At 40.4% G+C, this 168,494-nt stretch carries 157 protein-coding genes, 1 pseudogene, 1 riboswitch and 1 other annotated feature (1 of these 160 only partly in view); of the genes and pseudogenes, 122 read left to right on the forward strand and 36 right to left on the reverse strand.

Annotated features, from left to right (window positions below; all coding sequences use genetic code 11):
• From BLV55_RS06230 to BLV55_RS14570, 6 genes are all read left to right on the forward strand, one after another.
• Positions 1-106 carry the 3' portion of a metal-sensitive transcriptional regulator gene (locus tag BLV55_RS06230; protein ID WP_093312475.1) on the forward strand. 185 nt of this gene lie to the left of the window's left edge, so 106 of the gene's 291 nt are visible here — the last part of the coding sequence; its start codon lies beyond the left edge, outside the window; its stop codon occupies positions 104-106.
• 52 nt (positions 107-158) lie between these two features.
• Positions 159-2,669: a heavy metal translocating P-type ATPase gene (locus tag BLV55_RS06235; protein ID WP_093312477.1), complete on the forward strand. Its 2,511-nt coding sequence runs from the start codon at positions 159-161 to the stop codon at positions 2,667-2,669.
• 23 nt (positions 2,670-2,692) lie between these two features.
• The gene (locus tag BLV55_RS06240; RefSeq protein WP_093312480.1) at positions 2,693-2,908 is read left to right on the forward strand and encodes a heavy-metal-associated domain-containing protein; all 216 of its coding nucleotides are present in this window, start codon (positions 2,693-2,695) and stop codon (positions 2,906-2,908) included.
• Between the two features lie 339 nt (positions 2,909-3,247).
• Positions 3,248-4,210, forward strand: coding sequence for a rhodanese-like domain-containing protein (locus tag BLV55_RS06245; RefSeq protein WP_176968295.1), 963 nt, complete (start codon positions 3,248-3,250; stop codon positions 4,208-4,210).
• Between the two features lie 376 nt (positions 4,211-4,586).
• A complete protein-coding gene (glpK, locus tag BLV55_RS06250) occupies positions 4,587-6,083 on the forward strand; it encodes a glycerol kinase GlpK (RefSeq protein WP_093312486.1) in 1,497 nt (498 codons plus the stop codon).
• Positions 6,084-6,103: 20 nt separating this feature from the next.
• Positions 6,104-6,250, forward strand: a complete 147-nt coding sequence (locus BLV55_RS14570) for a hypothetical protein (protein ID WP_176968296.1) — start codon at positions 6,104-6,106, stop codon at positions 6,248-6,250.
• Between the two features lie 195 nt (positions 6,251-6,445).
• Here BLV55_RS14570 and sdaAA read toward each other — a convergent pair whose 3' ends face one another.
• Positions 6,446-7,321, reverse strand: a complete 876-nt coding sequence (gene sdaAA, locus BLV55_RS06255; protein ID WP_330386581.1) for an L-serine ammonia-lyase, iron-sulfur-dependent, subunit alpha — start codon at positions 7,319-7,321, stop codon at positions 6,446-6,448.
• A 91-nt stretch (positions 7,322-7,412) separates the two neighbouring features.
• A complete protein-coding gene (gene sdaAB, locus BLV55_RS06260; protein WP_093312488.1) occupies positions 7,413-8,078 on the reverse strand; it encodes an L-serine ammonia-lyase, iron-sulfur-dependent subunit beta in 666 nt (221 codons plus the stop codon).
• Positions 8,079-8,273: 195 nt separating this feature from the next.
• On the opposite strand from sdaAB, the gene BLV55_RS06265 reads away from it, so the two are divergent.
• Together BLV55_RS06265 and BLV55_RS06270 are read left to right on the forward strand one after the other, a co-directional pair.
• Complete coding sequence (locus BLV55_RS06265; protein WP_093312489.1) at positions 8,274-9,311, forward strand: EAL domain-containing protein; 1,038 nt, start codon at positions 8,274-8,276, stop codon at positions 9,309-9,311.
• Between the two features lie 156 nt (positions 9,312-9,467).
• Positions 9,468-11,384, forward strand: a complete 1,917-nt coding sequence (locus tag BLV55_RS06270; RefSeq protein WP_093312492.1) for an LTA synthase family protein — start codon at positions 9,468-9,470, stop codon at positions 11,382-11,384.
• A gap of 74 nt (positions 11,385-11,458) precedes the next feature.
• Here the strand turns inward: BLV55_RS06270 and BLV55_RS06275 are convergent, their stop codons facing one another.
• The 3 genes from BLV55_RS06275 to BLV55_RS06285 are packed head-to-tail and all read right to left on the reverse strand — an operon-like array spanning position 11,459 to position 15,475.
• Positions 11,459-12,802 (reverse strand): ABC transporter permease, encoded by a 1,344-nt coding sequence (locus tag BLV55_RS06275; RefSeq protein WP_093312494.1) that lies wholly within the window; start codon positions 12,800-12,802, stop codon positions 11,459-11,461.
• Complete coding sequence (locus BLV55_RS06280) at positions 12,795-14,798, reverse strand: COG1361 S-layer family protein (RefSeq protein WP_093312496.1); 2,004 nt, start codon at positions 14,796-14,798, stop codon at positions 12,795-12,797. The genes BLV55_RS06275 and BLV55_RS06280 overlap by 8 nt, the downstream gene beginning before the upstream one ends.
• Positions 14,795-15,475 carry an ABC transporter ATP-binding protein gene (locus BLV55_RS06285; protein ID WP_242870055.1) on the reverse strand — a complete coding sequence of 227 codons (681 nt, stop codon included), beginning with the start codon at positions 15,473-15,475 and terminating at the stop codon, positions 14,795-14,797. Before BLV55_RS06285 ends, BLV55_RS06280 begins: the two co-directional genes overlap by 4 nt.
• 246 nt (positions 15,476-15,721) lie before the next feature.
• On the opposite strand from BLV55_RS06285, the gene BLV55_RS06290 reads away from it, so the two are divergent.
• Positions 15,722-16,312: a DUF3793 family protein gene (locus tag BLV55_RS06290; protein ID WP_093312500.1), complete on the forward strand. Its 591-nt coding sequence runs from the start codon at positions 15,722-15,724 to the stop codon at positions 16,310-16,312.
• 111 nt (positions 16,313-16,423) lie between these two features.
• Here the strand turns inward: BLV55_RS06290 and BLV55_RS06295 are convergent, their stop codons facing one another.
• Complete coding sequence (locus BLV55_RS06295; RefSeq protein ID WP_093312501.1) at positions 16,424-17,134, reverse strand: TVP38/TMEM64 family protein; 711 nt, start codon at positions 17,132-17,134, stop codon at positions 16,424-16,426.
• Positions 17,135-17,294: 160 nt separating this feature from the next.
• On the opposite strand from BLV55_RS06295, the gene BLV55_RS06300 reads away from it, so the two are divergent.
• The 12 genes from BLV55_RS06300 (at position 17,295) to BLV55_RS06350 (ending at position 26,273) form a co-directional block, all read left to right on the forward strand.
• Positions 17,295-17,489, forward strand: coding sequence for a hypothetical protein (locus tag BLV55_RS06300; RefSeq protein ID WP_093312503.1), 195 nt, complete (start codon positions 17,295-17,297; stop codon positions 17,487-17,489).
• Positions 17,490-17,604: 115 nt separating this feature from the next.
• Positions 17,605-18,447, forward strand: coding sequence for an ABC transporter ATP-binding protein (locus tag BLV55_RS06305; RefSeq protein WP_093312505.1), 843 nt, complete (start codon positions 17,605-17,607; stop codon positions 18,445-18,447).
• 22 nt (positions 18,448-18,469) lie between these two features.
• On the forward strand, positions 18,470-19,369 hold the full coding sequence (locus tag BLV55_RS06310; protein WP_093312508.1) for a substrate-binding domain-containing protein: 900 nt from the start codon (positions 18,470-18,472) through the stop codon (positions 19,367-19,369).
• Between the two features lie 41 nt (positions 19,370-19,410).
• On the forward strand, positions 19,411-20,031 hold the full coding sequence (locus BLV55_RS06315) for a class I SAM-dependent methyltransferase (protein WP_242870056.1): 621 nt from the start codon (positions 19,411-19,413) through the stop codon (positions 20,029-20,031).
• Positions 20,032-20,036: 5 nt separating this feature from the next.
• Positions 20,037-21,041 carry an ABC transporter substrate-binding protein gene (locus BLV55_RS06320; RefSeq protein ID WP_207646039.1) on the forward strand — a complete coding sequence of 335 codons (1,005 nt, stop codon included), beginning with the start codon at positions 20,037-20,039 and terminating at the stop codon, positions 21,039-21,041.
• A gap of 17 nt (positions 21,042-21,058) precedes the next feature.
• Positions 21,059-22,084 carry a FecCD family ABC transporter permease gene (locus BLV55_RS06325; protein WP_207646040.1) on the forward strand — a complete coding sequence of 342 codons (1,026 nt, stop codon included), beginning with the start codon at positions 21,059-21,061 and terminating at the stop codon, positions 22,082-22,084.
• A 19-nt stretch (positions 22,085-22,103) separates the two neighbouring features.
• Positions 22,104-22,787: a GTP-binding protein gene (locus BLV55_RS06330; RefSeq protein WP_093312512.1), complete on the forward strand. Its 684-nt coding sequence runs from the start codon at positions 22,104-22,106 to the stop codon at positions 22,785-22,787.
• Between the two features lie 53 nt (positions 22,788-22,840).
• Positions 22,841-23,842, forward strand: coding sequence for an ATP-binding cassette domain-containing protein (locus BLV55_RS06335; RefSeq protein ID WP_093312515.1), 1,002 nt, complete (start codon positions 22,841-22,843; stop codon positions 23,840-23,842).
• Positions 23,843-24,024: 182 nt separating this feature from the next.
• Positions 24,025-24,165, forward strand: a complete 141-nt coding sequence (locus BLV55_RS14575; protein ID WP_176968297.1) for a hypothetical protein — start codon at positions 24,025-24,027, stop codon at positions 24,163-24,165.
• Positions 24,166-24,223: 58 nt separating this feature from the next.
• On the forward strand, positions 24,224-24,592 hold the full coding sequence (locus BLV55_RS06340) for an ArsR/SmtB family transcription factor (protein WP_093312949.1): 369 nt from the start codon (positions 24,224-24,226) through the stop codon (positions 24,590-24,592).
• On the forward strand, positions 24,589-25,542 hold the full coding sequence (locus tag BLV55_RS06345) for an ABC transporter ATP-binding protein (RefSeq protein ID WP_093312517.1): 954 nt from the start codon (positions 24,589-24,591) through the stop codon (positions 25,540-25,542). Before BLV55_RS06340 ends, BLV55_RS06345 begins: the two co-directional genes overlap by 4 nt.
• A complete protein-coding gene (locus tag BLV55_RS06350) occupies positions 25,539-26,273 on the forward strand; it encodes an ABC transporter permease (protein ID WP_093312520.1) in 735 nt (244 codons plus the stop codon). The genes BLV55_RS06345 and BLV55_RS06350 overlap by 4 nt, the downstream gene beginning before the upstream one ends.
• A gap of 52 nt (positions 26,274-26,325) precedes the next feature.
• On the opposite strand, the gene BLV55_RS06355 is transcribed toward BLV55_RS06350, so the two are convergent.
• Genes BLV55_RS06355 through BLV55_RS06375 form a run of 5 tightly spaced genes read right to left on the reverse strand, consistent with a single transcriptional unit; the run spans position 26,326 to position 30,664 of the window.
• On the reverse strand, positions 26,326-26,604 hold the full coding sequence (locus BLV55_RS06355; RefSeq protein WP_093312522.1) for a hypothetical protein: 279 nt from the start codon (positions 26,602-26,604) through the stop codon (positions 26,326-26,328).
• Positions 26,605-26,627: 23 nt separating this feature from the next.
• Positions 26,628-27,458 (reverse strand): hypothetical protein, encoded by an 831-nt coding sequence (locus tag BLV55_RS06360; RefSeq protein WP_093312524.1) that lies wholly within the window; start codon positions 27,456-27,458, stop codon positions 26,628-26,630.
• The gene (locus tag BLV55_RS06365; protein WP_093312526.1) at positions 27,455-29,680 is read right to left on the reverse strand and encodes a heavy metal translocating P-type ATPase; all 2,226 of its coding nucleotides are present in this window, start codon (positions 29,678-29,680) and stop codon (positions 27,455-27,457) included. Before BLV55_RS06365 ends, BLV55_RS06360 begins: the two co-directional genes overlap by 4 nt.
• Positions 29,677-30,081 (reverse strand): HMA2 domain-containing protein, encoded by a 405-nt coding sequence (locus BLV55_RS06370; RefSeq protein ID WP_093312529.1) that lies wholly within the window; start codon positions 30,079-30,081, stop codon positions 29,677-29,679. The genes BLV55_RS06365 and BLV55_RS06370 overlap by 4 nt, the downstream gene beginning before the upstream one ends.
• A 28-nt stretch (positions 30,082-30,109) precedes the next feature.
• Complete coding sequence (locus tag BLV55_RS06375; RefSeq protein WP_093312532.1) at positions 30,110-30,664, reverse strand: HMA2 domain-containing protein; 555 nt, start codon at positions 30,662-30,664, stop codon at positions 30,110-30,112.
• Positions 30,665-30,896: 232 nt separating this feature from the next.
• On the opposite strand from BLV55_RS06375, the gene BLV55_RS06380 reads away from it, so the two are divergent.
• From BLV55_RS06380 to BLV55_RS06390, 3 genes are all read left to right on the forward strand, one after another.
• Positions 30,897-31,388 carry a MarR family winged helix-turn-helix transcriptional regulator gene (locus BLV55_RS06380; protein WP_093312535.1) on the forward strand — a complete coding sequence of 164 codons (492 nt, stop codon included), beginning with the start codon at positions 30,897-30,899 and terminating at the stop codon, positions 31,386-31,388.
• Positions 31,389-31,400: 12 nt separating this feature from the next.
• Positions 31,401-32,774 carry an MATE family efflux transporter gene (locus BLV55_RS06385; RefSeq protein WP_093312538.1) on the forward strand — a complete coding sequence of 458 codons (1,374 nt, stop codon included), beginning with the start codon at positions 31,401-31,403 and terminating at the stop codon, positions 32,772-32,774.
• An 85-nt stretch (positions 32,775-32,859) separates the two neighbouring features.
• Positions 32,860-33,783, forward strand: a complete 924-nt coding sequence (locus tag BLV55_RS06390; RefSeq protein WP_176968298.1) for a ketopantoate reductase family protein — start codon at positions 32,860-32,862, stop codon at positions 33,781-33,783.
• A 48-nt stretch (positions 33,784-33,831) separates the two neighbouring features.
• Here BLV55_RS06390 and BLV55_RS06395 read toward each other — a convergent pair whose 3' ends face one another.
• A complete protein-coding gene (locus tag BLV55_RS06395; protein ID WP_093312543.1) occupies positions 33,832-34,002 on the reverse strand; it encodes a DUF362 domain-containing protein in 171 nt (56 codons plus the stop codon).
• A gap of 281 nt (positions 34,003-34,283) precedes the next feature.
• Here BLV55_RS06395 and BLV55_RS06400 point away from each other — a divergent pair, with 281 nt between their 5' ends.
• From BLV55_RS06400 to BLV55_RS14580, 3 genes are all read left to right on the forward strand, one after another.
• The gene (locus BLV55_RS06400; RefSeq protein WP_093312546.1) at positions 34,284-35,180 is read left to right on the forward strand and encodes a helix-turn-helix transcriptional regulator; all 897 of its coding nucleotides are present in this window, start codon (positions 34,284-34,286) and stop codon (positions 35,178-35,180) included.
• A 63-nt stretch (positions 35,181-35,243) separates the two neighbouring features.
• Positions 35,244-35,684: a GyrI-like domain-containing protein gene (locus BLV55_RS06405; RefSeq protein WP_093312549.1), complete on the forward strand. Its 441-nt coding sequence runs from the start codon at positions 35,244-35,246 to the stop codon at positions 35,682-35,684.
• A gap of 281 nt (positions 35,685-35,965) precedes the next feature.
• Entirely contained in the window at positions 35,966-36,103 is a 138-nt protein-coding gene (locus BLV55_RS14580) for a hypothetical protein (RefSeq protein ID WP_176968299.1), read from the forward strand.
• Positions 36,104-36,169: 66 nt separating this feature from the next.
• On the opposite strand, the gene BLV55_RS06410 is transcribed toward BLV55_RS14580, so the two are convergent.
• Entirely contained in the window at positions 36,170-36,658 is a 489-nt protein-coding gene (locus BLV55_RS06410) for a GNAT family N-acetyltransferase (protein ID WP_093312551.1), read from the reverse strand.
• Positions 36,659-36,914: 256 nt separating this feature from the next.
• Here BLV55_RS06410 and BLV55_RS06415 point away from each other — a divergent pair, with 256 nt between their 5' ends.
• From BLV55_RS06415 to BLV55_RS06490, 16 genes are all read left to right on the forward strand, one after another.
• Positions 36,915-37,229 (forward strand): hypothetical protein, encoded by a 315-nt coding sequence (locus BLV55_RS06415; protein ID WP_093312554.1) that lies wholly within the window; start codon positions 36,915-36,917, stop codon positions 37,227-37,229.
• Between the two features lie 541 nt (positions 37,230-37,770).
• Positions 37,771-40,296, forward strand: a complete 2,526-nt coding sequence (locus BLV55_RS06420) for an ABC transporter permease (RefSeq protein WP_093312556.1) — start codon at positions 37,771-37,773, stop codon at positions 40,294-40,296.
• 144 nt (positions 40,297-40,440) lie between these two features.
• Entirely contained in the window at positions 40,441-41,136 is a 696-nt protein-coding gene (locus BLV55_RS06425) for an ABC transporter ATP-binding protein (protein WP_093312559.1), read from the forward strand.
• Positions 41,117-42,142, forward strand: coding sequence for an HlyD family secretion protein (locus BLV55_RS06430; protein ID WP_176968300.1), 1,026 nt, complete (start codon positions 41,117-41,119; stop codon positions 42,140-42,142). The genes BLV55_RS06425 and BLV55_RS06430 overlap by 20 nt, the downstream gene beginning before the upstream one ends.
• 115 nt (positions 42,143-42,257) lie before the next feature.
• Positions 42,258-42,680, forward strand: a complete 423-nt coding sequence (locus BLV55_RS06435; RefSeq protein WP_176968301.1) for an FMN-binding protein — start codon at positions 42,258-42,260, stop codon at positions 42,678-42,680.
• A gap of 317 nt (positions 42,681-42,997) precedes the next feature.
• Positions 42,998-43,297 carry a DUF5320 domain-containing protein gene (locus tag BLV55_RS06440; protein WP_093312565.1) on the forward strand — a complete coding sequence of 100 codons (300 nt, stop codon included), beginning with the start codon at positions 42,998-43,000 and terminating at the stop codon, positions 43,295-43,297.
• A gap of 21 nt (positions 43,298-43,318) precedes the next feature.
• Positions 43,319-43,684 (forward strand): DUF134 domain-containing protein, encoded by a 366-nt coding sequence (locus tag BLV55_RS06445; protein WP_093312567.1) that lies wholly within the window; start codon positions 43,319-43,321, stop codon positions 43,682-43,684.
• A gap of 23 nt (positions 43,685-43,707) precedes the next feature.
• A complete protein-coding gene (locus tag BLV55_RS06450) occupies positions 43,708-44,076 on the forward strand; it encodes a NifB/NifX family molybdenum-iron cluster-binding protein (protein ID WP_093312569.1) in 369 nt (122 codons plus the stop codon).
• Positions 44,045-44,932, forward strand: coding sequence for a nucleotide-binding protein (locus BLV55_RS06455; protein ID WP_242870057.1), 888 nt, complete (start codon positions 44,045-44,047; stop codon positions 44,930-44,932). Before BLV55_RS06450 ends, BLV55_RS06455 begins: the two co-directional genes overlap by 32 nt.
• On the forward strand, positions 44,910-45,788 hold the full coding sequence (locus tag BLV55_RS06460; RefSeq protein ID WP_093312573.1) for an ATP-binding protein: 879 nt from the start codon (positions 44,910-44,912) through the stop codon (positions 45,786-45,788). Before BLV55_RS06455 ends, BLV55_RS06460 begins: the two co-directional genes overlap by 23 nt.
• A 14-nt stretch (positions 45,789-45,802) precedes the next feature.
• Entirely contained in the window at positions 45,803-46,630 is an 828-nt protein-coding gene (locus BLV55_RS06465) for an Mrp/NBP35 family ATP-binding protein (RefSeq protein ID WP_093312575.1), read from the forward strand.
• Positions 46,627-46,986 (forward strand): NifB/NifX family molybdenum-iron cluster-binding protein, encoded by a 360-nt coding sequence (locus BLV55_RS06470; RefSeq protein WP_093312578.1) that lies wholly within the window; start codon positions 46,627-46,629, stop codon positions 46,984-46,986. The genes BLV55_RS06465 and BLV55_RS06470 overlap by 4 nt, the downstream gene beginning before the upstream one ends.
• A 26-nt stretch (positions 46,987-47,012) precedes the next feature.
• Positions 47,013-47,495 (forward strand): Fur family transcriptional regulator, encoded by a 483-nt coding sequence (locus BLV55_RS06475; protein ID WP_176968302.1) that lies wholly within the window; start codon positions 47,013-47,015, stop codon positions 47,493-47,495.
• A gap of 69 nt (positions 47,496-47,564) precedes the next feature.
• Positions 47,565-48,332 carry a type I 3-dehydroquinate dehydratase gene (gene aroD / locus BLV55_RS06480; RefSeq protein WP_330386582.1) on the forward strand — a complete coding sequence of 256 codons (768 nt, stop codon included), beginning with the start codon at positions 47,565-47,567 and terminating at the stop codon, positions 48,330-48,332.
• A 253-nt stretch (positions 48,333-48,585) separates the two neighbouring features.
• The gene (locus BLV55_RS06485) at positions 48,586-49,227 is read left to right on the forward strand and encodes a Pr6Pr family membrane protein (RefSeq protein ID WP_207646041.1); all 642 of its coding nucleotides are present in this window, start codon (positions 48,586-48,588) and stop codon (positions 49,225-49,227) included.
• Between the two features lies 1 nt (position 49,228).
• A complete protein-coding gene (locus BLV55_RS06490; RefSeq protein ID WP_242870058.1) occupies positions 49,229-49,579 on the forward strand; it encodes a response regulator in 351 nt (116 codons plus the stop codon).
• Between the two features lie 19 nt (positions 49,580-49,598).
• Here the strand turns inward: BLV55_RS06490 and BLV55_RS06495 are convergent, their stop codons facing one another.
• Complete coding sequence (locus BLV55_RS06495) at positions 49,599-50,513, reverse strand: DMT family transporter (protein ID WP_093312590.1); 915 nt, start codon at positions 50,511-50,513, stop codon at positions 49,599-49,601.
• 171 nt (positions 50,514-50,684) lie between these two features.
• Between BLV55_RS06495 and BLV55_RS06500 the strand changes: the two genes are divergently transcribed.
• Positions 50,685-53,261, forward strand: a complete 2,577-nt coding sequence (locus BLV55_RS06500; RefSeq protein ID WP_176968303.1) for a hybrid sensor histidine kinase/response regulator — start codon at positions 50,685-50,687, stop codon at positions 53,259-53,261.
• On the opposite strand, the gene BLV55_RS06505 is transcribed toward BLV55_RS06500, so the two are convergent.
• A complete protein-coding gene (locus tag BLV55_RS06505; protein ID WP_176968304.1) occupies positions 53,248-54,396 on the reverse strand; it encodes an MFS transporter in 1,149 nt (382 codons plus the stop codon). The two genes, BLV55_RS06500 and BLV55_RS06505, sit on opposite strands and share 14 nt — an antisense overlap.
• A 117-nt stretch (positions 54,397-54,513) precedes the next feature.
• Between BLV55_RS06505 and BLV55_RS06510 the strand changes: the two genes are divergently transcribed.
• The 6 genes from BLV55_RS06510 to iadA all read left to right on the forward strand — a co-directional run bounded on the left by BLV55_RS06510 (position 54,514) and on the right by iadA (position 63,120).
• Positions 54,514-55,779 carry a TraB/GumN family protein gene (locus BLV55_RS06510; protein WP_207646042.1) on the forward strand — a complete coding sequence of 422 codons (1,266 nt, stop codon included), beginning with the start codon at positions 54,514-54,516 and terminating at the stop codon, positions 55,777-55,779.
• Between the two features lie 119 nt (positions 55,780-55,898).
• Positions 55,899-57,923, forward strand: coding sequence for a sigma 54-interacting transcriptional regulator (locus tag BLV55_RS06515; RefSeq protein WP_093312596.1), 2,025 nt, complete (start codon positions 55,899-55,901; stop codon positions 57,921-57,923).
• Positions 57,924-58,219: 296 nt separating this feature from the next.
• Positions 58,220-59,617, forward strand: coding sequence for a C4-dicarboxylate transporter DcuC (gene dcuC / locus BLV55_RS06520; protein WP_093312598.1), 1,398 nt, complete (start codon positions 58,220-58,222; stop codon positions 59,615-59,617).
• A 93-nt stretch (positions 59,618-59,710) separates the two neighbouring features.
• Positions 59,711-60,841, forward strand: coding sequence for a M20 family metallopeptidase (locus BLV55_RS06525; protein ID WP_093312601.1), 1,131 nt, complete (start codon positions 59,711-59,713; stop codon positions 60,839-60,841).
• A gap of 25 nt (positions 60,842-60,866) precedes the next feature.
• Positions 60,867-61,961, forward strand: a complete 1,095-nt coding sequence (locus BLV55_RS06530; RefSeq protein ID WP_093312603.1) for a dipeptide epimerase — start codon at positions 60,867-60,869, stop codon at positions 61,959-61,961.
• Between the two features lie 16 nt (positions 61,962-61,977).
• Positions 61,978-63,120, forward strand: coding sequence for a beta-aspartyl-peptidase (gene iadA / locus BLV55_RS06535; RefSeq protein WP_093312605.1), 1,143 nt, complete (start codon positions 61,978-61,980; stop codon positions 63,118-63,120).
• Positions 63,121-63,185: 65 nt separating this feature from the next.
• On the opposite strand, the gene BLV55_RS06540 is transcribed toward iadA, so the two are convergent.
• From BLV55_RS06540 to BLV55_RS06550, 3 genes are all read right to left on the reverse strand, one after another.
• Positions 63,186-64,016, reverse strand: coding sequence for a peptidoglycan-binding domain-containing protein (locus tag BLV55_RS06540; RefSeq protein WP_093312608.1), 831 nt, complete (start codon positions 64,014-64,016; stop codon positions 63,186-63,188).
• Positions 64,017-64,128: 112 nt separating this feature from the next.
• Entirely contained in the window at positions 64,129-64,746 is a 618-nt protein-coding gene (locus BLV55_RS06545) for a stage II sporulation protein M (protein WP_093312611.1), read from the reverse strand.
• Positions 64,747-64,765: 19 nt separating this feature from the next.
• Entirely contained in the window at positions 64,766-65,569 is an 804-nt protein-coding gene (locus BLV55_RS06550) for an alpha/beta fold hydrolase (protein ID WP_093312613.1), read from the reverse strand.
• A gap of 234 nt (positions 65,570-65,803) precedes the next feature.
• Here BLV55_RS06550 and prxU point away from each other — a divergent pair, with 234 nt between their 5' ends.
• The 20 genes from prxU to panF all read left to right on the forward strand — a co-directional run bounded on the left by prxU (position 65,804) and on the right by panF (position 93,430).
• Positions 65,804-66,523, forward strand: coding sequence for a thioredoxin-dependent peroxiredoxin (gene prxU, locus BLV55_RS14760; protein ID WP_242870059.1), 720 nt, complete (start codon positions 65,804-65,806; stop codon positions 66,521-66,523).
• A gap of 117 nt (positions 66,524-66,640) precedes the next feature.
• On the forward strand, positions 66,641-69,568 hold the full coding sequence (locus tag BLV55_RS06560; RefSeq protein WP_093312619.1) for an AfsR/SARP family transcriptional regulator: 2,928 nt from the start codon (positions 66,641-66,643) through the stop codon (positions 69,566-69,568).
• A gap of 95 nt (positions 69,569-69,663) precedes the next feature.
• On the forward strand, positions 69,664-71,187 hold the full coding sequence (gene hutH, locus BLV55_RS06565) for a histidine ammonia-lyase (RefSeq protein WP_093312622.1): 1,524 nt from the start codon (positions 69,664-69,666) through the stop codon (positions 71,185-71,187).
• Positions 71,188-71,298: 111 nt separating this feature from the next.
• Positions 71,299-72,609: a Na+/H+ antiporter family protein gene (locus tag BLV55_RS06570; protein WP_093312625.1), complete on the forward strand. Its 1,311-nt coding sequence runs from the start codon at positions 71,299-71,301 to the stop codon at positions 72,607-72,609.
• Positions 72,610-72,722: 113 nt separating this feature from the next.
• Complete coding sequence (locus BLV55_RS06575) at positions 72,723-73,541, forward strand: histidine racemase CntK family protein (RefSeq protein WP_093312628.1); 819 nt, start codon at positions 72,723-72,725, stop codon at positions 73,539-73,541.
• 111 nt (positions 73,542-73,652) lie between these two features.
• A complete protein-coding gene (locus BLV55_RS06580) occupies positions 73,653-74,129 on the forward strand; it encodes a (2Fe-2S)-binding protein (RefSeq protein ID WP_093312630.1) in 477 nt (158 codons plus the stop codon).
• A gap of 1 nt (position 74,130) precedes the next feature.
• Complete coding sequence (locus BLV55_RS06585; protein WP_093312632.1) at positions 74,131-75,009, forward strand: FAD binding domain-containing protein; 879 nt, start codon at positions 74,131-74,133, stop codon at positions 75,007-75,009.
• The gene (locus BLV55_RS06590; protein WP_093312634.1) at positions 74,999-77,296 is read left to right on the forward strand and encodes a xanthine dehydrogenase family protein molybdopterin-binding subunit; all 2,298 of its coding nucleotides are present in this window, start codon (positions 74,999-75,001) and stop codon (positions 77,294-77,296) included. Before BLV55_RS06585 ends, BLV55_RS06590 begins: the two co-directional genes overlap by 11 nt.
• The gene (locus tag BLV55_RS06595; RefSeq protein ID WP_093312636.1) at positions 77,289-78,791 is read left to right on the forward strand and encodes an HAL/PAL/TAL family ammonia-lyase; all 1,503 of its coding nucleotides are present in this window, start codon (positions 77,289-77,291) and stop codon (positions 78,789-78,791) included. Before BLV55_RS06590 ends, BLV55_RS06595 begins: the two co-directional genes overlap by 8 nt.
• A gap of 83 nt (positions 78,792-78,874) precedes the next feature.
• Positions 78,875-80,560, forward strand: a complete 1,686-nt coding sequence (locus tag BLV55_RS06600) for a BCCT family transporter (protein ID WP_093312638.1) — start codon at positions 78,875-78,877, stop codon at positions 80,558-80,560.
• Between the two features lie 115 nt (positions 80,561-80,675).
• Complete coding sequence (locus BLV55_RS06605; protein ID WP_176968306.1) at positions 80,676-83,744, forward strand: AfsR/SARP family transcriptional regulator; 3,069 nt, start codon at positions 80,676-80,678, stop codon at positions 83,742-83,744.
• 71 nt (positions 83,745-83,815) lie between these two features.
• Positions 83,816-85,840, forward strand: coding sequence for a urocanate hydratase (locus BLV55_RS06610; protein WP_093312642.1), 2,025 nt, complete (start codon positions 83,816-83,818; stop codon positions 85,838-85,840).
• 118 nt (positions 85,841-85,958) lie between these two features.
• Positions 85,959-87,227 carry an imidazolonepropionase gene (gene hutI / locus BLV55_RS06615; RefSeq protein ID WP_093312644.1) on the forward strand — a complete coding sequence of 423 codons (1,269 nt, stop codon included), beginning with the start codon at positions 85,959-85,961 and terminating at the stop codon, positions 87,225-87,227.
• A 75-nt stretch (positions 87,228-87,302) separates the two neighbouring features.
• Entirely contained in the window at positions 87,303-88,208 is a 906-nt protein-coding gene (gene ftcD / locus BLV55_RS06620; protein ID WP_093312646.1) for a glutamate formimidoyltransferase, read from the forward strand.
• Positions 88,209-88,260: 52 nt separating this feature from the next.
• The gene (locus BLV55_RS06625) at positions 88,261-88,881 is read left to right on the forward strand and encodes a cyclodeaminase/cyclohydrolase family protein (RefSeq protein ID WP_093312648.1); all 621 of its coding nucleotides are present in this window, start codon (positions 88,261-88,263) and stop codon (positions 88,879-88,881) included.
• 144 nt (positions 88,882-89,025) lie between these two features.
• Complete coding sequence (locus BLV55_RS06630; RefSeq protein ID WP_093312650.1) at positions 89,026-89,568, forward strand: hydrolase; 543 nt, start codon at positions 89,026-89,028, stop codon at positions 89,566-89,568.
• 178 nt (positions 89,569-89,746) lie between these two features.
• Positions 89,747-90,580 (forward strand): 3-methyl-2-oxobutanoate hydroxymethyltransferase, encoded by an 834-nt coding sequence (gene panB, locus BLV55_RS06635; RefSeq protein WP_093312652.1) that lies wholly within the window; start codon positions 89,747-89,749, stop codon positions 90,578-90,580.
• A gap of 69 nt (positions 90,581-90,649) precedes the next feature.
• Entirely contained in the window at positions 90,650-91,567 is a 918-nt protein-coding gene (locus BLV55_RS06640) for a ketopantoate reductase family protein (RefSeq protein ID WP_093312654.1), read from the forward strand.
• Positions 91,568-91,584: 17 nt separating this feature from the next.
• Positions 91,585-91,929: a YhdT family protein gene (locus tag BLV55_RS06645; protein ID WP_093312656.1), complete on the forward strand. Its 345-nt coding sequence runs from the start codon at positions 91,585-91,587 to the stop codon at positions 91,927-91,929.
• 4 nt (positions 91,930-91,933) lie between these two features.
• Positions 91,934-93,430, forward strand: a complete 1,497-nt coding sequence (gene panF, locus BLV55_RS06650) for a sodium/pantothenate symporter (RefSeq protein WP_093312657.1) — start codon at positions 91,934-91,936, stop codon at positions 93,428-93,430.
• Positions 93,431-93,460: 30 nt separating this feature from the next.
• Here panF and BLV55_RS06655 read toward each other — a convergent pair whose 3' ends face one another.
• Entirely contained in the window at positions 93,461-94,141 is a 681-nt protein-coding gene (locus tag BLV55_RS06655; RefSeq protein ID WP_093312659.1) for a phosphoribosylaminoimidazolesuccinocarboxamide synthase, read from the reverse strand.
• Between the two features lie 166 nt (positions 94,142-94,307).
• Between BLV55_RS06655 and BLV55_RS06660 the strand changes: the two genes are divergently transcribed.
• The 15 genes from BLV55_RS06660 to BLV55_RS06730 all read left to right on the forward strand — a co-directional run bounded on the left by BLV55_RS06660 (position 94,308) and on the right by BLV55_RS06730 (position 113,529).
• A complete protein-coding gene (locus BLV55_RS06660) occupies positions 94,308-95,057 on the forward strand; it encodes an exodeoxyribonuclease III (RefSeq protein WP_093312661.1) in 750 nt (249 codons plus the stop codon).
• A gap of 134 nt (positions 95,058-95,191) precedes the next feature.
• Positions 95,192-95,374: riboswitch (Lysine riboswitch) on the forward strand.
• 114 nt (positions 95,375-95,488) lie between these two features.
• Positions 95,489-96,745 (forward strand): aspartate aminotransferase family protein, encoded by a 1,257-nt coding sequence (locus BLV55_RS06665; protein ID WP_093312663.1) that lies wholly within the window; start codon positions 95,489-95,491, stop codon positions 96,743-96,745.
• A 162-nt stretch (positions 96,746-96,907) separates the two neighbouring features.
• The gene (locus BLV55_RS06670) at positions 96,908-99,235 is read left to right on the forward strand and encodes a bifunctional diguanylate cyclase/phosphodiesterase (RefSeq protein WP_176968308.1); all 2,328 of its coding nucleotides are present in this window, start codon (positions 96,908-96,910) and stop codon (positions 99,233-99,235) included.
• A 125-nt stretch (positions 99,236-99,360) separates the two neighbouring features.
• Positions 99,361-100,113: a SurA N-terminal domain-containing protein gene (locus BLV55_RS06675; RefSeq protein ID WP_176968309.1), complete on the forward strand. Its 753-nt coding sequence runs from the start codon at positions 99,361-99,363 to the stop codon at positions 100,111-100,113.
• Between the two features lie 280 nt (positions 100,114-100,393).
• On the forward strand, positions 100,394-101,581 hold the full coding sequence (locus BLV55_RS06680; protein WP_093312668.1) for a M20 metallopeptidase family protein: 1,188 nt from the start codon (positions 100,394-100,396) through the stop codon (positions 101,579-101,581).
• A gap of 59 nt (positions 101,582-101,640) precedes the next feature.
• Positions 101,641-101,890: a binding site (T-box leader), on the forward strand.
• A gap of 52 nt (positions 101,891-101,942) precedes the next feature.
• Entirely contained in the window at positions 101,943-103,319 is a 1,377-nt protein-coding gene (locus BLV55_RS06685) for a TrpB-like pyridoxal phosphate-dependent enzyme (protein ID WP_093312670.1), read from the forward strand.
• 234 nt (positions 103,320-103,553) lie between these two features.
• A complete protein-coding gene (locus BLV55_RS06690) occupies positions 103,554-104,039 on the forward strand; it encodes a dUTP diphosphatase (protein WP_093312672.1) in 486 nt (161 codons plus the stop codon).
• Between the two features lie 124 nt (positions 104,040-104,163).
• On the forward strand, positions 104,164-104,526 hold the full coding sequence (locus tag BLV55_RS06695; protein ID WP_176968310.1) for a DUF3870 domain-containing protein: 363 nt from the start codon (positions 104,164-104,166) through the stop codon (positions 104,524-104,526).
• Between the two features lie 183 nt (positions 104,527-104,709).
• The gene (locus BLV55_RS06700; protein ID WP_093312676.1) at positions 104,710-106,068 is read left to right on the forward strand and encodes an aminotransferase family protein; all 1,359 of its coding nucleotides are present in this window, start codon (positions 104,710-104,712) and stop codon (positions 106,066-106,068) included.
• A gap of 32 nt (positions 106,069-106,100) precedes the next feature.
• Positions 106,101-106,922, forward strand: coding sequence for a beta-keto acid cleavage family enzyme (locus tag BLV55_RS06705; protein WP_093312678.1), 822 nt, complete (start codon positions 106,101-106,103; stop codon positions 106,920-106,922).
• Positions 106,923-107,146: 224 nt separating this feature from the next.
• The gene (locus BLV55_RS06710) at positions 107,147-108,169 is read left to right on the forward strand and encodes a TAXI family TRAP transporter solute-binding subunit (RefSeq protein WP_093312680.1); all 1,023 of its coding nucleotides are present in this window, start codon (positions 107,147-107,149) and stop codon (positions 108,167-108,169) included.
• Positions 108,170-108,308: 139 nt separating this feature from the next.
• Positions 108,309-108,842: a DUF1850 domain-containing protein gene (locus BLV55_RS06715; protein ID WP_093312682.1), complete on the forward strand. Its 534-nt coding sequence runs from the start codon at positions 108,309-108,311 to the stop codon at positions 108,840-108,842.
• A complete protein-coding gene (locus BLV55_RS06720; RefSeq protein WP_242870060.1) occupies positions 108,839-110,905 on the forward strand; it encodes a TRAP transporter permease in 2,067 nt (688 codons plus the stop codon). Before BLV55_RS06715 ends, BLV55_RS06720 begins: the two co-directional genes overlap by 4 nt.
• Before the next feature lie 155 nt (positions 110,906-111,060).
• Positions 111,061-112,140 carry an NAD(P)H-dependent flavin oxidoreductase gene (locus BLV55_RS06725; protein ID WP_093312683.1) on the forward strand — a complete coding sequence of 360 codons (1,080 nt, stop codon included), beginning with the start codon at positions 111,061-111,063 and terminating at the stop codon, positions 112,138-112,140.
• Between the two features lie 21 nt (positions 112,141-112,161).
• Complete coding sequence (locus BLV55_RS06730) at positions 112,162-113,529, forward strand: D-serine ammonia-lyase (RefSeq protein WP_242870061.1); 1,368 nt, start codon at positions 112,162-112,164, stop codon at positions 113,527-113,529.
• 78 nt (positions 113,530-113,607) lie between these two features.
• Here BLV55_RS06730 and BLV55_RS06735 read toward each other — a convergent pair whose 3' ends face one another.
• The 3 genes from BLV55_RS06735 to BLV55_RS06745 all read right to left on the reverse strand — a co-directional run bounded on the left by BLV55_RS06735 (position 113,608) and on the right by BLV55_RS06745 (position 117,290).
• Positions 113,608-114,630, reverse strand: a complete 1,023-nt coding sequence (locus BLV55_RS06735) for a branched-chain amino acid aminotransferase (protein WP_093312685.1) — start codon at positions 114,628-114,630, stop codon at positions 113,608-113,610.
• A gap of 110 nt (positions 114,631-114,740) precedes the next feature.
• Positions 114,741-115,418, reverse strand: coding sequence for a uracil-DNA glycosylase (locus tag BLV55_RS06740; protein ID WP_093312687.1), 678 nt, complete (start codon positions 115,416-115,418; stop codon positions 114,741-114,743).
• A gap of 189 nt (positions 115,419-115,607) precedes the next feature.
• On the reverse strand, positions 115,608-117,290 hold the full coding sequence (locus BLV55_RS06745; protein WP_093312689.1) for a methyl-accepting chemotaxis protein: 1,683 nt from the start codon (positions 117,288-117,290) through the stop codon (positions 115,608-115,610).
• 196 nt (positions 117,291-117,486) lie between these two features.
• On the opposite strand from BLV55_RS06745, the gene sfsA reads away from it, so the two are divergent.
• Complete coding sequence (sfsA, locus tag BLV55_RS06750) at positions 117,487-118,185, forward strand: DNA/RNA nuclease SfsA (RefSeq protein ID WP_093312691.1); 699 nt, start codon at positions 117,487-117,489, stop codon at positions 118,183-118,185.
• Between the two features lie 5 nt (positions 118,186-118,190).
• Here sfsA and cysK read toward each other — a convergent pair whose 3' ends face one another.
• The gene (gene cysK, locus BLV55_RS06755; RefSeq protein WP_093312693.1) at positions 118,191-119,111 is read right to left on the reverse strand and encodes a cysteine synthase A; all 921 of its coding nucleotides are present in this window, start codon (positions 119,109-119,111) and stop codon (positions 118,191-118,193) included.
• 240 nt (positions 119,112-119,351) lie between these two features.
• On the opposite strand from cysK, the gene galU reads away from it, so the two are divergent.
• From galU to proC, 18 genes are all read left to right on the forward strand, one after another.
• The gene (gene galU / locus BLV55_RS06760; RefSeq protein WP_093312695.1) at positions 119,352-120,221 is read left to right on the forward strand and encodes a UTP--glucose-1-phosphate uridylyltransferase GalU; all 870 of its coding nucleotides are present in this window, start codon (positions 119,352-119,354) and stop codon (positions 120,219-120,221) included.
• Positions 120,222-120,256: 35 nt separating this feature from the next.
• On the forward strand, positions 120,257-121,795 hold the full coding sequence (locus BLV55_RS06765) for a glycosyltransferase family 39 protein (protein ID WP_093312697.1): 1,539 nt from the start codon (positions 120,257-120,259) through the stop codon (positions 121,793-121,795).
• A 29-nt stretch (positions 121,796-121,824) separates the two neighbouring features.
• Complete coding sequence (locus tag BLV55_RS06770; RefSeq protein WP_093312699.1) at positions 121,825-122,832, forward strand: glycosyltransferase family 2 protein; 1,008 nt, start codon at positions 121,825-121,827, stop codon at positions 122,830-122,832.
• A 19-nt stretch (positions 122,833-122,851) separates the two neighbouring features.
• Positions 122,852-123,259 carry a GtrA family protein gene (locus tag BLV55_RS06775; RefSeq protein WP_176968311.1) on the forward strand — a complete coding sequence of 136 codons (408 nt, stop codon included), beginning with the start codon at positions 122,852-122,854 and terminating at the stop codon, positions 123,257-123,259.
• Between the two features lie 140 nt (positions 123,260-123,399).
• On the forward strand, positions 123,400-124,629 hold the full coding sequence (gene hisZ, locus BLV55_RS06780; RefSeq protein WP_093312703.1) for an ATP phosphoribosyltransferase regulatory subunit: 1,230 nt from the start codon (positions 123,400-123,402) through the stop codon (positions 124,627-124,629).
• Positions 124,630-124,663: 34 nt separating this feature from the next.
• Positions 124,664-125,308, forward strand: coding sequence for an ATP phosphoribosyltransferase (hisG, locus tag BLV55_RS06785; RefSeq protein WP_093312705.1), 645 nt, complete (start codon positions 124,664-124,666; stop codon positions 125,306-125,308).
• Positions 125,305-126,597 (forward strand): histidinol dehydrogenase, encoded by a 1,293-nt coding sequence (gene hisD, locus BLV55_RS06790; protein WP_093312707.1) that lies wholly within the window; start codon positions 125,305-125,307, stop codon positions 126,595-126,597. Before hisG ends, hisD begins: the two co-directional genes overlap by 4 nt.
• Positions 126,598-126,633: 36 nt before the next feature.
• Entirely contained in the window at positions 126,634-127,734 is a 1,101-nt protein-coding gene (gene hisC, locus BLV55_RS06795) for a histidinol-phosphate transaminase (protein ID WP_093312709.1), read from the forward strand.
• A 13-nt stretch (positions 127,735-127,747) separates the two neighbouring features.
• The gene (hisB, locus tag BLV55_RS06800; protein ID WP_093312959.1) at positions 127,748-128,350 is read left to right on the forward strand and encodes an imidazoleglycerol-phosphate dehydratase HisB; all 603 of its coding nucleotides are present in this window, start codon (positions 127,748-127,750) and stop codon (positions 128,348-128,350) included.
• Positions 128,351-128,439: 89 nt separating this feature from the next.
• On the forward strand, positions 128,440-129,048 hold the full coding sequence (gene hisH, locus BLV55_RS06805; RefSeq protein WP_093312711.1) for an imidazole glycerol phosphate synthase subunit HisH: 609 nt from the start codon (positions 128,440-128,442) through the stop codon (positions 129,046-129,048).
• Complete coding sequence (gene hisA / locus BLV55_RS06810; protein WP_093312713.1) at positions 129,042-129,755, forward strand: 1-(5-phosphoribosyl)-5-[(5-phosphoribosylamino)methylideneamino]imidazole-4-carboxamide isomerase; 714 nt, start codon at positions 129,042-129,044, stop codon at positions 129,753-129,755. Before hisH ends, hisA begins: the two co-directional genes overlap by 7 nt.
• Positions 129,752-130,507, forward strand: a complete 756-nt coding sequence (gene hisF / locus BLV55_RS06815; RefSeq protein WP_093312714.1) for an imidazole glycerol phosphate synthase subunit HisF — start codon at positions 129,752-129,754, stop codon at positions 130,505-130,507. Before hisA ends, hisF begins: the two co-directional genes overlap by 4 nt.
• 16 nt (positions 130,508-130,523) lie before the next feature.
• Positions 130,524-131,183: a bifunctional phosphoribosyl-AMP cyclohydrolase/phosphoribosyl-ATP diphosphatase HisIE gene (gene hisIE / locus BLV55_RS06820; RefSeq protein ID WP_093312715.1), complete on the forward strand. Its 660-nt coding sequence runs from the start codon at positions 130,524-130,526 to the stop codon at positions 131,181-131,183.
• A gap of 118 nt (positions 131,184-131,301) precedes the next feature.
• On the forward strand, positions 131,302-131,847 hold the full coding sequence (locus tag BLV55_RS06825) for a hypothetical protein (RefSeq protein ID WP_093312716.1): 546 nt from the start codon (positions 131,302-131,304) through the stop codon (positions 131,845-131,847).
• A 117-nt stretch (positions 131,848-131,964) separates the two neighbouring features.
• Complete coding sequence (gene pepV, locus BLV55_RS06830) at positions 131,965-133,371, forward strand: dipeptidase PepV (RefSeq protein WP_093312718.1); 1,407 nt, start codon at positions 131,965-131,967, stop codon at positions 133,369-133,371.
• A gap of 179 nt (positions 133,372-133,550) precedes the next feature.
• Positions 133,551-135,149 carry a cardiolipin synthase gene (gene cls, locus BLV55_RS06835; protein WP_330386583.1) on the forward strand — a complete coding sequence of 533 codons (1,599 nt, stop codon included), beginning with the start codon at positions 133,551-133,553 and terminating at the stop codon, positions 135,147-135,149.
• Between the two features lie 119 nt (positions 135,150-135,268).
• On the forward strand, positions 135,269-137,050 hold the full coding sequence (locus BLV55_RS06840) for an EAL domain-containing protein (protein WP_093312719.1): 1,782 nt from the start codon (positions 135,269-135,271) through the stop codon (positions 137,048-137,050).
• Positions 137,051-137,078: 28 nt separating this feature from the next.
• The gene (proC, locus tag BLV55_RS06845; RefSeq protein WP_093312720.1) at positions 137,079-137,918 is read left to right on the forward strand and encodes a pyrroline-5-carboxylate reductase; all 840 of its coding nucleotides are present in this window, start codon (positions 137,079-137,081) and stop codon (positions 137,916-137,918) included.
• On the opposite strand, the gene trhA is transcribed toward proC, so the two are convergent.
• From trhA to nirJ1, 8 genes are all read right to left on the reverse strand, one after another.
• Positions 137,904-138,533, reverse strand: coding sequence for a PAQR family membrane homeostasis protein TrhA (gene trhA, locus BLV55_RS06850; RefSeq protein WP_093312722.1), 630 nt, complete (start codon positions 138,531-138,533; stop codon positions 137,904-137,906). The two genes, proC and trhA, sit on opposite strands and share 15 nt — an antisense overlap.
• 32 nt (positions 138,534-138,565) lie before the next feature.
• Positions 138,566-139,459, reverse strand: a complete 894-nt coding sequence (locus BLV55_RS06855; protein WP_093312723.1) for an acetamidase/formamidase family protein — start codon at positions 139,457-139,459, stop codon at positions 138,566-138,568.
• Between the two features lie 112 nt (positions 139,460-139,571).
• Complete coding sequence (locus tag BLV55_RS06860; protein ID WP_330386584.1) at positions 139,572-141,806, reverse strand: DNA gyrase/topoisomerase IV subunit A; 2,235 nt, start codon at positions 141,804-141,806, stop codon at positions 139,572-139,574.
• Positions 141,807-141,845: 39 nt separating this feature from the next.
• Positions 141,846-143,822 carry a DNA gyrase/topoisomerase IV subunit B gene (locus BLV55_RS06865; protein ID WP_093312724.1) on the reverse strand — a complete coding sequence of 659 codons (1,977 nt, stop codon included), beginning with the start codon at positions 143,820-143,822 and terminating at the stop codon, positions 141,846-141,848.
• A gap of 72 nt (positions 143,823-143,894) precedes the next feature.
• Positions 143,895-144,380 carry a siroheme decarboxylase subunit beta gene (ahbB, locus tag BLV55_RS06870; RefSeq protein WP_176968312.1) on the reverse strand — a complete coding sequence of 162 codons (486 nt, stop codon included), beginning with the start codon at positions 144,378-144,380 and terminating at the stop codon, positions 143,895-143,897.
• On the reverse strand, positions 144,377-144,856 hold the full coding sequence (ahbA, locus tag BLV55_RS06875) for a siroheme decarboxylase subunit alpha (protein WP_093312725.1): 480 nt from the start codon (positions 144,854-144,856) through the stop codon (positions 144,377-144,379). The genes ahbB and ahbA overlap by 4 nt, the downstream gene beginning before the upstream one ends.
• Positions 144,856-145,857 carry a putative heme d1 biosynthesis radical SAM protein NirJ2 gene (nirJ2, locus tag BLV55_RS06880; RefSeq protein WP_093312727.1) on the reverse strand — a complete coding sequence of 334 codons (1,002 nt, stop codon included), beginning with the start codon at positions 145,855-145,857 and terminating at the stop codon, positions 144,856-144,858. Before nirJ2 ends, ahbA begins: the two co-directional genes overlap by 1 nt.
• Positions 145,854-147,041 (reverse strand): putative heme d1 biosynthesis radical SAM protein NirJ1, encoded by a 1,188-nt coding sequence (nirJ1, locus tag BLV55_RS06885; RefSeq protein WP_093312730.1) that lies wholly within the window; start codon positions 147,039-147,041, stop codon positions 145,854-145,856. The genes nirJ2 and nirJ1 overlap by 4 nt, the downstream gene beginning before the upstream one ends.
• A 191-nt stretch (positions 147,042-147,232) precedes the next feature.
• On the opposite strand from nirJ1, the gene hemC reads away from it, so the two are divergent.
• The 4 genes from hemC to BLV55_RS06905 all read left to right on the forward strand — a co-directional run bounded on the left by hemC (position 147,233) and on the right by BLV55_RS06905 (position 152,033).
• Positions 147,233-148,843 carry a hydroxymethylbilane synthase gene (hemC, locus tag BLV55_RS06890; RefSeq protein ID WP_093312733.1) on the forward strand — a complete coding sequence of 537 codons (1,611 nt, stop codon included), beginning with the start codon at positions 147,233-147,235 and terminating at the stop codon, positions 148,841-148,843.
• A gap of 22 nt (positions 148,844-148,865) precedes the next feature.
• Positions 148,866-150,392 carry a uroporphyrinogen-III C-methyltransferase gene (cobA, locus tag BLV55_RS06895; RefSeq protein ID WP_093312736.1) on the forward strand — a complete coding sequence of 509 codons (1,527 nt, stop codon included), beginning with the start codon at positions 148,866-148,868 and terminating at the stop codon, positions 150,390-150,392.
• Positions 150,382-151,356, forward strand: a complete 975-nt coding sequence (hemB, locus tag BLV55_RS06900; RefSeq protein ID WP_093312738.1) for a porphobilinogen synthase — start codon at positions 150,382-150,384, stop codon at positions 151,354-151,356. Before cobA ends, hemB begins: the two co-directional genes overlap by 11 nt.
• Before the next feature lie 86 nt (positions 151,357-151,442).
• Positions 151,443-152,033, forward strand: a complete 591-nt coding sequence (locus BLV55_RS06905; protein ID WP_093312740.1) for a TetR/AcrR family transcriptional regulator — start codon at positions 151,443-151,445, stop codon at positions 152,031-152,033.
• 24 nt (positions 152,034-152,057) lie between these two features.
• On the opposite strand, the gene BLV55_RS06910 is transcribed toward BLV55_RS06905, so the two are convergent.
• Positions 152,058-153,284, reverse strand: a complete 1,227-nt coding sequence (locus tag BLV55_RS06910) for a M20 family metallopeptidase (RefSeq protein WP_093312741.1) — start codon at positions 153,282-153,284, stop codon at positions 152,058-152,060.
• Between the two features lie 193 nt (positions 153,285-153,477).
• On the opposite strand from BLV55_RS06910, the gene BLV55_RS06915 reads away from it, so the two are divergent.
• The 3 genes and pseudogenes from BLV55_RS06915 to BLV55_RS14930 all read left to right on the forward strand — a co-directional run bounded on the left by BLV55_RS06915 (position 153,478) and on the right by BLV55_RS14930 (position 154,278).
• A complete protein-coding gene (locus BLV55_RS06915; RefSeq protein WP_093312742.1) occupies positions 153,478-153,696 on the forward strand; it encodes a hypothetical protein in 219 nt (72 codons plus the stop codon).
• 12 nt (positions 153,697-153,708) lie between these two features.
• Positions 153,709-154,077, forward strand: a pseudogene (gene msrA / locus BLV55_RS14925) (peptide-methionine (S)-S-oxide reductase MsrA); the annotation flags it as partial.
• Positions 154,078-154,110: 33 nt separating this feature from the next.
• Positions 154,111-154,278: a hypothetical protein gene (locus BLV55_RS14930; RefSeq protein WP_330386587.1), complete on the forward strand. Its 168-nt coding sequence runs from the start codon at positions 154,111-154,113 to the stop codon at positions 154,276-154,278.
• A 60-nt stretch (positions 154,279-154,338) separates the two neighbouring features.
• Here the strand turns inward: BLV55_RS14930 and BLV55_RS06925 are convergent, their stop codons facing one another.
• From BLV55_RS06925 to BLV55_RS06935, 3 genes are all read right to left on the reverse strand, one after another.
• Complete coding sequence (locus BLV55_RS06925; RefSeq protein ID WP_093312745.1) at positions 154,339-156,183, reverse strand: YgiQ family radical SAM protein; 1,845 nt, start codon at positions 156,181-156,183, stop codon at positions 154,339-154,341.
• Between the two features lie 62 nt (positions 156,184-156,245).
• Positions 156,246-156,908: a P-II family nitrogen regulator gene (locus BLV55_RS06930; RefSeq protein ID WP_093312746.1), complete on the reverse strand. Its 663-nt coding sequence runs from the start codon at positions 156,906-156,908 to the stop codon at positions 156,246-156,248.
• Positions 156,908-158,389: a DUF1538 domain-containing protein gene (locus BLV55_RS06935; RefSeq protein ID WP_093312747.1), complete on the reverse strand. Its 1,482-nt coding sequence runs from the start codon at positions 158,387-158,389 to the stop codon at positions 156,908-156,910. Before BLV55_RS06935 ends, BLV55_RS06930 begins: the two co-directional genes overlap by 1 nt.
• 171 nt (positions 158,390-158,560) lie before the next feature.
• On the opposite strand from BLV55_RS06935, the gene BLV55_RS06940 reads away from it, so the two are divergent.
• Both BLV55_RS06940 and BLV55_RS06945 read left to right on the forward strand, forming a co-directional pair.
• The gene (locus tag BLV55_RS06940; protein ID WP_093312748.1) at positions 158,561-159,538 is read left to right on the forward strand and encodes a hypothetical protein; all 978 of its coding nucleotides are present in this window, start codon (positions 158,561-158,563) and stop codon (positions 159,536-159,538) included.
• A gap of 74 nt (positions 159,539-159,612) precedes the next feature.
• The gene (locus tag BLV55_RS06945) at positions 159,613-160,614 is read left to right on the forward strand and encodes a carbon-nitrogen hydrolase family protein (RefSeq protein WP_093312750.1); all 1,002 of its coding nucleotides are present in this window, start codon (positions 159,613-159,615) and stop codon (positions 160,612-160,614) included.
• A gap of 25 nt (positions 160,615-160,639) precedes the next feature.
• Here BLV55_RS06945 and speD read toward each other — a convergent pair whose 3' ends face one another.
• Positions 160,640-161,452 carry an adenosylmethionine decarboxylase gene (speD, locus tag BLV55_RS06950; RefSeq protein WP_093312752.1) on the reverse strand — a complete coding sequence of 271 codons (813 nt, stop codon included), beginning with the start codon at positions 161,450-161,452 and terminating at the stop codon, positions 160,640-160,642.
• A gap of 215 nt (positions 161,453-161,667) precedes the next feature.
• Here speD and BLV55_RS06955 point away from each other — a divergent pair, with 215 nt between their 5' ends.
• The 9 genes from BLV55_RS06955 to BLV55_RS14595 form a co-directional block, all read left to right on the forward strand.
• Positions 161,668-162,486 (forward strand): motility protein A, encoded by an 819-nt coding sequence (locus BLV55_RS06955; protein ID WP_093312753.1) that lies wholly within the window; start codon positions 161,668-161,670, stop codon positions 162,484-162,486.
• Complete coding sequence (locus tag BLV55_RS06960; RefSeq protein ID WP_093312755.1) at positions 162,470-163,174, forward strand: OmpA/MotB family protein; 705 nt, start codon at positions 162,470-162,472, stop codon at positions 163,172-163,174. Before BLV55_RS06955 ends, BLV55_RS06960 begins: the two co-directional genes overlap by 17 nt.
• A 220-nt stretch (positions 163,175-163,394) precedes the next feature.
• Positions 163,395-163,823: an FMN-binding protein gene (locus tag BLV55_RS06965; RefSeq protein WP_093312756.1), complete on the forward strand. Its 429-nt coding sequence runs from the start codon at positions 163,395-163,397 to the stop codon at positions 163,821-163,823.
• A gap of 134 nt (positions 163,824-163,957) precedes the next feature.
• Complete coding sequence (locus BLV55_RS06970; RefSeq protein WP_093312758.1) at positions 163,958-164,650, forward strand: HesA/MoeB/ThiF family protein; 693 nt, start codon at positions 163,958-163,960, stop codon at positions 164,648-164,650.
• Positions 164,651-164,824: 174 nt separating this feature from the next.
• Positions 164,825-165,373: a bifunctional pyr operon transcriptional regulator/uracil phosphoribosyltransferase PyrR gene (gene pyrR, locus BLV55_RS06975; RefSeq protein ID WP_093312760.1), complete on the forward strand. Its 549-nt coding sequence runs from the start codon at positions 164,825-164,827 to the stop codon at positions 165,371-165,373.
• A 10-nt stretch (positions 165,374-165,383) separates the two neighbouring features.
• Positions 165,384-166,109, forward strand: coding sequence for an orotidine-5'-phosphate decarboxylase (pyrF, locus tag BLV55_RS06980; protein ID WP_242870062.1), 726 nt, complete (start codon positions 165,384-165,386; stop codon positions 166,107-166,109).
• 1 nt (position 166,110) lies between these two features.
• Positions 166,111-166,671: an orotate phosphoribosyltransferase gene (pyrE, locus tag BLV55_RS06985; RefSeq protein ID WP_093312762.1), complete on the forward strand. Its 561-nt coding sequence runs from the start codon at positions 166,111-166,113 to the stop codon at positions 166,669-166,671.
• A 199-nt stretch (positions 166,672-166,870) separates the two neighbouring features.
• The gene (locus tag BLV55_RS06990; RefSeq protein WP_093312764.1) at positions 166,871-167,710 is read left to right on the forward strand and encodes a YihY/virulence factor BrkB family protein; all 840 of its coding nucleotides are present in this window, start codon (positions 166,871-166,873) and stop codon (positions 167,708-167,710) included.
• Positions 167,711-167,855: 145 nt separating this feature from the next.
• The coding region (locus BLV55_RS14595; RefSeq protein ID WP_176968313.1) for a hypothetical protein at positions 167,856-168,494 on the forward strand (639 nt) is incomplete at its 3' end.

A 168,494-nucleotide genomic window follows, 5' to 3' on the forward strand; every position in this document is an offset into this window, starting at 1 on the left:
ATTATTAGAAAGTCATTTGAAGCACTGTGTGATCCATCAACTAAAAAAGGGAGATGTATCTGTGGTGGACGAAGTTCTGACAACGATAAAAAAAATAACAAAATAATGAGCGAAAACGAATGAAGGAAAAGATGGAAATCTTGCAAAAGGAGGATGACATGAAAAATACAAAGCTTAAAATAGGTGGCATGTCTTGTGCTAGTTGTTCAGCCGCAATTGAAAAAAAGCTAGCTAAGTGGGAAGGTATTGAAAAAGCAGATATTAATATGGCTACAGAAAAACTTCATCTACGCTATGACGAGTCTCAAAACTCCTTAGAAATGATTGCAAAAGCCATTGAAGATTTGGGATATCAAGTGCTTATGGAGGAAGAGGAAACAGAGACAAAAGAAGAGAAGGATGGAACGGCCCGATCAATACGTAAAACATTTAAAATCACCGGTATGACTTGTACGGCTTGTTCTGCTGCCATAGAGAAAGCTTTGAGTAAGATGGGAGGTGTAGAAGAGGCTATAGTGAATTTTCCAGCTGAAAAACTAACGGTAATATTTTCACCTGATCAGGTGAGGATAGTTGAAATTAGTAAAAAAATTACTGACCTTGGTTACGAGTTGATATCAGAGCCAAAAGGAGGTCAGGAGGTAGATCAGGATGAAATCATGATGCAAAAATCATGGAAAAGAATGGTCCGGTCAGCTATATTGTCGGGTACGATCATGTTTCTGATGATTCTTCATATGGTTATAGGGGTTGAAATCCCGTACTATCTGGTGGTCGTTAATCTTCTGGCCTTTCCAAATATATTTTTGCTAGGTAAAAAGGTTCACAAGGCAAGTTTTAATGCATTAAAAAATGGAAGTCCCAATATGGATGTATTGGTTTCGTTAGGGTCTTTGCCACCTTATTTAATCGGCTTAACAGCTTTTTTCTTTCCACTGCAAGCATTTACAGAAATGGCTAGTAGTATTATGACCTTTCACTTAATAGGGAAATACCTGGAAAATCGTGCAAAAGGAAGAGCTTCCCAGGCGATACGTAAACTGGTCGAAATGGGAGCCAAAACAGCGACCATCCTTTTACGGGGAGAAGAAATGGAAGTGCCTGTGGAAGAATTGCAACCAGAAGATGTCATGATTGTAAAACCGGGCGAAAAAATTCCTACAGACGGGATTATTATAGAAGGGAAAAGCACCATCGATGAATCCATGGCCACAGGAGAATCTATGCCGGTGAAGAGAGAATCGGGTGATCCGGTGATTGGAGCAACGATCAATAAGCAGGGATTACTAAAAGTAAAAGTGACCAAGGTGGGTGACGAAACCTTTTTGTCCCAGGTTATTCAGTTGGTAGAAGCTTGCCAAGGTTCTAAAGTTCCAATTCAGGAATTTGCTGACCGGATCACTGGATACTTTGTTCCGGCGATTTTGATAATAACCGTAGTTGTGTTTTCATCAAACCTGCTGTTTCCGGAATTTCATCAAAGTATTTTGCAATGGGGAGCAGGTTTTTTACCATGGGTGAATCCGGATGCTGGAACGTTATCGATTGCTTTTGTTACAGCGACGGCTGTGTTGGTTATTGCTTGCCCTTGTGCTCTTGGTCTTGGAACGCCTACGGCTCTTATGGTAGGGAGTGGAATGGGGGCTGAAAAAGGAATTTTAATTCGAAATGGCGAAGCGGTACAAACCTTCAAGAACTTAAAAATGATTATTTTTGATAAAACAGGAACGTTAACCCACGGAAGACCGGCTGTAACGGATATTGTGACGGGAGACGGGGTGGATGAGTTTTCTTTAATGAAAGTAGCAGGGGCCTTAGAAAAGGGCTCGGAACATCCGCTAGCCCATGCAATCATAGAAGAAGCGAAAAAAAGAAAAATACCCATGGGAGACATCCAAGGTTTTGAAGCAGTAACAGGCATGGGGATTGAAGGGTTTTTGGATGGAGATAAGGTTTTAATGGGAAATAGAAAAATAATGGAAAAACACAAAATAGCTTATGAACATTTGGAAGAAGAAATTCAAAGACTGGAAAATGAAGCGAAAACAGTGATGATGATTGTTCGTGAAGAAAACCTATTAGGAATCATTGCTGTGGCTGATCCGGTAAAAGAAGACTCGCCTAAAGCTGTTAAAGAACTACAGGAAATGGGTATTCAAACAGCAATGGTAACGGGTGATAACGAGCGGACAGCTAGAGCTATTGCGGAAAAAATTGGGATTGATTACGTAATAGCCGAAGTACTGCCGGAAGGAAAAGTAGAAGAAGTGAAAACGCTTCAGAAAAAATTTGAAACAGTGGCAATGGTAGGCGATGGAATCAATGATGCACCGGCGCTAAAGCAGGCAAATATTGGTATTGCCATTGGGACCGGGACTGATGTTGCAATAGAAGCGGCCGATGTTACTTTGGTAAAAGGAGAGTTGAGTGGTATTATCTCAGCGATATTATTATCGAGAGGGACTTTCCGGAAAATCAAAGAAAACTATTTTTGGGCCTGGTTTTACAATGCAATAGCCATACCGGTAGCGATGGTGGGATTACTTCATCCTATGATTGGGGCGGCGGCGATGTCTATCAGCTCTTTGAATGTGATTTATAACTCTTTGCGCTTAAAAAAGACAGATATACAGCCGTCGTTTAAGAAAGTTGTAGAAAAAAACGTATAAAATACTCAAAGAGGAGGTAAACAATGAGAAAGCTAATTAAAATCGAAGGGATGACCTGCGGTCATTGCTCAGCAAGGGTAGAAAAAAACCTGGCACAGGTGGATGGTGTAGAGGAAGTGGTAATCGACTTGGAAGCGAAGAATGCCATTGTAACACTTGGGAAAGCAGTAAATAACGAAACGATCGTTGAGGCAATAGATGATGCGGGATACGATGTAATTGATATATCAGAAGCATAGAAAAAAAGCAGATCTTTGGATCTGTTTTTTTCTACCTAGTTTTTGAATAATTTAGTTGAAAATTTACTTGAAACCATGTATGATGATATAGGAGAAAAAATACTATTGGCGAAATCGAACAAAAAAATAATGAAATAAGGAGTGCCTGAGATACAGATAAACAAAAAAGAATTTACTGACAGCGAATTAACATTTTTAGTAGTTTTTTAGCAGAAAGATTAAGTGGGTATATTTTTTTTGCTAAGTTTGTTTTTAAATTCACAAGCCCAAAAAGAAAACACATAGGCAATACACTTGTGAATTAAAGAAAATATAAAAAGCTAGAAGGAGGAAGTTATGATGAGTCAGAAAAAAATATTAAGCTTATTACTTGCATTACTTTTATCTTTATCACTATTGGCAGGATGTGGGTCCCCTGCTGAAGAAGCAGAGGAAGTAGAAGAACCGGTTGTGGAAGAAGTGGTTGAAGAGCCGGCAGATGAATCAGAAGAAGAGGCGGAACTGGATAGAGAAACGGTTATAAAAGAGGCAACAACGGCTTACTATGATTCTATTACAGAAGAAAATAGTACATGGAACATGATTAGCTTTGAGAATGCTCTTCCTCTCATTGAAGAGAATCCGGAAGATTATTTTATCGTGGACATGCGTAGTGCAGAAGATTATGCAGAAGGTCATATACCAGGCGCTGTCCATATTCCATATTCGGAAATAGGAGATAAGATGAATGTTCTGCCGGACGACCGTCAAATTCTGGTCTACTGCTTCACTGGGCAAACATCTGGTCAGGCAATTGCGGCAATGCAGCTGATGGGTTTTGATGCATTATCACTGCAAGGTGGCATGAACTTTGGATGGGCACCCTTGGAACTGGGTGAAGACACCTTAGAAACAGAAGCGAATGAACTGCCGGAAGCGGATGCAAGCTGGACTCCTGAACAAGAAATTTTGTTGGTAGCAATTCATAATCATTTCACTCAGGGAACCAATTATATTGTTCGTCCGCCGGAAGTAAAAGAATTAATTGAGGCAGGATCAGAGGATATTGAAATCATTGATATTCGAAATCAAGAGGCTTATGATGAAGGACATATTGAAGGTGCAATGTTGATACCATTCCCAGAAATAGGGGAACGGATGGAAGAAATTTCTACTGAAAAACCAGTTTACGTTACTTGCTTCTCTGGTCAGACGGCAGGGCAAACCATTTTGAATCTTCGTTTGAATGGTATCGATGCAATGCCTTTGTATAGAGGCATGCGAGGCTGGACAGCAGAAGAAATGCCGGTTGTAACTCCTTAATATAGGTAATCCCCCTCTTTTTTAGAGCATTAGCACACCATACCGAGTGAAAGTGGAATGGTGTGCTATGCTTTTAGGTACAAAATTATAGGTGTAGTGGGTTCAAGGGATTTAAGAGTAAAAAAGGTTGGAAATTTCTGAATAATGATAATGTTTCCTTGACAGAGAAGGGTCTTTTCGATATACTTTCCGTAAAGAATAAAAAATAGATGAAACAAGGACATTGGATGGGAGAGTCGTTGAAGTGACTCTTGTTTTTTTTGTCCTTTTTTGTGCCTAGAGTTAGCTGGCACGTTTGCTCAGGTGCGAGAAAAAGAAAAGACCGCTAGTAGGAACTCAAAAACGCTAAGTCAACCAAGCCAAAGGAGGAGTTTCAGTGAAAAAGTACATTATGTCATTAGACCAAGGTACGACCAGTTCTAGAGCGATTATTTTTGACAGAGAAGGAAATAATATTGGAACCAGTCAAACGGAGTTTACTCAGATTTATCCGAAGGCCGGCTGGGTAGAACATGATGCTATGGAAATATGGGGTACCCAAAGTGGTGTGGCTCGACAAGTGTTGGAAGTTAATGGAATACGTCCGGAAGAAGTAGCGGCTATTGGAATTACCAATCAACGGGAGACTACAGTGATATGGGATCGAGAAACGGGAAGGCCCATTTATAATGCGATTGTCTGGCAGTGTCGACGAACTTCGGATATTTGTGATGATCTGAAAGCCAAAGGTTTAAGCGGCATGGTGCGAAAAAAAACCGGATTGGTCATTGATGCCTACTTTTCTGGCACGAAAATCAAATGGTTGTTAGACCATGTAGAGGGAGCCAGGGAAAAGGCAGAAGTGAGAAAACTTCTCTTTGGAACCGTTGATACTTGGTTGATTTGGAACCTTACTCGGGGAAAAACCCATGTTACAGATTATAGTAATGCGTCTAGAACCATGTTGTTTAACATTCATACCCTTCAATGGGATGAAGAACTTTTAGAAATGTTGAACATTCCAAAATCGATGCTTCCGGAAGTGAAACCATCCAGTGATATCTATGGTTACACCGATGAACATACTTTTGGTGGAGCCAGAATTCCTATTGCCGGTGATGCAGGAGATCAACAGGCTGCTTTGTTTGGACAGGCTTGCTTTGAGCAGGGAATGGCGAAAAACACCTATGGTACTGGCTGTTTTATGTTAATGAATACGGGAGAGGAACCTATTATTTCCGAAAATGGACTGCTTACTACTATTGCCTGGGGAAGAGAAGGAAAGATTACCTATGCGTTGGAAGGGAGTATTTTTATTGCTGGCGCTTCTATTCAATGGCTACGAGATGAACTACGGTTGATTTATGATGCAGCACAAAGTGAATACTATGCAAATTTAGTGGAAGATACTCATGGCGTATATGTGGTGCCAGCGTTTACTGGATTGGGAGCTCCTTACTGGGATATGTACGCGAGAGGGACCATTGTGGGCCTTACTCGGGGTGTAAAGCGGGAGCATATTGTAAGAGCTACTTTGGAATCTATCGCTTATCAGACGAGGGATGTGTTAAGTGCGATGGAGGAAGATTCTAATATCACATTAAAAACATTAAAAGTAGATGGGGGCGCTTCGGTAAATAATTTCTTAATGGATTTTCAAGCGGATATTCTAGGCGTTCCGGTAAAAAGAACGGCAGTAGCTGAGACTACAGCCTTAGGAGCTGCTTATTTGGCAGGACTTGCCGTAGGGTTTTGGAAAGATCATGAAGAAATTAAAGAAAAATGGGAACTGGATCGAGAGTTTATGCCAGAGATGGAAGTGGAAAAAAAGGAAGAATTGTACCGGAAATGGACAAAAGCAGTGGAGTGTTCTATGGGATGGGAGAAAAAATAAGGTTTTAGAGGAGAAAAAAGATGTACAATTATCGTTGTAGGGACAGGTGGAATGGGAAGCGCTATTACCAGAGAACGGTCAAAAAAATAGGGAAGGATAGCGACCGGCAAGGGGTATATAACGCAGGAATGGATCGACGGATTTTAAGCATGATGGTTATCAGATAGGAAAATAAGCAGTCGTTTATGATTGGAGTATCTACTACAAAGAAAGCTCTTTGGACGTTATAAAAAATCAGCAACAGGGACAGGGTGATCTTTTGCTAGTTGCTTCTTCTTGTCCTTGTTGCTGGCTTTTGTTGTTACTTGATAAAGTTACTTCCTAGTCATCGATTTGGTTCTTTCTCTGTAGAGATGAAAGGCTTACTTTTTTTGCCGTAGTTTTTCTTTTAATGCACATCCGGTAGGTGTCGCAGCAACTCCGCCAAGAGCCGTTTCTCTAAGCGATTCTGGCAAGCTTCGGCCAACATGCCCCATCGCTTCTACTACCTCATCAAAAGGAATGAGGCTGGGGACACCAGCTAAAGCTATTTCAGCGCTAATAAGCGCATTGGCAGCCCCGATGCCATTTCGTTTTTGGCAAGGAGCTTCTACTAAGCCGGCAATTGGATCGCAAACTTGACCCATGACGTTTTTTAAGCAAATAGCGGCTGCGTGTAGGCTAACTTCTGGAGATGCTCCCATAAGCTCACAAATGGCGGCAGCTGTCATAGCGGCAGCTGAACCCGTTTCGGCCTGACACCCTCCTTCGGCACCTGCAACCGTAGCTTTTTCGGTAATGATAAGGCCTATGGCAGAAGCGCAGAAAAGAGCATCGACCATATGAGTATCTTCCCAAGAATGCTCTTCTTGCAAAGCTTTGAGAGTGCCGGGTAAAATTCCGGAAGAGCCAGCTGTAGGAGCGGCAACGATAACCCCCATAGACGCATTTACCTCTAATACTCCCATAGAATAAGCAACAGCTTTGGCTGTGATGTCACCACAAATTGCTTTTCCTGCTTGCTGGCGCTTCATTAGCTTTTTGGCTTCTCCACCAATCAGACCACCCATAGAGGTGAGGCTCTGATTCAGAGCGCTTTCCACAGAAGTTTCCATGACTCTCCACTGTTGAAGCATTTGATTGCGAAGTTGATCCGGGCAGGATTCAAAAAGGTGCTGCTCTCGTTGAATCATCGCTTGAGAGATCTTTATGCGTTGATTCTGGCAAGTTGCCAGTAATTCTTTTCCACTTCCAAACATTATCTCATTCCTTTCTGATCGATCATCAAACATGGGTTACTGAGGTGTGTGATATAAGTTTAATAAGGGCGTTGTTTTCGGCTTAACTCGATTAGTCGATCATAAATACATCATGAATATGCTGATTCTCAAGGATTTGCTGGACTAACTCTTTATCCAGTCGATCATCTGTTTCTAGAATCGTAAAGGCTCTGTCGCCTCGATACTCACGATACATTTTTATGGTGCCAATATTAACACCTGCACCTGCTAAGACACTAGTAATATGAGCCGCAACACCGGGGCGGTCTTGTTGCTGGACGATAAGCGTTGGATATTCGCCAGTAAAGGCAACGGATATTCCATTGATATTCGTAATAACCACTTCGCCTCCTCCGATAGAGGCTCCGGCCAAAGATAGATTGTTTCCAGAAGTTCCCACCACTTTGATAGCAACAGTGTTTGGATGCATTCCCTCTTGCAGTTCTGTAGGAAAAAATCGGAAAGTTAGTTGTTTTTCATCGGCAATTCGGTAAGCATCCCGAATGTCCGGATGATCCGTAGCGTAGCCAAGCATTCCTGCCAGAAGTGCTCGATCTGTTCCATGACCTTGGTAGGTTTCAGCAAAAGAACCGTAAAGGTAGAAGTCAACTTCTTTAGGTGTTTCTTTTAAGATGCGAGCAGCAATTTGCGCGATTCGTAAAGCACCAGCTGTATGTGAACTGGACGGGCCAATCATAACGGGTCCCATAACTTGAAAAGCACTGATTCGTTTCATGAATACTACCTCCACTTCTTGTATAAATGTCATACTCAGGAATATTATACCTTAAATTGGTAATTGCGTAAGGCCATTTTAAAAGAAATAATAAAATACCTGCTGGAGATATTGTGACAATAGGGATTTAATGGGTATTAAAACTTCTGAGTGTCTATAGAAAAGCACTTTCCTCTTGAAAGGCGGGGTAAAATAATGGAATGCAAAAGATGTACCGTTATTCCTGAAACCAGTGTAGAAGCTTCCTGGGTCTATATTAAATTGCCAACACATCACCATATTGCTCCTTTAGAAAAAATAGCTTCGGGGATGAAGGAAACATTAGAACCAAAAGCAAATGGATTTTTGTTAAAGATATCTGATTTCCAGGAATTTGTGCTAAGGTTATGTCGTCATTATTTCAACTCAATAGAACAGATGGATATTTACTTAATGCCAATGAAAGAAGCGGTTATCAGCTTTGAATCTCTGGACTGTTATAAACGTTTAAGCTACTGGAAAAACCTGTTTTTAGGAGAAGACCTCATCTATATATTAAAAGAAAAGAGTCTTAAAATACTTTTTCACCCCATTGTGCTGGCAAAGGACCATAAAATCTATGGCTATGAGGCATTAACCCGTGGCATCAAACGGGATGGAAGGATAATGTCACCGATAGAAATGTTTCGGTATGCGAAGGAGATGGATCTATTATTCCATCTTGATCGGTTGTGTCGAGAACAAGTGATTAAACAAGCCGCTGAAGCAGGTATTTTGGAAAAAGTGTTTATCAACTTTATTCCTACTTCCATATATGATCCAGATAAATGCCTTCGGTCAACAGACGAAGCGATTCATCGATATGGTCTCAAGGCAGAGCAGATTGTTTTTGAAGTGGTTGAGACGGAACGTATTGATGATTACGATCATTTGAACTATATTTTAGATTATTACAAGGACAAAGGTTATGCAACAGCTTTAGATGATGTTGGCAGTGGATATGCTTCAACGGGAGCTTTACTTCGGTTAAATCCAAGCTATATGAAGATAGATATGGGGATTATTCGAGGAATTCATGAAAATAAACAAAATCAGCGAATATTAAACGAGTATCTTTCGATAGCTCGCGAAAAAAATATTTACATTCTGGCAGAAGGCGTAGAAACAAAAGAAGAAATAGACTACTTAACGGAAGCGAAAGTAGATTTTTTGCAAGGATACTACTTTGGAAAACCTTCCCATAAACCTTTGTAAATACGTCTATTCGATTTGCGAATTTTGTCTGCATCTCAAGTCACGATCATGAAATAGGTGATTGATCCATAGACGATTGTATGGGATAATTTCTGTCATAAGGAAAATGGGAGCGTTACGTTTTTTCTGTAATAAAGGATATCGGAGTGATTTTTAATGGATTGGGGAAAAAGGATAGAAAAGCCAAACGCACACATTATACGGATGATGACGGTTTTTGTGATAACGCTTTTAGTGAAAATGATGATTCTGCACTGGATCATGGGAGTAAGGTTGTACTTTATACAGGCGGCTATTATGAATTTGATGACACTAACTGGATTGTTTTTATTATTTATTTATTTTTTTCCAAAAAACTATTTCAAGGCATTCTGGTGGATGCATTTACTGGTAAGTGGCCTGATTTTTGTAAACACCGTTTATTACAGCCATTTTTTTACATTGGTACCCGTGGGAAGTGTTTTTCAAATTGGTCAGCTAGGTGGTGTTTCAGATAGTATTTTTGCTCTTTTGAGGCCGATATACTTTCTTTACTTTGCCGATACGATTTATTTAAGGTTTTGGATAAAAAAGAAAAGCAAGTTGTATCATTCCTGGTATTATGATAAAAAAAATAGAAGAAATGGAATTTATGCGATAGCTTTTATGGTGCTAATGTCTTTTATGGTGGGAGCTATCAATCTGGTAGCCTTAAGTACAGAAGGAAATTTAAGGCCGGCAAATTTAGGGATGATTAATTATCATATTTATGATACGTTTCGTCTTACAAGACCAGCTCCTATTGTCGATCCGGATCAGGCGGAAGAAGCGGTGATAGCTATTGAAGAAGAAGAGAAAGACCGCCGCTTTGAAGGGTTGTTAGAAGGACGCAATATCATTGTTATTCAAGCGGAATCATTGCAATCTTTTCCGATGGAACATGCATTGGCGGATCAGGAGGTTACTCCTGTATTAAATGATTTGATTCGTCAGGACACCCTGTATTTTTCTAATTTTTATGAGCAAGTAGGATGGGGAAATACTTCTGATGCTGAATTTGTGGTACATAATGGATTTTATCCATCCACATCCACTTTTAGTTATCAGGCCTATGAAGGAAATGATTTTTATACACTCCCGATGCATCTGGAAAAACAGGGGTATACCTCGATCGTTTTTCATGGCAATGATCCGGAATTCTGGAGCAGGCAGTCCGCCTATCCCGGTCAGGGAATTCATCATTTTTACAGTGCGGAAGATTTTGAAATGAATGAAATTATTGGATTAGGGCTTAGTGATTATGAATTATATAAACAGTCCATTCAGTGGCTGAAGGAAAAACCGGAACCTTTTTATGCATTCTATATAACTCTGACCTGCCATCATCCCTTTGTGATGCCGGAACCGTATCAATGGTTGGACATGCCCGCTGAATATGAAGATACTTACCTGGGTCATTATTTGCAATCTGTATACTATATGGATCAACAAATTGGATATTTTATCAATCTGTTAAAAGAAGAAGGATTGTATGATCACTCAGCTATTGTGATTTATGGAGATCATCAAGGCGTTGATATGCGTAATCAGGAAATTAATGAACAGGTAAGCCGCTATATAAGCAGACCTTATCAGGAAGATGAAATGTTTAGAGTTCCCTTAATGGTTCATGTGCCGGGAAGTGGTGTCGAGGAAGAAATAACTTTAGCAGGAGGACAAATTGACTTCTTTCCTACGATGGCTAATTTAGCAGGAAATCCCTTAGCTCCGGATGCTGTTCTTGGACAAGATTTGTTAAACATTAAAGAGGGGTTTGTTGCAAAGCAAGTCCATGTTTCCGCTGGATCTTTTATTGATAACGAAAAGATATTTATTATGTCGCCGGAAGGGCTTTATGATAATAGTCAGTCCTGGAATCTGAAAACCGGCGAACAGGTTCCTTTGGAAGAAGCAAGGCAAGGTTATGAAAGGGCTTTGGCAGAAATAACGCTTTCGGAATATGTGATGGAAAATAATTTAATTCCAAGAGTGCAAAAGGCTGGGCTTAGTGGTATTCTTGATAATATTCGGTTTTTACTTGACTTAGAAAAATAAAGAAAAAGTAGTGGCAATCCATACAGGATAAGCCACTACTTTTTTTGACGATTATTCTTTTGGCTATCGAAGGACTAATCATTTCGAATAGCTTCTAAAGCACTAAGTTTCATAGCACGGCGAGCTGGCGAATAGCCAGCGATCAATCCAACGACGGTTGAGAACAATAATGCGGCTAAAGCGAGAGAAATAGGAATAATGGATAGTCGCTGTGCACTTCCTGGTCCCATAAAACCGGCACCTAGCTGATTGAGACCGTAGGAAATAAGGTAGCTGAAACAAACGCCGAGTAAGCCACCTCCAAAACCAATTAAACCAGCTTCAATTAAAAAGAGACCTTTAATATCTGAAAGTGTTGCTCCGATAACCTTCATCACACCAATTTCACGGGTTCGTTCATAAATACTCATGATCATTGTATTGGTGATACCGATGGCGGCGACCAGTAAGCTGACGGCACCGATGCCGCCTAAAATAGCCTGTGTCATGCGGGCGGTGTTTTTCATATCGTCAAGGATTTGAGTGAGACTAAAGGTTTGAAATCCTTGGTCTTGAAGAAATTTAAGAATACCATCTACTTCATTGATAGATGCTGCTTTTATACGGACACCATCGTATTCATCACGTTGGGAGCGATTCTGAGTTTCGCGGTTATGTCGTTGCTCCTGTTCTAAGATAGATTCAAAGGAACTTAGTGACATAAATACCTGATAATCCTTTTGATCATGAGATCTTTCTAAGATACCAACACCTCGAACGTCATGTTTAAGAGGTTCTTTGTCATCCGTATGATCCGGTCGATCTGTTTGACGATCGCCATAACTCATATCAGAAGTGATCAGTAAGGAACTGGTTAAAACATCGACGGGAGGCGGCTCTTCTCCTGGTGGTCCATAGTGAAAAGATTGTCGTAACCGGGGATTATAAAACTGATGTGGCACATCACGTCCGAAAACAATGGATTCTCGGTCGTTAGCATGCAAAAGCCTACCTTCTTCAGCTGTAAAACCAAAGGATTCCATTACTTCTGGATCAACGCCAACGACGTTGACATTTGCAATATGCCTGCCAGCACCAATACGCATATATTTTTCCCGGGTAGCCATAACGGCTTTGACTCCCGGAATTTTGTTGAAGGAAGAGATTGTTGCATCGTTTAATTGAGTTTGTCTCTGTTGAGTTCTGGAAGAACTCTGGCTACCACCCATGAATTGTCCCTGTGGATAGACTTCTATTACCGTTAAATCTCCCATCTCTTGAAGAAACTCCTGAAAACCTCTATCCATAGCAATGCCTAAAGAAAGCATAACGATAATTGAACAGGTACCGATAACAACACCCAAAATCGTAAGAATTGTTCGGGTTTTACGGCGCAACAAACTGTCCCAACTCATCTTAAATAGATCCAGTTTATTCATCGTCCTCCACATCCTCCATGTCTGACTCCTGTTTTTTCTTCTTTCTTTTTCGGTACCAAAGGAAAGAAGCACCACCTATCAGCAGAAGAGCTAAAAGAATCCAAGGGCTTTTTGAGCTGGTATTTTCTGGCTCATGCATCTCGAAATCTTCGGGGAACTCTTCCGGCATCATCATTTCCATGACTTCGATAGAAAAATCTTTTTCCAGACGATGAGATTGATTGATTTCATCATCAAACTGAAAAATAATGACTCCTTCCATGGTGCCTTCCTGCATCGGGAATAAAGTGGCATCATAGTAATTACTGGAGCCAGCTTCCATATTTCCTATATATAAAGAGCCATCCTGAGTTTCAAAATCTCCTTCAATGCTAATGGTTAAATTTCGGATCAGTCCTCGGCCCACATTGTAAAAATCAATACTGACGGGAACAGGATCGCCGACAAAAGCCTCCATACCGGTTTCTACATCGCTTAAGGAGAGGGTGGTTTCTTGAATAACAGGAATACCTATCAGTTCTCGGGATTCATGTTCATTTCCTGAAGCATCCTCGTACTTAATATCTGCGTAAAGATTATGCGTTTGAAAATCAGCATCCGGTCTGGGGCGTAGCGTTATTTCATGGACAGACTGCTGGCTTGGCTGAATTTGAGCAATATATAAGGAGTTGCTACTGTTAACCGGAGCAAACACCTCGCCATCAGAAGTAAAAGAAACTTGTATGTTACGGATTGATTCATTAGCATGGGTGTTTTGGAAAGAGATCGATAAAGGGAACGGATCTCCGGCACGAATATAATCAGCGTGATAATCGTAATGACTCACAATGATTCGAGGTTTACTGCCGGAAGTTGGTGTTCCCACCATCACGCCGGTATACTGAGTGAGCGAATCTTGGTCACTTCTGCTGGATTTCACTTGTATTTCTAAAGGATAATTTCTTGATTCTAAGCCATCTGTAGGAAAATAAGTAAAACTCAAGGTTTTACGTTCTCCCGGCATAAGTTGTTTTAAATGGGTTTTAGCTGGTGTTTTTGGAAGTAAAGCATCTTTGCCATCGGTGATAATACTAAGTCCTTCCAGTTTTCTATCGGTGTCGTTTACGACAGTAAATGACAAGGTGAAATCTTCAAAGGATTCGACGGAATGGGTTGGGATTTTTATATCTTCAATTTTGACACCACGATGCAATCCACCCTTTTGAACCGCTAATACAATTGGCTCTTCGGATTCGTACTTTTTGCCATACTCATCTTCAAAAGTAATTCCTAGGGTTACTTCTGCATTGCGATTTTCCAAAGAATCTGCTGGCTTTGCTGAAAAAACAAAACGATCAGCGCTGCCTGCTTTTAATTCATTGTAATGTTGCTTGCGTTGGGAAGGACTGATATTCAAAGCTCCCGCATCAGCTCCTGATAGTTCCAGTTCAAGATTTTTAAGGGTTAGATCACTAGTGTTTTTAATACTTATTTCGACGGTTTGTCTTTCTTCTAACAATAGTTGATTGTCTGGAATGAGGATTTCTTCGACATCAATAGAAGGCATTCGCAAGTGATTTTTTATGTTGACATGCACCTCGGCAGAAAAAGAAGAACTACCGCTAAAGTTACGATCTGTGTATGTGACTGAGAAAGGAATGGCATAGGTGCCAGTAGGGATGTTTTTCTTCAATGTAACATCAAAGTAAATTACCTTTTGGTCATGGCCATTAATCTGAGAATGGCTTTTTCGCATATCTGATGATTTAAGATCAATAGGACTTTCATCGTTATGATCCAATGAAATTACTAGATTTCTGGCAGATCCCAGTCCGCTGTTTTGGATGGGAATGGGCAGGCGGATTGATTCCCCTGCTTCAGCGTTGGTGACAGAGGCACGTGAAGATAAGTTGAGATTCGGTTGATGATTCATTGCAAAAACCGATTGAGGTAAAACGGTAAAAAGTAATAATAAGCATAAAAGAAAAGAAATTAAGCTACTTCTGGTAAAAGTCATATCATTTTATCCTCCTGTTTAATATTTCCATCTAAAAAGGTAAACACTCGATTGGCATACTTTGAAATGCTGGGATCGTGGGTTACGATAATTAAAGTTTGGTTTTGACGTGATGCCATTCCCAACATAATATCCAACACTTCTTTACTTGTTTTGGAGTCTAAGTTACCGGTAGGCTCATCAGCAAAAATAACCGGTGGCTTTGCAACAAAAGCCCGTGCGATGCCAACTCGCTGCTGTTGACCACCACTCATTTGTGAAGGCCGGTGCTTTACATATTTTGCTAAGCCGACATCTTTTAACATCTTTCGAGCAAGTTCGAGACGTTTTTGTTTAGAGACCCCCCGAAAAGTTAATGGCAAACTGACGTTTTCTTCGGCTGTAAGCAGTGGCATTAGATTATAGGACTGAAAAACAAAACCTATATGACGTTGTCGGAATAGTGCCAGCTGTTTTTCATTCATTAAATCAATTCGTCGTTGTTGGATAAGGATCTTTCCTTTGGTCGGCTTCTCCAAGCCAGCCATCAAGTTTAACAGCGTTGATTTACCGGAGCCGGAAGTACCTAAAAAACAGCAAACCTCGCCTTTGTCAACAGATAAGGAAATACGATCAACCGCTACCACTTTTTCGTCACCGAGACGGTAAACCTTTCGGACATTTTCTAGTTGTATCATCATGGACACCTCCTTTTGGTCATGTGATCATCTATTGTAAAGGTTGTAATAGATGGGAAAATGAGTCTAAGCCTCCGAGGTGATCAAGTGTACTAAAACAGATAGTACAGCAAGATTATAATCCCTATTAAAGTCATTGTCAACAGGAAGAAAGACGGATATGAAAATCATTTGTTTTGACTTTTTACAAAAAGAATGATATTATTAATGATAATCAATATCAATTAATTGGAAGGAGGGAACCGGATGAAACAGTGCTACTACCATGATTTAAGTGATCCAAAAGGATTTCAGCGCTGGATAACAGAAAAATTGGCTCCGGTGTTATTGGCCGTAAAGCCTGCAGAAATGCTGTGTTTTTCTGGAAAGGATGAGGAAGGAAAGACACGAATCCGTATGATTCAAGAGTATATTAATCAGGTTCCCTGTGTGAACTTCCGGCAATTTTCTATGCAAAATGGAAGACAGAAAATATTATTTTACCATCAACGCAAAATGATGGAAATCCTGCAGGATTCACGCAATCTCAGATTTTTGAACACTCAAGGCTATGCAGAAGCAAAAAATATGGAAGATTACTTGGATGTATTAGTCTTAAAAATTTCTACAGGAAAAATTCCCCATGAGATAGGTGTTTTTTTAGGATATCCCTTAAAAGATGTATTAGGGTATATGGGGCATCCTTCCTTAAAGCTAACGAAGGTGAATGGATGGAAAATCTATGGCAATCCAAGTGTTTCAGATCGAACTTATGAAGCGATTGAAAAAGCAAAGAATATTATTCGTCGGCAACTGGAAATGATGGAACCGGATCAAGTCATTAGTCAGTTTTGTTAAAAATGGAAACAATAAAAGAAAGCACCTCTGAGATTAGTTTACTCGGGGGTGCTTGTTAGTTAGCCCTCTGTATCTGAATAATGAATGGCAAGTAACGTAATGGAATGAATGCTAGGATGAAAGAGGTTCCTTCTTTGATTTTGATGACTGAATGATAAAGCTGGAAATAACAGGAATAAAAGCAGCGGCAGCAAACAAAAGCAAGGTTGGAATACTTATCAAATCAACTAACTGTTTGACAGATACAATTTGAACCCCTATATGCGTGAAAAGCACAATGCCTGGATAAGCTCCTAGTAAAGTGAAAATAAAATAGGTAAGTGGCTTCATATCCGTTAATGCAAAATAAGAATTAACGACAAAGCAGGGAACTACTTCGATCATTCGTAGCATGAATAATAAAGCTGGGCCATGACTGTTAGACATTTTTCGTATCCTTTGAAAAGATCCTTTAAAATAGGTTTCTACCGTATCCTTAAAAGCAAAACGGGTCAATATGAAAACGATCATATAACCAGTACTATTAGCCAATAAAACCAGCAATGAACCTGGAAGCCAGCCAAAAATCGCACCACCTGCCAGTGTGATAAGGCCACTTCCTGGAATAGCGAAAGAAGCAAAAAGAAATCGAAGAAGAAAAAAAGCGAAGGCAGATCTAAGAAAAAAGCTTTGCTGGTATTGTTGTAACCCTTCAATAATTGCATACAAACAAAGACCATGATGGTTTCGGGAATAAAAATAGATCATAAGACCGGTAATGAACATAATTCCATAGGCTAACTGAGCAATTCTTTTTTTATTAGAAAACAGTGTTACAATCAAAAAAGACACCTCCGAAGAATAATCATTCTTATCATACCATCAAAGAAAACGATAATCAATATCAAGATTTGAATAAATGTATTGAAAATCCTTGACAAAAAGACAAATGCCCTTTATCCTTTATATAGAATGATTATCAATTACAGTTGAGGTGTGAAAAATGCCAGATCAAAACAAAATGGTTTTAGATTCCATTCAACAATTATATGATTCTTTATTTCAACATGATGGTTACGGGGAAATGAAAATTGAAATGAAATTCTTAAAAAAAGGACAAAAGGAAATCATTATTCACTGTGGAAAGCAATACCGGTATGTGGTGGATTGGCCGGAGGAAAAAGGCTGTACAGAGTAACGTAGAAAATAAGTAAATACGAAGGTGGTTCTGTGGGTGAACCCTTCATTAAAGTGCTGAGACTGCGCTTTTGTGGAGGGCTTTTTTATTTGAAATAACAGATAGGGGTGAGCATATGTTATCGGTAAAGAATTTAACCTATTCTTACGGCAACCATCCGGTGCTTCATCAGGTGACAATGGATGCTAGGCAGGGGGAGATAATATCCTTGATTGGTCCTAATGGCTCAGGAAAATCGACATTACTTCGTTGCATCAGCGGGTTATTAACACTAAAAGATTCTTCGGCGATTCAAATAGATGGTCGTAGAATTTCGGCGTACAAAAGAAAAGAGCTTGCCAAAGTGGTAGCCTTTTTACCTCAGTTTCAGGAAAAGATGCCAGGCATTACCGTCAAGGAACTGGTAGCCTTTGGAAGAACGCCTTATCAGCGTACCGGGTGGTTGTTATCAGATGATGATCGGGAGGCTATTCGCTGGTCATTGGAATTCTTACAGCTAGAAAATTTTGAAAATCGAATGGTAGACCAACTTTCCGGAGGTGAGCGACAGCGGGTATGGATTGCGATGGCACTGGCACAAGATACGCCCATTATTTTATTGGATGAACCGGTGACCTATATGGATCTGAAGCATCAGTGGGAACTTCTTGGAATCATCAGTCACTTAAAGGAAAAGTTTGGAAAAACAGTTATTTCTGTTTTTCATGACATTAATCATGCCCTCGAAGTTTCGGATCAGATTTGCTTGCTTCATCAGGGAAAAGTCCATCAGATGGGAAATTCGGAACAGGTGATCACAGAAAAATCCATCAAAGAAGTATATGGGATAAAAGCTCAGGTCTGTCGGACGAAAACATGTTGCCGGTCGGTGGTAGTTCCGGAAGGCAGAAAGAGAAAAAGGCAAAAAGAAGAAGAACATTTAGAAAATCATTTGAATGAAATTGGACTGTTGAGCTAAAACAGAAGAAAGGAAGAGGGAAATGGAAGCTTTACTGCATATACCAATGAACTTGCGGGGTTACTTAATGGAGGAAGTAGAGGAATTTCTTTTTACTCAGAAATCACCAAAGGAAAACCCTCCCATGGTTACTCAGCCATCACACGATCATTCTGTCAGCTGGCTAGAAGAAAGAATTGACAGCCAAAATGTACCGGATGTGGCAATGGCCCATATCAGTGATTTTGCCAACATAAATCCGTCGGACTGGAAATCTTTGTTTCGGGAAAGTCAGGGAGATTTTATTATGGATGAATTTAAGATGGAGATTCGTTCTGAATTCAAAAAGTTTTTTCGACCGGAAAGTATTTACATGCCTATGTACTTTATGCCTGCCGTTGTGATTGCCGGCAAAAATTTTCAAGAAAATGAAGTGGAAGAGCTTTCCTGGAAAAGCGTGGCAAACCTTGGTATTCCAATAGCGATGCCGGATAAGGATACACCGATTGTAAAAATGGTACTGAGTTTTCTAAAAAAACATTCGACAACCTTATACGAAAGGGTTCTTGCTAATGCATGTTTTGTAGGATCACCACCTCAAGTGATTGAAAAAGTTGGGGCCGGAGAATTTGATATTGGAATTGCAAACCAATCTTTTTCATTGATGGGTAAATCGAGAGGCATTAGAATACTGCCAGTGGAAGAGGGGGCCATTCCGTTGCCACAGGTTATGGTTCAAAAGAAAAATAGTTCGATCGCCAATCCGGAAGCACTGATACTTAAGTCATCGATCCGAGAATACATCCATCAGCAAGGGGCATGGCCATTGGTGGGTAATGAAACCTTGCACGGTTTTTATCCTAATAATCGGTGGATCTCAGACTGGACTGACTGGGAGGAATTTTTGGAAATCATTGCTTCGGTAGAAAAAGATCTTAAATAGAAAAAATAGAAAAAATAGAAAAATGGAATAGAGGTGAAAAAGTGCTTAAAACATTTTATCCAATGCTTCAACCGGTGTATCCACTTCTAGTGCAACAGTTTGTGGATGACTACCAACTGACAACAGGGATAGCCCTTGATGTTGGAACAGGTCCGGGTTATCTGGGGCTTGAACTGGCTAAGATTACCAATATGGAAGTGTGGTTCCTGGATTATTCATCGGAAGCAATTGAGAAATGCAAAAAAAACGTTTTGGAGTGTGAACTGGATAACAAACTTCAGTATTTTGAAGCTGATGTTGCTGATATGCCGTTGGAAAGCGGATCGGCAGACTTTATTATGAGTCGCGGTTCTTTATGGTTTTGGAAAGAACCAGTAATAGGCCTGAAGGAAATTAGCCGCATCCTCAAGCCGGGTGGCACTGCTTTTATAGGTGGTGGTGTAGGGCGTTATGTACCGGATACGATGAGAGAACGTCTTCAGAAAGCTAATAAAGAAGCAAGGAAAAAAAGAGGTGACGGACCGCGTCCTTCGCTGGAAGATGTTCGAAAGTGGGCGGAAGAAGCCTTTGATCAAGAGCAGCAGATTAAATACCGGGTGTTATCCGATGATTTAGAGGGAAAAGATGGAAAGTGGATTGAAATAAAAAAAGATAGGAGTTGAAAATGGTGAAAATTAAAAATAAGCAGCAATGGGTGATATTGATAATAGCTCTAATGATCCCAGGATTATTATTGGCAGGTTGTGGAAATGGAGAAGGAACGGAAGAAGTTGTTGAGCCGGAAAGCGCCGAAGAGCAAGAGGTAGTGGTGGAAGAGGAAGAAAGCAATGGAGATCATGTAGTGATAGATCATATGGGAAGAGAAGTACAAATACCCGATGAAATCAACAGACCGGTGGCATTAACCGCTAATTTGATGGAAGGCTTATATATTATTGGTCTGGAACCAGTGGCAACCGTAGATAATTACCGAATCCGCTCGGAAGCCGAAGAACTTCCAAAACTGGGAGTGCAAGGGAATGTTAATATAGAGGCAATTTATGGTGTGGAACCGGATTTTATTGTTGCTCATTTCAGGCATCAGGGAGAATTAGTAGAATCTTTAGAGGAAATAGGCGTTCCTTTATTTGTTATTGATCCGGCACAGGTAGGAGACGCTCCCTTATATGATTCCGCTTTGTATCTGGGGAAAATTCTTAATCGAGAAGAGGCAGCCCTTGAATTTGTGGAAGAGGTAGAGGCTATTGCAGAAGGACTGAAGGAAGAAATTCGAGAGAAAACCGAGATTAGAACAGGATTGATTCTGGAAGATGGAGACAGTATTAGAGCAGCACAAACAGCTTCCGGAATAGGCGCCATCCTGACAGGATTAGGGATTGAGAACATTGTGCCGGAAGATATGCCAGGAGCTGGCAATGAAACCTTTGTCTCTTTTGATATTGAAACCATTGCATCCGCTGATCCGGATGTAATCTTAATCAGACCTTCCAGCAATGACAAAGATCATAACAAACAACGCTTAGAAAGCTATCAGTCAGATCCCATGTGGGCAGAACTGTCGGCTGTAAAAAACAACAATATTCATATGTTGCCCTTTCGTTTGCACCCGGGCCGAGCTACGGTAGATGAAATGTATAAAATGGCTGCTAATGTGATACTATCCGAGGATTAAAAGGCAGGAGCGAGAAGATGGGAAAAGATAAGAACAGCACATCGATTCACAGGTTTCGACTAATCAGAATGGTAGTGGCCTTTGCCATTACCATTCTGATTGTTTTGTATGGTATTAGCAGCGGCACCATCGATTTTACGTGGCAACAAGTATGGGGAGTATTGAGAGGCAGTAAGACAGAAGGTTTAGCCCATCAGATTATTTGGAATGTAAGGGCACCGCGAGTTCTTACCGGAATGCTGGCAGGCATGAATTTGGCAGTAGCTGGGTCTTTGCTACAAGGGATTTTAAGGAATCCGATGGCATCTCCCAATATTATTGGGGTAAATGCCGGTGCTGGACTAGCAGCGGTGGTCATGATGGTTGTTTTTCCTGGAGCTATTCGCTATCTGCCGGTAGCATCCTTTTTAGGTGCGCTAATGGCAGCGATGGTGATATACCTCTTGTCCATGCGTCGGGAGACGGCGTCAGCCACTGTGCATCTGGTATTGGCTGGTGTAGCACTTTCAGCTTTTTTTAACGCAGTGACTTCTGGGCTGATGACACTTAATGCTGACGAGCTGGAAGTTACTTATAACTGGCTTTTAGGAAGCCTTTCTGGCAGAGGGTGGCCATATTTTTACACCTTGTTACCCTATAGTGTGGCTGGGTTGCTCCTGGCAATATTTATCAGTCCAAAAGTAAACCTTTTTGTTCTTGGAGAAGAAATGGGTAACAGTATTGGGATATCTGTGTACTGGTACCGAACGGCGATGATCGGAATTGCGGCTGTTTTAGCCGGAAGTGCCGTCAGTGTTGCTGGCACCATTGGTTTTGTAGGATTAATCGCTCCGCATATGGCCAGACTGATCATAGGGGCTGATTACCGGTATCAGATCCCAATGGCCGCTATTTTAGGGGGAGGGTTGCTAATCCTTTCTGATACGGTGGCAAGAATTATTTTTCAGCCCTTTGAGCTTTCTGTAGGCGTGGTAACGTCTATCCTGGGTGCTCCCTTCTTCTTATATTTACTTTATCAAAAACGCTCAGCTAATTTGTTTTAGTTTAGAAAGGGTGGAAAGTATGAAATTAATTACAATAGCAGGACCACCATCTTCCGGTAAAACATCGGTAACTGTGAAAGCCTGTACCGAGCTTTTGAAGGAGGGCTTTCACATTGGAATGATTAAATTGGACTGTGTTTCAACTCAGGATCATGAAATCTATGAATCCAGAGGGTTTCTGGCGAAAGAAGGACTGTCCGGCAACCTTTGTCCGGATCATTACTTTGCCTGTAATATTCAGGAATGTGTTGACTGGGGCATAGAAAATAATCTGGACTTACTGGTGACGGAAAGTGCCGGATTGTGTAATCGATGTTCACCACATATTGATGAGGTGATGGCGGTGTGTGTTATTGATAACCTGATGGGTGTCAATGCACCGGTAAAGATAGGTCCAATGTTGAAAACGGCAGATTTGATCATTATCACAAAAGGCGAAATTGTTTCCCAGGCAGAACGGGAGATTTTCGCACTGAAAGTAAGGCAATGCAACCCTAAGGCTACCATATTACATGTTAATGGAATTACCGGGCAGGGAAGCAGAGAAATGGCAGACTTTCTTAAAAACAGTGAGACGGTGTTCTCTTTGGAAACATCTTCCTTAAGATTTACAATGCCAGCAGCTCTTTGTTCCTATTGCCTTGGAGAAAAGAAAATCGGGTCAGGCTACCAAAAGGGGAATGTCCGAAAAATAGATTTATGATTGGAAGGAGAAAGCAGGTTGAGAATTACGTTGCGAATAGGAAGGTGATAGGAATGGAACTGCTAAGAAAACCACTTAGTGAATTGTTGCAACAAGAGCCTTATCTGGAATCTTTTTTTCACAGCCATGGACTTAGTGTAGAGGATAAGAAAGAAAATTTTTTGGCGGTAGTGAACCGGTTAAGACGTCGTGAGCTGGAAGATCTTGGTACAAGCAGAGAATTTCTTTTGGAGGGATTCGTGGCTTTTGCTGAACATGCCAGAAGCGTAAGAAATAAAAAAACCATACCAGTAGAGTCAATAAAGGTGCTGGGTGGTACCCATAAAGACGGATCACCTGAAACCTTAGCATTAGAAATGCGGCCGGGTGATATGATTTGTCTGGTTGGAGAAACTGGTTCCGGGAAAAGTCGGTTACTGGCTGACATTGAATGGATGGCACAAAAGGACACTCCTACCAACAGAGAAGTTCTGATCAATGGGAATAAGCCAGATAGCAAATACCGCTTTGCTGTGGAACATAAAATGGTAGCTCAATTATCTCAAAATATGAATTTTGTGATGGATCTTTCTGTAAAAGAATATATTGCATTACATGCCGAAAGTAAAATGCTGGAAGATAGCCATGAGCTGGTTGATAAGATATTGACCAAAGCCAACGAACTGTCGGGAGAACCTTTTGAAGAAGATACATGTTTAACGGCTTTGAGTGGTGGTCAATCCAGAGCTCTCATGGTGGCCGATACAGCCCTTCTCAGCCAGGCTCCTGTTGTGTTGATTGACGAATTAGAGAATGCAGGAATTCATCGGAGAAAAGCACTGGAACTATTGACGGGAGAGTCTAAAATCGTTTTAATGGCTACTCACGATCCTATTTTAGCCCTTCATGGGCATAAAAGACTAGTGCTGAAAAACGGAGGTGTCGATCAGATGATTACCACCAGCAATGAAGAAAAAGCCTTATTAAAACAACTGGAATACATGGACAAGCAAATGATGGATTGTCGAAAAGCACTTCGCAGAGGTGAAAAATTAAAGGTAGAAAAGGCTTGCTAATTAGAAAAGATCTATTAACAGAAACAAGTGAGTTGACAATTGATTAAGAGAATGCTATTCTAATTAAGGGAATACTTAAACAGAATAGCGTTTTTTATTGGTGAAAAACAGATAGGTGGCTATCTACTGTCATTGATTCATTACTAAGACGCTTTGCGTTCTTTGACCGGGAGGGATGATAAATGAGCGAAGCAAAATGCGAGCATCCAGAAAGACTAAAAGGAAAAAAACCAGGTGAGTGCAGTGAAAAGCAGAAAGAAATATGTCACGGCCATGAATCCAAGCAAGATCAACACAGCAGCGAAAGCGAACAGACAAAGTGAAAATCAGTCAAAACCGTCTGATCCCGGATCAGGCGGTTTTAGTATGGGAGGTGAGCCGATGGATAAGCTGGTAAATCGTCTGCGTGCACTGGCGGATGAGAATCGACTGAAAATCATTGTTTTATTGCTGGAAAAAGATTATTGCGTGGGGGCTCTTTCGAAAAATCTGGGTATATCCAAAGCCGCTGTTTCTCAGCACATGAAAATCCTACGGGAAAATGGGATTGTAAAAGGAGAAAAGAGAGGCTATTTTACCCATTATGAAGTTCAAAAACATCAAATAAAAGGAATTTCTGAGGAGCTTGAGGAAATATCCCGGCGTGAGTTTAAGAAGGACAGGCTGGTTCATTCCTGCCAGAAAAATGGAGACTGCCATGAAGCAAAAATTAAGGAAGAAGGAAAAGAAAATAAGGGTGAAAGCATATGAAGGCTATAAAGGTACAAGCATTATCTAAAAAATATGGCGAAAAAGAAGCTGTAAAAGGTATTGATTTTATGGTGGAAGATGGAGAAATCTTTGGATTTCTAGGTCCTAACGGCGCCGGTAAAACTAGTACCATTAATATGCTCATTGGTTTATTGAAATCAACCAGTGGGACCATAGAAATTCTTGGTAAGAATTTGGCAACACAAAAAGAAGCGATTCAGGCAGAAATCGGTGTGGTTCCGGATGAAAGCAATTTATACCCGGAAATGAGCGGACTTGAAAACTTAAGCTTTTGTGGCAGTCTTTACGGAATGAGAAAAGATGAACGGGAAAAGCGGGCCATAGAACTGCTGAAGATATTTCAGTTAGAAGATGTGAAACATAAAGCTTTTAAGGCTTACTCCAGAGGAATGAAACGAAAGCTGACCATTGCTGCGGCCATGATGCATCAGCCAAAAATATTGTTTCTCGATGAACCAACTTCAGGAATTGATGTGGCCAGTGCCCGGCAAATCCGTAAAATGATAGAAGAGTTGCATCAAAAGGGGACCACTATTTTTTTGACAACCCATTATCTTGAAGAGGCGGAACGGCTTTGTCAACGAATTGCTTTTATTGTGGATGGAAACATTGTGAGAACCGGAAGCGTAGAAACCCTGAAAGCTTCTTTGCATGATCAGTCAGGACTCTTGTTAAAGCTGGATCAGAATATGGCAAACCTGAAACAATCCCTGCAGGAAGAGTTAAAATTGACAAAAGTAGAAGAAGTAAACCAAAGATCACTGAAGATCGTCTGGCCACCAGATCAGGAACTTACGCCACTGTTTACTTTTTTTCGGAAAAAAGAGGTTCATATCCTCGAAGCGAAAAGAATGGAACCAACCATGGAAGAAGTGTTTGTTGCCATCACTGGGATTGAGCATTCTGAAGAAGAAGGAGGGGAAGCATGAACAAAGGGATTGCGCTGCTAAGCATTTTGAATAAAGACATCAGGAATTACTACTTAAAACCGCCCAATATCAGTTGGGGGATGATTTTTCCTCTGGCTTGGACGTTAATGTTTGTATTGCGAAGCGAAACAGAAGTGGATCTTATCGAGATATTGCCTGGTGTCATGGCACTTTCCATTCTTTTTGGCACCACCTCCATGCTGGCGGTAACCATCACCTTCGAGAAAAAGCAAAAATCCTTTGAACGATTGATGTTAGCCCCAGTCAGCCTATATTCGCTGATGCTGGCTAAAACCGGAGGAGCCATTATTTTTGGGATACTGAACGCCATGGTGCCGCTGATTTTGGGAATTGCATTAACGGGTTTAAGGGCGATTAACTGGCCGGTTTTAATGGGGGCAATTTTACTGATTGCGGTAACCAGTACGTTTTTGGGGCTCATGATTGCAGTAGCAGCAAAAGAAGTGTTTGAAGCCCAAACCTTTTCCAATTTTTTTCGATTTCCCATGATTTTTTTATGCGGTCTTTTTATTCCTATTCAGGACTTACCGGTGTTGTTCCGGCCCATCGCTTATATGTTGCCACTCACTTATGGTGTTGATTTGTTGAAACTGGCCATTCAAACAGAAAGTATGATGCCTGTTTTCTTGAATTTTTCTTTGCTATTGATCTTTTCTTTTGGACTCTTTCGCTACAGTATCCATAGGATGGAACAGAACTGGATGAACTGATGGGACAAAAGAGGCAGCTTTCGCTGCCTCGAAGTTTAATGAAAAACAGATACTATTCGGCGCTGGAATCCGTTAATGGCTGAGGATCTTCCAGGGCCATTTCTTTTTCAGCAATTAGATCTTCAATAGTTTCTTTTTTCAACATCAGTTCTTCCAGTGTTAATTTGCTTAAGTCATTTTGATTTGATTGTGGAACATGAATTCCATAATTTGATAGCATTTCATCTACCTGTTCCTTGTTTTTCAGATAGACATAATATCCGGCGGCGGCAATACCCACTCCAACGACAAAGCCTGTTACATGGTCTCTTGTAATTCCAAATTGATTCATTTACATTCACTCCTTTAATTATTCTAGTGATCAAGTCGCAGATAAATGCGTCCTGATTGAGATTCTAAGCTTTCTAATAAATGATGATGTCGGGAAGCCATATGCGAAATACTTTCCAATAAGTCATTTTCCTGCGATCTTGTCTGCATGCCAATACTTGCTGATAAAGCAGAAATTAATACGCTTAGCGGGTTAGCAGGTTTGGTTGGATCCCGACGGATCACGACATCCAAATAGTTTTTGTCCTTGCCCTGCGAACCGGGATCAGCTCTTAGCAGGCAAGCATTTCCAGGATTTTCAACTAAGTGACGACCAAAGGTGACCAGCCAGGTGATGATGGAAGCTCTGATTGGATGGCCGGACATGAGTGACCCTAAAAGGTAGACCAGTGAAAAAACTTCCGGATGATATTCCTGATTTTCCTGCCATTCCTGCCAGGCATGATCTACGACAGCCAATGCTGTCAGACCGCCAGCTCCCTGAACCAGCAATTTATGAAAAGGGTTGGTTCGGAGGGCATTGGTCAGTGTTGCTATCAAGATAGATCCAGCAGCACTGTAAGCCATTACTCCGGGAGGATGGGAGGAATCGGGTCTTGATATTCGCACAAAGGATTGTTGATAATCAAGAGAAAGTCGCACGCCTACCCGAACCACGATTTCTACATCACTTACCTCTGTCGGCTGATAATAAATCAATAAAGAACGGGTTCTGGGCTGAAAAACAACGGATTCAATGCCTTCATGCTGCCGAACTGCTTCGGTAAAGGCAGGGGCATCCGTTGGCGGCCGAAATAAACGCAAACGAAGCCTCCCAGGCAATTCATGTACAATGGAAATATCTACCGGAGTCATTCGAAAGTCCTCCTTTCAAAATCATGGATGAGCAAGCGACCGGAGTTCATAACCACTAAAATGGTGGAAGAGTTGTGAAGCACAGAGCCCCACACCACAGGAAGCCATCCCATTGCCGAGAGTACAATTCCCAGTGCATTGAGACCAACGGCCATCCGGAAGTTATTGCGGACGGTTTCCATCGTTCGGCGGGACAGTTGGATTGCTGAGGGAATCAGCAAGGGATCATCATTGGTAATGGTAACATTGGAAGACTCAATGGCGACATCTGTCCGGGTATTACCAATAGCAATGCCTACATCGGCGTAAGCCAGGGCTGGAGCATCATTGATACCGTCACCAATCATAATAACTCTGGAACCACTACCTTGCATGGCAAGGAGGGTGCGCACCTTGTCCTCCGGCATAAGTTCAGCGCTGAAGTCATCCATATGCATGCGCTTGGCTACTTTTTCTGCTTGGAAAGCAATGTCACCGGTTAATAGGCGAATATCATCGATACCAAGATGTCTCAAACGATTAAGGGACTTTTTCATATTTTCTTTCAACGCATCGTGAACCCCAATAACACCTGCCAGCACCCTGTTTTTGGCAACATAAATAATCATTTCCCCTTTTTGTTCCAGGGAATGGATGGCATTTTGCAATTCGCTGATATCAACACCGTTTTCTTTCAGGTATTTCCGGTTCCCAACAAGAACCTCATCTTCCTGAATGGTGGTTTGAACGCCACGACCGGTTACCACTTCGGTCATGCCGTGGGTTGGAATAGCGATTCCGTTAAGACGGGCATAGTCCAAAATAGCATGAGCCAGCGGATGGGAAGAGTCCTCTTCGGCAGCCGACGCCATTTGGATAATATCATTTTGTGTAAAATGAGCTGTAGGGTGAAGACTGACTACTCGAGGGCGTCCTTCGGTAACCGTACCTGTTTTGTCTAAAATCAGTGAATCGGCTTCTGCCAATGCCTCCACATAATTTCCGCCTTTAATTAATACGCCATTTCTTGCGGCGTTATGAATGCAAGCAGACAGTGCTGTAGCGGTAGAAAGACGAACGCCACAGGAAAAATCAATAATCATCATACTGAGGGCTCGGTTAATGTTTCGTGTCAGGCCATAAATCAGAATAGCCAAGGCGAAATTCATAGGGATAAGATGGGCGGAAAAACGGTCGGCAAAGGTTTGAATAGCGGCTTTGCGTCCGGCAGCGCTCTCAACCATATGAACAATCCGGGCCACAGTGGTGTCGTCGCCTACTTGTTCAGCACGGATCCTCAGATTACCTGACTTAACCAACGTACCGGCAAAAACTCGCTGACCAGGTCTTTTTTCAGCTGGGAAGAATTCACCGGTGATGGGTGACTCATCCACAAACCCTTCTCCTTCAGAGATCTCTCCGTCTGCCGCAATCTTATCTCCTGATTGGACACTAATAATATCTCCTGGCAACAGCTGACTGCTTTTTTTCTTAACAAGGGCATTCTCGGGAGTTACAATAAATACCGTTTCATCTCCTGCCTGCAACATATCACCAATAGCTTTTCGGGTTTTTTCCATGGTATAAGCGGTCATAAACTCAGCAATATCAGCTAGTAGAATCGTGACTAAAGCGGAGAGAGATCTTCCTGTTAGCAATGCCGTTAAGATAGCACTAGCGGTTAAAGTATCCGCATTGGGACGTCGGGTAGTAGCCAATGAATGCCATCCACTTTTAAAAATGGGAATAGAAAGTCCTACACTGATCAAAGCCGGTGGCGTGAAAAGGCGGCGGTGCCAATGATGATAGCCGATAGAAGCAGCTTTCATTCCAGGAAGGCTTCTAAAGAGTCCGAAAGCAATCAGCGATACGCCAGAAATCAGTACGCGTTTTAGCAAATGAGCGGCTGGTTCTTCCTGCAACCGACGCTCGTTAACTGTTAAGGTATTGCTGGCTTCTCTTTCGGCTTGATAAGCCATCAGCGAAAAAGTAGCCATTTGGTCTTCTACAAAAGCATAAAGATTCTGACTGTCTAACAGCATGTGGTCATAGATGATCAGTAAACTGCCAGTAATTGGCTGATAATCAAGTTGCTGAATAGCTTTGTGATGCTGTAAGGCTGCTAACATTTCTGTTTCTACGGCTCTTAAAAAGGTAAAGGATCTGGAGCGAAGTCTCATCCTCCCAGGTAATTGATGGATGATCTCCAATCGCATAAGTCGTGTATTTTTGCGTTTTATCATGAAGGACCATCCTTTCTGGTGGGGGATTCCGGCCATAATTGATTCTGAACCAAACGAATAAGATAAAGCCTGGTATCTTCCGGGCTTCTTTGTGCAGAAATACCTTTTATTTCCTGTCGATGCTGAATCAGTAGTTTGCTGATTCCTTTGAAGGTAGATAGAATCTCTTCTTCTGTAATGATAGATGGGTCATAATGAATGAGGGCATTACCGGTAACATACGAAAAAGAAACATCATGAATGCCATTAATCTGTCGAAAGAAATCCAGATCTGCTTCAGCTGGCTTCCATTCAGCAGGAATTTTGGATGCCTTTGGAATATGAATTCGAAGTCTTCCCGGAATGGAATGAACAACCCGAAAACGAAGTAGTATGTTAAAGAGAATAGAATCGATCAACACGGGTGCAACTCCTTTCAATTACAGATCACTATCGATGAAGCCCCATCATCCGATAGGACCAATAAAGAAGCGTAATGGGGGCTGGTGTGCCTAAACTTTTCGTTTTCCAGTATTCTTTAAGCGCAACCGCTAAAAATCCTCCGGCCAGCAAGGTATGGATATCCATGGCACCACTGGTTTTTTGCATTAAAGCATGGTTGGCTGCCTGGTGCATATAGTGAACTTCTTCGGAAATTTTAGCAGAAGCTTTTGAATCATCAAGGCTTCCATAGCCTAATAACTGATAAATCGCGGCTGTCAGTATTTCTTCTTTCATTTCTCCACTATCATAAGAAATAAGCAGTGATCCGGTTTTAGGATTTATGGAAACCTGGTGAATGCCTTTTACTTGTTGAAGTCTTTCAGCCAGGGCTTTTCCAGAAACTGGATGCATAAAGACCATGTGATGAAGTCGGATACGACCTGGAAGTGCATGAGATACCTGTAATTGTTTTTCTCCCATTCCTACTGTATAAGATCGGCTTTTGCGGCGGTTACCCTGAGTGAAGAGAGTGCTTAGCAAAATGCCTGCTATGATATGCAAAGATAACAACTCCTTTCGAAAATTTTTCATAAATAACGTTTTTCTAAGTATATCACAACACTAAGGCAATGAGAAGGATTTTCATATGCCTTAATGATGGCTGAACAGATTGAATTATCTAAGAGGAAAGGGTTTGAAAACTCAAATCATTACGCCTTGAAAAATAGGTTGACTAAAAAATAAATAGAATGTAAAATAGTTTTAAGATAAAACTATTTAGAGGGGGAGAATAATGGACGGTGGCAGCAAGGGTACAAATCAATTTAAGACAGAAGCGGAAAAAATAATGGAATTGTTAAACCTACTAACCTTATTTACCAGAAAAACCTTATTAGAATGGCTACCGGCAGTGACGGATGCTTTTGGTGTTAGTGAAGAACGGTTCATGGTGTTATATGAATTGGAACTGCAACCCAATATCAGTTTGAAAGACCTGGCAAGAAACGTGATGGTATCCTCTTCCAGCTTATCCATTATGATCAACTCGCTGGTGGAGCAGGAATTGGTGGAGCGAGTAACAGACCCGAAAGACAGGCGGAAGGTTCTGCTGAAATTGAGTCGACGTGGAGAAGAAGTACTCAACAAAGCCAACGACCATTTAATCCAGTCTTTTCAGTCATATTTAAGTGGATTATCCCCGCAAAGCAGGGAGAAACTGGAAAAAACCGGTGATGCCATGGTGTCAATTATAAAACAGGTTATGAAAGAGTCTATGAAAGGGTAAGGTGTAAAAGAGATGAACAGGGAATCATTTTTAACAGAACCACTGGGAAAGCTGATTGGAAAAAATGCAGTACCGGCGGTGGCATCCATGTTGTTTATGGCATTGTATCAAATCATCGATGGGATCATGGTAGGAAGAAGGTTGGGGCCGGAAGCACTGGCATCGGTAAATTTACTGTACCCCGTTATAGCACTGCTGGTGGGTCTGGCCGTAATGCTGGGTGTTGGAGGAAATGCCCGTATTGCAATACTATTGGGTGAAGGGAATTCATATCGGGCATCCCGGGTATTGGGGCTCATACTGGTTTTAGGCCTTGGGCTGGGAATGGTTGGCAGCTTTTTATCGGTGCTTTTAATGCCCAATATCCTTAGTTTTCTTGGCACCTCAGGAGAGCTGGGTGCACAGGCAGGTCAATACCTGAGGGGAATGTCGCCCTACCTTGCTTTCATGATCGCCATTTTCATCCTTGAGCAATCTGTTCGCAACGATGGTCAGCCAAACCTGGCCAGCGGTGTTATGGCTGCAGCAGCAGTACTGAATATTGCACTGGATTATCTCTTTTTATATGTACTGGACTATGGGATCAGAGGAGCCGGGATGGCCACCGGGATTTCCCAAAGTCTTGGAGCGCTGGTTTTTATTGTATACTTTATCGGGAAAACCTATCGGAAAGAAGAGGGGTTGTGCTTTGCAAAACCGGATGGAAGTGTAGGGACCGGAAAAACCATTGTCATAAACGGGGCCTCGGAATTCTTTAACAGCCTGGCAATGGGCGTTGTGACATTTCTCATTAACAGAAGTATTTTGATGCATATTGGCGGACTGGGTGTTGCCGCTTTTACTTTGGTTCAGTATGTAATGGTTGTGGGTGTGATGATTATTACCGGCATTGGAAACGGGACACAGCCGGTTTTCAGCTACAATCATGGTGCCGGACTCTCGGGCCGTGTTCAGGGGACTCTGTGGCGCACCTTGATGATTGGGACGGCAGTAGGGGGAGCCTTGTTTATGCTGATGTCCTGGCAGATGAAACTCATCGCAGAACTATTTTTGCCGGGGCAGCCCGAGGCAGTGTCCCTGACCTTGGAAGCAGCCAGCTACCTGAGATGGACGATGTGGTTTATGCCAACGGCCATCCTGGGATCCATTTACTTTACAGCTCTTGAACAGGCCTCCAAGTCTCTTGCAATAGCCATTTCCAAAGGATTATTACTGCCGGTCGCGGGCCTGATGCTTTTTCCTTTATGGCTGGGAGCAGACGGTATTTGGGTGGCGCTGGTGGCGACAGATGCATTGGCGGTTATTGTGGTGCTGATCTGTTACGGTTTTCAAATGGTAGATAACAAGGGAAAAACAAACCTGAATTTGTCCAAAACCATACTTTAGTCAGGGCGCTTAACTGATTGTGTTCATTATAATTAGGGTGAATCAATAAAGAAGAGTGACGATGGAAGGGAAAGGAGTCAGGATGATGCAAAAAAAACGGTGGCTATTCTTTGGAGCAGGAGTGCTTGGGAGCCTTTATGCAGCATGGTTTCAGGAAGCTGGAGAAGATGTAACTTTGGTTGCCAGAGGAGAACGATATACAGCGATACAGGAAAATGGAATTGTTCTCCAACACTTCCAGACTGGCAAGGAAACGAGAACGCAGGTGAAGGTTGTGAGTTCGATACCGGATGATCCCTTTGATGTATGTGTGGTATTTGTTCAGAAAACGCAACTGGAATCAGCACTGGAAGTACTGAAAAAAGCAAAGGAGATCAAAGTATTTATTTTTATGCACAATACGGCAGATGGTATAGGAAGTTTAGTAGAGACGCTGGGAAAAGAACGAATTCTAATGGGACATGCAAATGCAGGTGGTGAAAGAGTCGATCAAACCGTTCTTTACATGACTTCACAAAAAATGACTTTGGGTGAATTGGATGGCTCAAACAGTGAACGCATACAGGAAATTACTGCCGTTTTTGAAAAAGCGGGTTTTCCGGTGGAAATAAGTCGGGATATTGATGCCTGGAAAAAATATCATGTCGCCTTGGCAATGCCTTTTGCGCTGGCCATGGAGCGAAATGATTGCTGTAATTTTGTAATGGCAGAAAATAAGGAAGATGTGCGGCTTTGTCTGCAAGGGATTCGGGAAGCATTCCAGGTGTTGAAAGGGATTGGTATTGAAGCTGAACCTAAAAAACTGGGTCAGGTATTTTGGTTGCCGGACTGGATGTTGTCCCCTCTTTTCCGTAAAATGCTTCGGACTCAGATTGCTGATATTGGTATGGCAAGACATCTTCGTAATGCCAGAGAAGAGATGCAACAGCTACGAGTGGAATTTGAAAATCTTGTGGAAGTTACAAATAGTAAGACTCCTGCATTAGATGAATTGAGAAAGGCACAATAAAAGAGAGTCTCAGTTTTCACTGAGACTCTCCGGAAAAAATTTATTCTGTTACTCCGGGCTGATAGCATCTACTGGGCAAACGTTAGCACATGCTCCACAATCAATGCAAGACTCTGCCTCGATAACATACATATCGTCACCAGCAGAAATGCAATCTACAGGGCACTCTGGTTCGCAAGCTCCACAAGAAATACAAGAATCATTAATTACATAAGCCATTTTTAAAATCTCCTTTCTTTCATTATCATTTTTTATTAATTATGTTTTTAGGATGATTTTAGTATAACAAGAAACTTATAGGTGAAACAATAAAGATTAGGAATAAATATCAAAAAAGCGCCCCATTATAATGAGAATCATTTTAATTGAGCGTCGATGTTACAAGCCGAGAAAAGCAAAAAGCTAAATGAAACAATTGAAAAAAAGAACGTAAATGATAGTGAATTCAAGCATTGTATGGCCATATAGGAAAAGGGTCAATGAGCATAAGGGGTGAATGCATGCAAGTAAATCGTTTGTTTGAAATTATCTATATTTTGTTAGATAAAAAAATGGTTACCTCTAAAGAGTTGGCGGAAAGGTTAGAGGTTTCAACAAGAACCATCTTTCGGGATATTGAAACGCTGTCTGCTGCAGGCATTCCAATTTACATGAGCAAAGGAAAAGGTGGAGGGATATCGCTGCTGCCAGAATTTGTTCTTAATAAAGTAGTGATGACAGAGGAGGAAAAAGAAGAAATTCTTGCTTCTTTGAAGGCAGTTCATGCTGTGAATCCGGAAAGAACAGATGGCGTACTTGGGAAGCTTAGTGGGTTTTTTGGTGATTCAGATACAGATTGGATCGAAGTTGATTTTTCCTCTTGGGCAAACGCAGAAACCGAAAAAGATACTTTTAACACCTTGAAAGCTTCTATTCTGAATAAGAATGTAGTGGATTTTAAATATAACAGTGCTAAAGGAAAAACTACTTTGAGAAAAGTAGAGCCCCTGAAACTTTGTTTCAAAGGTGGCGCCTGGTATTTATACGGATATTGTTTAAAACAGCAGGATTTTAGGTTCTTTAAATTAAGACGTATTCGCGATTTAGAAATACAGGAAGAAACTTTTCAGCGGTCGTCACCTAAAAAGATTTTCAGTCAAGAGTCGGACTTTGATGAGACTTTTGTAAAACTAAAGTTAAAACTTTCCTCTCGAATGGCTTATCGGGTTTATGATGAGTTTGACACGTATCATCAGTTGGAAGACGGGAGTTTCTTAGTAGAGATCCTTTACCCGAGGGGAAAGTGGATTTTGTACTATATTACAACCTTTGGAAGCGAATGTGAGGTTTTGGAGCCGGAAGATATTAGAAAAGAAGTAAAAAGCGAGCTGAAAAAAATGTTGGAGAAATATTCTTAATATGACGCATAGTTGTCATATTTGAAAAGATACAATACACTTATCAAATGAGGAGGGATGAAAATGAATTATGAAATTGTTACTTTAGAAGAAAAAATTGTGGTAGGAGTCAGCGATATCGTTAATTGTAATGATCCTAACATGGAGGATAGCATCAAAGCGTTGTGGGAAAAACTATATCCAGGTGGTGTTAATACAAGAATTAAAAACAAAGTAAATGACTACGCTATTGGTCTTTATACGGATTACACGGGAGAGAAATGTTGTGTTACAGCAGGAAATCAGGTTTCTAAAGCAGAAAATCATGACTTGTCAGTGAAGATTATACCAGCGGGAAGCTATGCTAAGTTTTCTGTGCACGGTCATATGGTGAAAGCAGTTCAGGATGCTTGGGAAAAAATATGGAAAATGGATTTAGATAGAAGCTTTACGGGAGATTTTGAAGAATATCTGAATAGTGACTGGGAAGAAGCTGATATCGATCTTTACGTGGCGTTAAAATAAAGCATTGGTTTTATTGTTGAACGCTATCGTTCCTATAGTAGATGAAAGCGGGAAACCGCAGAGCTGCCACGAGAAAGGTGGAATCCTTGATAGTAATCTCTATCTGCCTTATCTCAGTGGCGTTCTTTTTTTGCAACGATTTATTGTATAAGGCCTCCGCAGATGAAGACTTTTGACGGCAAAGTTTTGATGAAAGAGTATTTCATGCTTTTATCAAAAATGTTGATCTTTACCCTCCTGGAATGTTAGTTCAGCTATCAAATGGTGAAAGAGCCATTGTTTTGAATAATAATCGGGAGCAACCAACCCGTCCCATGTTTCGATTAATTGATGAGGGTAACCAGCCTGTCAAGGAGATGGACTTGATGAAGCACTTATCCACTTTTATAACCAAAGAAATTGAAGAATCTTGTGTATAGGATAGAGAACAACTATTTGAAAATCAGTTTTCTGTCAGTATCTAGAGGATTTCTTGATGAACAGCCCTAGAAAGATAGCATCATATCATACCAGCAAGCACCACCATGAACGGATTCAGATACTCCCAGATTTTCAAAGCCAAACTTCGAATAATAATCAATCAAAGGTTCTTTACAAGTAAGGATAACGCCTTTACGGCTGTGTTGCTTAGCACAATTTATCATATGCATCATCAATTGTGCGGCGACACCTTGATAACGATATTCCGGAAGGACATCCAGCCCAAAGATACTCTGATAACTTCCCTCAGGAACATGAAGCTTTGCATGATGGAACATATCGTCATGGATCTTCTGCTCATTCGTAACACTTCCGTTAATAAAGCCGATTATCTTGTCATTGACGATAGCAACATAAAAGCTTTTCGTAAAGATGCTTACCCTCTCCTGTAAGGACTTTTTAGATGCGGCTTCAGCTTCTGGAAAACATCTCTTCTCAATTTCGACAATAGAGTCAAGATCACTCATCTTTGCTTCTCTAATCTGTAGTTTCATGGCCTATTTCCTCCCCAATATGTTCTGTGCCTTTTTTAATAAATAAGAATCAATAGAATCAAAAATCTAATCAAACGGCATGGAAGTTTTTGATCCTATTGATGAAAAATACTCGATCTAATTATATCATATGTTTATTTTTTGTTTAGGGGAATATGATATGTTCTACCATGGATATAGGTTCTGGTGTAGCTTTTTATTTAGACAAAAGATATAATTAGTTGTGAATATTTGGGTAATTAGCGAGGTGTTGCCGATGTCAGAAGAAAATAGGTACGAACAAACAAAGAAAGAGCTGGATAATTATAAAAGAATGGTTCACTTGATGCAGGACGTCATGATAGAGCTGGATGCTGAGGGACGGTATTGTTATGTATCGCCTTCCTACGAGCGTACTTATGGGCAAGGATACGTAAGGTGCTTCGGTGATTTCTTTTGCTACAGCAACGGTGAAATGCCCAGATATTTTAAGTGGAGAACGGCAAAAACCAGAGAGCTGATGGCAATTCTAAATCATTTCAAAGGACAGCCCGTACATAGGGATCAGCTCTTGGATTGGTTGTGGCCATAAAAATCTATGAGAGGATGTAGCGTCTTTTTCATGAAGAATTAGGGATAGGGCCGCCTCTCCAAATAAGGAAAATGTTTAAGGGAACCACCTTGATACCTTAAAGTTTGCCTAAATAAAATCTAAACCTCTTTAATTGTTTAGAATCGAGATGGTATGATTTATTTAGTAAGAAAACGATTACGTTTAATGGCGTAGGATAAAAAAAGATCTAGATCTAGAAAAGGAGATTTACTATGAGCGGATGGTTAGTGGATATGATTATTGTAATGGTAAAACTTTTTGTGGAATTAGTCCTTCTCGTTGCTTAAAGAAATGGAGTAGAAGGCAATGAACTATCAGGTTAAGGAATAGGAAGAAACTTTATTTTGAGTGAAAAAGAGGAACGGGGAAACTCGTTCCTTGATTTGTTGCTGGTTAGTGAATGCTGGTACACAGTTGATGTAATGCTTGACCGAAAATATGGAAAAAGATGAAACAAAAGCCGGAGATCCACGTAAATGATAAATGAACAAGCTCGATAAAACGTAAAAAGGCGATGATTATGGGCATTATTATAAAGTATATCCTAAAAAATGTATGGGAGAAAAAGTTTCGGACTTTTTTGATTGTCATTTCCGTCACTTGCTCGGCCGCATTATTTTTTGCTTCCAGCGGTATTGCGGGTACGTTGACCTCTATGTATGAAGATCAGATGAGAATGACTACCGGAAAAGCAGATCTGATCATTCGTGCCAATGAGCGGTCTCCGTCTTCAACCTTTCGCCTGGATCCCGGGGAAGTGCAAGGGGTAGAGTTGATTGCAGGAGAGATTTCCATGGCGGCTTCCTATCGGATTCCTGACTCCAACGGCAGAGTAGGTCAGACGGACAGCAGACGTCTTCACCTGCGCGGATTTCATCTGGATGAACTTCAGGAACTGAATCCGGTCATGTTCAGCGAAGTGGGAACGGGCTGGGAGTTTGCCGGCAACTGGGTTATTCTGAGTCAGATTTTTGCAGAAGAACAAGGTTACAAAACCGGAGATTCCATCCATATTGAAATCAATGGAGCTTCACGACGTTTTACGGTATGGGGAATTGCCTATCCTGCCGGGCTCTTTAGGGACTCGCCTCAATCGGAGCAACTCACGGCCGTTATCCCCAGGGAAACGGCAGCCGCCTACCAGGGGCTGAGGGGGCAGGTGAGCCGGGCCTATGTGTTGCTGGAGCCGGGAGTAGAAGAAGCAGAGGTTCAGCAGGCGCTGCGGCAGATCTATCGGCGTTATGAAATAGAACCTCCCTTTACCCAGGCAGACCTTTCTGCTATGTTGGGTGTTATTGTAATGCCACTGTATTTAATGACGAGCATGGTACTAATGATCAGCGTCTTTATTATCTACTCTACCTTTAAAGTTATTACGGTGGAACGGCTTCCGGTTATTGGAACTTTTAGGAGTATTGGAGCTACCCGGCGGATGACGGATTGGGTGCTGATGGGAGAAAGCCTTGCTTACGGACTATTGGGTGGTGTACTGGGAAATGTGGCAGGGATAGGCGTTCTTTACCTAATTGCTTCTGTTTTAGCAGCAGATCCTTGGAGTGGGCAAATGGACTTTAGCCTTGAGTTTGGTGCTTTTCAAATGACCGGTGCTTTTTTGCTGGCCGTGGTAGTATCACTGATCAGCTCTTGGATACCTATCAGAAGGGTATCAAAAACACCTATTAAAGAACTGGTTTTAAATCTGATGGAAGGATCCTCCCGGAAGAAAAACTGGAAAACGCCGGTGGCTGTTATGATAGGAGTTGCAGGATGGATTCTTCCAAGAGCAGCTCCTCATAATTGGGCATTACCTTTAAGTACATTAGGTATTTTTATGACCATGACAGCCGTTATTTTTGTAGTTCCACTGATGACTAAAATATTTCTGAAGCTGTTTGAAAGACTTATGGAAGTATTGTTTGGAAACCTAGGGCTTTTGGCGGCTAAAAACCTTAAAGATAATACCAATATTCTTAATAATATTACCCTGCTAACCATTGGGATTTCTGTATTGCTGATGATTAACACCATCAGCTACAGCGTAGGCGTCGAAGTACTCAACGCTTACCGGGACTGGAAATTTGACATTATGGTGAGTGTTTATCAGGCAGAGAGGAGTGTAGAACAATCCCTTCGTGCTGTGCCTGGCGTTAAAGGAACTTATGCTGCCCGGGAGTACCGAACAGCTATCCAAGTGAAAGATCCGGAATATACATTACGGCATCTGCAGGGAGTCAATCCGGCCTCCTATCAGGAGTATATGGCCTTCCGACCAGATGGGGATCCACAGGAGCTTCTGGAAAAACTTTCCCAAGGACGATACATTCTTGTTGCGGATATGATGAGGCATATTTTACAGCTGGAAGTAGGAGATAGGATCTCCATGGATCTTCCCTCCGGCCTTCAAGCCTATGAAGTTATTGGATTTTACGATTCTCTGATGATGAATGGTAGCAACGCTATGATCGATGAACGGTATTATCGGCTGGATTTACAGGAACCTTATCCAGAGCGATTCTATGTACGGGTGGATGAAGGGGCAGATCCGGATCTGGTCCTTGCTGATATCCGGTCCCGATTTAGGCAACGAGGGGTCTGGGGCGAAACCATTCGACAGTTGGAAGCCATGAATGACAAATACAACGAACAGCTATTTACCATTTTGAAAGCCTTTTCAGTGTTGGCGATGATCATTGGAGTCTTTGGAGTGTTTAACAATTACATGATCAGCTTTATTCAACGTAAAAGAGCTTTAGCCATAATGAAATCTGTGGGAATGAGCAAAACTCAGTCTGTAATAATGATCATGGCAGAAGCACTAGTAGGTGGATGCATTGCCGGGCTTACCGGAATCTTTGGTGGTATTACTATTTTAATGGGCATTCCTTACATCTTGGAAGCTGGTGGCATTCCCATTAATATCCATTTTGCTACAAATTACTTTGGGATTGCATTGGCAGGAGGCATTTTTATTGCACTGACAGCTTCTCTGAGCCCAGCGTTGAGAGGCTCAAAGCTGAATGTGGTGGATGCCATTAAATATGAGTAAGAACAAAGGCACTTGAACGTCTTTATTCAATTGAGAGTTGATAATGGACAACGGATAATTAAGTTCAAAACCTGTATGGGTCAGAACATAAACGCTTTGTAAAAATAATTGCATGCTGAAGTCAGCAAGGAAAGGAGCAAGCAGATGCCTGCAGCCATCAAAACAGAAAACATATGCAAGACCTACCATTTGGGAAAGGTTCCGGTGGAGGTGCTAAAAGAAATCAATGTAACGATCGAACAGGGAGAATTTGTCACCATTATGGGACCCTCCGGCTCTGGAAAAAGCACATTATTATACCTAATGGGGGGACTGGATCAGCCAACGGAAGGAAAAATATATCTAGGAGATACAGAACTTTCCGGGTTGACAGATAAAGAGCAAAGCATCATGCGAAGAAGACAAGTAGGGTTTGTTTTTCAGTTCTATAATCTGGTTCCAAATCTGACAGTGGAAGATAATATTATGCTGCCGGTATTGCTGGACGGTAAAAAGACCAAGCATTACTGTGAATCATTACAGGAAATTATTCAGATTGTTGAGTTGGAAGATCGGCGAAAGCATACCCCAAGAGAATTGTCCGGAGGGCAACAGCAACGGGTGGCTATTGCTCGGGCATTGATTAATGAACCGGATATTATTCTGGCGGACGAACCTACCGGGAATTTGGACAGCCGGACAACAGAAGAGGTTATGCAGTTGTTGCGGAGAATTAACAAGGAAAAGAAAAAAACCGTAGTACAGGTAAGTCATTCTTTGGAAACAGCCGAGTATGGCAATCGAATTATTCGGGTGAGGGATGGAAAGGTGTGGGCTGAAGGTGATAAGGATAGACAATAAGGGGAAAATACTGAAAAAAATCATGATAGGCGGTGTCGTGTTATTTCTTATAACTGTATTGGTGGCTTGTTCCAATGAAAATCAGCCACCTGAAGAACCGGAAAAAATAGATCTGACAAAGGAAGACAATCGTCAAATCGAAGCCTTTGGAAAGGTAAAGGTTCCAGAACCTGTCAGATTAAGCCTGAAAAACCCGGGTAGAATCGAAAAAGTATTGGTTCAGGAAGGGCAAATAGTAGAAGAAGGTGAGACAATAATAATACTGGATTTATCGGAGCAACGACAGCGTATGGAAGAAATAGCAGAAGAAATAGCTGTTATCAGAGCTGAAATGGAAGCTAGGCGCCGGCATTTAAGTCAAGAAACAATGGTGATTGGACAGGAACTGGAATACGCAGAAAATCGGATGTGGCAGGTTTTACGGGAGATGGAGCGTTATCAGACTCTTTATAACGCAGGTGTCATTCCGAAGGAGACTTTAGAGGAAAAAGAAATGAAAACAGAAGAAAAACAGCAACAGGTTCGTAGTTTGGAGTTAAGCCTGGAGCTGAAAGAAGATGCGTATCAGCTTAAAGTGTATCGACAAAGAATTCAAGAATTGGAAGCCAGAAAACAAGGACTGAAAAATCAAATGGAGATACATTACCTAAATGGCGATAAATTGATTAATGTTTTTGAAAAATCGGTTGTAAAAGATATCAATAGAATGGCAGGTGACAGTATCGAAGCGGGTGAAGGCATCGGAAAACTGTTGCCACTGGACCGCCTGGAGGTAGAAGCGGACGTGCTAGAAGAGTTCATCCGTGATGTTCAGATTGGCTCTGGAGTAACGTTCATACCCGTGGCAGACCGCTCCAGAACCTATCATGGGAAAGTGACTTTTATTGCTGGTACGGCTGTTGTCCGTAACAACGAAACCGTTATACCTATTCGCGTGTCTATTGATAATGCAGACGATTTTCTAAAGCCGGAGTTTAATGTGGATTTATATATTGATGTTGAGTGAGGGAATTTCATATTTCACCTTTTGATTATGAAAAAAGTTGTTTAGTTAGTAAGGTTTTTAGTAATGTGAAATTTACTCGTTCAACTGAAAGAGAGATGAAATGGAGGAAGTAATCGTGTCGAAAAAGAAGAAAAGAAATTGGAAGAAAAGGATGCTGATGCTTAGTGGGATATTTGTATGTGCGATGCTTATAGCTAGTCTCATATGGGGAAAGCAGCTCATTGAATTAATGGAATATAGAAACGAAGTAGATGCCATACAGTTATTAGGTATTCAGCTGGATGCTGTGGAGGACGGAATTTATTATGGAGAGAAAGATGCTTTGATGGTGAAAGCAGAAGTGATGGTGAAAGTAGAAGGGCAAAAGATTCGTGACATCACATTGGAGCATACCCATGGAAGAGGGGAAGCGGCAGAAGTCTTAGCAGATAAAGTGATAGAAAAACAAGATACAGCAATCGACACAATCTCTGGAGCAACAGCAAGTAGTAAGGTTATTCTGAAATCCATCGAAAATGCTTTGATGGTGAATAAGTAACTAAAAAGAACGATACGCTTACAGGCAGAAATTCATCTTTTTAACCTCTCTCGTACAGTACACTCTTTTACCCTTAATGACTATTACTTAATTCTAAAGTATCAATGACAAAGGCGTTTCGTGCCTTTGTCATTTTTATCTTAGCACACCTGAAAAGCCTGGTGTAATCCTGGAGGGTTTCAGTGAAAAATAGAAAAAAACCGGAAAGTTATTGACATATGTCTAATAAGGCGTATAATGAAATTATAGATGACATATGTCAATTATGAAATCGCCTCACCAAAAGTTAGAGGTATTGATCAAAGGAGGAATGAAAAATGCCAGGAAGAGATGGAACAGGCCCAATAGGAAGAGGAGAAGCTACTGGTAGAGGAATGGGATTTTGTATGACGCCGGGAAGATGGAGTGGTTGCAGAAGGCCCCGACGCGGATATGGGCGTGGCATTAGAGCAGGGGCTAAATTAGGATTTGGACGTGGTGAGGAGTTTTGCCGCCCGATCCTTACAGAAGCAGAAGAAAAAGAATGGTTGAAACGGGAAAAAGAAATGCTAAAAGAAGAGCTTAAATCTATCGAACAGACTCTTGGAGGTCAGTTTGACGAAATAGATGGAAAATAATTGATAAGAAGAGGTGAGGTTATGCCCAGACCCCACAAGTGGAGAAAAGTTTGCGGACTGCCGGAAAGTGATTCCTTTGGTCCGCAGACCGACTCATTACGGTCAAAGAAAACAATTGTGATGTCAGTGGAAGAGTATGAAACTATTCGACTCATTGATGTGGAAGGATTAAATCAGGAAGCATGCGCGAAGCAAATGGATGTTGCCAGGACAACCGTGCAGAAGATCTATAATGATGCCAGAAAAAAAGTGGGGGAAACCCTGGTTTATGGTTATAAGCTAAAAATAGAAGGTGGAAAATATCAGTTGTGCGAAGGGGTGGAAGCTTTAGCCGGTTGCGGTCGATGCCGTCGACGGAGGCATGGTAACAAAGAATCATTATTATAACGAGAAAGGGCAGGTGGATAGAGATGAAAATTGCCGTACCATCAGAACACCAGACATTGAATGCAGAGGTTTGTCCTTCTTTTGGAAGGGCTCCCTTTTATGTGATTTATGACAGCGAGAATAAAACAACGGATTATCTTCAGAATACAGCGGCGGGAAGCCAGGGAGGCGCCGGGGTGCAGGCGGCTCAGTTCATCGTGGATCAACAGGTGGAAGCCATCATTACTCCGCGTTGCGGCAAAAATGCGGCAGCTGTGGTGCAAGAAGCCGGGATAAAATTATATCGATCCATCAGCGGATCCATTGAAAACAATCTAAAAGCTTTTGAAGAACAGCGATTATCCTTACTGGAGGAAATACATGCCGGATTCCATCGTCATGGGGGACGATAAAATGAAAATCGCCGTTTTAAGCGGAAAAGGCGGAGCTGGAAAAACCCTGGTGGCCATAAATTTGGCTGTGACAGCAGAAAAAGGGATATATGCCGACTGTGATGTGGAAGAACCCAATGGGCACCTGTTTTTTAAGCCAAAAAAATGCGATTCGGAATCTGTGGAAGTAACCATTCCTGTCATCGATACTGAAAAATGTACCGCATGTCGTCAGTGTGTTGATTTTTGCCGATTTAATGCGTTGGCCATGATTGCCGGAAAGGTGATGCTTTTTGAAGAAATTTGCCATTCTTGCGGTGGTTGCCAGCTGGTGTGTCCGGAAAAAGCCATTCATGAAAGAAAACGAAGCATAGGGACGGTTCAGTCGGGTCATGATGGGGAAATAAAGGTGCTAACAGGAATTTTGAATACCGGGGAAGCAGCAGGCGTTCCCATCATCAAAGAAATTCTGAAAAAAATTCCTGCCAAAGGGAATGTCTTTATCGACTGTCCGCCAGGAAGTGCCTGCAGTGTAATGGAGAGCATCCAGGAAGCTGACTTTTGCCTGCTGGTGGCTGAACCTACTATATTTGGACGGGATAATCTTGCGATGATTCATGAACTGGTTACACTATTTGACAAGCCAGCCGGATTGCTTCTGAACAAGGTGACCGATGGTGAAAATCCTTCTCAAATGTATGGCTTGGAACATCATTTACCGATCATGGGAAAAATCCCTTACGATCGTGAGCTTTCAACTGTTAATGCAGCTGGAAACATCGTATCTCGTGAAATATCCAAATACGAAGTGTTTTTCCGGGAACTGCTTCAGCGGATAGAAAAGGAGGCATCCCATGAAACAAGTACTGGTGCTTAGTGGCAAAGGAGGAACCGGAAAAACCAGCATTGTGGCAGCGCTTATTCATTTGATGAAGGCGAAGGCTTACGCTGATTGTGACGTGGATGCACCGAATCTTCATTTATTGATGAAGCCAGAGGATCAAGGAGATCGTAAAGATTTTTACGGCCTTCAAAAGGCGGTTATTCACCGGGAGAAATGTACGCAGTGTGATTCTTGTAGGCAACACTGCCGGTTTGAAGCAATTCGCAAATCATCGGACTATGTGGTGGATACATTTGCCTGTGAAGGTTGCGGGGTGTGCCAATGGATTTGCCCTTCGGACGCCATCACCATGGAGCCGGTAAAAGCCGGCGATCTGAAAAGACACTGGAAACCAACTCTTTTTTCAACGGCGCAGCTTCGAATGGGAAGCGGAAACTCCGGTTTATTGGTAACAGAAGTGAAAAAACGCATGAAAGAAGGAACAGAAATGCTTTCAGAAAAGGTTCCTATCACCCTGATCGATGGTTCCCCAGGAATTGGTTGTCCTGTAATTGCTTCCATTACCGGTGTCGATCTGGTGTTGATTGTAGCAGAACCGTCTGTTTCAGGGATCAGTGATATGAAGCGTGTGATAGAGACAGCCATGGGCTTGAATGCGCAATTGGCTGTCTGTATCAATCAGTGGGATAACAGTCCGGAGCATTCACAAGAGATAAGGGATTTTTGTGATGAACATCGCGTACCCTTGTTGGGAGAAGTTCCCTATGATCCGACAGTGGTTGATTTGGTTAATCGAGGCCTAAGCATGGCAGAGGAAGATGGTGCCGCAGGGAAAGCTGTGGAGGCGATACATGAAAAATTGATGCAAATAATAAGCTTTGAAAAGTGACAGGAGGCATAAAGATGAGCAAGTCAAAAGAAGAAAAAGAAGCTATTGATTTTACTGAAACGTTAATGGATTTTACAGCAAAGCTTAATGAAAAGAGTAAGATTAAAAAAGTGATCGGAGTAGTGAGTGGGAAAGGAGGGGTTGGAAAATCATTAGTGACGTCTATGCTGGCATCAGAAATGAGTAGACGTGGATATCAAACAGGGATCATGGATGCTGACATCACAGGCCCCTCTATTCCTAAATCCTTTGGAATAAAAAAGAAAGCTTTTGCCACAGAGGCTGGTATGATGCCGGTTGAAACAAAAGGAGGCATTAAAGTAATGTCCATCAACCTCTTACTTCAACAAGACACTGATCCGGTGGTGTGGCGTGGTCCACTAGTAGGTGGAACGGTTAAACAGTTTTGGACAGATGTTGTCTGGGGGGACTTAGATTATTTATTTATTGACATGCCGCCTGGAACGGGAGATGTTCCTTTGACTGTCTTTCAATCAATTCAGGTTGATGGAATTGTGATCATTACTTCACCGCAGGAATTGGTTTCGTTGATTGTTTCAAAAGCGGTGAAAATGGCACGTACAATGAATATTCCAATTCTTGGCGTAATAGAAAATATGGCTTACTATCAGTGCCATGAGTGCGGTACACGGCACACTATTTTTGGCGAAAGTCATATTGATACGGTTGCTAAAGAATATGGGCTTGAGCTATTAGCGCGAATACCAATTAATACGGAAATAGCGGAAGGATGCGATTCTGGAAACATTGAAACAATAGAAACGGATTATTTCCACAGGACGATTTCTAAAATTGAAAACAGAAAGGAGCCAATAGCATGAGAATAGCCGTTGCAAGTGATGGGAAATTGGTATCAGGTCATTTCGGACACTGTGAAGGGTTTCATATTTTTGAAACAGATGGTAAAAAAATTTTAGAAGGAAAAATGATCCCGAATCCTGGGCATCGTCCTGGATTTTTGCCAAAATACTTGAATGAACTGGATATTAACGTTGTTATCTCCGGAGGTATGGGAGGCGGAGCTATCGATATTTTTCAGGAAAAAGGGATTCAGGTTGTAACGGGAGCAACAGGAGAAGCATTGCGTGCGGCTGAGAAATTTCTGGAAGGTTCTCTGGACCCGGGCATTTCTGTTTGCCAGCAGCATCAGCATCATGACGAATGTGGAGGTCATTAATTCAGCTGTTACTGGGAGGTGAAGCCTTGTCTTTTGAAGTGGAAGAAAAAGTAGATGAAATCAAATCGCTATTAAAAAAGAAGGGCTATAAAAATACGATAACCAGAGAAGAAGTGATCCGGGTATTTGTGGAGGTCCAGGAACATTTGAAGCCGGAAGAAGTTTATCAACGGATTAAAGGAGAAGGGGTAAGCCTCCCAACCGTGTATCGATGTGTTGAACTGCTCAAAAAAACGGGTGTCATCAAAGAAATACACATAAAAGACGGGCGTTTCTATGAGTTGCATATGTTTAGCAAAAAAAAGCTGCACATTCATTTTCAGTGTCATCAATGCCAAAAAATAAAAGAGTATGATGATCGATATATTTTCAAAGAAATACTACGACAAAAGGAGCATATTGAAGAAAATTATCAGGATATTATTAACGATATCACCATTATTACGAAGGGAACTTGCAAAGAGTGTAATGATAAGCATAATATTTTGCCAACACAAATGAGTATGTGATATAATAAGCCGATAATTCTGAAAGCATTCCTGTTGGATGTTTTGAAAGGGATGAGGCGGTTGGACAACGTGGTGAAAGTTAAAGGGGTCAAGATTGGTGAAGGTGCTCCCAAAATTTGTGTTCCCATGGTAGGGATGCATGAAGAGGAATTGTTGGAAGAGGCAAAAATGATTAAAGGGCTGCCTTGTGACTTAGTAGAATGGAGGGCAGACTTTTTTCAGCAAGTTATGGACCTGGAACGAGTGAAGATAACCTTAGAGAGCATTAGGGGAATACTACCGGAGCTTCCGATTATTTTTACTTTTCGGAACAAGCGTGAAGGCGGTCATCAAGAAATAACATCTTACTACTACCAAAAGCTGAACGAAACCGTGATGGAAGCCGGCCAAGTGGATCTGGTGGATGTGGAACTGTTCAGTGATGCAGAGCTGGTTGAAAATCTGGTGAAGGCAGGGAAAAGAAACAAAGTAGCTCTTATTATTTCCAATCACGATTTTCAAAAAACGCCACCGGTAGAAGAAATGACCCGTCGAATGCTGAAAGCAATAGATGCAGGTGGTGACATTGCCAAAATAGCTGTTATGCCGGCATGTGCTGCGGATGTGCTGGCGTTGCAGGAGGCAACCAGACAAATGAAAGAAGACTATGGGAAGGGCCCGCTTATCACAATGGCGATGGGAGGACTTGGTTTGATTACCAGACTTTCTGGAGAAACCTTTGGGTCTGCCTTAACCTTTGGTGCTGCTAATCAAACATCTGCTCCGGGACAAATTGCCGTTAAAGAACTACGGCCAATTATTGAGCTACTGCATGATAAAATGAAAAAAAGCGAATGATTTTCCTTGGAAAAGCCTGAAAAGCTGGAGAAGCTCTCGGGTTTTTCTGCTTTCATAAGCAGTTTTTTAGTTTCGGTTGGATTTTAAGAGGTAAGAAGACGTTTTGGGGTAAATATGATATGAAATAGGAGATTGGGATAGCTATTTGTTTAAAATGCTTTTTCTGATGGAAAGGATTAGGTAAATGGCAGAGCAGAAAAAAAGATTTCTAAGAATTTTCAGGTGGTCTTATGCCCTTTTAGGAGCATTGACGTTGCTTCTAAGTTATCTTTTTATGATGAATGGGGTGCATCATCAATATGGACCTGTAAAAGCTTTTGTGCATGTTTTTCGACTTTTTACGAATCAAAGTAATTTATTGGTTGTTTTGTGGGCCTTTTTAGAGTTAAAGAGGACAAATCAGAAAAAAGAGTTGGAGTTTTCTTATATGCCTGGAACATTTCGGGGTGGCTTAGTTGTGTATATTTTTATGACCTTTTTAGTGTATCATCTTTTTCTTAGAAATACGTATACAGTTACAGGGCCAAGTGTTATCATTAATGGTGTTACGCATTATATCATTCCGGCAGCCTATATATTGGACTGGTATTTAACGGAAAAACGACAAATCTATCGATTTACCCATATTTTCTTTTGGATGCTTTACCCTCTGGGCTATTTGGTGATAGGCATTTCCTATGGAAAGATCACAGGAAGCTTTCCTTATGAATATCTTAACTGGCATTTAGAAGGATTAAGCTATATAATAGGTTATGGGACAATAATCATAATGTGTTTTATTGCTGTCAGTATCCTGTGTGTATGCATAAATCGACAAACCTTGTTTAAGAGGAAAAATGTGAAGAGCAGGAACTTGATATCTCCTCAAAAGGAAGGCAAGCAAAGGGGCAATTAGGATGAGAGTGTTAATTGTAGATGACGCAACGATTCTTCGGAAACTAATCAGAATGACTTTAGAAGAAATAGGGCACGAAGTGGTTGGAGAAGCAGAGAATGGGTTTAAGGCGGTGTTGAAATGTGCCGATTTGAAACCGGATGTCATTTTTTTGGACATAACAATGCCTGAGATGGATGGTTTAACAGCCATTCCAAAACTTATTGAAAAAAATCCATCTGTAAAGATTGTGGTTTGTAGTGCCTTGGGTCAGAAAGCAATGATTATACAGGCGATTAAAAGCGGAGCGGTTAATTTTATTGTTAAACCTTTTGAAAAAGAGACGATTAAAAAGGTGATGCAAGTGATCTAACCAACGATCTGCAAGAAAATTAACGATCAGCTTCTATTCCTAAAACCTCCGGTTCGGGAAGGGATTTTTTTAGATTCACTTCAACCATCAGAATAGCAACGAAAATAAGGGCGCATCCAAAGAGCATCGCTATGGTCATTTCTTCTTGCAACAACCAGACTCCTAAAACAGCTGCAAAAACAGATTCTAAAGACATGATAATGGAAGCGTGTGAGGAAGTCGTGTGTTTTTGGGCGACTGTTTGAACAGTAAAACAGCCAAAGGTTGAAACAACTGCCATATAAACAATTGCAATCCAGGCGCGGGAAGGCAGGGATGCAGGCATAGGTTCAAAAATAAGAGCGGCTCCAATGAACCACAGGGCGGCTACTGAAATCTGAATAAAAGCAACCTTGAAAACATGAATGGTTTTAGTATAGTATTCGATGGATAAAATGTGCATAGCAAAAAAAAGAGCGCAAAGTAAGGTTAGCCAATCGCCCTTGTTGAGCGAAAGGGTAGAATCCAGACCGATAAAACCAATGCCAATCAATGTTAAGAAACTTCCGATGAATACCTTCAACGGGGGTCTTTTTTTGTATAATAACCAGTAAAGGAATGGCACCATTATGACGTAAGTGGCGGTTAGGAATCCTTGTTTAGAAGCAGTAGTGTATTGAAGTCCGACGGTTTGCGCAGCAAAAGCTAGAAAAAGAATAGTTCCGACAACCGAACTATTTCGAAATTCTTGTATGGAAATTTTTCCAATCCAGCGGTGTAAAGAAACATAGACAACAACGGCGGCTAGTGTAAAACGAAAAGCCATTAAATACATAGGCGTTAGACTGTTCAGTGCATCTTTGACAGCAACAAAGCCTCCACCCCATGCAAAAGCAACAAAAAGAAGGCTTAGATCTGCCGCGTATTTTTTTTGTTTGGCGGTTAATGAGTTCATAAAAAGTCTCCTTAAAGTTTGTTAAAGTTCATTTTGATATAGCCCGATACTACTACTATAGCAGAGGAAAGCGCCGAGGAAAAGAGGAAAAAGAAAGAATCAACAGACGAAAAGGTAGATAAGGGAAGTTTTAGGGGATCGCCTTGTTGGATGGGAAGGAAGAAGGGTAAGATGAAAACAATAAACAATAAAGGTTGTGGGTGTCTTATGATAGAAAACAGTGAACAAAGCCTAATCGGTAAGGTGGTAAAATTAGAGAAAAAAGTAAAGGAAATGGAAACAAATTCTTTTATTTCATCGGAGGAGACACCTTATTTTGAAGCTGTAAAAGAAATAGTAAATGGATCAAAAGAAATAAGCATGCAATTACAACAGTTTTACCATATTATTGACGGATTGGATTATCCATTTTATCTGATTGAGGCGAATACTTTTCGGGTGTTGCTGGCAAATAAGAAGGCAATGGGAGACAGGAAATCCCTTCTGGAAGAAGGGATTTCTTGTCATGAGTTAACGCATGACCGTCTGAAACCATGTGACCCAAAGGATCATCCATGTGCTTTATTGGAAGTGTTAGAAAAAAAGAAGGCTGTAAAGCTAGAACATAAACATAAGAACGTAGATGAAACGATACAGGACGTTGAAGTGCATGCTCATCCCATTTTTAATGCTGATGGGGAAATACATCAAGTTCTGGAATATGTTTTAGATATTACAGAACGAAAGAAAACAGAAGAGGAACTGGAAAAAAGAGAAGCATTACTCAGAGCTTCTCAAAAGATAACAAAAACCGGTGCCTGGGAATGGGATCTAGAGAAAAAAACCATGTATTGGACAGAAGAAACCTATCTGATTCATGGGATGGAGCGGGAAGAACTGATGCCAGGATCGCCGGAACATATTGAAAAGAGCATGCAGGGCTATGAGCGTGATGATATACCCAAAATTGCCGACGCTTTTAGAAAATGTTGTAATCAAGGCAAAGCATATGATATGGAACTGCCTTACACAAGATCAGATGGGGAAAAAATATGGATTCGAACTACGGCTGAACCAGTGATTGAAGAGGGTAAGGTTAAAAAAGTAATTGGAACTTTTGTGGATATTACACAAAGAAAAGAGACGGAGCTGGCGTTAAAAATTGCTAAAGAAGAAGCAGAAAAAGCAAATGATGCTAAGTCGAGATTTTTAGCCAATATGAGTCACGAAATTCGCAATCCCATGAATGCTATTATTGGATTGACGCATTTATTATTAAAAAAAGAAAACGATGTGTCCTTACATCATGAATACTTGCAGAAAATAAGTGCGGTTTCCAAGTCTTTAATGAACTTGATTAACGACATTTTAGACTTTTCAAAAATTGAAGCTGGAGAAATGACCTTAGAAAATCAATCTTTTAACTTGGAAGATGTGATGGAACAGGTAAAGACTGTCAGTATGACGGCGGCAAAAGAGAAAGGGATACCATTGCTGGTTGATGTAGAAGCTGGTACACCGGTGATACTAACCGGCGACGCTTTTCGCCTGGAGCAGATCTTAACAAACCTGGTAAGCAACGCCATTAAATTTACAGAAAAAGGAAAAGTAAGTTTACATGTGCGGGCGGAAGGTTTATTGGAAGAAGGGAAAGAAAAAATAGTATTTACTATTTCGGATACAGGGATAGGAATGACAAAAATACAGGCAGAAAACTTATTTAAGCCTTATCAGCAGGCAGAGGTAACGACAAGTCGTCGTTATGGTGGAACTGGTTTGGGTTTGGCGATTTCCAGATACCTGGTAGAACAAATGGGAGGAATGTTAACGGTAAGAAGTGCATTGGGGGTAGGGAGCACCTTCACCTGTGCGATCACCTTTAAGATGGCAGAAGAGAGAGAAAAGCCTTATGGAAAAGCTGTAAAAAAAATGCCAATAGAACCTGATACCGTTGAAGAATCACTACTTAAAGGAAAGAGAATCTTGGTGGTAGACGATGATGAAGTGAATCAATTGGTAGCTAAAGGAATTATGAAAGAATGGGGAATAGAAACAGAGGTAGCTTCTGATGGAGAAACCGCTATTCAAAAAGTGGAAGAAAAGGAATACCATGCGGTTTTAATGGATTTGCGTATGCATAAAATGAATGGATTAATAGCCGTTCGGAAAATGAGACATACCAAATCAAAAGAAGCATTGCCGGTGATTGCGATGACGGCAGATGCGATGGAAGAAGATCGAAAAAAAACTTTGGCGGCAGGGATGAATGATCATTTAACAAAACCTATCGATCCTCAAAAATTATTTGAATTATTACTTTATTGGACTAGCGAAAAGGCGGTCAGTCCAAAAGAGGAAAAAGAGGATTGCGAACAGGAAAAAGCACAGATAAGTGAGGGATGCTCAAAAGAAATCATTCCTGGAATTTCTATAAGTGAAGGGGTTGAAAGGTTTTTAGGCGATGAAGCTTTGTTTATGCAAATACTGGAGCATACATGGAAACATTGGAAAGAGATGAATGATAAAATAAAAACAGCGTATCAGAGAAAAGATAATTCCTTACTAAAGGTGCAGGTGCATAAAATAAAAGGAACTTCCGGGAATATTAGTGCAAACAGATTGTATCATGCTGCTGCCGAACTGGAAAGTAACCTACTGAAAAACCAATTAGTACATCTGGACCTTTATTACAAAGAGTTTCAAGCAGCAATGGAAGAAGTGATGATTGGATTGGAAGTTTTATTTAATAATCAGCCTAGTGAGAAGTAGGGTTTGAAAACGTTAATGCAAACATCCATAGGGCAAGGAGAAAAACGATCAAGCCTGTCCAGAAAAATGCCATGGCTAAGCTTGTAAACCCTGCTACAAAGCCAACGGCCAGAGAAGTAAAAGCGATGGAAAAGTCGATAACACTTTCCTGAAGGGATAAAACGGATCCTCGTGTATTCATGGATGAAAGGTCTACCAGCCATGCGGAAAGTACAGAAAGGCCAGCGTTAAATCCAATGCCGGATAAAATACTGCTTAAAACGAATAGCGGAAATTGTCCGATCTCTATCCATAATAACAAGGCAACGCCTGTACCCAAAAGCATGATAGCGGGCCAGGCAACTTTTGCCCGCCCTAATCGGTCAGAAAGCGTGCCGGAAAGAACCGTAAAAAACAGACTGGAGAGAGCGAAAAAAGTAAAGTAAATACCCGGATTGCTGATAGTTGTTACTCTAGAAACATGGATAGCAACAAAAGAAACAAGGGCTCCATAGCACATAGAAGTTATTCCAATTCCTAAATAGACAGGTTGATATTTTTTTGTTCGAATAATTTTTATCATAGGATGCATACCTTCGACAGGGGGTTCTTCTGTCAGACTGGGAAAGCGAATTCCTAAAAGAACAAGAACAGAAAGAATGCCCATGAAGGTGCACAGTAAGAACCAAGTATGGTAGCCGTGTTTTCCGGCAACATGCATGGAAGCGGCTGGGCCGGTTAAAAAAGAAAGAGTACTGACAATGCGATAAACAGCCATGTAAAAACCAAGTTTGTGTAAAGGAGCCATGTCAGCAACCGCCGAAATAGCACTGGAGATAAAAGCGGCAAAACCAATGCCCTGGAAAATACGGATAATTGTAATGGCAGTCAGGCTATGGCTGAAATAATAAAAAAAAGACGTGATCGTGTAGATAGAAAGACCAATCAATAAAGGGATCTTTCGGCCGACCCGATCGGTTAAAGGTCCAAAATAAAAGCGGAAAAGAATAGCGACACCATAAAAAAGAGCTGCTTGAAAGCCAGCAAAAAACTCCGTTCCGCCCAAGTCTATGATATATAGCGGTAAGAGAGTAAAAGTAGAATTAAAAATCGTCATCATTAGAATCGTAACGACATACATCAGCCAAAGATTCACTATTATATGGCCTCCTTGGGAGTAATTCCTGATAAAGTATCTACAAGTGCCTGTTCTTATGATACAATTATGCCATAAACCCGATGGCTTTGAAACCATCAAAAAGGAAGGGAAAAAATGATAGAAGAGACAATAGAAAAAGAAATCAGGGAGAAAAAAACAGAAGTTTCTTTTGAAGAAACATTGCAAGACGTGATAGAAAATCCTCCCATAGATGATGAAAACATTACACGTTTTTTTCTGGAAGAAAAAGAAATTATTTTGATTGGAACGGCTCATGTATCAAAAAAAAGTGCTGAACAAGTCAAAGAAGTGATTGACTATGAAAAGCCGGACGCTGTATGCGTAGAGTTGGATCAGCAGCGATACCAATCCATTCTTGCTGGAAATAAATGGAAAGAAACGGATATTTTCAAGATTATCAAAGAAAAAAAATCAACATTATTGCTGGTCAATTTAATGATATCTTCGTTTCAAAAGCGGATGGCGAAACAATTTGGAGTGAAACCTGGTCAGGAGATGATTCAGGGAATCGAATCGGCAAAAGAAAATGGAGCTAAGCTGGTACTAGCGGATCGCAACATTCAGGTTACTTTTTCAAGAGTATGGCGAGGTTTAGGGATCAAAGGAAAAGCACAATTAATGCTACAGATTTTTTTCAGTTTGTTCGAAGGAGAAGACATTACAGAAGAAGAACTGGAAAAATTAAAATCAAAAGATATGTTGAACGCCATGCTAAAAGAATTTACAGAAGCATTTCCCCGACTTAAGACACCTTTGATTGATGAAAGAGATCAGTACCTGGCACAGAAAATAAAAACGGCTCCTGGTGAAAAAATTATTGCTGTACTGGGTGCGGCTCATGTTCCGGGAATCAAAGAACAAATTCATTATGAACATGATTTAAAAGCGTTATCCCGAGTTCCTAAAAAGAAAAAAAGTGCAAGCATCATTCCTTGGTTGATTCCTGCGATTATAGTAGGGGTCATAGGATACACTTTTTACCTGAATATTGATGCGGGAATTCAGCAGTCCATTACATGGATTTTATGGAATGGAAGTTTTTCAGCTCTGGGAGCAGCCCTTGCTTTTGGTCACCCACTTACCATCTTATCAGCTTTCCTAGCGGCACCTTTAAGTTCCCTTAATCCAATGTTGGCCGCTGGATGGGCCGCTGGTATTGTAGAAGCAGTTCTTCGGAAACCGAATGTTCAGGATTTTGAAGATTTGACAGAGGATCTGCTTAGTTTCAAGGGGTTCTGGAGAAACAAAGTAACAAGAATACTGTTGGTAGTTGCTTTAACAAATATAGGAAGCAGCGTCGGAACCTTAATTGGTGGCGCTAATGTGATTCGCCTGTTTTTAGAAACCATTGGCATGTGATTTTCTTTGATGCTTGAGTGAGCATTAGCCCTTCGTATAAGAAATACCGGAGGGTTTTTTTATGATGTTTATAAATAGGATTCTTAGTGGGGGCGGTCATCAGATAAAGGAGGAGAAGGATGAAAAAAGTTGCCTTAATTACTATTGGAAAACCAACATCAAAGGTTATTAAAGAACAGTTGGAAAGTTTATTTGCTGATAAGATGTTAGTGGAAACATATTTGTTGTCGCAGAAAAAAGAAATACTTTCAGCTGATGTAGATCTTTTTCTTTATACAAAAGGATGTATTCGGTACCTGTTAATAGAAGAAGAACAGATACGAAAGCCATATATTGAAACAGAACGAGTGATTAATCATAAGAATATAAAAGAAATCATTTCAATTCCTAAAAAAACAGACGTATTACTGGTAAATGATTCTCAGCGAACAGCTTATGAGGCAATTCAACAGCTGGAACTAATCGGGTTGGACCATGTTTCTTATCATCCTTTTTATCCAGGTTGCCGAAAAATGATAGAAGCGAGCATTGCCGTTACGCCTGGCGAAACTCATTTAATTCCTGCCGAAGTAGAAAAAGTGATTGATCTTGGGAGTCGGATTTTAGATATTAGTACGATCCATGAAATTATTTTTTCTTTAGAATTAGAGGAAAAATTTGAAAAAAGTTGTTTAACGGAATATTTAAGAAATATTGTGGAAATATCCAAACTAATCGATGAGAGTCGACAAGATGCACAGGAATCAGAAAAACTTCTGGAACGCATTGTAAATAGTATTGAGCATGGTATTGCCTATATAGGTGAAAATGGTCATATTATCAATGTGAATACAAACTTTGAAAAAATAATCAATAGGGACAAAAGCGAAGTCATTGGTAAAGAAATTTCGATATTAATGGAAATACCAAACAATACTTTGAAAGACCAAATTACTTGGATCACAGAGGTTAACGGAGTTGAGATGCTGGTCGATGTCCAAAAGATTCATTTTGATTATCGATCCGGACACTTAATGACGATCCAATACACAGATAGGATTTCAAAGTTAGGCCATCGGATTCGACGAAATCAAGAGAAGAAAATCAAACAACAACTACACACTTTCGAAGATTACTTAACCCAAAACCTGGCGACAAAGCAAATGCTGGGAAAGGCAAAAAAATTTTCAGAAACGGATGCGACCATTTTAATTCAAGGAGAAAATGGGACAGGGAAAGAAATCTTAGCGCAAGCTATCCATAGTGCTTCGCGGCGTCGAAAAGGAGCCTTTGTACCCGTTAATATTGGCGCATTAACACCAACTTTACTGGAAAGTGAACTCTTTGGATATGAAGAAGGCTCTTTTACTGGCGCCTTAAAAGGCGGGAAAATGGGCATTTTTGAAATCGCCAGTGGTGGGACGGTGTTTATTGACGAAATCGGTGATGCACCGCTGGATTTTCAGGTTAAGCTGCTAAGGGTGCTTGAAGAGAAGAAAATAAGAAGAGTAGGGGCTATGGAGGAAATACCAGTAGATGTTCGTGTAATAGCAGCAACAAACAAGGATTTATTAGAACTGGTAGATAAGGAAGTTTTTCGTGAGGATTTGTTTTTTAGATTAAATATTTTGCCATTAAATACGATCCCTTTACGGGAACGGCAAGAAGACATTCACTATTTGCTAAAAATATTTGTAGAACAAAAATTTGAGGAAGAAACAGATTTTTTGGAGATATTTGACGACAAGGTAATTGAGCAACTTATCAACTACCAATGGCGCGGAAATGTGAGAGAGCTCATTAACTTAGTGGAGTATCTTTCGCTTACCTATGATGGACATTCGATACAGTGTCATGAGTTGCACCCACATATGTTAAAAGATTCAGGTTCTGCCAACCACATGAAAGAGGATACTATTTTCTTAGAGAAAAATGCTTTGTGGATTTTATCGACTCTAGAGGCTAGTGCACCGGAATCTTTAGGAAGAACAGCGCTTCGAGATCTTGCGGTAAAAGAAGGATACAGTCTTGGAGAAGGGAAAATACGACGTTTATTAAAAGAGTTGGAGACTAAGGCATTGATTATTTCTAAAGGATCTAAAAAAGGTTACGGAATGACACCTTTAGGAAAAACGGTTTTAGAATGCCATATGAAAAGAAGCTAATGCACAAAGATGGATATAAGCAACCTATATTGGATAAAAAAAGCCGATACTGATTGTTTGGTAGCGGCTATTTTTTTTAGTGAGACGGTAATAAAAAGATAAAATAAAGAGTTATATCTTGCGAATACTGGAAAAGTGGAAGGTGAAAATATTCGAAATAAAAACACACAAGAATTGGCACAGGTGTTGCATATACATAAGAACAAGAAATGAAATCGAGAGGGGGAATATTGTTGGAGTGCATGTAAGAAAAGCGGAATCATAATAACCTTAATTGTTCAAAAGGAGGAAGTTGGATGTTTGGTGTTATCATTGCATTAGTCATTACTGGTTTTGTAGCAAGGTTAATCTTAAAGAAGTATAAACCACAGCCTGTCTTAATGATGGGTGGCATGCTTTTAATGAGTTTAGCGATTATCTTAGGAACAGGTGAAATTGTTGCTGAGGATTCTAGTACTGGATTTATTTGGTTTGATATCTTTGAGTTTATGAAAAATACATTTAGTAATCGGGCTGGTGGACTGGGGCTGATTATTATATCGGTGGCTGGCTTTGCACGTTATATGGACCATACGGGAGCCAGTAAAGCATTGGTTAGTCTCACTATAAAACCCCTTCAAGCCCTAAATAAACCTTATTTAGTACTTGCGCTAGGGTATATCGTTGGACAAATATTAAATATCTTTGTGCCGAGCGCATCAGGTGTTGGACTTTTATTGATGGTTACCATGTATCCATTGCTTATAAGTCTTGGTGTCAGCAAGCTAGCCGCGACAGCTATGATTGGAACGACAGCCTGTATGGATCTGGGGCCTGCATCAGGAAATGCTAACTTGGCGGCAGCGACAGCTGAGCTGGATGTGGCGATCTATTTTGCACAGTATCAGGTGCCTGTAGCGATAGCTGTTGCAATAACTATTGCAGTGCTACATTATTTTACACAAAAAAGATTTGATCAGAAAGCAGGGCATGATGCTTTGCAAGCAGCAGCAGCAGCGAAAGAAGAAGTTGAAAGATTAAGGAAGCACGAAGGAACCGTGGAGGAAGATATGCCACCCATGATCTACGCCATCTTACCTCTCATTCCATTGGTACTTATTTTTACCTTTAGCAGCATGGTGATTGATACAATCAATATGCATGTAGTGACAGCGATGTTGATTAGCTTGTTTATTAGTATGGTGTTTGAATTTATTCGGCATAAAAATGCGGAAAGTGTACTTTCTAGTATTATGGTATTCTTTGATGCGATGGGTACTTCTTTTGCCCGTGTAGTAACGTTAATTATTGCAGGCGAAACTTTCGCTCGTGGACTGACTAGTATTGGAGCTATCGATACGGTTATTAATGCTTCGCAAGATGCTGGGTTTGGTCCGGTGCTGATGATTCTTATTATGACAGCTATCATTGCCGCCTCCGCTGTTGTGATGGGTTCTGGGAATGCGCCTTTCTTTGCATTTGCCGCATTAGCCCCGGATGTATCCACGCAGGTAGGCATTCCGGCTGTAGTCATGTTGCTGCCGATGCAGTTTGCAGCTAGTATTGCCAGAAGTGTTTCGCCTATTACAGCAGTTATTGTAGCAGTAGCAGGGGTGTCTGATGTTAACCCGGTAGATGTGGTTAAAAGAACGGCCGTTCCGATGGCAGGTGCACTTATAGTAACAATCATAATGAATTTTATTTTATTTTTGTAACTCTTTTAGAAAAGGCCAAAGATTTGGAAGGGGACAAGAGGATAGCAAAAAACTCTTGTCCTTTTTTAGAAAAGCAAAGTGGGAGGAATAAGGATGCAACTAAACATTGAAAAATACCTGGAAGAATTGGAATACCTGGTGAATATAGACAGTGGAAGCAAATATCCGAAAGGCACAGGGAAAGTAGCTGATTTCTTTGTAAAGAAATATAAAGAGATAGGCTGGGAAGTGGAAGAAATAAAACTTAGTGATGAAGCAGGACCGATTCTTAAAATAAACAACAAAAAAAATAGTGATCAATATGATGTATTACTGCTAGGGCATATGGATACAGTTTTTCCTGTAGGAGAAGCGAAAAAAAGGCCATTTATGATAGAAGGAAATAAAGCCTTTGGACCAGGTGTGAATGATATGAAAAACGGTCTTTTGGCCATGTATTATAGCATTGAACATTTACAAGAAAGCGAAAAGCTTAGAAATACTTCTGTTTGCGTTCTTTTAAATAGTGATGAAGAGATAAGCTCGCGCTACTCAAACACCATGATCAGGGAAGAAGCCAAGAAGTCTGCCTGCGTATTTGTTTTAGAACCAGCCCGAGCTGATGGTTCTATGGTTAATGAAAGAAAAGGTGTTGGTCGATATTTCATTGAGTTTAAGGGTAGAGCCGTCCATGCCGGTGTTGAGCCGGAAAAAGGAATCAGTGCCATTGAAGAATTGGGAAACTGGATTATTAAACTTCAACAATTAACAAACTTTGAAACAGGAACAACGGTTAATGTCGGCGTTATTTCAGGAGGAACAGTTGCTAATGTCGTTGCAGAAAAAGCAAGTGCCGAGGTGGATCTCCGATTCAAGAACACAGAAGAAGCTGAAAAAGTGGATCGAACCATACGTAAAATGCAACAGGATCCTTTTGTAAAAGGTGTTGAGGTAGAAGTAAGAGGCGGCGTGACAAGACCCCCAATGAATCCAAGTCGAGAAACCCTAAGGTTATGTGAAAAAATATCAGCAATAGCCGAAGAATTGAAAATTGAAACAAGATGGATTACTACAGGAGGTGGATCTGACGGAAGTCTGACAGCTGATGAAGGTGTGGTAACCATTGATGCTATTGGGCCTGTTGGCGGCGGTTCTCATGGGGCGGGAGAGTATATTTTACTTGATTCAATAGAGCCAAGAATGCAGCTATTAATAAAAAGCCTGGAACTTGTTTTGAAAAGATAAAATGATCATCAAAGGAGGGGGAAGAGTGAAAATAAAAGATATTCAGTTTGGGATAATGGAGATCCCACTTAAAAAGCCTTTTAAGACCGCTTTGAGAACAGCGAATGTGTTAAGCAATGTTGTTGTGATGATTGAAACGGATACGGGGAACCAAGGCTATGGCGAAGCACCACCGACCGGAGTTATCACGGGAGATACGCAAGGCTCCATAATAGGAGCTATCCGTGAACATATAAAAAAGAGCCTAATAGATAGAGATATTGCTGATATTGAAAATAATATGGTGTTACTGAATCATTCCATTCTTGGAAACACCAGTGCAAAAGCAGCTCTAGATATGGCGCTTTATGATTTGTATGCACAAGTATACCAGGCGCCACTTTATCAAATTCTTGGAGGTTGTCGCTCGGAATTGATAACAGATAAGACCATTAGCGTTAATGAGCCTGAAGAAATGGTAAAAGATAGTTTGGAAACTGTACAGGAAGGCTACCGAACCCTAAAAGTAAAAGTAGGGAAAAACATCAAACTAGATCTAAACCGATTAGATAAAATCCGAAAAACCGTTGGTGACAACATAAAATTAAGGCTGGATGCCAATCAGGGATGGTCTGTAAAAGAAGCTATTGCGGCCATTAAAAAGATGGAAGAGAGAGGCTTTAATATTGAATTTGTAGAACAACCAGTTAAAGCCGGTGATATAGAAGGTTTGAAAAAAGTAACAGATAGCGTGACCACCCCTATTATGGCAGATGAGAGTGTTTTTTCGCCGGAAGAAGCCTTGCATTTACTACAAAATCGTGCAACGGATATGATCAATATCAAGCTTATGAAGGCTGGTGGCATCCACAATGCTCTTAAAATATGCGCCATTGCAGAAACTTCAGGAGTAGAATGCATGGTGGGGTGCATGCTGGAAAGTAAAATAGCTGTGACAGCGGCAGCACATTTAGCGGCAGCAAAAAAAGTGGTTACCAAAGTAGATTTAGACAGTCCTTTGTTATGTGCAGAAGATCCGATATCGGGAGGGATAATCTATGAAAAAGACAAGATTATACTCCCGGAAGCGATAGGATTAGGACTTGGAAAAATAAAAGGAATTGGGTGGAAATCTTTCTGAGAGGCTGGTGAAGATAATGCTGTTAATAAAAAATGCAGATCTTTATGATCCGGAAAAGAAAGGTATTCAAGACATTTTGATTGCCCAAGGGAAGATCGAATTAGTAGATAAGGAAATACAGCCTAGCGAAAAATACATGCAAGTGATGGATGCGAAAGGCAAAAAAATATTTCCTGGATTTATTGATCAGCACGTCCATATTACTGGAGGTGGTGGTGAAGGTGGTTTTGAAACCAAAGTGCCTGAAATTTCACTGTCCAAGCTAATTGTTACAGGAACAACAACCGTAGTAGGGCTTCTGGGAACAGATGCTTCCACCAGGAATATCGAAAGTTTAATTGCAAAGGCAAAAGCTTTGAACAAGGAAGGAGTCACCGCTTATGCTGTAACAGGTTCCTATGAATATCCAACCGTAACCTTGACAGAATCAGTCCGAAAAGATATAGCTTTTATTCAAGAGGTAATTGGTGCTAAAGTTGCTTTCTCTGACCATCGGTCATCGGAAATATCAGAAAAAGAACTTGCAAGACTAGCTTCGGATGTTCGTGTAGCAGGGATGATTTCTGGAAAGGCAGGAATTCTGGTGGTTCATATGGGGAATGGGAACGAAGGAATGGAACCGATCATAAAAATCCTAGAAACAACCGATATCCCTATCACAACGATTCGGCCAACACATGTAAACCGCAAGAAAGAATTATTAGAACAGGCGCTTTCTTTTGCAAAATCTGGAGGGATTATTGATCTTACGTGTGGGTTGCATAAAGAAAATCCTCCTGCGAAGGTCATTAGGAGAGCAAAAGAAATGGGGATTGCACCAGAAAATATTCTGCTAAGTTCTGATGGATATGGAAGCTGGTCTCATTATGATGAATATGGAAATATGATAGACATTGGTATTTCGGAAGTAAGTTCTCTTTATGAAGAATTTCAGCAAATGGTAATGAAAGAAAAATATTGCATCCATGAAGCACTTCCTCATTTTACAAGCTATGTAGCGAAAGCTCTGAAAATAAATGAGTTTAAGGGAAGCGTTAAGCCGGGGAAGGATGCTGACTTGATGGTTGTGGATGAGAAATTAAGAATTGAAACCGTTATTGCTAGGGGTGAAGTGATGATGAAAGAGAACAAGATAATAAAAAGTGGAACCTATGAATAAAAAAGCCCTGCTCTTTGCAAACGAAGAGCAGGGCTTTTTTAGACCGAATAGGGTATAGCATGGAATTAACTACCGGAACGATAAGCCCTCTCGACAGTTCTTTGGTGATCAGAACAAGTGGAGTTACTTCCGTGAGTGCGGCTTCCTTGGAAATGAATATCCATATGACCGTCCATTCCATTGCCATGAACAGCATTTAAGTTTGTGCCTCTTCCAAATCCGCCACTTCGGTTATTAACCGTTTCGTTTGTAGGAAGTCCATCCACACCAGCATGAGGCATTGGAGCTAGAGAGGCGGCAATTCGATGACCTTTTATTTCCACAATAACTGGTCGACGTTCCCAGCTCCAGCTTCCACCGATGGCTTCTCTTAAAATACGAGTGTCTTCTTTTGTAAGGGTTTCAACATCAGCATGATTTCTGCCATAGGTGCGCTGTACATTAAAGCGTAATCCAGTAGCCACATCGGTGATCACTGCATTTTCTCCACGATTCCACAAAGGCTTCACTTCGTCAAACCAAGAAAGCATTTTCACTGAGGACTCTCTACTGCGTTGACTTCCCCTGGAAACGGTTTGTTTCTCATCGCTAGTAGTTGCTAGGTTTTGTACTGTTCTAAGGGTTGTTGGACCGGCTAAACCATCAACCACTAAGCCGTGGGATTTCTGAAAATCTTTGACGGCTTCTTTGGTAAGCGAACCGAAATAACCGGTAGGTGCAACGTGAAAAAAGCCGAGGGTGCTTAGATCCTTTTGTAGGGTTAGGACATCGTGATTCTCCATTTCATAGCGAAGAACAACGCCTTCTGAATAAGCATATACAGGTGTGAGTGATATAACGGCTATGGTCAGCAGTATAAGAACACTCAAAGTTCCAATTGATTTTTTGGGGAACATAGTAGACCTCCTGAATGATTTTTTGCCTGTGCAGATAGTCACACATCGCTCAACAGTCTACCATATATTTATCAAAATGCCAAATGCGAGTCTTTGATAAATAACATTGATCCTAAACTGAAAAGTACAACTCCATTAGCCAAGGAGTAAGAAAAACCTCTAAGACAGCGGCGATGGCAAGCAATGTGACAATAAGCGGTAAGCTCCATAAGGCAGCCTGATAATTTTTTTTAAGCCTCCGCTTCCGGCTTTCACTTTGAGGAGGTGAAATAATTTCCTTAGAAATTTTAAGTCCAATAGCACCGCTGAGAAGGATAGCGGGAAGTTCGAATAGGCCATGTGGCAGGATGCCGATTACATAAAATCCAAAAAGTCCCATGCTTCCCTCCTTAAGAACCAAGGCGGAAACAGCGCCTACTAATCCACCGTTAATGATAAGGCCAAAAATGGGCAAAATAAGGATGATTCCACCCAGCAACATCATCAGCGAAGCCCGTAGATTGTTCATAAAAAGAATGCGAACCCCTTGCCATTTAGAAGGGCCGAAAAAAACATCAGAGGCAAGCTCTTCCAAATCATCAAAAAAAAGGCTGAAGAGCTGAAGGATTTCTCCATAATAAATAAAAGCCAAGGCTTTGAAAAGGAAGAGAGAGATGAGAAAAAGAAGAGAAGAAAGAAGAAACCATTTTCGATGCTGGGAAAAAGGTTTGATAAAAAGCTGGAATAACATTAAGCGGCTCCTTTCTCTGCTATTGCTGTTGTTTATAAGGTAATTGGTTAAGAAACATAGCTACTTCTTGATTAAAATCCTTTGGAGCGTCCATATTAGCGTTGTGGCCAGCACCTGAAAGGATAACGAGCCGGCTATTAGGCGAGGATTCATTCCATTGAGAAGCTTCCTCCAATAGATTAGCTGGTGATTCATGCTCTCCGTGGAGAATAAGCAATGGGTGCGATATGGGTTTATCAACACCTAGCTCAAAGCTTTCCATTAGTCCACGCCAAACGTGAAAAAACTGAGATCGACCCATTTTTGTTAAGGATTCCTCATAAAAAGTTCTTGCGGCGGGGGTGATGGCTTTACTGACAGAAATACGGTAAAAAAACTTTTTTTCCGGCACTAGGCGAAAAAACAGAGGCATCATCTTAAACATAAAACGTTGGAAGTTACTAAGCTTATCTGTTTTTAGACGAGATCCTCCAATGCTGATAATTCCCTCTACTCGATCCGGGTAAAGATCAGCTGTGTACTGACTAATCATGCTGCCCATGGATTGACCGACCAGGGTAGCTTTTTTAGCGCCAATAGCGTCTAGCATACCCATTATCTGTTGTGGCATTTCAGTAAATCTAAAAGGTTCTTTCAGGCGATAAGAGTTGCCATGACCAGGAAGGTCCCAGATCAAACAACGATAGCGGTCGCTGAAATAACGGACCTGATCACCAAACATCTGATGATTTAATCCGGCACCGTGAGTAAAAACCAGAACCGGGGCGGCTTCTGGGCCGATAACCTCAAAATATAAATCGCCGTTATGAGTGGGGTGTTTCATAGAAAAACTCCTTTCAATATCGCTGTTTATCAATCTGTATGGCTGTTATTATAACATAAGGAGAAATCCATTTGCGACAAATTCTTTCACCTTCCTGGGTTTTAACGATGCTAGAGGTGATCCGTAGCAAAAATTATTTTATTTAGGAATCTGTGTTTGAAACACCAACAAAGGGTATATGTTCCATAGAGAATCTAAATATATGGATAGATATATTTTATGGAGGTGGATGATTTGCCAGAAGAGTTTAAGCCTGGATGCAAACGACCGACGGTGCAGAAAAAGGAAAAAGACATAAGCCTTAATTCGGAAAAATTAGTGGAAAAACCAAAGGAGGAAAGATCAATGATTAAAGTAGGAAAACCAGCTCCTGTATTTAAAGCTCCAGCCTATCACCAAGGGAAATTTGTTAATGTAGACCTGGAAGAGTTTAAGGGGAAATGGGTGCTGTTATGTTTTTACCCAGGTGATTTTACTTTTGTCTGAGCTACTGAAATATCAGCAGTTGCTGAAAAACATGATGAGCTTAAAGAACTGGGCGTAGAAGTATTGTCTTGTAGTGTTGACAGCGTGTTTGTTCACAAAATGTGGAACGATCACGAAATTTCTAAAATGGTTAATAAAGATGTGCCCTTCCCAATGCTTTCGGATGGTGGTGGTGAAATAGGCAAAATGTATGGGGTTTATGACGAAGAGGGTGGCGTAGAAACCAGAGGCCGATTTATTATTGATCCTGACGGAAATGTCCAAGGCTTTGAAGTATTAACACCACCGGTGGGTAGGAATATTGCTGAGACAATTCGTCAGGTTCAGGCTTTTCAGCTGGTGAGGGAATCAGAAGGTACGAAAGCGACGCCAGCTGGCTGGAAACCTGGCAAGCAAGTATTACAACCAGGTCCGGACTTGGTTGGAAAAGTTTGGGATGTATGGAAAGTGGAGAAAGCATTCGAATAGTTTCTAAAAAACCCTGCTACTGGCAGGGTTTTTTTATGCAATTCTATGACCAGGTAAGCCTCGATTTGATATAATGAAAAAAGAGAAACGCTTAGACAAAGGAAAGGAGGGTTGCGAATGCCTACGATAAAGGCTGTTTTATTAAAGACACCATCTGTTTTACTGGATGGTGAGTCCGTGCGTCTTCCTTATCGAAAAGCAGAAGCAGCGTTTTATTATTTATTAGTGAATGGCAAAGCATCTCGGTCGGAGCTAATGCATTTGTTATGGGGAGATTTTCCGGAAGAAACGGCACGAAAAAATTTGAGGAATGCCCTTTACAAAATTCGAAAGACAATCGGGGAAGAAGGGATTTTGACACCGAATCAAAAAGAACTACTTCTTAATCCGCAATGGCGATGGAGTACCGATCTTCAACATTTCCTGCTGGAAAAAAAGGACACATGGAAACAGTATCAGCAGGAATTCCTGCAGGGATTTTCGGTGAAAGATGCAGAGGATTTTGAGGGGTGGATGTTGAAAAAAAGACAGGAATACGAAGAACTTTATTTAAGAAAACTACATCATGAAATAAAGAAAGCAGAAGAAATAGGAGACGTTGATGAGATTTTAGAATTAGGAAAAGCCTTAATACGGAAAGATGAATTTGACGAAGAGGCAAGAAGAAAAGTGATGGAGGCATATCTGCAAAAGCGACAGTTTCATAAGGCGGTACAGGTTTATGAGGAAACCGTTCAGGTCTTAAAAGAAGAACTTGGGATTCAGCCAGAAGCTCGCACAAAAGCACTTTACGAAAAAGTATTGAGTCAACGTCAGCCAGAAGTATTGTCTGAAAGCCGTAAAGGAAAAGCCGTTATTTTCGGTCGGGAAAAAGAATGGCAACAACTTCAAAGGGAAGTAAGCACTTTTTTTAGGAAGACCTCTCCCAAAATAATTATGATATGCGGAGAAGCAGGTATAGGAAAAACTTTGTTGGTTCAAAAGTTTCTTGAAAGTGAAATATCTCCCGAAGTCGAAGTACTGGAGTCTAATTGTTATCAACAAGAAGAAAATTTTCTGTTAAAACCATGGCAACCTGTTTTTTCGCAGCTAGCAACCCTGCTGGAGATGAATGAGATACATTTGCCCGAAACTTGGATCTATCAGATATCCAGACAGTTTCCAATTTTTGAATCTTTGCTTGCCTCTGGCACAGAAAAGCTGCAAGAAAGGGCATTAGAAGAAGGACAAGGATTAAATCTTATTGAAGCAGTTGTGGGGATGTTGAAAAAAGTAACGATCAATAAAAAATTGATTTTTGTATTTGAGGATTTGCATTGGATGGATTCTGTGAGTTTACAGCTATTACAGCGGATTTTACAGGAAAAAACCTTATCAGTATTATTTTTAATAACCATAAGAGATGGGTATGAAAATCGAAAAGCGTCTTTAACGGCAATGACAAGACATAAAAGTTCTTTGGTGGAAATCAACTTAAGGCGATTCAGCTTTGAGGAGACATTGAAATGGCTCGAAGGAGAAGCAGGGAAGGAAAAGCTGGACAAGAATGACGGTAAAAAAATATATAATGAGACTCGAGGGAATCCCTTTTTTGTAGCAGAATACATCAATGCATTACAAACATGTGGAAGTACTAAAAAACTTTCCGTAAAAGCTCAGAATATTTTACAGAGTCGGTTGCAGGAAATGGCGGAAGAAACAAGAAAGCTGCTAGAGCTGATTTCCCTTTTCTTTCATCGGGTTCCAGTAAGTCGTGTGGCAGGTATCAGTAGTGCTGACGATATGGAAGTGGCCGAAATGTTGGAGCAATTAATAGAACGTGGTATTTTAAGAGAGGTTATTGAAGAAAATAAAACGAGCATAGAATTTGTCCATCAAAAATTTCGCGACTATGTCTACGAGCAACAGTCTCTTTCTAAAAGACGGTTGCTACATCAGCGTGTAGGGATACAATTAGAGGAACAGCTTCGTGAAAACACCAGCGATGTTCTTCGGTATACAGACCTGATTCATCATTTTAAGCAAGGTGGCGACTACCCTCGGGCGTTAAAATATATTATGAAATACCTGAACGGCTATCTTGATTACTATCACGAACTGTTTCCCAGTGCCATTCATTTAAGAAACCTCCCCAGACAGTCAGTTTTTCTTAGTCGGGAAGAAACCATGGTATACTTTGATGAAGTGGAAGCTATTATGGAAAAAATGGATCCGGAAGACTTGCAAGATGAAGAAGTGCGATTTTGGCACCTTTCTTTTCTTCATTTAAAGGGCCGATTGTTAATCCGGGAAGGTGATTATGAAGTGGGTCTGGAAACTACAAAAGAAATGATTCAGCTAGCCTTGGAAGCAGAAAACTGGGATTATGCCATGAATGGATATCAGCAAATAGTAAACTACGGAATACAGACCCAGCAACCAGATATCATGATCCAACATATTGATCAGGCAATGGAGATGGCAGAGAACAAATGCTATCCGGATCGTATGCCTATATTTCTACGCTTAAAGGGGCTTTACCTTATGATGAGTCATGATTTTGATGAAGCAGAACTGGTTTTAGATGAGGCGATCAAAGCTGTATCAGGTATGGAAACCAAGCATCGTCAACATGTAGTCCATGTGTCGGCTTGTCGATATTATAAGGGAGAAATACACAGAAATCGTCAGGAATACGAACAAGCCCTTGAAGAATATCGAAAAGCTGTAGACGGTTGTTCGCAAAAAGATGTCAGACACCATTCAATAGCTGTTTTTTATACGGGTATGGGTTTGGCCTGCTATCAGATGGGTAAGGTTGAAAAGGCAGAAGAATACTTGGTGCAAGCATTAGACTACTTTAGAGAATATGAAATATTTTGGCGCAGATCAATTGCGAATCTTTACATGGCATTAATTGAAGCAGAAAAAAGAAATACCGATACAGCTAAAAAACATATCGATGATGCTCAGGCCTATGCGCGAATGATTAAAAATCCATATGAATTAAGTGTGTTAAAAAGAATCAAAAAAGAGGTGCAAATGAAAACGTCTTCATTTCATTGACGATTTGAAGACGTTTTTTTGATAAAGTATAGAACAAGCTAAAATTGAAAGTGATAAAGAACTTTTGCTGTTTTGATATCAGAGGAGGTAGAAGAATGAAAGAAGTCAGAATTGATGGAAATAGCCTTACAATTGAAGAAGTTGTGGAAGTTGCTCGGAATAACGCTTCAGTTGCTTTAACAGAAGAATCTGTAGAAAAGATTCATCGTGCACGAAAAGTAGTTGACGATTTTGTACAGGAAGAAAAAGTGATTTATGGGATCACTACTGGTTTTGGTAAGTTTAGCGATGTGGTTATCTCAAAAGAAGAAGCAAAACAATTACAAAAAAACCTGATTATGAGTCATGCCTGCGGCGTGGGAGAGCCTTTTGAAGAAGAAATCTCCCGAGGAATCATGTTGCTGAGAGCCAATGCTCTAGCCAAAGGATTTTCAGGTGTCCGGTTAGAAACCATACAAACATTGATAGAGATGTTGAATAAAGGCGTTCATCCGGTGATTCCGGAAAAAGGTTCTTTGGGAGCCAGTGGCGATTTGGCACCTCTCTCCCATATGGTATTAGTGATGATGGGCATGGGTGAAGCTTTTTATCAAGGACAGCGTTTAACCGGAGAAGAGGCAATGAAAAAAGCTGGTATTACCCCTATTGAACTCACATCCAAAGAAGGATTGGGTCTTATTAATGGAACACAGGCCATGACAGCTGTAGGTACTTTATGTTATTATGATGCCATGATCTTGATGAAAACTGCGGATATCGCCGGTGCTTTAACGGTAGAGGCACTAAGAGGCATCACCGATGCTTTTGACCTTCGTCTCCATCAGGTTCGACCACATGCAGGGCAAATACACAGTGCTTCGAACATGTTAAAGCTTACAGAAGAAAGTCAGCGTACGACACGGCAGGGAGAAGTACGGGTGCAGGATGCCTATACGCTTCGCTGCATTCCTCAGGTTCATGGGGCATCCAGAGATGCTTTGGAGCACTTAAAGAAAAAAATTGAAATTGAAATCAACTCAGTAACAGACAATCCGATTATTTTTGCAGATACCAAGGAAGCCATTTCTGGCGGTAATTTCCATGGACAAGCAATGGCATTAGCCTTTGATTATTTGGGAATAGCGATTGCTGAATTAGCGAATATATCAGAACGAAGGATTGAAAGACTTGTCAATCCACAGTTAAGCGGTCTTCCTGCTTTTCTGACGCAAAAGGGTGGTCTTAACTCTGGGTTTATGATTGCTCAATATTCTGCCGCCGCATTAGTATCTGAAAACAAAGTGCTGGCCCATCCTTCCAGTGTTGACTCTATCCCCTCGTCAGCTAATCAGGAGGATCATGTAAGTATGGGTACCATTGGTGCCAGAAAAGCACGAAGCATCCTAACGAATGCACAAAGTGTTGTTGGTATCGAATTAATGGCAGCGGCTCAGGCTATTGATCTTGACGGTGAAGAAAAACCTGGCAGAGGAACGCTGGCAGCATACGAAAGTTTACGGCAGACACTGCCAGCACTGGGAGAAGACCGGGTATTATATGATGACATTCAAATAAGCACAACGGCTGTTGCTTCTGGACAAATTGTCAGCGCTGTTGAAAAAGTAGTAGGAGAGCTGTAATAAGAAGACGCAGAAGGTAAAAAGAATAACCAGAACCTTGGAAAAAATATTCTAAGGTTCTGGAAAAAATAAAAGCACTATAGTTAATAAAATAACGAGGAGGATGTGAAAATGCTGACAAACCCGGTTTTATTATCAGTTGTTATTATGGTAGTTCTTTGCCTACTGAAGCTTAACGTGTTGCTATCTCTTATTATAGCGGCTTTGGCTGGTGGAGTTTTAGCAGGCATGCCCCTGGGTGAAACCATGGGAGTATTAATTGGTGGCATGGGAGGCAATTCCAGTACGGCACTAAGTTATATCTTATTGGGAACATTGGCAGCAACCCTTCATAAAACGGGTATTGCAACCATACTTTCCAGGAAAATTGTTGAGTGGGTTCAAGGAAAAGGTGTTATTTTGGTGTTAATTATTGCCGCTGTCGCATGTTTATCCCAAAACCTGATCCCTGTGCACATTGCTTTTGTTCCAATCCTTATTCCGCCTTTAGTAAAGGTAATGAATAAGCTGAAAATTGACCGACGTGCTGTAGCTTCAGCGTTGACCTTTGGCTTGAAAGCGCCTTATGTAGCACTTCCGGTAGGATATGGATGGATTTTTCATGGACTTATCAGTGATAATATGTCGGAAAATGGCATGGAAGTAGCTCAAAGCTCCATTTGGCACGTCATGTGGATCCCTGGGCTGGCTATGCTAATTGGACTTTTGATTGCTGTGTTTATTACCTATCGTAAGGAACGAGAATATAAAGATATTGAACCGGAAGGACTTGAAACAACTGTTGAAGAAGCAGAAATAAAAATGACCGGCAAACACTGGGTTGCATTGGTTGGTGCGGTATCAGCTTTGGCGATTCAGGTAAGCCCATTAGGCTCATTGCATATTGGTGCTTTGGTTGGTATTACGATTATGCTTGTAGGTGGAGCCATTAAATGGAAAGATTTGGACGAAATGCTTCACAGTGGAATAGGAATGATGGGTTTTATCGCTTTTGTTATGCTGGTAGCAGCGGGCTACGGTTCTGTTATTCGGGAAACCGGTGGCGTTGATCAATTGGTGGAATCTGCCGGAGGAATGTTAGCTGGTAGTCAGGTTGTTGCCGCATCTGTAATGATTTTAATCGGTCTGTTTATTACGATGGGAATTGGTACATCTTTCGGAACCATTCCGATTATTGCGGCTATTTACGTGCCGATGGCGATGGCTCTTGGCTTTAGCCCTCAAGCAACCATTCTTCTTATTGGTACGGCTGCAGCCTTAGGAGATGCCGGTTCGCCAGCCTCCGACAGTACACTAGCACCGACAGCTGGATTAAATGTTGATGGTCAACATGACCATATCTGGGATACATGTGTTCCTACGTTCTTGCATTACAACATTCCGATCGTTATCTTCGGGATCATTGGAGCCGTTATTTTGTAAAAATTGTCAAAAACTTAAAATAATATTGCCTAACCTGTAGAGTAGTATCTAAAGAAGGTCGCTGGTTTTTCAGCGGCCTTCTTACAGTAATATATGTCAGGAGGAATGTTTCGATGAAACTAAAATATTATAAATGCAGTCCGACGGAAAATATGACCATTTTAATATGGGATACGGTACCGAAACACCAGTATGTAGAAATTGCCCAAAAACTAATGAAGGAGAATCATATTCATGCAGAACAGGTAGGCTTTGTAACGGAAATGGTGAAGGGAGAGGAAAACGCCGCGGTTCGGTTGGAGATGATGGGGGGAGAATTTTGTGTAAACGCTACCCGGTCTCTGGCAGCGGTCGTTTCTTTTCGACAGAAAGACGAAGGTGGCATTGTAAAGCTGGAAACCAGCGGTTTAGAAGCACCAATAGACTGTGTTGTAAAGAATATGGATAAAGCATATCAAAAGGAGGTTGGCATTTACATGACCCCTCCTAAAAAAGTAGAAACAATAACCATTTCATCAGAAGAAGGAAGGGTAGAAGGAACCTTAGTGGCAATGGAAGGAATTACCCATGTGGTGGTTAATAGTGGAACAGTGAAAGAAAGAATGTTGCTATACCACGGTATTCGAAAGCAATTAAAAGGAAAAGAGATGGAAGCCCTGGGTGTGATGTTTTATGACGAAAGATTAAACTACCTGGAACCTTTGGTATGGGTGCGGGAGACGGATAGTCTGTTTTGGGAAAGAGGTTGCGGATCAGGAGCAGCAGCTCTGGGAGCTGTCTTAGCTTCTCAAAAGAAAAATAGTATAAAAAAGGCAATAAAACAACCCGGTGGAACCATGGATATAACCGTGAATTGGGAAAAAGGAGCTATTCAAGATATATATTTGAATGGAGAAGTAAGAATTGTATCAGAAGGATGGCTATATATCTAAAAACCCAAAAAGACAAGAGATAATGCTTAAAAAACATTCTCTTGTCTTTTTTTTGACTTTTTGAACATACAATATAAGATAGATGAACCGATTTTTTAAGGAGGAATAAAGATGTTGCTGGATTTCAATGTAAACGGACAGAATTATAAAATAGTAGTAGAAGAAAAATTGAGATTGTTAGATGTATTAAGAGAAAAACTAGATTTAACCGGACCCAAAGAAGGTTGTGGAGAAGGGGAGTGTGGTGCCTGTACGGTGATTGTTGATGATTTAGCTGTTAATGCTTGTTTGATAATGGCTCACCAGGTAATGCATAAGCACGTTACTACCGTTGAAGGATTGGAGGAAAATGGAGAGCTGGGAATTTTACAACAAGCCTTTATAGATCATGGGGCCATTCAATGTGGATTTTGCACACCGGGAATGATGATGTCTGCAAAAGCATTGTTGATCAAAAATGCTAATCCGACAGAAGAAGAAATTAAGAAAGGAATAGAAGGGAATTTATGTCGATGCACAGGTTACCTTAATATTATAAAGGCAATAAAAGAAGCGGCGGTACAAATGGGTAAAAGGAGCGATCGGTAAGATGAGAAAAGATAGTTTTCATGTACACCATCCCGTTGATTTAGAAGAAGCGTTGAAAAAATGGAATGAATCGACGTTTGATCCTGTATTTTTGGCGGGTGGTACCGACTGGGTATTGAAATGGAGGCAGGGTGAGATAGATCCTTTGGTCGTGATTGATATCAGTCATGTGAAAGAACTGAAGGGTATTCGGGAGGAAGAGGACAGGATTGTTCTTGGTGCTGCAACCACTTTCGACGAGTTATCCCTTCATCCGCTACTAAATAAATATGCCATGGTATTGGTACAAGCGGCAAAAAGTGTCGGATCTACACAAATCAGAAATATGGCTACGATAGGAGGCAATGTTGCAAATGCAGCACCATGTGCGGACTCAGTGACAGCCTTAATCGCTTTGGATGCAAAAGCTTGTATCATCAATCAAGAAAAAAGGATAAGAGAAGCATTTATCAAAGATCTGGTTCAGGATAAGCATCAGGACAGATTAAGGGAGAAAGAACTGATAATAGAAATATTTTTTGAAAAAGAAGCGGTTATGACCTTTAATGGTTTTGCTAAAATAGGGGATCGTTCTACGGTGACGATTTCGAAATTAAATGCAGGAATTGCATTGAAATGTGAAAACGGATTAATTAAAAAAGCACAAATAGCCTTGGGAGCTTTAGCGCCGAAAGCTTTTGTGGCAGAAGGATTATCTCATGCCTTAGTAGGAAAAAGAATGGACGGGAGGCTGATTTCATTTTTGCAGGAGGAAGCAGTGACAATAGTGGATCAGTCGATTAAAGGAAGAAAGTCGCATCCTTATAAAAGAGAAGCGGTCAAGGGCTTGATGGATGATCTGATAGCAAACTTGGTGGAGGTGAAGGCAGATGAAATCTAGCAAAGAAAAATTTAAGTATGTTGGTAGATCACCAGCCATGCACGATGCAAAGGAAAAGGCGACAGGTAAAATAAACTATACCGGTGATATAAAAAAAGCAGATATGCTTTATGCCAGATTAGTATTAAGTACGGTAGCTCATGGAAAGATACGTCATATTTCAACGGAAAAAGCAGAGGCACTGCCTGGTGTTGTAAAAGTATATACTTTTGAAAACACCCCGGATACACGTTACAATTCACATCAATGGAATCCGGGACTGAAGGTGTTAAAAGATGAAAGACTTTTTAGTGAAAAAGCAAGATTTGTCGGAGATCGCATGGCGGCGGTTGTGGCAAAGGATGCTTTTACAGCAAAGAAAGCGGCTGATTTGATAGAAATAGACTACGAAACTTTGGAACCGGTTTTGAACATTGAGGAAGCATATGATCAGCAAAAGCCTCTTATTCATGAGGGGACGAAAAACTGTATAGGGAATCACTCTATAGAAGTTGGTAATGTGGAATCCTTAGATGAAAGCGCTCATATAATAGTGGAAAGTGAAATGGAAACACCGAAAATTCATCATGCAGCAATGGAGCCTCATGTTTGCTTAGCAGAAGCAGACTATAATGGTCAAGTAACCATATGGACTCCCTGCCAAGTAGTTTTTCAGGTACAGCTTATTGCAGCTCAGGTCTTGAAGTTACCCTTAGCTAAGGTAAGGGCTATTAAGACTCCTATGGGTGGATCTTTTGGCGGAAAAGGTCAACCAGTTTTAGAACCGGTATGTGCCTATATGGCATATGATTTGCGCAAACCGGTAAGGCTTGAAACTGATCGCAGGGAAAGCATTCTGGCCAGCAGAACAAGGCATCGGGTAAAGGGAAAAGTTAAGTCCTTTGTGGATAAGGAAGGGATCATAAAAGGAAGGAGTATTGATTTAGCCGTTGATTCAGGGGCTTACTTTACTAATGGAGAAGCTTTATTTATGGCAATGGGAAAAAAAGCAAATCGAATGTACCGGATCTCTCATCAAAAAATCAGAGGAGATATTGTCTATACGAATACACCCATAGGTGGCGCTTGTCGGGGTTACGGATCGCCACAAATCCACGCAATCACGGAAATAAACATAGACCAGATGGCTATGAAAACTGGATGGGATCCGGTAGATTTTCGACTAAAAAACGTTGTTCATCCCTATGACGATGATCCGACAGGAGGGCCAAATATTGGGAATGCACGAGTAATGGACTGCGTTAAAGAAGGCGCAGAAGCCTTTAATTGGTATCAGCGCCGTCAAAGAGCTGAAGAAAGTCGGCATGACAGGCTTATCAAAGGCGTAGGCATGGCTTGTGGAACCCATGGAAATGGATATTATGGAGCTTATCAGGATTTTATAACCCTTGATATAAGAATGACCGAAGATGGGGACCTGATTCTAAAGTCCGCACTCCATGACCAAGGGTGTGGCACTGTGATTACGATGAAACAGATCGTATCTCAGGTAATGGATCTGCCATTGGAAAAAGTTACTGCCTATGAAGCCGATACTTTAATAAGCCCTTATGATTCGGCTGGAACGCAAGCCAGTCGAGTCACCTATGTATGTGGTGCCGGTGCTAGAAAAACGGCGGAACTATTAAAAAACAAAATGATAGAGGCGGCGACCCGTATTTTTGACCTATCACCGGCAGAGATCATCATGGAAAACGAATATTTAACTAATGGTAAAACGGGAGGAATCTTAGCAAGTTATGGAGAACTAGTACTTCAAATGAAAGAAAAGTTAAAGATGGATGCTCATATGAATTATACCTATGAATCTCCAGCCAATCCTGCGGTTTATGGTGCTCATTTTACAGAAGTGGAAATCGACCGTTATACGGGGTTGGTGAAAGTGAAAGAAGTATTAGCCGTTCATGATATAGGGAAAGCTATTAATCCGGGAATGGTAGAAGGACAAATACATGGAGCTATACAAATGGGTATAGGGATGGCGATCTCTGAAGATTTGAAGATCGATGAAAAAGGGGTAGCGAAGGGCGATAATTTTAGCCGTTATCATGTGATCAATGCGCCAGATATGCCGGAAATAAAAGTGAAATTGGTAGAAGAAGGAGATGAGTACGGACCTTTCGGAGCAAAAAGCATTGGCGAGGTAGCGGCTGTTCCTATTACAGCTGCCGTTATTAATGCGATTCATCATGCGTTGGAAGTAGTGATCACTCAATTGCCGGCATCTCCGGAACGAATCATAGAAGCGATACAGCAAAAAGAAAAGAAAGGAGCGCAAAATGAATAAAAATAATCTGGTGCTAACTGGAAAGAGTTTAGAATTAAAAGATATTGAAGCTGTTGCTTGCGGGAAAAGAAAAGTTGAGATTGATTCAAAAACTTTTGAAAATATTGTTGAATGTCGACAACTGATTTATGAGTTAGCGGAAAGTGAAACACCAGTTTATGGGTTTAATCGTGGGGTTGGTATGAACAAAGACAGAGAAGTAATGGGGAAATACTTTTCTGAGTACAACAGAAATTTGATTTTAGCGCATTGTGTAAGTGTTGGAGAACCGGCTTCGGAAGAAGTTACAAGAGCGACTGTTCTTGCCAGACTAAACTCTTTTTTGATTGGCTGCACAGGAATCCAACCAGAAATTGTTTTGATGTATCGGGAGCTGTTAAATCGTGAAATACACCCTGTGATACCGAGTAAAGGATCGATTGGTGAAGGTGATATTGGGTGCCTTTCTCATATAGGACTTGCCATTATAGGAGAAGGCGAGGTGATCTATAAAGGAGAGCGAATGGCGTCAGATGAAGCTTTGAAAAAGGAAGGGTTAACACCGATTATTCTCGGACCGAAAGACGGACTGGCCATTGTTTCATCCAACGCACTTTCTTCGGGGAAGGGTGCATTAGTACTGAATGAAATTGAAAGGTTGGTTGACACATTAGATTTAATTTATGCTTTGTCTTTGGAAGGGCTTCGTGGGAACGTTACGCCGCTGGAAGAAAAGCCTTGTGAATATAGAGGTTTTCTGGGTCAAAAGAAAAGCATGCAGCGGGTAAGAGACCTTTTGGAGGGAAGCTACTTGTGGCTTCCGGGAGTAACGGAATCCTTGCAAGATCCTTTAAGTTACCGGGGTTCTTGTCAGGTTCATGGTTCTTTAAGAGATGCGTTAGAGTATACCAGAGAATATTTAACGCTTCAGCTTAACACTTCTGACGACAACCCATGTCTTCTGAAAGAAGAAAGACGTATTATTTCCTGTGCAAATTATGAACCTACTACGTGGGTACTAGGCTTTGAAATGTTGGGTGTTGCCTTAAGTCATGTATCACGAAATGCTTGCTACCGGACCATTAAACTGGCAAATCCCAAATTCACAGGCCTATCACGCTTTCTGACGCCTTCAGATACAAGGGTGATTGCCTACGGAACCATTCAAAAGACCTTTGCAGCATTGGATGCAGAAAACAGACACTTATCAAACCCGACCAGCGTGGATTATCTGTCCCTGGCGGGAGACATTGAAGACAGAGGTACCAACAGTGTTTATGTGGTGGAAAAAACAGGAAAAATCGTGGACAATATCTGGTGGATTTTGGCGATTGAACTGTTGCATGCTTCACAAGCTATTGATCTAAGAAAAGCAACAAAGCTTGGAAAAGGAACAAAACCAGTTTATGAAGCCGTAAGGAAGGCAGTTCCTTTTCTGGAGCAGGATCGAAACCTGACGAAAGATATCGAAACAGTATACTGTTTATTAAAAAATGGGAATCTGTTGAATATTTGACTTTTTTCAGACGTTATCTTGTTATGATCATGACAAGGTAACGAGAATGAATGGATAGATACTTTAGCAGGGAGGGTGAAAAAATGGAAAACAGTGATGTTCGTGTACGTAAAGCTATTTTTATTCCAATGTCAATTATTTTTTCAATGGCCGTAATCATGGGAGCGTTTTTTCCAGACCACTTTTTAAAAGGAGTTAATACCATCGTTGCCTTTGCAAATGATTCTTTTGGATGGCTGTTCCTTTTAGCAGCTGTGTTTTTTCTGGTAGCATGCTTATTTCTACTCTTTTCGAAATTTGGCTCGATACGTCTGGGTGGAGAAAATGCCAAGCCGGAGTACAGTAATTGGTACTGGTTTGCTATTTCTCTGACGGCGGGAATTGCCACGGGTATTCTTTTCTGGGCGATCGCAGAGCCAATCTTTCATTTTATGGCTCCGCCGGAAGTGCTGGGTCTGGCCGCTGGATCTGAGGCAGCTGCCATGTTTTCGATGGGAATTTCATACCTACATTGGTCTTTTGTGCCCTATGCCATGTATGGAATATGTGGTATTGGAATTGCCTACGCTATCTATAATATGAACCTGCCATATAATGTCAGTTCTACGTTGTACCCTATCTTTGGCAAAAAAACCCAGACTACTGTGGGGGCGGTTGTAGACAATTTATGTCTATTTGCAATGGGTGGAGCTGTTGCTGCGATGCTGGGAGTAGCGACACTGGCCATTGGAGCCGGACTTGAAGTAGTCTTTGGGATTTCTCAGTCAAGGATGCTTTGGCTGGCAATTATGATTGTGATTGTACTAAGCTACGTGATTTCCAGTTATACAGGCTTAAATCGTGGCATTAAATGGTTAGCCGATAAAAATTCAAAACTATTTATTGTGATGATGGGCTTTGTCTTTATTATCGGACCGACAGCCTTTATCTTAGATCTGGGAACCCAATCTTTGGGATATTTTTTACAAAACTTTTTAACGCTTGCTACCTGGACTAGCCCTATTGAAGGTTCAAGTTGGCCTCAGTGGTGGCCAGTCTACTACTGGGCCATTTGGATCGCTTATGCACCTTTGATAGGAATGTTTTTAGCAAGACTTGCTAAAGGACGAACGATACGTCAATTTATGCTGGTGAACCTTATTCTTCCATCCTTTTTCGGTATTTTCTGGTTTGCTGTTTTTGGAGGAACGTCAATCTACTACGAAATTCATGCCTTAAGTCTTTGGGATTCTATTCAGTCTTTAGGGCTGGAGGTGGCGGTGTTTGCTTTTCTTCAAAACCTACCCTTTGCAACATTGTTAAGTATCGGGTTTATTTTTGCTCTGTATATCTCGGTTGTTACTCTTGCGGATTCAATGACGAACACAGTCGCTTCTTTATCAACAACAGCACATAATCAGGAAGAAAAAGAACCACCAGTGAAAATTAAGTTTTTTTGGGGGATTGTTATGTGTTCCTTAACCTTTGTAAATCTGGCGAGGGCTGGGGACGGTTCTTTTGAAGGGATTGATGCAACCAAAGAAATTGCAACGGTTGCTGGGTTTCCAACCTTGTTTCTAATGATTTTGATGACGGTGGCGATTCTTTATATGATTGTTCGAAGAGAAAAGTTTGATATGGCTTACCACCCTGAAACGGCAAAAGCCACCTATGATAAAGGTGAAGGTATCCTGGCAGATATAAAAGAGAGCATGGCAAAGCCGGTTGAAATGCCGGAAAACAAAATGAATAGTAATGAGCCGGCTTTTGCTGAGACAGAGAAAAAGTAAAATATTCAGGGAGTTCCTATCTAGGATCTCCCTTTTATCATAAGATCGGTTGAAGGCATTCAATAAGATGGATATAATGAACTTAAAAGATGAAACAAGGGAAGGGGAAAAAGTGATGAAACTATCCATACGATATCTAGGGATACCGGAAGTTAGATTGAATGATAGCATAATCCCTTTTCCTTTTAAAAAAGCAGAGGTGCTTTTTTACTACCTTCAATTAGAAAATAAAGTATCCAGAGAAAAACTTGTAGATCTTTTCTGGGGAGAAGCTGATGAAGCATCAGCAAAAAAAAATTTGAGAAATGCGGTTTATGTGATCAAGAAGCTTTTGGGAACAGATATTTTCATATCATCTAAAAGGCATGTTATCCAGATGAACGACCAAATTATGATAGAAACGGATTTGGATGCTTTTGCGAATCTGGAAAACGAGGCGGCCGTAGAATACTATCGTGGGGATTTCTTGGAAGGTATTTATATTAAAGACTCGGAATGGGTGGAACACTGGATATTCCAAAAAAGACAGGAGTGCCAAGCGGCATATTGGGATAAACTGTTGGAAATAACAAAAGATAATATAAAGATAAAAGCTTATGATAAAGCTGAGTACTATGCAAAAAAGCTGATTTCTCAGGATGTTTTGAATGAAGAAGCCTATCGTTTACTGATGGAAATTTATCATCGGCAGCAAAAGATAAATAAAAGTATTGCCGTTTATGAAGAGGTAAAAGAAGTGTTGGATCGGGAGCTATCTGTGTCACCGGATGAGACCACCAAAGCACTATACGAAAAATTAATCAGCTTGAAAAGAAACCATAGGATACACGAAAAAAAAGCAGAATCACCTGTTGAAGATATTTTTTTTGGAAGGGAAAGAGAATTAGAAATTCTAAAATCTAATCACTTTCCTGCTACAAAAGGAAAAACAGCTAAATCTGTTCTGATTACTGGTGAAGCAGGTATCGGAAAAAGTAAACTGATAGAAGAATTTATTAAAAGAACAGAAGATGATTCCTGTGCATGGTTGTTATCCTATTGCTTTAAGCCGGAGCGGAACGAATATTATCGACCTTGGGTACCTATTATCTCTAAAATGACGGATTTGATTAAAAAGTATCACATAAAAATTCCGGAGCAAATCATTATGATGCTGGGGAATTTTTTTCCTTCCTTGCTGCGAATTAGAGAAAATGAATTTTTGAGGGAAGGGATTAATGGGTATCAGCATCAAATGATAGAAAATCAGATGGTTCAATTAGTGGAAATAATAACAGAATATATTCCAATGGTTATTATTTTTGAGGATATCCAGTGGATGGATGAAAAAAGTCGTTCGCTATTTCACTACCTTTTATCGCAAAACAATGAAGGCTTATATACTGTGGCCTCTTTAAGGTATGAAGCATCTTATGAAGATGAAGGTTATCTGTATCATCTGCAGGCCGGAGGTCTTGTAAAGAAAATTGAGTTAAACCCCTTTGATAGGAAAAACACAATTGACTTTTCAAAAAAAATATGGAAAAGGGCTGTATTTCCGAAAGAAATGGAGCAGCGAATATACGATGAAACCTTGGGGAACACCTTTTTCATTAAAGAGTTGTTAAATCATTATATGAAAACAAATGAAATGGGAACTCATTCAGTTCCCATGGAAAATGCTATCAAGTCAAGGTTCTTGGAGCTGTCAGAACAAGAAATGAAACTTGTTAACATGTGTTCTTTGTTTTTTGATAAAGTATCATTAATGGATATTCAACAGTTGACGGGAAAAGAAGATACTGAATTGATTGATCATTTAGAAAAAATACAGCAAAAAAGCATTTTGAAAGAAGTCGTAAATTTTCATGATGAGCCTCAAGAGATTAAGTTCATCTTTATGCATCAAAAAGTAAGAGAATATGTTTATCAAAGCATTCCATCGTTTAAGCGAAAAGTATTGCATCAAAAGATTGCAAAGATGTTAGAGCAAAAGACAGAGATTGTCAAAAATCCGGAAGCCTTATATTCAAGGCTTATGTATCACTATAAAAATGCGGCCGACGAAGTGAACCATCTTCATTATAAAATAAAAAATGTTGAAAGCCATTTGGATTTTTATCATGAAATGTTTCCTGTTTTGAAATATGAAAGAGAAGTTACTAATCTTTCCTGGGATCGAAAAAGGGTTAATGACGAGTTGAAAGAGGTTCACAAGCTATTGGTCAGCATTCGAAAGGAACATGCGACTCAGGTGTATGAAGAAATGGAAGTTAAATACCTCTATACACTGGCAAGGTTTCAAATTTTACAGGGCTTATACAAACAAGGAATGGCGATTAATCGAAATATGATTCGAAAGTCTGAAAAAATTCAGCATCCGGAATTCATGCTTCAAGGGTATAAACATGCTATTTATTATTGCATTAACATTCGCAATCCGGAACAAATGAAAACATATATTCATAAAGCTTTTCAAGTTTTAAGACATTATGATTCGATGAATACGATAGAAGAAAAAGGAATCCTGATGAGATTGAAAGGCAAAATGAAAATGATGACAGGGGATTGGAAGGAAGCGGAAGCCTGCTTTCATGAAGCGTTAAAACTATTTATTGGACTGGAAAATGTTCGGCCATATATTCTTAATATAGCGGCTTGCTACAGTTTTTTAGGTGAATGTAGCCAGAATCGTGGAGACATGCGAAAGGCAGAAGCCTACTATAGAAAAGCGATTGTGATATGTGAAAACAAAAAACTTCGAAAAGGACTACCGATTTTTTATACCCACCTGGGAAAAATGTATTTTGATACAGGTGAATGGCAAAAAGCGGAGATGTATTTGAGAAAAGCTATTGATACCTACACTACAACAGAGTGTTTATGGAAAAAATCTATTCCTTATGCTTGCATGGCGCTGATCTTGCTTGAGAAAAAAGAAGTTCATCAAGCAACTGAGTGTCTTCAAAAGGCGTCCAGCTATGTAGATTGTTTTCAAAATCCCTATGAAATTGGAATATACTACCGTATTTGTTATGCTATTGCAAGGAAAACTCAAAAGGATGCTGGTTTGATGCATAAGTTTTTACGGTATATTCCTTATGATGCAGCATTTTATCATGAAAAAATGAAAGAAAATGCCATGATTACTTGTTCGAATTACGAACTGAATCAAAGTGAATCTCAGACTTCGACACTTTGTTGACGGCGACCCGTTACAATTAGTGTAAGAAGCAGCAAAGAAAAGAGTAAAGAGATGTGAAGGGAGCGAATGATATGTTTGATCGAAAAGAAATTGGAAATGCAATGACCATTAAACTAGAAGGACCGTTACCGGAATCAAAACCTTTTTTGGAAGGCATTAGACGAGCACCAGATAGAGGATTTAAGTTGACAAAAGCACAGACAGAAGTAGCTTTGAAAAATGCCCTGCGTTATATTCCGGAAGAGTATCATGAAGAAATGGCACCGGAGTTTTTAGATGAATTGCTATCAATGGGACGGATTTACGGATACCGTTTCAGACCGGAAGGCAATATTAAAGCAAAATCAATTGATGAGTATCAAGGCAGATGTATTGAAGGAAAAGCCTTTCAACTGATGATGGACAACAACCTAGACTTTGATGTAGCTTTGTATCCCTATGAATTGGTTACCTATGGTGAAACCGGGAAAGTATGCCAAAACTGGATGCAATACCTGTTGATTCAAAAGTATTTGCAGGAAATGACACAGGATCAGACCTTGGTAGTTTCTTCCGGGCATCCTGTGGGACTGTTTAAGTCGAAGCCGGATAGTCCGAGAGTGATCGTGACTAACTCCTTAATGATAGGTATGTTTGATAATGCCAAAGATCAGGACATTGCGGAACAAATGGGTGTGGCCAACTATGGTCAAATGACAGCTGGTGGATGGATGTACATTGGTCCTCAGGGGATTGTTCATGGAACCTTTAATACTTTACTCAATGCAGCTAGACTAAAAATGGGTCTGGCGGAAGATAAAGACCTGGCAGGAATTCTGTTTGTTTCTTCAGGCTTAGGTGGAATGAGTGGTGCTCAGCCGAAAGCTGTGGAAATTGCCAATGGAGTAGGGATTGTAGCAGAAGTGGATGAGTCAAGAATTAAAACCCGTCATGATCAGGGCTGGGTACAAAAAGTAAGTGCCGATTTGGAAGAAGTATATCGCTGGGCAAAGGAAGCTCAACAAGAGAAAAAACCTTTATCGATTGCTTATCATGGTAATGTGGTAGATTTGCTGGCTTATGCCGTTGAAAAAGATATTAAAATTGACCTTCTTTCGGATCAAACATCTTGCCACGTTGCTTACGAAGGAGGTTACTGCCCTCAAGGCATGACCTTTGAGGAAAGAACAAATATGTTGAAAAATGATAGAGAAACGTTTATTAAGCGGATCGATGAAACATTAAAAACACATTTTGAGCTTATTCAAAAACTAGTTGATAAAGGCACGTATTTCTTTGATTATGGAAACGCATTCTTAAAAGCTGTGTTTGATGCAGGTGTTAAAGAAGTTTCATTGAATGGTGTAGACGAAAAAGACGGATTTATATTCCCGTCTTACGTAGAAGATATTCTAGGACCGGAACTATTTGACTATGGATATGGACCATTCCGCTGGGTATGCCTCAGTGGGGATCCGGAAGATCTTAGAAAAACCGATGCGGCAGCGATGGAGTGCATAGACCCTAATCGTCGAGGACAGGACCGCGATAATTATGTTTGGATTCGAGATGCTGAAAAAAATAAAATGGTAGTAGGAAGTCAAGCTAGAATCTTATATCAGGATGCTTATGGCAGAACCAATATAGCCCTTCGTTTTAACGAAATGGTAAGACGTGGCGAAATAGGTCCTATTATGCTGGGACGTGACCATCATGATGTAAGTGGTACGGATTCACCCTTTAGAGAAACATCCAATATTAAAGATGGCAGCAATATTATGGCCGATATGGCAACCCAAAGCTTTGCCGGCGATGCGGCACGGGGAATGAGTTTGGTAGCGCTGCATAATGGTGGCGGTGTAGGTATTGGTAAATCCATTAACGGAGGTTTCGGGATGGTGCTGGATGGCAGCAGAAGAGCCGATCGGATTTTGGAGACTGCGATGCTGTGGGATGTTATGGGAGGCGTTGCAAGACGTGCCTGGGCAACCAATGAAAATGCACTGACAACCAGTATGGAATATAATGAGTTGAATAAAGGACAAGACCACATTACATTACCTTACCTGGCAAATGAAGAACTGGTGAAAAAATTGGTGGAAGAGAAGGTTAAGTAAAACCGTACAAAGAAAAGGAGTCTTTGCATTGCTCTATGACGAGCCGTGTGAAGGCTTCTGATTATGAATAGATAAATAAAATTTATAAGACGAAGGAAAAGCAATAGGAGGTGTTTTGATGCAAAGTGGTAATATGATTATAAAAAATGCAAGTCAGATAGTAACTTGCAGTGGTACAAAAGCAAAAAAAGGAAAAGAAATGCAGGATCTTCATGTGGTGGAAAATGGAGCAATCCTTATTGAGAAAGGCATCATTCAATCTGTTGGAAAAGAGGAAGAAATCCTAAAAGGCATAGACGAAAGTCAATACCAAGTAATTGATGCAGAAGGAAAAGCTGTTTTGCCAGGTTTTGTTGATTCTCATACCCATTTTGTATTTGGTGGATATAGAGCAGAAGAGTTTACCTGGAGATTGCGTGGAGATGATTATATGGATATCATGAACCGTGGCGGTGGAATTATCAGCACGGTGCAAGCTACTCAGGAAGAAAGTAAGGAAGAATTATATGAAAATGGGTACCAGCGACTCACATCCATGCTTTCCTTTGGTGTTACGACAGCAGAAGGAAAAAGTGGGTACGGGCTTAATAAAGAAACGGAGTTAAAACAATTAGAAGTAATGAAAGAAATTAATGAAAACCATCCGGTGGATGTGATCAGCACCTTTATGGAAGCTCATGCTGTTCCTGCAGAGTATAAAGGGAAAGAAGATGAAATGATCGAAAACATTATCCGTGAAAGCCTTCCAGAAATTAAAGAAAAAAATCTGGCCGAGTTTTGTGATATTTTTACAGAGAAAAATGTTTTTACGATTGAGCAATCTCGACGGTTATTGACCGCTGCAGCTGAAATGGGCTTTAAACTGAAAATGCATGCCGATGAAATTGTTCCCCTTGGTGGTGCGGAATTAGCCGCAGAAGTAGGTGCTGTTTCTGCCGATCATTTATTGCAAGCTTCTGATGCTGGTATTGCAGCGATGGCAGAAAAAGATGTCGTAGCAACCTTATTACCAGGAACGGCTTTTAGTTTGAGAGAATCTTATGCAAGAGCCAGAGATATGATTGAAGCCAATTGCGCAGTTGCCTTGGCATCAGACTTTAACCCTGGTAGTTGCCATACAGAGTCTATTCCATTAATTATTGCACTGGCAACCCTTTACATGGGAATGTCGCCGGAAGAGACGATTACAGCCTTAACCATTAATGGAGCAGCAGCTGTTGATCGTGCGGATAGCGTAGGAAGCCTTGATCCAGGGAAAAAGGCGGATATTATTATTTTAAGAGATCCTTCCTATCATTTTTTATCTTACCATATTGGTGTGAATTCCGTTGAACGTGTCGTTAAAGATGGTATAATGGTAATGGATAACCGACACAAATTATTATAAAGGCAAGCTGTAAAAAAAATCGTTAAAATCCTGACAATGATTCAGGTGAAAGATACAACTTAAGGAGGAGTTATCATGAGCAGTAAAAAACAAATTGTTCAATGCGTTCCAAACTTTAGTGAAGGTCGTGATCTGGCAGTTGTAGAAAAAATTGCCGATGCTTTTCGAAACACTCCGGATGTAAAATTGCTGGATTATAGTAGTGACGAAGATCATAACAGATGCGTTATTACCGCTTTAGGAGAAGCGAAAGCAATGAAAGAAGCGGTTATCAAAGCGGTTGGAACGGCTTTTGAGTTAATTGACATGACGAAGCATGAAGGGCAACATCCTCGAATGGGAGCCGCTGATGTAGTACCTTTTGTACCGATCAAAGATATTACAATGGAGGAAACGGTTGCACTAGCTGAAAGTGTGGCAGAAGAAATTGCCGAAAAATTTGGTCAGCCAATTTTTCTATATGAGAAAGCAGCCAAAACTCCGGGACGCGAAAACTTAGCAAAAGTTAGAAAAGGTCAGTATGAAGCCATGGCAGAAAAAATAAAAGAAGCAGAATGGAAACCGGATTTTGGCCCTACAGAAATGCCGCCTCAAACTGGCGTAACAGCCGTAGGTGCACGGATGCCTCTGGTAGCTTATAACATTAACCTGGATTCTTCCGATCCGGAAGTTGCTGATAAAATTGCGAAAAAAGTCCGTCATATCAGTGGTGGTTTAAGATATTGTAAAGGAATGGGTGTTGAACTGAAAGACAGAGGTATTGTTCAAGTATCTATGAACATGACGGATTATTCCAAAACGGCTCTTTATCGAGTGTTTGAACTAGTTAAAATTGAAGCACAGCGATATGGTGTTAATGTGGTTGGTAGTGAAATTGTAGGCGCTGTTCCAATGGAAGCGTTAATTGATTCGGCTGCATATTACTTGCGACTGGAAGATTTCACAATGGATCAGGTATTAGAAACATCTTTAATGGAATAAATGGTGGTTAGAAGCATTAATTAATTCAATAGATAAAGAAGGGATGATTAGTATGCTGGCGGATAAAAGTGTAAAAGGGTTTTTGCAGGAAACAGCTTCGGACGCTCCGGTACCAGGTGGAGGCAGCATTGCTGCGATGAGTGGTGCGACAGCGGCGGCACTAACCTCGATGGTTTCGAATTTAACCATTGGAAAAAAGAAGTATGAAGCGGTTGAAGAAACAATGAAAGAAATAAGAGATCGTGTTGATGCTGCACGTGAGCAGTTGATCGACTTGATCGACAAAGATGCTGATTCTTTTAATGGTGTGATGGCATGCTTCAAAATGCCCAAGGAAACAGAGGAAGAAAAAGCAGCAAGAAAAGAGGCTATCCAGCAGGCGACCAAAGAGGCGGCTCAGGTACCTCTTGAAATAGCAGAAAAAGCCATGGGCTTAATGAAAGATATTGAAGTTATTGTTCAATCTGGTAATAGTAATGCGGTAACGGACGGAGCTGTAGCTGCAATGCTGGCACGGACAGCTGTATTGTCAGCTCTGTATAATGTGAAAATAAACTTGGGCGGCATTAAGGATGAAACCTATGTAAAAGAGATGGCTCAAAAGGTTAGCGACTTAGAAGAAGCGGCACAAGTTCAAGAGAAAAAAATTCTGGAACAAGTCAAACTAGACTAATAAAAAAGCAAACAAACATCCTGGCTTTGGGAAAAACCAAAGGCAGGGTGTTTTTGCATTTGGCTAAGTTGCTAAAGGTTAGATACTTGAATGATGAAGAAAAAACAAAAATAGACAATCCAAAAATGAACAAGGAGGATATTTATGAGGCTGATAAAAGAAAACTCAACCGCCGTTATCATTGATATGCAAGAAAAACTAACACCTCATGTACAACACCATAAAGATTTGATGGAACGGATGAAAATTCTCATTAAAGGATTAAAAGCGCTAGGAGTTCCAATACTGGTGACGGAACAATATCGAAAAGGGCTGGGACCAACCATACCGGAAATTCAAGAAGTACTGGAGGAAGAGGTGACGGTTGAAAAAATGGCCTTTAGCTGTTGTGATGATGATGAATTTCAAAAGGCGCTAGACAAAACAGGACGGACACAGGTAATTGTAGCTGGTATTGAAGCTCATGTATGCGTGCTTCAAACAGTGATTGATTTAATAGAAAAAGGCTATCAACCCATTGTAGTAGAAGATTGTTTATCTTCCAGAAAAACGATGGACAAAGATATTGCAATGAAAAGAATGGCGCAAGAAGGAGCAAGGACGGTTAGCTGTGAATCAATTCTTTTTGAATTGTGCCGTTATGCGGGAACGGATACCTTTAAAAAGATTTCTAAATTGGTGAAATAACGATGTAGAGGATGAGTGGATGAAAGCGGTGCGAAGAGGTCTCCTTTGCGCCGCTTTTTTTATGAAGCATTTGCTTCGCGGAAGAATGTGAACAGATTTCTATAATTGATAGAAAATACAATGAATACATGCTAAGATAGATTCGAATTAGTAAGAAAACAGAGAAAAGGGTGATTGTATGTCAAAAATAACAACACAAAAACTAAGAAGAATGAAAGAGGAAGGAGAAAAAATAAGCATGGTAACCGCCTATGATTATCCGACCTCCGTTCTTGCGAATCGGGCTGGCATAGATGTCGTACTAGTAGGTGACTCTTTGGCAATGACCATTCTTGGGGAAGAGAATACCGTTTCAATAGGAATGAAGGAAATGGTTTATCATATTAAACCAGTGGTTAAAGGCGCTCCTGATGCACTTGTTGTTGGAGATATGCCCTTTGGATCTTATCAAATATCTAAGAAAAAAGCTGTGAAGAATGCGGTTCAACTTATGAAGAAAGGTGGTTGTGATGCTGTTAAACTAGAAGGTGGCGCAGAAATGGCGGAGGTGGTGAAAGCCATTGTTGATGCCGGAATTCCTGTGATGGGCCATATTGGACTTACGCCTCAAACCGTATCCAAGCTGGGCGGTTTCAAAGTTCAGGGGAAATCCGTAGAAGCAGCGGAAGTTCTCTTGAAAGATGCACTGAAGTTGCAGGAAGCAGGAGCTTGGGGATTAGTGCTAGAAGCAATACCGGAAGAAGTAGGTAAGTTGATTACAAAAAAGAGTGATATACCAACGATAGGTATAGGCGCTGGTCGTTATTGTGATGGACAAGTCCTTGTGTTCCATGATATGTTTGGGCTTTTTCAACGTTTTGTTCCAAAATTTGTGAAGCAATATGGGCAATTAGGAGATCAAGTGGTAGATGGACTAGAAACCTTTAAAAAAGAAATTCAGGAAGGTCGTTTTCCAGCATCCCAGCATAAGTTTAGTGGAGTAGAGGAAGAAGAACTAACGCATTTGTATTAAAAGAGCCAAGTGTAAAACCAAATCTTATCAATAGATAATAGAAGATAGAGGAAAAGGAGGGGTAAAGCGTTGAAAATTTCTATTATAGGATCCGGTGCAATGGGATGTCTTTTTGGTTATTATCTCGTAAAGGCGAAGGCGGAGGTAACGCTGATTGATACCTGGCAGGAACATATTGAAGCCATCGATAAAAATGGATTAACCATCATGGATGGGGAGCATATCGATCACGTACACATAAAAGCTTTCTCAGAGGCTTACCAGCAGACAGAAAAAATGGATCTTATTATTATCTTCGTCAAGGCCTATGATACAAGAAATGCATTAGAAAAAAGTTTGCATCTAATAGGAGAGGATACTCGTATCATGACCTTGCAAAACGGTGTTGGGAACATAGAGGTTATCAGTGAGTTTGTCTCTAAAGAAAAGATTATTGGTGGAACCACTGCTCATGGTGCTATGCTAAAAGAAAAAGGAGTAGTGGTTCATGCAGGGAGAGGTAAGACCAGAATTGGTCGTATTGAAGGAGAAAATGGAAAAACAGAAGAGGCTATCCGTACACTCTTTAATGAGTCAAAAATAGATACAGATATTGAAAAGAATATTGACGGACTGATCTGGGATAAACTTCTGGTTAACGCAGGAATAAACGGCTTGACGGCAATCTTGAACATTGCAAATGGGAAGTTGTTGGAGAGAGAAGAAACAGAGATCTTAATGAAAAACTTGGTGATGGAAGCGATTAGCGTAGCTGAAAAAGCAAAGATACAGATATCTTATCCTGACCCATTACACCATGTGAAAGCCGTGGCGAAAGCTACGGGAAATAATAGATCCTCTATGTTACAGGACCTAAACCGAGGTAAAAAAACAGAAATTGAGTATATTAACGGTGCTATTGCAAGAAAAGGGAAAGAACTGGGAATTCCAACACCATATAATGATTTTTTACAGCAGTTGGTAAAAGCCAAAGAAAAGCTGTCGTGAGAAAAGGAGTGCCTTGCATGAAAAACGTAACTGAAAGCAAGATAGGAAAGGAAAAGTTTATAGAAGATCCACGTTATAAACAGTGCAACAAAGAAGCTTTAATGGGAGTAACATTGGGAATTCTAAACCTTATCTGGTGGTTTTTTTGGGGCTATGGATTAGGCTCTGGTCCGCCGGAGGAATATCGGTATATGATGGGTTTTCCTGCCTGGTTCTTTATGAGTTGCATCCTGGGAGCGGTGCTGTTTACAACCTTATCGATCATTATGGTGACAAAGTATTATAAAGAGATGCCTTTAGGTGCTATCAGTAAGGAAGAAGCCGCCGCGTTGAAGAAGGAGTTAGAACAATCTGGAGGGTAGAGTGATGGAAAATGTAAACTATAGTGTATTGCTGGCGTTAATAGGATATTTTGTGGTTGTATTTGGGATTGGATTTTACAGCCTTGGACATGTTTCAAAGGCCAGCAAAGGAATGTCGGAAGAGACTGGGGGATTTTTGACGGAGTACCTAGCTGGAAGTCGTGACCTGGGTGGTTTTGTTTTAGCAATGACCATGGTAGCTACATACCTGAGCGCCGGCAGTTTTATCGGTGGACCTGGAACGGCATATACTTTTGGATTGGGGTGGATTTTTCTTGCGATGAGCCAAATGCCTACAGGTTATTTTACGCTGTCTGTTTTAGGTAAAAAATTTGCTATCATTGCAAGAAAGATTGATGCTGTTACGGTGACGGATTTTCTTAGGGCCAGGTATCAAAGCAAATCCATTGTGATCCTGTCATCTTTGTCGATTATTTTTTTCTTTATTGCCGCTATGAGCGCACAATGGATTGGGGCAGCCCGATTAATCGAGGGATCCGTAGGAATAAGTTATCAGAACGCGCTTTTGTTTTTTGCAATCACCGTACTGATATACACAACCATCGGTGGTTTTCGAGCCGTTGCTCTGACGGATAGCCTGCAGGGGATTGTTATGACGCTTGGAACCATTACGCTTTTAATAGCGACGATTATAGCTGGTGGAGGTGTTGGTAACATTGTTCAGAGTATGTATGAAAAAAATCCCGGCCTGATTACACCTTATGGAACAGAAGAAGGATTTATGACGATGGCCTGGGTAACTTCCTTTTGGATTTTGGTAGGGTTTGCGATTGTAGGGCTTCCTCAGGTTGCAACCAGAGCAATGAGTTATAAAGATAGCAAAAGCCTAAAAAAGGGGATTATTTATGGGACGGTAGTATCTATGGTACTGCTGCTGGGGATGCATTTTGTAGGTGCTTTCGGCAGTGTGATTGTTCCGGGCATAGAGGCAGGAGATCTGGTGGTTCCTACTTTGACCACATCTTTGTTTCCAGGGGTGATAGCCGGTGTTATTCTGGCTGGTCCTTTGGCAGCCGTTATGTCTACCGTTGATTCTCAATTGTTGATTGTTGTTGGAGCCATGGTGAATGATCTTTATTCAAATTACATCAACCCCAAAGCCAAGAATAACTCCCGACTGACCGCAAAAGTAAGTTATGCAGCGACGTTGCTGATAGGAGTGGTTATCTTTATGGTTGCCTTTAATCCACCGCCATTGATGGTTTGGCTAAATTTGTATGCGAATGCTGGCCTGATCTCTACCTTTATTTGGACGGTACTCTTAGGGCTTTACTGGAAAAAAGCCAATGCACCAGGCGCTTTGGCTTCCATTATTGTCGGGACAGGTTCTTATGTTATATTCGATTATCTATGGGTAAGACCCTTTGGTTTGCATACGATTGTATTGCCACTACTGCTGTCACTCCTTGCTTTTGTAGCCGTAAGTCTATCAACAAAAGCACCTGATGAAGAAGTGATCAATACATTCTGGGGAATTTAAGTAGGTGAGTAATGTGAGAATGGAAACAGATTAAAGAGATAACATGATGTTTTCTAATTCGAAAGGTTCGACAGGCTTTCCTTCTCTGAAAACCCGCATGTTTCCGCCGGAAATTTCGTCAATTAAAAGAATCCTATCATCGGATTTTCCGAATTCGAATTTAATATCGTATAAGTCAAGGTCCTTTGTGGCCAACAAAGCCTTAACGAGAGAAGCGATTTCTTGCGTTAAGGCTTTTAATGTGGAAAAATCATCCTTTGAAAGAATTCCCAACATATCCAGCGCATCTTCAGAAATGGGTGGATCCTGTCTTTGATCATCTTTTAATGTCACTTCAACAAAAGCGTCTAAAGCGGCTCCTTCCTCAATATAATCGCCATATCGACGATGAAAACTACCAACAGCTCGGTAACGGCAAATCACTTCCAGACCTTTTCCGAAGGGTTTTGCAGGTTTAACAGTCATCGTAGCTGCTTCGGGATCTGCATCTACATAATGAGTAGGGATCCCCTTTGCCTTTAAATGTTCAAAGAAAAATGCTGTTAATCGAAGACCGGACTGGCCAGCACCTTTAACGGTAAGACCGATCTCGTTAGAGCCGGGATCGAAAACACCATCTTTTCCTGTCATATCATCTTTGAATTTCAATAAAAACATTCCATCAGGAAGCTTATAGACATTCTTGGTTTTACCAATATACATCAGTTCCATTAAAAATCTCCTTTCGATGCTATTTCTTCTATTATGCGATAAGCTCATAAAAATATCAATATCCATTAATGAAATCGAAAGCATCGGTGCCTTGTCAGAAATAAGGAGCCATGATAAGCTACAGAAAGATGAAAAAAGATGATAACAACTTTCTGGGAGGTTTAGCATGAAACTAATTTCATGGAATGTAAATGGGTTAAGAGCTTGTGTTAAAAAAGGGTTTATGGATTATTTTGACAGAGAAAAGGCGGATGTTTTCTGTGTCCAAGAAACGAAGTTACAGCCAGAACAGATAAGCCTGGAATTAGAAGGATACCATCAATTTTGGAATTCGGCCGAAAAAAAAGGATATTCAGGTACGGCTGTGTTTACAAAGACAGAGCCTTTGACGGTTCAATACGGTTTGGATATGGAAGCTTACGACGGGGAAGGTCGAGTGATTACCTTGGAGTATAACGACTACTATTTGGTGAATGTATATACACCGAACTCTCAACGGGAGCTAACCAGACTTGACTTCAGAATGGATTGGGAAAACGTCTTTCGGGAATACTTGAAATCGCTGGAAGCAAAAAAACCAGTCATTCTCTGTGGAGATTTGAATGTGGCACACCGGGAAATCGACTTGAAAAATCCAAAAACCAATCGAAGAAATGCTGGGTTTACGGACGAAGAAAGAGAGAAAATGACAACGCTTTTAAGCAGTGGTTTTATTGACACCTTCCGACACCTATACCCAGACTTAGAGGGAGCATACACCTGGTGGTCCTATATGCGACAGGCCAGAGAAAGAAATGCCGGCTGGAGAATCGACTATTTTCTCGTTTCAGAATCTCTGAAACAAAAGATAAAAAAAGCGGAAATTCACTCAGAGGTTATGGGAAGCGATCATTGTCCGGTATTACTGGAAATATAAGTAACATCTAAGGTATTCGTACAGAACAAATAATAGATTCTTACAGAACAAAAGTTGACAGAGCAGAAAGATTCCCCTATAATAATAATTGGATATGTGGTTGCATTTTGAAGTGACACAAAAAACTGAAATGAGTCATAAATAGAGGAGCAGTCATAGGGTAACCGGCGTATGTGAAAGAGGCACACATCTGATGATTCCGGTGAAGGCTTTGGCTGCCGAAAGAGGCCTATTGGTGTGCAAAGGGGATCTTGACAGTTTAGGACAGTCCTAGGCTGTTGTCATGCGATTTTTATGCATGGAGAGCTATTTATGTAATGAGGCATCATTACGTAAATAGCTTTTTTTATACCCGTAATTAGTTGATGCCGCAACGTGAACATGGTAACAAGCAGGCTTAAAAATCAGTGTAGAAGAAAGGTGGTTATTCCATGAACAGTGTACCAAAACTTAATCTGGAAGGTTCTATGAAATTATTTGAAGAAGCGAAGCAAATGTCTCCGGGGGGTCTTCTTGGGATTCGTCGTCCCTACAACTTTGTAGAAGGCGAATATCCTATTTTTATTGAGCGGGGATACGGTGGCCACATTGTAGATGTGGATGGTAACGATTATATTGACATGCTTTGTGGATATGGACCGATTATTTTGGGGTATAGAGAACCGGAAATCAATCAGGTAGTCATTGAACAAATGGAAAAAGGTTTCTGTTTTTCCTTAGTTCAGGAAGTTCAAAACACCTTGGCAGAAAGACTGGTTAAATTAATTCCGTCCGCGGAGATGGTCATTCTTGCGAAAACAGGCTCTGACGTAACAACGATGGCTGTAAGAGTAGCACGTGGTTTTAACGGTAAAACGAAAGTACTTCGTTGCGGATACCATGGATGGCATGATTGGTGCGTGGAAGTTCCTGGTGGAGTACCGGAAGAAATTCAGAACATGACCGTTGAGTTTCCTTATGGAGATTTGGATGCGTTGGAAGAAGCGCTTAAAAAACATGGAGATGATACAGCTTGTATTATGTTGACACCAGTAGGTCATCCGCTTTCAGCACCAGTGCAAGAACCACCGGCTGGGTACCTAGAAGGCGTTAGAGAACTGGCAGATAAATATGAGGTTGTTTTAATATTTGATGAAATCCGTACAGGCTTTCGAGTAGCAATGGGTGGAGCACAGGAACGTTACGGAGTAACTCCGGATCTTTCTACCTTTGGTAAGGCAATGGCGAACGGATACCCTATTAGTGCACTGGTAGGTAAAAAAGAGATTATGAAAGTCGTTGAAAAAGAAGTGTTCATTAGTTCCACCTTTTTCCCTAACAGCTTAGAAATGCATGCTTCTTTGAAATGCATCGATATTTTGGAAAGAGAAAACGTAATCGACAGCATTTGGAAACGTGGAGAAGACTTTTTTGCACAAATGGAAAAAATTGTTCAGGAATCTGATGTACCGGCGACAGCATCAGGTATTCCACCAATGCCTTATATTACCTTTGATAAGGTGGATGATCAGTACAAAGAAAGAAGAAAATTCTTTTACACAGAAACCATCCGGCGAGGGTTGTTTATTCAACCATACCATCATGGATATATCTGTCATCGACATACCGATCAAGATTTGAAAGATGCCTTGGGAGCTATGGAAGAGGCGCTTAAGCATACGCATAAAGTATATCCATATAAAAAATAGTCGATATAAAAAATAGTCGATCTGACCAAACAAAAGACCCCTATGCCTAAAAATGGTATTAGGGGTTTTATAATGGATCTTTTGCTGAAGTAAGCACTGTGGTAAAATGAAGTTGTTATTATTCCCTTTTATAAAAGCGAATCCATGGAAAAGGTGACATATATGAAATCAATCCGAGTTCAAATGCTGGTATATCTAATGATAGGTGCAGGCATCCTTTTTACAGGAATGCTTCTTTTTATCAATAACAAACTTGCTGATTTACCGGAAGTTATTACGGAGCAATACCAGGATGTAACCGAAGCCAGAGCCAACGAGCTGTCTCATGAACTTCGTGGCTATATGAAAATGTTACAAATGATTTCGCAGTCACCAGAAATAAAAAAAATGGATCAAGCAATCGTTAAAAGATATCTGCCTCACTTGGTGTTGCCTGAAATAATGCGAAATATGACCATTATATGGCCCGATGCTTCGGGTTGGAGTAGTGTGGATCAATGGGTGGACGTCAGAGATCAAGAACAGTATTTGAATATCATAGAAAAAGGCGAAGTGCAATGGATATCTCAACCATTTAAGAGTCCTTATATTGAAGAAGACTTGGTTATTATTATTTCCCACTCCATAAGAAATGAAAGGCAGCAGAACATAGGTATTGTTAATATGGTGGTACCGGTAGGTTTCATGAATCGCATTGTAGAAGACGTTCGTCTAGGAAGAGATACGCAGGCATGGATCATCAGTGAAGAAGGAAAGATCGTTTCCTTTTCCCCGGATGCCCGATACGAAGCGGCTGTAGGTCAGTCTTTAGATGAGTATAAAGATTTGACAGCAACCAATTTGTTTCAACAGCCTAGTGGGTATGTGGAGTATACAAGTTATGATGGTGAAGAAATGCTGATGTTCTTTCATGAAATTCTTCATTCACCAAACTGGTATTTTGGTATAGCGGTACCAGCGATAGAAATCTATGGAGAAGTGAAAAGTATTGCCAATGCTGTTTTAGCTATTCTATTATTTGGTTCTTTTCTCATTATCGTGTTTGCGTTTTTTTATGCACATAGCTTATCAAGGCCAATTTTAGCCTTGCAAAAAGTGTTTAGAGAAGCGGCATCGGGTAATTTGAACATCAGAGCTGATGAAACCACACCGAATGAACTGGGAGAAGCCGGTAAGAACTTTAACCAGATGATTAATAAAATACGAGCCCTTACGTATTATGACCCGACTACTAATTTGACAAACTATAATGGATTTATGCTGGAAGCGCCTCATATTATTGAGCGAATGAAAAGGGAAGATAAGCTTCCTTGCATTGCTATTATTTCTATTGACGGATTTAAGCGAATTAACAGCATCAGTGGATACGAATCAGGAAATCGGGTTTTGATGCATCTTGCCCGCCGATTAGAAAGCATGACTGATAGGGAAGAAATGGTAGCGCGTCACTTTGGGGACGAATTTATATTACTGATCGGTGCCAGCGGTGTTAAGGATATAGAAAAACGGGTTCGTCTGTTTTGGAAACACTGCAGTACTATTTTGCATTTGCAGGAACATGAATTTGTGTTAAAAACCAGCATCGGTGCAGCTTTTTGTGAACAGGGCATATCAACTGTAGAAGAAATCTTTAATCGTGCTACTTTAGCAAAACTTAGTATTAAGCAACAGGGTGGGAATGGATTTCAATTTTACAACAGAGATTTAGAAGTACAGATCATGGAAGAGCAAACGATTGAAAATCATTTACATCATGCCATTGAGCGAAAGGAATTTCGGTTGATGTATCAGCCTATTGTTAATGGAGAAAGAGGGACAATTGAAGCTTATGAGGCCTTGTTAAGGTGGAATCATCCGGCTCATATAAATCTGGGTGTTCAACAAATGATTCAGATTGCAGAGCAAAATGGGCAAATTCTGGAAATAGGGAAATGGGTACTAGAAGAAGCGTGCCGACAGAATCAACAATGGCGTAAAACGCTACAAAAACCTGATTTAGTGATATGTGTCAATGTATCAGCACTGCAGTTCGAACAACGCACCTTTACAAAAACCATAAGAGAAACGCTGAAAAAAACCGGACTTCCGGGACATTGCCTTGAGCTGGAGATTACAGAAAGAATTGCAATGACAGGAATGGAAGAAAAATTAGAAAAAATGAAAGAACTTAAGGAAATGGGAGTAAAAATGTCCATCGATGATTTTGGGACAGGCTATTCGTCTTTAGCTTATTTTACCCGCTATCCAATTGATACGCTGAAAATTGATAAATCTTTTATTAACAAAATGGTAGAAGATCAAGGAGCGGAAACAATTGTCAATACAATCATTAATATGGCACACTCTATGGAGATGAAAGCAGTAGCTGAAGGTGTTGAGACAAGAGAACAGATGGAGTACTTACTGAGTAAAAAATGCGACTTCTTACAGGGATATTACTTATCAAAACCGCTGGAGGCTGAGAGTGTGGACGGAAGCTTAAAAGATTAAAGAGTAGCATGGGTTAAACCCTGCTATCTTATCATAGACAGGCTTATTAGCTTCATTGAATCTTTACCTATTCTATGTTAAGATGATTTATGTGTGAATAAAGGATCGTTGAAAGGGGTAATGTTGTGAAGCAGAAGAAAAAAATTCTATTGTTGCTAACGCTGGTATTACTGTTGATTATTACAGCTTGTGTAAATTCTGAGGGAATCGATGAAGAAAGTGAAGAAACTCAGGAAGACCTTGGAGAAGTAGTGGCAATCGTTAATGGAGAAAATATTTACGAATTAGTTTTCCAAAGACAGGTTGATCGGTTGATTTCAGCCAATGAACAACAAGGGATGAGTTTTGAAGGCGAAGAAGGAGAAATGGTTAAAGCACAAATTGAAGATCAGGTAATGGACTATTTGCTTCAACAAGAAGTGTTGCTGCAGGAAGCCGGAAGTCGTCAGCTGAAAGCTTCTGAAGAAGAAATTGATGAAGAAATGAAAATGATAAGGGATCAGTTCGAGACAGAGGAAGCATACGAGCAGGCGTTGGAAGATAACCTGTTTACAGAAGAAGAGCTCCGAAATACGCTAAAAGCAGAGCTAACTATTGAAACACTCTTAGAAAGCGAAAGTCCGGAGATAGAGATAGATGAAGAAGAGATACAAGAATATTATAACTTCTATGAAATGCAGCACGAACAACAAATGGCTATGATTCAGCAAGAAGGAACAGAGCTTTCAGATGAAGAAATGGAAATGATGAAATTACCATCTTATGAAGAAATGGAAGAAGATCTACGTCAACAAATTATCATGCAAAAACAGCAAGAATACCACATGTTGTTGGTGGAAGAGTTGATGGAAAACAGCGAAATAGAAATATTAATTTAAGAAAACGCCCTACCAAGAGGGCGTTTTTACATGTAGAAAAACCCTTTCACTATGTTAAGAAGAAATCGTTGCAGCAAGCAGATGATTTTTGTAAGAGGAAAGGTGAGTTGTCAGGCAAGTTTGAATTTTGCTTGACATGAATCAGGAGATCAGCGTATGATAAATAGTAAGCCTTAATTCTAGAAATCCTACAAGAGATGGTTTCTATAGCTAACTTTCTTTCGGAAAGAATTGTGAAGCGAATGCAATAGGTAAAGAACTGAGGGAAAGAGGTGAAAGAATGTCAATAAAAGATACATTGAAAATAGAAATTGAACAGTTAACAGATGAATTGATACGCTTACGCAGAGATTTTCATCAACATCCTGAATTAGGTTTTGAAGAATACAGAACGGCAGGAATTGTATCAGACTATTTGCGAGAGCAGGGAATAGAGGTTGAAAGAGTAGCGGAAACAGGTGTTATTGGTATTTTGAGAGGGAAAAAAGACGGACCTGTGTTAATGCTTCGAGCAGATATGGATGCGCTTCCAATGGACGAAAAAGCGAAGGTATCATTTAAATCTGTCTATAAAGGTAAAATGCATGCTTGTGGCCATGACGGGCATACGGCAATGCTAATGGTAGCCGCAAAAATACTGGCAAAATACCGTGAAGAAATAAAAGGCACTATTAAATTTATTTTTCAGCCTAATGAAGAAGATGCCGGAGCAGCAATCATTATTGAGGAAGGTGTGATGGAAAATCCCAAAGTGGATGCCGCTTTAGGAATTCATTTATGGAGTCCCTTGTCTAGTGGGAAAGTAGGCATTACTGCCGGATCATTAATGGCTTCCAGCTACTATTTTTGGTTAACCATTAAAGGAAGAGGGGGGCATGGAGGGGCGCCTCATTTAGCGGTGGATCCTATTTTTTGTGGAAAAGAGATTATGAATGCATTACAATCTCTGCAGACCCGTGAACAAGATGTTTTGAAACCAACACTTATTAATTTTGGTCAATTTCATGCGGGAACAAATCCTATTATTATTTCTCAGCAAGCTGAATTAGCAGGATCTGTCCGATGCCTGCATAATGAAGATGCTCGTATCCGTCAGCGTTTTGAAGAAATTGTTGCTCATGTGTGCAGGATGTATGGAGCAGACTATGAGTTGACATTTAAGTGTGGAAATGAATTGCTGACGAATGACCTGGAAATGACAAATCTTATTAAACAAAGTGCAACAGAAGCTTTTGGAGAAGAAAGTCTTCAGGAAACGGATTTAACCGTGATGTTGGGGGAAGACTTTGCTTCCTTTGCTAATATGGTTCCGAGTGCTTTTTATTTTCTGGGAATTGGGAATAAAGAAAAGAAAACCGATATGCCGCATCATCATCCGGAATTCAAGTTAGATGAAGAAGTATTGGCTTTAGGTGTCGAGATGCATATTCGGGGAGCGATGGCCTATTTCGAAAAATTTCAGAGATAGCCGATAAAAAACCTTTGACAAGCAAGAAAAGTCTATGTATAATACTTTACAAATGAATAGAAAACACTAAGAGCGGGAAGAGTAGGGATCCTCTACGGAATTTTAGAGAGCTGGTGATGGTGGAAATCCAGTATTTCGTTAGATGCTGAATGGGCCTGTGAGTGGAACGCTGAAAGGATGAGTAGGTGGTTCCGGGATTCTCCCGTTACAGAGATAGAATATCGGCTGCTTGGTGGTCCGTATTCGAAAGAGATGAATGGCTGATGAAAGCATTCAAATGAGGTGGCACCGCGAGAGATCGCCCTCTATGCATTTGCATAGAGGGCTTTTTTTATACAATTAATGGAAGGAGAGGTTAATAATGAAAAATGTTCCCTATCGAATTTACCTTGATGAAAAGGAGTTGCCTAAAAAATGGTACAACATTCAGGCGGATATGCCGGTGAAGTGTCAGCCAGCCCTAAATCCTCAAACTCATAAACCGATTGGACCAGAAGAGTTATCGGCAATTTTTCCAATGGAACTAATCAAACAAGAAGTAACGCAGGAACGCTATATCGATATTCCGGAAGAAGTACAAGAAATGTATCGCTCTTTCAGACCAGCACCTCTCTGTAGAGCTTATAGATTAGAAGAGGCACTAGGAACACCGGCTAAAATTTATTATAAATATGAAGGGACAACTCCTTCTGGAAGTCATAAAATGAACACGGCTATTCCTCAAGTATACTATAATAAAAAAGAGGGAATCACCAGGTTGGCAACAGAAACCGGTGCAGGGCAATGGGGTTCTGCTTTAAGTATTGCGTCACAAATGTTCGGCTTGGAATGCATGGTATATATGGTGAAGGTAAGTTATGAACAAAAACCATACCGCAAATCCTTGATGCAGACGTATGGAGCAAAGGTAACACCAAGTCCCAGTGAATATACAAAAGCCGGGCGGGAAATACTGAAAAAAGATCCCGAATCCCTGGGAAGCCTTGGTATCGCTATTAGTGAAGCGGTAGAAGATGCAGCATCCAGAAAAGACACCAGTTATGCCTTGGGGAGTGTTTTGAACCATGTTATTTTACATCAGACCATTATTGGTGAAGAAGCCATAAAACAAATGGAAAAAATTGATGAGTACCCAGACATGGTGATAGGCTGTTGCGGTGGAGGCAGTAATTTTGCGGGAATATCTTTTCCATTTATGAGAGATAAGATCGCAGACAAAAGAAAAACTCGATTTATAGCCGTTGAACCGGCTGCTTGCCCTACCTTGACGAAAGGAAAATTCTCATACGATTTTGGAGATACGGCAAAAATGGCTCCTATTACAATGATGTATACTCTGGGCCATGATTTTGTTCCAGAAGGCATTCATGCTGGTGGACTTCGATATCATGGAGAATCACCGCTGGTAAGTCAGCTTTACCATGATGGATTTATCGAAGGAAGATCGGTTCATCAAACAAAAGTATTTGAAGCAGCTATTCAATTTGCAAGAGCAGAGGCAATATTACCGGCGCCAGAATCAGCTCATGCTATACAGGTGGCGATTGAAGAAGCAAAGAAATGTAAAGAAACAGGTGAAGAAAAAACGATTCTTTTTGCGTTAAGCGGTCACGGTCATTTTGATTTAGCTGCCTACGAAGCCTATCTTTCCGGAAAAATAGGCGATGTGGAGTATACGGATGATATGTTGGCGGAAGGACTAAAATGCGTACCATCTATTGAATGCCCGTCCATTTAAGATAAAAAGATAGTCCGAGATATACCTCTTTTGACAAACCGTAGAAAAATTTCGGTTTATTGATCAAAAGAGGTTTTTTATCGATGCATGGGTACGGATATGCACCCTGTTTATATTTTGGGAAAAGGAAACAGATCATTAGTAATATTGGTATTTCAATGGTTTTTGAAGTGAACAAGGTGAATGTGGTATACTAGTAGGGAGAATAAGGACAGGTAGAAAGTGAGGACTCCTATGGACTGGATAAAGCTATATAGTAGACAAAGAGAGCTGGATTCATTTATCCAAAAAAATCATCAATTAGAAAATGAAAGTTTAACAGATAGGAAAATTTTAGCCTTTCAGGTAGAGCTGGGGGAACTGGCTAATGAAACAAGATGCTTTAAATTTTGGAGCCATAAAAAAGCATCACCTAAAGAAGTGATCTTAGAAGAATATGTGGACGGGCTTCACTTCTTACTAAGCCTTGGATTAGAAATGGATTATACGTTTAACGAATTAGAGCCTGGAAGTATTTGTGAAGATGAAACCCGGCAATTTCTATCCGTGTATCACGCTGTTAGCCAATTTGAAAAAGAAAGAGATGAGGCCGCTTTTCATCATCTTTTTCAGTCATTTCTGTCTTTGGGAGAAAAATTGGGTTTCACCCGTGCTGAAGTGATGGAATCCTATTTAGCAAAAAACGAAGTGAATCATCAGCGACAGGACGAAGGATATTAAGCGTAAATAAGGGATTGAACAGGGCGAATCAAAGACTGTCATAAAAGAATGGGGCTTGAAAAAAACGTGACAAATGGGTATAATGACAGTGAGATTATTTTCGCATTATGTATAGGTGGTGAGGGTGACGGCTAATTACTCAAATAACACAGTTTATTTTATTGCCTATGCCAAGCTTCCGGGAGAAATTCCGGCAGCTAATCTGCATCGGGTTGTTGGATTAGGGCTTATCATCGACCGGAACAGTGGTGAAATTGTTGATGTATCCTGCACTTTACTCACAAAAGAAGCCCGAGAATTTATTAAATCAGTATTGGTCGGACATAATATTCATGATGAAGGAGCCGAAGTAATTGCTGCATCTATTAGAGATCGGTACCACGGCTTTGCTCAGAAAGCGTTATGCGTTGCCTTGCGAGGTGGAATAGAACGCTATCTTCAATGGAAAAACGAACAAACCAAAGAACCGACCAAGGAAAATCATTAGTTGTATGCTGCTTTACCCGCCGCCCAAGCAAGTCCTGCCTGCGGCATCGCGGGTGGAACCCAGTATAACTGAAGCCACGGAAACCGTAAGAGCAATTAAGCTATTTAGGGAATAGTGGTGTATGTTGTACTGGTTTTTGTTTTATATAAAACAAAAACCTAAAATTCGGAAGGGGGATTAATGATGAGTTTGAACAAAGCGCCAAAGAATCATGTTTTTTATCGGAATCAAAACTGGATTTATCCGCGTATTGAAAGTGGTGAAGGTGTATACCTTTATGGAGAAGGTGGCAAGGAATATATAGATGCCTGCTCTGGTTCTGCTGTAGCTAACATTGGACATGGGAATGCAGAGATAGCTCAATTTGCCAAAGAGCAAATTGAACGAGTAGCCTTTACTCACCTTTCAAGATGGACTGTGGATACAATAGAAAAATGCGCAGAAAAAGTGTGTGAATGGGCACCGGGAGACTTAAATCATGTTTATTTTGTTTCTGGTGGTTCAGAGTCAACGGAAACGGCCATAAAAATGGCACGTCAATATTATGTTGAAAGAGATGGCAAAGAAAGTAAAAAATGGAAAGTCATCAGTAAATGGAATTCTTTCCATGGAAACACTTTAGGAGCTCTTTCGATGACTGGAATACCAGGAAGAAGAAATATTTACGAGCCTATGCTAATTGATTTCCCTAAAATTCCTCAATTCTATCATTATCGTAATCCATGGAATTGCCAAACCTTAGAGGAAACCAGTATTAAGGCGGCAGAAGCATTAGAAGAAGAAATAATCAAGCAGGGAGCCGAAAATATCTGCGCCTTTATTTCAGAACCAGTGGTTGGCTCAGCAGTTCCGGGAGTTCATCCGACTAAGATTTACTTTGACAAAGTGAGAGAAATTTGTAATCGATACGACATTCTGTTTATTATGGATGAAGTAATGGCAGGATTTGGTCGGACAGGCAAAAAGTTTGCATCAGATCACTATGATGTGGTTCCGGACATTATTACCTGCGCTAAAGGAATGAGTTCAGGATATACACCTATGGGAGCAGCTATTTGCAGTGAAAAAGTCTTTGATACAATCATGGTTCAAGGATCAGGGAATTTTATTCATGGGCATACCTATGCCAGCAACCCTCTTTCCTGTGGAATCGGCTTAAAAGTGCTTGAAATTATCGAAAGAGAAGGTATTTTACAAAATGCAGCTGAGCAGGGAGAATACTTTGGAGAAAGAATGGAACAGCTGTACAAATACCCGATTATTGGTGATGTGCGTGGAAAAGGACTAATGTGGGGTATTGAATTTGTTCAGGACAGAGATACGAAAGAGCCTTTCGATCCATCCGTGAACCTAAAAGGCAAGTTTACGGTTAACTGCTTGGAGGAGGGCGTTGTGCCTTATCCGGGTGGGGGTTCTGCAGGAAATGGTAAAGGTGATGATACCTTATTAGCACCACCAATCAATATTACACGTAAAGAATTAACAGAAATGATGGACAGATTAGAAAGAGCGATTGATAAAACAAGTAAGCAAGTATTGTAAGGATAACAAAATAGAAGAAGGAGGCGTTACGGTTGGATAAACTGATTATTACCTTGGCACCTACGGGAAACGTGCCTACCAGAGCGTTAAATCCCAGCACGCCGGTTACTCCGGATCAAATTGTTGCTGATCTGCAAAAGTGTAGAGAAATGGGTATTTCTGTCGGGCATCTACATGTGCGAGATGAAGAAGAAAAACCTACCTGTGACCGAGCTATTTTTAAGGAGCTTATTGATAAGATTGATGCCAGTGATTTAGACATTATTACTCAAGTTTCAACAGGTGCTAGAGGTGGCGGTAATACAGCGGAATGGAGAAGCCAAATGTTAGATCTTAATGTTGAAATGGCCAGCCTTTCAACAGGATCTTCTAATTTTCCAACGGCTGTGAATGCTAATCCGCCAGAACTAATTGAGCATTTAGTATCTAAGATGAATGAAAATAATGTTAAACCTGAAATAGAAGCGTTTGATGTGGCGATGATTGATAATGCAAAATTTCTTATTAAAAAAGGTATCCTGAAAACTCCTGTGCATTTTAATCTTGTAATGAATGTACCTGGATCGATCAAGGGAACACCTAAAAATTTAATGCATATGATTGAAAGCCTTCCACCTAATTCAACTTGTAGCGTCATGGGAGTTGGAAATGCTCAGGTTCAAATGCTAACAATGGCGATTGCTATGGGAGCTCATGTCCGAACAGGACTAGAAGATGTTTTAGTAATGCCTGACGGTTCTCAGGCAACGAATGAAAAACTAGTACAACAAGTAGTGAATATTGCAAAAGCAGTAGGTAGAGAAATGGCAACACCGGCAGAAGCCAGAGAAATGCTAGGACTACCAGCTAAATAAGAATAGGGCCATATTTTATATGGCCCTATTTACCAATTAGAAATTCAATGAAGGAAGACTTGCAGTATCTGTTATTTATGAAGAAAATATTGACTTTTCTGCCAGCGGAGAGTAAAATATACGGTGCAAGACATAAAATACTGAAATGTCGCAAAATTAGCATAGTATTTCCTGGATGCTATGTTAATGATAAATCATGAAGTGAAGAAGAAAAGGGGGATTTTATGAAAAAGACACGTTTTGGATTGTTGCTAGTGGTATTGTTGGTTATGAGTTTAGCTTTCACCGGCTGCGGTGGTGGCGGCGATGAAGCACCAGCAGAGGAGAATGGTGAAGCAGCAGAAGCACCAGCAGGTGAGGTTCAAGAGCTTCTTTATGCTACAGGTGGAACAGCAGGAACTTACTATCCACTAGGTGGTGCAATGGCTTCTGTATGGAACGAGCATATTGATGCGATTAACGTAACCATTCAACCATCCGGAGCATCTGTTGAAAACCTTCGACTGCTAAACACTCGAGATGCAGACATTGTATTGGCAATGAACAACATTGCTGAAGATGCATGGCATGGAGAAGGATCCTTTGAAGGTACTGAAGTACAAGGATTCAGAGCTATAGGCGTTGTCTACCCAGAGATTATTCAAGGTGTTGGTCTGGTAGAAAGTGGTGTTCTTACCATTGAAGATCAGGCAGGTAAAACGGTTGCAGGTGGACCTCCAGGAAGTGGTACGGCAGCAACAACTCCACACATCTTCGCAGCTTATGGATTGACAGATGACGACATGACAGTTGTAAACGATACTTTTGGTGATGCTGTAGACAAAATGAAAGATGGTCACGTTGACGCAGCGTGGAATGTTCTAGGCGCACCAGCTTCCGCAATTGTTGACTTACTGACAGTTCGGGAAGTAGCTTTCCTGGAAATTACAGGTGAAGAGCTAGAGACTCTGCAGGAAGAGTTTCCATTGATTGCTCCTCATGTGATCCCTGCAGGAACTTATAACTATCGAGGCGAAGATTATGATGACATCCACACCATAGCACTTCAGGCAGTACTATATGTACGAGATGATTTGGATGATGACATCGCCTATGATCTTGCACGAGTAATGTATGAGCATAACTCTCAGATCGCACAGTCTCATGCAACTGGTGAGCAAATCGTTATCGAGAATGCATTAAATGGAATTACAACTGAATTCCATCCAGGAGCTATTCGTTATTACGAAGAGCAAGGCATGATGTAATTAACCGTAACGAATGATTCGGTAATGACATGTAAACCGGGCATGTTCCATGCCCGGTTTATTTTCCGGAACTTTTCAGAAAAATCCAGGAAAAAGGTTGTTTTAGAATGAATAATCTCAAAAAAGTGAAGTAATATATATGATCAATTATATCAGAAAATACAAAATACTATTTTTTTTAATAGGGATAATAATCGTATCTGTTGGCTGTCTATACCCATCAGTAAAGATGGTAACGGTTCTTCAAATACTTGATCCAACAAAGGATGATCAGCTGTTGTATCAGGTGAGAATAGAACCGGGAAACTCCTTTTCCATTCACTGGAAACATTCTGTTACAAAACAACCTGTTATAGAAACCTATTACCTTCAGCCGGAACTAACCATAGGTATTCAGGAGATGTTCTTTAATGAACATGGTCCAAACCTACCGGCAGGGCCGGAAGGTGGGACGAAATGGGAGATAAAAGACGGAATGTTTCGCGTTTACAATTACGATGTATCTTTTAAGAAATTGCCGGTGCGAATCGGTAGAGAAGTAGCTGACCATACTTTTTACTACGACCACCATGAAGTACCCCTCAGAGAACTTGCTTCACCAGGTGGGTTTGTTGAGATAGAAGCAACTAATATTTCATTATTGAAGTACTATATGAGGAGGGAAGTCAGATGAGCAATGATCAGTCAAACAAAGATGAAAAAGTAATCAAAGAAGAAAAAACCCAGGAAATGGCGAATACTCAAGAACCTCAGAAACAAGATTTTGTGGAGAGCGGAGAATCCATTCTTGACAAGCAAATGATTGATGAAGAGCAAGCGGCGGAAGTTGCCGCAAAATATGACAGAGAATTTACAGCTAGAAAGTTAAAAGGGATCCTTGGGAAAACGATTAGTTTAGTTGCCATTGTGTGGGCCTTTGTGCAACTTTATACGGCTTTATTTGGAGTTTTTCCAACGACAATTCAAAGAGGACAGCATGTTGGTTTTGCGTTATTCCTGGTATATGTTCTGTATCCATTTAAACGTTCACTGCGCAATGATAAGGTGCCCTTTTATGATTGGATATTAGCCTTTGCAGGAGCTTATGTTGCATTATACCATTTACTTAATTATCGTGATATTATTCATCGTGCCGGTGCTTATACACAAATGGATGTGATTGTATCGGTTGTTGCTGTGTTACTAGTGTTGGAAGCTACAAGAAGAATTGCCGGACCAGTACTGGTATGCGTTGCATCTTTCTTTTTGATTTATGCTTTTATTGGACATAGTTTCCCAGGGTTTATGTCACATAGAGGGTATGCAATCCCTAGAATTGCAACGTATATGTGGATGTCTACAGAAGCGATTTTAGGTATTCCCATCGGAGTATCATCTACGTTCATTTTCTTGTTTTTAATTTTCGCAACATTCCTTAAAAAGACAGGGATTGGTGACTGGCTGACAGCGCTTGCGATGGGTGTTGCCGGTGGACTTACGGGTGGACCTGCCAAAGCAGCTGTTATTGCATCGGCTACACAAGGTACTATTTCTGGAAGTTCCGTAGCTAACACGGTTGGGACTGGATCAGTTACAATACCTTTGATGAAGAGTATTGGATACCGACCTGAGTTTGCAGCGGCTACAGAAGCGGCGGCTTCTACAGGTGGACAGTTAATGCCTCCAGTTATGGGTGCGGCTGCCTTTATTATGACGGAATTTACAAATTTACCGTACATTACGATTGCTCTTTCAGCAGCGATTCCAGCAGCTCTATATTTTACTGGTGTATTTATGATGGTTCACTTGGAAGCTAAGAAAACCGGGTTAAGAGGACTAACCCGTGCGGAACTGCCAAATCCATTTAAGCTACTGAAAGAAAAGTGGTTCTTGGCATTACCAATCTTTGTTATTATGTACTTACTGGTTGGTGGATATACACCAATGCGTGCCGCGTTATTTGCTATTGTGTCGGCAATTTTAGTTTCATATATCCGGAAAGACACTCGATTGAAACCTATCGAAATCATAGAAGGTCTTGATGAAGGAGCACGGTCAGCGCTTCCTGTAGTAATGGCCTGTGCAACGGCTGGAATTATTGTAGGGATTGTAACCCTTACAGGTTTGGGAGTTAAGTTTTCTACGGGTATTCTGATTCTGTCAGGTGGAAACGTTTACTTAGCAATGCTCTTTACAATGTTTGCTTCTATTATTCTGGGGATGGGAATGCCAACGACAGCCAATTATATTGTTCAGGCTACAATTGCAGCTCCTGTTTTGGTAGAATTGGGAATCCCGGTTATAGCAGCACATTTGTTCGTGTTCTACTTTGGTATTATTGCTGATATCACACCTCCGGTAGCTTTAGCAGCTTTTGCGGGATCGGGAATTGCAGGTTCTAACCCGTTCAAAACAGGAGTTCAAGCTTCCAAACTGGCCTTTGCTGCCTACTTAGTACCGTATATCTTTGCGACTCACCCGATGCTAGTGCTAGTGGACTGGACACCAGCTGCCCTGATCATGTCTTTAGCTACAGCGCTCATAGGAATGTATGCCATTGCCTCTGGCGTAAGTGGTTTTATGAATACGAAAATAAACGGTGAGATGCGTATTATTTTATCAACAGGCGGTTTAATGCTTATTGTTCCGGGAAATACAACCAATATTGGCGGTATCGCTATTATAGGACTGGCTTTTCTATATCTTAAGTATAAGGAAAAGAAAGAGGCTGAAAAATCAGAAGCTACCAGTGCTTAATAGCCTAAGAATATGAAAAAACAAAAAGGAAGCACTGTCTGAGAACTAAGGCAGTGCTTCTTTTTTTAGAAAGCAGATTACGATGAAAACAGATTTGCAATTAACGTCGAATTTGGTACAATGAGACTATAAATAATAATCAAGGAGACGATGAAATGAGTATACCTTCCTTACAAATAGGGGATGAAACAGTAAAAATTCCTATCTTACAAGGTGGCATGGGGATAGGCGTATCCCTGTCGAGACTGGCGGCGGCCGTAGCGAATGCCGGTGGCATAGGGGTGATGGCAGGCGTTCAAATTGGATACGAAGAAGAAGACTTTTATACTAATAACGATGAAGCGAATGTACGTGGCCTTAGAAAACATATTCGAAAAGCAAAAGAGCTTAGCCCAGATGGTTTTTTGGGAGTCAATATCATGGTAGCGGTTCAAAACTATAGAGAAATGGTGCAGGCGGCCGTTGAAGAAAAAATAAATTTAATTATTTCCGGTGCTGGATTGCCCTCTGAACTTCCCGCATTGGTTAAAGGATCTGGCACAAAAATAGCACCCATCGTATCTTCCGGAAAGGCAGCAGCATTAATTGCTAAAATGTGGGATCGAAAATACCAGGTACTACCGGATCTAGTGATTGTCGAAGGACCTGATGCCGGTGGACATCTTGGTTTTTCAGAAGAACAGTTGAAAGGAAATCATTCTTTTAGACTGGATGAAATGGTGAAGGATGTTATGACTGCATTAAAGCAGTATGAGGAAAAATATCGAAAGAAAATCCCAGTGATTGCCGCTGGAGGTGTGTTCGATGGAAATGATATAGCAGACTACTTGAAAATAGGAGCAGCAGGTGTTCAGATGGCCACACGGTTTGTAGCTACTCAGGAATGTGACGCTGATGATGAGTTTAAGCAAGCCTATATCAACTCTCAGAAAGAAGAAATAGGATTGGTTAAAAGCCCTGTAGGGATGCCAGGAAGAGCCATTATCAACGAATTTGTGAACAGACTTGATAAAGGGTCCATTCCGGTTACTAAATGCACCAACTGTCTCAAACCATGTAATCCGGCTACGACACCTTATTGTATCACAGAAGCTTTAATTCGGTCAGTAACAGGATCTGTCAGGGAAGGTCTGATATTTGCAGGAAAAAATGCCTATCGCATCAATAAAATTGTAAGCGTTCAGGAATTAATGGATGAGTTAGTGAAAGAAACAGAGGTGGCTTTATCAACCTAACAAATAAGGGGTGAATCTATTTTGACTCAGTGTGACTTTGTGAATGAGTGGAAGCGGAAATATCCAGAGATTAAAAAAATCTTAAAGAAAGAACCTTTCTTCTGGATAAATCCTAAATGTAAAAATGCAAGTCATGCATTAGATAAACTTCCGCTGACTACAGAAGATATCATGGATGCATCCAACCGTTTGGAACGTTTTGCGCCCTATCTGGCACAAGTATTTGATGAAGTAAAAGCATCTAGTGGCATCATTGAATCTTCTTTGCAGGAAATTCCAAAAATGAAGAATGCCATGGAAAAAAGGCTGAAACACCCTCTTGCTGGAGATTTATACTTAAAAATGGATCACCAACTACCTATTTCTGGATCTATTAAAGCCAGAGGCGGTATTTATGAAGTGCTGAAGCATGCTGAAAGACTTGCGATGAAGGAAGGTCTTTTATTTCATAATTCTGATTATAGAGTACTTGATTCCCAACCTTTGAGAAACTTTTTCTCACAATACTCAATTTCTGTGGGTTCTACAGGCAATTTAGGTTTAAGTATCGGGATTATGGGAGCTAAACTGGGATTTAGGGTGACTGTACATATGTCGCGAGATGCAAGAAAATGGAAAAAAGAGAAATTGCGACAACATGGAGTAAAAGTCAGAGAATATGATTCAGATTTTGGAAAAGCTGTAGAGGAAGGAAGGAGACAAGCCCAGCAAGATCAACGAAATTATTTTATTGATGATGAAAACTCAAAAGATCTTTTTCTCGGCTATGCGGTGGCTGCATTACGTTTGAAAAAGCAATTAGAGGACAAGAAAATAATCGTTGACGAGAGTAATCCACTATTTGTCTATTTGCCGTGTGGGGTTGGTGGCGGTCCGGGTGGTATTGCTTTTGGCTTAAAGCAGATTTATGGCGACAGGGTTCATTGTTACTTTGCTGAACCTACGCAAGCACCAGCTGTACTATTAGGAATGTTAACGGGACTTAAGGAAAAAGTTTCAGCAACAGATTTTGGCATTGATAGCCAGACGGAAGCTGACGGATTAGCTGTATCCAGACCCTCAGGGCTGGTGTGTCAGATGATGGAGGAGTTACTGGATGGGGTCTTTACAGTAGATGACGCCCTCTTATTCAAGATGCTTGCCATGCTTTCAAAAACGGAGGGAATCCAACTGGAACCATCAGCATTGGCAGGAATGCCAGGACCTTTCCGATATGCAAAAGATGCGGTTGTGCATCGAGCTGTCCGACTAGGAGGGTATGACCCTTTCATGAAGCAGGCTACTCATATTGTTTGGGCAACTGGTGGTGCTATGGTACCGGAAGATGAGATGAAACAGTATATCAGCAAAGGGAATGAAATGCTGTCTATAGAAAAACAGCAGGTTTGAAAAACCTGCTGTTTTTAATGACGTAATAACCTGTGACAGCGTAATGCATCCTATGAGGAAGCAACTTTATAGAAAGACTTACTTTACTGGACAAATCCATCCTTCAGGCCCTTCGATATCACCAAATTGAATGCCACAAAGGGTTTCATATAATTTTTTGGTAATGGGACCAACCTCTGTTTCACTATAAAAGACATGAAGACTATCCTTGTAATCAATACCACCAATTGGTGTGATCACAGCGGCTGTTCCACAAGCACCGGCTTCGGCAAACTCATCTAGCCTGTCTACATAAACATCACGCTCTTCAGCTTTTAAGTTCAAATAATGTTCAGCTAAGTAGAGTAAGGAATACTTTGTGATGCTTGGCAAAATAGAAGGAGAGTCTGGTGTAACAAATACATTATCTTTTGTAATACCAAAAAAGTTAGCGGCGCCGACTTCTTCAATCTTACTATGTGTTTTTGGATCTAAATAAATACAATCAGCAAATCCTTTTTTGACAGCTTCTGCATGGGGTTGCATGCTTGCCGCATAATTACCACCCACTTTTGCAGCGCCAGTACCAAAGGGAGCTGCTCGATCATAATCAGAAACAGTAAAGTTTACTGGTGCCAGACCACCCTTGAAATATGGACCTACAGGTAAGCAAAAAACACAGAAAATATATTCCGGTGCAGGTTTTACACCAAGATTGTCACCAACACCAATGACAAAAGGTCTTAAATAAAGGGTTGCTCCAGTTCCGTAAGGAGGAACGTAATCTGAATTTGCTTTCACCACTTCTTTGCAAGCATCGATAAACTGCTCTTCCGATACTTCAGGCATTAAGATTCTTTGACAACTTTTCTGCATGCGTTTTGCGTTTTGATCCGGTCGAAACAACTGTATTTGACCACTTTTTGTCCGATATGCTTTTAAGCCTTCGAAGCATTGCTGGCCATAATGCAGAGCGGAAGATGCTTCGCTTATGGCAAGCCTGTTATCTTCTGTTAGCTTACCTTTATCCCATTTTCCATCTTTCCACATAGAAACATAGCGATAAGGTGTTTTCATGTAGCTAAATCCCAGTTGACTCCAATCAATTGATGCGTTGCTCATATAAATCCCTCCTGTTCTTAATCTAAAGCAATGGTCTGTCGACTTTCATTATATCAAACTTTTTTCAAAAGAGGAAATAGATGGATCTTGTCTTGATTCAAAATGAAGATTTATTCAAAAACTTCTAAACGCCAGTCGATAGGCTCAATTCTCTGACTGACTAAATAAGCATTTGCCTTGGAAAAGTGGCGACAGCCTAAAAATCCGCGATAGGCAGAAAGTGGGCTGGGATGAGGCGCATATAAAATTAAGTGATTAGGGTTAGAAATCATGCTGGCTTTTTCAGACGCCTGTTTTCCCCAAAGCATAAAAACAATCGGGTTTTCAGAGTTGTTAAGGGCTTTGATCACTTGGTCTGTAAATCGTTCCCACCCTTTTCCACGATGGGAAGCCGGCTCACCCTGGCGAACTGTTAAAACAGTGTTAAGGAGAAGAACACCCTGTTTTGCCCAAGAAGTCAAGCATCCATGACTTGGGACAGGACATTCCAAGTCATCCTTTAACTCCTTAAATATATTGACAAGAGAAGGTGGCGCCGGAATATCCTTTTGAACCGAAAAAGATAATCCATGAGCTTGTCCTTTGCCATGATAAGGATCTTGTCCCAGGATAACAACTTTAGTTTGCTGATAACTGGTATAATGCAATGCATTAAAAATATTTGCAGCCGCCGGATAAACAGAATGATGTTGATATTCATTCTTTAAGAAATTTCTAAGCTGCGCATAGTAGTCTTTCTCAAATTCGCTTTCTAATATCTGACTCCAGTCATTTTTAAGAATAGCCAAAAAAAACACCCCCGTACTTTTATCCTATCACAGGAAATGATAAAATCAACGATAAAATACCCTTATCAAGAGTGAGTATGGGGCTTTCTCTCATTCATGATAAGGGTAAAAGTAGCATAATGGAGCGGGTAATCATTTCAATGATTTTTAGTGGTGAAATGTCGGTAACAAGGGTAATTGCAGTTAATGTTAGACCTTAAAAATAGAAATTGCATTTTGAAGGTCATTGGCTAAAGCCGCAAGACTGCTAGCTGAATCCGCTATTTCATCAACAACAGAGTTTTGTTGTTGTGCGCTAGCAGAAACCTCTTGTGAAGAGGCAGCTGTTTCTTCTGATATAGCCGACATGTTTTGAAAGCTGTTGACTACTTCCTGGCTGTTGTTTGTAACTTTTTGTACCAATAGAGTGACATGATTAATTCCCTCTGAAATGGTGGATACTTCGTCAGAGATACTTTCAAAAAGACTGCTGGCACTATGAACCATTTCAGTTCCATCTTCTACTTGCAGGCTGTTATTTTCCATCGAAAAAACGGCACCTTTGATTTGTGATTGGATCCTTTCTATAATCTTTGCGATACGACTGGAGGACTGGGAAGTTTCTTCTGCTAATTTTCTTATTTCTTCGGCTACTACGGCAAATCCACGGCCGGCTTCTCCTGCACGGGCTGCTTCAATAGCTGCGTTTAAGGCTAATAAATTTGTTTGCCCAGAAATCGAATGAATACTTTCAACAATGTTAACTATTTCCGTGGAAGCTTGATCAAGTTCTTTGACAACTACCATGGTTTCTTTAGAGGAAGAAAGAATTTCATTCATTTTTGATACCGCTTCTCTTGATGCTTTTCGACCATTTTTAGCTGAATCTTGTGTGTGAGTAGAAGCGTTTTGTACCTGTTCAATGCTTTCAGAAACCTGGAGCATATTTTCGGCAATTTGCTCCAGGTTTTGATTACTGGTTTCAACAGCAGAGGATTGTTCTTCGGTAGCTCTGGAGACTTCTTCAATAGTTCGTGAAACTTCTTGTGAGGTGGCAGCCGCTTCTTCTGAAGAGGCTGCTAATCTTTCGCTGGTGCTGGCAACCTGGCCTGATATAGAACTGCTGGATTTAATAAGACCTTTAAGATTATCGACCATTTGATTAATAGCTTTTGCCAAGTGACCAATTTCATCAGTGCTCTTTACTTCAACTTGCTGAGTCAGATCACCTTGAGCAACTATATGAACTAAATCGACTAATTTTTTTAGAGGGCGAATGATACTGTTGGAAATGACAAAAGCAAGGATAATAGAGACAATAATAGCAAATCCAATGGAAGCAATGACCATTTTGCGAATTTCCTCCTGGGTATTGACTACCTCAGCGCCAATGAATTGAACATTTTCTTGTCGTTCATTTGCCATATTACGGGCGTAAATCATCAACGTATTACCCTCTGGCCCCATACGGTTAGTAATCACTTCGATGGCATCATCATACCTTCCTGTATTATACATTGGCACAACTTCGGCGGTGGCAATCCGTCGCCAGGCCTGACTTCTTTCGACAAACTTTTCATCTTCCGGAGTGCCTGAAATTTCTAATAGTTCACGCTCTAGAGAGTCGCTGGTACTTGAAACACGAATAAATTGATTGAGATAAAATTCATCACCGGTCAAGACAAAGTTGCTTATGTGAGAACTTCTTTCAGCTATGGTGAATGCTAATTCGTTATTAATTCGATAAAGATCCATTTGCTCCTCTAATAAATCCCTGAGTTCGTCCTGGATGGCACTAAGCTGCATAAAACTAAAACCGCCTAAAGCAATTAAAATCAAAGTGATGGTAAAAAAACCTAGAAGTATTTTTTTTCGGATGCTAGTCCTATGCATGAGTAATGCCTCCTTTGAGATTGTGTAAAGGTAAACTATTCAGATACCTCTATATTTTACGATATTTCTGACAAAAAATCCATATGTTTTACAAAAATTTGGTAGAATGATAAGTTGTTTGAGAAAAAGAAAGCATAATCAAACGGGAAAGAGGCATGAAATAATGATAATTGAAGAGAAAAGGAGATGATTAGGAGTGCGGTATGAAAAAGTAGTTAAAGGTGAATTTATCAAAAGACCGAACCGTTTTATTGCTCACGTATTGATTGATGGCAGAGAAGAAGTTGTACATATAAAGAACACCTCCCGGTGTCGAGAGTTGCTGATACCAGGGGTTAAAGTCTACTTAGAGGATAAAAGAGAAGTGCCGGGTAGAAAAACTGGATATTCTGTGATTAGTGTATACAAGGATGATGTGCTTGTTAACATTGATTCCCAAGCTCCTAATACTGTTATAGCTGAAGCACTTGAAAATAATAAGATAGATGGATTTTTGAATTTTTCTTTACTAAAGAGAGAAGTTACTTATGGAAAGTCACGTTTTGATATTTTTATGGAAAGAGAAAAAGAAAAGATTTTCATTGAAGTAAAAGGGGTTACATTGGAAAATAGTGGGGTTTCGGCATTTCCGGATGCACCTACCGAGAGAGGTGTGAAACACGTAAAGGAATTGGAAGGTGCCGTTGCAGAAGGGTATAGAGGGGTGATATTTTTTCTGATTAAAATGCAAAAACCGGATCTTTTCAAATTAAACTGGAAAATGGATCCGGCCTTTGCGGAGGCAGTATGCAAAGCTCAATCTAAAGGGGTCGAGGTGTTAGCCTATGATTCACTGGTTACCCCTGAAGAAATCTTCATTGGAAAAAAATTGCCTATTAATTTACAGCCTTGGTGAGCCAGTTAATCAATATCATAAAGCGGAGTGCTTAAATAGCGTTCACCATTGCTGGCTGTCATGACAACTAGATGTTGATTAGGGTCCATATTTTTAGCTATTTTGAAGGCCGCAGCAATGGCAGCTCCTGAAGAAATTCCCAGCAACAAGCCTTCTTCGCGGGCGACTTTTCGAGCTGTTTCTATTGCTTCTTCCGTGGTAATCTGAACGATACGGCTAAGTAAGCGAGTATCCATAATTTCAGGAACAAAACCAGCTCCGATTCCTTGGATTTTATGAGGACCAGGTTCTCCACCAGACAAAACCGGTGAATCAGAAGGTTCAACAGCAACTAGTTGAATAGAAGGGTTTTTTTCTCTTAAATAGCGGCCAGCACCTGTAATGGTACCACCTGTTCCTACGCCGGCAATAAACGCATCGACTTGTCCGTTAAGATCATTCCAGATTTCAGGACCTGTAGTTTTATAATGAACAGCTGGATTGGCTGGATTGATAAACTGTCCAGGGATGATTGCATTAGCATGGGTGCTGACTATTTCATTTGCTTTTTCAATAGCTCCCTTCATTCCCTTAGAACCTTCTGTAAGAACAAGATCAGCTCCGTAAGCCTTTAAAATTTTTCTTCGTTCAATAGTCATGGTATCAGGCATAACAAGGGTTAGTTGATAGCCTTTAGCAGCGGCGATCATTGCAAGACCAATGCCTGTGTTTCCGCTGGTTGGTTCGACGAGCAGGGTGTTTTCTGTGATTTTTTTTTCCTCTTCAAGTGCTTCGATCATGCTTAGGGCGATTCGGTCTTTTACAGAACCACCAGGATTTTGAAATTCCAGCTTTACAAAAATAGTTGCCATGTTTTCTCGACCCTTGCGGCTAAGCTTGACTATTGGTGTTTTGCCGACTAACTCACTAACGGTATGGACAATCATGAGAACTCCTCCTTAATACCTAGTAATTTGGTAGGTTTAATGGGGAATATTTTACCTCTTCTCTTTCTCTCTGTCAAGATTTTTTTATTTGTTTTTTTAGAAAGCATACACCCTGATACAGATTGATGGCTGTGCTTAGCTTATTAATTCCATCAAAGCGGTAGTATTAAACAGGTAAAAATGGTACAATATCCAATGGAATAAGGGAATACCCTAACATCCCAAAGGAGATGAAACGGAATGAAAGTGAATAAAGCGATTATTCCAGCCGCAGGTCTTGGAACAAGATTTTTGCCTGCAACAAAGGCTCAGCCTAAGGAAATGTTGCCAATTGTTGATAAGCCAACATTACAATATATAATAGAAGAGGCTGTAGATTCAGGTATTGAAGAAATTTTGATTATAACAGGAAGAAATAAGCAGTCGATTGAAGACCACTTTGATAAGTCCATTGAGCTGGAGCTGGAGTTAGAAAAAAAAGGAAAAGATGACCTGCTTCAAATTGTAAAAAATATTTCGGATATGGTGAATATCCACTATATCCGTCAAAAAGAACCGAAAGGCCTGGGACATGCTATTTATTGTGCCAAAAGCTTTATCGGCAACGAACCTTTTGCGGTGATGCTAGGTGACGATATTGTGGATGCTAAAACGCCCTGTCTTCAACAGATGACTTCTGTTTACAATGAATACAAAACAACGATTCTTGGAGTTCAGGAAGTCCCGAGATCAGAGGTGGACAAATATGGAATCGTGAATGGAAAAAGCATTGAAGATAATGTTTATAAAGTGAAAGATTTGATAGAAAAACCAGCGATAGAAGAAGCTCCTACGAATATCGCTATATTGGGACGGTATATTATTAGCCCTAGCATTTTTAGCATTCTGGAACATACAAAACCTGGAAAGGGAGGCGAGATTCAGCTGACGGATGCGTTAAAAACCTTAGCTCGCCAAGAAGCGATGTATGCTTATATCTTTGAAGGGAAACGATACGATGTAGGCGATAAAATGGGTTTTTTACAGGCGACGGTAGAATTTGCGCTCAAAAGAGAAGACTTAAAAGAACCCTTTAAGCAGTACCTTAAAGAATTTACAAAAGAACTCTAAAGAGTGATGACACGATAAAGAGAAAGGCTATCAAAATGAATGTAAAAGCAGAGTATTTTGAACAAATCAAAGGCTGGGTTTCAAAATGGCCGCTGCACCCTCTTATTCAAGGGGGGTGCGGTCTTTTTGCCTTGTTGATTATTATGTTGGGGGTTTTTCAACGAGGTCCGGAAGTACTAAAATATCCCGCCACCTTTTTATTAATATATTCATTGCTGCTGGCTGGTTTATGGATAGGGGTGTCAGCCATTATAGAAAGATTTACATGGTTGCAAAAGCCTTTTGTTTTTCCGGCAGCTGTCACAGGCCTTGCTTTTGTTCCTCGTTATCTATGGATAAGACTAGTAGAGACAACACCTATGTGGGATTTTGCCAGATACTATCATTATGCTATATCGATCGTTAATGGCAATCCAGAAGCAATCGCTGACATTCGAGGCGTATTTCCTCATCTGACTGGGTATCCACTGATTCTTTCCTATGTATTTCGCTTTTTTGGAACAGAAGTGGCGATTGCTCGTTGGTTTAACCTTATTTGCACACTGCTGACCATTCTGCTAGTATATCAGCTGGGTAAGGTGATGTTTTCACCTAAGGCAGGAAGAATAGCGGCAATCATGGTTGCTTTATGGCCGGGCCAGATATTTTACATATCCGTATTAGCCGCCGAACATCTATTTACGATGCAGTTACTGTTCGTCTTGTTGCTGTTTTGTTATATGGTTAAAGGAGAGCCTAGCGGAAAATCCTTTGGATGGGCGATTGCTACAGGAGTAATGCTGACAATGGCACATATTGTAAGGCCTGTTGCTTCTTTGTTATTTCCGGCTTTTTTTCTATACTTACTAATTGCTCCTGCATCAAAAGGATCTGTTTTGACAAATGAAACAGAGGGAAGGCCAGGATGTTGTGACCGAAAAGTACTTTTTCGAAGAGCTTCCTTATTGGTAGTCATTGTATTTATATTTTGGGGGACTTTGCAGGGTTTAAATCGGATCTATGAGCCACAGGTACAAGTACCACTGGGAAAAACCGGTGCTGGTTTTAATCTTTATGTAGGTACCAATAAAGATTTTCAAGGAATGTGGAATGCGGAAGATTGGGAAATAATAGAGGAATTTCAATACGATTTTGACAGGATACATCAAGAAGCTTGGGATCGAGGAATGGAAAGAATACAGGAAGACTATACCGAGTTTCTTTTGCTGGCTGAACAAAAATTTTCTATTCAATGGGCTGTTTCGGAATATGGTCTTTACTGGGGATTGTTGGGAACAGACAGAGTGACAGCGGTCAGCCTCTGGGCAGAAGAATATCGACAAGAACTTCAAATAGCATCCCAAGTTTTTTATTTAAGTCTTTTTTGGTTGATTTTGCTGAATGCACGAAAAGAAATAAAGAAGTTCCAGGCTACTCCTGCTGATTTGATAGGAATCCTTTTTTTTGGATTTATTGCGATGCACACGTTAATAGAAGTTCAGTCTCGTTACCATCACAGCCTTATTCCTTTGTTTATTCTATTAGCAGTAGGACCATTAAAGATAGAAAAAATACCGTCTTTGAAGCAAAAATGATATGATTAGCTGGAAAGGGAGTTTTTGCAATGAAAAAACCGCATATCTCGATTGTTGTTCCTATGTATAATGAAAGTGAAGTAGCAGAAACTTGCTATCAGCGTCTTAAGGCAGTGATGGAACAATACCAGGAAGAATTTAGGCATGAACTGATTTTTGTGAATGATGGCAGCATGGATGATACGTTGTCTATTATTAAAGCCTTAGCGAAAGAAGACGATTGCCTGAGAGTAATCAACTTTGCCAGAAACTTTGGTCACCAGATTGCTGTAACAGCAGGTATTCATCGTGCTACCGGAGATGCTGTTGTTGTTATTGATGCTGATATGCAAGACCCTCCAGAACTAATTCCGGATATGGTTGCTCAGTGGAAAGAAGGCTACCATGTTGTTTATGGACAGCGGCAGAAGCGAGAAGGAGAAACCTGGTTCAAGCTGGCTACAGCGAAAGGCTTTTACCGTATTCTTAACAAGATGACAGAAGTGGTCATACCTATGGATACAGGCGATTTTCGTTTAATAGATCGAAAAGTAGTAGATGTCTTTAAAAATATGCCAGAACGAAGTCGTTTTATTCGTGGAATGGTGAGCTGGATAGGATTTAAACAAAAAGCCTTGCTCTATGAACGAAAAGAACGATTTGCAGGAGAAAGTAAATATCCATTACATAAGATGCTGAAGCTGGCAGCCGATGGAATTTTAGCTTTTTCCGGCAAGCCTGTAGAATGGATCCGTAATAGTGGTTTGGTGATTACAGGAATATCAAAAATGATGTTTTTTATATGGTTGATTCTATTGCTTTTGGGAGATGCCTCCTTGCTGTTTTATAATGGCTGGCATAGTGTTTTAGGGATTCTTATAGGCATACAGTTACTGGCGATGGGAATACTGGGTGAATATTTACTTCGGGTTTATGATGAAGTAAGAAATCGACCACTATACATTATAGATGAAGAAATACCTGCAAGGAAGGCTCGCACAGGACCAAGAGACTGGGAGCAAAAGACTTTTGGCAAAATCGATATGGAAGCCGACTAAGCATTCAGGAGGAAAAAGAATGTCTTTAGAGGAAAAAATCCGGCATTACAGCTTATACATTATTTTCGGTGTTATAACAACAGTGGTGAATTTGGTCGTTTTCAGGATCTTTCTTGAAGTGGGGCTTCATTATACGGTGAGTGCTACGATTGCATTTGTTATCGCTGTACTGACCGCATACTATACGAATAAAACCTGGGTTTTTGGGAGTCAGACAAAAGGCGTAAAAAATGTATGGAAAGAACTTGTCAGTTTCTTTAGTGCTCGTATATTTACGTATTTTGTTGATATAGCCGGATTGTTGTTATTAGTGGAAGCCTTGAGGCAAGATCCTTTTCTTAGCAAACTGCTAATGAACATTGTGGTAGTGATATTAAACTATATTCTTAGCCGCTGGGTAGTATTTAAAGCAAAGCAGGAATATTGAAAAAGCGCTTTTTAAGCGTTTTTTTTATACAAAGACTCAGCTGGTCGCTTGACAGGAGTCATGAAAGAATTTAGAATAGGAACATGTCGAAAAACAGTTTAACGATTTAGCGCACTAAAGCGTGAAAGGGGATGTGACTGGTGGATAAAAGAAAAGTTTTCTTGCCACAAGGTGTGCAGGACTTATTGATAGATGATTGTTTGTTGCGAAGAAAAATGGAAGATCATTTAATGGAAACCTTTAACCAATGGGGCTATATGGAAGTTAGCAGTCCGACCTTGGAGTACTATGACTTATTTACAAAACCGCCTATGTTAGCGGACGGAGACAATATGTTTAAGATGATTGATACCAACGGAAAAATTTTGGTGATGCGGCCAGACTGTACGATTCCGATCGCTAGGATGGTTGCAACTAAAATGAAAAATTTTGTTTATCCATTAAAGCTATGCTATGTAGAAAATGTGTATCGAATTGATAAAGAACAATCAGATCAGAAACGGGAATTTAGACAGGCGGGTGTTGAACTGTTTGGGGTTTCCTCTGTTAAAGGAGATGCCGAAATACTTGTCACAGCCATCGAGTCTCTAAAATCCATGGGGTTAGAAAATTTAACCGTAGAATTAGGGCATATGAAATTCCTAGGTGCTATCTTTGATTCTCTTCAACTAGATAAAGAGCTAAAGCATCAATTGCTTCGATTGCTGGAAGAAAAAAATATTATAGGTATTAAAGAAATGACAGAAATGTATGGTATAGACCAGGAAATGGCACAGCTTTTAATAAGGCTTCCTCGCATGTTTGGAACCCCGCAGGAGGTTTTGTCAGAAGCAAAGAAATACTATTTAACAAAAGAAATGGAAGAAGCCTTAGAAGAACTTCAAAGAACTATTGAAATGGTTCAGAAATATGGTTTAGGCGAATGTTTGGGGATAGATTTAGGAATGGTAAGCCAACTGGAATATTATACAGGGATTACTTTCAAAGGGTTTACGAAAGATTTAGGGGCGGTTATTCTTAGTGGAGGTCGATATGATAAATTGTTGGGGAAATTTGGCATGGACTGTACAGCTACCGGCTTTGCTATTGTTGTTAATAAACTGACAAAGGCTCTTAAAATACAAGGAAATGTAGATGTGCCCCGTCGAAAACATATTCTTATCTTGGATAGTCAGTACAGAGCAGGAGCTGTTAAAGAAGCGGTAGATGCTTTACGACAGGGTGGTAATATTGTCGAATTTTGTATGCTGAAAGATCATGAGGAAATTCGGGAATATATGGAACGTCGCCAGGTAGATGAATTGGTCCGCATTCATGTAGATGGTCAGATAGAAAATATTTCTATCCATGAAAACTCGGAGAATAGATAAGGGAGAATAGAGAACAGATAAGGAAGTGGATAAGATGCAGGGAAAAATAAGATTGGCCCTTACCAAAGGGCGTTTGGAAAAAGACACGGTTCAACTTCTTGAAAAAGCGGGCCTTAATATGGAAACAATTAAAAATCCTCAGCGCAAATTGATTCTGGATATTCCTGGATATCCATTGGAGATCATATTGTTGAAGGGCAGCGATGTTGCCACCTATGTAGAACACGGAGTAGCCGATTTAGGGGTGGTTGGGAAAGATGTTTTACTCGAAAAACCAAAGCCTGTATATGAAGTGGCTGATTTAGGCTTTGGCGCCTGTCGAATGGCGGTGGCAGGGGAAACATCCCTTTGTCCTGATAACAAAAAGCTACTAAGAATAGCAAGTAAATATCCGAAGATTGCGAGAGAACATTTTGAAAGAAAGGGTCAGTCGGTAGAAATTATTGAACAGCAGGGGTCGGTGGAGTTAGCTCCGCTGATGGGTCTTTCGGATGTGATTGTTGATATTGTTGAAACTGGAAATACATTGAAAGCCAATGGATTAATCGTTTTGGAAGAGATTGTTCATATTAGTGCCCGACTGATTGTGAATAAGGTAAGCTATAAAACAAGAAGAATAGAAGTAAACGCATTGATTGATTTGTTAGAAAAACAAGTGAGAATAAGGAGGGAACAATGATGAGAATCGTCGACTGGAAAGATTCGGAAGGAGAAACTTATTTGGAGGCCCTCCAGAAAAGACAGCAAGCAACCAATAGAGAAATAGAGGTCAAGGTTCGGGAATTGTTGGAAGAAGTTAAGAAAAAGGGAAATTCAGCTGTGTTAGAAATGACGGCAACCTTTGATAAAGCTCATTTAACAGAAGAAACCATGAAAGTAAGCTCTGAAGAAATAGAGAAAGCTGTGAACAAAGTAGATAAGGCGTATCTAAAAGCGATTCGACGAGCGCAAGAAAAAATCAGCCGGTTTCATGAGCGTCAACGTCAGCTTTCCTGGTTTGAGAATCCCGAAACTGGCGTCACCTTGGGACAAAAGGTAACGCCTTTAGAATGTGTTGGGATTTATGTTCCTGGTGGTACGGCGGCGTACCCTTCATCCGTGCTGATGAATGCCGTACCAGCAAAAGTGGCTGGAGTAGAAAGAATCGTTATGACAACGCCACCGGATCAAGAAGGTAAAGTAAATCCTGTTATTTTAGCGGCTGCTTTTATAGCAGGAGTTGATGAAATATATAAAATTGGAGGTGCTCAGGCGATTGGAGCCATGGCTTTTGGAACAGCAACGCTTCCGAAAGTAGATAAAATTACTGGTCCGGGCAATCAATATGTGGCAACGGCAAAAAAAATGGTTTATGGGCAGGTAGATATCGATATGATAGCAGGTCCAAGTGAAATATTGGTGATTGCCGATGAAAACGCTGATCCAGCCTATGTAGCCGCTGACTTGCTTTCGCAGGCAGAGCATGACGAATTGTCGTCGGCCATTTGTATCACCACCAATAGACTAGTGGCAGAAAAAGTGCTTAAACAACTAGAAAGACAACTTAAAAAGCTGGAACGACAGGCTATTGCAAGAAAATCCATGGAAAACTATGGTGGCATCTGGGTGGTTGATTCACTGGAAAAAGCAGTTTCAATTTCAAACCGATTAGCCCCAGAACATTTAGAACTTTGTGTAGAGAAACCATTTGAATTATTGGAAAAAATAAAACATGCAGGTGCGATTTTTATGGGCCATTATTCACCAGAACCGCTTGGTGATTATATAGCGGGCCCTAATCATGTATTACCAACGGAAGGAACCGCCCGCTTCTATTCACCTCTTTCAGTGGAGGATTTCGTGAAAAAAAGCAGTATTATATCTTATACTCGGGAAGCTATGGAAAAGGTAGCTGATGATGTGATTCTAATGGCTGAAGAGGAAGGACTTCAAGCTCATGGGCAAGCCATTCGTATAAGAAGACGGTAATGTTGTGATGAAATTCCGGAAAGGAGTTTTCATAAAATGGAAAAAAGAAAAAAAGTAAATATAAAACAATTACTTCGGAAAAACATTCAGAAATTAGAACCATACCAGGTAATAGCAGAAGTTCCAGCGATTAAACTGGATGCTAATGAAAACAATTGGCTGGCTGGTTGTTTTCAGGAAAGATTGGCCGAGAAAATAAAGAACATTCCATTGCATCAATATCCAGATACAAATTGTTTGGAATTAAGGCAGAAGTTGGCAGCTGTTCATGGAATAAAAGAAGAAAATGTTTTGACCGGGGTTGGCTCTGATCAAATTATTGCTTGGTTGGTACAAGCTTTTGTCGGTTCGGAAGACCGTGTTACTACCATGAATCCAACCTTTGGAATGTATGGGATTAACACCATGATGGTGGGTGGAAAACTGATTGAAATTCCTTTAGATGAAGAGCTTCAATTTCAGCCAGAAATCTTTCTAAAATCAATTCTCGAGGAAAAACCTAAATTGGTGTTTATCACAAATCCTAACAATCCAACGGGTGGAGTTATTGAAGACTATTTGTTAAATAAATTACTGGAAGAGATACCGGAAGATGTTGTGATCGTTGCTGATGAAGCTTATTATGAATTTTATGGAAAAACCCTGGCGAATCGCATTGCAGAGCATCAGAATCTTATTGTTTTAAGAACCCTTTCAAAGGCATATGGACTGGCTGGAGCAAGGGTGGGCTATGCATTAGCGTCACAAACAATGATTGATGCGGTTTCTCGCGTGAAACCACCTTATCATATGAGTTGTTTAGATCAGGCAGCCGGATTGGTATGTTTAGATATGATGTCAGAAGTAAAAGAATCACTGGTTAATACAGTAAAATGGCGACAATATCTGGAAACCTTTTTTTCGCAGTTAAAACAACAAGGGAAAGATAAAACCTTAAAAGTATTTCCCTCCTATACAAACTTTATTTTACTGAAAACCGTTCATGCAGAAGGTTTGATAGAAAAGTTGCAAGAAAATGAGATTAGTGTTCGTGGATATGGCAAAGAAGGGATATTGGCAAACAGTCTAAGGGTGACGGTAGGAACTGAAGTGGAGAATCGGAAATTGCAACAGGTAATAGACGCATACTATGGGTAAAGGGGCTGCCGAAATGAAAAGTCGCATAGGAGAGGTAAGCAGGCATACAGCGGAAACAAAAGTAACCATACTCATTAACATGGATGGAACAGGTGAAAAAGAGATTCATTCAGGAATTGGTTTTTTTGACCATATGCTTGAACAGATAGCAAAGCATGGACGAATGGACTTAAGAGTACAGGCAGAAGGGGATCTTCACGTTGATAATCATCATACGGTGGAAGACATCGGAATTGTGTTGGGACAAGCTATTAGGGAAGCCTTGAAGGATAAAACCAATGTGGTAAGGTATGCCTGTGTTCATACACCAATGGATGAAGCACTATCCAGAGTCACTTTGGATTTAAGCGGGAGACCATATTTACATTTTGATGTTGCCTTTCAGGCAGATCGTACAGGAAACTTTGAAGTTCAACTGGTACGGGAGTTCTTTAGAGCAGTGGCACAACATGCTGGAATAACCTTACATATTACCACTCTTTATGGAGAAAATGACCATCACATCATAGAAACCATTTTCAAAGCCTTTGGCCGTGCCATGGATGAAGCTACGGTAGTGGATCAGCGAATTAATGGTCCTCTTTCGACGAAAGGAAGTTTATCTGACGACTACTAAAACTTCCTCTTTAATACACTAAGTATCTGCCTAAGTATCTACCGCTAAATGATACCCTTGGGTCAGCTACTATCATTGGAGGTGTAGGTATGATTGCTATTATAGATTATGAAATGGGAAATTTGAAAAGTGTCGAAAAAGCCTTTCATCGAATGGGCTTTGAAGCTGAGATAACAGACAAGGCATGGAAAATAAGAGATGCTGAGGCCCTTGTCCTTCCCGGCGTGGGAGCTTTTCCTGATGCAATGCACCAATTGGAAGAAAAAGGGTTAGTGACGTTGATTGAAAAGGAAGTAACTAGCGGTAAATTGGTGATGGGTATTTGTTTAGGGATGCAAGTTTTTTTTGATAAAGGATATGAAGGTGGTGAATGTAACGGGCTTGGTTTCATACCGGGAACAATACAACGAATTCCGAAAGGTGTTAAAATTCCACATATGGGATGGAATCGGCTGGACATTCATCAAAAAAATCCAATATTGAACCATATCGAAGAGAACACCTATGTATATTTTGTGCATTCTTACTATGCAGCAGATGTGCCAAAAGAATATATTCTGGCAGAGACAGATTATAATATTGAAATCCCAGCGATGATTCAAAAAGAAAATATTGTGGGGGTACAGTTTCATCCGGAAAAAAGCAGTAAAAAAGGGTTGCAGATCATTAAAAATTTTGGGGAGTTGAGTAAATGCTGATTTATCCGGCGATCGATATTAAAAATGGAAAGTGTGTAAGATTAACGCAAGGGATGAAGGAGGAAGAAACGATTTACTATCATAATCCCTGGAAAGTGGCTCTTGATTGGAAAAGCAAAGGAGCAGGACAACTCCATGTCATCGACCTTGATGGTGCCTTTGGCGGGAAAGCAGGAAATATAGAAGCCATGAAAGAAATTATTGATTGCGTGAATATTCCTGTTCAGATAGGCGGTGGAATAAGAGAAGAAGCTGATGTTAAAAGATTGATAGATATGGGCGTATGGCGATGCATTCTTGGAACAAAAGCCTTATCAGATGAAACAATGCTGAAAAGGCTATTGAAAAAATATGGTGAAAAGATCGTGGTATCTGTAGATGCAAAGGATGGAAAAGTGGCGGTAGAGGGCTGGGTCAAAGTTGAGAATGTGGATGCATTGGAGTTTGCTGGAAAACTCCAGAATCTGGGACTGAAAACCTTAGTATATACAGATATAGGGCGAGACGGAATGTTGCAGGGTCCTAATTTCGAAGCATTGAAAAGACTAAGGGAAACCGTTGAAATAGAAATCATTGCTTCTGGAGGCGTATCTTCGAAGGAAGATCTTTTGCAGCTAAAAGAACTGGGTGTTGATGGTGCTATTGTTGGTAAGGCGCTTTATGAAGGCGCCATGACATTGGAAGAAGCAGGAGGGGCGGCGTTATGATAACAAAAAGAATCATCCCCTGCCTGGATGTTAACCAAGGCAGGGTTGTAAAGGGTGTTAATTTTGTGAACCTGGTAGATGCCGGAGATCCGGTAGAAATAGCTGCTGAATATGATCGGCAAGGAGCCGATGAGCTTGTTTTTTTAGATATTACGGCATCAAATGAAGATCGGAATATAATTCTTGATATTGTTAGTCAAACGGCTGAGCAAGTTTTTATACCGCTAACGGTAGGTGGTGGAATCAGATCTGTCGATGATTTTAGAAAGGTGCTAAAGGCTGGGGCTGACAAAGTATCAATTAATTCAGCGGCTGTAAAAGAGCCGGAATTAATTAGCCGCTGCGCAGATCGTTTTGGAAATCAAGCGGTTGTTATTGCCATTGATGTAAAAAAAGATGAGCATGGAATCTACTACGTTTATGCACGAGGCGGTCGGGAAAATACAGGGAAAGAAGCAATACAGTGGGCAGTAGAGTCTGAAAAAAAAGGTGCCGGAGAAATACTGCTTACCAGTATGAATCAGGATGGCACAAAATCTGGCTACGACTTGGAAATAACCGCACAGATAAGCGAAGCTGTTAATATTCCTGTCATCGCATCTGGTGGGGCAGGATCCATGGAAGATTTCTACAAAGCATTTACAGAAGGAAAGGCAGATGCCGCGTTGGCAGCTTCACTTTTTCATTTTGGAGAGATTGACATCTCTCAGTTGAAGAGGTATCTTAAAGGAAAAGGACTTGCAATTCGATAAGGAGGATCAGTCAATCATGTGCAGTGACAGGCAGGGAACAAAGGAGGATTTATCAGAAATAACAGATTTATATTTTGATGAAGATGGATTAATCCCAGCAATTATTCAGGAAGCTTCTAGCGGCGAAGTGCTTATGATGGCCTATATGAACCGAGAATCACTGGAAAAAACTCTGGAAACCGGGACGACATGGTTTTATAGTCGTAGGCGTAAGCGCTTATGGAATAAGGGAGAATCTTCTGGGAATCAACAAATTGTCAAAGGAATACGTTATGACTGTGATGGAGATACGCTGCTGTTACAAGTAGAGCAGATTGGGGTTGCCTGTCATACAGGAGAAAAAAGCTGCTTTTATCGAGAACTTGTGGAATCAGACAGAGGAAGTGGACAACAACAAGTGCTTAGAATTCTGGAAGGGATCATAAAAGAGCGTCGGGAAAACCCTAAAGAAGGATCCTATACCAACTATCTGTTTGACAACGGTCTGGATAAAATATTGAAAAAAGTAGGAGAAGAAGCGTCAGAAGTGATTATTGCTTCTAAAAATGAACATAGTGCTGATTTAATCGGAGAAATAAGCGACCTGATTTATCATATGATGGTACTGATGCAGGAAAAACAAATTACTCTGGACGATGTTTCTGAAGAACTGATGTATCGCCATCAAGGAAGGTAGTGAAAAACGAAAAAGCCCTGGTAATCGGGCTTTCTTTTGCTTTAAACAATATGGTAAAATGGTATCACTGAAGAGAATTTTTGTTTTTGATGATTTATCTGTACAGGGAGGTTGATTCATGAGTAAAAAAAGAAAATTACCTGCCCTTATTGCTTTTTTGGTGATTATGATTTTAATGGCATTGATGGTATGGCAGCAATGGGAAATTAGCAAGATGCAGCAAGAGATACATTTAGTGCGCAATGAAATTGATAAATACGAGAGGTATCTGGCCAGATATCAAGAAGATTTTCAGGTAATCTATCAGGACACTCGACAAAATCTTCTGGAAAACTGGTTAAATGAAGAGCTGGAAAAAAGATATCAAAACTTGTCAGAGCAAAGCTTAGCAGAGCTAAAAAAACAATTGGAGATGAGAGCGGAAGATCAACAGGCTTCGTTTTGGATACCGGGTGAAACTTACGGATTAGTTGTTTTTCAGTATTATGGGACTTCATCTGAAGCATACCAGGCTCGTTCTGTTATGACCAGACCATATCATCTTCATGTTTACCTTGAAAAAGATCAACCTTCCGGATTTAACGGGACTCGACAAGGTCATTTGATGATTCTAAAGCTGGAAGGAAGTTATCCGCAACAGTTTTTGCAAATATTAAAATGGTGATGGTAGAAAATTATTTAAAATGAAATGATATTGTAATGATTTTTGTAAGCGTAAGCCACTATACTAATAGATATAGTGGCTTACTGTATAAACATAGAACGAACTGGAGGGAAGAGGATGAAAGATGCAGCAACAATAATTGCAAATGATCGTGAAAAAATCGTCCAAACGGTATGTGATCTCATCAGAATTAAAAGTGTTAAGTCTGCAGAAATGCCGGGAAAACCCTTCGGTGAAGGTGTTAATCAGGCATTAGAGTACATGTTACAAGAAGCAGAGAATATTGGCTTTAAGACAGAAAATGTGGATGGCTATGCAGGACATGTAGACTATGGAGATGGGGAAGAAACCGTAGGGATACTAGTCCATTTAGATGTTGTTCCGGAAGGTGAAGACTGGGTGCATCCACCTTTTGGAGGAGAAATCCATGAAAATAAGATTTACGGAAGAGGTGCTATCGATAATAAAGGACCAGCCGTAGCTTCTTTATATGCATTAAAAGCGATAAAAGAAATGGGAGTGGAGACTAAGAGAAAAATAAGAATCATTTTTGGTACGGATGAAGAGTCTGGCTGGAAAGATTTGGAATATTATTTTCAACACTATCCGAAACCGGACCTTGGATTTAGCCCGGATGCCTCTTTTCCAGTGATTCATGGAGAAAAAGGGATACAAATATTTAATTTACTATATACCATCCAGCAGGATGAGCAGCCAATACAACTTGTCCGCATCAAAGGCGGAAATGCGTCGAATATGGTAGCTGACCGATGTGAAGTCGAACTATCAATGGCTGAAAATATTAAGCAAATGCTAGGGAACGATTTAGAAGAGTTCATTAAAAAAACAGGATATGATTTAGAACTAGAGCCTGCAGGTGAAAACATGGTTATTAAGGCTAAAGGGATATCAGCCCATGGAAGCAGGCCGGAAAAAGGCGAAAATGCTATTTCTCACTTGCTTTTATTTTTGGCACAATGCCCTGGTTTGAATGAATCATTGAAAAAATTTGTTACTTTTTATGAAGAAAAAATAGGAGTAGAAGTAAATGGTCAGTCAATAGGCTGTGGCTTTGAAGATGATCTTTCAGGAAAACTTGTCTTTAATGTGGGTAAAATAGAGATGAATCAACACCAGGTAACGCTTAGCGTTAACACTCGATCTCCGATTACCGTAAAGGCAGAATGTGTTTTCGAAGGCGTTAAAAAAGAATTAAAGGCAACTGGGGTTCAATTAGAGATCGAGGAAAATATTGACCCTTTATATGTTCCTGTAGAAGATGAACTGGTTACACAATTAATGGAAGTGTATAGAGCTGAAACGGGAGACATTAAAAGTCAGCCCATTACCATTGGAGGCGGAACCTATGCAAGAGCTCTTCCGAAAGCAGTGGCCTTCGGCGCTTTATTTCCTGGACAGGAAGAACTGGCACATCAAAAAAATGAATGCATTGAGATTAATGATCTAATAAAAATGACCTTAATTTATGCAAAAGCCATAAAAGCTTTGGTTAGTAAAAAATAGAAAAAAAGAGTCAATAACTCCTCCTAATTAAGAGCGGTAGCAAGGCCGTAAATCGTGTGGAGGAGTATTTTGTGTACGTTCAAGGAACCGTATGAATGCTGAGATAGATAATTATCAATTGACTCAGTAGAAGGAATAAGGTAAATTGATAGTAGAGATCATGCAAAGGAGATCAGATGATGCCTGACATTAGCAAGCGCTCTCATAAAACACTACGCATTCTTCGGAAAATGTTAATGCCAAGAACTTTTTTTTTGATGATTGCTTTATTGGGTCAAATGATTATTCTAACTGGTGTGATTAGTCGATTTAATCAATACTTCGCACAGTTTTATGCCTTTAGCTTATTTTTAAGCTTAGTTGTTTTTTTATGGGTAATGAACAGTCAAATAAATCCAGCTTATAAAATTGCCTGGATTATTCCGATATTGCTGTTTCCAATTTTCGGAGGATTATTTTACCTATTTTTAGGTAGAAGCAGAATGAGTCGCAAAGTTTCTCAGAGAATGAAAGCCTATGAAATGGCAACGATGAAGGCCTTGATGAGGCAACGAAGCAAATCAGAAGATTACCTTCGGCAAATCGAGGATTCGAGGCAGGATGCTGCAATACAGGCACGTTATATCAATCATTACGCAGGATATCCACTGTACCCGGAACAATATAATCAATACTTGGATGCGGGAGAAGTTAAATTTGAAAAACTTTTAGAAGAACTGGAAAAAGCAGAACGTTATATTTTTATGGAATACTTTATTATTGAAGAAGGGTTGATGTGGAATCGAATTTTAGAAATTCTTAAAAAAAAGGCAGACGCAGGTGTGGATGTGCGCCTTATTTATGATGACGTGGGTTGTTTGTTTACACTACCGCACGGTTATGATAAAAAAATGGAAGAAATGGGAATAAAATGCTGTATTTTTAATCCTTTGGTTCCTGTTTTATCCTTAAGACAAAACAATAGAGATCATCGGAAAATAACCGTTATTGATGGAACTGTAGCCTTTACAGGTGGAATTAATCTGGCTGATGAATACATTAATAAAATAGAAAAGTTTGGACACTGGAAGGATACGGCGATTCTGATGAAAGGTGAATCTGTATGGAGTTTTACGGTGATGTTTTTATCGATGTGGGACTATCTTAGAGATGTCAGTGAAAATTTTGAACAGTTTAAGCCACGCCAAATCCCATCGAAGGATCAATCAAGAGAAAAAGAAACGACGAGCAAAGGATATATTCAACCCTTTGCCGATAGTCCACTAGATCAGGAACCGGTTAGCGAAACCGTATACCTTAACTTAATTTACCGTGCGCAAAAATATGTATATATCACAACACCTTACCTTATTTTAGCTAATGAAATGGTGACAGCACTTTGTGCGGCAGCTAAAGGTGGCGTGGATGTCCGCATTATTACGCCTCATAAATGGGATAAACGGTTGGTTCATGCCGTAACGCGGACATTTTACAAAGCGTTAATTCAAAGTGGTGTTAAAATCTATGAATATACACCGGGGTTTATGCATTCCAAAACCTTTGTAGTAGATGACCATTATGCAGTAGTAGGCACGATTAACATGGATTACAGAAGCCTTTACCTGCATTTTGAATGTGGTGTTTGGATGTTTGATACGGAATGCATTGCTGAAATGAAAAATGATTTTACGGAAACCTTAAAAGTGTGCCAGAGAGTAACGATGGAAGAGTATAGGGAAAGAAAATGGTATAAAGTGTTAACAGGATCTATACTGCGGATCTTTGCTCCTATGCTTTAAAGAGGACAGACAATATACTTGGAATAAAAGAGATGCATGTGCCTTTAATAAAAGAAAAAATCATTCTACTACTTTGTTGAGACGGAACAATATATGCAGAGGAAGGTGCGGTAATATACATGCTCAATGGCAGGGAAGAAAAGCCGAAGGTTGAATACCAACAGCTAGTAAAAGAAAATGATTACCTGAAAGAAAATTGCGAAAAATACCAATTGATTTTAGAAGGTGCCAATGATGGCCTTTGGGTTTGGGATTTGGAAAAGGATGAATATGAGGTATCGGCTAAAGATAGGGAGCGATATGCCTTTAGTCAGCATGAAGAAAAAAGTAATAGCATTGAAGAGTGGAAAAGATTACTTCATCCACAGGATCGGAAAAAAGCACAAGAAACCCTAGATTGTTTTTTATGGTTTGGTGAAGGCATCTATGAAAGCATCTATCGGTTGAAGGGTAGGGATGGCAAATATTACTGGGTACTCAGTAAGGGTGTTGCCTGCCGGAATAAAAGTGGAAAAGTAATTCGGTTAGCAGGATCACATACCGATATAACGCAGCAGATCGAGTTGGATAATAAACTTTATCGATTGGCATATTACGATCAACTGACACGTCTGGCTAACACAGAGAAACTGAGGGAAATTTTTGAAGTTGAGAAAGAAAAGGCAAATAAGGATAAGCAAATGGCGCTTCTGTATATCGATATTGACAACTTTAGCTATGTTAACAATACGATGGGATTTCGTGTAGGGAATGAAATGATTAAACAAACAGCCTGTATGCTGGAAAGTTACTTTGGAAGTGAACATTATGTGGCAAGAACAAGTGCCGATGAATTTATTGTACTTCTTCAAGGTTACAAAACAGATGACGAGTTAAAGCGACAAGTTGATCATTTTATGGAAAAAGTTGCAACCCAACCCTTTTATGTCAAAAGACAGCCAGTGATACTGACTTTTAGCGTGGGAGTGGCGGTATTTAATGAACACGGAAATGCATATTTTGACTTACTGCAAAAAGCCAATACAGCATTATTTTGTGCGAAGCGTAATGGGAAAGATCAGTGCGTTATTTATCATGAAGAAATGGAATCCTACGCCTACAATTATATCGATAAAATTCAGCAGATACGTTACGGGATAGAAAACCAAGAGTTTCGGGTATATTATCAACCGATTATTGACGCTGAAAAAACGATATTATCAGGAGTAGAGGCTCTAGTACGATGGTACCATCCTTACGATGGGCCAATTTCTCCCGGCCAATTTATCCCTGAGGCAGAACAATCAGGTCAGATTGTTCAAATCGAAAAATGGGTAGTGGAGGAAGTGTTTCAGCAGTGTCAAAAATGGACAGAAAAAGAAGAAATGCCTACCTATGTGTCGATTAACCTTTCAGCCAAAGGGCTTATTGAAAAAAATATTAACCAGTTCCTGGAAAACTTACTGTCAAAATATCCGATAGATCCGGGAAGTATTGAGTTTGAAATTACAGAAACAGCTTTGCTGGATCAGATTGACCAGACATTAAAAACACTGCACGACCTAAAAAAGCAAGGCTTTCGGTTAGCTTTAGATGATTTTGGAACAGGATATTCTTCATTAAACTATTTGAACAGATTACCAATTGATCGGATAAAGCTGGATAAGTGTTTTATCAATACAGTTGAAGAACAGGAAAAAGACCGGATGATGGTGGAAGCAATTATTCAACTTTCTCACAAAATGGGTCTGAAAGTGGTTGCTGAAGGCGTAGAGACAGAGTCGCAACAAAAGGCTTTGAAAAATTTGAAGTGTGACTTTATGCAAGGCTATTACTATGGAAAGCCACAACCTTTTAATAACTGGGAAACCTATTTAACACAATGGAGTTTCTGTTTACAAAGTGTTCTTAATGGGCACTAGTGAAATCAAGAGAATGAGGTGTGTCATAATGGAAAGAAAAGTTGGTTTTATTGGAGCAGGAAATATGGGTTCTGCAATGATTGGTGGCATTATTAAGGCTGGATTTACCGATCCGCAGAATGTTTCCGTCTTTGATCCTAAAGAAGACCAGGTTGCTTTTCTAGGTGATCAATACGGAATTAACAAGGTGGATTCGGTAGAATCATTGATTCAGGATAGCCATCTTCTGGTGTTGGCTGTGAAGCCCAACCTGTACCCGACGGTCCTCAAACAGATTAAAAAACATTTAAGGACCACACATATTATTATTACGATAGCCGCAGGCGTTTCTCTTAGACAGGTGGAAGAAATTATCGGTAAATCCTATAAAATTATTCGCACCATGCCGAATACCCCTGCCTTGGTTCAACAAGGGATGGCTGCTTTATGCCCTAATGAGCAAATGAAAGAAAAAGATTTTCAGCTGGTAGGCGAGTTGTTTAATAGTTTTGGTAAATGGGAAAAAGTAGATGAAAAACTGATTGATACGGTGATTGCTGTAAGTGGTTCGGCACCAGCCTATGTATTTATGTTTGTGGAAGCAATGGCCGATGCGGCTGTTCAAGGTGGAATGCCTAGAAAACAGGCATATCAGTTTGCGGCACAGACGATCATGGGAGCGGCATCGATGGTGATGGAAACAGAAAAGCATCCGGGAGAATTAAAAGACATGGTTTGTTCTCCCGGAGGTACTACTATCGAAGCGGTAAGAAGTTTGGAAAAGAGTGGATTCAGAAGTGCTATTATAGAAGCGATGGTTGATTGCATGAATAAGGCAGATGATATGAATGCCCAATCATCGAAGCATTCATCCTCAACGAATGGCTAAGAAAACGAGAAAGTAATGAAAAACTCCTCCAGCAAGAATAAAGATATGAAAGATCTCGTGGAATCCAAAGCCGGGTGTGATCACCGGCTTTTTTAATGCGTAAAAGATGGCTCCGATGGTAAAGGAAACACCACCTGCAAAAAGCATGACGATGGAAGAAAGGTTCATGGCCATCATTAAGGGCCTGATGGTAAAAATAGCTGACCAGCCCATCAGCAGGTAGATAGCTGTATATAATAAACGAGGTGCTTTTAGGTAAAAAAACTTAAAGAAGAAACCCGTTAATACGAGAGACCATTGGAAGATAAGGATTCCCCACTTTAAACCACCTGATAAATAAGCCCAGACTACCGGGGTATAGGTTCCGGCAATCATAACAAAGATAGCAAAATGGTCTAACTTACGCCAGAAAGAAGATTCGCCCTCTTCTTTCTTGTGATAATGGTAAAGAGAACTGGCTGTGAACAAAAAGGTCACCGAAACACCATAAATCAGCGCTAATAATCGATAAGAAAACTGTTCTCTGGCTTGGAAAAGAAGGATGATAGCTCCTACAGCGGCGGCTACAGCTCCTCCTAAGTGAGTATAGAAAGATATTCGTTCAGATGATTTCATAAAGAAACACTCCTTGTATAAACATTATTACGTCAAGATTCCATTAATGACTGAAATACTTTTTTTGGTAAAGCATATCGAGCCGTCAGCAAAGGATCTACCACTTGGCAAATTTCTGTGTTTCCAGCGACACTAAGCAACATACCGGCTTCGTTAAAGGAGATACCAGTCCTAGTCATTAGCATTTGATGCATGGATTCTGTGGATATTTTAACGGCTTGAAGTAAATCTTTGTGTGAAGCAATTGTATAATAATGAGTTTCATCTTCTAAAAAAGGATGAGTTAAAGAAAAAGTTTCTTCTACTGTAACTCTTACAGAAACCCTCCCTCCAACTTCTAGTCCAGAAACCATGATTTCACCATCACCTATCAATGCATGAAGATCGCCGATTGAAAGCAAGGCTCCTTCAACGAAAACGGGTAAATAAAGAGTGGATCCAGCTCTTATTTTTTTGTTATCCATATTACCACCATGTTCTCCTGGAACACCGCAGGCAACCGGTTCGTTTTTTGCGGCGACTCCGATAACACCGATACTTGGTGTAACGGGGAGGTTGAGTTTTTCGCTAAACTGGGCGATATTGTTTTTAATAGGGATTATCTTAATTTCAGACGTTGTTACGGAATCTCCCAGCAATCCAGCTCCTGGAATGGCAGCCATTACTCCCTGCTGATCAATAGTGATCGAAAGAATCTCTACTTTCAACACATGACCTGGCTTGGCATTTTCAATGTAAAGAGGACCAGTAGCCGGATTAATTCGGTTCCAGTCTAACTGATCAATGGATTGATGTTCATTATGAATCTGGCTTTGGAAACAGTCATGTGTTTCAAAGATAACCTCACTGCCTGAAGAAACTTTTAAGGCAGGTGTTTCATAAGCACCCAAGGCAAAGACGGAATGACATTTACTAATCTGTAACATGAAAAATCCCTCCTTGTTTTTCTCGAATATCTTTAGTGACAGCTTTATTATAACGCAGAAGTGTCAGATATCAAAGTGCAAAAAAAGACGATAAAAATTATCGTCTGGTAAATTAAGTGTCCATATTCTCCTCTGAGCCTGGAAGTAGTTCAAGTAAAGAAATATTTTCGGAGGCTTCAACTCTTTCAGCAAGACTTAATGAATCTGTTTTCTTTAAGTAAGAGCCAACGGCGGGTACATTAGCATGATAATAATCAGGGTCTTCCAGCTGTACTTGTTCTAAAGTAAGCATAGCAATTAGTTCGCTGTTCTTTTTAGATTTGAGTACCTGTACCCCCAAAGAATGGCGGGTTGCTTTTGAATTAATTTGTGATGTGTTGAAAACAAGTACCTTATTGATGCTGCTGACAGCCAGCAATGTTTCGTCCTGCTCCAGAAAACGAATACCTCGCAGTGGTTGAGAAGCAAAGGCATTTGCAAGAACTTTACGATTGGTTTTCGTTTCGTAAGCGGAAAGAGGAATTTTTGCCATTTTACCATTTTCATAAGCAAAAAGCATATGACCGGCATAGTCAGAAGTAGTAACCATGTAAAGCATTTTTTCATCTGGTTCCGCGGGTACTAAATTTGGCAGATAAAGACCCAAGTCGCTGGTTTTAAGGTCTTCTATTTCGTAAAGTTTCAGTTTATAAGCTTTTTGAGCAGAAGAAAATAGAATCAGATCATCCTTATTTTCTCCTTCAATCTCCTGGATTATATAGTCTTTTGGTTTTAATTTATGGTCAAAATTACCTCGCAGAGAAGTGGATGGAATTTTTTTAAGATAGCCATCTCTTGTTAAAAATACTTTAAGCTTATAATGACTGATCATAACAGCAGGAGAAGCTTGAGGAATATCTTCTCGATCGATTATTTTGGTGCGGCGTGGTTGACCATGGTGATCGCGAACCCTTTTTAGATCATTAATAATATAAGCTTTCTGCCGCTCAGGGCTTTCTATAAGAGCTTCTAAGTCAGCGATAGATTCTCGTAAGCTTTTTAGTTGTTTGGTTTGTTTTAACAGATATTCTCGGTTCAGATGTCGCAGCTTGATTTCGGCGATATACTCTGCCTGAACTTCATCGATGGTGAAGGCGGTCATTAGGTTAGGCACTACTTCTTTTTCTTTCTGTGTCTCTCGAATAATTTGAATAGCTTTATCAATATCCAAAAGAATTTTTTCAAGACCTTTCAGTAAATGCAAGGTTTTTTCCTGTTCTGTTTTTTCGTAGGCAAACTGCCTCTTCAAACAATCTTGTCTGAAGAAGAGCCATTCTTTCAAAATTTCAAGGACGCCTAACACTTTTGGGTGTCCATTGACAATGAGATTAAAATTACAGCTAAAAGTATCCTGTAATGAGGTTTGTCGAAAAAGACGGGTCATTAACTGTTTGGGATCTGTATTTCTTTTCAGATCCAAGGTTAGTTTTAATCCTTTTAAGTCTGTTTCATCACGGATATCGTTTACTTCCTTCAATTTACCCGCCTTCATTAAAGCAACCATTTTTTCCATGATTGCCTCTAAGGTGGTGGTGTAAGGGATTTCGATAATTTCAATACAGTGATCTTCCTTGTTGTACTGATAAACAGCCCGTAAGGAAAAGCTGCCATGACCAGTTCGGTAGATGCGTTCCAGCTCCTGCTTATCATAAAGAAGTTCTGCGCCAGTAGAAAAATCCGGAGCTTTAAGTAAGGAAAATACCTCTTCTTGTTTATCCTCTAGGAAGGCAATTGTTGCATCGCATAGTTCTGTAAGGTTGAAGGAACAAATGTTACTGGCCATACCAACGGCAATTCCCTGGTTTGGATTAGCTAAAATGCTGGGAAAAGTAACGGGTAATAGCACAGGTTCTTTACTGGTATTATCATAGTTTGGAACAAAGGGAACCGTATCTTTATTAATGGCCTGGAAAAATTCGGAAGCCACTGGCATCAGCTTTGCTTCTGTATAACGTGGGGACGCAAAGGCCATATCCCGGGAGTAGCAACGTCCAAAATTGCCCTTGCTTTCAACCAGGGGCATTAGAAGACTTTCGTTTCCTTTGGTCATTCGAACCATGGTTTCGTAGATTGCCATATCGCCGTGAGGATGAATCTTCATCGTTTGTCCCACAATATTAGCAGATTTGGTAAGGTTCCCCTTTAAAAGGCCCATACCATACATGGTATAAAGAAGTTTGCGATGAGATGGTTTTAAACCATCTATTTCTGGGAGCGCCCGTGATATGATAACGCTCATGGCATAAGGCATATAGTTGGTTTCAAGTGTTTCTAGTACATCAAGTTTTTGGATGACTGGTTCTTTCAAAACGATCTTCCTTCCGAGTTAAAGGGTTAACATATAGCATTAATCCAAATCTGCCTGGGCGATATAGGCGGGGCCTTTATCGGTAATAAACAGCTTTCTGCCTGGCAGGTTATTCCCAAGCAAAACATCAAACATCTCTCTCGTTTTAGCGGCTTCGGCAGGGGTTACCTGTATGAGACGCCGTGTATCTGGATTCATGGTAGTTTCCCACATCATTTGCGGCTCATTTTCTCCTAAACCTTTGGATCGCTGTAACTTGTAAGTGCCCTTAATGCTTTTTAGCAGCTTGTTTTTCTCCTGTTCTGTATAAGCGAAGAAGGTTTTTTTGGCTTTAAGATCTGTAATTTCATAAAGCGGTGATTCGGCGATATAGACGTAGCCCATCTCGATCAGTTTGGGTGTTAATACGTAAAGCATGGTTAGAATAAGCGTACGTATTTGATATCCATCTACATCGGCATCTGTACAGATGATGATTTTATTCCAACGTAGTTTGTTCAGATCAAAAGTTGCCAGGTCGGAATGACGAGATTTGATTTCGACGCCGCAACCCAAAACCTTTAACAGATCAACGATAATATCATTCCCAAAAATTTGTGCATAGGAAGCCTTAAGGCAATTAAGGATTTTTCCTCGGACAGGAATGATAGCCTGGAAATTTGCATCGCGTCCCATTTTTGTTGCACCAAGAGCCGAGTCTCCCTCCACGATAAACAGCTCTCTTTTTTCAAGGTCTTTGCTACGACAATCCACAAATTTCTTAACCTTGGTTGCCATATCCATCTTTCCGTTAAGCTTTTTCTTGATATTCAAGCGTGTCTGTTCAGCGGTTTCTCGACTTCTTTTATTTGTAAGCACCTGGTTAAGAATTTTCTCTTTGTCCTGCCGATTTTCTGTGAAATAGATTTCTAATTTTTCTTTTATCAATGCGGTCATTGCTTGCTGGATAAAAGTGTTGTTAATGGATTTTTTTGTCTGATTGGCATAGCTGGTCATGGTAGAAAAAGAGTTTGCAATTAAAAGCAAGCTATCCTCTATATCGGTAAACAGCACTTTTTTTTCATTTTTTCGATAGAGGTTTTCATCTTTAAGAAATTGATCAATGACGGCAACCAGAGAATTTTTAACAGCACGGTCCGGAGCACCACCATGCTCTAAATAGCTGGAATTATGATAGTATTCAATACGAGGATAATGATTATTAAAACAGAGCGCAATTTCCATTTTTACTTTGTATTCTGGCTTATCTTCCCGGTCACGGCCAGCCGTACTCCTGGAAAGGTATCGAATTTCTGTCAGCTCCTGCTCCTGACTGAGTTCTTTGATATAGTCCATAATGCCTTCTGGATAGTAATAGGTAAAACTTTCGTCGGTCAGTTCATCGTAAAAAACAAAATGAACTCCTGCGTTGACAACCGCTTGACGTTTGAGGGTTTCTTTGAAATACTCCTGATTAATATCGATTTCTGTAAACACGTCCAGGTCAGGCAACCAATGGATTCGTGTACCTGTGTCTTTGTACAGGGCTTTTTCTTTTTTTAACCCACCAATATTATGGCCTTTTTCAAAACGAAGGTGATAGCGATGCTTATCTCTTAAAACTTCAACATTCATCCAGGACGCTGCAAATTGGGTAGCGCAAGCACCTAATCCATTTAGGCCGAGGCTGTATTCGTAGGTAAGTCCCTGGATATTTTGATATTTTCCTCCTGCATAAAGTTCGCAAAACACCAGTTCCCAATTAAAACGATCTTCTTTGGGGTTGTATTCCAGTGGGATTCCACGACCATAATCGACAATTTGAATGGAATGATCCTTGAAACGACTAACTTCAATAGTATTTCCGTAACCTTCACGGGCTTCATCGATACTGTTGGCAAGAATTTCAAAGACGGCGTGTTGACAGCCGGCAATGTCATCTGAACCAAAAATAACCCCTGGGCGGAGCCGTACTTTATCCGGTCCTTTCAGGGATGAAATACTTTCATTATTATATGCTTGCTGACCTTTTGCCATTGTTTCGGTCCTTTCTTACTCTTTATTCTTAAAAATAAGACCTTTGTCCTATCTTTACTCCTATTTGTGTGTTTATTTTGTGATATCAGAAATAAAATATTTCATGCTGGTTTTTTTAAGTTCCTGAAGGCTTTCCAGTACATAATAGGTATGAATCCCGGTACGGGTAGATAACTCATCTACAATGGTTTCGCAATCACTAACTTGCTTGCCATGAATCATAGTGTAAAGATTGTATGGAAAATCAGGAAGCGTAGGTCGTTGATAACAGTGAGAAACAGCGGGATGATCGGCCATTTTTTTTCCGACCTCCTCGATAGTTTCTTCTGGTACCTGCCATACAACCATTGCATTTGCCTGGTAGCCCAGTTGATGATGCCGCACAACTCCTCCCAGTCGTCTTAGAATCCCAGTAGTAAGATAAGCATCGATTCTTTGTAGCAGATAACGCTCCGTTATTTGGAGTTCTTGTGCCATGTCGGCATAAGGAGTAGCTGTCATAGGAATATCTTCTTGCAACCGACGGATAATTTTTTTATCAAGAGAAGTAAGGATCATAAAGAGCCTCCTGTCGAACCGGCATTAAACTGTACTTTAATCTTAAAAACACGTTTTGCCGGCAGGTTTATTATTCTACCGGATTTAGTCATTTTCTGCAACCGGTCTTCTAGTTCAAAAATAATAGTGTCTTGCGTTTTCTTTGAAGGCGAGATTAACGTGAACCATAAGTTATAGGGGTGTTTTCGAACATAATGGTGGGTAACGCCCGGTAAAGAGTTAATGAGCTTCGCGGCATGCTTTATTTCTTCTTCGGGTACTTGGACAGCGCATAAGGTGCTGACATAACCGAGTTTTTTTGAATCAAAAACACCACCAATACGCCGAATTTTACCACTTGCTCTTAATCGTTGCAACCGATTGAGCACATCTTTTTCATCGGTTCCTAGCTGGCAGGCAAGCTTTTCATATGGTCGAGAAGTTACAGGAAAATGGTGTTGAATTAAAGTAATAAGCTTTTCATCAAGAGTGTCCATTAAAGAGCCTCCTTTTTTCCACCTTGATACAAGCACCAAGGTTCTTCAGCCATATAATCTCCATCGTGATAATAGGCGGCTCTGGCACGACAACCACCACAGGTTTTTTTATAAGCACAGTGACCGCAATAGCCAGAATAATTCATACCTCTTAACTTTTCAAATACAGCACTGTTTTGCCATATTTCATGAAAGGGGGTTTGGCGCACATCACCAATTTCCATATCCATATAAGCGCAAGGTTGTACTTTTCCTGTAGGGCTGATAATACAATAAGAGGTTCCAGCTAAACATCCCCTGCCAAAACGGGTTTGAAGGTTCATTTGGTCAGCAATTCGCATAAACTGAGGGGCGCAGGTAGGTTTTAGTTCAATAGATACAGTCTTTTGCTTTTTCATGATCCGAGAGATCACAGACTCGTACTCAACGGCCCGGAGGGAAGTGTCTTCAATGTTGGAACCTCTTCCTGTCGGTACCAAAAAGAAAAAATGATGGGCAACAGCTTTTTCTGAGACTGCAAAATCAGTAATGTTTTCCAGTTCAGATTTATTCCAATCCATAACCGTTGTATGAATCTGAAAAGGAAGCCCTACTTCTCGGCAGATGGCCATGCCTTCAACGGCTTCTTTCCAAGCACCTTGATAACGTCGGAGGTTATCGTGTTTATCCGAATTCATGCTGTCCAAGCTTATACCAATACCCATTGCACCTGCTTTTTTTAGTTCTCTCGCTAAGTCAGGTGTGAGCAATGTTCCGTTACTGCCTAACACGGGACGAAGGCCCAATGTTTTTGCATAAGAGATTAACTCTACTAAATCACTGCGCATTAAAGGCTCGCCACCGCTGAAAATCATAATTTTGAAGCCAGCCTTTTGGATATCTTCCAATAAAGATTTAGCTTCTTTGGTGGTTAATTCCTGATCAGCCCGTGCGCCGGAGTCACGGTAGCAGTGGTCACAAAACATATTGCATTGATTTGTACTGTTCCAGGAAATGATCATGAAAGCTCACCCTCTTTGCTGATTTCTTTATCTGTTAAATAACAAGCTGGATCAGATTCCCAAAAATCACCTGTGATTGCTTCTGCCCTGGCACGAAAATTACCGTTGCAAAGATCAAGCCAATGGCAGGTAGCGCATCGCCCTTTGAGTAAAGGTTTTCGGTTCTTTAGCCCAGCTTGAATAGGATGGTTCGTCCCTTGCCATATTTCGGAAAAAGGCTTTTCCTTCACATTGCCAAAGCAATGATTTTGGGTAAATTGGTCAGGGTGCACATTTCCCTGACTGTCTACATTGGCAAAAGCCATGCCGCTTCGGTTTCCGCCATTGCGTTTCAAAAGAGACAAGACATTTGCGGCTTTTTCAGGGTGTGATTTCCGTAGTTTTAGATACAAATAGACACCGTCGGCATGATTATCAACACTGAGAATCTCTTTGTTCAAACCTCTGCGCTGAAAGTCCAGGGTACGGTCGATAATTCGGTCCACCACCTGTCTGGTTTCTTCTGGTGTTAGTACATCCTTGGTCAGCTCACTGCCACGCCCAGAATAAACCAGATGGTAAAAACAAATACGATCGATCTTAGCTTCTTCCACTAGATCAAGAACTTCATCCACATCATGCATGTTCTGACGGTTGATGGTAAAGCGAAGCCCTACCCGTTGGCCTTCAGCGACACAATTTTCGATGCCTTTAAATGCCTGCTGAAAAGAGCCTTGCTTTTGTCGAAACTGGTCATGTACTTTTTCAAGGCCATCCAGACTAATTCCTACATAGCCAATCCCAATGGATTTAAGCTGTTGTGCTATTTTTTTCGTGATAAGCGTACCGTTGGTAGAAAGCGTGGGTCGAATACCTAGTCTAGCGGCTTCTTCAGCCAGCTTGAAAAAATCTGGTCGTAGGAGTGGTTCTCCACCGGAAAACAGCAATACCGGCACCCGAAAATCGGCCAGTGACTGGATAAAGACCATGGCTTCTTCATGATTTAATTCTCCCGGATAATGGTGATGATCAGAATTCATATAACAATGAATACAGCGCAGGTTGCAGGTTCTGGTGGTGTTCCAGGCAACAACAGGACCACAGCCTTTTCGAATACCATGGGGCCATTTAGTCGATTCTTCTTGGTAACGGAGTTGATCCCCATAGTGATGAGCGCCTGTAAGAAATTTAGTGAAACTAATCATAAAAAACGAGCCACCTTTCAAAATATGCCTTAAAATGGTAAAATCTATGTGCTGCCCCAAAAGCAGATATCTTATAGTATACCCTTTCCGGAGTAAGAAGTATCATCTAAGCTGTAATGCTACTTTAGTCCATTATAATACAAGCTTACAAGAAGTATATCAGATAAGAAGTATAAAAAGGAGAATTCATAATGAGCGGTTATTTTCCGATGATGATGCAGTTAAATAAAAAAAAATGTGTGGTTATTGGTGGTGGGATAGTTGCGGAAAGAAAAGTAACAGCTCTTTTGGAATCGAAGGCGGAAGTTACAGTTATCAGCCCGGAAATAACAGAAAAAATACAGAAAAGCTATGAGAAAGGATCTTTGAAGTGGGAAAAAAGAGGGTATCGTTCCGGTGACTTTGATAAGATTCCTTTTGCGTTTATTGCCGTAGGGGACGAGAATGTTAATAAACGATGCCGGCAGGAAGCAAATAAGACAAACACATTATTAAATATAGCGGATCAACCAGATCAATGTGATTTTATGTTGCCGGCCGTTTTGCGGCAAGGCGATTTATTGTTAACCGTGTGTACCAGCGGTAAAAGTCCTATGCTGGCTAAAAAGATTAAACAGGATTTAATGCAAACATATGGAAAGAGCTACAGTATCGTACTAGATACATTAGGTGAAATTCGACAGGATGCTTTTCTTCAAATAGCCAATCAAAAAAACAGGCAAGAGATATTCAGACAATTGATATACGATGGTATGGTAGAAAAAGCACTTACTTTGCCGGTTCAAGAAGTGGAAACTTTTCTTATGCAGGAATACAAGGAATTGGTGTTATCGACAAAGGAACATGGCAGTGAAAAAGGTAGTGAGATAGAAAAAAGGAGGAAGGCTGTGAAAAAATTAATCATTGGATCAAGAGGAAGCAGGCTGGCACTGATTCAAGCAAAATGGGTGCAGGAAAAACTTCAGGAAGCACACCACGGTCTGAAAATAGACATTAAAATCATTAAAACCAAAGGAGATATTATTTTAGATCGAACCTTAGACAAGGTGGGAGGAAAAGGCCTGTTTGTTAAAGAAATTCAGAATGCTCTGTTTGATGGGAGTATTGACTTAGCGGTTCATAGTATGAAGGATGTGCCGGGAGAATCGCCGGAAGGATTAAAAATGGTAGCGATTCCGGAACGGGAAGATGCAAGGGACGTGTTGGTTACAGCGGACGGAAAGTCTTGGAAAGAATTGAGAGACAAACCAGTTATTGGTACCAGCAGCATGCGGAGACAAGCACAGATGAAGGCCTTAAGGCCAGACAGTCAGATAGTTCCGATACGTGGAAATATCGAAACAAGGATGCAAAAAATGAAAGATCAGCATATGGATGGCATATTACTGGCGGCAGCCGGGCTTATTCGTTCAGGTTATTTTAATGAGAAGTATCATTTTGCTTTTTCGGAGGAAGCATTTATTCCAGCAGTTGGTCAGGGAGCTTTAGGATGTGAGATTAGAGAAGATGACGTAGAAACGACAGGAATTGTAAAGGTGTTAGATGATATGGAAAGCCGGCGGAGAGTAGAGGCAGAAAGAGGGTTTTTGAATCATCTGGAAGGAGATTGCCATGTGCCGGTGGGTGCCTTTGCATGGATAGAAGAAAAGAAACTTACGATTTTAGGGATGGTAGCGTGTGTTGAAACAGGAAAACGCTTGACGGCCGTTGCAAGTGGAGAAGGAAGTGGCGAGGCGCTTGGTGTTAAGGTGGCGGAAGAACTGTTGGAAAAAGGAGCCGCTAGTCTGTTGAAAAGAAAATAAGTAATAGAGGAGGCGAAAAGGGATGAAACAATCAATGGTTTATTTGGTTGGTGCAGGTCCGGGGGAGAAAGATCTCATCACTCTGCGAGGCTTAAATTGTCTTAAAAAGGCGGAGGTAGTGTTATACGACCGTCTGTCTGGAACAGAACTTTTATCTTTTGCACCAGAAGACGCTGAGTTTATTGATGTTGGAAAAAAACCGAACCATCATCCGGTACCACAGGAAGAAATAAATCGCATTTTGGTTAAAAAAGCGAAAGAAGGAAAGCTAGTGGTTCGTCTCAAAGGAGGCGATCCTTTTGTCTTTGGACGAGGAGGGGAGGAAGCACTGGCTTTAGCTAAAGAAGGGCTTCTGTATGAAATTGTACCTGGCATTACCTCTTCGATTGCCGTGCCTGCTTATGCAGGCATACCGGTGACTCATCGTCATGTCAGTCCTTCTTTTCATGTGATTACTGGTCACGAAGATCCGACACAGGATGAATCTTTAGACTATGAAATACTTGCGAAATTAACAGGCACTTTGATTTTTTTGATGGGAGTAGGTCGTTTAGAAAGGATTACAAACCAGTTAATAGAATATGGGAAAGACCCAAACACGGCCGTTGCTTTAATTCATCGGGGAACCACTTCGGAACAAAAGACGATTACAGGAAGGCTAGACAATATTGTCGACAAAGTTCGAAAAGCGAATCTTAAGCCACCCTGCATTATTATTATTGGAGATGTGGTGAATCTGGCTTCTTCGCTTCAATGGTTTGAAAATAAACCTCTATTTGGAAAAAAAATTATGGTAACGAGAAGTCGACTTCAGGCAAGTCAATTGACCGCATATCTGAAAGAAATGGGAGCAGAAGTGATCGAATGTCCTACGATAGAAATTAAGCCCATTGATAAGCCGGAAAATGTGAATCAGGTGATCGGAAAAATAGACCAGTATCATCATATCATATTTACCAGTGTTAATGGAGTAAAAGCATTTATGAGACAATTGAATAAGCAAGGAATGGACCTGCGTCACCTATCTAAAGAAAGTCGCATCACAGCCGTAGGAGAAGCCACTCGTAAAAAACTGGTTGAAAAAGGACTTCAGGTAGATTATATGCCAGAAGTGTTTACGGCAGAGGGGGTACTGGAGGCGTTAACTCCTTTTGTAAAGCCGGAAGAAAAGGTCTTGATACCTCGTGCTGAATTGGGACGCAAAAATTTGATCGAAGGATTAGAAAACCTGGGAACGGTGGTAGATGAACTGGTTTTATATAAAACAACCCTTCCGATGGAGAATCAAGAAAAGCTTATCAATACGATATCCGATAAGCTTGATTGGATTACGTTTACCAGTGCATCCACAGTGAATCATTTAGTGGAAATGGTGGGAGAGGATTATCTTCACCTGCTTCAAAAAACAAAACTGGCAGCGATAGGGCCAATTACAGCTAAGGCAGCTAAGAGCCACAATTTGTCCATTACCTGTCAGGCAGAACCGTATACAATCCCAGCGTTAGCAGAAGCCATCAGGAAGGAGACTGTCAAAGAAAATGAGAAATAAAAGACCAAGAAGATTACGGGAAAAGACATTCATAAGAAATTTGGTGCAGGAAACCACTGTTCATAAAAATGATCTGATCCAGCCTCTTTTTATTGTCCACGGGAAAGAAATTAAAAAGGAAATAGATGGTATGCCAGGTCAATATCATTTATCGGTAGATCAACTGTCCGGTGAAATAAAGGAAATTAAGGAAGCGGGCATTAAAGCCGTTCTTTTATTTGGTTTGCCTCAGTATAAGGATGCCTTTGGGTCGGAAGCCTATGACCCAAGAGGAATTGTGCAACAAGGAATCCGGGAAGTTCGGGAGCATTTTCCTGAAATGCTTATCATGACAGATGTATGTTTATGTCAATATACAGATCATGGCCATTGCGGGATTGTAGAAAATGGAAAAGTGCTTAATGACGAATCGTTGGAATTAATTGCACAGACCGCATTAACCCATGCACAAGCAGGTGCGGATACGGTAGCTCCCTCGGATATGATGGATGGAAGGGTAGCTGCTATCAGACAAAAGTTGGATCTCAATGATTTTCAAGATGTAAGCATTATGAGTTACAGCGTAAAATACGCCTCTGTTTTTTATGGTCCCTTCCGGCAGGCAGCGGGTAGTTCACCACAATTTGGTGATCGGCGCAGTTATCAGATGGATCCTGCAAATGTACAGGAAGCACTCAGGGAAGCGCAGCTGGACGTGGAAGAAGGCGCTGACATGCTGATGGTAAAACCAGCTTTGGCGTATCTGGACGTAATCAAGACAGTGAAAGATCATTTTCCTCTTCCTCTGGGTGCTTACCAGGTTAGTGGCGAGTATTCAATGATCAAAAACGCTGTAAAGGGAGGGCTTCTGAATAATGACCAAATAATGGTAGAAACATTGACCAGTATCAAAAGAGCTGGAGCCGATATGATTATCACTTATTTTGCTAAAGAGATGGCTCGCTGGATTGATAATCATCGTTAATAAAAAAGAAAAAGAAGCCTGTTATAGCCATTTGAGATATGATATACTGTTTAGAACACTGATGTCGATAAAGGAGGTTTCTTTTAATGCCGAAAATAGTCAATTATGAAGAAAAAAAACAGATGATCATGAAAAAATCAATGGAATCATTTTTGAAAAAAGGGGTGCATGGGACTCATTTAGTGGATATTGCCAACGCTTGCAAAATGGGAAGGACTACCATTTATCAATACTTTCGAAACAAAGATCAGATTTTGGAGTACACAATTCAGAACTTGTTTCAGGATTTAAGGGCTGATATTAGGGAAACGGTTTTAGAGGATAAGGATAATCCTTATGAAAAAATTCGAAAACTAATTCCGGCCATTGTAAAACTCTATCTTAAAAATCAAAAGATGATTGTTTTAGTAGATTTATGGCTCATTTTAATACGCGAAAACAACCCGATGGTTCGGCAGCTAAATGACCACATGGAAGAAACTCGGAATATATTCCAAGGAATGCTGGAAGAAGGCATAAAAGAAGGGGTTATACGGCCAATGAACACAGAAAGCATGGCGTTTACGCTTTATGCAACGGTAGAGTCTTTTCTGCTGCACATGGCACTTCACCAGGAGCAGGAAGTCAGTGACCACATCGAATCATTAGATATACTACTGGAAGGATTAAAGGCATAAAAAAGCCACCCGTAAAGGGTGGCTTTAATAATGCCAGGGAGGGTTTTTGGTCTCCATAATCTTATCTTTAATACAAAAATTATCAATGATTCTAGCGTAAATTTCAGTAGTATTGATCAGGTCTTTGATAGCAATTCTTTCTGACTCAGTATGAGACATCCGGATATCTCCAGGACCAAAGACGACGGTGGGTATTTTGGCATATACCTTTAGCAAAGCCGCATCCGTCCATCCTCGCCCCCTGGTTATTTTCGGTTCTCGTTTGATCACTTCTCTGATCGAGGTTCTGACCGCGTGGACAATAGGTTCTGTCATTGGTGTGACTAAAGGTGGATGGTTTAACGCCGTATCATTAGCAGCGCTTTTAAGAATTTCTGCTTGGAGACTAGGATCATCTCTTTTCATATCATTTAAGATATCTTGATACTCCTGCGTAACCGACTGGACGGTTTCACCAGGGATATATCGGCGGTCAATCTTTACTGTGCAGGTATCGGCAACTGTACTTTGGCCAACACCACCTTCAATGATGCCAATATTCATCAAAGAAACCCCCATGAATTCATCTTTTCTTTTTCGAATTTTAGGATATAGATCTCTTTTTGCCCGATAGATAAACTCAGCTGCTTTTTCGATGGCGTTGATACCACTTTCCGGGCTTCCGCTATGAGAAGCTCTGCCGGTGAATACAACATCAAACCATTCAAGACCTCGATGGCCAACGGCATATTCATAATTTGAAGGTTCGCCAACAATCGCTGCGTTTGCTCGAATACCGGAATTAATCAGATGCTCCGTTCCTTCGCTTTTTCCTTCTTCGCCAATAACACCGGTAAAAATAATATCTCCGTCCGGTGTGATGCCAGCACGTTTATAAGCCAGCATCGTAATAAGCATCGAGGCTAGACCGCCTTTCATATCGGCAGCACCGCGCCCCCAAACATAGCCACTGTGAACTCCTTCCTTAAAGGGATCTATGGTCATGCGGTAAGGAGTAATGGTATCTAAATGGCCATTTAACATCAGGGAATTGCCATTGCCACTTCCTCGAAGAAAAACAAGCACATTTTTGCGCTGGTCAACTACTTCCTGGAACTGGACTTCCATACCGTGGGAACCACAGTAATCATAAATAAACTCAGCAACTTCTTTTTCCTGATGCAAAACATCTGGATGGCTTGGTATGCTGATTAACTTTTCTGCCAGTTCAATTATTTCATTATGATGGTAGTAATCATTTACATAAAACAAGGATGGCCACTCCTAGCCTAATCAGAATTGATAGTTCATTCGCATGAACCTCTTTCTATATGTCACCATATGCAGAATCAAAAAGCAAGAACCTTTAAGACAATATATGGGATAAATCCCATATATAATGAAAATAGCCCACTCATTCGGCACATAATGGAAGCATGCTTGAAAATGCGTAGAGTTTGTTTAGATGAAAAGAACTTCGGTATTAATCAGGTATGGAGGTGGTAAGCGTGGGAAAGTAATTCTTATGTTATTAGTGACCATTTTTACCATAGGCGGTTGTCAGTTATCGGAACCAAAACTTACGGAAGGGGAAGTCGATATGAATAAAGAAAGAAAAACACCGACTAATGGAATTGATGAGAAACCGAAAGTGACCGCATTAGCAACTTTTGGCCTAGGTTGATTTTGGGGACCGGATGCTCAGTTTGGGCAAATGAAAGGTATTATCAGAACTAGAGTGGGTTATGCAGGTGGAGAAGTACCCAATCCTACCTATCGAAAAATAGAGGATCATTCAGAGGTTATCCAAATTGAATATGATCCAGCGGTTATTAACTATGAAAGGTTGCTGGAAGTATTTTGGAACAGCCATGATCCAACAGCAATGGCTTATTCGAGGCAATACATGAGTATTCTACTCTTTCATGATGAAGAACAGGAAAAAATCATTGAAAAGAGCCGTCAAGCCTACGAAGAAAAAAGCGGAAAGTCGGTGCTGACGGAGATCAAAGAACTGGATAGATTTTATTCAGCGGAAGGATATCATCAAAAGTATTATTTGCAAAACAGGTCGGGAATTGTTGAAGAGGTGAGGGGGATGTATTCGGACTTTAATGACTTTGTAGACTCTACAACAGCAGCACGCTTGAATGGATATGTGGCTGGAAAAGGGACAATGGAAGATTTTGAGGAAGATATAGCTAAGATCAACTTATCAGAAGAAACAGAACAAAAAATAAGAGAACTTCTGGAGATCCTTTGGTAGAGGTGAAAACCACCCCATCAATGGTTGGTGGGGTGGAAAATGGATGCGATGAATAGAAAGTCAGCGACGCTTAAAGCGTTTTTCTTTTTTTGAGGATAGCGGAGCGTTGCTTTTTACTGGAGGTATCAGTGCGTTACGGTGATAGCCAATCAAATCCTGACGTCCTGCTTTTTCAAGGGCTTTTCGAATCAGACTCTGATTCTGTTTTTTGCCAGCCTGCAGTAAAGCACGCTGCATCTGTTTTTCCACGGGATCCTTAGGCACATATATTTTTTCATTGCTTCGTGGATCTATTTCCGTATAATACATACAGGTAGACAATGTACCAGGTGTCGGGTAAAAATCCTGTACCTGTTCTGGCTGATGGCCCAGCGTTTTAAGATAGACAGCAAGTTCGATAGCGGCGTGTATATCGGAACCCGGATGGCTGGATATCAGGTAAGGGACTAAAAACTGACGACGCTGTTCTTTTTCATTGAACTGGTGGTATTGATGGCGAAACTGGTCAAACACCTGGATAGCTGGCTTACCCATTAAATGAAGAACTTGGGCATTTGAATGTTCCGGTGCCACTTTAAGTTGGCCACTAATATGGTGCTTACAAAGATCTCTAAAGAAAGTAGTGTCCGGATCGGCTATTAAGTAGTCGTAGCGAATTCCTGAACGGATAAACACCTTCTTAATCCCTGGAAGTTTTCTTAGCTTGCGAAGCAATGAAACATAATCCTGATGAGATACTTCGATATTGGGACATAAAGAAGGGGCCATGCATTGCTGGTGACGGCACGCACCATGCGCCACTTGTTTTTTACAAGCGGGCTGTCTGAAGTTAGCCGTAGGACCGCCTACGTCGTGGAGGTAGCCTTTGAAATCCTTATCGGCAATCAAGGTCTTAGCTTCCTTCACGATAGATTCATGGCTTCGTACCTGAATATGCCGCCCTTGATGGAAAGTGAGGGCACAGAAATGGCACCCGCCAAAACAACCTCTGTTGCTGACCAAGCTAAACCTCACCTCGTCAAAGGCAGAGACATGTCCTTCCTTTTGATGCATAGGATGGATTTGTCTTGTATAAGGGAGGCGATAGACTTGATCCATTTCTTGGGTGGTCAGCGGCTGGGAAGGAGGAATCTGGACAATAAATCCATGTTCGTATGGTTCGGCTAAGACTTCGCCGGAAATAGGGTCTGTGTGATTCATTTGTGCAAGAAAACTTTGCCCTACTTGTTTTTTTGAAGCCAAAAGCGTTTTCCAGGCCGGAAGCACGACCGGGTGATTGACAATGCTTAAATCTTTGGTAAAAAAGGAAGTGCCCTTAATAAAGGTAAGGCTGGAGGCTGGTAAGCCGCTATGCAAAGCTTCGGCAACTTCTAAAATAGTTTTTTCAGCCATGCCGTAAATAAGGAGATCGGCTTTCGTATCCATTAAAATCGAAGGTTTTAACCGGTCTTCCCAATAATCATAATGAGCCATTCGTCGAAGGCTGGCTTCGAGCCCGCCGAGAATAATAGGGGTGCCCGGAAAAAGTTTTTTTATTTTTCTGGCATAAACAGTGGTGGCTCGATCTGGTCGCTTTCCTATGACACCTCCTGGTGTGTAGGCATCGGATTTTCTTCGTTTTTTGGCAACTGTATAATGATTAACCATGGAATCTAGATTGCCACTGGTAACTAAAAAGCCGAGACGTGGCGTCCCTAGCTTGGTGAAAGATTCGCTTTTAGTCCAATCTGGTTGAGGGATGATGCCTACTTTGAAACCAGCGGATTCCAGCCATCTTCCAATAATAGCGACACCAAAAGAAGGGTGATCTACGTAAGCATCACCGGATACCAGGACAAAATCCAGCTGATCCCATCCTCTCTTTTGAAGGTCAAGTTGACTGACGGGTAAAAACTCGTTGAACATTCGATTAATTCCTTTCTGATAGCGTTATAGGTAAATGAAGGAATATGAAAGAATAGAAGATTCTAGTAGAGGCCGTAGGCTTTGCTGACATCTTGAACAAAAATAATCCCTTTACCCGGTTCGTTAATATTTAACTCTTTGCTGATAGAGGATGTAATGTGATCTGTTAATTCTTGCTGGGAGATAATTAATACAATTTCCTTTTCTGGTTCAATATCCATGGCAAAAAGTTTTCCTGTTTCATGAATACCAGAGCCTCTGGCTCCAATAATAGTTCCTCCTTTAGAGCCGGCTTTGGCAGCGGCTTCGATTACTAATTCGGCATTTCCTCGATCCACAATTACCATAATTGATTGATACATTGGATTACCCACCTCTTTCCTTGCACCATTGTTATTACATGGCATCATTTCAGCACCCAAAACATTGGACAGAGGAATACTGAAAGCGATGCCATGATTTTTTTTATAGAAACAAAACTTTGCATTCATTTTCTCCATGGTATCATGTGCAACCTGTTGTTCTGCACCGAGGATTACAATCTCTTTACGTACTTTGTTTAGCTCCAAGAGTTCTAAAAGGGGATTTTTAATGGTCCCCTTTGCTAACATGACTGTACCTCCAGTTATACCACACCCTTTGGCAAATTTAAGGATTTTACTGCCCAGTCCAGCGTTTACAATAACATATATTAATTCATAATGTTTGCAGTCAAGTTTGGTCATTAAGATATTCCCTCCTTACCGGATCGTAGTTTAAAAATGAGTCCCAGTAGTTGCATCGTTATAATCGGTGTTAACGCAACGGTTGCGATCATACCGAATCCATCGATCAATACACTTGCATTGACAGTAGCATCAGCAACGCCATTCGTGAAAGCAAGAATGAAAGTGGCTGTCATAGGACCTGTTGCTACACCGCCTGCATCAAAAGCAATTCCCACAAACAGTTTAGGGACAATAAACATAAGACTCAATGAAATAATATAACCGGGTAGAAGATAATGCCATAGCTGTATGGTTGGGACCATAATGCGAAGCATTGATAAGGCAATGGCGATTCCTACCCCTATAGATAAGGAAAGCAAAACAGCTTCTCTTTTTACATAACCACTGGTTACATCTTCTATCTGCTGTGTGAGTACATATACAGCAGGTTCAGCCAGTATAGTGGTGACTCCCAGAAAAAAGCCTATAAAAGCAATCAGCGAAATATTACTTCGCTCAGCAATTTGTGAGCCTACGACGGTTCCTACATCCATGAAGGCTCCGTTGACACCAATCAAGAAAATCAAAAGACCGATAAATGTATAGACAAAACCTTTTATAAGTCGAGTGAAATCTCTTTTTTTTAGTTTGAAAGTTAATTTTTGTAAAATGAGCAGAATCATTAAAAGTGGTAAGACTGAAAGGATCGTCTCCTTCATCATAGAAAAAGTGATAGCGAAAAAAGGGGCTAACAGGGCACTTGATTCACTCACGGTTACTTCAATATTTCCAGAAATACTTTCTGTACTAGAAAACAGATTTAAGACAAGTACAGATAAAATAGCACCAACAGATGCAATGGCTACTAGCCCAAAACTATCTTTTTCAGAAGCTTTCCGATCTTTTTTTAGGTTAGAAACACCAACCGATAAAGCAAGGATAAAAGGTACGGCTAATACGCCTGTTGTGGCACCTGAAGCATCGAAGGCGATAGTAATAAACTCCAAGGATGAAAAGATAGATAGGATAAAAACCAATCCATAAAGAATGAGCAGAAGAATATAAAGGGGAATATTATAAACAATACGAATAAATCCAAGGGCTAGCATGACAGCAATGCCTACTGAAACAGTAATAAGAAGAACAAGTCCAGGAATATGACCTGATGTAATGCTAGAAACCTGGTTAGCTAATACAATTAAGCCTGGTTCTGCGATTGAAATAAAAAAGCCTAGAATCAAACCAGCAATTATAACAATCCAAAGCTTATTAGATTGTGCGATGGAATGACCTGTTAAATCCCCTAGGGGAGTGATTCCGATGTCTACGCCAATTAAAAAAATGGTTAATCCGATGATGACGAGTCCGGCTCCAATGATAAAACGTAAGATTAAAGGCGTGCCTAAAGGAGTAAGACTAAAATGAAATAAAACAACAATAAGAGTGATAGGTAGAACAGAAAAAAGTACTTCTTTGAATTTTTCGGTAAAAATATTCAACTAAAACCACAACCTTCCTAGCTAGAACAAATAGTAGTAATTGATATGAAGCACAATGCAAGAACTATGAATTTTTTACCCTTAAAATCAATAGTATAACAGTTATATAGATTGATCAATACCGTGTAATCCTGTAAAATTAAAAAAGATGATCCTTTGGAGGTGGTAGTTATGTTAAAAACCTGCATATTTGAAGCAGATGATATAAAAATGAATAAAGTTTATGAAAATCATAAATGCTTTGAGGATATGGATAAACATCAGAAGCAACAAAATCTTTGTAGTAAAATTAATCAGCATTATGGTCGTCTTTTTTTTCCCGATCATATAAGCGAAAGAGGAAGACCCTATTTTACCGGATCTTTGATCTTATCAATGGATGGACGCATGGGATTTATGAATGATCCCAGCAGCCGTACGCTGGCAAAAGCAAACATAGAAGACCCGACAGAAGGCATGGCAGACCTTTGGATGGTAAACGTGTTAAGAACCTATGCGGATGCTGTTTTATTGGGTACAACCACATTACATGCAGAACCTGAGTTTACAGGCCATGTGTATGACCCGGAGTTACAGCAGTACCGGCTGGAAAGGTCAGAACGATTTGCACCGGTTCCTTGGAACATTATTATTACAAGAGAGCCGGAAAAATTGCCATGGAACCATCCGGTATTAAATACTCCCGAAATACCTGTTTTGATGATTATTCCAGGAGATAAAACAAAGAATATGGAGTGGTGTGCAGAAAATAATTTTTGTTATGAGTTAATTAGGATGGACTATCCCTTTGAAGGTTTTGAAGGAGACAGCCTTAATAGTTCACAAAAGGATGGGCAGACTCATTTGGTAGCAGCCTTGCCAGAAGTGGGTTTTCCGGATTGGAAACTGGTAATGAAACTGATGGGTTTACTAAAAATAAAGCAAGTAGCCGTAGAATCTCCTTATTGGATTTATGAATTGATACAAGAAAAAGTGATGGATGAAGTGTTCACAACACAAACGGGTGTGTATGCAGGTGGGAGTTTAGTACCAGGAAAAAACCAGCCTTTTCATTCGACACAAGCTCCTCAATTGGAACTGGCCAGCATTCATATGACAGGCAACAATGTCATGATGATGCGTCAACGCTTAAAATACAGAGATAGATAGGAGTCTTAACGGTAGTAGTCATGGGCTACAAGCAGTAGCAAAGAATGGGTTGCAGGAAGAAAGGAGAAGAAAATATGTCAGATTTAAGAAAAAAGGTAGTGGAGCGCTGGTTCTCTGAAGATACAAAATGCCCAACGATTATGATGGCGAATATTACTACCTCTTCTAATCGAGAAAGAAACATGAAAAAAATAGAAGAAATTATTCAAATAGCTCATGAAAAAAAGGTAAACATTTTAATTCTTCCGGAACTATGTATCTCTGGTTATTTATGGGAAACAGAAAATCCAAAGATTATCAGAGATCATCTAAGGAATTGTTCGAATCAGGAAATACAGCCATGGTTAGATCGTATTCGGGACAGTTTAGATGACAGCGGAAAAGGACTGGAATATGTAATCTTTAATAACGCCCGACCAGTTAACGGAGATTTTTATAACTCTACCTATTTTTTACATCCGGTTGGCGATTGCAATGAACTGGATCGAATTTATGATAAGATTTTTCTCACACCTATTGAGGTTCCTTATTTTAGAAGAGGTACGGATCGAAGGCTGATCCTTGACACCCATTGGGGAAAATTCGGATTTCTTACTTGCTATGATCTTTGCTTTATGGAGTTGCCAAGAAAATATGCCATGGTAGATGAAGTGGATGCTATCATTACCGTTGCAGCATGGCGATCTCAGGCTATCAGAGAATATGCTATGATGAATGTTCGAACAGATAATTATTATGGCTACTTATGGAACCTAATGAATTCTTCGAAAGCGGCCTATAATCAGGTGTGGAGTTTAGGTGTCAACTGTGTGGGGAGCCATGAGGTTAATGGAAGTCTTTTCTGGGGAGGAAGTGGAGTGTGGGCACCTTCCGGACTTCCCTTACTGCAAGGATCTAATATGAGAGAAGAACTGCTGATTATTCATCACTTGGATATTGCAAACTATGAAGAAAAACACTCTCTTGAATTTAATTATCGCATGGAGTTTAACAACGTATATAAAGAGATTAAAGAAACTTATCCAGAACCTGTTGTGGTTGATGGGATTGTTCCAGAACGGAAAAAAGACTTATAATAAAATCCGCCATCAGGGGCGGATTTTATTTTACTGAAATAATATTACGTCCATAAAAAATTTCAGTCATTTCCTTTTGAATTTTTCTTTTGATTTTCTTGCGATCAGCAGGAGAAAAAGCATCTTTAGGAGTATCAAAAAGGTAATTGTCCAAGTCAAACTCGCGTAAGATCATTTTGGTGTGAAAAATACTCTCCTGATACATATTGACATCAATCATCTGATACTGGTTTCTTGTTTTAGCTGGAATATAATTCTGGATAGAATTAATTTTATGATCAATGAAATGCTTTTTGCCGTCGATATCACGTGTGAAGCCCCGAACCCGGTAATCGATAGTAATAATATCAGAATCAAAGCTTTTGATGAGGTAGTTTAAGGCTTTCAGTGGAGAAATTTCACCACAAGTAGAAACGTCGATGTCGGCCCGGAAAGTGCTAACCCCTTCGTAGGGATGGCTTTCTGGATAGGTGTGGACGGTGACATGACTTTTGTCAAGATGGGCAACCACAGACTCCTTTTGGGGGCTGGCAGAATGTTCCGACTCTTTGCCTAAGTGATCTACAGGACCTTCAGCAATGAGCATGGTGACACTAGCCCCCTGAGGCTCGTAATCCTGCTGGGCAACATTTAGGACGTTAGCACCAATCATATGGGTCACGTTGGTCAAAATTTCCGTTAACCGTTCGGCGTTATACTGAGAGTCGATATAGCGAACGTATTCCTTCCGATGCTCAAAACTTTCAGCATAAGCAATGTCATATATGTTAAAGCTTAATGACTTTGTAAGATTGTTGAAATCATATAGCTTGAGCTTTTTTATTTCTTTAATTTTCAATGGATAACCTCCTTTCAGCTTAAGACAGTGATTGCTGTCTTTCTCACATCATTATAACGATGCTGAGATTTCAACGCAACCATAAATATCATTCTCAGAATAGAAGGGGCTGGTATATTACAAATCTTTCTGTTAAAATCTGCCTAGAGGTGAATGATATCATTCAGAAAAAGAAAGATAGAAACCAAGTCACTACAAAGAGGAATGAATAAGAAATGAAGCAGTATATCAAAAATGGAAAAATACCGATCGTGATCGTATTATTGGCAATGATTGTTCATGCCATTGTGGATAGTATTGCTGTAACGGCGTTGTTTAACTTGCATGCATTGGAAATAATTTTAGCCGGCATTCTTTTGTCGGTGATTGTTGGCTTTTCTTTTCAAACATTTCTGGATACGGCTAATCTGATCAGAAAAAGTTTCAAAGAACCGGTTCGCTACGAAAATGATATTCATAAAGTGCATCAAACGGCTATTAAAGTGAAAAAAGAAGGTTTATTATCACTCAACAAAGACATTTTGAAAGAAGAGAATTCTTTTCTTAGGGATGCACTGATCTTATTAAATGATTACAAAAAGCCGGAAGCTATTCGAGATGTTATGGAAAAAGATATAGAGTCAAGAAGAGCAAACCTGTTTCGCTCGTATAATTTATTAAAAGTTGTCTCTTATGTAGCACCTTCTTTTGGGTTAATAGGGACTTTGGTAGGAATGATTGGCTTGCTATCACATTTAGACCAGTCTCACGCCATTATGCAACATATGGCAACTGCTCTGGTGAGCACTTTGTATGGAAGCTTGATTGCCAGTTTTATAGCGGTACCCCTTATGGTTAGGGTCAAAGAATATAATGAAAAAATTATTTTAAGATACCAAATTGTTATGGAAGGAATTCTAATGATAGCAACCAATGATTCAACCCGAAATGTTTTTGATAAAATGAATGTTATGCTAGATGAAGAGGATCGGTTAGACTATCCGGGAACACAAGATAAAGAAAGGAATACATTTCAATATGGATCTCAGGTTTGATGATCAAAAAAGCAGCAAACATGAAATAGAATTATCGAATAGCTGGATTATAACGTATAGTGATATGATTACTATTATGCTATGTTTTTTTATTGTGTTTTTTATTTTTGCAGACAATGAAAGTCATACCCTGCAGCAGATGAAATCAATTTTATCTGATCAGGTAGAAGATCTGCAAGAAAAAAATGTGCAATTGCAGGAAGAACGGAATCAGTTGGCAAACAAAATTTTCGGCTCTAATGATGATGAAGCTTCCAGACAAGGTTTTTTAGCTTTTTTAGAAGAAAAAGAGTTAGAAGATCAGGTAGAACTTATTCAAAATGAAAGAGGATTAATGATTCGGTTTAAGGATAGCGTTCTTTTTCCCAGCGGAAGTGCCGAGGTATCCAGCCAAGGATTTGAATTGCTGGAGGAGATCGGAAGTAAACTAGGAGATATTCAGAACTCCATTATTGTAGAAGGTTACACGGATAATGTACCGATTCAAACCGCCAGGTATCCTTCAAACTGGGAACTGTCAACAGCCAGAGCGACAACCGTAGCCAGGCATTTAATCTATGAGGTGAATCTGTCAGAAGAAAGAGTTTCGGTAGCTGGTTTTGGCGAACAAAATCCTATTGATACTAATCATACGAAGGAGGGAAGAGCGAATAACCGGCGAATAGAGATTACTGTCCTTGCTCAGTAGACACCATAGTTAAGTCTTTTTTAGAAGGATAAGCCTGTGAAACAGAAACGAAAGATTGCTAAGGGACAAAGATCACCGAATAAAACAAATATGTCCTTCCTCTGTTTACATTCTTGCTGGGAAACGTATAATAAAAATAGCTGAAACAGCAGTATGTATGATGCGCATTCAGCATTGAGAACATTTTAACAAAGTTGAATGAAATTAGGAGGAATGGATAATGAAAAGAAGCTTACTGTTTGTATCTATTATTTTGATTTTATCATTAATGGTGGTAGGTTGTGGTGATAGTGGAGCCACAGAAGAAGTGACTACAGAGGAAACCGCAGGTGAGGTAGAAGTTTTGACAGCGGAAGAAACGGAGTTTAATGAACGAGGGCATAAAGCGGTCATTGAAATCACTCGTGAAAATGGAGAAATAGTAGCTGTAAACTATAATGAGGTTTACGAAGATGGTGGTAGTAAGAAAGAGGATGAAGACTATAATGCTAACATGGAAGCTGGATCTGGGATTGCCTTTGTTGATGCGGTTGCTGAGTTAGAAGAAGCTTTAATAGCAGCACAGGATCCGGAAGCTGTTGATGTTGTAAGTGGTGCTACCAGTAGCCATGGAAAATTTGTGGAGTTGGCAAAAGAAGCATTGCAATAAGTGAAATGAATAGATGAATTTGCCCCCCTTGCCCGGCGATTGCCGGGTTTTTTCTATCATCAATGCTTGCTTCTCTTATGAAAGGGTATATAGAAGAAGGTGAATCCGTAAATGAAACAAAGGAGGAGTCGAAAATGCATCTTGATGAGCGATATGCCCGCAATATGAATATGTTAACCCTGGATGAAAACAAATATATCCAACAATCTTGTGTGGCGGTTATTGGATGTGGTGGATTAGGCGGAGGCATTATCGAAATGCTTGCCAGAATAGGTGTTGGGAAAATAATAGCGGTTGATGGCGATGTTTTTGATAAAACCAACTTGAATAGACAATTGCTTTCTCATTCCCTTACGATTGGAGAGAAAAAAGCTAAGGCGGCACAAGAACGGGTAGCGCTTGTTAATCCAGATGTAGAAGTAATCGCTATCACAGAACGTATTGATGAAAATAATGCAGAATCAATTCTGGAAGATGCTCAGATTCTTATAGATGCAACTGATAGGATACAAACACGATTAATGCTTCAAAATGTGGCAGAAAAGCGACAGATACCTATGGTGCATGGTGCTATTGCTGGTTGGTATGGACAAGTAGTAACCATTTTACCGGGAGATAGAACACTGGATCGGGTTTATTCGAATGCTGAACAGAATCAGGGCGTTGAAAAACAGATGGGAAATCCATCTTTTACGCCGGCGATGATAGGATCGATTCAAGTAAGTGAAACCATAAAACTACTGATTCAAAGAGGCGAAATTTTACGAAACAAAATGCTTTACATCGATTTGCTTGAACAAGAGTATCATATATTGAAGATGTCTTGAAATGAGCACCTACTCATTTCTTGACAGTACGCTAAGGATAGCGTATGATGAAAAAAACAATTTCTTTAATGTAGTACCGTGAGACTACAAAGAAAGAACATATGAGGAAAGTCAACTGCTTATCTCGCGATAGGCAGTTTTTTTATTTAACAAAAGCTCAGGGAGGTAAAAAGAATGCAAAGGCAACCTAAAAATGAATTGATGGATGCGGAAAAAATCAAAAGAACGATTACGCGTATGACCCATGAAATTATTGAAAAAAATAAAGGTACAGAAGATCTTATCTTAGTAGGGATTAAAACACGTGGCATCCCGCTGGCTAAACGAATAAGTGATAAAATAAAAGCATTTGAAGGCGTAGAAGTGCCCTTGGGGAAGATAGACATTACTTTTTACCGTGATGATCTATCTCAAAAAGGAGATTTGCCCATCTTGCAAGATTCAGAGCTGGATTTTTCTATTGAGAATAAAACCGTTATTTTAGTAGATGATGTTTTATATACGGGAAGAACGGCCAGAGCGGCTATTGATGCGCTTATGGATATAGGAAGGGCGAAAAAAATTCAGTTGGCTGTTTTGGTTGATCGAGGACACCGTGAATTGCCGATTAGGGCAGACTATGTCGGCAAAAATGTTCCTACTTCAAAGGATGAAATAATTGCTGTTCATCTATCGGAGATCGATGAACAAGACCGGGTAGTAATAGTGGGGAATGAAGGCTAAGGAGGAGACGATGGAAAAAATGAAAAATGCAGATCGCTTAATTGTGGCACTAGATGTTAATACGGTTTCAGAGGTTGGAGAGCTGACAGAAAAAATTGGTGAAAATGTTATTTGGTATAAAGTAGGGATGGAGCTGTTTTATGCAGAAGGTCCTAAAGTGATAGAACTGCTAAAACAAAAGAATAAAAAGATTTTTTTAGATTTGAAATTTCATGATATACCCAACACAGTGGCAGGAGCTGTTAAAAGCGTTGCAAAGCTTGGTGTAGATATGTGTAATGTGCACGCGTCAGGGGGGCTGGAAATGATGAAGAGAGCTGCTGACGCTAACCTGGAGATTGCGAATAAGCTTCAGTGTACACCTACAAAACTAATAGCGGTAACCGTATTAACGAGTATTGATCAAGAAATATTTGAAAAAGAATTAGGTTTTGAATCAAGGATAAGTGACAAGGTGTCGGCTTGGGCAAAGATGGCTAAAGATGCAGGGTTGAATGGAGTGGTAGCTTCGGCTCAGGAAGCGGAAGGAATAAAAGAAAAATGTGGCGATGATTTTCTTATTGTAACGCCGGGAATTCGTCCTTCTTTTAGTGCGTCAAACGATCAGAAGAGAATTATGAGACCTTTTGATGCTTTGGCGAAAGGAGCAACCCATCTAGTTATTGGAAGACCGATCACACAGTCTGAAAGTCCAGGGGAAAGCGCCGAACTTGTCTTAAAAGAAATGGAGGGTTAATATGAAAATGGAAGAAATTATTACTATTTTTCAAGAATCGAACGCATTGTTGGAAGGTCATTTTTTACTGACTTCAGGAAAACACAGCAATCGATATATTCAGTGCGCTCAAGTGCTTAAAGAGCCAAAGGCTACTGAGAAGCTGGTGGCTCATCTGGCAAAGCAGCTGGAAGGTAAATATGATTTAGTTGTTGGTCCAGCCATGGGAGGTGTCATTATTGCTTATGAAATGGGAAGACAATTAGGGATTCCGGCACTTTTTACAGAAAGAGAAAAAGGAGAAATGACCTTAAGGAGAAACTTTGAAATAGCGCCAGAATCTCGTGTGCTGGTGGTAGAAGATGTGATTACTACAGGAGGTTCTGTACAGGAGGTAGTAGATTTGGTTAAAAAAGCGGGAGGAATTATTGCTGATGTTGCTGTTTTAGTAGATCGAAGTGGTGGAAATCACGTCTTGGAAACTCCACCGGTTTCGTTAATTACGCTGGAAGTGGAAACGTATCCATCTGATGATTGTCCTCTCTGCAAAGAAAGTCAACCGGTTAAGCCGGGAAGTCGCTAAATGAAACGATGATATAATTTCATAATGAAAATAAAAGGAGTTGTTGATATGTGTTTTCTCACATTTAATCAGTAGCTCCTTTTATGTGAGTGATTCTTTAGTGACGAATAAGAGTTGAAATTAAGGGTATCAACCATTGTGAAGATTAGTTTTCAAACAGGATGGTAGCTAAGAATCCTGGTTATGAGGGGGGATTTTTATGGAGTGGCTTCGAGAAATACGTGAATCAAGGCGTGCTAAAGAAATAAAAATGCTATTGAGAAGAATAAAAGAAAATGAAGTGACAGCTTTGGCGGCACAATCTACTTATTATTTGATCTTATCTTTTTTTCCATTTCTTATCTTTTTGGTGACTGTAATTAGTTATACACCCCTACTGGACGAAGAAGTGATTTTACAGCTGCGACCCTTTATGCCGGAGGAAGCTTTTGAAATGGTTCTTTCAAATGTGGAAGACATGTTAAACGCAAGAAGAGGAACACTTATGTCGACAGGAATGATAACTACTTTATTTATTGCATCCAACGGTGTTGCAGCGATGATCAAAGGTGTGAATAAAGCTTATCGCTCAGCGGAGAACAGACCCTTTTGGAAAATTAGAAGTTTGGCAGTGCTATTTACCATTGCCTTATCTTTATTGATAGTAATTTCTTTGATGACGCTCGTTTTTGGAGAAGTAATTGGCAACTATGTATTTGAGTGGATAGGAATATCAGAATTCTTTAAGGACGTATGGCAAGTTTCCAGAACGGCCTTAACGCTGGTTGTCATGGTGTTTGTGTTTTCTTCCTTTTACAAATTCAGTCCTAATGTAACGATCAAAATTAAGGAAACCTTGCCGGGCGCTGTTTTTACAACTGTATGTTGGGTACTATTTTCCTTTGGTTTTGCCTATTATGTTAATCACTTCGGTCGATATACCGTTACTTATGGGAGTATTGGTGCCATTATTATTTTATTAACCTGGCTCTATTTAAGCAGTATCGTTGCGTTGATAGGAGCAGAAATAAATGGATGGTATCATGAAACGAAATTTTGACAATATGACGATATGATGAGTCGTTTGATTAAAAAAAGAAAATAAATGAAGGATTTTTTTAAGAAATGTAGAATGATTAAAGGAATAACGGTATAATGAATTGATACGGAGTATTGAATATCATTCATAGACGGGAGAGTTAGATATGATTCCCTATTACATGGCAGTAATCATTGTATCACTGCTCTATTTTGTTGTTATTTGGTTGAGGCGGAAAAAAATGACAAAAGAGAGTGCTGGTATGTTTCAAAAATGGATCTTGACCAGTTTTATATTAGCAATACTGGTTCCGGTCATGATTCAATATTTTATGCCTTTAACGATTTTGGTGATGATGGGATTGCTTGCGTTGGTCATTGGCTCTCAGCTACCAATGTCATCCATCCTTGAACCTGCTAATGAGAGCATGCAAAGGAACATGAGTGATGGCTATGAAAAAGTAGGAACATCGGAGAAACAAGAGGATGATGTAAAGGTTCTATGCCAAGAAAAAGAAAAGTCATTTTCCTGTGATCTTGGTGAGAATGAAATGATGTACATAGATAATGAGTCGGATACAGGAGAAGAATTAAAATCAGCTCTTAGTGCTTCTGAAGAACCTGAAATAGAACAGGAACCAGAGCCGGAAATAGAAATAGAGCCGATCCCAGAAGAAATGGAAACGGAGTTGGAAGAAGAGGAAGAAGTATCGGAAGAAATAAAAGAAGAAACAAGTGAAGAGGAAGCTGTGGAAGAACTAATAGAAGAATTGGAGACAGAGGAAGAGCCGGATACAGTGGAATCA

The sequence above is a fragment of the Tindallia californiensis genome, assembly GCF_900107405.1.
Taxonomy (GTDB): Bacteria; Bacillota; Clostridia; order Peptostreptococcales; family Tindalliaceae; genus Tindallia; species Tindallia californiensis.

Coding starts and splice junctions, on each gene's coding strand:
- sdaAB (WP_093312488.1), bottom strand. CDS start 8,078: ATGAAACGAATCAGTGCTTTTCAAGTTATGGGACCCGTTATGATTGGC.
- BLV55_RS06710 (WP_093312680.1), top strand. CDS start 107,147: ATGAAAAAGACACGTTTTGGATTGTTGCTAGTGGTATTGTTGGTTATG.
- BLV55_RS06460 (WP_093312573.1), top strand. CDS start 44,910: ATGAAACAAGTACTGGTGCTTAGTGGCAAAGGAGGAACCGGAAAAACC.
- BLV55_RS06410 (WP_093312551.1), bottom strand. CDS start 36,658: ATGAAACTACAGATTAGAGAAGCAAAGATGAGTGATCTTGACTCTATT.
- hisA (WP_093312713.1), top strand. CDS start 129,042: ATGCTGATTTATCCGGCGATCGATATTAAAAATGGAAAGTGTGTAAGA.
- BLV55_RS06515 (WP_093312596.1), top strand. CDS start 55,899: ATGAAAAAAGTTGCCTTAATTACTATTGGAAAACCAACATCAAAGGTT.
- BLV55_RS06645 (WP_093312656.1), top strand. CDS start 91,585: ATGAAAAACGTAACTGAAAGCAAGATAGGAAAGGAAAAGTTTATAGAA.
- BLV55_RS06960 (WP_093312755.1), top strand. CDS start 162,470: ATGGATCTCAGGTTTGATGATCAAAAAAGCAGCAAACATGAAATAGAA.
- BLV55_RS06700 (WP_093312676.1), top strand. CDS start 104,710: ATGAGTTTGAACAAAGCGCCAAAGAATCATGTTTTTTATCGGAATCAA.
- BLV55_RS06365 (WP_093312526.1), bottom strand. CDS start 29,680: ATGATAAAACGCAAAAATACACGACTTATGCGATTGGAGATCATCCAT.
- BLV55_RS06690 (WP_093312672.1), top strand. CDS start 103,554: ATGGACTGGATAAAGCTATATAGTAGACAAAGAGAGCTGGATTCATTT.
- ftcD (WP_093312646.1), top strand. CDS start 87,303: ATGAGCAGTAAAAAACAAATTGTTCAATGCGTTCCAAACTTTAGTGAA.
- BLV55_RS06725 (WP_093312683.1), top strand. CDS start 111,061: ATGAGTATACCTTCCTTACAAATAGGGGATGAAACAGTAAAAATTCCT.
- BLV55_RS06340 (WP_093312949.1), top strand. CDS start 24,224: ATGGATAAGCTGGTAAATCGTCTGCGTGCACTGGCGGATGAGAATCGA.
- hemB (WP_093312738.1), top strand. CDS start 150,382: ATGAGAAATAAAAGACCAAGAAGATTACGGGAAAAGACATTCATAAGA.
- BLV55_RS06245 (WP_176968295.1), top strand. CDS start 3,248: ATGAGTCAGAAAAAAATATTAAGCTTATTACTTGCATTACTTTTATCT.
- BLV55_RS06425 (WP_093312559.1), top strand. CDS start 40,441: ATGCCTGCAGCCATCAAAACAGAAAACATATGCAAGACCTACCATTTG.
- BLV55_RS14570 (WP_176968296.1), top strand. CDS start 6,104: ATGTACAATTATCGTTGTAGGGACAGGTGGAATGGGAAGCGCTATTAC.
- iadA (WP_093312605.1), top strand. CDS start 61,978: ATGCTGTTAATAAAAAATGCAGATCTTTATGATCCGGAAAAGAAAGGT.
- panB (WP_093312652.1), top strand. CDS start 89,747: ATGTCAAAAATAACAACACAAAAACTAAGAAGAATGAAAGAGGAAGGA.
- BLV55_RS06525 (WP_093312601.1), top strand. CDS start 59,711: ATGCAACTAAACATTGAAAAATACCTGGAAGAATTGGAATACCTGGTG.
- BLV55_RS06490 (WP_242870058.1), top strand. CDS start 49,229: ATGAGAGTGTTAATTGTAGATGACGCAACGATTCTTCGGAAACTAATC.
- panF (WP_093312657.1), top strand. CDS start 91,934: ATGGAAAATGTAAACTATAGTGTATTGCTGGCGTTAATAGGATATTTT.
- BLV55_RS06335 (WP_093312515.1), top strand. CDS start 22,841: ATGGAACTGCTAAGAAAACCACTTAGTGAATTGTTGCAACAAGAGCCT.
- BLV55_RS06395 (WP_093312543.1), bottom strand. CDS start 34,002: ATGGCTTATGTAATTAATGATTCTTGTATTTCTTGTGGAGCTTGCGAA.
- BLV55_RS06300 (WP_093312503.1), top strand. CDS start 17,295: ATGCCAGATCAAAACAAAATGGTTTTAGATTCCATTCAACAATTATAT.
- BLV55_RS06825 (WP_093312716.1), top strand. CDS start 131,302: ATGAGTAAAAAAAGAAAATTACCTGCCCTTATTGCTTTTTTGGTGATT.
- BLV55_RS06670 (WP_176968308.1), top strand. CDS start 96,908: ATGAAATCAATCCGAGTTCAAATGCTGGTATATCTAATGATAGGTGCA.
- BLV55_RS06905 (WP_093312740.1), top strand. CDS start 151,443: ATGCCGAAAATAGTCAATTATGAAGAAAAAAAACAGATGATCATGAAA.
- ahbB (WP_176968312.1), bottom strand. CDS start 144,380: ATGATCCTTACTTCTCTTGATAAAAAAATTATCCGTCGGTTGCAAGAA.
- dcuC (WP_093312598.1), top strand. CDS start 58,220: ATGTTTGGTGTTATCATTGCATTAGTCATTACTGGTTTTGTAGCAAGG.
- BLV55_RS14930 (WP_330386587.1), top strand. CDS start 154,111: ATGTATTCGGACTTTAATGACTTTGTAGACTCTACAACAGCAGCACGC.
- BLV55_RS06735 (WP_093312685.1), bottom strand. CDS start 114,630: ATGAGCAACGCATCAATTGATTGGAGTCAACTGGGATTTAGCTACATG.
- BLV55_RS06330 (WP_093312512.1), top strand. CDS start 22,104: ATGAAATTAATTACAATAGCAGGACCACCATCTTCCGGTAAAACATCG.
- BLV55_RS06930 (WP_093312746.1), bottom strand. CDS start 156,908: ATGACCAAACTTGACTGCAAACATTATGAATTAATATATGTTATTGTA.
- pyrE (WP_093312762.1), top strand. CDS start 166,111: ATGAAAATGGAAGAAATTATTACTATTTTTCAAGAATCGAACGCATTG.
- hemC (WP_093312733.1), top strand. CDS start 147,233: ATGAGCGGTTATTTTCCGATGATGATGCAGTTAAATAAAAAAAAATGT.
- BLV55_RS06350 (WP_093312520.1), top strand. CDS start 25,539: ATGAACAAAGGGATTGCGCTGCTAAGCATTTTGAATAAAGACATCAGG.
- BLV55_RS06455 (WP_242870057.1), top strand. CDS start 44,045: ATGCCGGATTCCATCGTCATGGGGGACGATAAAATGAAAATCGCCGTT.
- BLV55_RS06360 (WP_093312524.1), bottom strand. CDS start 27,458: ATGACTCCGGTAGATATTTCCATTGTACATGAATTGCCTGGGAGGCTT.
- pyrR (WP_093312760.1), top strand. CDS start 164,825: ATGCAAAGGCAACCTAAAAATGAATTGATGGATGCGGAAAAAATCAAA.
- nirJ1 (WP_093312730.1), bottom strand. CDS start 147,041: ATGATTAGTTTCACTAAATTTCTTACAGGCGCTCATCACTATGGGGAT.
- BLV55_RS06450 (WP_093312569.1), top strand. CDS start 43,708: ATGAAAATTGCCGTACCATCAGAACACCAGACATTGAATGCAGAGGTT.
- BLV55_RS06310 (WP_093312508.1), top strand. CDS start 18,470: ATGGAAGCTTTACTGCATATACCAATGAACTTGCGGGGTTACTTAATG.
- BLV55_RS06720 (WP_242870060.1), top strand. CDS start 108,839: ATGAGCAATGATCAGTCAAACAAAGATGAAAAAGTAATCAAAGAAGAA.
- hisD (WP_093312707.1), top strand. CDS start 125,305: ATGATGAGAATCGTCGACTGGAAAGATTCGGAAGGAGAAACTTATTTG.
- BLV55_RS06440 (WP_093312565.1), top strand. CDS start 42,998: ATGCCAGGAAGAGATGGAACAGGCCCAATAGGAAGAGGAGAAGCTACT.
- BLV55_RS06240 (WP_093312480.1), top strand. CDS start 2,693: ATGAGAAAGCTAATTAAAATCGAAGGGATGACCTGCGGTCATTGCTCA.
- BLV55_RS06380 (WP_093312535.1), top strand. CDS start 30,897: ATGGACGGTGGCAGCAAGGGTACAAATCAATTTAAGACAGAAGCGGAA.
- BLV55_RS06400 (WP_093312546.1), top strand. CDS start 34,284: ATGCAAGTAAATCGTTTGTTTGAAATTATCTATATTTTGTTAGATAAA.
- BLV55_RS06445 (WP_093312567.1), top strand. CDS start 43,319: ATGCCCAGACCCCACAAGTGGAGAAAAGTTTGCGGACTGCCGGAAAGT.
- BLV55_RS06545 (WP_093312611.1), bottom strand. CDS start 64,746: ATGTTATTCCAGCTTTTTATCAAACCTTTTTCCCAGCATCGAAAATGG.
- sdaAA (WP_330386581.1), bottom strand. CDS start 7,321: ATGTTTGGAAGTGGAAAAGAATTACTGGCAACTTGCCAGAATCAACGC.
- BLV55_RS06660 (WP_093312661.1), top strand. CDS start 94,308: ATGAAACTAATTTCATGGAATGTAAATGGGTTAAGAGCTTGTGTTAAA.
- BLV55_RS06420 (WP_093312556.1), top strand. CDS start 37,771: ATGGGCATTATTATAAAGTATATCCTAAAAAATGTATGGGAGAAAAAG.
- BLV55_RS06945 (WP_093312750.1), top strand. CDS start 159,613: ATGTCAGATTTAAGAAAAAAGGTAGTGGAGCGCTGGTTCTCTGAAGAT.
- BLV55_RS06325 (WP_207646040.1), top strand. CDS start 21,059: ATGGGAAAAGATAAGAACAGCACATCGATTCACAGGTTTCGACTAATC.
- hisIE (WP_093312715.1), top strand. CDS start 130,524: ATGTGCAGTGACAGGCAGGGAACAAAGGAGGATTTATCAGAAATAACA.
- BLV55_RS06715 (WP_093312682.1), top strand. CDS start 108,309: ATGATCAATTATATCAGAAAATACAAAATACTATTTTTTTTAATAGGG.
- BLV55_RS06680 (WP_093312668.1), top strand. CDS start 100,394: ATGTCAATAAAAGATACATTGAAAATAGAAATTGAACAGTTAACAGAT.
- BLV55_RS14575 (WP_176968297.1), top strand. CDS start 24,025: ATGAGCGAAGCAAAATGCGAGCATCCAGAAAGACTAAAAGGAAAAAAA.
- BLV55_RS06865 (WP_093312724.1), bottom strand. CDS start 143,822: ATGGCAAAAGGTCAGCAAGCATATAATAATGAAAGTATTTCATCCCTG.
- proC (WP_093312720.1), top strand. CDS start 137,079: ATGGAAAGAAAAGTTGGTTTTATTGGAGCAGGAAATATGGGTTCTGCA.
- cls (WP_330386583.1), top strand. CDS start 133,551: ATGCCTGACATTAGCAAGCGCTCTCATAAAACACTACGCATTCTTCGG.
- BLV55_RS06955 (WP_093312753.1), top strand. CDS start 161,668: ATGAAGCAGTATATCAAAAATGGAAAAATACCGATCGTGATCGTATTA.
- hisG (WP_093312705.1), top strand. CDS start 124,664: ATGCAGGGAAAAATAAGATTGGCCCTTACCAAAGGGCGTTTGGAAAAA.
- BLV55_RS06510 (WP_207646042.1), top strand. CDS start 54,514: ATGATAGAAGAGACAATAGAAAAAGAAATCAGGGAGAAAAAAACAGAA.
- BLV55_RS06770 (WP_093312699.1), top strand. CDS start 121,825: ATGAAAAAACCGCATATCTCGATTGTTGTTCCTATGTATAATGAAAGT.
- BLV55_RS06385 (WP_093312538.1), top strand. CDS start 31,401: ATGAACAGGGAATCATTTTTAACAGAACCACTGGGAAAGCTGATTGGA.
- BLV55_RS06940 (WP_093312748.1), top strand. CDS start 158,561: ATGTTAAAAACCTGCATATTTGAAGCAGATGATATAAAAATGAATAAA.
- BLV55_RS06560 (WP_093312619.1), top strand. CDS start 66,641: ATGCCTACGATAAAGGCTGTTTTATTAAAGACACCATCTGTTTTACTG.
- BLV55_RS06625 (WP_093312648.1), top strand. CDS start 88,261: ATGCTGGCGGATAAAAGTGTAAAAGGGTTTTTGCAGGAAACAGCTTCG.
- hutI (WP_093312644.1), top strand. CDS start 85,959: ATGCAAAGTGGTAATATGATTATAAAAAATGCAAGTCAGATAGTAACT.
- hutH (WP_093312622.1), top strand. CDS start 69,664: ATGAAAGAAGTCAGAATTGATGGAAATAGCCTTACAATTGAAGAAGTT.
- BLV55_RS06390 (WP_176968298.1), top strand. CDS start 32,860: ATGCAAAAAAAACGGTGGCTATTCTTTGGAGCAGGAGTGCTTGGGAGC.
- BLV55_RS06405 (WP_093312549.1), top strand. CDS start 35,244: ATGAATTATGAAATTGTTACTTTAGAAGAAAAAATTGTGGTAGGAGTC.
- BLV55_RS06965 (WP_093312756.1), top strand. CDS start 163,395: ATGAAAAGAAGCTTACTGTTTGTATCTATTATTTTGATTTTATCATTA.
- BLV55_RS06290 (WP_093312500.1), top strand. CDS start 15,722: ATGAAACAGTGCTACTACCATGATTTAAGTGATCCAAAAGGATTTCAG.
- BLV55_RS06630 (WP_093312650.1), top strand. CDS start 89,026: ATGAGGCTGATAAAAGAAAACTCAACCGCCGTTATCATTGATATGCAA.
- hisC (WP_093312709.1), top strand. CDS start 126,634: ATGGAAAAAAGAAAAAAAGTAAATATAAAACAATTACTTCGGAAAAAC.
- BLV55_RS06585 (WP_093312632.1), top strand. CDS start 74,131: ATGAGAAAAGATAGTTTTCATGTACACCATCCCGTTGATTTAGAAGAA.
- BLV55_RS06665 (WP_093312663.1), top strand. CDS start 95,489: ATGAACAGTGTACCAAAACTTAATCTGGAAGGTTCTATGAAATTATTT.
- BLV55_RS06285 (WP_242870055.1), bottom strand. CDS start 15,475: ATGATACAACTAGAAAATGTCCGAAAGGTTTACCGTCTCGGTGACGAA.
- BLV55_RS06765 (WP_093312697.1), top strand. CDS start 120,257: ATGAATGTAAAAGCAGAGTATTTTGAACAAATCAAAGGCTGGGTTTCA.
- BLV55_RS06345 (WP_093312517.1), top strand. CDS start 24,589: ATGAAGGCTATAAAGGTACAAGCATTATCTAAAAAATATGGCGAAAAA.
- BLV55_RS06745 (WP_093312689.1), bottom strand. CDS start 117,290: ATGCATAGGACTAGCATCCGAAAAAAAATACTTCTAGGTTTTTTTACC.
- BLV55_RS06655 (WP_093312659.1), bottom strand. CDS start 94,141: ATGGAACTGATGTATATTGGTAAAACCAAGAATGTCTATAAGCTTCCT.
- BLV55_RS06610 (WP_093312642.1), top strand. CDS start 83,816: ATGTTTGATCGAAAAGAAATTGGAAATGCAATGACCATTAAACTAGAA.
- ahbA (WP_093312725.1), bottom strand. CDS start 144,856: ATGGACACTCTTGATGAAAAGCTTATTACTTTAATTCAACACCATTTT.
- BLV55_RS06600 (WP_093312638.1), top strand. CDS start 78,875: ATGGAAAACAGTGATGTTCGTGTACGTAAAGCTATTTTTATTCCAATG.
- hisH (WP_093312711.1), top strand. CDS start 128,440: ATGATTGCTATTATAGATTATGAAATGGGAAATTTGAAAAGTGTCGAA.
- BLV55_RS06500 (WP_176968303.1), top strand. CDS start 50,685: ATGAAAACAATAAACAATAAAGGTTGTGGGTGTCTTATGATAGAAAAC.
- BLV55_RS06470 (WP_093312578.1), top strand. CDS start 46,627: ATGAGAATAGCCGTTGCAAGTGATGGGAAATTGGTATCAGGTCATTTC.
- BLV55_RS06590 (WP_093312634.1), top strand. CDS start 74,999: ATGAAATCTAGCAAAGAAAAATTTAAGTATGTTGGTAGATCACCAGCC.
- BLV55_RS06495 (WP_093312590.1), bottom strand. CDS start 50,513: ATGAACTCATTAACCGCCAAACAAAAAAAATACGCGGCAGATCTAAGC.
- galU (WP_093312695.1), top strand. CDS start 119,352: ATGAAAGTGAATAAAGCGATTATTCCAGCCGCAGGTCTTGGAACAAGA.
- cysK (WP_093312693.1), bottom strand. CDS start 119,111: ATGATTGTCCATACCGTTAGTGAGTTAGTCGGCAAAACACCAATAGTC.
- BLV55_RS06265 (WP_093312489.1), top strand. CDS start 8,274: ATGGAATGCAAAAGATGTACCGTTATTCCTGAAACCAGTGTAGAAGCT.
- BLV55_RS06415 (WP_093312554.1), top strand. CDS start 36,915: ATGTCAGAAGAAAATAGGTACGAACAAACAAAGAAAGAGCTGGATAAT.
- BLV55_RS06855 (WP_093312723.1), bottom strand. CDS start 139,459: ATGTTACAGATTAGTAAATGTCATTCCGTCTTTGCCTTGGGTGCTTAT.
- pepV (WP_093312718.1), top strand. CDS start 131,965: ATGAAAGATGCAGCAACAATAATTGCAAATGATCGTGAAAAAATCGTC.
- BLV55_RS06970 (WP_093312758.1), top strand. CDS start 163,958: ATGCATCTTGATGAGCGATATGCCCGCAATATGAATATGTTAACCCTG.
- BLV55_RS06540 (WP_093312608.1), bottom strand. CDS start 64,016: ATGTTCCCCAAAAAATCAATTGGAACTTTGAGTGTTCTTATACTGCTG.
- BLV55_RS06280 (WP_093312496.1), bottom strand. CDS start 14,798: ATGACTTTTACCAGAAGTAGCTTAATTTCTTTTCTTTTATGCTTATTA.
- BLV55_RS06685 (WP_093312670.1), top strand. CDS start 101,943: ATGAAAAATGTTCCCTATCGAATTTACCTTGATGAAAAGGAGTTGCCT.
- BLV55_RS06270 (WP_093312492.1), top strand. CDS start 9,468: ATGGATTGGGGAAAAAGGATAGAAAAGCCAAACGCACACATTATACGG.
- BLV55_RS06775 (WP_176968311.1), top strand. CDS start 122,852: ATGTCTTTAGAGGAAAAAATCCGGCATTACAGCTTATACATTATTTTC.
- pyrF (WP_242870062.1), top strand. CDS start 165,384: ATGGAAAAAATGAAAAATGCAGATCGCTTAATTGTGGCACTAGATGTT.
- trhA (WP_093312722.1), bottom strand. CDS start 138,533: ATGAAATCATCTGAACGAATATCTTTCTATACTCACTTAGGAGGAGCT.
- BLV55_RS06580 (WP_093312630.1), top strand. CDS start 73,653: ATGTTGCTGGATTTCAATGTAAACGGACAGAATTATAAAATAGTAGTA.
- BLV55_RS06990 (WP_093312764.1), top strand. CDS start 166,871: ATGGAGTGGCTTCGAGAAATACGTGAATCAAGGCGTGCTAAAGAAATA.
- BLV55_RS06355 (WP_093312522.1), bottom strand. CDS start 26,604: ATGAATCAATTTGGAATTACAAGAGACCATGTAACAGGCTTTGTCGTT.
- BLV55_RS06840 (WP_093312719.1), top strand. CDS start 135,269: ATGCTCAATGGCAGGGAAGAAAAGCCGAAGGTTGAATACCAACAGCTA.
- BLV55_RS06550 (WP_093312613.1), bottom strand. CDS start 65,569: ATGAAACACCCCACTCATAACGGCGATTTATATTTTGAGGTTATCGGC.
- BLV55_RS06235 (WP_093312477.1), top strand. CDS start 159: ATGAAAAATACAAAGCTTAAAATAGGTGGCATGTCTTGTGCTAGTTGT.
- cobA (WP_093312736.1), top strand. CDS start 148,866: ATGAAACAATCAATGGTTTATTTGGTTGGTGCAGGTCCGGGGGAGAAA.
- BLV55_RS06595 (WP_093312636.1), top strand. CDS start 77,289: ATGAATAAAAATAATCTGGTGCTAACTGGAAAGAGTTTAGAATTAAAA.
- hisB (WP_093312959.1), top strand. CDS start 127,748: ATGAAAAGTCGCATAGGAGAGGTAAGCAGGCATACAGCGGAAACAAAA.
- BLV55_RS06305 (WP_093312505.1), top strand. CDS start 17,605: ATGTTATCGGTAAAGAATTTAACCTATTCTTACGGCAACCATCCGGTG.
- BLV55_RS06570 (WP_093312625.1), top strand. CDS start 71,299: ATGCTGACAAACCCGGTTTTATTATCAGTTGTTATTATGGTAGTTCTT.
- hisF (WP_093312714.1), top strand. CDS start 129,752: ATGATAACAAAAAGAATCATCCCCTGCCTGGATGTTAACCAAGGCAGG.
- BLV55_RS06925 (WP_093312745.1), bottom strand. CDS start 156,183: ATGTTCAACGAGTTTTTACCCGTCAGTCAACTTGACCTTCAAAAGAGA.
- BLV55_RS06465 (WP_093312575.1), top strand. CDS start 45,803: ATGAGCAAGTCAAAAGAAGAAAAAGAAGCTATTGATTTTACTGAAACG.
- BLV55_RS06605 (WP_176968306.1), top strand. CDS start 80,676: ATGAAACTATCCATACGATATCTAGGGATACCGGAAGTTAGATTGAAT.
- BLV55_RS06915 (WP_093312742.1), top strand. CDS start 153,478: ATGAAAAGAACTTCGGTATTAATCAGGTATGGAGGTGGTAAGCGTGGG.
- nirJ2 (WP_093312727.1), bottom strand. CDS start 145,857: ATGATCATTTCCTGGAACAGTACAAATCAATGCAATATGTTTTGTGAC.
- BLV55_RS06275 (WP_093312494.1), bottom strand. CDS start 12,802: ATGAATAAACTGGATCTATTTAAGATGAGTTGGGACAGTTTGTTGCGC.
- BLV55_RS06575 (WP_093312628.1), top strand. CDS start 72,723: ATGAAACTAAAATATTATAAATGCAGTCCGACGGAAAATATGACCATT.